The sequence below is a fragment of the Caballeronia sordidicola genome, from assembly GCF_002220365.1.
GTDB classification, from domain to species: domain Bacteria; phylum Pseudomonadota; class Gammaproteobacteria; order Burkholderiales; family Burkholderiaceae; genus Caballeronia; species Caballeronia sordidicola_C.
This window is the reverse complement of record NZ_MTHB01000027.1, coordinates 1-181,694: the sequence shown is the minus strand read 5'-3', so window position 1 is coordinate 181,694 and position 181,694 is coordinate 1. Positions and strand designations below refer to the sequence as shown.

Sequence of the window (181,694 nt, the reverse complement as noted above, 5' to 3'; positions counted from 1 at the left end):
GTGAACGACGACGGGGGTCAACCAGTGACCTCGACCGCACACTATGTGCTCATCGCAGGCAATGCGAAAGAGCGGGTCCTAGTTGTATATAACTTCCTCAGGAAGTGCGGGCACATGGAAACCAGCGTGGAATTGTTGCCCGCTTCCCTTGCACCTGGACATCGCTGGCGTTACCTGCTGATGATCCGATATGGCGAGGTCCCGAGCTTGATCTGCTTTCCTCGAATTGGGAAGGCAGCCAGCTTGCTGGAAAGCGGCCAGTTGACCAACTTTCAAGGACAATATTTCGTCGATCCGTTGTTTTATGCTGCGGTGGAAGTTCTGCGCGCGAGTGTGGAACAGAGGCCCGGTAGGGTTCTGAGAGCAATGCACGAATTTTACAAACGCTGGGATCGCGAGGTTTTAAACATAGCCACCACCGTGGCGCGTACCGACGAGTTCGTGAAGGGGACGGGCTAGGGCGCGCCTGATGTGAGCGCCATGCTTTGTGGAAGAAGCGAAACGCCTATGTGGTTGCGCGCTATAGACAAGCTGCGGAGCGCGCGTAGGTGTCGTCGTCGAAGCGCCAGCTCAGCGACCATAAAGACCATAAGAGGTGACAGAACGCGCGCCGGTTTTCAGTCTGTCTCGCCCGGCCGCGCTCACTATGTGATTGTCGAGGCTAGATTGAAATGTCGGGGTGCGGGCTAAATTGAAATGTCGGGGTTCAGCTTTGGTTTTAAGCTTGTTTTAGCCTGGTAATCTCTTCTGAAAGAGTCATTTCCCCACCGCGGCTGCCCGCAATTCGGCAGTTCTCAGAATGATGCCGTTCAGGTCCGCCTGCGTGAGTTCGCGTTGCTTGCGCGTATTGTTGGCCCGCATCTTCGGCTTCGCTGGTTCGCCCTGGTTGGTCCGCGAGGGCGAGCCCGAGATGCGCCGGTTATCACGCTCCATCTGTACCTGCTGCGCGACCTCCAGCACGTGCCCCAGCCGCTTGTTATCGACCACCGCCCCCCCTGGTCAATGTCGGACAATCGATCGTACTGGCGGCAGGCTAGGGCGGCGCCATTCGCCCGGATCTCGATGCGCCCATCGGGGTATTCGTACACGTCCAGGTATTGGTGAATCAGGCCGCGGTTGGCCGCCGTATCGTCCAGCAAATACATCACCCGGTCATACTGCACCGTCAACGTCGCCGACACGCAGCGCGAGACCCGGCACGTCAGAATCAAATCAAGATTCTCATCCGCTCTGAGCGGTCGGTGCGCGTTGTACGCGCTCCTGGGCACCTTGCCAAAACGTTCGTTGAAGTCAGCAATGAAATGGGGCGCATAGGCGTTCGCCGCTTCCTTCGTGTCGATCTTGCGCAGTCGCAACTCCTTCACGAGCCGGTCCTGCAAAGTCAGGTTGGCGCGCTCCACGCGTCCCTTGGTCTGGCTGCTGTTGGCACACAGCGTATCCACGTTCAACTCGTACAAGGCCCGCCCGTATTGGGTTACGCCCTTGCCGGGCGTGCTCGCCGGATTGTTGCAATGGAACACGCTCGCGCGGTCGCTGTAAAGTGCGACTGGCTTGCCATACGCCTCGATGCACCGGACGTGTCGCCTCGAAATAACTGAAGGTTGATTCCGTCGCGGTAAAGTGCAGGGTCATCAACCGGCTGGTGGCGTCATCAATAAACACCAGCAGCGTACACGCGGGCGCCCGCTCCTCGAACCACCGATGATCGCTGCCATCGATCTGGATCAGCTCGCCCAGGCACGCGCGCCGGTTCCTCGGCTGGTGAATCTTGGGCGGACGCTGCTTGCGCGGAATCCATAGGCCCGCGTCAGCCATCAGGTGCCGCACGGTTTCCTTGGAAAGCGTCAAACCTTGAGCTTCACGCAGCTTCTCGCAGGCCAGCGTCGGGCCAAAATCGGCATAGCGATCGCGAATCAAAATCAGCGCGCGGTACGCCGTTGCCTCATCGAGCTTGCGATTGCCCGGACGTCCTCGGGCAGCTGACCCCACGCCGGCCGCGCCAGCCTGTTTGTACCGAAGCACCAATCGCTCAACTTGGCGCACCGTCAGGCGCAAACGCTCAGCAGCCAGCCCAGGCTTGAGCATCCTGTCCACGACGGTTTGAATCACTTTAAGTCGGTCGAGTTCGCGCATGTTCAACGTCACCAGTTCGGTTGGTTGCATGGTGAGCTCCCATCGTTGGATCGGAAGCGCCCAGCATCGCACCAGCACCGAAACACGACATTCCTATCTTGCTTAAACACGACATTAGGATATTGCATGCTACATGCACATTTTGCGTTGATAATTTATCTTATGTCAAATAAGATTTGCCGTTAAGTTTACGACGCTTTAGTTCTGCAAACCCCTACGTCAAGCCATCTTCTCCCCTTGAGCGACTACCGGCCAGTGTCATGCCTTGGCGGCGCTGCGGCGCTAAGAACGAAGTGGAACTGCGCGGCCTCGCATTGGTTCGCTCGGCAGAGAATTTTTTGTCGGCGACCACCGGGCATGTAGACGTGTGTGTGGATTGCACATGTTTTCAAACATGGAGATGCGCATGGGAAATGCACTCGAAAACCGGGCGCGCAAGTCTACGAATGTCACGTTGCCGCCCGACGTCCTGGATCGGGCCAAGGAACTCGGGATCAACCTTTCGCGCGCGAGTGAGCGTGGTGTGCGTGAAGAAATTCAGGAGACGGAGGCTCGCCGTTGGGCCGACGACAATGCCGAGTTGGTCGCAGCCTACACGGCGATGGTTGAACGCGACGGGCTGCCGCTTGCGAAGTACAGGACGTTTTAATGGCGCGTTTTGATCTCTACGGTAACCCCGACGATGGAACGCGGCGCCTTGCGGCGTACCTGCTCGACGTGCAGAGCACGCATGTCGGAACCCTGCCGACACGCATCGTGATTCCTCTGAGACCTACCCTGGATCTCGGGTTCTCCGGCAAACCGTCCGATCTGCTGCCTGTCTTCGAGATCGCTGGCAAGAAACACTTCCTCGACACGCCTGCCATGAGTGCTGTTCCGTTAAACGCGCTCGGCAGTCGCATCAGCTCCCTTGCCGATCACCGCGATGCCATCCTGGCCGCGCTCGATCGGATCTTCAGCGCCTACTGACCGAAGGAAACGTAGCGCCGACTCGGGCCAGGCCGGAGGATCCGAGTATTCGCTGCGGCACACCTTTCGGAGAATTATTCCGGGTGCTCCCTCGGGAGCGCGCCCGCGCCCGACTGGGTGCCCTGCCGGCACCGCTTGACGCTTTCGCGAATCACGGCCCGGGCTCAGCTTGCTGCCTTTGATAGGGCTTATTGTGGCGGCGGATGGCCGTGTTCCTCTGCGCTACCGCGGTGCTCGGGCCTGGCCTCCTCGTGATTTACACCGGGTCCAGGCGCGCGCCCATAGTTGCCTTGCGGCGCCCCGGGCGGCCTGCCGTTGCCTTCATTGCCGCGTGGCGGCCCCGGAGGATGCCCGCCATACGGTTGCGGCGGCGGATGCCCATAACCCGGGCCCGGACGAGGCGCTTCATGATTGATCCATCGCCCTTGATCGCGATACCACGGTTGCCCGTGATAATAGTTGCCCCAGTAAGCGCCCAGGGAGAACGCGACGATCGGTAGGCCGATCGTCGCGCCATAAGTCGGAATAGGCACATTCGAACCCTGATACGGGTAGCTGAGCGCGGAAGCGTCGACCCAGCCACGCAGGTTCGGAACGGCTACATCGCACCAGGTATAGCCGGCCACGCAACCGTAAATCGTTACCTGAAGTCCCTGCGGCAACTGTGACACAACCGGATAATCCGGCGCCGGCCCGGCAAACACGTCGACGGGTGCGCTGGTGAACGCGGCTTGCTGCGCGCTAGCACCTCCCGAGAGGCAAAACAAGGCCGCCACGCCCACCCCTATACTCATATTCAAAAGCTTTTTCATCTTGGTCATCCTTTGGAGAAGCGGTTCAGTCATTCAAGTTTCGGCGCTTTTATTCGATCGATCGCACTGAGTAACTCAGGCAACGACACGGGCTTCGCGAGATGAGCATTAAACCCGGCACGTATCGCTCTCTTGGCATCCTGTGCGCGTCCGAATCCGGTTAGTGCGATTGCAGGCACCGCGACCATCCTCGGCAGTGTTCTCAACGCTTCGATAAATTCGTAGCCATCCATCTCCGGCATTCCGATGTCCGACAGAACCAGATCGAACTCGCGCTCATTGCTGCCGCAAGAGCCTGGCTGCTTAAGACGGCTGCAGCATCGCCGGCCAGTTCGGGATATTTGAGGCGATGCGTAAGATCGAGTAATGGGCGACCCACAACGGACTTGATCAGATTGAACAGGCCGAGCGCAGGTGCGGTATAGCGTTTAATGCGCATCGCCCGGTCTACAAAGACGGTCGCGATATCCGTTGAAGCGATGAGGTTCTCCAGGTCATCGTTCGCCTTGGCTGTCTCTGCCATCTTCGATTCCAGCTCGAAGCGCAGCGAGGCGTCGGTAAAAGTGCAGGTGGACGATTGATAGAAATGCCGACATTAAATAATGGCAATTTTCATGCCTAAGCACCTTAATGGACTACTCGCGGTTTTTATCGGAGTAACCCCGAACTCGTCCATCTCGGGGCAGCCGACATCAAGCTTTCACAAATGACTTGTTGCGATGCAACATTTATCAGTTTATGCTCAAAGTGGTGCAGCACCATCCGTTTTCGAAAGCCCCGTCTATATTTGTATTTGTTATGGCGACGCTGTACGGCCGAGCGGCAGTTTATTCCACATAAGCCCCGGTTCACCTACTAAATTTCCGATCCCAGACGTTCCTTTCATTGTGATTGATATCTTTATTAGGTATCCCTATCAGACAATCAATCTTGGAGCATTTCATGACTTCCTCCGCTTTCTCCCCTTCTATCGGTGAGCTTTCGACAAACTGGTTGCGCCTTTTCACTGACACCTGCGAAATGCTCAGCGCAACCACCCAGGTCGTTAAAGTTCGCACCACTCGCATGGCGATGGCCGGGCCGCTACCCAATGAGCGGGACCGGGTTGAATTCAGTCTGATGAGCCGGGAAAAGAGCGAGGCAGCGTCCGAATCAATCCAGGCGATGGGTTCAGGATTCGTCAGCCTGAGCATGGCTCTGGCAACGGATACGAGCAAACATATCTGGGCTACATCCGCGGCAGCCTCAGCCCTGGCGTCGAGCCAATCTTTGACACAATGGATTGAATGCCAGGCAGCGCTGTTGAAGATCGCAGCAGCATCTCCGGCTAATCCGTTGCAGTTGGCCAATTCAACCGCCCGTTTGGTCCAGGAGAGCCTCGCACCTATTCACGACCGCGCGACCGCCAATGCCAAACGCCTAGGTGTGCTTTGACATCCGCCGTGTTAGGCGCCCCGCTTCGTGACGAGGATTCGCGGGCTCGCAATCACACCATCGACGGTATGTCGAAAGTTCCATGCAAACTGGATGGTGTGTCAGAAACCATGCTGTGGACGCTTTACGACCGTGCGTGCGAAGCGCGCCGGCCCGACGGCATTCTCGCTGACCCCGACAGTGTGCGGATCTGCAATGCTATCGACTACGATTTCATGCGTCATTTTGGCGAACCCGTCGGTTCGTTTGCCGCACGGGCGGCACAGATCGACCAATTGTTGAAGCGATGGCTCGAACGCCATCCGGAGGGTCTGATTGTATCGCTCGGTGAAGGCCTCGAAACGCAAGCTCACCGCGTTGACAACGGCCAGATGCGATGGCTCACGGTCGATCTCCCGGCCGCGATCGAACTGCGGCAGCACTTTCTTCCTTCGTGCAAGCGTTTGCGCCACGTTGCTGCGAACGTATTCGAGCCGGGTTGGATTGAAGGGATCGAACCGGGTCAAGATGTATTTATCGTAGTCCAAGGGCTCTTCATGTATCTTGAGCCTGACGCAGTGAGACGTTTGTTTATCAGGATCGTCGAACATTTTCCGGGTGCCGAGATCGCGTTCGACGTCATTCCGCGGTGGTTTTCCCAGCTAACCCAGTGGGGCGTCATGCAAACGCCACACTATCGCCTGCCTGCGATGCCCTGGGGGATCAACAGCGATGAAATAGCAGCGCACCTGCATGGTTTGTCATCAGCCATTGCGACACTGAGCGTGCTGGAGTACCGGGCGCCCCGAGGCTGGCCGAGGATGACGGAGGATCTTTTCCGTATGAATCCGCTAACAAAAGGCCATCTACCTTGCTTGGTCCATGCCAAGGTCCGGAATCACTGACCGCGTCCGCATTGGCGGTTGATTGCCCCGAGCCAGCGGCGATATGAATGTTGCGGGCAATGGAGCAAAAAGGCAACGGTCGACCAAGCGAGGATGCCACACCTCTTTTGGGAACTGGCAGCGGCCACGGCCGTACATTCACCTCTTTCCTTGAGCTGCGCTATGAAAGACAAGATTGTCACCGCCGACGAAGCGGTCGCGCTGATTCACGACGGCGACAGCGTCTGCTGCTCAGGCTTTGTCGGCATTGGTACACCAGACGAATTGATCATGGCGCTGGAGCGGCGGTTCACCGGCACGGGTGAACCGCGCAATCTGACCCTGGTGTTCGCCGCCGCGCCCGGTGACGGCCGGGACCGGGGGCTCAACCGCGTAGCCCTGCCGGGGCTGGTCAAACGTGCGATCGGCGGACATTGGGCGCTGTTGCCGAAGCTCGCTCGCATGGCGACCGACAATCTGATCGAGGCATACAACCTTCCGTTGGGGACGATGTCGCATCTGTATCGGGACATCGCGGCGCATAGGCCCGGCACGCTTACACAGGTCGGATTGGGCACGTTCGTCGATCCGCGTCACGGAGGCGGAAAGATCAACGCCAGCACGACCGAAGACCTGGTGAGCACAATCGACATCGACGGCAAGACGTGGCTCTTCTACAAGGTCTTTCCGCTTAACGTGACCCTGATTCGCGGTACCACGGCCGACCCCGAAGGCAACGTCACGATGGAACGCGAGGCGCTCGTGCTCGACGCCATGGAGGCCGCCATGGCCGCCCACAATTCAAACGGTTTGGTGATCGTCCAGGTGGAGCGGATCGCCGCGAGCGGGACACTCGATCCGCGGGCAGTCGTCGTACCGGGAATATTCGTTGACCGTGTTGTAGTCGCCCGCCCAGACACTCAAGCCCAAACCTACGGTACAGCGTATAACCCTGCGTTCTCCGGCGAAATGAAGGTCCCGTCGGGCACGATGGAAAGCCCTGTGCTCGACGAACGAAAAGTCATCGCACGCCGATGTGCCTTCGAGCTGCCGCTCGGTGGTGTAATCAATCTGGGCATCGGGGTTCCTGAAGTCGTCGCAGCCGTGGCCGCGGAAGAACGACTGCTTAGCCACCTGACGTTGACCGCCGAGCCCGGTTTAATCGGCGGCACTCCGCAGGGCGGCTTGAATTTCGGCGCCGCAATCAACATCGATGCCCTGCTTCATCAAAACCAGCAGTTCGACTTCTACGATGGCGGAGGGCTGGATCTCGCGTGTCTCGGCATGGCGGAGATCGATCGGTGCGGAAACGTCAACGTCAGCCGCTTCGGGCCGCGACTGGCCGGTGCCGGCGGGTTTATCAACATCAGCCAGAACGCCCGTCGCGTGGTATTCGCGGGAACGTTCACGGCCGGTGGACTCGATGTGGTGGTCGAGGATGGACGTCTGCGTATTGTGTCGGAAGGTTCGAAGAAGAAACTCGTCGAGTCTGTCGAGCAGATCACTTTTAATGGATCGCTTGCTGCTCAACGCGCTCAGACCGTGTTGTATGTCACCGAGCGGTGCGTCTTCCAGCGCGTGCCCGAAGGACTCGAACTGACGGAAATTGCACCCGGCATCGATATCGACCGCGACATTCTCGCCCACATGGACTTCGCGCCTATCGTGCGAAACGTGCGATTGATGGACCCTCGAATTTTCTTGCCACAGATCATGGGTCTGGCGACGGTGCTGCTCGATTCGCAGATGAGCGAGCGGCTCAGTTACGACGCCGAGCGCAACACGATGTTCGTGAACTTCGAAGGCATGGCGATCCGCTCGAACGACGACATCGAAAGCGTTCGGCGTGTGCTTGGGGCGTTCTGTGATCGCATCGGCCACAAGGTTTCGCTAATGGTCAACTATGACGGATTTCGGCTGGACGAGTCGGAGGCCGATGCGTACTTCGAGATGGTCAGACAGTTGCAACTCAAGTACTACAGCTCGGCGACTCGCTTCACTACCAGTGCATTCATGCGCATGAAGCTTGACGCTGCATTTAGCGAGCTCGATTCTGCATCACATGTTTGCGAAACACATGCGCAAGCAGCGGCCCATGCGACTCGCCAACTCGAGGACGTCGCGCACGGCCCGGTCGGCGAGCCCGGCGCGGGCGGATGACCACCCGCTGATTCACGCCGCGATGACTAGAACCCAGCCCATTCATTGATTCGACCCACAACTCGCTGTGGTTTAAAAACGAGGTGACTATCCATGAAAGCATCCGACCTGTTCGTCAAGGCACTAGAAAATGAAGGCGTCGATCGGATCTTCGCCGTGCCGGGTGAAGAAAATCTCGACGTCGTCGAGTCGCTGCGGCGCTCCAGCATCCAGCTGATCGTGACCCGCCATGAACAGTCTGCGGCCTTCATGGCAGCGACCCACGGTCGCCTGACGGGAAGGCCCGGCGTCTGCATGGCAACGCTCGGTCCCGGCGCGCTGAATCTGGTCACCGGCGCCGCCTACGCGCATCTTGGCGCCATGCCGATGGTGCTGATTACCGGACAGAAACCCATCATGACGGCGCACCAGGCGCGCTTCCAGATAGTCGACATTGTCGCCACGATGAAACCACTGACCAAAGCGTCCCGGCAAATAGTCAGCGGCACCAGTATTCCGACCGTGGTGCGCGAAGCGTTCCGGCTGGCCGCGGACGAGCGACCCGGGCCGGTCCATCTCGAGTTGCCTGAAGACGTGGCCGCCGTTGAGGTGAGCGATGACGTGGCGCTCGTTCCGCTGCATCCCGTCGAGCTCCCGGTGGCGCAGGAGGCGGCCATCGAACGAGCTGCGGCTTTGCTGATGGAAGCCGAGCGTCCGCTCGTCATGTTTGGTGCAGCCAGCAACCGGCCGCGGCTCGTGGGTCAATTGACCGAGTTCATCCGACGCACCGGTATCCCTTTCTTCAACACCCAGATGGGCAAGGGCACCGTTGCCGCTGTCGGCAACAACGAGGCCACCGAGCTCTGGATGGGAACGGCCGCGCTCAGCGCGCGCGATTACTTGCACGAGGCGATCGACCGCGCCGACCTGATTCTCGCTATCGGGCATGACACGGTCGAAAAGCCGCCGTTCATCATGGGACCGAAGGGACCTAAGGTCATTCACGTGGGTTATACGCCGGCGCATGTCGAACAGGTGTTCTTCCCGCACGCCGAAGTGGTGGGCGACCTCGGCTTGAGTCTGCGGCGGCTCGCCGATCAGGTTCAAGGCAAGCTTCCGAACGCGGCTGCACTGGCGCCGCTGCGCGAAGGTATCTTGAGACGCACACTGGACCGGGCAGAGGAGTCACGCTTTCCGCTGACGCCGCAACGCATCGTCCACGACGTACGCGAAGTCATGCCGGTCGACGGCATCGTCGCGCTCGATAACGGCATGTACAAGATCTGGTTCGCGCGATGTTACCGGACACGCAGTGCCAACACGCTGCTGCTCGACAACGCATTGGCAACCATGGGAGCGGGCCTGCCCTCGGCCATGATGGCGGCACTGCTCTACCCTGCCCGGCGCGTGATGGCGGTATGCGGCGACGGCGGCTTCATGATGAACTCGCAAGAACTCGAGACCGCCGTGCGGCTTAAGCTCAACCTCGTCGTATTGATCATCCAGGACGATGCCTACGGAATGATCCGATGGAAACAGGCAGTCGACAACTTCCCGGACTGGGGCCTCACGTTCGGCAACCCCGATTTCGTCAAGTACGCGGATGCCTATGGCGCTAAAGGGCGGCGCGTCGAGTCGGCCGACGCGCTGGCGCCGACGCTGGAAGCCGCGTTCCGCGAAGGCGGCGTGCAGTTGGTCATCGTTCCGGTCGACTACTCGGAGAATACCCGCGTACTCGTCGAGGAACTGAAAAACCGCGTTATGGAGGTCACACAATGAAGATCAAGGCAGCAGTTTTGCAGGCGATGGGCGCAACACCGCCCTACGCCGTCTCCCGCCCGTTGCATATCGAAGAGATCGACCTGGCCCCGCCAGGCGCCGATGAAGTGCTGATCAAGATTGCCGCCGCCGGCCTGTGCCACTCCGACTTGTCCGTGATCAACGGCGACCGGCCACGTCCGATGCCAATGGCCCTCGGCCACGAAGCCGCTGGCGTTGTCGAGGAACTGGGGGCAGGCGTAACCGACCTCCGGGTTGGCGACCACGTCGTCGTGGTGTTCGTGCCGAGTTGTGGCCACTGTGCGCCCTGTGCCGAAGGCCGTCCGGCCTTGTGTGAGCCGGGCGCCGCAGCAAACGGCGCCGGTACCTTGCTGTCCGGTGCGCGTCGTCTCACGCGCGGTGGTGATGCTTTGAACCATCATCTCGGATGTTCGGTGTTTGCCGAGTACGCGACCGTGTCACGCCGCTCGGTCGTCAAGATAGATCCCCGTGTTCCGCTCGACGAAGCCGCGCTGTTCGGGTGTGCCGTGCTCACGGGTGTCGGCGCGGTGGTCAACACGGCGCAGGTCAGGGTCGGCGCATCCGTCGCGGTGGTCGGTCTCGGCGGTGTTGGCCTGGCAGCGCTCATTGGCGCGCAGGCGGCTGGCGCCAGGCAGATCGTTGCCATCGACTTGTCCGATGCCAAGCTCGAGCAGGCGCGCACCCTCGGCGCCACGCACACGGTCAACGCCGGTCGGGCCGATGCGATCGAGCACATCCGCGCGCTCAGCTCCGGTGGCGTCGAGTTCGCCTTTGAGTTCGCCGGTTCGATCAACGCCCTGGACCTGGCTTACCGCATTACGCGCCGAGGCGGTTCGACCGTCACAGCCGGGCTGCCCCCGTCGACCGCGCTTTGGCCGCTTCCCGCGGTCAGCCTTGTGGCAGAAGAACGCACCCTCAAGGGCAGCTATATTGGCACATGCGTGCCTTCGCGCGACATCCCGCACTACATCGATTTGTATTTGCAGGGTCGTCTGCCGGTGAACAAGCTGCTCACGGGCCGGCTGAAACTCGATGAGATCAATCATGGCTTTGACTTGCTGCACGAGGGCAAGGCGATTCGCCAAGTGGTGGTATTCGAATGAGCCGATAGCGCTCAGCCGACCAATCCGATTGGTGGCCGCTAAGTCCGGCCGAGAGCATCTGGATTGGGCGCACAGACGTGCTAAACCTCGTAGCTGTGTGAGCCTGCAGGCAGATCATCCTGCGTGCAGGTCCAAAAATCAAAGTGCACGAGCGACCATGTCTGCGGATTCAATCCCACAGCGCGGACAAGAACGCCCGATGCGTTCATCACTATGACTGCGAGGCTCGAAGCCATTCACCGCACACATTGACGCTCACCGAACTAGGTGACCAGGCCAGGGCGAGCGCCAACGGCTCTGCAACGGACCAAAGAAAAAGGCGTCCTCAGACGCCCTCAAGCTAGCACCCCGATAGTTCTTCCTGCATCGGTGAGTACCAGCACGGAGTGAACTTGGACTTCTGGCGGAACCAGCATGCTCTCGGGTTATTCCTCCAGTTCGGCATCACGAGCGCTAGCCACAAAGATCACGTTCCGACCCGTGCATATTCGAGCGCAAATGCAGGCGGGGCTGACGTAATAACTATCATTGGAGACAAACACATGGCAACCACCCTGACCTCTGACCAACTGGGCATCCTGGTTCTGCGCGTCATGTCGTTCAAGTGCGGCGTTACTGCGGGAAACTGCGCCCTTTTGGCCGGTATTACGCCGTCCTGGATCGGGACCGGGCGTTCGCTAAACGAATTCGAGGCTGGCATTCTTTACGGAATCCAAAGCGGATGGCTTGTGACCACCGGAGGGGGATTTTGCCTGACCGACGAAGGATTTGACCTGGCGCGTGCCGAGCAATAAGGACGGCCGTGTCCTACGACGATGCCGACTCGTAGGGAGGCAATTCCAGCGCTTACGCGTTGCTATGCGGTCTGATCCCTTATCGAGCGCCTGGCAACCCAAACACCGAGCGATTACCCGCTTCCTGAAATCGCAGAATGGCGAATCGCGTCTACGTCGCCATGCGCGGCTCCGGGCGTTCGGGCGAGCTTGTGGTCACGTTGTCGCAGACAGCCCCACATTCGCCGGGTATCTATTGATCGACGAACGCTTGGCGCCGAGCGTGTTCAAACCTACTGTATGCGCCAGCCGCGCACCATAGCCATCAACCATTGCGATCAACCATAGGCGCTGCCGCTTGATCGCACTCGCCCCTCACCCGCTACCGGCCAGGTCCGCGATGTCCTGATTTTTATCGCGCGTGTCCGGCCGACGGGTCCAGGCGCTCAACTTCCCAATGCGTATTTCGAAGTCTCTGCCGCCGCAGACGAATAGGTGCATACTTAAATTTCCCTATCCGCAGGAGGGTTCGTGCAATTCAAATACAACTCGTTCAATGTCGAATGTTCAGCATCCGAAACCGCCGGTCGCTATTTAGGACAAGCAACAATATCGCGACCTGCGTCTCCCGAGCTTGAAGGAAGCGGCATAAAATCGGGCTACCTTCGATCCTTTGATAGTGAGGAACAGGCTCTAGGATTCGCGCGCTCCTGGGCCGAGAGGTGGTGCGACACGCATTAGGCTCATAGCAACCCCGCTTTGCCGGCGATGCGGATCGATGTTTTTTTATAATTTCGATACCTGAGCGTTCCAGGTATCTATCGTGCTGCATCTTTGGTATGAACGACCTAATCACATACGAACAATTCAAAACGAACCTCGCGATCGCACTTCATGATCACATGCCCTGGCATAGCAGCCGACCTTACCGACTTCGCGGTCGCGTATTGGAACGGGCATAAAGTCATCTATGCGTATCTCAGGCATGACGGAAGTGGTCGTCTCGACAATGAATTCGAGCTAGACGAACGTCTGTTCGATCAATGGTATACGGAGCTGCACGGCTGGTCAGTTGATCCGCATTTCAAGGTACTTTGAGAAATTGCACTCGCTGCTCAAAGCGGGCTGCGGTCGCGTCACTCTTTAACCACCGCATGTCGCGGCAGGCTTATAGTGAAAACGCAACCCGTGTCGGGGAGGTCACGAACGCTGAGGATTCCGTCACTCGCTTCTACACTCCGGCGGGCAATCGAAAGTCCCAACCCGAGGCCCGTTCTATCGACGCCGTTTTGCCTGAACGGCTCAAACATGCTGTCTACATCGCGCGCGGACAAACCGCCGCAATGGTCTTTCACATCTATCAGGATGCGGTCGGCCACTGCGTACGCGTCCAAGGTTACCTCGGTGTCAGGATGGGTGAACTTGAACGCGTTTTGGAGCAGGTTGCCCAGCGCCGAAAACAGCAGATCCCGATTTGCGAGAACGGCAAGGTTCACGTCGACTTGTGAAACCGTGAACGCACATCCCCGAGCCTGAGCCCCAAGGCGCGCAGCCTCTTTAATCTCGTCAATGAACTCAGCTAGCGAGAACGTCTGCGGCGGTGTTGCGTTTTCGGCTGAGAACCGCACGTCTGCCAGCGAATCGTCTATCAGATCACGCATGCCGTCCAAACTGCGCTCCAATACTGATGCAGTCGCGCCGGACAGGTTCAAATTCCCGGCCTTCGCCGCGCCAAAAGCGAGCGTTGCAGTTTGGAGGAAGTTGCGTAATTCGTGAGCGAAAAATCCGAATCGTTCATTCATCTGCGCGGCATGTTTATCCGCTGCAACTGAGTCCCGCTGATAGCTGAACTCCGTCACTGCGTCAGCTATTGCATTGTCAAGGCAGCGGTTGAGTGTCCGGAATTCGTCTATTTGAAAGGGTGCGTCACGTTCAAACGCAAGATCGGTGATTGCCTGACACAGGTCGCCATAGTCGTGGACAACCTGGTCAACGGAAAAACCGAGTTCCAAGAGCTGTCGTCCGTGTTGGGAGGCCGAGCTTCCGATTGTCGAAAATGAGGCCTCGCCGCCTGCCGGTCCGGAGATTTTGCGACTTTCCATGGGCTCTTCCGTCTGTTCAAGACGAAGCGTCAGGATGAGTTGATCAAGAAAAAGCGGCACACCGTTCTGCAATTGCTCCAAGGTTGCCCCTCTGGCGGGCCTGTGCGCGACTTTTATCCGACATCGTTCAATCAGATCATCGCGATTATTTGAAAGGAATTCATGCATCATGTCGCATTACCTCCTTTTGTCGGGTCCGATTGGCACATCCCCTGCGGGTCTCGGCGAACATTTTGCTTGAGCGACGGGGACTGAGTTCAATACAGTGCATCGTTCACTGTATACCCTTTCTGAGAAGCCCCCGAAGGTGGGAAGGTCCATCGGACCTTCAGTAAAAATCTCCGGCGAGGGTGAGGTGCATGCGGCGTGAGGCGGCCCGCTGCAAAGCACACTGGATTGACGGTGACTCCACTCTTCGCATTGTTCACGTTGCGTGGCAGCCAGATTCTCGTGAATGCTGCGTGTCCCGGTTACGTTAAAACGGATTTGAACGGAAACTCCGGCTACCTTTCGCTCCCGGAAGCAGCGGCAATACCGGTTCGACTCGCCCTGCTACGCCGCGATCGTCCCGCAGGGAAATTTTTGAGCACGGACGCTCAAGTGCCTTGGTGAGGCCGAGATACTCGATAGCGCAACGGCCGCAAAGAAGCGGAAATGCCGGCGTACAGTGCAACTGATATTGGTTTCGCCAGCTGCTGACTTATCCGGCATCACTGTGGCTCTGGGCTGTGGGTGACGGCTTGACGTCCTCGTAGTATTGCGGCGCTTCACGCCGATCAAACATGCCATAGTCGCGCACCACCCGCACCCTGCGGAGCCTGCCGTCCTCAGGCAATCTGGCGGTCATCTCATAGGCCTGCGCAGCCTTGGCGTCTCGCCACGAGATAACCAGGATCAGGTCACCCGGCGTGAGAATCGCGTCGTATGCATCCCAATCGACGAGACCCTCTGCATGCTCGTCTAGCCCCAACCATTGCGCCACCTTCTCGGGCGAAGCGTCTTGCGGCAGATCCGCAGGGCGCTTGGCATCGATCAGCGTGACGGCGGCAGCCCGCCCCGTTTCCGTCTCGTCAAGGCGTTGTTCTCGCAGACTGTAGCCTTCGGGCACGCGCGTGTCCTTCGTCAACTGTCCGACGCGCAGATGATAGTCCTCGAAGACCTCGAAGCGTCCCTTCTCCTGGATGCCGTGATGGACCGCCAAGGTGCGCCAGCGGATCAGCGCTTTCTCGTCGCGCCAGTTCGATAACGACAGCAGCCAGCCCTCATGTCTCAAGCTGCCGTAGCGGATATTGTCTACAAACCCGTCGATCTGCTCCAGTTCCGGTTTCAGCAGCTTGGCGTACTTCAGGTACGCGTCTTTCTGATCAGATTTAGTATGGACTTCGAATATTACTGAAAACATGAGTCTCTCCTTGGTTCTGCGCTTCAGAGAATGTCATCGGTTAGCAGGAAGTCGCGTGTCACGTGATGGAGTGCGACCCGCCCCTCCTCAAGGTGCATCAGATGACCGCCGCGACTAAGCTTGGTATCGCGTTTGACAGGTGAGTTCTTGAGCGCTTGGTATAACCACGCGGCGTCCTGGTCGGTACACAGGCTGTCCCAAGCGCCGCGGACGATAGCGACCGGTGCGACGACGAGGGCAGGATCGTAAGCAAGCTTGCCGGTCCAAGCTTCCTGGATCTCCTGGGCAGGACCAAGCGGTACCTTCACGGACGGCGGCGTTCGGGTCAGGCTGGTCTTGTCGCTCTCCAGATAGCGCCGCCCCCACTCCGCGAAATGCCGCTCAAGCATGACCGGCTCTTCGTCCTTCGGTGTGTCGGCGATGAACCTAGTCCACTGATCCTCCAAGCTCACCGTTTTCCAGGCAGGCAGGCGTTGCGTCTCAGCCTGGCCTTGGCGCCATGTGATCGGTGCGAACAGGACCACGCGATCAATCAGGTCCGGACAACGCCCGGCCGCGTGGCCGGCCGCCATGGTGCCCCATGAATGAGCGATCAGCGAGACGCGACGGCCGCCGTGCCGCGCGTGAATGAACCGCAGCGCCGCCTCGACCTGGCGTGCCGCGTGATCAGCGCGGCCGAGCGGTTTGTTGGATTCGGCGGGGCTTGCCATCTCAGGGTACGGGTCGGAGTAGCCGAATCCCTGTAAATCCAGCCCCCAAACGTGCAATCCGGCTTGGTTAAGGTTATCGCGCCACGATTGGCCGTCAAAGCGATGTGCGATCGACAGTGCGGACGGGAATGTCGCGCCGTGGACGTAAAGCACGACACCGGCGTCGCCTGCGTGAGGCGGCAGATAGCGCAAGAATAGTTGCGATCCGGCGCTGGGCGCCGGGATGGCGAAGTGTTGTTCTTGCGGATCGAGTTTGGGAATGTCATGTGCAATCACTGGTGTTCTCCAGGTCTTGGTGGCGTCATCAGTTCGATAAACTGTATCGTGTCTCGTTCCGAATCGTTTCAGCCATGAATGAAGTATCAATGTAGTACTCGACTTGCCCATTCTCTAAAATTGCGAATCTGGGAATCATCGGCACGGGTTTGCTTGCGCTACCCGTGCTTGCCGGGTCAGCCGCGTACGCAATGGCCGGAAGGTTCATATGGCGGAACAGTCTCGCCCTTAAGCCGCAACTCGCGAGGCGGTTCTACGGGATCATCGTTCTCTCAACGATAGTGGGCGTAGTCATCGGCTTTACGCCGATCGATCCAATCAAGGCGCTCTACTGGAGCGCGGTCATCAACGGGGTTGTCTCCGTGCCAATCATGGGACTGATCATGTTCATGGCCGTCAATCCGAAGATCATGGGAAAGTTCATCATCTCGATGCGGCTACGCGTGGCGGGTTGGTTGGCCACAGCCGCCATGGGTATCGCGGCCGTCGCCATGTTCTGGTTTATGTTCTCGTAGTTCGCGCCGCCTCGCATCCGAGGAATACTTACCGCGACCCATCCTTCAGAAGTGCATCGACGAGCTCGGCGGAAACATAGTGCGGGCCGTCGAACAAATACACCCGATATCCCTTGTAGGCGACGAGTTGCGGTAAAAGCTCCGCCGACGTGGCAGCACGGAAACCGCCGCCAGCCTGCGGGCGAAACGCCTCGGCAATGATCCGCACGCGGCGCTTGCCCAGCGTCTCCGACAGTGCGTCCGCGTATTTCCGCGCCGTCATCGGCCCGCGTGCATACACGCCGCAGCCGTCCTGGAGGAATACGCCGACATCCTTCGGCAGCCAGGTGTCGAGCCACTTCGCAAGCGTCCTGCCTCCGACATTGGCGCGGTCATAGACGCTGACCCACAAAGGCCGCGGCAACGTAGCGAGCAACGGCTGGAGTTGAGCGGCGTCGACCCACGTGGGATCGATTTCGACCGGAAAATACCAGCCAGCCACATGCACCGGCGGACGGACCGCCGCGAGCCGCACCGACTGTGCGACCAGGTCCACGACCTGCGCCCGCGCTGTGGTCTCGTCGAAACGGCCTGCCAGCCCCACGATCACATTGCGCGCCCAGCGCTCATCAGCGATGCGCGTCCAGTCGGGGACCCGTCCCGCCATCGGCACGCCGGCGCCGGGCAAGAAAGACAGACCATCAACCGCCGTCCACTGCACGAGCAGATCGCGCACGCCGAGCTTGTCCCAGTTGCCATGCGGATCAATATGATCCTCGTCGATCTGCCACACGACGCCCTGCGCCAACGACGTCGTTTCATCTGCTTCGAGCGCACAGCCCGGGGTGAGCGACGTGAGCATGGTGAGCAAGCTCGCGCCTATCAGGCGCCGGCGCATGCCGTCGGGTTCATCCCGATCTCTGCCGGCCATCCCATGCGCAGTGTAAGAATCATCAGGCATACGGAGCCGGTGTTGAAGTGGTATCACGGTAATCGCGACGGTAATCGCGACGGTAATCGCGACGGTAATCGCGACGGTGGTCGCGCGCGCTTCGCGGGGTGGGTCTCGACGTCATCTAAACGGTAACGCACGGCATCCGATCAACTCCGATTAAATCATACAAGGCGTACGGCGCACCGGCAGAAGCATTTGCTTGTGAATACCTGCAGCGTGACTCAGTAGGAATAGATGGCGCCGAAGAACAAGCCGCGGGAACGGTCGTCGCCGGTAATGTGCCAGCGATATTGCACTGACAGATCCACATATGAGCGCGGCTTGTCGTACGCGCTGTCTCGCATCCAATAGCGCGCGGACACGCCCACGCCAGCGCCGGCCGGAATACTGTGATCGATCGACGAGTCGTAATCCGCGCCGATCACGGCGTACGGAAACACGGTCAGCTTCGGGCTGATCGAATCGATACGGAACGTATGACCGCCTTCGATGTTGGTCGTCGCATAGCAAGTCGCCGCGTTCAGATAACAGCCGCCTTCCGCGTACATCTGCGCGGTCCACCACGACGGTGTGTCGATGCGGCGCTCGGTGCCGACGCCACCCGAATACGCGATCCGCGCGAGCCAGTCATTGTGCACGTGCGAGCCGATCGGGAAGATGTGTTCTATCGCAAAGATCGTGTTGATGCTGGCGAAGGGCTTGACCCGCGCCCCGACCACGTTTTCCAGCGTCGATACCCCGCTCGGGCCGCCGCCGCTCACGCCGAAGTCTTCGTAACCACGCGTATAGACCTCGAACATCCGGTCGTCGAGGCTGCCGAATGGCCGCCAGTATGCTTCAACGCCAGCCTGCCAGTTGTTCGCAATACCCGGCGACGGCGTCGACACGAAGCCTGGCTGCAAGCCCGCGCTGCGATAGTTCGTGGATACGTTGAAGCCCCAGTCGCGGGTCGCGTTGGCGTGTGCGCTGCGCATATCGAGCAGTTGCTGCGGCGTCGCTGCCGCGTCGCCCTCCGCCGGCGTGATGCCTGAGTCGATCGCGCGTTCGAAATACATCGCGGCGTCCTTGTTCTGGTGCGCGTGGGCCGCGGCATAGGCCGCATCCGCGTTCGCCCTGGACGGCAGCTCGCCCGTCTGGTCCGCCTGTTTGAAACGCTGGTACGCGACGCCATTTTCGCCTGCACGCTGCGCGATGTATGCCGCGCTCAGATCGGGCATGCCGTCCAGCAGGCCCGCGCGCACGGTCGCCTTGGCTTCGCGCGTGGCGGCGGCGGTCTGATGGTCGTTCGTCAGCGCATTGATCAGTTCTACTCGATGCTGTGGATCATCAGGCGCCGCGGCGACCGCCTTGCGCGCGAATTCGACGGCCGCTTTCTTGTCGCCCCGCTTGGCGGCCGCGACCGCGTTTCGCGCGGCTGCAAAGCCAGGATCGGCGGGATAGACGTAGCACAACGCACCAAACTCGGTGGCATCGCAGGCAATATCCGGACGCAACGCAGGGTCGATGGGCGCCGTCATCGTGGATGCTTTCGACGCGCTCGCAGCGACCAACTGCTTCGCTTTGAAGCGGCGTGCGGCGAGCGGTGGATCGGTATCGTCGTGGACGAATTTAAGCGGCGTGAGCAGGTCGAGCGCGCGTTGCGGTTGGCCTTCCCTATTCCATACATCGGCGATGATCGTACGCGCCACCCGCTGGTCGCGCGGCGTCGCGTCTTTTTCCTGCAGTGCCTTGGCGAAATCCGCATCGGCTAATTCGATCCTGCCTTGGGCCGCGCGTGCATAGCCGCGTAGCGTCCACAGCATGATGTCGTTGCTCCCATACGCAATGCCGTAAGCAATGCCCTCCGACGCCGCGGCCTCCACAGCGGGCAGATCGTTCGCGTCGAACAGCGCGTCGATCAACTGGATCCGGTAGCCTGTCCGCTCGGGCGCATAGGCAACCGCTCGGCGTATCAGCTCGACCGCCTGCGAAATGTCGCCCTGATTTAGCGCGACGAACGCATCGCTGGAAAACCTTGGCGCGAGACGATTGCCAATAAACGAACGACGCGAACGCAATGCGTCCGTGTCACCGAAGCGCTTGACCGCGTCCTCGTCGTAAGCGAACGCGACGGCGTCTTGTCCCGCGTTGCTCGCTGCATCGATCTGAAGCAGGCGCAACCGCAGCATGTCCGGACGCAACGCGATAGCAACGCCCGCGGCCTTCGCAGAGCCGGAAAAATCTTTTTCGGCGTAGAGCGTGTATGCACGTTGCGCAGCGGTGAATGCGTCGCCCGTGAGGGGCGTCTCGTTCGCTTCGCCGGCGACCGCGACCGATGCCGGCGATGCGCTAGCCGCCCTGCGTTTGCCGTGCGCGCGTCGGCCGTGCCCACTGGCATTCACCGATCTGCTCAACGCTTCGATCTGCGCACGCCGCGTGACCAACGCCTGGTCCGGGCCGATCTCTGCAATCGCCTGACTCAGCGATACGGCCGCGGCCTCATAGTGGTGCGCCGCCGCCAGCGAGTTGGCGAGGAGCAGGCGCAGCGACACCACATCAGGACGCTGACGGATCGCTTCACGCGCCTGTGCCGTGCTCGTTTCGTAATCGTGACGTGCGAACGAAGCGTAGCCTTCTTGTGCGACGCGATACGCAGCGCCGGATAGCGGCAGCGGCAATGCAGCGGATGCAGCAGATGCAGCAGCCTGGGCGGCCGTGCCGAAGCACAGCGTGGCCGCAACGATCACACCGGCCACATGAGTGCTCGATACGAAAGTCGCGGACTTGCAACAGTTGGGGATCACGTCGAGCTTCATCAGCGAGTCGCCTCATCGCCGCGCAAACGATGTTGTTCCTGAATCACGTTTTCGAGTGCGGCGCGCGAGATGACTTCGCGCGCCACCATGTAGTCGCCAATCAGACCATGCAGATCCGGGCGATAACTCTGCAGTGCCCCTTCGAAACTGGCGCGTGTCACGTGTCCCAGTTCGATCAGCAGATCGCCGATCAACGGCACGCCGCGCCGAGGCACAGGCACCGCCTCGGCATCCACTGGCCACGTACGGACTCGCAGGCCCGGCACAGTCTGCATTGCAATGGGCGCCGGCCCGGAGACGTCCACGCCGCGCAGCAGCCGAATTCCGGTCGCGATATCGCCTTCACGCACGATCCGCTGCGTGACTGGCTGCCCGAGTTGCGTGACCAGATACGCGAGCGGCGCTTCGCTGATCGGGTTTGCGGTCAGCAAGATCGTGCGGCCTTGGCGATCCTCGCCTTGCGGAAGCACGCGATGCCGCACGATATCCGCAAGCGGCAACCGTTCGGCATCGCGCGGCAACCGTTCAGGATCGAGCGACCCGCGTTCCAGATCCGACTGGAACGCGATCGCTTCGGCGAGCGTTTCCTCGTCCAGCCAGCCTTTCGCCATCAGCACGCGGCCGAGCGGCGCTTCGCGCGCATGGCCTTCGTTCAACGCAAGTTCGAGCTTGTTCGCGTCGATGGCCTGCCACGAAACCAGCAGTTCACCGAGCCGCTGACGTTGGATGCCGAGTCCGTCTTCCGACGGAAAGTCGTGCATCGTCTTGTCCCATGCGAGCCGCTTGCCGGTCACGAGATGTCCAATGAACAGCTTCCACGCCCGCGACACGGCCATGAAATTGATGAAGTTGCCAACGACCATCCGCGGCACCGACAACAGTCCGTGTTCCCATCCATACAACCGGGTGACGAAAAAGATTCGTTGCGCGACGCGCAGCAGCAGCGCGCAGGCGTTCCCGCACAGCACGAAAACCAGCCACTTCGAATCGGAAAACGGCGATGCGAAGAGCCGAGGTAAAACGCCGGACATACTGGCGATGGCGAACAGCAAGAACTGGAGCACCAGTCCATAAGCCAGGATCCCGACAAACGCCGTGACAATGCCCTTGCGATCGCGCAACAGCAAATAGCGGTTCGCAAGCGAGCCGCTCCAGCCGGTCTGCTTCCAGCCCTGCAGCCCAATGCCGAGGGTCCAGCGCGCACGCTGTCGATACGCAGTGCGGAATGTATCGGGGAAAAATTCGCGCACGCACAGCGGCATGGTCAGCATGAATTCGCGCTCCTTTCCCAAGCCGAACCAGGACTTTCGCCGCGTCGCGAACTGCACCGGAAAGCGCGCGAAAATAGAGAGCATGCCCATCTTGCCGAGCCGCTCGCCAACGTCGTAATCCTCGGTCAGGCTTTCGGTATTGAACGGCTGGTTGTTCGTTTGTTCGATCAGCGCGAGCATTGCACGGCGTGAAAAGCACGTACCCACGCCAGCCGACGGCACCGTGCCGGACAGGCTCTCGCGCACCACGAGATCCTTCGCGTGCCATTCGGCGAACTCGTCCATATAGGTGCCCGCGACGAGCTCGAACCAGTTGCGCTCCAGCGATGCCACTGGCAACTGAATCATGTCCTTGCGTGGCAACAGGTAGTTGAAGAAGCGCAGTTCGACCGGATGCAGCACGTCCTCGCTGTCATGCAGTACAACGCCCGCGAATTCGATGTCCGCCTCTTTTTCATAGCGGAAAATGGCCGCGATCACCCAGTTCAGGCAATCCGCCTTGCAGGTCGGACCGTCGTGCGGTACCTCGACGCGCCGCAACTGCTTGTAGCGGCGGCGCATCCGTTCCACTTCGGCGATGGTCTGCGCATCGTTCTGATACGTGCCGACGAACACCACATAGTTGCGGTAATCGAGCACCCGCACCATGTCCTCGAGCATCGACGCGATCACGTCGTATTCATGCCACGCGGGTACCATGATCGCAATGGGCTGCTGGTCGTGCGCATACAGCTGCGCACTGGTCAGCGGCTTGTGCATGCGCTGGATCGTCAAGCGGCGCAGGATCTCCCGCCCCCAGTACCAGGCGTCGATAAACAGGTCATCGAGACTGGACAGCAGGATGATCGTCGCGACCACCGCGGCCACGTACTCGAGTCCCTGGTAGTAGTGCGCGACCGCGTAGCCCGGATCCCAATTCGACGTGGCGACCGTCACGTCTTGTCCCGATGCCTGCGGCGAGCGATCGACGCGACCAGCAGCAAGACGAGGAACAGCGCGACCAGCGCAGCCGGGATGCCCCAGCGCCACCAGTTCTGCACGAACCACGAGACGCCGTTATCGGGTTGGAGTACTTCACCCGGATGCAGTGTGTCGAAGCGCTTGGCCACCCCACCCGCGTCGACTAGCGCAACGTCGCCCGGCGTCAGTTGCAGCGACGCAGGCAATACCGGCGCCGTTTCGCCGGTCGCGCGGTAGACAATGCCGGGCGCGCCGTCCGCCCTCACCACGTCGATCAACGCGAGATTCTTCAGGCCCGATACATCCGCGAGCATCTTGCCCGACGCGTCAGTCAGCGTCAGACGGTCTTGCGACAGCATCGCGTGCGACGTTTCGCTTTTCAGCGCGACATCGGCGGCAAGGAACGGATCCTTCGGCGCGACGGCTTCGCCCTTCGGCGCAACCGACAGCGTCGTACGCGAGGGCACAATGCCGGCCGCATTCGCCAGGCGGGCGACGCGTGCGAGCGACAACGTCGTGTCGTCGAGATACGCGGACGGGACGATCAGCGTGGCGCTGGTCGCGAATCGCGCGGCCATGCCAGTGAAATTGTCGTCGAGATCCGCCTTGTCGAGTTGCAGGTTGCTGGTCGGCAGCACGGCGATGGGCTGGCCTTCCGAGCGAGCCTGGCAACCGCCTTCCGGCTGACGTTCAAACACTACGTGCAGCAGGTTGCCGGGTGCCAGCGCGTAGTGCGGCACGTGTGCGGTGATTCGTTGCGGCTTGCCGGTGGTGTTCAGCGTTTGCGCGCCGATCAGCACGTCGTTGAAATAGATCGCAGCGGTTTGCACACCGCCATGGAGTGTGGGCATCGCGGATATATCAAGCACGATCGCGGACGGGAGTTTGCCGTTTCCTGACACCGCGCCGAGGTCGAAATTCGCGTCCCACGTCGCGCGGCCGAGCACATTGAGCGTGCGCGGCTGGCCGCCGAGCGCCGACAGCGAGATAGCATCGACGTCTGCATTCTGCGTGCGGTCGATCTGATGCACGACCAGTCGATCCGACACGTCGATTGCCCGCCAGGCACGCGCGAGCACGGCGACGCCGTCGTTATCGCCTACGACGATTGCGACCTGACCGGCCAGATGCGCGACGCGCACTTCGCCGGCTGCAAGCGGTTCGGCGATCGGGCCGATGGACCGGGCGCGCCATGCGTCGAACGCAGCAGTGGCGGCGGTGGCGGCCGTCGTGGATGAGCTTGAGCCGCGCGCGGCGGCGTCGACTTGCGTACGAAGCGCGTCAAGTTCAGTTTTGAGCGCGTCGCGCAAACGGTCGTCGGCGATGATCACATCGGGCGCGAAGCCCCCGTGAGGGGCGAGCGCCACCCATGCGCCCGCTTCTGCCGGATTCGCGAGTTTGTGCAAGCCGCCAGCGGCAAGCGCGGCGAATGCGGGGATGGCCCGCAGCGCGTCCGGCACATCGACGCCGCTCAGGTCAACGCTGTCACCGGCGACTGGCCATGCGCGCGTGACCGGCGTCTTGCCTTCGCGCTGCAACTGCGCTTCGGCACGCCAGCCTGCGTCGAACGCCGGCGCCGCTACGCCGCGCGCGCCGGTCATCACGACCGGCGTCGGCGGCAGCGCGCTCCACGCGGTGCGCAAGTCGTTGATCGCGGCGGGATCGAAACTGTATGTCAAGCGAGACGTCGGTCCCACGCGCAGCACATTGCCAATCGCCGTCTGGTCGGCACAGACGTTGTCGTTGATCACTGATGACCAGCCAAGGCCGACACGAACGAAGCCGCTCGGCCGCGCCGTGCCATCAACGCCGATCGTGGCCGCCGCGTCACCTTGCTGCTGTGTCAGCGCGCGGGCGAGGACGGGCGCGCCGTCCAGCGACAGCAGCATGGTCGTGCGGCCGCCGTCGGCATGCAGATACGTACCGTCGAACTGGAAGGTTGCGTTGGAGATCGGCACATTGACCGGCACCGGCAAATACAGTTCCTGGCGCGCGTCGGGCGCTTGCAGGACGACCGGATCGTGCATCCCGAGGTTGGCCAGCGACACGTTGCGTATCACCATGCGCCCGTTGCCGAGTTGCGCGAAAGCAGCGGCTACGCCAGTGGGCGCGGCCGCGGTGGCGTCGGTGGGAGCAGTGGCATCGGTGAGAGTAGCGGCCAAAACGGGCGCGGCATAGGCTGTCAGATGCAACGCACAAAGGACGGGCCACGCTGCGAAGGTAGCTGATCGAAGGGATGCGCTACAGCGAGAAAACGGTTTGATGGTCAAGAGTGTCGTCTCAGATTTAGCATGCAATGCTTTCGAAAAATAGGCAATGCGGGGCATGCAGACGCAGTGGCTGCGCGCTGGTTTCAAACGGCATGACGAGGTTGCTATCGGTAAAACGGCGTAGCGCAGCGCTTGTGCACACACCGGTGAAAGTGCGACGACAGCTGGCGCGCGAGTTGTTACACGAATTGCGTAGAAAGAGTCCCGCGTCCGGCGCTGAACGGCAGGCACTGCCCAGCCGCAACCTCCGTAAATTCCTCGAACGGCCGGCCTGCGAGCGCGGCGACGATGCGCTCCGATGCATGGCCGTCGCCGTATGGGTTGATCCTGCAAGCGAACTGGTCGCGCGCACCCTGATCGTCGAGCAACGCGGTAACCGCTTTCACGATCGACTCGCGCCGCGTGCCGACCAGCTTCACGGTGCCGGCCGCAACGGCTTCCGGCCGTTCGGTGAGCTCGCGCATCACCAGCACCGGCTTGCCGAGCGCCGGGGCTTCTTCCTGCACGCCGCCCGAGTCGGTCAGGATGATCGACGCGCGTTGCATTAGCCGGACAAAACCCACGTAGTCGAGGGGCTCGATCAGATGAACGTTGGGCAACTTGCCGAGCTTTTCCTGGACCGGGCCGCGCACGTTCGGGTTCAGGTGCACGGGGTAGACGATCTGCACGTCGCTGCGTTGGGCCAGTTCGGCCAGCGCAGAGCAGATGCCGTCGAAGCCGGCGCCGAAACTTTCGCGGCGATGGCCGGTGACGAGCAGCACCGGTTTTGTGTCGTCGATGAAGAGCAGCCGCGCGTCGAGCTCGGCACGCAGCACGGCGTCCGAGTCGATACGGGCAACCGTCATGAACAGTGCATCGATGACCGTGTTGCCCGTGACAATGACCCGGCCCGACAGTGACTCGGCGGCCAGGTTGGCTTTCGAGCCGGCGGTGGGCGCGAACATCAGGTCGCTGATTACGTCGACCAGGCGGCGGTTCATCTCTTCCGGCCAGGGTTGCATCAGGTTGCCGGTGCGAAGGCCCGCTTCGACGTGGCCGACGGGAATCTTCCGATGAAAAGCGGCGAGCGCGGTGACCGATGCCGTCGTCGTATCGCCGTGCACCAGTACGCGATCGGGCTTTTCTTTGGCGAGGACGTCATCGAGTGATGCGAGCAAACGCGATGCGAGGCCATTCAGCGTCTGATTACCCGTCATAAGCGAGAGATCATGATGGGGAGAAATTTTGAACAGCTCGAGCACCTGATTGAGCATTTCGCGATGCTGACCGGTGACACAAACGATCGATTCAATAGAAGGCTCTGCTTCGAGCTGCTTCACGAGCGGCGCCATTTTGATGGCTTCCGGGCGTGTGCCGAAAATAGAGAGAATTCGCGCTGACATGATTTACGGCCGTTTTCCAAGTTGATTCTGGCCTGCAGCGGATGCTGTTTTCCAGACCTGAATATCATGCGAGAGCGCTCGGCGTGGATTTGACCGGCGCTTCCCGCCGATAAAACCTGCCGGCATAAATAGTGAAAATCCCGTGTTTCCCGGACCTCCAGGATCTCAAACGTCTTATCCTTTCGCCTGCTGGCGCGCATTTTAACCCTGCCAGCTATCGTGTAACAGCGGTTTTTAAGTTCTGTCGCAATAAGACGACCGATAGGCTGCCGATGATAAAACGAACGATGTGATCGATTAAGCAGGTCCTGAATCCAGGTATATAACGCGTGCTCAGACGCTTGCACTCTCGCTCGATGCGAACCTAATGTGCACGCGCTCGTAAGTGGCTTAATCACCGAATCGGCTTTACCCGGAAGAAAGGTTAAGGCGCAGCGAGATGGGATCTCGGGGTGAAAATTTGATAAGTATCACTTATAAAATATAAATCCGGACTATTGCGGAAAACGAGTCTTCAGCTGAACCCCCTACGCGTGCACGGACCACATCCGCTCCTGACCCGCGCGCTCAGCGCCGGCTGTCTTGCTTTAAGCGCCGCTAACCCGATACCGCACTGACTCAGACCCCCAACTGGAAAGGAAACTTGCAATGCCCTACACGTTGGCCGCCTTGCCTTATTCATTCGATGCACGCGAACCCCACATCGATGCCCGCACGATGGAGGTTCATCACACGAAGCACCATCGGACCTTGTCAACAATCTCAATGCCGCGGTTAAGGACACGGAGTATCAGGACATGCCGGTTGAGGCGCTGGTGGTGCAAATCGATTCATTGCCTGAACCTTTGAAATTGCCCGTGCGCAATTACGGCGGCGACCATGCGAATCACAGCCTTTTCCGGACCGTCATGTCGCCGCAAGGCGGCGGTGAACCCGAAGGTGAACTGGCCCGCGCGATCGCCGCCGACCTGGGCGGATTTGATGCTTTCAAGGAGGCTTTTACGAAGGCTGCGCTAACGCGTTTTGGCAGCGGCTCGGCGTGGCTTTATGTCGACAAGCAGGGCCGTCGGGTCGTCGAAAATGCGGGCAATCAGGACAGTGCGTTGATGGCAGATTGACGTCGGGCAACCAGCCCATTCTCGGGCTGGATGTCTGGGAGCATGCGTATTATTTGAAGTATGAGAATCACTGGCCGGAGCACATCTCCGCGTCAAATTTTCAAAGTCTCTCTCAAAGTCTCTCGAGCTGCTTACGGGTCGTCATTGCTATTCCCAGCGGGATCCCAATGCCAACCAGGATGCCCAGAACCGATCCAAAGCCCTGAACGACACTTACCGGTGTCAGGGCCGACAGGCGGACAAAGCCGGGTGATAACAACGCGACAACCGTTCCGAACGTCTGCGTCAGCATGATTACTCCTTGTTCACGCGGGCTTGGGCACCTTCTTGTGCTTGCTCGTTGCTGGTTGCTTGAACATCGCCTTGCATTCAGGGCTGAGTTGCTGAAGATGCGCCTTCATGCAGACAGTGATTTTTTGCTCATTCGGAATCTCCGCTGCGCAGTAGCGAAGCGCATCGCCTTTGCAGGCTGCGGTTTGCTCGTCGCGCGTCGCAGCAAAAGTCGTACTGTTCAGCAGAATTCCAAGTACGGAAAAAGCGGTGAGGACAATTCGGGACATGGGCGTGTTAGAAAGTGGCGATATCTTCATACAAGCAAATCGCGCGCCCGCCCCTTGCCTTGCAACCGGAACGTGCCGGCCCCCTCCCAGACATTGCGCACAATACGCATCTCTTGTGTCAACATGCGCGACTTCATTTCATTCGCTACACGCGGCATCTCTTCATGGCTTCGAGCAACGCGCATCACGCGACCGGGTGGGCAGCAGGTCTTATAGGCGCTGCAGTCGTCAGCAAAGCCGGCGCAGCCGGTACTTATCATGTGTGGGGGATACTGAGCTTTTGTGCGGGCGTGTTTGGCGGCACCGCGCCGGACTGGCTGGAAGTAGCCTGGTGGACGCGGGCGCGAAAGTTATGGATCACCCATCGCACGCTCACGCATTGGGGTGTCGGCTGGGTTGCACTGCTCGCCGTTTCTTACCATTTTCTCGGCATCCACCCATGGGCCGCCGTCGGTTTTGGCTTCGCATGCGGCGGCTTGATGCATCTCTTCGCCGACTGGCCCAACCCGCTCGGCGTACCTTGGCTCGTCTCGCGACACTCCCTGAACTGGTGGAACAGCGGTCGATGCGACGCGTTGATCGTCGGCGCGGCATGGATCGCGGCGGCCATGGCTGTCGATCACGTCTGGTTTCACGGCATGTACGGGCTCAAGCTGCTGCACGCGCTCTGAATGAAGGCAGGACGTACCCGTACCCACGCCATCGACCTTTCATCCGCGCACGATCGAACCGGCGGATTTTCACGGCCCAGCCCCTGCTGATGCGCTTTCCCGGCCCCTTTGTTTCTATCGGAAAAGCGACGCAAAACCCGTGGATTCCGCTCGCCGTCCGTCGCCGAGCATCATGTCGTACGAAACCCGCAACGCACCTAAAGCCCCTGCCCCGTGGTTCATTGCTCCCGATCCGCATCTATCCGCGCGATTGTTGCAGCGCAATAAAACACCCTCACCGCGTTTGAGCAATTAATTTTCGCTGGTCACTATCGGCGCCAGTCGTCCGGGCAACACCGCCGTCATAAGGCGCGTGTCCACACGATCCCTTCAACAGACGGAGACACGCACTTGTTCCTATACGGCTATGGTCCACTGCTGCTGGCGGGCGCGAAACAAACGGTTGCACTCGCCGTCCTGTCTCTCGCGGTATCCATCGTGCTCGGGCTCGCCGGTGCAAGCGCCAAGCTATCGGGCAACCGCGTCACGCGCGGCATCGCCACCGCCTACACCACGCTGATCCGCGCCGTGCCCGACCTGGTCCTGATGCTGCTGCTTTTCTACAGCATCCAGATCGCGGTCAACAACCTGACCGATGCGTTTGGCCTGGCGCAATTCGACATTGATCCCTTCACGGCCGGCGTCCTCACGCTCGGCTTCATCTACGGCGCTTACTTCACCGAAACCTTCCGCGGCGCGTTTCTCGCGGTGCCGCGCGGCCAGTTGGAAGCCGGCAGCGCCTACGGCATGAGCGGCGTGCGCGTGTTTGTGCGCATCCTGTTTCCGCAGATGATGCGCTTCGCGCTGCCGGGGATCGGCAACAACTGGCAAGTGATGATCAAGGCGACAGCGCTGGTATCGATCATCGGTCTCGCCGATATCGTCAAGGCCGCGCAAGACGCCGGCAAAAGCACCTACAAGATGTTTTTCTTCATCATGGTCGCAGCCGCCGCCTACCTCGCCATCACGACTGTCTCGAACATCGTTCTGCTGTATCTCGAACGCCGCTATTCCACGGGCGTGCGGCACGCCGACCTCTGAGCGGCCTCTGAGCAAAAAAGGGAAAAGCGACCATCATGATCCAGATACTTGCCGATTACTGGCGCCCGTTTCTTTACTCCGACGGCATGCGCGCCTCGGGCCTTGTCGTGACCTTGTGGCTGTTGGCGTGCGCGCTCGCGCTCGGTTTTGTCGCGGCGATTCCGCTTGCCTGCGCCCGCGTGTCGAAGAACCGCTGGCTCTCAACACCGGTGCGCCTCTACACTTACGTGTTTCGCGGCACACCACTCTATGTGCAGTTGCTGCTGCTTTACACCGGCATGTACAGTCTCGAGTTCGTACGCTCGCAGTCGTTGCTCGAGGCGTTCTTTCGCAGCGGTTTCAACTGCGCGATCCTGGCCTTCGCGCTCAATACCTGCGCGTACACGACCGAGATTTTCGCCGGTGCAATCCGCTCGACTCCATACGGCGAAGTGGAAGCGGCACGCGCCTATGGCATGAGCACCTTCACGGTGTACCGGCGCGTGATCCTGCCTTCCGCGCTGCGACGCGCGCTGCCGCTGTACAGTAATGAAGTGATCCTCATGCTGCACGCCACGACGGTCGCGTTCACCGCAACCGTGCCGGACATCCTGAAGGTCGCGCGCGACGCCAACTCGGCCACTTATCAATCGTTCGACTCGTTCGGGCTTGCGGCGTTGATCTACCTGGCGGTGTCGTTCGTGTTGATCGGCGCATTCCGGCGCGCGGAAAAGCGCTGGCTTGGGTATCTGGGCACAAGTCGCCGCTGAAGGGTCGTCCGTTGACGGTGGTCGCTTAAAATCGGCTCGCTAAAGCATTACCTTGGTTCAAACCGCAATTCAGTCAACCACCCGGGAGTATGAGTTGGAGCTAACCGCCAGAGATGCCGCGACGAAACTGGTCGCGCAAGACATTCACAAGCGCTACGGCGACAATGAGGTGCTCAAGGGCGTATCGCTGTCCGCGCGCGCGGGCGACGTCATCAGCATCATCGGAGCGAGCGGCTCGGGCAAGAGCACGTTCCTGCGCTGCATCAACTTCCTCGAGCGGCCGAATGCGGGGCAGATCGTGGTGGATGGCGAGACGGTGCTCGTCAAGGCCGACCGCGCGGGCAATCATGACGTGGCAGACCGCAAGCAGTTGCAGCGCGTGCGCACGAAGCTTGCCATGGTGTTCCAGCACTTCAACTTGTGGTCGCATATGACCGCTATCGAAAACGTGATGGAAGCGCCGCGACATGTGCTCGGTCTCTCGAAGAAAGAGGCGGAGGAGCGCGCGCGCATGTACCTTGAGAAGGTCGGGCTCGCACCTCGCATCGAGAAGCAATATCCTTCGCATATGTCCGGCGGACAGCAGCAGCGCGTGGCCATTGCGCGCGCGCTGGCGATGCATCCCGACGTGATGCTGTTCGACGAACCGACTTCGGCGCTCGACCCGGAACTGGTCGGCGAAGTGCTCAAGGTGATGCAAAAGCTTGCCGAAGAGGGCCGCACGATGATCGTGGTCACGCATGAGATGGGCTTTGCGCGCAACGTCTCGAACCATGTGATGTTCCTGCATCAGGGGCGCACCGAAGAGGAAGGCGCGCCGGCCGACGTGCTCACGGCACCGAAGAGCGAGCGGCTGCGCCAGTTCCTCTCCGGCAGTCTCAAGTAAGCACGTGAGCTTAAGCGTGAACCCGAGCGCGAGCGCAGGCCCAGGTCCGAGCCCAGGCGCCAGGCCGCTCAAGGTCGCAGTCGTGGTCCTCCCGCCCTGCTCCTTGAGCGGCGTGGGGCTGATCCTCGACAGCCTGCGTCTTGCGAACGAGATCGACGGCCACGCGCTCTATGACTGGCAGATCTGCTCGTGGGACGGACGCCCGGTGACGTTCGCGGGCGGCGCGCAGCTTCCTGCCGATACCGCGTTCGGCGACGCCGTCAGTTGTGACTGGCTGATCGTCGTCAGTGAGCGGTATCAGCAATTCGCCGATTACCGGCTGTTCCTGCAAAGCCTCGCGCGCGTGGGCAGCCGCACGCCGCGCGTAACCGGCATTCACCACGGCGTCTGGTGGCTTGCGATGGCGGGCCAGTTGAGCGCCTACCGCGTGGCGGTGAACTGGGAAACCTACCAGCAGTTCGCCGAGGAGTTCGAGCGCTCGATCGTCACGCAGCAGATCTTCGAAATCGACCGCGATCGTTCGACGTGTACTGGCGGCCAGGCGACCGTCGACTTCATGCTGGCGATGATCGCCCGCGACCAGGGCGCGGACCTGGCGGAACGGATCGCCGACTCGCTTGGCATCGGCGTGTTGCGCTCGGGCGAAGAGCGTCAGCGCATTCCGTTCGTGACCGCGCCGGGGGAACGCCATCCGCGGCTTAACGACGCCCTGCAACTGATGGAAGCGAACATTGAAGACCCGCTCGCCACCGATGAAATCGCAGGACTTGTCGGCATCTCGCGGCGCCAGCTCGAACGGCTGTTTCGACAGTACCTCGGCGCGATGCCGTCGAAGTACTACGTCAACCTCCGCCTGACCAAAGCCCGCACGCAATTGCAGCGCACCAGCAAGTCGGTGGTGCAGATCAGCCTCGCGTGCGGATTTGCGTCGGCGGCGCATTTTTCCAATGCTTACCGCGATCGCTTCGGCGTGACTCCCCGTGAGGAACGCCGCAACTGGATCGAAAAGCACAGTGGCCAGGCCCCGGATGAACCGCGTGGCGGCGCGTTGCTCGGTTCATCGCGTGACACCGGTTGAAGTCCTTTTTGAAGTGCCGTTTGAAGTTCCTTCTTGGCCGCTTGCACATGGCCTCCGTCTCGCGTTCGCGGGCGTTGACCTTGCCAACGATTAAAATCACCGCCCCACCCTTGAGAGGTATGAGTTGAAGAACGTTTATTGGATGAATCACAAAGTCGCTGCTTTCGCGGTTGCCGCCACCACCGTATTCGGCGCCTCATTCGCCGTATCAAGCGCGCACGCAGCGGATCTCAAGGAAATTCGCTTTGGCGTCGAGGCTTCGTACGCGCCGTTCGAATCGAAGTCGCCGAGCGGCGAGCTGATCGGTTTTGACATCGATGTCGGCAACGCCGTATGCGCGAAGCTCAAGGTCAAATGCGTCTGGGTCGAGAACTCATTCGACGGCCTGATCCCGGCCTTGCAGGCACGCAAGTTCGACGCGATCAATTCGGATATGACCATCACCGACCAGCGCAAGGTGGCCATCAACTTCACGAATCCGATCTACTCGATCCCGAACCAGTTGATCGCGAAGAAAGGCAGCAAGATCCTGCCCACGGTCGACGGCTTGAAGGGTGCGCACGTTGGCGTGCTGCAAGGGTCGATCCAGGAAACCTACGCGAAGGCCAAGTGGGCGACAGCGGGTATTGACGTAGTGTCGTATCAGGCGCAGGACCAAATTTATGCGGACCTGGCAGCCGGTCGTCTGGATGCAGCGTTCCAGGATGCAGAAGCAGCATCGAAGGGCTTTCTGAAGACGCCGCAAGGTGCGGGCTTCGCGTTCGCCGGAGGCGCCGTGGCTGATGAGAAACTCCTGGGCGCGGGCGTAGGTTTTGGCGTGGCCAAGAATAACCACGCGCTGAAAGATGCTCTTGATCAGGCGCTCACGGATCTGAAGGCTGACGGCACCATCGACAAGCTGGGGTCGAAGTACTTCGACGTGAAAGTCGTTGTGAAGTAAACCGCTTCGCCATTGGCCCGGCGGCGAGGGAGCGGTTCGAAGGCGCGCGCCGGGCACCAGGATGATGCCTGGCGTGAATCGACCGGAAACATACTCCGGCAGCCTTTCAGTCACATCACAACGAGTATCACGGCCGTGCACCTTTTTTGATCGTGCACGGCGCGCTGTATCATCACGGGCTCACACCAGGCCTCGAGTTCACGGGTTGATCTTCGAGCGGACCGGCGCAGGCGCGCCGCTGCATCACGATCAGCCGCGGCTCGACACCAGAGTGCATTGGCAGGGTCACTGCCATTCGCACGGAGCCCATCCTTCATGACAAGCTACAAGCAGGACAGTGCCGAACCGCTCGACGTCCCGGCCAACTCCGGTGCGCCTTGCGTGGTCGGCACGCACAGCCCCGTTCGGGCGTTGATCGCAGCCGTTTCAGGCTATGCGATGGACGGCTTCGACCTGCTCATCCTCGGCTTCATGCTGAACCTGATTTCCGCCGACCTTGGCCTGACGAGTTCTCAAGCCGGATCGCTGGTCACGTGGACACTCACTGGCGGGGTCGTGGGCGGCGTGGGCTTCGGCATATTGAGCGACTATCTCGGCCGCGTTCGCGTACTGACCTACACCATCCTGCTGTTCGCGCTCTTTACAGGACTCTGCGCGCTGGCAACCGGTTATGGCGATCTGCTCGTTTACCGGTTTATTGCAGGCGTCGGACTAGGCGGCGAGTTCGGTATCGGCATGGCGCTTGCCATCGAAGCATGGCCTGCGGACCAGCGCGGCCGCGTGTCGTCGTATGTCGGCATGGGCTGGCAACTGGGCGTCCTCGCGGCGGCCGTGGTCACGCCGCTGCTGCTGCCGCATATCGGCTGGCGCGGCATGTTTGTAGTCGGCCTGTTTCCCGCAGTGGGGTCGTTCGTGATCCGCAAGGCTATCGGTGAGTCCGAGCTGTTCGTGCGCACGCAAGCCGCGAAGAAACGCGAGTTCCCGATCAAGACCTTGTTTCGCGACAAGTCCACGACAAAACACAGCATCGGCGTGATCATCCTTTGCTCGGTTCAGAACTTCGGGTACTACGGCCTGATCGTATGGATGCCGGCTTACCTTTCGAAGATGTTCGGCTACACGCTCACCAAGTCGGCGATCTGGACCGGTGCATCCATCCTCGGCATGCTCGCCGGCATCTGGATCTTCGGCCAGCTGTCGGACCGCATTGGGCGCAAACCGACCTTCATCGGTTATCAGGTCGGCGCACTGATCATGGTGTTTGTCTACTCGACGCTCAGCACCCCGAATGCGCTTCTGATCGGCGGCATTTTCATGGGCTTGTTCGTGAACGGGATGATGGGTGGTTACGGTGCGCTGATGGCCGAACTCTATCCAACGCACGCGCGCAGCACCGCGCAAAACGTGTTGTGGAGCATCGGGCGCGCGGTAGGCGGTTTCGGTCCGCTCGCAATCGGAGCGCTCGCCACGCATTACTCGTTCGGCACGGCAATCGCCTTGCTGGCATCGATCTATATTCTCGATCTGCTTGCAACGCTCTTCCTGATTCCGGAATTGCGCGGGGTCGCGCTGGAGTGATTCGCAACGCTGGGGCAAACCCGAATAGCTCGTTGGCACCGCCGTGTATCTCTCGTCCCTGGCATCGAATCATGTGAACGGTCATGGAGGCCGGCTGGCGCTGCTACAACATCGGTCAGCGCCCCGAACGTTCGCGCGAATGGCATTTTCCTTCATACTGGCAGCTGCAGCAGCGAAACGGCATTGCCGTGCACTCACACGTTGCGGTCACCGTATTACTTAGGAGCATGATCCATGCATGATTCTTATCTTGCGCATGTGCGCAGTACCCTCGATCAGATTCGCGCTGACGGTTTTTACAAGACCGAGCGCGTGATCTCGAGTCCGCAATCGGCCGACATCCGGCTCGCGGGCGGCGCCGCGATGCTGAACTTCTGCGCGAACAACTATCTCGGTCTCGCCGACGACGCCCGCCTGATCGAAGCCGCCAAAGCGGGCCTCGACCGCGATGGTTTCGGCATGGCGTCGGTGCGGTTTATCTGCGGCACGCAGACCGTGCACAAGGAACTCGAGCAAGCGCTCGCCACCTTCCTGCAAACCGACGACTGCATCCTGTACTCGAGTTGCTTCGATGCAAACGGCGGCCTGTTCGAAACCTTGCTCGACGAGTCCGACGCGATCATTAGCGACGAACTCAATCATGCGAGCATTATCGACGGCGTGCGTTTGTCTAAGGCCAAGCGCTACCGCTACAAGAACAACGATCTCGCCGACCTTGAGACGAAGCTGCGCGAAGCGGATGCTGCCGGCGCGCGTTTCAAGCTGATCGCCACCGACGGCGTGTTTTCGATGGACGGCATCATCGCGAATCTCGCCGGCATCTGTGAGCTCGCCGATCGATACGGTGCAATGGTCATGGTCGACGACTCCCACGCGGTGGGCTTTATCGGTGAGCACGGACGGGGCACGCCTGAGCATTGCGGCGTGTTGTCTCGCGTGGACATCATCACAGGCACGTTGGGCAAGGCGCTGGGCGGCGCGTCAGGCGGTTACGTGGCCGCGCGCCGCGAGATCGTCGAGTTGCTGCGGCAGCGCTCGCGCCCCTATCTGTTCTCCAATACGCTTACGCCCAGCATTGCCGCCGCCACGCTCAAGGTGCTCGAACTGCTGGCGAGCGACGAAGGCGCCCAGTTGCGCGCCAGCGTGCGCGCCAACGGCGCCCGTTTCCGCGACGCCATGAGCAAGCTCGGTTTCACGCTCGTGCCCGGCGAACATCCGATCATCCCGGTGATGCTGGGCGATGCCCAGGTCGCGTCGCGCATGGCAGACGCGTTGTTGCAGGAAGGTGTCTACGTGATCGGGTTTTCGTTCCCCGTGGTGCCAAAAGGCCGCGCCCGTATCCGCACGCAGATGAGTGCCGCGCATACGCCGGCGCAGATCGATCGCGCGGTGGATGCGTTTGCGCGCGTCGGCCGTTCACTGGGCATCATCTGAAGCATCGGAACCAATCGAGACAATCATGAAAGCACTGGCAAAACTGGAACGTGGCCCCGGGCTGACGCTGACGCGTGTCAAGAAGCCTGAAGTCGGTCATAACGACGTGATGATCCGCATCACGCGCACGGCCATCTGCGGCACCGACATCCATATCTGGAAATGGGACGAGTGGGCGCAGAAGACAATTCCCGTGCCCATGCATGTGGGTCACGAATATGTTGGCGAGATCGTGGAGATGGGGCAGGAAGTGCGTGGCTTCGCGATCGGCGACCGGGTGTCGGGCGAAGGTCATATCACCTGCGGGTTCTGCCGCAACTGTCGTGCAGGGCGCCGGCATCTTTGTCGCAATACGGTTGGTGTAGGTGTCAACCGTCCTGGTGCATTCGCCGAATTTCTTGTGATTCCGGCGTTCAACGCGTTCAAGATCCCACCCGACATTTCCGACGATCTCGCCGCTATCTTCGATCCATTCGGCAACGCGACGCATACTGCGCTGTCGTTTAATCTGGTCGGCGAGGATGTGCTGATCACCGGCGCCGGACCCATCGGCATCATGGCCGTCGCAATCGCCAAGCATGTGGGCGCACGCAACGTGGTGATCACCGACGTGAACGACTATCGGCTGGAGCTTGCCCGCAAGATGGGGGCGACGCGTGCGGTCAATGTATCGGAAACGTCACTGCGCGACGTGATGGCCGAGTTGCACATGACGGAGGGGTTTGACGTGGGGCTGGAAATGTCCGGCGTGCCGAGCGCTTTCACAGGGCTGCTCGAAGCGATGAATCACGGCGGCAAGGTGGCGTTGCTTGGTATCCCGCCCGCGCACATGGCGATCGACTGGACCCAGGTGATCTTCAAAGGGCTGGAGATCAAGGGCATCTATGGCCGCGAGATGTTCGAGACCTGGTACAAGATGGTCGCCATGCTGCAAAGCGGACTCGATCTCTCCCCTATCCTCACGCACAGCTTCGCGGTGGACGACTATGAAGAAGCGTTCGCGACCATGCTCTCAGGCCAGAGCGGCAAGGTGATTCTGGACTGGACCGTTTGAGTTGATTCACGGGTTGACGCTGCCGGGCCGGAGTCATGTCCATGACTTCGGCCCATGCGACTACGCACGTTCCAGTGTCGCTATCTCGCGGACCACAACCAGCAGCATCGAAAGACTCGCACCACTTGTCGCACGCAATTCCGCCAGCAAACGCGCGTAACGTTCGACCGCGGCTTCCCTTCTGGACCGCCAGTTTTCAACGATCACCTCAGGCGTATCGATATCGCGTGTTTGTTCAAGCGCGCTGACTGTCAATGCACGCTTGAGCCGCGCGAGCTCTTCCAAAGCAGCCGCCCGTGCGAGCAAGTCCCAGTGAGTGGAGGCGGGCAACGCCATCGCTCGCTCGGCGATCCAGCCGTAGTTCAGCAACGTGCCGATCGCGAAGTAAACGCTCGCGACAACCTCAAGGCTACGGTCACAACTTGCCGCTACTTCGGCGCTATCGAGCACGGCTGTCGGTATCTCTCCGCTCGCCGCTTGCGCCGCCAGTAGCTCGTCGACACCCGCCTCCTCCAGCACGCGGCGCCGCTCTGTCCATTCTTCGAGTTCGCCGGTAGGGAGCAAGGCCGGCAACTGCGGTGCAAGCCTTTGCGCCGCTTCGCGACAACGCGCGACACGCTCGACTGCGAGACCAGCGTCCTGCGTCGAACCCTTCAAATGACGCAGGAACCAAAGCGTTGCACCCTCCAGCAAACGCACGACATCGACGAACATTTTCGCCTGCATTTCGTCTGCGACTCGATTGTCGAGCGCGTCGATACTGCGCCAGATCCGGTTCAGATCGAATACATCGCGCGCCATGATGCAGGCACGCACGATGTCGCTGGGACACGCATCGGTTTCCTCCATCAATCGATGCACGAAGGTGCATCCAACCCGGTTGATCAGCGCATTCGTCAGATGCGTGGCGAGGATTTCGCGCCTGAGCGGATGGCGCTGCATCGGTTCGCTATAGCGCGCCTGAAGGGGCAGCGGAAAATAGTCGGGCAGCATGCCTGCAACCAGCAAGTCTTCGGGAACGTCGGAGGCAAGCAGTTCGTCGTAGAGCCACATCTTGCTGTAAGCCAGCAGCACCGCGCGCTCGGGCGACGTGAGCCCAAGCCTGGCCGCCTGACGCTCGGCGATGTCCTCGTCCGATGGCAGGAACTCGATCTTGCGTTTCAACCGGCCCGCGCGCTCTAGCCAGCGCATCAATCGCGCTTCGCCGTCAAGCATCTCGGCCACGTAGCGGTTCGCAATTGATAACGCCTGCGTTTGCGCGTAGTTGTCCTGCAGCACGAGCAGGCCGACTTCATCGGTCATCTCGACAAGCAGCGCGTTACGCTGCTTTTCAGTCATCTCGCCGTCAGCCACCACGAGGCCCAGCAGGATCTTGATGTTCACCTCATGGTCCGAACAGTCGACGCCTGCGGAGTTGTCGATGGCATCTGTGTTGATACGCCCGCCATGCTGCGCATATTCGATCCGGCCAAGCTGCGTCACGCCAAGGTTGCCGCCTTCGGCCACGACCTTGCAACGCAGTTCGGAACCGTTGACGCGTACAGCGTCGTTGGTGCGGTCGCCGACCTGCGCAGCTGTCTCACGCGTCGACTTGACGTAGGTGCCGACGCCGCCGTTGTAGAGCAAATGCACATCTGCCAGCAGGATCGCGCGGATCAACTCGTTCGGTGCAAGCGTTGCTGCCGTTACACCGAGCGCGGCCTGAACCTGCGCCGACAATGCGATCGTTTTCGCCGTACGCGGAAATATTCCGCCTCCGGCTGAAATCAGCGTGGCGTCGTAGTCTGCCCAGCTTGATCGCGGTAGTGCGAACAAGCGCTCGCGCTCGGTGAAACTCGCGGCGGTGTCAGGCTCCGGATCGAGGAAGATATGGCGATGATCGAACGCCGCGATCAGGCGGATGTGACGCGAGAGCAGCATGCCATTGCCGAATACATCACCCGACATGTCGCCGACACCGACCACGGTAAAATCTGTTGTCTGGGTATCCACGCCCATCTCGCGAGAATGCCGTTTAACCGATTCCCACGCGCCGCGTGCGGTGATCGCCATTCTCTTGTGGTCGTAGCCCACCGAGCCGCCTGAAGCAAACGCGTCATCCAGCCAGAAACCATATTCGCGAGCGATTGCGTTCGCATAGTCGGAGAACGTGGCCGTGCCTTTGTCGGCGGCGACAACGAGGTAGGGGTCATCGGGATCATGGCGCACGGTATCCGGCGGCGGCACGATAACACCCGCCACGCGGTTGTCCGTCACGTCGAGCAGACCACGCAGGAACATCTGGTAGCATGCGACGCCTTCACGCGCGAACGCCTCGCGATCAGCGACCGGCGGCGGGTTCTTCACCACGAAGCCACCCTTCGATCCTACGGGCACGATCACGGTGTTTTTCACCATCTGCGCCTTCATGAGGCCGAGCACTTCAGTGCGAAAGTCTTCCCGCCGATCCGACCATCGCAAGCCGCCTCGCGCCACCTTGCCGCCACGCAAATGAACGCCTTCGACGCGCGGCGCATAGACCCAGATCTCGAACATTGGCTTGGGCTCAGGCAGGCCCGGCACCATCGACGGATCGAGCTTGAATGACAGGTAAGGCTTGGCCTTACCTTCGTCATCCTTACGAAAATAATTGGTTCGTACCGTTGCGTTGATGACGCCCAGGAACTGCCGCAGGATACGGTCTTCATCGAGATTCGGCACGTTGTCGAGCGCGGTTTCTATGTCGGCCAGCACATGCTGCGTGCGGGCGTCGCGAAGCTCACGACTTTGAGGGTTATCGCTGAGCGCCCCGGGAAGAGCCGGATTGAAGCGCACCAGGAACAGCTCAAGCAACTTGCGGGCGATGGCCGGGTTGCCGGTCAAAGCACGTTCTATATAGGCGTCGCTGAACGTCGAGCCCACTTGCCGCAAGTACTTCGCGTAAGCGCGCAGGATCGTGACGTCGCGGGCGCCGAGTTGCGCGCGCAAGACCAGCCGGTTGAAGCCGTCGTTCTCAACTTCGCCAGTCCAGACGCTTGCGAACGCGTTCTCAAACAGTTCCTTGACACGATCGATGTCGAACTCCACGTCGTCGGCAAGCTCCAGCCCGAAGTCGTGTATCCATGCGTGGGGGGCACCCAGCGGCTCAATGCGATACGGCCGTTCTTCATCAACGCGCACGCCAAGGTGCTCCAGCATCGGCAGGCTATGCGAGAGCGCGATCGGGTCTCCCACCCGGTACACCTTGAAGCGAAACGCGCGCCGCCCGGCTTCAATCGGCCTGTATAGGCTCATCGCGAGACCGCCCGCCCTCACCTGCGTCTGTTCGATCAATTCGATATCGCGTACCGCCGTGCGAGCCGGGTAATCCTCGCGATATCCGGCGGGAAACGAATCCGCGTATCGATTCAGAAGCCGGTTGCCCTGCTCTTCGCCAAAGCTGTCGACCAGTGCGTCCGCGAGATCGTCTTGCCAGCGGCGCGCAACCTGCACGATCTGTTGCTCGAGTTCACGTGTATCGGCTTCGGGCATGGCGCCTTTATCCGAGCGCACGGTGATATAGATGCGCGCGAGCGGAGATTCGGACAACAGCGGCGTGAACTCGATGCTCTTGCCGTTGAACGCTTTCATGAGCACGTTCGCGATGCGTTTGCGCAGGTCCGTATTGAACTTGTCGCGTGGCACGAAAACGAGGCACGAGACAAAGCGGTCGAACCTGTCTCGCCGCACGAACAGCCGTGTGCGCTGATGCTCCTGCAAACGCAGCACGCCGAGCGCGATATCGAACAGGTCGTCCTCATCCGCTTCGAAGAGCTCTTCGCGTGGATACTGCTCGAGCACGGTCACTAGCGACTTATGCAGATGCCCCTTGGCGAGAAAGCCGGCACGCCTGATGATGTTCGCGCATTTGCGCCGCACGATCGGGATTTCGGACGTGGGGACCAGATACGCGGTGGACGTGTACAAGCCAATGAACCGCCGTTCACCAATGACCTTGCCATCTGCCCCAACGCGCTTCACGCCAACATAATCCAGATAACCGGGCCTATGCACGGTTGCCCGCGAATTGGCCTTGGTCAGGAAAATCGGCGCGGACCCATTGATGATGGCCGCGGCGGCGGGAGGCAACGGCGTCACGTTATCGGCTGCGGGTGGACGCAGGCTTTCGCGCAGCAGTCCTGCGCCGGAGCCTGGCACGCCGCGCAGCGCAAACCCGCTATCTTGCGTAATGAGTTCGTAGTCGCGGTGCCCGAGGAAGGTGAAATGATCCGCCACCATCCACTCCAGGAACGCGCGAGCCTCGACACCGTCGGCGCTGGTCTCACGCGCTTTCATTTCACCTATGGTCGCGCGTGCAACCTCAACGATCTTCGGCCAATCTTCCACCGAAGCACGTACGTCGCCGAGCACGCGCGCGATGTCACCGCGCAGCTCGTCGAGTTTTGCGGCTTCGCCGCAGCGGTCCACTTCAAAATGGATGAACGATTCGAGGCGCGATTGCGGATCGCCGCCGTCGATGTGACCCAACGCAATACGCGTGATCGCCCCGCTTGCATCGCGGGAGACACGGAACACCGGATGAATGGCGGAATGCATCGCCAGGCCGAGGCGGTTGACCGCCATGGTGACCGAGTCGACGAGGAACGGCATGTCGTCGTTGACGATCTCGACCACCGTGTGATCGGAATGCCAGCCGTGCTGTTCGAGGTTGGGGTTGTATACCCGCAGGACTTCGCGGCCCGTGGTGAATTTTTGCGCCGTCTGCCAGTGCGCCATGGCCGCGCCGTAGAGATCGGCTATATCGCGGCTCTGGACGTCTTCAGGGTCCGCGAGCTCGTAGTAGTGGCTCAGTAGTGGTTCAACGACATTGAACGCGGGCTCTGGAAGCCGCCCCCGTGCAAAGTCGACTACATCGGTGAGAAGGTGCGCAACGCGTTCTTCGCTCTTGGTCAGCATGTCGTCTCCCGGATCTGGCACGTACGGTGCTCGGATTATGCGCCAAGTCTTGTGACACTTGAGCGCCGGAAGCACCGTTCGCGCAAACCCTCAGACCCCGACCCTAACGCTGATTGGAGCCCGAGACAACATCGATCCACACCGCGAGCACAAGAATGCCGCCCTTCACGATCATCTGCCAATACGAATCGACATCGAGCATGGACATGCCATTGTCCAGGCTCGCCATGACCAGTGCCCCGATCAATGCGCCATAGACGGTCCCGGAACCACCGCGCATGGACGTCCCGCCGATAAAGCACGCGGCAATGGCATCGAGCTCGCCCATCGTTCCCGCCGACGGCGACCCGGCTGCCAGCCGGGCCGTGTTGACGAGCCCCGCAAGCGCGCACATCAGGCCCATCAACGCGAAGATCATCAGCTTCACGCGGTTCGTATTCACGCCCGACAAACGCGTTGCCTCAAGGTTCGAACCCACCGCATAAATGCGCCGGCCGAACACAGTCTGCGTAGCGATATAGGTGAAAATACCGAGCAATGCCAGCAGCAGCAACACCGGCACGGGAATGCCGCCGTACTGGTTCAGGGTGGTCACGAACGCGACCAGCACGAGCCCCGCCGCCACGATCTTCACGCCGTCCTGCCAAAGCGGCACGACGGCCAAGTTGTAACGCAGACGGTTCTGCCGCTGGCGCACGGTCAAGGCGACGAGCAACGCAAACAGCACGACTGCAAGCGCATTGCCCGCCATGCGCGGCAAATAACCCTGCCCAATGAACACCAGATTGCTGGAGACCGGCGCGATCGTCGACCCGCCCGTCACGCCCAGCAACACACCCCGATACGCGAGCATGCCGCCAAGCCCGACAATGAACGACGGCACCCGCAGATACGTCGACCACCACCCGTTGAACATGCCGATTGCAATGCCGAGCAGCATCACCGCCGGCACGGTGAACTGGATCGGCCAGTGATGCGAGACATCGAGAATAGCGGCCACGCCGCCGAGCAAACCAAGCAACGCGCCGACCGACAGATCGATCTCGCCCGAGATGATCACGAACACCATTCCGCACGCGAGCATGCCCGTGATCGACATTTGCCGCAGCAAGTTCGAAAGATTGCGGGGCGTGACAAACGCGCCGTCGGTGAGGAGCGAAAAGAATATCCAGATTACGGTTACCGCCAGCAGCAGCGCGAGCAATTTGTAACGCGTGAAAAGCTGCTTGAAGCGCTGCCCGGATGTAATGCTCGCGCCGCCGGTGGTGCTGCGTTTGCTCGACGAGGTGACGTCAGGAGTCATGCGACGCTCGCTTGAAAAGGGTTTGTCTGTGGGGTCGCGCGGATAGCGGCCGCCAGGATATGTTCTTGCGTGAGCCCTTCATTGATAAAGTCGCCGCGCAGTTGGCCCTCGCCTATCACCAGCACGCGGTCGCTCACGCCGAGCACTTCATTCAGTTCCGACGACACCACGATGATCGACACGCCGCGGCGGGCCAGCGCGAACATGAGCTTGTAGATCTCGAACTTGGCGCCTACGTCGACGCCGCGCGTGGGTTCATCGAGGATAAGAATGGCTGGGTCGGTCAGCAGCATTTTGGTCAACACCGCCTTCTGCTGATTGCCTCCGGACAGGCTCGCGATGGACAACATAGGTGTGGCGGCACGTACGGAAAGCCGCTTCATTTCTGTATGGATGGTATCGAGCTCGGCAGCGGAATCAATCCGCCCGCCCTTCGCAAAACGATTCAGCACCGCGAGTGTGATGTTATGTCCCACACCGAGTTGCGGCACGATGCCGTGGCGCTTGCGGTCCTCAGGCACCATGCCAATACCGGCATCGATCGCATTGGCCGGGGTCTTGATCTTGAGGCGCTTGCCGTTCAGATAAACCTTTGCCTCGCTGATGCCCGGGTAAGCGCCGAAGATAGCCTGCATCAGTTCGGTCCGCCCTGCGCCGACCAGCCCGGCGACGCCGAGAATCTCGCCCTTGCGCAGCGAAAACGAGACGTCATCCACGCGCTTGCGCCGCGGGTTGGTCACATCGAAACAGGTGACGTGGCGGGCCTCGAAGATCACCTCGCCAATGTCATGCGGCTCGCGCGGGAACAGGTTCTTGATCTCCCGGCCGACCATCATCGAGATGATGCTGTTCGTGCTGAGATCCTTCATGGGCTGCGTGGCGACGTGCTTGCCGTCCCGGATCACCGTGATGGTGTCGCAGACCGCTTCCACCTCGTCGAGCTTGTGCGAGATGTACACGCACGCCACGCCGCGTTTCTTCAGGTCGCGCACGATGTCGAGCAGGATCCGTATTTCGCTCGCGGTCAGGGACGACGAAGGTTCATCCAGAATCAGCAACTTCGCGCGCTTGTTCAACGCCTTGGCAATCTCGATCAGTTGCTGATGACCGCCGCCGTAGTTCATCACGGGCTGAGCCACATTGATGCCGCTGATGTTCAGCTCGCGCAGCAATTCGTCGGCGCGCTGATACATGGCCGCGTAGTTCATCCGGCCGCCGCTCAATGTGATTTCGTTGCCGAGGAAGATGTTCTCCGCCACCGACAACTGCGGTACCAGCATGAGTTCCTGATGGATGATGACAATGCCGGCATCCTCGGTTTCGCGGATGGTAGATGCTCGTAAAGGCTCACCTTCCCAGAGGATTTCGCCTTCCCACGTACCGTGCGGGTAGACGCCGGACAGCACTTTCATCAGTGTCGATTTGCCTGCGCCGTTCTCGCCGCACAAACCAACACATTCCCCAGGCGAGACCACGAGGTCGATACCATCGAGCGCCTTCACACCGCCAAACGTCTTGACGATGCCGTGCATTTCCAGCAGCGCGTTTGCCATGCGGTTTTTATCCTGGACAGTGAATCAGCGTGAGGGCCCCTAACCAGCGGCCCTCACGCCCGGCATGACGCTTAACGCGTCTTAATTGCCTGCCAACTGGGCCTGCGTATAGAAGCCGTCCTTTACCACGGTGTCGACATTGCTCTTGGTCAGGAGCGTCGGCTGCAGCAACACGGTGTTGACCTGCTTCATGCCGTTGTCGTATTTCGCGTTATAGGCCGGTTGCTGCCCTTTCGCCAGGTCCACCGCCAGTTTGGCCGCCTCACCCGCAATCAGCTTCAGCGGTTTATAGACGGTCATGGTCTGCATGCCGTCCACCACCCGCTTGACTGCCGCAAGGTCAGCATCCTGGCCGGAGATAGGCACCTTGCCCGCGAGGTGTTGCGCGGCCAGCGCCTGGATAGCGCCGCCCGCCGTGCCGTCGTTGGACGCCACGATGGCATCGATCTTGTTGTTATTCGCAGTCAGCGCGTCTTCGGTGATGCGCAGCGCGGTCGCGGCACTCCATTCCGGCACCCATTGCTGGCCGACAATCTTGATGTCGCCGCGATCGATGGCCGGCTTCAGGATCTTCAACTGCCCTTCACGCAACATTTTCGCATTGTTGTCGGTCGGTGCGCCGCCGAGCATGAAGTAGTTACCCTTAGGCTGCGCATTGAAGACACCCTGCGCCTGCATTTCGCCGACCTTTTCGTTGTCGAAGGAGATATAGGCGTCCACATCGGCATCGAGGATCAGGCGATCGTACGACACCACCTTGATACCCGCCTTCTTCGCTTCGGCCACCACGTTGCCGAGGGTCTTCGAATTGAACGGCACGATCACGATGACATCGACACCTCGCGAGATCAGGTTCTCAATCTGCGATATCTGCCGTTCTTCGCTGGCATCGGCGGATTGCACGGACACCTTGGCGCCCAGCTTCGTGGCGGCGGCGACAAAATAATCGCGGTCGCGCGACCAGCGCTCGACCCGGAGATCGTCAATACAGAAGCCAATTTCAGGCTTGTCCTTGCTTGCATGAGCCAGGGTAGGAAGTACGGTCAAACTGGCGAACATCGCTCCACAGACCAGCGATCCGAGCACGGCACGGCGTTTTGCAGACTTCATGTCTCACTCCTTTTTATGGTTGACTAGCCGATGCGTCTCCCTGCGTGGCCGCTCAGGGCAACGCATGTGCGAGAGAAGGGACGTCGGCGGAATCTACTGCTTGCGCCGCGAATCCATGTTCGCGGTCGTCGGTTTTGCGGGTTGGTCGTCTCTTTGATTTGTCGTTAGCTTGGGCCTTTATTCGCCTTTAACTCAATTGCGAAATCAGCCGGGCCGCTTAATGATTTTCAATGCAGTTTCTTCGTGATCTCGCTAAGCCAGCGCATCACTTATAAATCGCCCTGTTTACGATATTTTCAAGCTGCTCCTGTTGCCCGCTCACATGCTGAGGGTTAACACGACGTCCCAGCGCATCGATAGCCAGCGACTCCAGCGAGTAGCCGCCCGAGAGGATCTTGCGGCCGAATTCCGTGTCCCAGCCCGCATAACGCTGGGTCTTGAACTCGGCAAGCTTGTCGTTCTCGACCAGCGTGGCGGCCCGTTCAAGCGCGATGGCTATGACGTCGATTGCGCCAATATGCCCGAAGAACAGGTCCTCGGGCGCCACGCTCTGGCGTCGTACCTTCGCATCGAAATTCATGCCGCCGGAGCTGAAGCCGCCATGTCGCAGGATTTCATACAGCGCCAGCGTCAACTCCTCAACGCTGTTCGGAAACTGGTCGGTGTCCCAGCCGTTCTGCGGATCACCACGATTCGCATCGACACTGCCGAAGATGCCTAGCGCGTAAGCCGTCGCAATCTCGTGATGAAACGAATGCCCTGCGAGCGTTGCATGATTCGCCTCAATGTTCACGCGGATTTCATTTTGCAAACCGAACTGCGCGAGAAAACCGTGGACGGTCGCCACGTCGTAGTCGTACTGGTGCTTGGTTGGCTCCTGCGGTTTCGGCTCGATCAGCAACGCGCCCTTGAAACCCGTCTTGTGCTTATGCTCCACCACCATGTTGAGGAAACGCCCGAGTTGATCCCGTTCGCGCTTGAGATCGGTGTTGAGCAGCGTGTCGTAACCTTCGCGGCCACCCCACAACACATAGTTTTCTCCGCCAAGCCGATGCGTGGCTTCAAGTGCCTGGAACACCTGCGTGGCCGCGAACGCAAACACTTCGGGGTTCGGATTGGTCGCGGCTCCCGCAGCGTAACGCGGGTGCGAGAACAGGTTCGCCGTGCCCCACAACAGCTTGATCCCGGTTTTCTCCTGCTTGGCCGCCAGATAGTCCGTGACGCCTTTGAAGTTGTTGACGTAGTGCTTGATGCTGTCGCCTTCGGGCGATACGTCGGTGTCGTGGAAGGTGTAATACGGCGCACCCAGCTTCGAGAAGAATTCGAACGCCGAGTCGGCTTTTACGTGCGCTCTTTCTATTGCGTCGCCGGGCTGCTGCCACGGCCGGTGAAAAGTGCCCTGCCCGAACATGTCGACGCCCGGCCATACGAATGTATGCCAGTAACAGACGGCGAGGCGCAAGTGATCCTCCATGCGCTTGCCGAGGACCAGCTTGTCGCGATCGTAATGGCGGAAGGCAAAAGGATTGTCAGACTGCGGGCCTTCATAGCGCACCGCCGGCAAATGTTCGAAATACGACATGGCGTCTCCTTCTTTTAATGTGACACCATGCTGCCAGCATCGTCGCGCAACGAGCAATTGCGAAATCCGCCAGTGCTGATGGTGTTTCTTCAGCTAAGTAAAAATCGGGCTGGCGGGCGGCCGGTGCGCTGGCCTAGAATCAGCGAACGCTAAAAAGACTCGCGTAAAAAACAGGCGCATATTGCGCTGCAACGGAGACGATGGGCATCTCGCGGCACTGCGGCATGCACCGTCCGGAGTTCGATGACACGACCACAGACCGCCCAGGCTTCACATCGGATCGCGCTCCTGTTCAACGCGAACAAGGTGTATGACCGCGGGGTCATTACCGGCATCGGCAACTATTTGCTGTCGACGCGAGTGGCATGGGATCTCTTCCTCGAGGAGGACTTTCGCTGTCGGCTAAACGGTATCGAACGCTTCGAAGGCGACGGCATCATCGCGGATTTCGACGACCCAGGCGTGGCCGAAGCGCTGGGAGATTCGCAACTGCCTGTGGTCGCCGTGGGTTCTTCTTATTCGGACCCGGCATGTTATCCAGCCAGGCTGCCCTATATTGCAACCGACAACGCGAAGCTGATCTCGCTTGCATACACGCATCTGATCGGCGCGGGCTTGCAGCGTTTTGCGCTCTACAGCCTGCCTGAATCCGCCGAAAACCGCTGGGCGCAAGAACGCGAACTGGCCTTCAAGGCGCTGCTCGCGGCTGATGGGCTGCAAGCAGATATTCATCGCGGCCTGCCAACGAGCGCGCCGGTATGGAGTCAGGCGAGCGCGCAACTGACGTCGTGGCTCGAGAGCTTGCCGAAGCCCGTGGGCGTGATCGCCGTGACCGATGCACGCGCGCGGCACCTGCTGCAGGCGTGCCTCATATCGGGTATTCCCGTGCCTGAGCAAGTAGCCATCATTGGCATAGACAACGATCCGCTGACACGCTCGCTCACCCGCATTCCGTTGTCTTCCGTCATTCAGGGGACCGAGGAAATGGGCCGAACAGCGGCCCATTTGCTGCACCAGATGCTGGGGGGCGCACGCTTTCACGGCAGGCGCATCCTCGTGCCGCCAGTCGGCATCAACGTGCTTGAATCCACTCGTCATCAACCGGTGTCGAGCCCCTATGTCATGCGCGCGCGCCACTACATCCGGCAATACGGATGCCAGGGCATCAAGACCGAACAAGTAGCTGATTACGTGGGCGTATCGCGCTCGTCGCTGGAGGATCACTTCCGCCGCGAACTCGGCTGCACCGTGCATCAGGAGATACTGAATCACAAGCTCGAGGTCGCGAAGCAACTCCTCGCACGTCACGATTTATCCAGCGCCGAAGTCGCCATCCGCTGCGGCTTCACTTCGCTGCAATACATGTACGCCGTGTTCCGCCGCGAGCTGGACTGTACGCCGCGCGAATACCAGGAGCGCCTGCCGGTCGCGCCCTGTGCACAACCCGGCTGATCCCCGCTTTTTATGAACCTCGCTGATATGCCCACCCCTCTCCGCCCAGGCTCCGCGCGCGTCAGTGTCGAACGCTGGGGAGAGTTGCCCGGCGGTGATGTTGCGCGCCTGTTCACGCTGCGCAATGTGCATGGCATGCGCGTCGCAATCAGCGATCTCGGTGCGACGCTGGTCTCGTGGAATACCGCCGATCGCGCGGGACGCGTGGCTGATGTCCTGCTGGGTCACGACACGCCCGCTGAATATTTCGCCGGCCATGCTTATCTGGGCGGCGTGATCGGGCGCTGGGCAAACCGCATCGAAAACGCGCGCTTCGCGCTCGACAACGTCGCCTATTCGCTTGATCGCAACGAGGGCGACAACTTGCTGCATGGCGGCGCAGCAGGCTTTCACCGGTCACTTTGGGACGCTCGGGAAGTGGCTGGCGGACTGGTCCTCACGCATGAATCGCCGGAGGGCGACGCGGGCTTCCCCGGCAATGTATCGACCACACTTCGCTATACGCTCGACGACGACGGCACGCTGACGCTCGCGTATGAAGCGGTATCGGATGCGCCTACGCCGCTCAACCTGACGAACCATGCCTGCTTCAATCTATCCGGCGACGAAACCGGCGATATCCGCGGCCACGTGATCTCCATCGACGCCGACACATTCTTCGAAGTCGACGCCGCCCTGATCCCCGAAGGCCGCGCTCAGGTCGCGGGCCATGCGTTCGATTTCCGCGCAAGCGCTCCGCTCGGCGCGCGGCTCGACTGGCCGCACGATCAGCTCGCGCGTGCAGGCGGCTTCGATCATTGTTATGTCGTAGGTGAAAACGGCAAGACGCTCGAGCCCGTCGTGCGCCTCTACGACCCTGGCAGTGGCCGCGAGTTGACGATGGGAACCAACGCGCCCGGCGTGCAGTTCTATACCGGCAATCATCTGGATGGCATCGTGGGACGGCACGGACGGCGTTACGGCAAGCACGCCGGCCTGTGTCTCCAGGCTGGCGCGTTCCCGAATCAGGTCAACATGGCGGACGCGGGCAGCGTGATCGTGCGGCCCGGTGAACCGTACCGGCAAGTCACGTGGTATCGGCTGGGCTTGCAGCAATAGTCCCTTTATTTCACCACGATCGTGCCCGTCATATGCGGATGGATCGAACAGAAATACTTGTACGTACCGGGCTTCGCGAACGTCTGTGAAAAGTGCTCCCCGGAATCGAGCGGCGCCGATTTGAATTCGCGTGGGGTTGCATCGTTGACGATGGTATGAGGCATGTCGTCGTGGTTCTCCCAGGTCACGGTCGACCCTGCTGCAACGGACAACTGAGCAGGACTAAAGGAAAAATTGTCGATCACCACGGTCGCGGCCGGTTTCGCCTCGGCGGCGAATGCGGGTGCAGCCGCCAGCGCCGTCGCCAAGCACAGTGCGGCCATTGTTCTAGCAGCGATCTTCGCTACCCATACGCCCTGAAGATCAGGCATTGTCATCATCGTTCTCCGCTTGTTCAAAGAGGCACTCATACGCTGAGCCGCGTATCGACAATGGCCAGGTCGGCCTCTCCCGGGACATAGTTGACTGAACGCACCCCCAGCATCTTGCGAAGCGTGTCCGCGGGGACTTTCATCGGACCGGGACCTGCAGCCGTACCGGGTGCCGGCTGCGGAAAGGCGGTCGACAACGCGGAGTAAAAGTTGATCTCACCTTCAACTTTTTGCGCGACCTGATGCACATGGCCGTTAAGCACCGTCACCGAGCCGAAACGCTTCATCAGACTCAGCGCCTGCGCGCTGTCGTCCGTCCCCCAGCCCCATTGCGGATACAAAGACCAGAGGGGGATATGCGCGAACACGACAATTGGCGTGCTGCTTGTGCGCGCGTGCAGGTCTTGCTTCAGCCACGCCAGCTGTTCATCGCCGAGAAAACCCAGGCCGCCCCCACGCAGGTCCAGCACATTGGTCAAGCCGATGAAATGCACCCCACCCTGATCGAAGCTGTACCACTTGGGGTCCGAGGGTTTGGCGAAACGCTCGAAATACGACCCCCCGTCGTCGACCAAAACGTCGTGTTCGCCGGGTACGTAGTGCACATCGAGCCCGGCGCTCTGGACGATCTGCGTAGCGGTATCGAACTCGCCGGGTTTGGACAGGTGGCTGATGTCGCCGGTATGGATGATGAACCCGGGCTTCTCCGGGCTCGTGCGGATCTTGTCGACGGCTTCCTGCAGTGTGCTTGCAGGATCGAGGTTCGGGTCCTTGCTGAAGCCTATGTGACTGTCGCTGATCTGCACGAAGCTGAACGCATGACGGTCGGTTTGCGCTGCCTGCGCGGTCCCGCCCATCAGCTTCGACCCCGGCACGCCGCCGTTCAAGGTCCACAGCATGCCCGCACCGGCCCATGCCATGCACGTCAGTGCGGTGCGCCGTCTGGCGCCGTGTTCCGTGAGAGGTTCGGGCGAAAGGATTTTTTTATCGAGGTCGGGCATGAACGGCTCCTGGTGGATGGGGGTGCAATACGGGTATGCAAGGCGGGTATGCCTTGCCCCATGCCCATCAAACTCGGAGGGGCGCCGCTTTATTCCCGGTGAATTTTTTTGCCATACCCGCATAATCGGGAATAAATCAGGCCGCTGACCGGTAAGTACAGTTGAGAGCCGGCGTCTTGTATCGCGGTATCGCATATCGCAGTAATTGCAGTATTTGCGGTATTGCGGACCGACCGGCGACCCGCCCTGCGCGTTGGCGCGTGGCGCACGTTCCGCAAATTCCGCGGCAATATCGCTTGCCAGGGAGAGTACCGATGGCGAAGCACTCGCCGAATCGCTTCGACGCGGTGATGCTGCCGCATCTGGACGCGGCGTATAACCTTGCCCGCTGGCTGAGCGGCAGTCCCACGGACGCCGACGACGTCGTGCAGGAAGCCTTCCTGAGAGCCTTTCGTTACTTCGATGGCTATGAGGGCGACAATCCGCGCGCCTGGCTGCTGGCGATCGTGCGCAATACGTGGTTCACCGAATGGCGCCGGCAACATAACCGCGCGGATGCAACGCCCTACGACGACTCGCTCAATGTCGACGATCAGCTTCCCGGCTGGGCCGATGAAAGCGGCGACGATCCGGAGAAATTGGCCGTGCGTCAGGACGAGACCGAACTCGTGCATCGGGCGTTGGCTACGTTGCCGGTTGAATATCGTGAGGTGATCGTGTTGCGTGAACTGGAAGACATGAGCTACAGGGACGTAGCGGCCGTGGCGGGCATCCCGCTGGGCACCGTCATGTCACGGCTTTCGCGCGCGCGCCGCCTGTTGTGCACGGCTGTACGGGCGGCCCAGGGTGGGTCGGAACAGCAGGCAATCCGCCTGGTCAAAACACCACCCGCCGGTCCGGAGGAGTCCAAGCGTGGAAACTAAATCCAACTCATCGCTCGCTGAGAAACTGCGCGACGGCTCGCTTTACGAACGAGCTCCGGAATCCTTGCGGGTGCAGGTGCATGCCCGGATGAAAGCAGAAGCAGCCAGGAAAAATCCGTCTCCCTGGAACTGGTCGTGGCGCATGGCGGGACTGCCGTTCATCGGCGGAGGAATGGCGGGAATCGGCTTGTGCTCGCTCGTCTTCATGACGCTGCTCTGGACCCAGCCGCCGCCCCGTGGCGCAGACGTACAACAGGAGATCGTTTCAAGCCATGTACGGGCGCTGATGTCGGCGCGCACGATGGATGTGCTGTCGAGCGACCAGCATACGGTCAAGCCCTGGTTCAACGGGCGCATCGACTATGCGCCGCCCGTGGTCGATCCCCAGGCGCAAGGCTTTCCGCTGGTCGGCGGGCGGCTCGATTATGTGGATCATCGCCCCGTTGCCGTCATGATCTACCGGTATCTGAAGCACCCGATCGACTTGTATGTCTTCCCTGAAGATCATGGCAAAAACGATGTCAAAAGCGCGCCTTCATCCACGCCTCTTATCACGCAATCCGACGATGGTTATTCGCTGGTCCAGTGGCGTCAGGACGGCATGGTGTATTGGGCAATCAGCGATGCATCGCCGGTCTACATCAAGCGGTTTGCCGAAGCGATCAAAGCAGGAACGCGGCAATAAGCGGGACCGCGTGGCTTGACCCCCGCGGTCCGTGGATTTTCGGACGGCGGGCCAAGCGTCGCGGTCTACATCATGGCGCGCGCAGAACCGCTGCCGCGCCCGCATTTTTCATCCGACCCCGCTCCGGCTTGCCGGCACCGTCCTTCACCGCCGCCACGAAGCCTCGCGCTTCAGGTTCACCCACAACAGCGACAGGTGCTGCGCCAGCACGTTCTCTTCGATCCGATCACCCATTGCGCCGCAATCGCGCCGACAGTCGCGACAGTCGCGACAGTCGCGACAGTCGCGCGTGTGCGCATTCACGGGTGCCCCCAGTTGTGCCTGAAGACGATTCGGCGTCTCACGTACAAAACACTTCGCGTCCGGAATTATGTGACGACGTGATCGTTACCCATGGTAGGAACCATGCTGGCGGACCGCTTGGGCGGATACTTCATGCGTTTTACGCAGCCGCCCGGCACTACCTAACTATTATTGAATGGTTCTCGTAAAACATATTACTTAATGCTGTCAATTTTCTTGCGAATGAGGGTGTGAACGGGTGTTTTGTAACGATCGGAAAAATGAAGCGTAACGTCTGTAATGGCACTTCGTGGTCAACTGAATTAGCGTTCAGTTGTGCTCCTATAATTCAGCGGATCGCGGGACGGTCCGATATCTGCTTACGGTAAAAAGTCGGGGAGCGTGTCGTCAAACCAGGTTGGGAGAAATGTCGTGAAACGCCTGAATTCTTGCTTGCCGCTGGCGGCGGTGGCAGTCGCCGCGGCCTGTATCTGTGGCCCGGCGAATGCTGCACGTGTTTTTGTGGGTGTAGGGGTGGGAGTACCTTATTACTATCCGGTTGCGCCCGTTCCGTATTACTACCCTTACCCGCCGGTCGTGGCTGTGCCGGCGCCGCCACCAGTCGACTATGTCGAACAGGGACAAGCGCAGGGTCCGGGGCCATCAGCCGATGCCTCCGGACAGCAGGGCGGTTCCTGGTACTACTGCGAGGCATCGAAAGCGTATTACCCGTATGTGAAGGACTGCCCGACCGGCTGGCGTCCCGTGGCGCCGCAGCCAGGCAACTCTCAGTAATCCTTGAACGGAAGATCAAAGCGTCATGAAGTATCCAAGACTTGCATTACTCGTTTCGATGGGGGTTTCGCTGGGCATTCTTGGCGCGTGCGCCGTGGTGCCTCCGGGACCGAGCGTGATGGCCCTTCCTGGCACTGGCAAGACTTTCGACCAGTTCCGCGCGGACGACGGTTCGTGTCGTCAGTTTGCGTATGGACAGGTAGGAGGTGACTCGGCCAATCAGGCTACTACCAATAGCGCCGTGGGCAGTGCGGTGGTCGGTACGGCGTTGGGCGCGGCGGCAGGTGCGGCGTTCGGCGGCGGTTCGGGCGCAGCTATTGGCGCCGGCGCCGGCCTGCTGGGCGGCAGTTTGTTTGGTGCGACCAACGCGCAAGGTTCGGCCTATGACGTGCAGCGGCGCTATGACTACGCGTATCTGCAGTGCATGTATGCGAACGGTAACCGCGTGCCAATGCGTGGCCGGATGATGAGCGCACCGCCCCCGCAAGGCGTTTATTCGACGCAGCCGCCGCCTCCGCCACCGCCGCCCGGGATGCCGCCGCCTCCGCCGCCGGGGTATTGAAGAAGGCGTGCTGTCGTCGGTTTCGTTGGGTTGGTTTCGTTGGGTTCGTTCGCACCCGGCCAAGGGGTTCAGTTGGAGGAGTGCGAACGAAAAATCTATCCTAGCGTACGGATCGAATTGCTGATTCCGCGAGCGCAATCAATCACTGCCGGTGCCAGGCGCTGCTCCGCTTCGGCGAGCGTCCAGCGACTCGTGGGCGCTACAACATGCACCGATCCCACTGGCCGCCGTTCCCCGTCGACCACGGCCGCTGCAATCGTCATGTCGCCGATAAACAACTCTTCCCTGTTCGACGCATAACCGCTCAGCCTCCCTTGCGCCAGCCGGGCGTCGATCTCGCCTAGATCCGTCACGGTGTACTGCGTGTGCACAACACGCTCACTTCGTTCAAGAAGCATACGTGACTCATCCTCCGGCAACGCTGCCAGATAAGCCCGCCCTGACGCCGTGCAATACATCGGAATGCGACTGCCGATAGGCATGTGGATCGGCAAGAATTTCGTACACACAAAGCGCGCGACATAAACCATATCGAGCCCGTCCGGCTCCGTCAGGTTGGTCGTCTCCCCCGTTACATTCGTCAACTCCGACAAGAATGGATTGGCAACATCAATCAACGTATCCGCGGCCAGATAGTTGAAGCCAATCTGCATCGCCTTCACCGCAAGCTGGTAACGCTTCGTGCGTGGATGCTTCTTCACATACCCCAGCTTTTCCAACGTGTAGATCATCCGCTGCGCCGAACTCTTGGTGATGGAGGTGGCCTGCGCCACCTCCGGCAAAGTCATCGTGCGCCGCTGCGCACTGAACGCTCGCAACACCGCTATGCCCTTTTCCAACGACTGATTAAACAGCGCATCCGGCGTATCTGGCGAATCACCAGCCATTGCAGGCACGTCCGCTTGAAGGACGGGTTTGTTTCGGTTCATGGATTTACCCAATTGTTTGGCTCAAGCCTCGAGCTCATGATGTAACACTACCATATCGAATATCGATACGCATATTTCGATTGACGATTTTTTTGACTCGAATAAGATACGAAAAACATCATTTAACGATTCTTAAATCGATCCTTCCCAATAAGTGGAGAGCCTCATGTTCAAGTTCGTCAGACGTTTCGCCTGTGTCTTTGTAACGGGATTGCTGCTCACGGGCGCTCCGGCGCGGTCGATGGCCGCCGCCCCCACTTATACGGTCGGCGCGACGGCCACAGGTGTGCCGTTCACGTTCCTCGACGTCAAGTCCAACTCGATTCAGGGCTTGCTGGTCGACGCCATCACGGCAACCGGCAAGGCATCAGGCTTTGACGTCAGTATCGAACAAACCACGTTCTCCTCACTAATTCCTTCGCTGACCACGAAGAAGATCGACATCATTTCGGCTGCCATGCTGAAGACGCCGGCACGCCAGCAGGTCGTCGACTTCTCGGACACGGTTTATTCGTATGGCGAAGGCCTCATCGTTCGCGCCGACGATACCGGTAAATATCCGTCAATGGACTCGCTCAAAGGCGAAGTGGTAGGCGCTCAAGTAGGTACGGCGTTTGTCGACGCACTGAACAAGAAAGGCATTTTCAAGGAAGTGCGCACCTACGATTCCGTCGCCGATATCATGCGCGACGTCGCGCTCGGACGCATCAAGGCTGGCTTCGGCGACCATCCGATCATTGCTTACCAGCTTCAGCACAACCCGAATCCGCAATTGCGACTGGTCACCGAGTATCAGCCGGAAGTGGTGGGCCAGGTGTGCTTCGTGGTACGCAAGGGCGACACCGCCACGCTCGACCAGTTGAACGCAGGCATCAAGAAGATCAAGGCGGACGGCACCCTGATGCAGATCATCAAGAAGTGGCAGGTGGAATAAAAACGTCCTCGGCACAGAGAGGATAGAAGCCATGTTCTTCCAGAACGCCATCGAGTTCCTGCCGATCCTGCTGAAAGGCGCGATCGTCACGATCGAGATCACCTTCTGCTCGTTCATCCTGAGCACGCTGCTCGGACTCCTGCTGGCGCTGATGCGCGTGTCGTCGAACAAGTTCGCCTCGCACGCGGCGGCGACGTTCATCAACGTGATCCGCGGTCTGCCGATCATCGTCCAGCTCTTTTATATCTACTTCGTATTGCCCGATCTCGGCGTGAGCTTGTCAGCCTTCCAGGCCGGTTTTATCGGACTTGGCATCGCCTATTCCGTGTATCAGGCCGAGAATTTTCGAGCGGGTATCCAGGCGATCGATCATGGGCAGATAGAGGCCGCGCAATCCATCGGCATGCGCGGCGCCTTGATCATGCGGCGCGTGGTGCTGCCGCAGGCGTTCAAGATCTCACTGCCGTCCTACGGCAACACACTCGTGATGATGCTGAAGGACTCGTCGCTCGCATCCACCATTACGGTTGCTGAGATGACGCGTGCCGGGCAGTTGATCGCATCGTCGACTTTCCAGAACATGACGGTATTCACGCTGGTTGCGTTGCTTTATCTCGCGCTCAGCCTGCCGCTCGTCTATGGCTTACGCCGCCTCGAACGCCGCCTCGGCCTCAAGGGGAAACGATGATCAAGGTTGAATCGATTCATAAACGCTTCCACGATCAGGAAGTGCTGAAGGGCGTCAGCCTCAACGTTGAAGCGGGTCAGGTGGTCTGTCTGATCGGGCCGTCGGGGTCGGGTAAATCGACGCTCCTGCGTTGCATCAACGGCCTGGAAATGCATGACGCCGGCACGATCACCGTGGATGGCAATGCAGTCGATGCCCGTTCGAAACACATTCACGATTTGCGCATGCAAGTGGGCATGGTGTTCCAGCGTTTCAACTTATGGCCGCACCGTACCGCCCTGGAAAATGTCTGCGAGGGTCCGGTGTTCGTGAAAAAGGAAGGCCGTGTGCAAGCCCGCGAAAAGGCGCGCCATCTGCTCGACAAGGTCGGGCTCGGGCATCGTATGGATGCCTATCCGTCGGAATTATCGGGCGGCCAGCAGCAACGCGTGGCGATCGCCCGCGCGCTCGCCATGGAACCCAAGGCCATCCTCTTCGACGAGCCTACTTCCGCGCTCGATCCGGAGCTGGTCGGCGAGGTACTGAACGTCATGCGCCAACTCGCCTATGACGGCATGACCATGATCGTCGTCACGCACGAAATGAGTTTTGCGCGCGAGGTGGCGGACAGGGTGTGCTTTCTCTACGACGGCACGATATGCGAGGAAGGCGCCGCAGCCGATCTGCTCGAACGTCCGCAACATCCTCGCACACGCGATTTCCTGCGCCGGGTACTCACCTCCTCCGACGCGCCTTCGACCTGAATATCCAACATGAGCCTTGTTGAAGTTGCACGAGCGTTGCCGCCCTCTCTGTGGGCCGCGACTGCGGAACCGTCCGTCGATACGCCTTCGCTCGACACCTCCGTCAAAACCGATGTGCTGATTGTCGGGGCGGGTTATACGGGTCTGTCGAGCGCATTGCATCTTGCCGCGCATGGGTTGAAAGTCTGCGTGATCGATGCGAACGAACCGGGCTGGGGCGCGTCCGGCCGCAACGGCGGCCAGGTGATCCCGGGGCTGAAATACGATCCGGATGAACTCATCCGCCGATATGGTTCACGCGATGGTGATGCCCTCGCGCAGATCGCGGGCAGCGCCGCGGACACGGTCTTCGACCTGATTGAACGCCACCAGATCCAATGCGATGCCACCCGCAATGGCTGGATTCAGCCCACGCATTCCGACAAGCTGCTCGGCACGCTGCACGCCCGCGCGCGGCAGTGGGAAGCGCGTGGTGCACCGGTCGAACTACTTGACCGCACGCAGGTCTCGAAGCGTCTCGGCACTGAAACCTTCGTAGGCGGCTGGATCGACAAACGTGCCGGCAGCGTGCAGCCGCTGAGTTATGCGCGTGGACTGGCGCGTGCGGCGAAGGCAGCGGGCGCCGCCATTCATGGCGCCACGCGCGCGGTCGCGCTCGAACAGAGTTCCGGCGGTTGGCGTGTGCGATGTGCGGGCGGCGTTGTCATCGATGCGAAACAGGTGCTGCTCGCGACCAACGGTTATACCGATTCGCTTTGGCCCGGCCTCGCACAATCTGTGATCGCGGCGAACAGTTTCATTGTCGCAACCCGGCCTTTACCCGACGATATCTCAGCGACCGTGCTGCCTGGACGCGAAGTCGCGTCGGACTCGCGGCGACTCCTGCTGTATTTCCGCAAGGACGCCGCAGGCCGCTTGCTGATGGGGGGCCGCGGTCCCTTCCGCGATCCGCGCACTGCTGCTGATTGGTCGCATCTTGAACGCGCAGCGCGGTTGATGTATCCGCAACTCGCAGGCATCGACTTTGAATTCCGATGGGCGGGACGCATCGCCATTACACGGGACTTCCTGCCGCATGTGCACACGCCTGCCGAGGGCTTGACGATTGCCCTGGGTTACAACGGGCGCGGCATCGCGATGGCGACCACCCTGGGCAAACACCTGGCCGCGTTCATGAGCGGCGCGGCACAGGGACTGCCCCTGCCGCCCACGTCAATCAAGCCGATCCCTCTTCATGCGCTGCAGCGCATCTATATCAGTGCGGGCGTGGCGTGGTACGGCTTTCTCGATGCGCTTTCCTGACGGCTGTTAGATGAAAGCCAGCGTGCTTCGCTGCAGACCGGCTTACGGATAAGCCACACCAAGAGCGCACCCGCCTGCCGAAAAAAAACCTCCCGGAACCGAAGAAGCGTAAATTCATTGGATAGGTTCCGGCCTGTTGCGTGGATCATGCGACGGGTCAAACGTCGAAGTCGGACAAGTTGTACAGGAGGAGCAGCCATGAACACAAAACAAAGTAAAAAGGGACATCTCGAAGCCGCAGCGTCGCATCACGAGCAGGCCGCGCGATTTCACCGCGAGGCGTCACACCATTTCGGAGCGGGCAAGGACTACGACCACGCCGCCCATCAGGCGGTCATGGCACATGGTTATGCGCTTCACGCCATAGACGAAGCCAACAACGTCGTCAAACACAATGCGGGTGCGTCGACAGTATTGCCTCCGCCAACGGGTTCCGCTGAACACAGCACCACCGCAGCGCAGCATCACGCAGCCGCCGCGGAGCTCCATGGACAAGCGGCGCAGCATTTGCGCCACGCGGCCAAACTCTTCGACGATGACCGTAGCGCTGTCGCTCACGACACCCAGTTAGCGTTTTCCCTTGCCGTGCGCGCGCTGTCTCATGGCAACGAGGCGGCCAGACAGCATGTCACGTCAACCCGTGACAAAACCCCGGTCACCGGCGCGGCCTGAGAGCGCGGTTTTGAAAGGATGTTGCCGCGGGCAACTAAGCGGCAGCAACATAAGGGACACCATCACCGCTCTAGCCTCTTCGATTGGAACCCGCCAATCGAACGCCAGAGCGCGCGCTGTTACTATCAGCCTGAGGTCGCGTACTGGTGGTGGTCACACCTGATGCGCGCCTTGCATGAAGCCGTGGGCATTCAAATCCGGCCTAGGTCGTAACGGCCGCTCCGCCGAATGGCTCGGCCATGCTGGTTTGGTTTCTGCCTGAGGCCTTCGCCCGATACACGGCCTGGTCTGCCACCTTGATGAGCCCAAGCGCGTCGGTCACCTCTTCGGTGTCTGTACACGCCACGCCAATGCTCACCGTGATAACCCCATGTTCGCTCCCGTTGTGTTCGATAGCCAGTCCACGCACAGCCGCGTGGATAGCGGCTGCAACCACAGCCGCCGCCGCACCGTCGGTCTCCGGCAGCACGACGACAAACTCCTCGCCCCCGAAGCGAGCAGCGATATCGCCCGGCCGCTGGCTGTTGCGCGCGATCGCCTGTGCCACGGCGGTCAACGCATCGTCACCGGCCTGATGACCGTACGTGTCGTTGTAGCGTTTAAACCGGTCGATATCCACGAACAATAGCGCCAATGGTTTTCCCGAGCGTTTCGCGCGGTGCCATTCGAGCATGAGACGATCGTCCAGACTGCGCCGGTTACTGAGACCCGTCAGCCCGTCGATACGCGTCATGTCGCGTAACTGCTGCTCCACGACCAGCCTGTGCCGGAATTCCACCGAGAGAAGCTGCGCTGCGAACAACATACCGACGATCAGCAGCGCGGTGACAATGCCGATGTACCACGCCCGGCTCGTCCAGTCCGCGAACACGTAACGGGCCGCGGGCGCAATGATCACGATCATTTTCAGCTTGTCGAATCTGCGAAAGTTGTAGAGCCGCTCCTTTCCGTCTTTCCCGGACGTGCCGAGGAACGACGTCTCATGCGTCTGCCTGAACCGCTCGAAATTTTTTCTACCGCTGAAGTTCTCGTCAACCGGGGTTCCATCATTCGGATAACGTAGGATCACATGGCCGTCATCCTGCAAGAGCGTAATGTTCCCCCCGGGGCCCAGCTTGACGCCCGACAGCAGGTTCTGGAAGTAGTCGAGGCGAAAGGCCGCCACCACCACACCGGCGAACGAGCCATCAGGATGGTTCACGCGCCGGCTGAACATGAGATCGACCTCGCCGGGATTGAGGCGCGACTGGAGTGGACGGCTGACAAACAGCCCCAGCTTTGGATTGTCGCGATGAACGGTGAACCATGTGCGATCGGCCAGATTCACGCTGCGTGGAACCACGCTTGTGGAATCCACAATGATCTTGCCCCGCGAATCAAGGCACAGCAACGAGCCTATGTACTGGCTGGCGGTAGCGGATCTGTCGAAGAGAAGTTCCCGCCTCAGGTGGTCCGGCAACCGCATGACATCTGCGTCTTGTGCGCCGTCCACGGCCGCCTGGATGGAAAGGTCCGTGAGTTGGGAGGTGTAGGTGATGTCATGTTCAATGACCCGCGCGAGGTTGTCCGCATTCTCGACGGCGCGAGCGGTCGCGTCCTGACGCGCCTGCACTAGAACAGCCAGGGCGAACCCGAACACGATCACTGAGAAAGCGATGCTACCTAGACCTATTGCATTCGGATGGCGTGCTAAAGCCGCTCTTAGCCGAAAGAAAATAGTCGGTTTTTTTAACATTCGAAGGCTTCCAACGCTAAGGCGCTATTGTCTGGCGCTTATCGGACCCAAGCCGACCCACGCCTGTTTGCACTTCGCCGATCGATTCTCCCGCTTGCGGGACGGTTTCCCTAAAGCCGACGTCACCCATGCAATCAGTCAATGCCTGGCTTGCACGTCCCACCTTTTGATCTGCCTGATTGGTCCAGTTCCTTGATGCGCACCCCGGCACCCATTCATCATGCAATTATTCTATTCGCTCCGCAGTGGCGCGCGACGATCTTTCTTCTGGAAGGTGCTTGCCCGACAAGGCTGTCATTGCAATGCAACAGCGTCAAGATACCCGTTGCGCAGTGAAATGCCGGATGCGAAAAAGCCGTTCCGGCGAAATGCGGAACGGCTTTTTCAAAAGCTGCTTAATCGCTATGCCGGAGAGTTTGAATATCTCTCGGTGGATGGCGCGGATTTAACCGGCTGATCGATGCCAAGCCGGCACATCGATCAGCCGGAATGCTCCCCGCAATCAATGGCAGCGATTTTCCCAATGGTGATGCACTCTCACTTTGTGGCACTCGCGATGGTGGTGATACGGCGCAGCGTAGGCCGGGGCGATAGCGCAAAACGTTGTCGCTGCGAGAGCAAGGGTGATGGCAATTTTCTTCATGGTGTTTTCCATAAGTGTGAGGCTGGTAAAAAGTGAAGTGGCTTCACAAAGCGAGTTATTCATATACAGGCAGTACAGACGCCGACATCGGCGGACGTTGAACAACACGCCTCAACCCCGGCATTCACGGTTGATGATGTCGTCGATCACGCGTCCCAAGAGTTTCCCGCCGGTCGATGGTTGTCCACCTATTCCCCTTGTTAACGGCTCGAAAGCAAATTGGATAACAACTTTTCGCAATTTTTTGTGCCAAAAACCGCTAGGGTTAACGTGAGTTAAGGGGTGAGTCAAGTGGTGAGTCAAGTGGTGAGTCAAGTGTGAATCGAACGTGAATAATCTTCAATTAAGCTCGGATCGCAACTCGGTGACCCTAGTCAAACTTCACTCAATACTCGTTTCATGTCGGCATTTTGTAATCTATCCGGCTATCCGGATGCCATGTGCTTCATTCATCACGCTGCCTGTCAGGCCGCGGCAGGCAGCGCCGCCAACTATGTGCAAGGCTTGTTCCTCCTACTTTGAAGGACCCCTTGTCATGCGGTGTAACGCATGTAAGCAGACTTGCAACGCATCCACGACAACCACGGCATACACTCGACGGGCGTCTTCTCCCAAGACGCGGTTGTGAGTGATGCAAGTGACTGCAGCTTGGCCCGCCCTCTTGGGTGGGCCGTTTTTTTCTTCACGCTTTGATTACGTCGCTCTGGTCACGATCATGAGCCGGGTCAGCGGCCGCGGTTTGCGGCAACCATGGTGTTTCCATCCGACCGGATCATGCGACTGAAAATCACGGGCCTCATCAATGCAAGCGAGCCACAAATGAACCGTATTCTTTTTGCTCCGGGCGTCGCTTGTCTGTTGTTCGTTTCTTCAGCTAACGCACAGTTCAGTCAGGACACACCCAACTCGGCCATCGCGCAGAACTTCCAGTACATCAACCATCCGCCCGCGGCGCCGGTTCAAGCCAGCGCTCCGGCCGCAACTGGTAGAGGCCATGGGCATCGGCACCAGCAGGCCTCGACTGACGCCGACCAGATTCAATAGCCACGTCAGATCCCAAAACAACTTGGCGATGCTAATGGTTATCTCGACTCGGGCGCAGTAGGTTCACCGGGCCTGATCGCGAAGTCCGAGGCGCTCAGTGCGGAACTCGAGACCCGGGACAACGTATTCATGGCGTTGGTCGCGCAGTTTCGTGCCGCTGTGGCGGGACAAAACCAATATCGACAAGACCGGCGAACAAGCCATCACCGCCGATGACTTCCGGCGCACGCAACTATTTTTCGGGTAATGCGGGCGCTTATTGCGCACGCTTAGTGAGAGCTTGAGAAAACCGGCCGTCAGACGACGAGGTGACAGACCGCTTCAACGCGATTGCCCACCGGATCAAGCAGGAAGGCGGCGTAATAACCAGCGTGGTAGTCGGATCGCAACCCTGGCGGTCCGTCCGAACTCCCCCCAGCCGCAAGGCCGGCCGCGTTGAACGCGTCGACCTGCGCACGCGACACGGCCTTGAAACACCAGTGCCGCTTGTTGTCGCCTATCACACCCCGATCCAGGTACACCGCTAGATAAGTCGATGCGCAATCCTGCGGCGTGCACCGTTCGCCGTATCCAAGCGCGTGTGGCAAGTCATACACCTTCGCTGCACCGAGCGCGCTCATGATGGCGTCGTAAAAACGCCGGGCAATGTCAAGATCAGGAACACCGATAGAAACGTGATCAAGAAGCTGCATGCTCGGCCGCTCAGGGATGAAGACTCAGGATGGCGCGCTCAGAGTGCTCAGAGCGCGCGGAATCGGCACGGAATTGCACGGAATCGCCGCAAGGCAAGCCTTTACTGCCCGGCTTCTATCTGCGAGAAGGTATAGAGGGATTTCAATTCAATCCCAATTCCTGCGAGCATTTCCTTACCGCCGCTTTCACGGTCGATCACGCACAACGTCAGCGAAACCGGCACGCCATCGGCGCGCAGTTTGGCGACCGCGTCGGAAATTGCGCCGCCACTCGACACAATGTCCTCGACCAGCACAAGCTTGCGTCCGGCCAGCTCGGCGCCTTCCGCATACTTGCAGGTGCCGTACTCTTTCGCTTCCTTGCGGATATACGCGGCAGGCAAGCCGGTCACCTGGCTGAGCATGGTCACGATTGGAATGCCGCCCATCTCGAGTCCGCCCAATATTTCAGTGCCGGGGGGGATCAGGGGCACCATCGCTTCCGCAATCGCCTTCAGCAATACGGGATCGGACTCGAAGCGATATTTGTCGAAGTAGGTGTTGCTGCGCGTGCCTGAACGCAGCAGGAAATCGCCGCTCAACTTGGACACTTCGCGGATTCGCCGGGCAATGCTCATGAATGGTTTCCTCTTACTTTTACCGGGTAACAATTGTTTCGCGGTCGCAAATCTACGCGAAAACTCGCTTTCGAGGAAGCAATTATCCCAAGCCCGGCTTTTCCGATATGGCGCAATGGCCGGGGCCAGCCTGAATTATCCGGCCGTCAAGGACCTCGATAAGACGTCGCCCGCATGCCCGCCAAGGGCGAAGGGATACCGCCCTGCAGGCGTCAGGCGGCGATAGACTGGGGGCCGCATCATTTCCCGCCTTGTCAGCCTGGTCACTGAACCGCCCATGATCTCCCTGCAAAAATCTATCGAAACCTATATTCGGGCAAAGGACGGAAATCGCCCGTTTTTGATCGCCGACGCATTTACCGCCGATGCCGAACTGACGATGCAAGTGAATACCTCGGAAATCTCGTTTCCGGGCACGGTCAAAGGGGCGAAAGCCATTTCGGATGTTCTGGTCAGCGGGTTTGCGCAGCGCTATGAGAATGTTTACACGTTCTGCATCGGCGCCCCGCCCGCCGCAGGACCGGCGTTCAGTTGCAACTGGCTTGTCTGCATGTCGGAGAAAAGCACCGGCTTGGCGCGTGCCGGTTTCGGCCGGTACGAGTGGCTTGCGGCGGAGAATTCCGGACAGGTCCGGCAACTCCGTATCACGATAGAAGAGATGACGACATTGCCGCAGGATACCGTCGAGCCAATCCTCCGGTGGGCCGGCGCGCTACCGTACCCGTGGTGCCCTCGTGAACGGCTTGGCAACGGCGCGCCGAACATCACGGCGATCGACCGGATCCGGGCCGCGCTCGCCTAGCGCATCCGCATCATGAAAGCAGCGTGAATCCGCTTGGGCCGGAATCTCCGGCCCGAACCCACCAAAAGCGTTCGAGATGTTCCAGTCCCGGTGAAATCGGGCTTGAATAAATCGACACCGGCGTCGAACGCCTGCCCAGCTCAGAGCGCGTATGCCGGCTTATAAGCACAGCCGCGGATCAGTGCGGTAATGTCGTCTGGTCTTGGCACGCGCGCCAGTTGATTGTCGAAAATACACTCGGCCACGCGCACGGCCACATGGAGCGAGGCCTCAAAAATCTTGCTCTGCGGCGGATAGATCAGGCCGGTTGCAAGACTGGTTTCGGAGACCTGCTCGGCCACTGCTTTCGCCGCGATAATGAACATTTCGTCCGTGACCCGAGTCGCCTGGGTGGCGAACACGGCCATGCCCAGCGCGGGGAAAATATAGACGTTGTTGCCTTGTCCGGGCACAAACGTGCGCCCTTCTATTTCGACCGGCGGGAACGGACTGCCGCTCGCGAAAATAGCGCGGCCGGAGGACCACCGGTACGCTTCCTCGGCCGTACACTCGGAGCGTGAAGTCGGGTTGGAATACGGGAAGATGATCGGCCGCTCGTTGATCTCTGCCATCGCCTCGATCACCTGCTGGTTGAACAGCTTGGGCACGGTACTGACACCAATGATGCCCGTCGGTTTCAGCGCCTTCACTGCGTCAGCAAACGTATCCACGGGGGCGTGATCCACGGCGAAAGGCTTCTGAAAATCGGCCAGGTCCTGACGCGATTTCACCATCAGCCCGTTCACGTCGAACAGCGCGTTGCGCGCCCGTGCTTCGTCAATACTCAAGCCTTCCAGCACCATCGCCTGGCTGATCAGTTCTGCAATGCCGGTTCCCGCCGAGCCGCCGCCCAGGAACAGGAACCGCTGGTCGACGAGCTTTTGCTTCGAGATGTGGAGCGCGGCGAAAATCCCCGCCAGCGCGACGGCGGCGGTGCCCTGGATGTCGTCGTTATAGGTGCAGATCTTCTCTTTGTATCGCGCGAGCAGCGGCACGGCGTTGAAGTTGGCGAAGTCTTCCCACTGGATGCAGCATTTCGGATGCAGTTCAAGCGCCGCTTCGACGAACTCGTTCACGAATGCATGGTAGTCGTCGCCCCGCACGCGTTCCTGACGCAGGCCCAGATACAGGGGATCGTCGAGCAGATCCTGGTTATTGGTGCCCACGTCCAGCATCACCGGCAAGCAGTATTGCGGCGGCACGCCTGCGCAGGCCGTGTAGAGCGAGAGCTTGCCGATAGGAATACCCATCCCGCCAACGCCCAGATCCCCAAGCCCGAGAATACGTTCGCCATCCGTCACCACGATAAAGCGAACCTCCTTCTCCGGCCAATTTTGCAGCAGCTCTTTCACCCTGCCGCGCGCCGAGATCGGCACATACATGCCCCGCGTCGCACGGAAGATATGGTTGAATTTCTGGCACGCCTCGCCGACCGTCGGTGTGTACACCAGGGGCATGAACGTCGCCGGATCGGACATGATCGTGGCGTAGAACAAGGTCTCGTTGCGGGCCTGGAGATCGGACAACAGAAGGTATTTTTGCAGGTCGTTGTCGAGGGCAGCCAGTTCCGTATGCGTACGCGCGACCTGCAAGTCCAGTGAACTGCTGCCCGGGGGCAGCAACCCTTCGAGATGGTATTGGCGACGTTCGGCGTCGGTAAAGGCGGAGCCTTTGTTAAGACGGGGATCGCGAAGGAGATCGCGGCCGGTAAGCTCGCTAGGTTTTTGCATTGCAATATTCCTGTCAGCCGGCGCTTACGGACTGCGCCGAATAGCGTATGAATACGTCGGGCGCCGCTACGTCAACCGCTAGAAAATAGCTAAGCCACGCGACGACGAAGAGATGAAATCCTTACGACGACAAAGCCTGCATGTGGACATACAAATCGCTCTTGCCTTCAAAGCCGATGCCGGGAAGCTCCGGCAAGCTCACGTAGCCGTCGTGCACTTTCACGCCGTCCGGAAAGCCGCCAAACGGCTGGAACAGGTCCGGATAAGACTCGTTGCCGCCCAGGCCGAGACCCGCCGCAATGTTCAATGACATCTGGTGGCCGCCGTGAGGAATGCAGCGTGAGCGCGACCAGCCGTGCTGATGCAGCATGTCCAGCGTGCGCAAATATTCGACCAGCCCGTAGCTCAGCGCGCAGTCGAATTGCAGGTAATCGCGATCGGCCCGCATGCCGCCATAGCGGATCAGGTTACGCGCATCCTGCATCGAGAACAAATTCTCGCCGGTTGCCATTGGCTTGTCGTAGTAATTTCTCAGCGTGGCCTGCAGTTCGAAATCGAGTGGATCGCCCGCCTCTTCGTACCAGAACAAGTCGTATTGCGAGAGGGCCTTCGCATACTGAATGGCCGTGTCCAGGTCGAAGCGCCCGTTCGCATCCACGGCAAGCTTTTGACCGTCCTGCAGCACGGACAGCACCGCATCGATCCGGCGCAGATCGTCGTCGAGCGACCCGCCGCCTATCTTCTTCTTGACCACCGTATAACCGCGGTCAATATAGCTGCGCATCTCGTCCTTGAGCTTGCCGAAATCCTGGCCGGGATAGTAATAGCCGCCCGCCGCATAGACGAAGATATCGCGGTCCGGCGTGCCGTTGCCGTACCGGTCCGCCAGCAACTGGAACAGCGGCTTGCCCTCGATCTTCGCGACCGCATCCCATACCGCCATGTCGATAGTGCCGATCGCCACCGAGCGCTCGCCGTGACCGCCGGGCTTTTCGTTCGTGAACATCGTGGTCCAGATCTTGTGCGGGTCAAGGTTATTGCCCGACGCATCCACTAATGAATCCGGCTCGGCTTCCAGCACACGCGGAATAAAACGTTCGCGCATCAGCTTGCCTTGGCCGTACCGCCCGTTCGAATTGAATCCGTAGCCAACGACTGGCTTGCCGTCACGAATGACGTCGGTGATGACGGCAACGAGACTCAGCGTCATCTTGCTGAAGTCAATATACGCATTCCGAATGGATGAACTGATCGGAATGGTTTGCTCGCGGATTTCCACGATTTTCATGTGACTGTCTCCTGAGTGCCAAGGAATGCGTCCGAGGGCGCGTAGGCTGATAGCGAAGCTTACGCGCGCGCAGCCGCGTTACGCTTCACCGATACACATATGATTATTCAGTTTAAGTGAAGAATGAGCGATTAAAAAACGCCGACCCTTATCAGGAAAGGCTCTCACTGCATTGCAGGACTTTGCGTAGCCAGCAATTTGCCCCTATCTTTGCACCTATCTTTGCCACAATCGGCGCGCTTGCCTGCAAGACCCCGGCGAAGCGCCATAGGCGTTGCACCGTCATGTCAATGTTGCGCGCCGCGAAACGGCAGTTCGTCGCAGCCGGGTTGAGATGTCCACGCCCAAGCATTACCATCGGCGCCTCAACGTACAATCGTCCTGATCTGCCCAGGAAACACGCGATGCCATCTTTCACACTGTCCCTGCTCCAGCCGTTCTGGCGACGGCTGTGGATCTATGCCCTGACCACAGTCGGCTGCGCGTGGCTGTACAGCACGATCTACCAGGAATCGTTCGCGGATGATCTCGTCTATGCGGCATGCATTGCTGCGATCGTCCAGTGCCTCGTGGCAGGCGGACGCCACATGCTGGCGTACCAGCGACGGCGGCAGGGGCGTGACGACGCCGACGCCGACGCCGACGCCGCGCGAAACTGGCCGGGTTGGAGATGGATGTTGCCGTGGGTGGTCGTGAGCGTGGTGATTGGCTACTTCGCCGGCATTCGCGTCGGCGATGTCCTGCTCGGGATTCGTTATATCCCGATCTTGGTGGCACATGACGCACGCACAGTGATGATCAGCATCGCCGTGGCGCTGATGCCGGCGGGCTTCCTGACCTACGTGTTCTATGCGCGTAACCGGATGGCGGCGATCGAGTTGCGAGCCGAAGCCGCACAACGGACAGCTGCGGAAAGTCAGCTCAAGCTGCTCGAGTCGCAGCTCGAACCGCACATGCTTTTCAACACGCTGGCGAATCTGCGTGTGCTGATCGGGCATGATCCACTGCGCGCACAGGCAATGCTTGATCACCTGATTGGCTTCCTGCGCTCAACGCTTGCCGCGTCGCGCGCGGGATCTCATACGCTTTCGGCGGAATTCGCGCGTATCTCTGACTATCTCGCGCTGATGCAGATTCGGATGGGGCCACGCTTGCAAATTCAGCTCGATCTCCCTCAGCAATTATCGGCTTACCAGGTGCCACCGCTGCTGCTGCAACCGCTGGTGGAAAACGCCATCAAGCACGGGCTCGAGCCCAAAGTGAGCGGCGGACGTGTGGTCGTGACTGCAGAGCGTCACGCGAGCCATCTGGTGTTGACTGTCCGCGACACGGGCGTCGGCCTCGACGCGCAAGCGCACCATGGCGCCCGCTTCGGGCTGCAGCAGGTGCGCGAGCGTCTTTTCACGTTGTACGGCCCGGCCGGCACGCTGGCGCTGCGACCGGCGCACAACGAGGATGGCGGCACGCTTGCCGTCGTCACGCTGCCATGTTCAAGGAAAGATGCAAAATGAAAACGACTGCACTGATCGCAGAAGACGAAGCGCTGCTGGCCGCCAACCTGCAATCCGAACTAGTGGGTTTGTGGCCGGATCTGGAGATCGTTGCCATCGTGGGCGACGGGCGGAGTGCGGCGCGAGAGGCGCTTCGACTTCAGCCCGACATGCTTTTCCTCGATATCCGCATGCCGGGCATGACCGGGCTCGAATGTGCAGAGGCGCTCGCCGAAGAATGGCCTGAAGGCGGCAAGCCGTTTCCGCTGATTGTATTCGTCACGGCCTACGACGAGTACGCGGTTCAAGCCTTCGAGCGCGCGGCCTTCGACTACGTGCTCAAGCCCGTGCAAACGCCCCGGCTCGAACAAACCTGTGCACGCCTGAAAGAGCGTCTGAAAGAGCGATCGCCCGACAGCAGCGTGCCCGCGTCGCTAGGCGGCATCGTTATCCAGATGCGCGAACTGCTCGCAGCCGGCAGCCCGCAACCAGCACACCTCGCACAGGACAGCGCGCCGCTGCGCATCATCCAGGCGAGCGTAGGCAACACCATTTCAATGGTGCCCGTCGATGATGTCCTGTACTTCGAGGCGGCCGACAAATACGTGCGTGTCGTCACGGCGCAACGCGAACACCTGGTCCGGTCGTCACTGAAGGAATTGCTGCAGAGACTCGACCCGCAACGGTTCTGGCAGATCCATCGAGGTTCGGTGGTGCATTGCGATGCGATCGCCAGCGCGCAACGCGACGAGTCCGGCAAGCTGACTTTGACGCTGCGAGAGCACCCGGACCGCCTTGTCGTCAGCCGGCTTTACGCGGACCGCTTCCGCGGCATATAAGACGAATGTCGCCGACATAGCGAGCTTCGGTGGCCGCTCCCCGCTATCGGCTTGCAATCCGTTGCTGGCCATCCATCGACGCTTCGATCTGCAGCGCAACGAGTTTGCCCATGCGGGATGCGTCGTGCTCCGCGGTTGATCGAGTGTTGCCAACCGCTTTCTTGGCCGCACCGGCAGCAAGCGACCCGCTTCCCATAATTAAAAGCGCACCGGGCGACTTACCGCTGGCCGAGCTCACGTCGAAAGCCAATACAGCCGTTGAACGACCGGAACTGACGGAAGACACAGTGACGTGCATCCTGACAGCGGTTGCACCCCGCCCAAGGCCAACCATGATCCGCTTGCTTTCGTTGCCTTCGTCGATAGCAATGAATTCACCGTCGACCACAAGACTGGAACGGGCACTGGCCCCGGCGGATGCCCCAGCCTTCCCGGTTGGAATCTGCACCTTCTTTAGCTCGTCGGACAGCCCTTGCGTGAAGGCCGTCTGAACGCTCTGCACCAGCCTAACCGGCGTCAGGTCGTCGCTGGTTCCGAACAAGTGCATCCTGCGCCTGCGCAACTTCGCCGCAAGGGAAGTGTCCATCGTTACGGTGCTGGTCGGCGCGGCAAAGTCGCGCACCAGCACTATGTCCGGTTTAGGAAGATCGTGAACCTCGCCGCCAAGTTCGACTTCATCGACCTTGGCCCCACCTGTCAAAAAATTGCCGACGCTGTCTTGCGCCTGCGCGGCTTGAAGCCCTGCAAATGTCAAAAAGACGGCGGCGATCACGGTCCGTTTCATATCGATTCCTCTAGTTGATAGCAATGCACCGTCCCGCTTTCGCTCGGCTTGCTGCACCGATAGGGCCGCGTTCGGAGTCAGCGGGTTCGCTTTCTCCGACGCGTATAGTGGACATCCTGCGCACTCGCTGCCACGGCATTGCGACGAAGCGCGGTGACAGGTCGCAAAAGGCCTCCGCGCCGTCGTAAAGTCAGGCTCAGAGCCATTCCTTGGCGCGATCGAAAGAACGAAGGCAGTCACGCGAACACGCCAGTCCAGGCGCCCGCGCATTTGACTGCCCGTGGGCGTATTACTGCTGGGCGTGCTTCGCCGCGTCTTCAATCACCGCGGCCACTTCCTTCGGACGCGATTCGTAGACGGAGTGGCTTGCACCCGCCAGCACGGTCGTATGGCTATGGGCGCGCTGGTAGTAGAAACGCTCGAGATCCGGATTGATGATCTTGTCGGCACCGGCCACGATGCCCCAGCTTGGCTTGGTGGTCCAGGCGGCGGCTGTCATCGGCTGGGAGAAGACCTTCGCGGCGGTCAGGATCTGCGATTGTGCTTCGAACTGGGCTTGCTTGAGCGGCAAATCAGCAGCGAAGTCCTTCGGAAAATCCGCTGGATTCAGGTATGTATAGCCGTCGTCGGTCTTCTTGATCGCGCCGGGCTGCTTCGACGTATAGCTGGGATATTGCTTACCCAGATCGGACTCGTCTTCGCCGACTGCCGGTGCATGCGCGGCCACATACACCAGGCCGGCCACCTTCGGATCGACACCCGCTTCGGTGATGATCGAGCCGCCATAGCTGTGCGCTACCAGAATAGTCGGGCCGTCCTGCAGGTCGATCACGCGTTTGGCGGCAGCGACATCGTCGTCGAGCGAGCTCAGCGGCTCCTGCACCATGGTGACGTGGTAGCCGTCCTTGGTCAGGATGTCATAGACCGGCTTCCAGCCTGAGCCGTCCACCCATGCGCCGTGTACCAGAACAACGTTCTTGACCGGAGTCGTGGTGGGTTGGGTGTCCTGCGCCATGGCAGCGGAAGCGGCGAACACGCATGCGGAAAGGGACAAAACAGATGCAGCGAAAGGCAAGATCTTCACGACGAAACTCCATCAATAGGGGCTGAAATAAGCAGCTTGAATAAAGGGGGAAAAGTTTAAGAAATAGCTGGCTTGATCCGTCTCCACGCGGGACTGCGCGAAGCACATGTCTATCAAGCCGTCTATCTCTACATCCAGAACATGCGAGGATCCTGCGTACGACAGCACATTGCACAGGATCCGCACCGCGTCACTTAGCTACCGAAGAACAAATTGCAGAAGCTGACCGGACCGACGCAGTTGGACTGCATCGCCGTATGGGTTGCCGCGCCCGACGCTGAGCTACCGTTCTCCGCGACACCGCCAACGGCCTGGTTTGCCAGTTGCTGGTCATTCTGCGCAGCGATCTTGGCTTCGGCCGCCTGAATGTCCGACGGGTAGTTGATGTCGTTAGCGCCCGGGGTATAACCGGCCTGCTCGACACGAACGAGGTCAGCGCGCACTTCTGCGCGCGTCAGCGGCGCATTCGACTGGGCGAAGCTGAGAACCGGGGCACCAAGGGTAGCGACGGCGAGAGCGATACCAACGAGAATTTTCGACATGATTGAGATTCCTTCATTAAGTTAAGGTCACTGAGCAGGACATACACCTGTCAGCGGGTGATAAATAATTGGGTTGAAACATCTTTCAGGTGACTCGGAAACAGTTTGATCCACCCATGACTTCAAAACAGCGACACGATCATTACCAATTCGTCATGTTCGGACGTTCACTTCCTTTAACATCGCATTCCTAACTGAATGACGATGTATTCTTCTTGCGGGACAGGACAGCTAACTTCGACATTCTGGTCCACTGATGGCTGATCGGCTCACTCCTGTCCATATGAGGCAAACACAGGGGCCAGGATTAATTGCAGACTTTTCTTGAAGCGGATCAAAGTACGGGGTCGGTATCCCGGCATCCCTTTACCGGTCTGCGCCAGACATCAGTTCCTTACGACAGGCAAATATTCGCTCCAACGCGCGTCCGTCTCCACCGTTTTGCGACAGATCGGCCATACGCGTCGCGAAACGCATTGGAGAAGTCGCGAAACGCGCGTGCTTTGTGAATCAGGAGTATGGAGCGTGCGGACTGACGGCGCGGGGTCCGGCTACTTTTTACCCTAGCGTGATTTTTCTTTGGGATCTTCGGTACGGCAGCGCATTGCGACGCGACGTACTCCAGATGACACACGGTCAAGGCTTATTTGTTTCCCCGGAGTCGAATGCTCTGATCGTGCGCTCGTACATTTCGCCGGCGACAAGCAGTCGCAAACCCGGCGCAACGTTCAGACGCTCAGGTTCGGTCCAGGGGTTCTTGTACACTTCGAGTCGGCGATGCGTGAGCGCGGTTTCATGACGAAGTCGCTTGCCGGGGGCAGAAAAGTTTCAGGATTTGACCAGCGCCCCCGCTTGCCCAAAGCTTGCCCGCATTCCGGCGTGATATCGATTGCTTCCGCCTGAAACCAAAATGCGGGTCTTGACATTGATATCGGGCTGAAACCCCTGTCAGGGAAGGCACTGAGCCGGCCGGCTGAATCACAGGCCGATGATTGAACCCACTCAAAGCGTATTCAGTTCAAGTGAAAAACGACGTCACCTCCGATCTCGAGTTTTTTGTCCAGCTGGCGCGCCTCGGCAGCTTGTCGGCGGCCGCCCGTGCGCTTGATCTGACGCCACCGGCAGCCACCCGGCGGCTGGCGCTGATGGAGCAGCGCCTGGGCGTCAGGCTCGTGAACCGCACGACACGCAGTGCTAGCCTCACAGACGAAGGCGACACGTATCTGCGGCATGCTACGCGTATTCTTGCCGCGGTGAGTGAGATGGAAGACGCCGTATCGCGCAGCCGCGAAGCGCCACGCGGCATATTGCGTGTGAATGCCTCGCTCGGCTTCGGCCGCACGACCATCTCGCCGCTCGTCTCCGCGTTCGTGCAGCGTTATCCGCAGGTCGAGGTTCAACTGGATGTGACGGACCGCCCGGTGGATATCGTCGAGCAAGGTTTCGATCTCGCGATCCGCTTCGGCGCGTTACCTGATACGCGGCTGAACGCGCGCCGCATCATGTCGAACCGGCGCTTCCTGTGCGCATCGCCGGCCTATCTGCAGCAGCACGGCAACCCGGGCGCGCTTGCGGATCTTGCGCGCCACCGGACCATCCTTCATCGGCAGAATGACGACGCCTACGGCGTCTGGCGTTTTACGCGCGAAGGCGAGACGGTGTCGGTCAAGGTGCACGGTGGACTCTCGAGCAATGACGGCGACATCGTACTCGGATGGGCGCTTGATGGACATGGCATCTCGATCCGCTCAGAATGGGACCTCGCGAAATACCTCGAAAGCGGCAGGCTGAAAGTCGTGCTGCCGGAATTCCTTTTGCCGCCGGCGGACCTGTTTGTCTACTATCCAAGCCGCCGCAACCAACCCGCGCGTATTCGTGCATTCATCGACTTCCTGGTCGAGCACTTTCGCGCGTCCCAGTAACCCCGCTTGTTGATATCGACTGCTCCGTCATGACAACTGCCCGCATTGCGTATTTACAGTGGCCCGAAGGATTGCAACCGGAAGGGCCGGCATGGGATGCCATTCGCCGCTCCGTGGAAACTGCCCGCCCCGATATTCTCGTCACCAACGAAATGCCGTTCGGCCCGTGGCTCGCGGAGCATGCAAGCTTCGATGCGCAAGCCGCGCAACGTAGCATCGCGCTGCATGAGCGCGCCCTGGATGCGTTGAGCAACCTTGGCGCTGCGGCGGTGATTTCATCGCGTCCGGTTGCCTTCAACGGTCGCCTCGCCAACGAGGCGTTCGTGCTGGAATCGAACGCGTATCGCATGATCCATCACAAGAAGTACTTCCCGCAGGAGCCGGGTTTCTTCGAGGAAGCATGGTACGTGCGCGGCGCGGGCGGATTCGACTGCATGCAAGTCGGACAGGTCAAGGTGGGCGTGTTGCTTTGCACCGAGTTGTTCTTCAACGACCGCGCACGAGCGTATGGTCGAGACGGCGCCGACCTCGTCGTGACGCCACGTGCAACCGGAACGTCGCTGGCGCGATGGAAAACGGCGGGCACGATGGCAGCCATCGTGTCGGGTGCGTGGTTCGTCAGTTCGAACCGGCATGGTCCGGGCGCGCTTGGCCAACAGTTTGGAGGCGCCGGATTCGGGGTGTCGCCTCAAGGTGTTCTGCTCGAGGAAACCAGTGAAGAAACGCCGGTGCGCATTGTCACGATCGATCTTGATGCAGCCCGAGCGCAGAAAGCGCAGTACCCGTGTTACGTGAAAGAGATGCCCTGACTTGGACCGGCCGGGGCACGGGAAATGGACTATGTCGGGCATTTATTGCTGATTTGTTGGCAACCGCTTAATTCGGCGATTTGTTACCGAAACGGGGCACCTCGTATGCACCAGCTTGGCGAAACACGCTTATTGTTCTCGAAACGGCAAATATCTTTCGCCGAAACTATCGTGTCAAAGAGGCAATAGGCGACCTAGATTTGTATTCATCAGAAGCGCATGCAGACATAGAACTCAGTCTCAACGACTTCCGAAACCGAAAACAATCTATGGAGGTTTCATCATGATCAAGTTAGCCAAGTCACTTCTCCCGGCCCTGCTTATTGCCTCTGCGCTCGCCGCTCCTACATTTGCATTTGCTCAGGACAACAACGCGCCTGTGACGCGTGCGGAAGTCCGCGCCCAGTTGACCCAGCTGGAAAAGGCCGGCTACAGCCCGGCGACCAACGACAATTACTATCCTCAAGCACTGCAGCAAGCGCAGCAACGCGTTGATGCATCGAACGGGGTAGCGTCACAATCGTACGGCCCGTCGACCAGTGGTACATCTGCTTCAGGCTTGCGGGTTACCGTCGCCCCGGTTTCGGGCAACGACCAGCATTCGATTTACTTTGGTCACTAAGATAAGATTTGATCAACTGCGCCGCGGATTGACCGCTTAGCGTAGGAAGGTAGGAACTCAAAAATCGTTCATTGCTTAAAAGCCGTGAGCAATTTTTTTATGTGTGGCAGACTACTAAGCCATCCTCAGTATTATCCAAGTCTGATCCTCGCATCAACAGATAGCCGTTGCGGCGCCCTCAAACGCGCAACGGCTTCTGCAACATCGCGAGGATAGCGCCTGCGGCAAGCAGGATCGACGAATACACGAGTCCACGAGCGAGACCGGCACCATCCGAGATCCAGCCAATTACGATCGGCCCGACAATCTGCCCCACAGCGAACACGATCGTAAATGCACCGATCCCGCGGGTCCATTGCACGGCCGGAAGATTGTGCCGGACGAACGCTGTAGTCGACGCTACCGCCGACAAAAACGTCGCACCGAATAACGCGCCCGATACGAATGCCACCACTGGTTGCGTGAACAGCGTGGGCATCACGGTAGCGAACGCGAGAACCGCGTTGAACACCGCCAATGCCTTCCCGCCGCTCATGCGGTTGAGCAGTCCCGACCAGAGCCGGGCCGAGACAATTGTCGCCAGACCGAGCAGTACGTAGAACGCGGTCACCACGGCCGCGCTCATGCCGGCTGCGCGTAGCAGCGCGATGAGAAAGGTCATGTAGCCGATATAGCCCACGCCGAAAAGCGCGTAACCGGCCAGCATGAAACCGAAGCGTCGCCAGGGCAAAGGGCTTGGACGCACTGGCGAAGCAGCGCGTGCGGCAGCAAACACCGGCGATGGTTCGCTGTGCTCGATCCTGCGAGCGGCGGCAATCGCTGCTATGGACGCCAACGCGCAGGCCGCAGCCAACGCGAACCAGGCCCATTGCCAGCCATGCGGTCCGCTGATCGTGGTCACGGGCACGAGTAGCGCCGCGACGACTATCCCGCTCCCCGCGCCGCCGTAAAAGAGCCCGAGCACCAGGCCTGCATCGCGTGGATGGGCCGATGCGAGACGCGCGGCCAACACCCCGCCGCCGACGAAAATCAACGCACTGCTGATACCGGTGACGACTCGTTGCGCGAGCAACGCATGGGTATTGGAAACCAGGCCGCCGATGCTCATCAACGCTGCCGTCAAGACACATCCCGCGATGAAACAGAGACCCACAGGCCATCGACGCGATACAAACGGAAAAGCGAGCGCACCAAGCAGATAACCAAGTGCATTGGCGGTGTTCATCGCGCCGGCTTGCGCAAAGCTCCAGCCGAGATCGGCCTTCATGGCGGGCAGCAGGAGTGCGTAGGAGAAGCGCGTGAGGCCCAGCGCGATAGCGCTGCCGAATGACAAACCCGCGGCCAGAACGAGCGTGTGCCGGCGAGAGCGTGATGCATGAACAGGTGCTGCCTGTGCCTCGGTGCTGCGTGTGTCGTCGATCATCGGCTAAGGCGGCTGGTGGGCTGACGGGCTAAACAGGAACGGGGACATAAACGTCACCGGAAGCGGCCACGGTATCTGGCGGCGTGTCGCTATGGTAACGCGCCTTGGCTTCCGCGCCCTTCGCTCCCTGCTCCCTGCTCCCCTGCTTGATGCCTTGATGCCAGGTCCGCCCTTTGGCTTAACAAAAACACAGCTGCAAAACGCAGATAGCGTGCCGAAGCACGCTATCTCGTTACCGGTGGCCAGACCCGAAGCCCTACTTCTCGCTCGCCGCACCCGACGGCCTGACATTCGTGCAAGTCGCCACGCATCCGAGCACGAGCGCCACACCGGTCACCACCAGCGCGCCATTTGCCAGCCCGACGCCGGCCGCGACAACCGAACACGCGGCGTAGCCATTCAATGCAGCGATAAAGACCGGATACGCGCGATCGGCCATCGCCATTGCCAGGTAAGCGCCGATCAACGCGACCATCGCGCCGATGATCACCACCGCCACCGCGCCGCCTTCGAACCCAGCGGTGTAGGCGATGACCGTGCACAACGCGGCGCAGGCGAAGTGCATCGCGCTAGTCAGTCGTGCATTCGATACCCCGAAGCGCACGCGGCTCAGTACGAACGCCAACGCAATCGCCACGATGCCGCCGAGCGCCGTCAGCTCGAGCGAAGCGCCCGGGTCGAAACCGAGCACACGATCTGCCGATGCCGAAGCAAGCGCGGCGAGCGCCAGCGCACTTTGCATCGATGCGGGCGTGGTCCGGCCTAACCGCGGCGTCAGCATCGCGAACGCCGCGATGGCCAACGCGACAAGCGTCGAGTCGAAGCCCGTCGCCATGCCGTAAGCAACGATCACCGCCGCCCCCACGCCGGTTGCATCGCGCAACGCCTGCCGCCGCGTGGGCGAGACTGCGCCCGGCGCCTTCAGGCTCTGCATCGACGCCATCACTGCAAACGCACACAACGCACCGTCGAGCATTGATGTCTCCGCATCAGAGCAAGCGATTGACCAGGGTCCCGATACCCTTGATCGAGACACACACCTCGGCGCCGTCCTTGATCGAGCCGATGCCGAGCGACGTGCCGCAGGCGATGACATCGCCGGGTTCAAGCGTCATGTCGTGCGAGATCAGGCTGACCTGTTCGGCGGGCGTGAAGATCATGTCGTCGATCGGATAGTTTTGCCGCTCGACACCGTCAAGCGTGGTGATCACGTGCGCCGCACGCCAGTCGAATCCGGTTGCGATCGTGGGTCCAAGGCACCCGAAGGTATCGAAACCCTTCGCGCGGCACCATTGCGGAAAGTTCGGATCTTCCTGAAGGAGTTCGCCCGCCGTGACGTCGTTGACGCACGTGTAGCCGAAGATCGCGGCCTCCGCTTCTTCCACCGATACCGACGAGCAACGCCGGCCGATCACGATGCCTAGCTCGCCTTCGTAGGCAATCTTGCCGTCGTAGCTGACGGGCCGCCGTATCGCCTCGTGCGTGCCGATCACCGACCGTGCGGGCTTGATCAGGAACAGGGGATGTTTGGGCGGCGCTTTATCGAGCTTCTTCGATAGCGCGTAGAAGTTGTTCCAGAGCGCAACGATCTTGCCCGGCTGGCAGGGTGCCAGCAGCGTGACCTCTTCTATGCCCATCTCCTCGCCCGTCGGCTGCGTGCCGTCGATGTCGAAAGGAGAACCCTCGTACCGCATCACGCGCCTGCCATATTCGGACAGCGTACCGAAGCCCACCGCGCCATCGGCGCAGGAAAAACGTATCCAGTTAGCCACGTTGAAAGCCCTGAAGAAGTGGTGTTGCCGTCTCTGCAAAACGGCAGCCGGAACCCGCAGCGATACCTGCCCGCCGGTCCCTACGTACGAGACGACCCTAGATCGCCCCGAGGCTTCGCAACGTCGCGATCTGATCGGGCGAGTATCCGAGTTCCGCCATCACTTCGTCGGTATGCTCGCCGAGCAGAGGTGAGCGCACGACGTCGGTCGGGCTATCGGAGAGCTTGATCGGGTTGCCTACGGTGAGGTATTTGCCGCGCACCGGATGGTCCACTTCAACGATCGTGCCGGTCTTGCGCAGCGACGGGTCTTCGGCAATTTCCTTCATCGAGAGGATCGGGCCGCATGGAATGTCGTGCTGGTTCAGGATCTCCATGGCTTCGAACTTGGTCTTGGTCATCGTCCACTGTTCGATCTCGGCGAAGATGCCCTTGAGGTGCGGAAGCCGTGCGGCCGGTGTGCGGAAGTCGGGATGGTCGATCCATTCTTCCTTGCCGATCACCTTGCAGATCTCGCCCCAGACCGGCGCTTGCGTGATGAAGTAGATGTACGCGTTCGGATCGGTTTCCCAGCCCTTGCATTTCAGGATCCAGCCGGGCTGGCCGCCGCCGGACGCGTTGCCGGCACGCGGCACGGCCTCGCCGAACGTGCCGTTTGGATACTGCGGGTATTCCTTCATCGTGCCGGTGCGTTCAAGCCGTTGCTGATCGCGCAGTTTCACGCGGCAGAGGTTGAGCACGCCGTCCTGCATGGCGGCGAGCACCTTCTGGCCGCGGCCGGTGGCGTTGCGTTGGTAGAGCGCGGTGACAATGCCGAGCGCGAGATGCAGGCCCGTGCCTGAGTCGCCGATTTGGGCGCCGCTGACGACCGGCGGCCCGTCGTCGAAACCTGTGGTCGAAGCCGCACCGCCTGCGCACTGTGCGACGTTCTCGTAGACCTTGCAGTCTTCGTAGGGGCCGGGGCCGAAGCCTTTCACCGATGCCACGATCATCCTCGGGTTCAGTTCCTGGATGCGTTCCCATGTGAAGCCCATGCGGTCGAGTGCGCCGGGGGCGAAATTCTCGACCAGCACGTCGCAACTCTTCACGAGCGACTCGAGGACCTTTTTGCCGTCGGGGTTTTTCGTATCGATGGTGATCGAACGTTTGTTGTGGTTGAGCATGGTGAAGTAGAGGCTGTCGGCGTCGGGGATATCGCGCAGTTGCTCGCGCGTGATGTCGCCGGCGCCGGCGCGCTCGACCTTGATGACATCGGCGCCGAACCATGCAAGCAATTGCGTGCAGGTCGGGCCCGATTGAACGTGCGTGAAATCGAGGATACGCACCCCGTCTAGGGCTTTGCTCATGCCTGTCTCCTAACCTTTAGTAGGTTTTATATCGTGGTACTTGTGATGCTCTTCGGTAGTGCCCTGTGGGCCGTGCCGGGTTTTAGTGTTGCGGATTCGTTTTGTTTCGTATTGCTCCGACCATGATGGGCTGTTTTTTCCGCTTCTGTAGATGGGGAGCGCCCTCATGGTGCCGGAAATAAAGTGTCGTCACTGTGATATACAATATTCCATACACAGTATTAGTCAAGGGTTTTCGCGCGGCACGCAGGGAATTGTGCGACGCAGCAGGCTGAAGATGCTTGTGCTATGACAGATTGGGTGATTTTTTGCTGCAGTGCGCGGGGATCTCACAACGGGAGGGGTCGGGCGTAGCGTGACTAAACATTCAAGCGACGGTGGTGCGCAGATAAAGAGTCAGAACTATTACAAAACGAATGTCTGGCTCAACGCCACGGGGTCGCCAGGATTATCAAGCGGCATGAGCGAAAAGATGCCGTTCATTTGGTGCGAGGCTATTCGGGCTTAGCGCGGGATATCCCTTAGGCTGTCTCAGTCATCGATGGCAAAGCATGTGGGTATCCGTGTTCGGAAAAGGAGGGTTTCACACCTCCGCGGCTCTGGCGAGCACCGTGCTTTTGGGGCACCACCCGCACTTACTCGGTGACAACGAAAACCACTTGTTCTAGCAATAATGGCCATCTTCATTCGAGGCCTCCGCTGAGAATAGTTTTATGAAAACGAATGGCAATGGTCATTATTTCACCTCTCTCATCAATCAATACGTTTAAAAATTATTGTGAGATATATCAAACTTGAATGCTAGAGTATGAATTGAAACCTTATTTTTGGCGTTATCAGGTGGGTTTTATATCGCATGCCGAAAAAATGTAATCGTTTAACAAATCGATAGAAAAACACCCGTTATTTCTCTGGCTGCTACGCCGAACATGAATACACCGCTTAGTATCAAACGCTGTTGATCCGTTAAGACATAGTGTGTTTTATACGAGGTAATCAAACATGCATAAATCGAACTCTCCAAGAAAAGTACGAGTCATTCGGCTACGATATCCATTGATAAACGCAGCGGTCAAAACACTACTAATGGGGGTTCCGTTTCTACTAGGTTCAACTGCATCGGAAAATATCTCCGCCACCACCATCAACAGTTCAACCAGCCCAGTTGTCTTGCAAACGCTGGACCCGACTACCAATACTTTTGTGGTGCCATCCGCGACTACTATCACGGTTAACACGGGCAACGCCATTGCTGGCGATAACAGCAAGAACTGGCAATTGACCAACAGTGGCACGATCACGCAAAACACGCAGAGCACCGGCATAGCGGCCATTCAACTGAATTCAGCCATAACGAACGCAGCCACGGTGGAAAACTTCGGCACTATTGTGAGTACGGCTAATTCGAGTCTTGGGGTGGCAGGAATCAGACTGCTCAATGGCGGGACTATCATCAACCACAGCGGAGCGAGCCTCAGCTCTGCAGGTTTTTACGGCATTTATAGCGATAGCGGATTTGCCACTGTCATCAATGATGGCGCAATTTCAGGATCTGCCGCTGGAATGCGATTCCTCACTGGCGGAGGCGTAACACAAAGCGCCACCGGAACGATCAGCTCCAGTGCCAGCCCCGGCATTTTTATCGACGCCGGGCCGCTGACGATCAGCAACGCTGGTTCGATTACTTCGACTGGAGGAGCGCCAGGCATACTGGCGCGTAGTACGAGCACCGGGATAATGGCCAATAGCGGACTCATATCAGGCAGTATAGGGGTGCAGATAACAAACACTAGTGGAAACGGAGTGGCGCTGACTAACACCGGCACCATTACCGGCACAGACGGTACTGCCGTTTCCATAGGCGGCAGCAACAACACGTTGACACTGGGAACTGGTTCCGTGCTCAACGGCAGCGCCGCGGTCACTTCAGGTACCAACAACAACCTCGTGCTGCAAGGCACCGGCAGCGCGAGCAACGCCCTCACCGGATTCACTGGTTTGACGATGTCGGGTACCAGTTGGCTTTTAAGTGGCAACGTATCAACCACAGGCACGACCACCGCAGCCACCACGCTCCAGAGCGGCACCCTTACCGTTACCGGCACGCTGAACAACAGTGGCAGCGGTGGCGGCACGAACATTAATAGCGGCGCGGCGCTAAAGATTGGCAATGGCAAAGCCACGGGTAGTGTGAGTGGCGATATTGCCGTCAATAGCGGGGGAACGCTGACCTTTAATCGCTCAGATGACGTCACCTATGCAAATGTGATTAGCGGCAATGGCAGCCTGACCCAAGCGGGCACTGGTACGCTCGCCCTGACGGGATCCAATACATACGCCGGTGGCACCACCATCAGCGCTGGCAGCTTGCAAATCGGCAATGGAGGCACCACCGGCAGCATTACAGGTGACGTCACAAATAACGGCGCACTGGTATTCAACCGGTCGAATGTGCTCACCGTTGGCGGCGCAGTGAGTGGCACAGGTTCACTGACGCAAACGGGTACCGGCACGACCACGCTCACGGGTGCTGGGTCGTCAGTCGCCAGCGCGAATGTCACAGCCGGAACGTTGAATCTGGCGCAGCCTGGTGCACTCACTATTACCGGCAACTACACTACCGGCAGCGGTGCGACCACCCAGATCGCCGCTGATTCCACCCTGGCCGTAGGCGGCGCTTTCACGCAGGCTGCGGGCAGCACGCTCAACGTCGAGATAGGCAGCACGCAGCCCGTCATTGCGGCGACCAGCGCGAATCTGGCGGGGACGCTCAACATCACCGGATTCACTGCGCCCACGCCACCGACCAGCGCGAGCGCGTTGACCGCCACTGAGTTCAATGTCATTCACACCACCGGCCGCATCACGAACGATTTCACATCCGTCACTGTGGGCGGATCGTCAAGTCCGGTTGACTACCTTACGCTGACTGAGGGCAAGTCGGCCAATGGCCTGGACTACAACGTTGGCCTTGGGTTGACCTGGTTTGCCGGGGCGACTCAAGGCAACGGCGTATTTACGCTTGCCAACAGCACTGATGCCTTCAATGTCGATGTCGCGTTGAGTGATCAGCCTGCTTCAAGTGTGCCGTGGAATGGCACGACGCTGACCAAGAACGGCGAGGGCACGCTCACGCTATCGGCAGCTAGTACCTATACGGGTGGCACCACGATTAACGCGGGCACGCTGCAGATTGGTAGTGGCGGCACCACCGGTTCGGTTATCGGCAATATCACCGATAACGCGGCTTTGGCATTTAATCGCAGCGACACCGCGACTTATGACGGCGTGGTCAGCGGCACCGGCTCACTCACGCAAGCGGGCACTGGCACCCTGATCCTGACGGGCGACAACACCTACACCGGTGCCACCACGATCAGCGCGGGCACCTTGCAACTGGGTAATGGCGGCACCACTGGTTCAGTTGCCAGCAACATCACCGATAACGCTGCACTGGTCTTCAATCATTCGGATAGCGTATTCTTCGCCAACATCATTAGTGGCACCGGATCGGTCACTCAAGACGGCACCGGCAAGCTGGTCTTCAATAGCGTGCAAACTTACAGCGGCAATACCAACATCAATAGTGGCACGCTCGCCATTGGCGACGCGGCGCACACCAATGCCAATCTAGCCGGGGGCGGTCTGGTAACCGTAGGCGCAGCGGGTGCGTTGGGCGGCTATGGCAGCGTCGCTGGATCGGTGGTCAATAATGGCTTGATCGGCGTAGGCAACGCGCTACCCGTCTTCGCCAATGGTCCCGATGCGAGTTTCACCATTGCTGGCAATCTCAACAACAGCGGCACCTTGACGATGGCTAATGGCACAGCCGGAGACCGCATGATTGTAGGCGGCACTTATACGTCCAACGGCGGCCGACTCCTGGTCAACACGGTGTTGAATGAAGGCGGCAGCGCATCGAGCTCCGATTTACTGGTCGCTGGCGCCACTGCGCTCGGAACCAAAGGCGCCACGCAACTCGTGGTGAACAATCTCGGCGGGGCCGGAGCGCCGAGTGTCGACAACGGCATCATGGTAGTGCAGGTTCAGGACCCGACGCATTCGGCCGCCGACGCGTTCGTGCTAAGTGGGCGCGCGGTAGCGGGCCCGTATGAATATCAACTGCTTCAGGGTGGCGCACAAAACGCCGATGGCAACTGGTATCTGCGCTCGGAGCTTGAACCAACACCGCCCACGCCCCCTGATCCGCCCACGCCGCCTAACCCACCGCAACCACTCTTCCGACCTGAAGTGGCCGCTTATCTGGCAAACCAGCGTGTGGCCGCAGAAATGTTCGTGCACAGTCTGGATGATCGCGCGAGCGGAACCTCGCAAAGCGCGGCCAATGCCGATGGGTCAAGCCGACCCGGTTCTGTCTGGCTACGCATGGAGGGACGTAACGAAGGCAGCAATAGCAGCGATGGCACCTTCCACGTGAACACCGATTCGTTCCTGATGCAAGGCGGCGTGGAAGTAGCGCAGAAAAAGCTCACACCCGGTGCCGATCTGCTGCATCTCGGGCTGATGGCGACTTACGAGACTGCCCAAAGCAACGCAGAAGCCGCGGGGAACCCGGCGACTGCGCGTGGCAACGTCGCGGGCTATAGCATCGGCGCCTACGGCACCTGGTATCAGAACGATGCAAGCCGGCTCGGTGCTTACGCCGATACCTGGGTGCAATACGGCTGGTTTAACAATAGCGTTGTCGGCGAGGACTTGCCTACAGTGAACTACAACGCGCGCGGCTGGGCGATCTCGGGCGAGTCGGGCTATGCGTTTGCGCTGATCAACGACTGGGTGTTCGAGCCACAAGGCCAGTTGATCTACGCCGATTATCGGGAAGACTCGCTGGCCGAGCTCAATGGCACGCATGTGAATGGCGCCGATTCCAGCGGCGTGATCACGCGGCTTGGACTGCGGCTGCAACGCACGTTCCAGCGCAGCGCCAACAAGACGATGCAGTTCTACGCCACCGTGAATTGGTGGCATACCAGTACCGATAGCTCAATCTCGTTTAATCAGATACCGGTGGGCAGTCTTTATCCAGAGAATCGCTATGAGGTGAAGCTCGGGCTTAACGGCGATCTTGGCAAGAACTGGAGCGCCTGGAGCAATGTGAGCGGAGTTTGGGGCGCGCAGAGCTATCACGCTTATGTCGTGCGCGCAGGGGTTAAGTATGCGTGGTGATTTGCATAACGTATCAATGACCATTCAATGTCGAATTGCACCTAAAACTGACGCACCTAACGGTAATGTCATTCAGTTAAGGTCCTTCTTAAGGTATCGAACGGTGTAACGTTCAGGTCGGCGTTGACGCGCCCTCGCACGCGCGACGGGTTCGTTTTTCGTTCGGCAAAGCCTTGAGCCGTTCACGCAGCCGCTGAAGGCACGCGGCAGTTTTGTACACGGCGGACTCTCGGCGGCCCACATCATTTCGTGCTGGATCGTACGGAGGGCTTGCAGCGCCCCGCCCCAACCAAATAAATGCGAACGAACCTCTAACTCTTAATCCAGAAAATCGCAATTCGCCTCGACGAACGCCGCCAGATCCAGCGAATGCTGCCGCACCAGCCTCTCGACCAATTCAGTATCCCGCGCTTCAAGCGCCTCGATGATCTTCATATGGTCTTCAATCGAGCGCGCTGCCCGATCGCTTTGCGAAATCGTCATCTTCCGGATCGCGCGCACATGCACGAAAATATTCTTGATCGTATCGAAGATGATCTGCGACTTGCTCAACTGCACAATCGCCTGGTGGAAGACGATATTCGCCTCCGAATACTCTTCAATATGCTCAGCCGGCGCCTGATTCTGAAAATGGTCAAACATGTGCCGTAACGTTGCAATCTCTGCATCCGTCGCACGCTGAGTCGCGAGCCTCGCCGCCATGCTTTCCAGCGCGGCCCACATATTGATCATCTCTACAATCTCGTGCTTGGTCTTGCGCACGATATAAATCCCGCGACGCGGCACCGTTCGCAGAAACCCTTCCTGCTCAAGCAACGTCATGGCTTCGCGAATCGGTGTACGACTCACGCCCAGCGCCTCAGTCAAATCCTTCTCATCCAGCCGGATCTCTTCCCGCGAACGATAAATATCCGCCTCGGAAATAGCCTGGCGCAGTCGTGCATAAGCCTGGTCCCGCAACGAAACCGTCGCGTTGATCGGCGCCAGCGAAAGTGTCACGCCAGCAGGCCTGCTTTCCGCCCGCGGTTCAAGAAGATTAGCCGGGGTTGCAGCAACTTCAGTATCAGATGGCATTGATGGTTTGATGTCCCAGGTTCCGCACGCCCGTCGTCGCCCGTGTACCCGTGCTGCCGCCCTGGTCATCCGCCGTCAGCCCAGCGTACCGACCATTGTCCTGCGCGCGCTGCAACACGTCTTGCGGCACCGCCGATGCCAGTGCAAACGTCACACCCACACCGCCCGCTACCAAGGCAATTCCGACCACGACTAATAAAGCGATGCTCATTTCCGGCTCCTAGTGGTTTACTCCAAGAGCCTTCAGTATATGTTGCGTCGCAGCGCAACGCAACATATTTCGTATGTGATATATCAGAAACAACAGCCCTTCCGTGTTCGCAGTTTAAGCGGCTTTTTGCGAACGCGTGAAGGATTCAATCGTTTTGATACCGGGCTTGGCCGTTCCCTGGTTGACGCCTTCACGCAGCTTGATCAGCGCGAGGACGGCGTCGATCATCGGCGTGTCGACAGCGAGTTTTCGGCCGATTTCCTGCACGACGGTCACAATCGGATCGATCTCCATGGGCCGGCGCGCTTCGCAATCCATCAGCATCGAGGTCTTGTGAGCGCCGACCGCGGCCGCGCCGTTGATGCGCTTTTCCACATCGACACGGAAATGAACGCCTAGCTTCTCGGCAATGCCCTGCGCCTCCTCCATCATCTGGCGCGACAGCTTGCGTACTGCCGGATCACTGGTGAGGACGTCGAGCGTGGCGCCTGTCAGTGCGCTGATCGGGTTGAAACAGAGGTTGCCCCACAGCTTCAGCCAGATCTCATCGCGGATGTTGTCGCGCATCGGCGCCTCCATATCGGCGGCGCTCATGATGTCGTGGAACGCCTGCAGGCGCGGCGTCACCAGCCCGCTCGGCTCGCCGATAGGAAATTTCTTGCCATACACATGACGGATCACGCCAGGCTCCGCAATTTCGGCGGCGGGAATCAGCACGCAGCCTATCGCCCGCTCGGCCCCAAGCACTTGCCACTGCCGGCCGCCCGGATCGACGCTTTCCAGCGTGGTGCCGGCCAGCGCGCCGCCGTGCTCATGGAAATACCAGTACGGCAGGCCGTTCACCGCGGTAACCACCGCGGTATCCGGCCCCAGCAGCGGTTGCATCAAATCGACTACGCCCGGCACCGAATGCGCCTTAAGCGCAATCACCACGTAATCCTGCGGCCCGAGTTCCGCAGGATTGTTCGTGCAGCGCACCTTGACCGTGTGCTCCTCGCCATCGATCTGCAAGCGCACGCCGTTCGCCTGCATGGCAGCCAGATGCGGCCCGCGTGCGACGAAACTGACATCCGCCCCCGCTCGGGCCAGTTGCGCACCCATGTAACCGCCGATCGCACCGGCACCGTAAATGCAAATTTTCATTGTCGTCTCCTGGACCATTTTCTCTTCTGATATACAACATATTAGATTCAGTATTGGATAACAACGAAGAAAGCGCAAGAAAAAAGCGCGACTCTTTTTCAGGGAGCCGCGCTTCGAATATTCAGTGGATTGAGGGTCAGGCGTGAGCGGTTTGCAGCGGCTTATGTTGCTCATCATAGGACGAAACGACGTGCGTCCAGATACGCGCTGCCTGGACTGGCAACGTGCGGCTTTTCCGCTTCACGAGCGCTACGGTTCGCGTCACCGACGGCCATAGCGGCACCGATTGAACCAGCGCTTGAGCAGACGCTGCGCCTGCGTGCATCGGCTGGATGCCAATTCCAAGTCCAGCCGCGACCATCTGCACGACGCTCGCGGCCTGAGTCAGCCGCTGAAGCTTGACGTTCGACGCGCCATATTCATCGAGCGCACGTGCGATGACATCGAAACTGCCTGTGTCGTCGTCGAGAAGGAACAGGCTCGCACCGCTCATGTCGCGCCATCGCACCGTCGTGTGCGATGCCAGCGCATGTCGCGCCGGCACGATCGCGCACAGGGACTCGGAGAAAAGCGTTTCCGTCGATAAATCGTGGAGATCGTGGAGATCGTGAGGATCTCTATCGTTTACGGGACCGGTCATTACGCCCATGTCTGCATCGCCGGCGCGCACGAGCTCGAGCACCCTGCTCTGCCGCGCATCATGCAGCGTCAACGCGATATTGGGGTAGCTCGCCCGGCACGATGAGAGCAGCGTCGGCAGCACCGAAGCGACCAGGCTGGAACTGCTCGCTATGGACACCACGCCGCTTTCGACCGTAGAAACCTGCTGTCCGAAACGCAGCGCCACTTCGAGTTCATCGACCAGTAACGCAATGCGCGGAAGCAGCGCGCGCCCGGTATCGGTGAGCGCAACCTGGCGGGTCGTGCGGTCGAACAACCTCAGTTCAAGCAGGTCTTCCAGTTCCCTGATGCCGCGGCTCGCCGCCGACTGCGTCACGCCGAGCGCGTTGCCCGCCTGGGTGAAACTCCGATGCTGCGCCAAGATCACGAACAAGCGTAGCTGCTGCAGCGACACGCCGGACGCCTTCAATCCCTGCACGGCATCAGTCTGGCTACGAGTCATTGTGCCGACGAGTTGCGCGGGGCTTCTGTCCAGGCAGTCTGAAACGTAGCGGCATCGAGGCGCCTCGACTCGGCAACCGTGTTTTCGATCCAGCGCTTTCTCATCGGCGCGAGCACGAACTTCGCGCACAAGCCAGCGGCAATCGAAACGCTGGCCGTCGCGATGAACACCGCGTCCCATGAGCCAATGGCCGACAGCACCGAGGCAAGCGGTACCAGCATGGAAGCCGTGCCTTTCGCCGTATAAAGCGTGCCGGCGTTGGCGGCGGCGTATTTACTGCCGAAGGTATCGGCGCAGGTGGCCGGAAAGATCGAGAAGATTTCACCCCAGCACAGGAACGTAATGGCTGCGAAGAACATGAACAAGTACGGGTTGTGGCCGAACTCCATGAGACCAAGCAACGCAACGCCTTCGCCGATGAAGATGAAGAACATGGTGTTCTCGCGGCCGATCTTGTCCGAGATCCAGCCGCAGAGCGGACGGGTGAAACCGTTGCACAGGTTGTCGATCGACAGCGCCATGGTCAGGAGCGGCAAGGTCACGCCGAGCAGGCTGACCGGCATCTTGGCAAAGCCATATTCCTTCGCGATCGGTCCGAGTTGCGCGGTGGCGATCACGCCGCCCGCCGCAACGAACACGAACATCATGTACAGCACCCAGAAGAGCGGTGAGCGCACCATCTGGGCCGTCGTGTAGTCGATCTTCGACGCCACCACGCGCTTGGCCGGAACCGCATAAGCCGGCGGCCTCGGACGAACCAGCAGCATGCCGAGCAACAGGATGCAGACGCCCTGGAAGATCCCGAAGAACACGAAGGTGTGTTCGTAGCCTGAACGCTGAATCATGTTCGAGATGGGGATGACCGTGACCGCCGCGCCCGCGCCGAAACCTGCCGCCGTCAAACCGGCAGCAAGGCCGCGCTTGTCCGGGAACCACTTAAGCGCCGTGCCCACGCAGGTGCCGTACACGCAACCCGCGCCCACGCCGGCGATCACTGCCGCAATGTAGAGATGGACCAGGCTGGTGGCGTTTGCATCGATGATCCAGCCAAGCGCCGCACAGATCGAACCGCCGATCACGACCGGCCGCGGGCCGAATTTATCGACGAGCCAGCCTTCCAGCGGCACCAGCCAGGTTTCCGTGACGATGAAAATGGTGAACGCGGTTTGAATCGCCGCCTGGCCCCAGTGATGTTTCGCATCCATCGGGACTACGAATAAAGTCCATGCGTACTGCAGATTGGCGACCAGGCCCATGCAGATGATGCCGATGGCGAGTTGAGCCCACCGATTGTTGTGCCACCCCAGTTTGGGCTGACCAGCGGCCGGTGCCGTCGCTGCGTTTGCCATGTCTGTCTCCGTTATGTTTCAGCGCTCGTGCGGCGCGTATTCGACTGCTTCATCGATTACTAAATCGACTGCGGCACACCGTGTCTTGGTCACCGGTGTGAGGGGTCTTGGTCGGTCAGGCGTACGTATTCGTGGCGGGGCGGTGCCGGATACGGCCGTGCCCATCCTGCAGGCCGTAAGTCAAGGTCGGTGATAGAAGAACCATTTTTAAGCGATTCCCAATGTTCTGACGGATATAGGGGAAGACCCTGCCGCTAGCCTCTCCCCGCGTGCACCTTACGAAACTACCGCACGTTGAAAGCATCCTGCGGCAGAAAAACGATTAGGGAAAGTTAGAAAAATTTATTGTATAAATTCAGGATCGTTTATAGGTGGAGATCCGTGATGATGCGAAATGCGACGCTTAGGCAACTGAAAATATTCGAAACCGTTGCACGGCGGCTCAGCTTCTCGCGCGCCGCCGAAGAGCTCTATCTCACCCAGCCGGCCGTCTCCACGCAGGTCAAGCAGCTCGAGGAGCACGCGGGATTGCCGCTTTTCGAGCAGCTTGGCAAGAAGATCTACCTGACATCGGCCGGTCAGGAAATGCTTCACCACAGCCGCGCGATCCTCGAGCAGTTCCGGGAAGCCGACGACGCCATGGCGCGACTCAAGGGTATTTCCGGAGGCACGCTGAACGTGGCCGTGATCAGTGCCGGGGACTATTTCTTTCCGCGCCTGCTGGCCGAATTCACCAAGCGCAATACCGACGTCAAGCTGAACCTGGCGGTTCATAACCGCGAAGAACTGCTGCACCAGCTCACCGACAACCTCACCGACCTCGCGATCATGGTTCGGCCGCCCAAGGACATGGACACCGAGAACGTGTCGTTTGCCCCGCACCCTTACGTGATCGTGGCGCCCCCTGGTCATCCGCTGGTGGGCAAGAAGAACATTGCGCTGGAGTCGCTTGTCGACGAGCCGTTCATTGTCAGGGAGCGCGGTTCCGACACCTGGAATTCGATGGAGGAAGGTTTCGCGGGACGGCTCAAGCCGCTGAACATCGCCATGGAGATCACCAGCACGGAGACCATCAAGCAGGCGGTGATTGCCGGCATGGGGATCAGCTTCTTGTCGGCGCATACGGTCAGCATGGAGCTGCAGATCGGACGGCTCGCCGTGCTCGACATAGCGGGTTTTCCCGTGATGCTCAACTGGTATCTCGTGCATCGTCATAACAAGCGGCTTCCGGCAGTGGCGATGGCGTTCAAGCAATTCCTCATCGACGAAGGGGCGGCGCAAATCTCGGCTATTACGCATATCGGGTAAACCATCTATTAGGTATCTTTAATAGTTACGCTAAAAACAAGTGACTATCGTATATGGATCAATGTTCCTATCCTTCAGTTAAGCCACGCAGCCACAGCACGCTGTCATTCATGGCTAACTTCGCAATTACATTGCATGGGACCGGAGACAAACGACCATGAACCGTTCACAAGCCACGATCGCCGATGCACGCGAACTCCAGACCCAGCTTTGTGCCTACAACAGCGCCTTCGAAGAACTTGACCTGATGTTCCGCTGGGACGTGGAAACACTTCAGTCGCTGGCGCACGCACCCAGCGATCAGGCGCGCATTGCGCAGTACATCGAATTGCATTGCCCTCATTTGCTCAAGGCGTACAGCGCGGAGTTCCTGTGCGAGGCCATCGTGAGCAGGAAAAACGCGTATTACGAGGCGTGCCGTGCCACGACCATCGCCCGCGCCGACGACACGCGCGGCGCACGGATGTGGCGGCCCGACTGCGACAGCCCACATGCGCAAGCCGCTTGAAGCTTGAACCTTGAAGCGCAGAGTTGTTCGCGCCTGGGGTCATACCTCAGGCAGGTACTAAGTTCTCGAAGGGAGCGGGTTGAACAACCCGCTCCCTTCTTGCATACACCCTCATTGCGCCAGCGACACCCACACGCTCTTAGGCTCAGTGAAGTTCTCGATAGCCACATCCCCGTGCTCGCGGCCAAAGCCTGAATCACCCGAGCCGCCCCACGGCAATCGCACATCGGTATAACCGTACGTATTCACCCAGACCGTGCCGGCCCTCAGCGCCGACGCCATCCTGTGCACTCGGCCTATATCCGCGCTCCACACGCCCGCCGCGAGGCTGTACAGCGTCCCGTTGGCAATGCGCACGGCATCGGCTTCATCGTCGAAGGGAATCACGCTGACCACGGGACCGAAGATCTCTTCCTGCGAGATACGCATCTCGTGCTCGACATTGGCAAACACCGTGGGCTCGACGAAATAGCCGCGCTCGCCCCATCGCCTTCCACCCGACACGACTGACGCCCCTTCGCGCTTGCCAATGTCCACGTAATCGAGCACCGTCTGCATCTGCTTCGCGGAAATGAGCGGTCCCATGGACGTCTCTTTCTGCGATGGATCACCCAGCGTAATCAACTTCGCACGCTGCGCCAGACGTTCAACGACCTCGTCATACACAGATCGCTGGACGAGCACGCGCGAGCCCGCGGAACACACTTGCCCCGCGTTGAAAAAAATCCCCGACGCAGCCGCGCGTGCGGCCTGATCGAGATTGGCATCGGCGAAAATGACGTTGGCGGACTTGCCGCCCAGTTCGAGCGTGACTCGCTTGAAGTTGACCGCCGCGCCCTGCAAGATTCCCCGACCGACTGAGGGCGAGCCGGTGAACGTGACCTTGTCCACACCCGGATGCGCCACGAGGGCGTCGCCGACCACCGAGCCCTTGCCGGTAACAATATTGAGTACACCCGGCGGCACGCCCGCTTCCAGCGCGAGCCGGCCGAGCATCAACGCCGATAACGGCGTCAGCTCCGCGGGCTTGACGACCAGTGTGCAGCCGCAGGCAAGCGCGGGCGCGATCTTCCACATGCCGATCATCAACGGGAAATTCCACGGCACGATAGCCGCGACCACGCCGACCGGTTCGCGCACCGTGTAGGTCAGCGCGTCCGGGCGCGTGGGCACCACTTGTCCATTGATCTTGTCGCACCAGCCGGCGTAATACGCGAGGGTGTCGATGGCAGCCGGTACATCCTGTCGCCGCACACCGGAGATCGGCTTGCCGGCGTCGAGACTTTCCACTGCGGCAATTTCATCCTGACGCGTACGCATCAATTCTGCAAAGCGCATCAGGATCCGGCCGCGTTCAGATGCCCTGATTGCATTCCACGGTTTCAACGCGGCGCGCGCCGCCTGCACGGCACGGTCGACATCCGCCGCGGTGCCCTGGGCAACGCTTGCTATCGGCGTCTCGGTCGATGGATCGATAATGCTCGAATACGCGCCGCCACCGGGCGCCACTGCTTCGCCACCAATCAGCAGTTCGTAACGTTTCAAGTCCGCTTGGGCGGTCATTGTTGTCTCCTTGTACTGTAGTGCGGTCCCGCGCGCAGTCCCGGGTGTAGTCCCTGTCTTCGGCTCACGTGCCGGATTTTGCTTCGAGTTCAGCGAGGCGCTTGCGCAGATTGCGCTCTTCGGTGAAGCGGCTGGTTTCATCGCGTATGACGGCTACGATGCCGGTCACACTCTGTTGCGCTCCCGCTGAATGCAGCAACGCGACCGTGAATGCAATCGATAAGGACCGGCCGTCCTTGTGCACAGCCGGCACGCGCAGCACGTCGTGTCCGTAACGTGTCTCGCCGGTCGCCATGGTTTTTTCGTAGCCGCTCCAGTGACGTCCGCGCAAGCGTTCGGGAATGATGATGTCCAGCGAATTGCCCAGCGCTTCTTCGGGCGTGAACCCGAACATGCGCTCGGCAGCCGGGTTCCATAGGGTGATCGCGCCACTGGCGTCGGAGATGACAACCGCGTCGCCGATCACGCCAACCAGTTGCTCGAAATCGATGGGGAATTTGGTATGCATGGCGCTATTCATTGTTGAAATGGCCTTGGTCTTATCTGGCCGCGATTCAGGCAGCGCCGTGGGTCCGTCAAGGCAATCCACGGCGCTGCGCTTTCGCGTTTATCGCGTTTAAACGGCTTGTTTCTGATGCAGGTTGGCGATTTGCGCGCTGCTGTAACCGAGGCCCTCGAGCACTTCGTCCGTATGCTCGCCCAATAACGGTGATCCCGTGATCTCCGGCTTCATGTCCGAGAACTTGATCGGGCTACCCACCGTGAGATACGAGCCGCGTTCCTTGTGCTGGACTTCGGCAATCGTGCCGCTCTCACGCAACGAAGGATCATTGGCCAGCTCTTTCATCGTCAGCACAGGCGCGCAAGGAATATCGAACTTGCGCAGGATGTCCACCGCCTCGAACTTGGTTTTATCGGCGAGCCATTCTTCGATCGTCTTGAAGATGTCGAAGATATGCGGCTGACGTGCAGAAGCCGTGTTGTAGTTCGCGTCTTCGATCCACTCGGGTTTGCCGATCGCGCGGCAAATCGGCGCCCACGCGTGACCCTGGATCGTGAAGTAGATGTACGAGTTCGGATCGGTTTCCCAGCCCTTGCATTTCAGCACCCAGCCCGGCTGACCGCCGCCGCCGGCGTTGCCGCCGCGTGGAACGACATCGCTGAATTCGCCGTGCGGGTATTGCGGATATTCTTCCAGGTAACCAAGCCGGTCCAGACGCTGCTGGTCACGCAGTTTCACGCGGCACAGGTTGAGCACGCTGTCCTGCATCGATACCGCGACTTTCTGCCCCTTGCCCGTCTTGTCGCGTCCAATCAGCGCCGTCAGGATGCCGATGGCGAGATGCATGCCGGTGTTGCTGTCGCCTAGCGCCGCTGCGCTGATGGTCGGCGGACCGTCCCAGAACCCCGTGGTCGATGCCGCACCGCCCGCGCATTGCGCAACGTTTTCATAGACTTTCAGGTCGTCGTAATGGTGGCCGTCGCTGAAGCCTTTCACGGACGCCAGGATCATCTTCGGGTTCAGTTCCTTGATGTACTGCCACGGGAAGCCCATCCGGTCGAGTGCGCCCGGACCGAAGTTTTCCACCATCACATCGGATTCCTTAATAAGCTTCTCAAGGACTTCCTTGCCCTCCGGCTTCTTGGTGTCGAGCGTGAGGGACTTCTTGTTGCTATTGAGCATCGTGAAATACAGCGCGTCGACATCCGGGATATCGCGCAGTTGCGTGCGGGTGACGTCGCCGGAGCCCGGGCGTTCCACCTTGATCACGTCGGCGCCGAACCACGCAAGCAACTGCGTGCAGGCCGGACCTGCCTGCACGTGCGTGAAGTCGATAATCTTGATTCCATCGAGTGGCTTGCTCATGATTCCTGTCTCCTGACTCACTGGCTAAAGGTGGATTACTCAATGTTCTTGCGGCGGCATCAGCGGCGCGTTTGGGCAAAGCCGTCAATGCCACCGATCCAGCCGGTACCGCCGGTACCGGCCAAGCGGATTACTTTTTCATCGCCGTGCTTTGCGGATTCAGATTCGTCAGGCGGCCGCTTTCGGTGCCGGCGGCTTCATCGATAACCGCATTGATGAGCGTCGGCTTGCCAGATGCAATGGCTTCCTGAAGTGCCGTCGTCAGCTCTTCCGGCGTCGTGGCGTGGCGGCCTACGCCACCAAATGCCTCAATCATCTTGTCGTAGCGCGCGCCCTTGACGAACACCGTCGGGGCAACATCCTTGCCGCCGGTCGGGTTCACGTCGGTGCCGCGATACACGCCGTTGTTGTTGAAGACGATGGTGCAAACCGGCAGGTCGTAGCGGCAGATGGTTTCGAGTTCCATGCCGCTGAAACCGAACGCGCTGTCGCCTTCAATGGCGACGACCGGCTTGCCGCTCGTGACCGCCGCGCCGATCGCGAAGCCCATGCCGATACCCATGATTCCCCACGTACCCGAGTCGAAGCGCTTGCGCGGCTCATACATGTCGATGATGCTGCGGGCGTAGTCGAGGGTGTTCGCCCCTTCATTGACCACGTTGATGTCCGGGCGCGTCTTCAACACGTCGCGAATCGCGCGTAATGCGCTGTGGAAATTCATCGGCGACGGGTTCTTGGCGAGCGTCGCGGCCATCTTTTCCAGGTTCTTGTTCTTGCGCTCGGAGATCGCATCCGTCCACTCGGCGGCGGGCTTCGGGAAGCTGGCATCCATGCCTCCCAGCAACGCCGACACGCAGGACCCGATATCGCCGATCACCGGTGCCGCGATCGCCACGTTGCTGTCGATTTCCGTCGGCGAGATGTCGACCTGGATGAAGTGCTTCGGTGCGCCGCCCCACGTCTTGCCCTTGCCGTGCGACAACAGCCAGTTCAGGCGCGCGCCGATCAGCAGCACGACGTCGGCTTCCTGCAGCACGAACGAGCGCGCGGCGGACGCCGATTGTTCGTGCGTATCGGGCAGCAATCCCTTGGCCATCGACATCGGCAGATAAGGAATGCCGCTCTTTTCGACGAGCTCGCGAATCTGTGCGTCGGCCTGGGCGTAAGCCGCGCCCTTGCCGAGCAGGATGAGCGGACGCTTCGCACTTTTCAGCAAGTCGAGCGCACGCTTGACCGAGTCAGGCGCGGGAAGCTGACGCGGCGCCGCGTCGACCACGCGTACCAGGGACTGCTTGCCCTTCACGGCGTCGATGGTCTGGGACAGCAGTTTCGCCGGCAAGTCCAGGTAGACGCCGCCGGGACGGCCCGACACGGCCGCACGGATCGCACGCGCAATGCCGATGCCGATGTCTTCCGCGTGCAGAACGCGGTACGCGGCCTTCGCGTAGGGCTTGGCGGCGTTGAGCTGGTCCATCTCCTCGTAGTCGCCTTGCTGCAAGTCGACGATCTCACGCTCGCTGGATCCGCTGATCAGGATCATCGGGAAACAGTTCGTGGTCGCGTTGGCAAGCGCCGTCAGGCCGTTCAGGAAGCCCGGCGCTGACACGGTCATGCAGATGCCCGGCTTTTGCGTCATATAGCCGGAAATGGCGGCCGCATTGCCCGCATGCTGTTCATGACGAAAGCCGATGAAGCGCATGCCTTCGGCTTGCGCAAGTCGCGCCAAATCGGTAATCGGAATGCCGACCAGCCCAAAGATGGTATTGAGGTCGTTCAGCTTCAGGGCGTCGATGACCAGATGGAAACCGTCGGTGGTCGCCGGTGTTTCCTGCTTCGCTGTCTCGGCTGCAGTGGCGGTCTGCGGGTAGTTCAGTACTTCTGCCATAACGTCTCTCCTCCTTGGCTGGCGTTGTTTGGTTTGTGATATACAATATTCCACACACAGTATTAGTCAAGCGGATTTGTTTGACGGGTCGAGCTTGGTGCGGTGCGATCAAGGCGGAAACGCTGGCGCTACGGCAGGTTTGCCGTTTTTTTTGCTGCGATGCGATGGGAGGTGTTTAGGCAATGCCGATGTTTCGCGACCGAGGATTGGGGCGAACGGGGATTGCGTTGGTGTGAGTGCGGCGCGACTGATTTTGGCGCGCGCCGGGGTGGGTTTACCCGCGTCTGGAGGCGGGTAGCGGTGGTCGATCCGTCAACCCTGATCAGGTCGACGGGGTGGTTTGTTCTCTGTCGTCACACGTTCTAGGACGTCCATCGGAAAACGAGATCGGCACGCCCACGCGTCGCATCAACCAGCGCCGCGTTCACTTCGTCGGTTCGCTGAACCCATTCGCGGGCGGCGTCTTCATCGCGACCAAACTTCACGTGGCGCGCAATGAGCCGCTGCAAACGCAGCTCTGGATCGACGTCGACATACCAGGCTTCATCGAGCAGAGGACGAACGGCCTTCCATTGGCCTTGCTGCAGCAGCAGATAGTTGCCTTCAGTGATCACCAGCGGCACGTCCGGCGTGACCGGAATGGCCCCGGCAATGGGTTCTTCGATCTCTCGGCGAAACGTGGGGGCATAGATCATCTCGTCGTGACGCTGCGCGCGCAAGCGCCCCAGCAGTGCGACGTAACCGGCGCTGTCGAATGTATCCTCGGCGCCCTTGCGGGACGCGCGGCCAAGGCGTTCGAGTTCGACGTTCGCAAGATGGAACCCGTCCATCGGCACGACCACCGCGCGTCCTGGCAGCGCTTCGAGAATGGCCTGTGCCAGCGTTGATTTGCCTGCGCCCGGCGCACCCACCAGCCCAAGGATACGACGCTGGCCATCCGCCAAGAGCTGTTCCAGTCGCACGAGAAAACGGTCTTCGATCATCGGCAAAATCCTGTGTCGTTTTTAAATGGCGTGAAACGCCTCGCCGATCTTCGCACAGCCGGGGCCCCACCGCGAACGAAGACCAGACAAAGTCCGGCAGCGCTGCATTGCTTACCGGTCAGCGCAAGGGGGCAACCGTTCTACTGTCGCGGTCGTGTTCCATGTCCTCCTGCGTCCTCCTGCGTCCTTCTGCGCCGCCCGGCAAACATGTCGTTAATGATGCGCCCTTGCTTTGGCCGCAGCGTTGATGCTGCCAGCGATGAAGGTCCGCGCATGAGTGGCCAGATCCATGCTGTCGTCCCACAAGTTCCGCCAGATCGCCAGCGCGTTCGACAACTGCTCGTTCACAACCGTGGACGAGAAGCTTTCGAACGTGACCACGCCCTCATAGCCAATCATGGATAGCGCATGAAAGAACTGTGCAAAGTCAATTGTGCCTGAGCCCAGGTAGCCCCGATTACTTTCGCCGATGTGGACATAACCCAAACGCTTCCCGCATGCCAGCACCGGCTGCATAAAGTCGGATTCCTCAATATTCATGTGATAGGTATCGAGGTGCACGACAACGTTGGGTGCATCGACTTCATCCAGCATGCCGAGCGCTTGTGATGCCGTGTTGAGCAGATTGCTTTCATAACGATTCACGACTTCGAGGCCGAGAGTGACATCCTTCTTCAAGGCGAAATCGGCGATCCGCTTGAGCGAGTCAACCGCGTTGCGTCTTCCCTGAGCAGTGAGCGGCGCCTGGTACTTCGCCATTGCACCGTATAGGATGCCGCCGAAGTACTTGCCACCGAGTTCCGCGGTGATGCTCACGCCCTCTTCCAGCAATGCCAGGCCACGTGCAACCGACTCCGGATTATCGCTGGATACATCAGCATCCAATGTAAGGCCACGCGAACACCCGATCTCCAGACCATGCTCTTGGAGCAGGTCGCGCGTAAGCCCCAGGTCCATGACCTTGGGCCCGTGAAGGGATAGCTCGACCAGATCAAAACCTGCCGCCTTGGTCTGGCTGATCACTTTGCGGGTCGACTCCGGCGTCAGGTCGCCGGCCCATACCAATGCATGAACACCGAGCTTATTCATTGAGTCACTCCTCCGGTAGCGGTCGCGCGTCTGCGGACCAAAGACTGAAAATAACCGCGTGCCCACGCCCAACGCAGGAACATCACGGCAAGTAAAAACACGCCCCACAAAGCGGTCGCAAGGTGCTGGTTGGCGCCGAGCAGATTCAGGCCAGAGGCAATGACCTGCAGGATGACAAGCGCAATCACGACTGGCACGACGCGCCCAAAACCGCCGAACGGATCCACGCGCCCGAGGAAACAGGCGAGCACGGCGATTAACAGGAATGCCTCGCCGTGCCCGACGCGCACCGAGTTGAAACTGGCCAGCATCACTACGCCTGCAACACCGCACATCAGGCCGGAGAGCATGTAGATTCGGGTCACCGCGCGCCGCGTGTCGATACCCGAATAGCGCGTTGCCTCACTATTCGAGCCGATCATGCGGGTGGCGAAGCCAAGCCGAGAGCGCGTCATGACCACGTGCCAGAGAGCCGCACAGCCGGCGAAGATCCAAAGCGGGACGGGAACGCCGAGCATGAGGCCGTTGCCCAGCTTCAACACGAACGGCGGAAATCCGGAAATGTCGCCGCCGTGGGTCAGGAATTCTCCGAGCCCGCGCAGGAAGATCATCATCGACAGGGATACCAGGATCGGGCTTGCGCCGGTACGCGCGATGATGGCCCCCATGATCCATCCAGCCGCGGCGCCCGTGGCAAGCGCAGCGCAGGTCCCAAGCACGATCGCGCCGGCGCCGGCATCCGCGCCGCCCTGCGAATGCAGCACCCATGCCATCGCGAGCCCGGCTATGTTCGCCGTGAACGTGACTGCCAGATTGAAGCCGCCGGAGATCAAAGGCATCAGCATGGCCAGCGTAAAAAGACCGAGCTCGGGCAACTGGAACGCAACCGAAACAAAGGTTCCGGTGGTGAGGAAGCGGTCCGAGGCGAAGCTCATGGCCACGATCACCATGGCAAGGAACCCTAATAGGCCGACGACATCGGCTTGCACCAGCGGCACAACGGAGCGAACCGAACGATCTGGCGAGGAGGTTTTCATGACGATACCTTTGCGCGTGGTAGCGTGAACCGCGATCCGACCAGCTTGGCCAGGCCGTCGCTCGACAAGGTGATGGCGATCAGAATGATGGCGCCGATGATCATCTTGAACGCGTACGGCGAAATCCCAAGCAGATTCAAGCCGTTCGCGGTGATGGCTGTCAGAAGGACTCCAAGGATGGCGCCGAGGATCGTGCCGCGTCCGCCACCCAGCCGCGCGCCGCCAAGTACCACAGCTGCCAGTACGTCGAGTTCACGGCCGTACAGCGCGTTGGGCACCACCTCTTGCACATAGTGCGCCTGCATCAGGCCTGCGATACCGGCCATCATCCCGAGCCAGCCAAAGGCTACGTAATGCATCGCCCCCATGTTGACGCCCACGCGCCGCGCCGCTTCGGGGTTGTCGCCCATGGCGTAGAGTTGCCGGCCGATAGTCGTGCGCCGAAGCAGGAACCAGGTGGCCACGACCATGACTGCCATGACCGCGACGGGCAGCGCGAGCTCCGCGACACCGCTTGACGTCTTGAACGAAACCAGCGAAACGCGGTTCATCCACCAGTCCGGCAGGTCGTAGATGGACACGCCGCCCGTCAGGAACATCAATCCGCCGAAGAACACGTTGAAGGTCGCTATGGTCACGACGATCGATACGATGCGAAAGTGGTAAATGATCGTGGCATTGATGGCGCCAAGCAGACAGCCGAACCCGGCAGCCACCAGGAAGCCCAACGCCCAGTCGCCGCCACCGAGGCGCATGACGGTCAGCGCGCTCAGGTACTGGACCACGGACGCGCCCACGGCGAACGAGATGTCGATCCCGCCGGCAATGAGCACGACCAGCAAGCCGGCCGCGAAGATGATGTTGACCGCGCTTTGGTTAAGCAGGTCGAACAGGTTGGGCAGCGTGAGAAACGTTGAAGTCGTCGCGCCGAGCCCGACCACCATGGCAGCGATGACGAGAATCAGCAGGGCCTCGATGGAACCGATCCCCCATTTGCGCAGATCAGGCATGGACGTCTCGCTCGATTTGGTCGATGGTCGTGGTTCCGGGCACGTATTCAGCGACCATGCGCCCGTTGCGCATATGCAGAATACGGTCGGCGTTGAAATAGACCTCAGGGATCTCGTCGGAGATCAGCAAGATGGCCATGCCATGCTCGGCGAGCTTATGGATGATGGCAAAGATGCCGGCTCGCGCACCTACATCGACCCCTACCGTGGGCGAATCCAGGATCAGCAGTTTCGGATTGGTCGCCAGCCACTTGGCAAGCACGATGCGCTGCTGATTGCCCCCTGAGAGTGTCGATACCGCGTCTTCCGGCTTCCCGATCTTGACCGCCAGTTGCGCAATCCAATCGCGGATCAGGGCATCACGCTTCTTGGGTGCGATCAGACGCGTGGCATCGAGTAAATCGTCCAGCACAGCGGCAACGGTGTTGTCGCCAATAGACTGCTGCTGGACCAGACCCAGTTGAAGACGGTCCTCGGAAACATAGGCAATGCCCGCTCGGATAGCGTCGCGATTCGAGCCAAGCGATAACATCTTTCCGTTCAGGCTGGCCGCACCGGCATCCGGCCGCGTCATGCCGAACAGCGACAACGCCAGTTCTGTTCGCCCCGCACCAAGGCGGCCGGTGACGCCAAGAATCTCGCCCTTCTTCACGCAGAAGGAAACTGCATCGTATTCATTGCGCCGTGACAGGCTATCGACGCTCAGCACGACAGGCGCAGCGGACAAGTCCGTGGTTCGCACCGCGTAGTCGAATGTGCGACCGGTCATGAGTTCCGTGAGACGGGTTTGCGTCATGCCTGCAGTGGAGAACGTGCCGACATACTGTCCATCCCGCAACACCGTCACACGCGTACATACGTCGAGCACTTCGGCAAGCCGGTGACTGACGAACACCACGGCGATTCCATCTGCCGACAGACGACGCACGATCGTCAGTAATGCTTGGGTTTCGGCGTGACTGAGCGACGCCGTCGGTTCGTCCATGAACACCAGCCGGGCATCGGCGACGAGTGCCCGGGCGATCGCCACGATCTGCCGCTGCGCAATTGATAGCGAACGCACGGAACGGCCAAGGTCGATCGCAACGCCCAAACGCTCCAGAATGCGTCGAGCGGCGATTTTCATCTGGCCGTAGTTGACCAGGCGCGGACGAGGGCCAAGGTTGCGCTCAAAGGCAATATTCTCCGCGACGCTCATCTCGGGAAAAAGCGCGAGGTCCTGCCAGATCACCTGAATGCCGAGGTCCCGGGCCTTTGACGGCTCCAGGCCCTGGATTGATTGCCCGTCCATCAGCATGACGGCTTCGGCTTCGGGCTGATAGACGCCGCTGATCACCTTGATAAGGGTGCTCTTGCCGCAGCCGTTTTCACCGGCGAGGCACACTACCTCACCCGGCATGACATCGAATTTCACGGCCTGCAGCGCTTTCACGCCACCGAATATCTTGGTGATATTTTCAAGCTTGAGCAGTGCCGCGCCGCCGGTGTCAACAACCGCCGGCATCTCGCTCGCGTTGCCTCGCGAGGGCGCGAGGCGGTCCTTCGAAGCCGCTGGAACCATGAAAACACTCCGATGCTACGCCTACCTTGCCTGAACGCTCGAGTGAAGGACAGCCTTGGCCGCCCCTCACCCGTCTGGAGAAACGAGACGATCGTTCAGAGTCCCATCTTCGCGAGATCGTCGACGGTTTTCGCGTTGAGATCCACCAGCTGATCGACGATCAGGTTGTGACCGTCAGGATGGACGACACCCAGGCCTTCGATCTTCGTGCCGTCCTTGATCGGTTCACCCTTCGCGACCATCACACCCAGGGTCACGAACACTTCGCCGGCAATCTCGGGATTCCACATATAGCCGCCGGTCAGGACACCATCGTGTACGAGACGCTTGCCCTGCCCCGGCGAAAACGGACCGAGTACGAGGATATTTCCCGCTTCATGTTTCTCGGCAACCGCGCGAGCCGCTCCGATCGGGCCCTGGCTGCCGAATGCGAGAATGGCCTTGAGGTTCGGATGCGCACGCATCAGGTCGAGCGCGGTCTTGCGCGACGCGTCGACATCTTCGGCAACGCCATAACGGTCGCCGACCAGCGCCATGCCGGGATCGTTCGCCTTGAGATAAGCGATGGCGGCATCAGCCCACGCGTTGTGCAAAGGCACGGTCAGCGAGCCGACAAAGACGGCGTATTCGCCCTTGCCCCCCAATGCGGTCGCCATGCGCTTTGCGTACGCTTCGCCGAAGCCCTTGACCGAGGCAAGTTCGAAGTCCCAATCAGCATTCTTTTGCTTCGGCGACTCGTGCGTGATGACCTTGATGCCCGCAGCGCGCGCCCGCGCCAGAACCGGCTCCAGTACCTCGGCGTCGTTCGGCACTACGCCGATCACATCCACGTGCTGGGCGATCAGATCCTCGATTGCCCGCACCTGCAGCGCGGGGTCAGCGCTGGTCGGCCCAACCATGAAAGCCTTGACGCCAAGTTGCTCCGCTCGCTTCTTGATACCGGCATCCATGGCGTTGAACCATGGAATTCCGCCGATTTTTACGACTATCCCGATGACTGGCTTATCGGGCGAGGCCAGAGCCAGGCCAGTTCCAAACGCGAATGCAGCGACGCCTACGCACAGAGCGCGCACGAAGTACCTTGACATGTCTCCTCCGCTTGGACTTCCGCAAGCTCTCGCTCGGGCGAAGCCCATTGGTTTGTTTGTGGACGAATTTGCCGGGTCGCCGAATCTTTAGCACATTGCTAAATCCATTCAGCTAATGACGGAAGCGATGCTGAATCCATTTAGCTCGATGGTCAACTCTCGAATACCCTAGTATGGTTTCCGGCCGAAGCAGGTCAGCCTCCGGGTGACGATGCAACGCAATTGCAAGGGGAAATTCAGATGGTCCGCAGCAGTAAAGGGCGCAAATCCACGATCTACGATATTTCCGAGGCGACCGGCACGTCGGTCACTGCGGTGAGCATGGTGCTGAACGGCAGCTGGACGAGATATCGCATCAAGGAGGAAACCGCCAATCGCATTCTGGAGAGCGCGCAACAGCTCGGGTACAACGTCAACATGCGAGCCAGAGGGCTGAGGCTCTCGCGCTCAGGACTCGCCGGCATGATTCTTCCGCACTATCGCAATCGTTTTTTTGCGGGACTTGCGGAGACCTTCGAGGAACAAGCGAGAAGCCGGGGTCTGTGCCCTATCGTCGTCAGTACGCAGCGGGATCCGGCGGTCGAGACAAGCGTCACTGAAACGCTCCTTTCGCAACGGGTCGAAGTGCTCTTCATTGCCGGCGTGCGAAACCCAACGCCGCTTAATTCACTGTGTGCCGCAGCTGGCGTGAGCTGCATCAATGTCGACTTGCCTGGCTCCGGCGCGCCATCGGTCGTCTCGGACAACCGCGGCGGTGCTCGCGCGCTGACCGAGGTGTTGATCGATAAAATGAGGACGCGGGGTCGTGCCCCCGAAGAACTGGTTTTCCTCGGCGGGGTTGCCGGCGAGTACGCAACTGAAGAGCGCGTTCTCGGATTCCGCGACGCTTTCGAGGCCAGCGGAAACAGTCCGGCGGCCGACGCGGTCGACTGCTGCGGATACAACGCGTCCGCTGCCCGGCAAGCACTTGCTCATGGCTACGAGAGCCTTGGCAGGCTGCCCGCTGGGTTGTTTATCAACTCGATTACCGCATTCGAAGGGCTGGTGCAGTTCACGTCGCAACTGTCCCGCGATGCATTGCAATCGACGGTTGTCGGGTGCTTCGACTGGGACCCGTTCGCTGCACATTTACCGTTTGAAGTGACGATGATGCGGCAGGACGTAGACAAGATTATTTCGGAGGCCTTCGCACTTGCCGATAACCACGACACGGCGACGCCTCATCCGCTGGTCGTCGTGCCTACGGGTTTCGGAGACGTGATGGACGAGGACGATCAGGCGATAAAACACAAATACGATCGTTGAAAGTTGCGCTGGCGTCCACGAGCGAACTAGCTCGCCCAGTCCGCCACCATCCGCGCATCGACACTGACGCCACCGCACACCACGATCACTACGTCGTGTGCGGCAGCAATCGCCGGATGATCGAGGTACCCAACAGCAAGCGATACCCCGCACGCCGGTTCCACGAGCTGCCGATGGTCATCGGCGAATCGCGTCACGCCCATGATTGCGTCGGCATCCGTCAGCACGACCGACTCGTGCGGAAACTGCTTGATGGCGTCGATCGGCCAGCTCGCCACCTGAAGTGCCGCAAGCGACTTCGCGATGCTGTCGATGCGATCCAGTTTCACCGGATGCCCGGCATCCAGCGCCGCGCGAAACGACGCCGCGCCCGTCGTCTCGCACGCGATCACGCGACAATCCGTACGGCCGTGGCGCAACAAACCGGTCAAGATACCTGCGAGCAGACCACCCCCGCCCACACTGGCCACGACGGCATCTACTTGCGGCAATACCGCGACAATCTCGTCGATCATCGTGCTATGGCCTTCCCACAACACGGGGTGATCGAACGCCGGCACGTACTCGACGTCATCCGACGCCGACAGTGCCAGCGCATGTTCGTTCGCTTCGTCCCAGACATCGCCATGCACGATCACCGTGGCGCCGAGCGCGGCAATCCGCTTGCGGGTGCTTTCAGGCGTTGTGGAGGGCACCACGATATCCGCCTGCATGCCGAGCAGGCGCGCCACGAATGCCGTTGCGAAGCCGGCGTTGCCGCCCGACGGGCAAACTACGCGGCGCTTGCCGGCCGCTTTCGCCCGCGAACAGAGCAAGCCCATGCCGCGCATCTTGAACGAGCCGCTGGGCTGCAGGTTTTCGAGCTTGAGCCAGATGCGGCGCGTGGACGTAGACAGTCCGGGATGCAGGATCAACGGGGTTTCGATGTGAAGCAAGATCGGTCCTTTTCAAACGGAAATTCCGGGACCAGGCGGTTGCCATGACGGCTGCGACTGGATTCGATTCCATAGTTTATTGCAGGATGGGGATTTTATCGTTGTGCGTCGTGGCGTGTGTCGGGTTTGACTCTCTGGATAGGCCCGCGCGACCGTACGACTTCGCCGACTGCCGCAACGTCAGGTCCGACTTCGCCATGATTTGGTCTGATTTTCCACCCCCCTGCGAAACGGCTGATTGCGTGGCTGGCAGGTTGCGAGTCGCGCTAGTATTCGTCCAGCGATGCCTTCATCAACGTACAAAACCGGTTCGTATTTCGTTGTGCCTGTCGCTCAACTCGTATCACTAGAGATGCTTGAGGAATCAAACAAGATGGACAAAGCAATACCGCTCGTCATGATCCACGGCCTGATGGGATCTATCGATTATTTTTCACCCGGCACAAGGATGCCTGGAGTAAGCGTTCATACACCCGAGCTGATCGGATACGGCTCATTGGCGAACGCCGACGCTCACTCGACTACGCTTGAAAATCAGGCGGCATCGGTTATTCGATACCTGGAAGAGCAAGTTGGAGAACCAAGCTGGTTGCTGGGCCACAGTGTCGGCGGAGCCATAGCAATGCTGGTCGCAGCAAGGGCGCCGAGCCTGGTGCGCGGGCTCATCAGCGTCGAAGGCAACTTCACGCTCAACGACGCCTTCTGGTGCCGGAAAATCGCAGCACTCAGCGACGAAGCTTGGCGTGCCGAACATCTGCTCATGCTCGACGATCCCGCCGCCTGGCTTCAAAACAGCGGTGTTACGCTCAGTCCTCAGCGAATCGCCTGGGCAAACGATATCCTGCTTTACCAGCCTCGCTCGACCATCGCGGCCATGGCTCGCGCGGTGGTGAAAGAAACGGGCTCGCCGGATTTCCTTCAGCACGCGCGCGCGATCGTTGCTAATGGAACGCTGATCCACTTGCTTGCAGGAGAAAGATCGGCACCAGGATGGGATGTACCTGACTGGGTCAAGAACGTGTCGCTAAGCTACGTGGTTCAGCCCGACACCGGCCACATGATGATGCTTGAGCAACCAGCGGCATTCAGCGACATTGTTCGCACCATGATCGAAAGCTAAGGTGATCACGACCCGGATGAAACAATGAAAGAACTGGCTCCGGCCGAGGGCTTGACGAAGCTTCACTCCTATTTGCACCGCTGGGCGCTGAAGGCCGACGGGCTGCCGTTTCACACCCATGCGTGCTGGCTACAACCTGTGCGCTATCACGGTGAATTGGCCATGCTGAAGATTGCGACGGAAGACGAGGAGCGGCGAGGCGCATTCCTGATGCGATGGTGGGATGGCGTCGGAGCAGTGCGGGCGCTGGCTCATGAGGGCGATGCGCTACTTCTCGAGAGGGCGTCGGGCGATCGATCATTGATCGACATGGCCCGTACCGGTCAGGACGACGAGGCGAGCCGCATCATGTGTCAGGTTGCGGCCAGCCTTCACACTCCTCGTACAGGGGCGAAGCCAGAATTGATCCCCCTGTCCCGACGGTTTGAATCGTTGCGACAGGTGGCTAAAACGCATGCGGGTGTGTTTGAGCAAGCGGCTTTCATTGCGGAGGGGTTGCTTGCTGCGCAAAGCGAGATCGTCGTGCTGCACGGTGACATCCATCACGGAAACGTTTTGGATGCCGGGGCACGAGGCTGGCTGGCCATCGATCCTAAAGGACTCGAAGGCGAGCGAGCCTTCGATTTCGCCAATATTTTCTGCAATCCCGACGCGAGCATTGCCACGTCACCCGGCCGCCTAGCGAGGCAAGTCGCGGTGATTGCCGAAGCAGGTGAACTCGATCCCGTTCGCCTTGTCGCATGGATTGCATCTTTTGCGGCGTTATCGGCAGCATGGCATCTTGAAGACGGGGGAAAACCGGACCTTGCGTTGGCCGTTGCCGACATTGCGATAAACGAATTGCAGCATCGGGCAAGACCCTGACGCACTGTCTGGCGGTAGACACGTGTTGGCGCTTTCTGGTGCACGGATTCAGGTAGAACTACCCTCTGATCAGTCATCCCGAATCAAACCACGGGCTCCGAGTACGACCACTCACGGCCCGCACCCTCGTTCCCTCTCCATCGCTGAGGCGTCATCCCTTCCCACTGGTTGAACGCCCGGGAAAACGAGTTGACCTCTTCAAAGCCTAAAAACCAAGCAATCTCGCCGGCCGCGAGATCCGTACTGCCCAGCAAGCGGCGTGCTATCCGGCTGCGCACGCGGTCGAGCTGCTGCTGATAACTTGTTCCATCGAGTGCAAGCCTGCGTTGCAGCGTGCGTTTACTGATCGCGAGCTCACGCGCCAGCGCTTCAACGCTCGGTCGCTGGCCGCGCATGCTCCGCGCGAGAACGGCATCGACGTGATCGGCGAACGTTTGCTCGCGGGCAAGCGCGGCCAGTCCGGCATCGAGTTGCGGCAGCACAGCGGCAAGCAAATCAACGTTGTGCGTCACGAAAGGCACCGCGAGAGTGGCAGCATCGAATACGAGCACATCGTTTGGGGCATCGAACACGATCTCGCAGCCATAGTGGCGCGCGAACATCACCCGGTTGGCCGCCCGCCGCGTCAACTCCACGCGACGCGGCTTGATCGCCATACCCAATCCGCGCCGCGCCATGGCGAGCGCGGACGCAAACATGGCGTCCGCCAGCAGGTCAGGGACAAAACCGTCGGCCAGCAACCAGCGAAACGTCACAGCCGCCTCGTCACGCTGCACGGTGACCACCACCTCCTCCGGACAACTCAGCCGCTTGTAACGCCCGAGCTTCGCCAGCGACTCGCCGAAATTGGCGGAATGCAGCGCCGCGAGCGACATTGCGTCGAGCTGCCCGTGCGAGGTTTCAGCACCAATCCGCAAACCGATGGCCGAGTCCCCGCTCACCTGCGCGATAGCCTCCCACAGCGCGAAGTATTTCTGCGTCGTCAGCCGCAACCGGCCCGGCTCGGCGTTCGCCGTCGCCGGCACGGGCAGGCCCGCCGCGCGGAACGTGCGCGGCACATCCACGCCCAGCGTCTCAAGCCGTGCGAGCAGTGCGTGGCTGACCGGAACGCCATCGGTTTTCATACGCTTTTCATTCGCTGACCGGCTGCTTCACGATCTCGAGTTTGTCGATCAGCCCGCGCCATTCGGTGGCATCGTTGGCGTCGGTCGACAGGCTCACGTGACGCCATTTGGCATCCATCGCGCCGCGCGCTTCGTGCACTTGTCCCGCGATATGCACCGCGTCGCTGCCGAGCAGCAAACGCAGCGGCGGTTCGTCCAGTCCCGCTATGCCGAGGATCGCTTGCGCGGCTTTCCCGGGATCGCCGACTGGCCGATGCGACGCGCGGTATTCGAGCAAGGGCGCAATACTCGCGGCGTAGTCGGGGCCCGGCGTGTGGATGCTCATCGACGAACCGGCCCAATCCGTGCGAAAGCCTCCGGGCTCCACGATCGTCACCTTGATCCCGAGCGACGCTACTTCCTTCGACAACACCTCGGAAAACCCCTCTACGGCCCATTTTGCCGATTGATACGCGGCAAGGCCGGGCGAACCGACGCGCCCGCCAATCGATGAAATCTGGATGATATGGCCGCTGCGCTGCGCGCGCAGGACGGGCAACGCGGCGCGCGTGACGTTGACGACGCCGTAGAAGTTGGTTTCGATCTGCGCGCGGAAATCGGCGTCGTCGCCTTCCTCGATTGAAGCGATGTTGCCGTAACCCGCATTGTTGACGACGACGTCCAGACGACCGAACGCCTCCACGGCCTGCTGCACGGCAACCCGCGCGCAAGCCGGGTCGGTCACATCGAGTGCGACAGCGCGCACGCGATCGCCGTATTGCTCCACGAGCGCCGCGAGATCCTCGGGACGGCGCGCAGTCGCAACCAATCGATGACCTGCGGCCAGGACGGCCTTGGCCAATTCCTGACCGATGCCGCGGGAGCTGCCCGTAATAAACCAGACTGATGACATGAGTGTTTCCTTTAACGGTGAACAGTGAGTGCTGCCTTCACCGGATTCTAGGAGCGCGCTCTTGGCGACACTAATCCGATCGCGCCAACGTGCAATCGGATCGCGCCAACGCCTTGAGTCTGACCCGAACAATTATCCGTGGCGGACTTCGCTGTCGAGATGAGCCATTTGCGCGGCCGCGTAACGGTCCCCGGCTGCAGCGCCCTTTGGCACGGCGTATTCGATTGCACTGAGATCATCTGGCGTCAACACGACATCGAGTGCGCCGAGCGCTTCCGTCAACCGGTCCCGCCGCCGCGCGCCAACCAGCGGCACAATATCCGCACCCTGCGCCGCGACCCATGCAATCGCTATCTGCGCCACCGATACTCCTTTTGCTTCGGCAATCCGCCGCAACGCTTCGACCAGCTGAAGGTTCCGTTCAGCGTTTTCGCCCTGGAAACGTGGGCTGTGCGCGCGGAAATCGTTGCCGGCCAGATCTTGCTTCGCCTGCCAATGGCCGCTGATCAGACCTCGTGACAACACGCCGTAAGCGGTCACACCAATGCCGAGTTCGCGGCACGTCGCGAGAATATCGCCTTCGATACCCCGTGAAATCAACGAATACTCGATTTGCAGGTCGGCGATGGGATGTACCGCCGCCGCGCGCCGGATAGTCTCGGCACCGACCTCGGACAGCCCGACGTGACGCACGTAACCTGCCTTCACCATCTCGGCAATCGCACCCACGGTCTCCTCAATCGGGACATTCGGATCGAGCCGCGCCGGACGATAGATATCGATGTAATCCACCCCGAGGCGTTGCATCGAATACGTCAGGAAGTTCTTCACAGCGGCCGGCCTCGCGTCATAACCCACCCAGCCGCCGGCCGGATCGCGCAGCGCACCGAATTTCACGCTGATGACGGCGGCGTCGCGTTTCGTACCCTTCAATGCTTCGCCGATCAACGCTTCGTTGTGGCCGCTGCCGTAGAAATCACCGGTATCAAGCAGGTTGATGCCCGCATCGAGCGCCGCGTGAATCGTGGCGATGCTTTCGCTGCGGTCGGCCGGTCCATACATGCCGGACATGCCCATGCAGCCAAGTCCTAAAGCCGATACGCGCGGTCCGGTCGTGCCGAGTTGCAGATGGTTCATATCAAGTCTCCCAGGGGGCGGGCGTCGCGTGATTGCGAGCGTTGAAGGGAGTATGGGAGGCGTTTTGTCGTGCGACAATCCGGCCTTCATAGCACGGGCTGTACGGAAAAACGCACAATGAACGATCCCGATCTCTCCGATCTCAACGCCTTCGTGGCCATCACCAAGGTGCGCAGTTTCAGGGCGGCGGCGCGTTTGCGCGGCGTCTCGGCGTCGGCGCTGAGCGAGGCGATTCGCCGGCTTGAAGCACGGCTCGGCGTGCGTCTGCTAAATCGCACCACTCGCAGCGTCACGGTCACGGAAGCCGGCCAGCGCTTGCTGGAACGGCTAGGGCCGGCACTGGGCGAGATCGCCGGCGCCCTCGATGCAATCAACAGTTTTCGCGACAGCCCGACCGGCACCTTGCGCCTGAACGTGCCGACTATCGTGGCCATGCACGTCTTGCCGCCCATCGTCGCGCGTTTTCTCGCCGCGCATCCGGGGATTACGCTGGAGGTGGTATCGAACGATACGTTTATCGACGTGCTGGCAGCAGGTTTCGATGCAGGCATCCGCTACGACGAACGGCTGGAGCGTGACATGATCGCCGTGCCCATTGGCCCGCGCACGCAGCATTTCGTGGCGGCGGGCGCGCCGGCGTATTTCGCCGCGCGCGGCCGGCCTGAACACCCTCGCGATTTGCTGGAACACGCGTGCATCGGGCATCGGTTTGCGAGCGGCGTGCTGGCGGCGTGGCGTTTCGAGCGCGATGGCGAACAAGTTCGATTCACGCCGAACGGGCCGCTGGTGGCGTCAGTGATGGAGCTTGAAGTGGGCGCCGCGACAGCGGGCCTGGGCATGATCTATACGTTCGAGGAGTTCTTGCGGCCTGCCATACAAAGCGGCGCGCTCTTGCCGGTACTGCACGAGTGGTGGGAGAGCTTTTCGGGGCCGTTCCTGTATTACCAGAGCCGCACACACATGCCCGCGCCGCTGCGCGCGTTCATCGACTTTATCAAGGAAGATTGAACGCGCGCGTGGCAATCAACGTTCCGAGAAAAACGCCCGGACCGCCGCCAGTGCGGTTTGCACGGCGGCACTGTCCACATCCAGATGCGTGACCCAGCGCTGTTTCGTCGCGCTATACGCCGACGTAATCCCAATCCCGCGCGCCGCCAGATGCGTCTTGAAGTCAGCGGCAATCGCGCTGTCCACTTCCACGAACACGATGTTCGTGTCCGGCATGGTGACCTTCAGTTGCCCGTAAGACGCCAAGCCCTTAGCCAGAGTGGCCGCGTTGACGTGGTCGTCGGCGAGGCGCGCCACGTTGTGCTCCAGCGCATAAAGCCCGGCCGCGGCGAGAATGCCGACTTGCCGCAAACCGCCGCCCACCATCTTGCGCGTGCGCCGCGCCTTCGCGATCAACGGCGCGCTACCGACCAGCACCGAGCCGACCGGCGCTCCCAATCCCTTCGATAAACACACGGACACCGTATCGAAGGAGCGCGTCAGTGTGGCAACGGGCGTATTGAGCGCCGTCGCAGCGTTGAAGATCCGGGCGCCGTCCAGATGCGTTGCAAGGCCGTGCCGACGAGCCAACGCCGTCGCCGCTTCCATGTACTCCTGCGACAAGACTTTCCCGCCGATCGTGTTCTCCAGCGCCAGCAGCCGGGTACGCGCGTAATGCGAATCGTCGGGCTTGATCGAGTCCTCGATCTCCGCCAGCAGCAACGAACCGTCCGCCTGATTGTTCAAAGGTTGCGGCTGGATGCTCCCCAGCACCGCCGCGCCGCCCGCTTCCCAACGGTAGCAATGCGCCTGCTGCCCGACGATGTACTCGTCGCCACGCTCGCAATGCGCCATCAGCGCGACTAGGTTCGATTGCGTACCGGATGTCAGGAAAACAGCTGCTTCCTTGCCAAAACGCTCGGCCATCACGGCTTCCAGTTGCGTGACGGTGGGATCGTCGCGGAAAACATCGTCACCGACCTCCGCCGATGCCATCGCGGCGCGCATGGCTGGGCTGGGTCGCGTGACGGTGTCGGAACGGAAGTCGTGCTGGATCGGGGTGCTCATTGCTGCTCCTGGTGGGTGGAGCGACTATTTTGCCATCGCGTGACCGAAGGTGCCGCGCGGCGAGTTGGCAGATCAAGTTTCTACGGGCGATATGTATAAATATCAATGATCTACAGAGTAGATGTGATCTTTTTTCGAGACTGGCGGTGACGAAACGACATGACAATATTCGTTAAAAATCAATTACATATCGGATATACCTGATCCAAAATGACGCAAAAAATAGTTTTTATCAATTTGATCAACTAGTTATGAAATATTTCTCTAGTTGAGAATTAACATGAAGTACGTTTTGAATTGCAATTCGCAGCCCGCTGCAGCGGTGCGCCTTGAACTCATGGGACTGCGGAAACCACAGGCTCAGGGCACGGTCGATACTTGATGTAGCACTTTGCGAATGTGGCGATTAGAAGTCATTTTTTGCTTATAAATCAAATATTTATATAGCCTTTCAGAACAACTTTCCAGATCATGACATTTTTCTTAAAATCTATATATATCATCTACTTATCGCTTACTTATGAACCAATTTATCACTTTAAGGCACAAGCGCTGAAGGCCAACAACTCACGTCTGGCCTAAAAAATTCCCTCCATGCCGCCCCCCAATTTACCCGTCACGCTGAGTCACGCCCCCCGACCGTGTAAAGTTTCAACAATCATCCTCGCCCATTCACCCTGCCAATGCCTGCAAGCCAATGAACGCGCCCGAACCGAAGCTGCAAGACGATCCTCATATTGGCCGCTACGAGCGCTCGACGGGACAGGCCGAAGAGTGGTGGCAAGTGTCGCTCTCCGATCGGCCGCAGATGTATCGGATTGAACACGGGTACGGCGATGGGCCGGCCAATATCGATACGGTCGTTGATCTGGAAAACCTCAAGTCGAAGTTGCAGAAGTGGCATCGAGAAGGGTTTTTCCGACCCAACGATCCCGCGCTTGCCCCGCTGCCCGCACAAGGACGAACCGGGTTTCTCAAAGACCTCCGGCATGCCGTGCGCCAAGCGCCGCAGGGCGCAAATCCGGATTCAAACGAACCAACAACGACGATCGGCCTGGTAGACATGCCTATTGGCCAGCCTGGTCCGCTCGTGCCACGCCTGAATCCTGCGTATCTCTTTCCGGAACGGTTCGGCGACATCCTCCAGGACATCGTCGAGAACCGGCGGGTGCTGCTGATCGGCCATACCGGCGCGGGAAAAACGAGCCTGATCGAGCAGGTCGCGGCTCGTACGCAACACGGCGTGCTGCGGGCGAACATGAACGGCCAGACGACCATCGGTGATTTCGTCGGTTTCTGGACCGTGAAAGGCGGCGAAACGCTCTGGGTGGACGGTGTGCTGCCAACAGCCTTGCGCGAAGGCTTGTGGCTTGTAGTCGATGAAATCGACTTCGCCGAGCCTTCGATTCTCGCCGTCCTCACCGCCGTCCTCGAACCCCACGGTCGTCTGCTGCTGAAAGAAAAAGGCAACGAGCTGGTGGCTCCGCATCCGTCCTTCCGGCTGTTCGCAACCGCAAACGCAGTCGGTGCAATGAGCGTTTACCGGCATCTGTACCAAGGCGCCAACCTGATGAATGAGGCGTTCCTCGATCGCTGGCGTGTGTATCTGATGAATTACCTGTCGCCCGAGGAAGAGGCCGAAGTGTTGATGCGCACGCTTGGGAGCCGCTTCACGCGGCCGATGGCGCAAACGCTCGCCGCCATTGCAGCCGATTGCCGCGCGGCGTTCGCCCGCGAAGATCTGGCGAGCGCGTTTTCGACCCGGCGCCTCCTCGATTGGGCCGACCTGATGCTGCGTTCCGGCGACCCGGAGCGCGCCGCCGGCCCGGCGATCTACGCGAAAGTAAGCGCCGAAGACGCCGCGCTGATCCGCAGCATCATCCGGCATCACATTGCGTTCGACGAATGAACGACGCGTTTATGCTCAATCACGCCGGCACTAGGCGATGTTCCTCGAGCGTCGTGGCGGCTTTCACGGCGGCGGACGTGCTGAGTGACGTGCTGAGTGACGTGGAAAATAGCGTCAAGCGCGGCACCGTCGCGTATCACCGGTGACCGACATGGCCCTCACCGACCTGACCCATTCAGACACGACGCAAACCATGCTCGCCAAAATGGCGCGCGTGCTGACCGGCCGATACGGCTTGACGGTATCGTTCGACGCCTGCGGGCCTCGCGTGGAACGCGACCGGATCGTGTTGCCGGAACTCACTCCCGGGGCTGCCAGCGCAGCCGGTCTGGACTCGCTCACCGGCCAGCTCGACTTGCTGGTGGCGCGCTCGAAATACTCCACCACCAGTGAAATCAGCACGCTCAATTCCGGTGTGACCCAGCGGATTGCGCAAGCAATTGAAGACCGGCGTGTCTGTGAGCGGCTGTTCAGTGACTATCCGGGTGCCCGCAAGTTCGTAGAGAAACTGCGTGAGCAAACGGCGCAAAATAAGCACGAACGCTGGCCTACCTTGGCCTGGCGCGACAAGCTGATCTGGTTTATTGAACGCGCGCTCTGGGACGAAGCGCCCGACGTGACCGAACAAACTCCGGCCCTCATCGCTACGCTCGGCGCCGTGAGCGAGCTGCTGCAGACCAGCAGTGCCAGCCGTTCGACTGCTGAAAGCGTAGCGGGCGCACAAGCGCTAGTGGCACGGATCAGGGCGCTGGCAGCCGGCGACGTGAACACCATGATGTTTTCCGCCGATGCCGACGAGGCGCTGGACGCGCAGCAGGTATTGGGCGATCCGGACGCACTGGACGCGGCGTCGCAGGAAATGTCCGACGCAGCGTCATCGGACGCCGCCAGCATGGCCCAAGCACCGTCCGACGCCCGCGCAGAGGCCTCGGAAGCAAGCTCGCCGGCCCCGCCGATGACCTTCGACATCGACATGATCGATGGCCGCCCTCGCCTGTCCATTGCGCTCACGACCGAATTCGACCTCATGACCGACCTCACCGGTCTGGGCGACGCCGCCGCGTGGCGCAACCTGCGCGCGCTCGCACGCGCGGAAACCGCACCGCTGACCGCGCGGCTTGAACGCGCGTTGAAAGCCGATGAACAGACGCACTGGAAACGCGAACAGGAACGCGGGGAGATCGACCGGCCCGCGTTGGCGAAGCTGGTTATATCGCCGGGATACCGGACGCCGTTTCGCGTCAAGCGCACGACCGAGGGCCGCGATGCCGCCGTCACGCTGCTGATCGACCGCAGCGGCTCCATGGCCGGCCGAAAAATCACGCTTGCCCGGCTGTGCGCCACCGCGCTTTGCGACGCGTTGATGCAGCTTTCGTTCAAGTGCGAGGTGCTCGGCTACAGCTCGGTCGAGTCCCCGGAAATGCGAGCGCTCTATGAACGCGGGCTAGCTGAAGGCGTGGATATGAACCGATTCAACCGGCGCGTCGAACGGCTCGATCTGCAGATTTACAAGCGCTTCGGCTCGAACAACCCGTCAGGCTTGAGCGCGATTGATTGCGGTCACGAGAATCCGGACGGCGAGGCGCTGGCCTGGGCCGCCGGGCGTCTGGCTGCGCAACGCGCCGGCCGGCGCATCCTGATGGTGCTGTCCGATGGCTACCCCGCCACGGGTGATGGTCATCCGGTGATATTGCGTACCGACCTGCGTGCTCGCATCGACGAAATCACAAGCGCCGGGATAGAACTGATTGGTATCGGACTTCTCGACGATGCCGTAGAAAAATTTTATGCGCATAACATCGTTGTACGCAAACTTGATGAACTCCCCACGATGGCATTCACTGTGCTGAGCCAACTCCTGCTCAAGCGCGGATACAGGCGTTAAGCGGATGGTAATCTGACAGAAAGCAGACGGTAAGAGAACAGTGCGCGGACGGTAAGCGGCGTTGTTATCTCCCCTCACGCCGCGTCACGATCATCCCGCCCCAAAAAATTAATTCAATAGCTTGCTAACGAATTGTCGTCGAAATACAATGCGCGCCATGCCAACAATCGATGTCCTCCGTCAATCCGTCAGCAGCGCGCTCGTCATTGCCTCGCGCCAGTGGCGGCGCACGAGCCACGATGTGATAGCCGGCTATAACGTCTCCGAAGCCTGCGCGACGCCGCTGCTGATCGCGGCGCGGCTCGACGCGCCCGTGCGGCAGGTGGCGCTGGCCGAGTTGACGGGAATCGAAGGACCGTCTCTGGTGCGCCTGCTCGATCAGTTGTGCGCGGCGAACCTGGTGCGCCGCGATGAAGATCCCGACGACCGGCGCGCGAAAATCATCTCGCTCACCGACGAAGGCCGGTCGGTGACCGCCAAGATAGAGAAAGAACTGGTCGGGCTGCGCGCCGGTGTGCTGAACGATGTGAGCCGGGAAGACCTGGAAGCGACCCTGCGGGTATTCGCTGCGTTTAAACTTGGCGCGTCCAGTCAAACGCAGCAAGCTTCGACACCCGCGTCACATCAAGGCCGTACCATCGGCCCTACCACCGGCCCGACCGGCACCGATACGGAAGAAGGCGTCTAGCGCACCATGACGTACCCCACTTCGCGCGACTGGATATTCTCGGTCAAGACTTTTGCGGCTTCCATGCTGGCGCTGTATATCGGCCTCAAGCTGGAGCTGCCGCGTCCTTACTGGGCGATGGCGACGGTCTACATCGTGTCGAATCCGTTCGTGGGCGCGACGCGTTCCAAGGCGCTGTATCGCGCGCTCGGTACCATGATCGGCGCGTCGGCGGCCGTGCTGTTCGTGCCGCCGTTCGTGGAGTCGCCCTACCTGTTCAGCGCGGTGGTCGCGTTATGGACAGGCACGCTGCTGCTTCTCGCCATCTCCGACCGCACCGCGCGCAGCTATGTGTTCATGCTGGCCGCCTACACCATGCCGCTGATCGCTCTGCCCTCCGTGATGAACCCCGCGGGCATCTTCGATCTCGCTGTATCGCGGACCGAGGAGATCGTGCTCGGCATTGTGTGCGCCAGCGTGGTCGGTGGCGCCATCTTGCCGAGCCGCCTCGCACCCACGCTGATCGAACGGACCGACGCGTGGTTCCGCGACGCCGCGTTCTACGCAAAAGAGACACTCTCAGGGCGGATGGGCGGCAAGACTATCTCGGCATGCCGGCAGCGGCTCGCGATCACGGTCAACGCGCTCGAGTTCCTGTTGAGCCAGCTTGCCTACGACCACACCCGGCCCGACGTGCTCGCGCGAGCGCAAGCGCTGCGTGGCCGGATGCAGTTTCTGATGCCGATCATGTCAGCGATCAGCGACCCGCTCGCCGCGTTGTTCAACGGCCGGAACCCGCCGCCACCGGGCCTCGAACCGCTACTCGCCGATATCGTCACATGGTTCGGCGAACCGCTGTCCGCGCGCGCGGACGCACCGTCGTCCATCAATGCCAATAACGACCCCAAGGCCGACGCTTTGCGCAGCCGGATCGCGGACCTGCAACCGGACGCAGACGCGCTGCGGACTTGGGAAGGTGCGCTGCTCTCAAACACACTGTGGCGTTTGAAACAACTGGTCGATGTCTGGCAGGATTGCCGCGCGCTGCGTGTGATCATCACGAACGAAGAAGGCAGCTGGCGGCCCCGTTATCGCCATTGGCGCATGGGCGGCACGCAGCAATACTTCGACCGCGGCATGCTGCTGTTTTCCGCGGGTTCCGCCGTGCTGGCCATTTTCATCGCGTCGAGCCTCTGGATTGCGTCCGGGTGGAACGATGGCGCGGGCGCGGTCACGCTGGCCGCGGTGGCGTGCTGTTTCTTCGCCGCCCTCGATGAACCCGCGCCGCAAGTGTTTGCGTTCTTTACCTACACCTGTCTTGCCGTGGTGCTCGCCGGGCTGTATCTATTCGTCATCCTGCCGACGGTGCACGATTTCCCCATGCTCGTGATCATGTTCGCGGTTCCCTTCATCCTGATCGGCACGCTGATCCCGCGCCCGCAATTCAATCTCGCGACCATGCTGACGGCTGTGAACACCGCCACGTTCATCAGTATCCAGGGAACCTACGACGCGAACTTCCTGACCTTCATGAACAGCAATCTGGCGGGCCCCGCGGGTTTGTTATTCGCGTTCGTCTGGACCCGCGTGACGCGGCCGTTCGGCGCTGAACTGGCGGCGGCGCGGCTGATCCGCTCGGGCTGGCGGGACGTGGCGCTGAGCGCATCGACCCGGCCCGTCGATGACCAGAAAAATCTCACCGCGCGCATGATCGACCGCCTGATGCAGATCATCCCGCGGATCGCCGCCAGCGACGACCAGCGTCATCCATCCATCGAGAGTTTTCGCGATCTGCGCATTGCCTTCAACTCGCTCGATCTGAGGCGTCTGCGGCGACGTCTGCACGACGCTGATCTCGCCTCGGTCGATCGCGTGCTGGAAGGTGTACGCGCGTATTTCCAGCAGTGCGTGGAGCGCGGCGCACGTCAACCGGTGCCGACGAGCCTGGAGACAGCTATCGATGTAGCGCTGGATCGCATCACGAGGCGCGGCGGCGCGGTGCACGCGGAAGCGGCCGCCGCGCAAGCGCAGCCGGACCAGGCGGCCGCCGTCCCCGGCCGCCAGATCCGCGACGCGCTGCATGCACTGGTGGGCATGCGTTTGTCGCTGTTCCCGGACACGCTCGCGTCCGCATTGCCGCCCCAACCGGAGCCTGCTGCATGACACGCCGCTCCTCCCACTCCTTTTTCAAAAGCACCCCGCGATGATCGGTGAAGTCGATATCTACGGTGTGTTCCTGCCCGCCGTCCTGGTACTGATGCTGGTTTCATACCTGTTCTGCCTGGTCGTCACGCGGGTATTCGCACGCGTCGGCCTGTACCGTTTCGTCTGGCATCGCTCCATTTTCGACCTCGCGATCTACGTGATCGTGCTTGGCATCGTGGTCATTGTTTCGCATCGGCTATTACCGTGAAATTATCGTGAAAAAAGCCTGGTTCTCCGTTGGACAAATTCTCTTTACGCTCGTCGTCGTGGCGATCGCCGCGTTTGTGTTGTGGCGGCTGGTCGACTATTACATGTTCGCGCCATGGACCCGCGACGGCCATGTGCGTGCCGACGTTGTGCAGGTGGCGCCGGACGTGGGCGGCCTGATCGTGAGCGTGAACGTGGTCGACAACCAGCCGGTGAACGCGGGCCAGGTGCTGTTCGTCATCGACCAGGCGCGCTACGCACTCGCGCTGCGCCAGGCCCAGGCAACCGCGCTGCAACGCCGTGCGACGCTCGATCAAGCCCGCAGGGAGGACGCCCGCAACCGCACGCTCGGTGACCTGGTCGCGCGCGAAGTAACCGAGGAAAGCCGCTCGCGCGTGCAAACGGCGGAAGCGGCGCTGGCGGATGCGGATGTTGCCATCGATACCGCCAAGCTTAATCTGCAGCGCACGACCGTAGTGAGCCCCGTCGATGGTTATCTCAATGATCGCGCGCCGCGATCCGGTGAATATGTGACGGCGGGACGCTCGGTGTTGTCGGTGGTGGATCTGCACTCTTTTCGCGTTGATGGTTATTTCGAAGAGACCAAGCTGCACGGGATCGATATCGGGCAACCGGTGGACATCAAGATCATGGGCGAGACGAAGATGCTGCACGGGCACGTGCAGAGCATCGTGGCCGGCATCGAGGATCGCGATCGGGTGCAGGGATCGAACCTGCTGCCGAACGTGAATCCGGCGTTCAGCTGGGTGCGGCTGGCGCAGCGGATTCCGGTGCGGATCGCGCTGGATGAAGTGCCGGCAGACTTTCGCATGATCGCGGGTCGCACGGCGACGGTGTCCGTGCGCGATATCGCACCGCTCGCCAAATCGAACCCGACGGCGGGTGCTGGTGGCGCAAGCGGTGTCGTTGCTGCTTCAGCTGCTTCCACTGCCGCCCCCGCGAGCGCCGCAAGCGGTGTCTTGCCGAATAGCGGCACTGCGTCCGCCTCCGCGGCGGGTGCGAGTCAATGAGCAAGTCAATGAAGATGCCGCGCGCTCTCGTCCTGACACCGTTCGTGCTCGCGCTTGCCGCGTGTTTTACGGTCGGTCCCGACTACTCGGTACCGAAAGACGCCGTCGTCAATGCACCCTTCGTCAACGCCCCGCTCGACGGCGCGGGTGGTCAGTCGACGGTATCAAGCGGGCCGGTGCCGGCGCACTGGTGGCGTCTCTACGACGACCCCATCCTCGACGATCTGGTCCAGCAAGCGATGGCGTCGAACACGGATCTGCGCGTCGCAGCGGCCAATCTCGGCCGCTCGCGCGCCGCGCTCAGCGTGGCGCAGGCGCAAGGCGGTTTTTCGGGCGGCACATCGGCTGCGTTCAAACGCGCGCAGGAATCGGCGGAGCAATACCTGCTCACGGAAAAGATTCCCGTCGCGAATGAAGGCGATATTGGTATCAACATTTCGTATGAGCTCGATCTGTTCGGCACGATTCGCCGGGGTGTGGAAGCCGCGCGCGCCGATAGCGACGCGACACAGGCAGCAGCCGATCTTGCGCGCATCACGGTAGTAGCAGATGTAGTACGGGCTTACGTGCAGAATTGTTCGGCGGCGGAAGAGCTGGGCATCGCGCAGCGCTCGCTCGACTTGCAGCGCCAACGGGTGTCCGTATCGCGGCGCTTGCAGCAGGCGGGTCGCGGCAATGCGCCCGATGTCACAAGCGGCCAGACGCAAGTGGAAACGCTCTCGGCGAATATTCCGGTCTACACGGCGCGCCGGCGGATCGCGCAATACCAGCTCGCCACGCTGCTGGCGCGCTCGCCCGCCGACCTGCCCAAGGGCGTCTTTGCTTGCAACAGGACGCCGGTGATCGCGCAGCCGCTGCCCGTCGGCGATGGCGCCGCGCTGCTGCGCCGGCGTCCCGACGTACGCGAGGCGGAGCGAAAGCTGGCTGGATCGACGGCGAGGATCGGCGTAGCCACGGGCGCGCTGTTTCCAACAGTGACCCTCGGGGCATCGGCGGGGCTGACGGGGATTCTGGAAGATCTCGGCACACAGCCAACTGCACGATGGGGCTTCGGTCCGTTGATAAGCTGGACCTTCCCGGTGAACGGTCAACGAGGGCGGATTCAAGAGGCGCAATACGGCGCCGACGCCGCGCTTGCCCAATTCGATGGCGTCGTGTTGAAGGCGCTGCGGGAAACGCAGTCGAGTCTCGCGACGTATGCCGCCGATTACACCCGCGCCGATGCATTGACGGCCGCGCAGAAATCAGCGGCTGAATCCGCTGATCAGACTCATCGTTTCTATGTCGCTGGACGGGAATCGTTTATCGCCGATCTGGATGCGACGCGGACCCTGACATCGACGAATGGGCAGTTGGCCGCGGCGAAAGGACAAGTCGCGCTCGATCAGGTCAACTTGTTCCTCGCACTGGGCGGCGGCTGGGAGATGGACCCAGCCCCGAATGCTGTCCCGAACCCCGCTTCAGACCCGGCCAAGGCAGCCGCCGCGCCGGTGGGAGCAAGTGCTGGCACTGCGAGTCAGTAACGTGGACGGATGGGTTCGCGGGCTGATGAGTTAGATCGTCCTCCTTAGTAACGATTTAGCTGGAGCGCGTTTTAACCGGCTAGGTCGACGCACGAATCACTCTCTTATAATCCGAGCGTCTCCTCATATTCCCCTAATTGCCCATGCGACGCATCCCTCAGCAAGAACGCGCCGAACGGCGGATGCAGGACATGCTCACGGCCGCGGGCGCGGTCATCGCGGAACGCGGTTTCGACGCCGCCACCATGACCGAGATCGCCACCCGCGCCGGCACCTCCATTGGCGCGGTGTACCAATACTTCACCAACAAGAATGTGCTCGCCGTCGCCCTGCGTACCGAGTACGGGGACCGTATGGACCAGCGCTGGAGCGCTTTGTCAGAGCAAGCGCGGATTGCATCCACGCCCGATCTGGCCGCGCAACTGATTGACCTGATGACCGGTTTCATCAGCGAGCACCCTGCCTATTTGGCCTTGCTGGCGGCATCGATTCCATCCAGTCGCAGCGACGACGACAGGCATCGGCTGCGCCAGCGCTTCGCTGAGTTGTTCGCGTATCGCCGCCAGGACTTGCCCCCGGCGGACGCCCTTCGCATCGCGGAAGTGCTGCTGCAGATCGTCAAAAGCCTCGTGCCGCTCTATACGGCGGCCAAGCCGAAGGAGCGCCGCCTGCTCGTCGATGAATACAAAACTGTCGTGACCGCTTATCTGGCAGAACGCGTAAGCTAAGCCCAAAGCCGCCCCTGGGATCATTTTTCCCGGCGGCATGCAGGTTGCTTCGAGGAACTTCCAGCGCGCATGCCCATACTAGGGGAACATGTGCCATGTACTTCGATACCCCCGGCCTATGAAAACGTTCCATTGCAATCATTGCAATCAGTTGGTGTTTTTCGAGAATTTTCGCTGCGAGCGCTGCGAATCGCTGCTTGGTTTTATCCCTGAAATTGCCGAAATCAGCGCTTTCGAAGACGTGGGTGACGGCCTCTGGCGCAGCCGGCACCCTGAACACCGGGACACGCTGTTCAAACGCTGTCATAACTACGAAGTCGAAAAAGTCTGCAACTGGATGGTGCCGGCCGAGTCCTCCGACCCGCTGTGTCACGCCTGCCGCCTGACGCACACCATTCCCAACCTGCGCGTCGCGAACCGCCGCTACTACTGGTTCAGGCTGGAAGCGGCCAAACGCCGCCTGCTGTACACGCTCGGTGCACTGGGTCTGCGCGTGGAGTCACGTCAGGTCAACCCGAAAACCGGGCTGCAGTTCAAATTCCTGGAGGACAAGCGCGGCAAAAGAGTGCTGACCGGTCACGATAGAGGCCTGATCACCATGAACATCGCGGAAGCCGATGACGCGCAACGCGAACGCGTCCGGCTGTCGATGGGCGAGCCGTACCGGACCTTGCTGGGCCATTTCCGGCACGAGATTGGTCATTACTATTTCGATCGGCTGGTCGCCAACACGCCGTGGATCACGGATTTTCGCGCTCTATTCGGCGACGAGCGGGCGAATTATCGCGAAGCGCTGCTCAAGCATTACAAGGATGGAGCACCGCCGGACTGGGGGAAATCGTTTGTCAGCGCTTACGCGACCACGCATCCATGGGAAGACTGGGCGGAAACCTGGGCGCACTACCTGCACATAGTGGACACCGTCGATACCGCCATGGCCTGCGGCGTCGCGCTCATGCCGGGGAACTCGCTGGACCCTACGCTGGAGGCCAGGCCGCCGCCTGGCGAAGCCACCTTCGATCATCTGATGAAACAGTGGTTTCCGCTCACCTACGCGTTAAACAGCCTGAATCGCAGTCTCGGCATGCCGGACGCCTACCCGTTCGCCCTTGCGCCGCCCGTCGTCGAAAAACTGCGATTCGTGGATCGGGTGATCGCCGCGGCTAGGCACGCCCAGCCGTCGCCAGGCGTTGCCGTTTCAGCGATGATCAAATCGTCAGCGACCAGCAGCGATCGGCAGCCACTAAGCGGCTGACCCCGGTACGCTTTTCAGCGCGGCAGCGGCGGCGCTTGCATCGGGATGAGCAGCACTCGCGCCATGCAGCGAGACCTTCGACGTTTCCGGCAACATCAATCCACCGATCAATCCCATTATCGCGATCACGATCAAATACAACGCAGGCGACATGTTGTTGCCCGTCGTCGTGATCAGCCACGTGGCGACGAGCGGCGCCGTGCCGCCGAACACCGTATAGGCCAGGTTGTAGGTAATGGCCGAAGCGGTATAGCGCGTGCGTGTCGGAAACACCTCTGACAACAACGGCGCCGTCACCACGTTCGCCAACACCGCGCCAATCGCCAGCAATCCCACGCCAATCACCGACGGCAAAAAGTGCCCGGACCCCGCCAGCGAGAACGATGGATAGACCATGGCGATCAGGATGACGCACGCCGTCAATACAGTCTTCCGGCGACCTGCCCAGTCCGAATACAGACCGGCCAGCGGACACAGCGCCGCCGCGAAAAACAAAGCAATGACCGTGATCAGCAGCGACGTCGCGCGATTCAACCCGCCCGCCACTTGCAGATAAGTCGCGAAATAGGTGGTGAACATGTAGAACGACAACGCCGTCACCGAGATAAACGCCCCCAGCTTCAGAATGCCCGCTGCCTGCGTGCGCAGCGTGTCGCGCAACGGCGCATGCGCCACATTGTGCTCGCCCTCAAGCGCGCGAAAAGCCGGGGTTTCGCTGAGATTCATCCGTAGGTAAAGACCGATCAGGCCGATGGGCGCGGCGGCCAGGAACGGTACGCGCCAGCCCCAGGTGCTCATGGCATCGGCGGAAAGCGACGCGTCGAGCGCGTAAGCAACGATCGCAGCCACCGCGAAGGACGAGAACGTCGATACCGGCACAAAGCTGCCGTAACTCGCCCGCTTATGCTGCGGCGCGTGTTCCATTACGTATGCGCACGCGCCGGCATATTCACCGCCCGCGGAAAAACCCTGCACGCAGCGGATGACCGTCAGCAGGAACGGCGCGAGCGCGCCGATCGCACCGTACGTGGGCAACAAACCGATCAGCGTGGTCGCCCCGGCCATCATGAGGATTGTCAACGCGAGCGTGCGCTTGCGGCCAATACGGTCACCAATCACGCCAAACACAATGCCGCCCAGCGGCCGGAATGCAAATGCGACGGCGAAAACGGCAAAGGTCTTGAGCAGTCCAACCGCCGGGTCGCCGCTCGGGAAGAACTCCCGCGTAAGAATGGTCGCGAGAAAACCATACGCGGCAAAGTCGAACCACTCGACGAAATTGCCGATCGATGCCGCGAAGATCACCTTACGCAGCGTTTTCAGATCGACTTCAGGGGGCGATGCTTCCAACGTTCTCGACATTCGATGACTCCCGGGAAAAGGAACGGTGATGCAGGATGGTTTTTTAGCGTGCCGGCACACCGAAAACGCGCTGGATGGGTCCCTTTGAGTAGATGCGACCATAAACCCCGCTCCTAGAACGATCGCGTCATGGTGATAGGACCGAAGCGACATCGCTCCCGCCAGCTACGCGCGGGCCGACGCGAACACAGCGCTCCTAACGAATGGGAGCATGGCCTGCCATCTGCAAAATCTGCGTGCAGCGTAAAACACTCACTTCTTCCCGTGCGTGCCCGCATATTTGAATGTCCCTTGCGCGCTCGCAATCAGGAGCTTGTCATCGACCCACGCTTCGCCGCGCGAGAAAAAGATGCTGCGACCTTGCCGCTCGATAAAACCCTTCGCCGTCACGCTCTTACCCAACCCCGTGTCGAGATAATTCACCGTCAGCGAGAGCGTGAAACCATGAATGGCTGGTTCACCCTGCTCCGCATAGACACCTGCGTAACCGCATGCGGCATCGAGCAGGGTTGCCACCGCTCCGCCTTGCAACACGCCCTGCCGGTTCAGGTTACGGGCTTGAATCGGCATGCGGAACTCCGCGTAACCGCTCGACCACGCAACGAGGCGTGCGTCTAGGAATTCGAGAAACGGATTATCGAGAATGAAATCGGACATCGAAAAGAGCTCCTGCCGGAAAGGAATGTTCAATCAAGACTGTGCCATGACGCAGCGTTTGGCGTGCGAAGTCACTCGTCCGCCCCGCGCGCGAGTCTTTCCAATTTGGAAACGGTCGTGGAAAATCCACCGATTTTCAGGCCGTCCGCGCAGGTTCATCATGTCCGTATAACGCGCCATCATCCGACATGAGGAGCCCCATGAAACGCCTGTATATCCAGGAAGTCGCGACCCGCGACGGCTTTCAGAACGAAAAACAATTCGTCGATACCGACGCGAAGATCGCCTTGGTCAACGCGCTGAGCGCATGCGGATTCGCAAAGATAGAAGTAACGTCGTTTACATCGCCGAAAGCCATTCCCGCGCTGCGCGACGCCGAAGCCGTAATGCATGGCATCGCGCGGCGCGAAGGCGTGGTCTACACCGCGCTCGTGCCGAACGTGCGCGGGGCGGAACGCGCGTTGTCATGCGGTGTCGATGAAGTCAACCTCGTGATGTCGGTGAGCGAGACCCACAACCGCGCGAACCTGCGCATGAGCCGCGATCAGTCGTTCGCGCAGTTGCGCGAAGTGATCGGCGTGGCGAAGGCAACGCCGGTGGCCATCAACGTGTCGTTGTCCACGTCGATGGGTTGCCCCATGGAAGGTGACGTCGCAGTGGAGGAAGTGCTGCGCTGGACCGAGCGTTTCGCCGAACTCGGCGTGCACGGCGTGACACTATGCGACACCACCGGCATGGCCTTCCCCTCACAGGTAAAGACACTATGCGAACGGGTGCGTGAGGCATTCCCCACACTCGAGCTCACGCTCCACTTCCACAATACGCGCGGCATGGCGCTGGCCAATACGCTGGCGGCGTTGAGCGCGGGCATCGATCGTTTCGATGCCTCGCTTGGCGGCATTGGGGGGTGTCCCTATGCACCCGGTGCAACAGGCAACGTGTGTACGGAGGAACTGGTACATATGCTGGAACTGGACGGCTACGACACCGGCGTCAATCTCGCCTCGGTGCTCAGCTCAGCGGCGTTGCTGCCAAACCTGATAGGTCACGACGTACCAAGCCAGATCCTCAAGGCCGGGCGCCGGCTCGACCTGCACGATGCGCCGCCAATGGACGCAGGCGGCGCCCCCACACAACAGGCATTTGCCAGGGAAGGAGCGTGACATGGCTATCATCGATCACCTGGATCACCTCGTTCTGACTTGCATCGATGAAGCGGCGACGCGCCATTTCTACACCGAAGTCCTGCAGATGAAGCTCGAAACCTTCGGTGCGGGACGGAGCGCGTTCAAGTTCGGCAACCAGAAAATCAACGTGCATGTGCGCGGCAAGGAGTTCGAGCCGAAGGCGCATGTGCCGGTGCCGGGCGCGCTGGACCTGTGCTTCATCGCGGCCGTGCCTCTCGACGACGTGATCGCGCACTTGAAGCAGTACGAGTGGCCGATCATGGAAGGGCCGGTCGAGCGTACCGGCGCCACGCAGAAAATCCGCTCGGTCTACGTCCGCGATCCCGATCTGAACCTGATCGAGATTTCCGAGTTGATTTAAAACGGCCACGCAGGGTTTGCCGTGCAGCCGTGCAGCCGCGTATCGCGTATCGCGTCTGAATACGCCCCCGAATACGCCCCCAATAAGCGATATCAAACAGCGCCCGGCGCATCCACGCGTTTGCGCCGGGCCATATGACCGCTCGTTCCCCGCACACCCGGCTCTCTCACTCCGGCAGCCGAATCCCCGACAAGCGCTCACACGCCTCGATCAACCGATCCTGCAAACCCGCATCGCGGGCGGCAGCGCTCGGCTCGCGCCGTTTCATATGGAAGAAATATTTGCCGGTCACCCTTGCGGCAGGATCGTCGCTGACGGCGAGCCAGGCCTGTGTTTGCGGCGCCGCCTTCAGGTCATCGGGGGCGCCTGAACCGCCCATCTTGGTCGGTACCCAGCCCGGATGCACGGCATTTGACAACACGCCAGGCCAGCGGCGCGCCACGCCGAAAGCAAGCAGGACGTCGTGCAATTTTGAATCGGAATAGGCGCTTGTGCCTTGCCAGGACCGCTGTTGCCAGAGCAGATCGTCGAGACGGGTATCGCCGCTTTCATGCAGCCCTGAGCTGAGATAGACAAGACGTTGAGGTTTATCGATCAGTGCGCTCAGGATGTACGGAGCGAGCGTGTTGATCGCGAAGACGTGCGGCAAGCCATCCACGGTCTCGATGCGCCGCGGCTCGCGATACCCTACGGCGGCGTTATGAATCACGGCATCAAAGTGTCCGAGCCGGTTGACCTGTTGAGCCACGCGGGTAGTCTCTTCGATACTCGACAAATCGCCGGACACAGCGGCTTGTGCGCCCGATACGGCTTGCATCGCTTGATGCGCACGCTCGGCATGGCGGGCATGCAGCACCACCTGATGCCCCTGCGCGACAAGCAGACGGGCGGCCATTTGACCGAGTCCGTCGGCGGACCCCGTAATGAAAATGCGTGACATAGCAGTACCTTATAAAGATCAGACGAATAAGCGCCGGAGGAATGATGATCCGGTAAACATGAAAGCGAGCGTAGCGCGAGAGGTTGCCGTTAGCGAGCGCGCGCCCGTCATCACGCCGATGACATGCAGTCATGGCGGATAAGCACTTGGGATTTGTAAAAAACGATGTTTGCTTCAGGCGCGTGGTCAGCTAAAGTAATCGATCACGCCCTTTTTCGAGTGAGCGAATCATGGACGTCCCTGAAGATATTGCCGACATGGCCGCCCCCAAACCGTCGCGGCTCTTTTCGTCGTCCGCACGAGATGCGGGCTTAAGCCTCGTACGCAATCTCTCGATCCCGAAGCCCTTTCCCGAAGCCGCCCTCGAAGCCCAGTTCCTCGAAGACCATAGCCTTCGTTTCTGCGCGTTCCGCCGTGCATCGGCGTTGCTCGCGTTGAGCGTTTGGGTCTGCTTCCTGTGGTACGACTTCAACTTCGGGCGCGAAAGCGCAGTACTTGCCCCCGTCTTCATGCAGATCATGGCGCTGCGGCTGGCCGGCATCGCGTTGCTGGTTTTCGTCGGCAGCCTGACCTTGAGGGCCTCGTTCGCGACTCACGCCACGTCCCAGCGCGTGATCCTAACCGGCGTCTACGGCTGCAACTTGATACTGCTTTTGCTGGTGGCCTTGTCGCCGGGACCGTTCAATTACACGTGGTATTTCGTTGGTCTCTACCTCGTATTTTTCTTCCAGTTCGGCTTCTTCTACCTGAAGTCCAGAGTGGCGCTGACGGCCGCAGTGGTCACGTTTTCATCGGTCATCCTGCTGCAACTCACCATCAGGATTCTCTCGCCCGAAGACTTCTACATGGGCCTGTTCTATCTCTTCAACGTGGTCGTGATCGGTCATGGTGTGTGCGTGCATGCAGAGCGGGTGTCGCGTGAGCGCTTCGCGGCGGAGCGTGCACTCGGTGTGCTCAATAACGAGCTCCTCACCGCAAACGTTCAACTGGAAAAAAAGCACCTGGACTTGCTGGCGTCGAAGAAAGATCAGGACACCAAGACCAACGCATTGCTCGCGCTCAAGGAGCAGCAGATGCTGGCCGCGGAAACCGCCAGCCGAGAAAAGTCGAATTTCCTCGCCGCCGCCACACACGATTTGCGGCAGCCCATGCACGCGCTCAATCTCTTCCTGCAAGCTGCCGCCGAAGCGCTTCATCACGACGATGTAACCGAAGCCGCCCGGCTGATTGATGAATCCGGCCGTTCGTCGGTGATCCTTGCGCGCTTCCTGAACGCGGTGCTCGATCTCTCGCGGCTCGAGTCGGGCCGGGTGGTGCCGCGCTATCACGTGTTCGACCTCAAGATCGCCGTGCTCGAGGCCGCCGAACAACTGCGCCCGCTCGCGACCATGCACGGCGTCGAGTTGCGGCTGCGCATGCCCCAGGCGCCTGTGTTCGTGCGCAGCGACGCGCATTGGCTTGGGCGGGCCATCGTGAACCTGGTGTCGAACGGCATTCGTTACGCCGATGCCAGCAAGAAAGCCGAGCCGGTGGTCATTGTGGGCGTGGTGCGTTCGGCCACGCGAACCCGCATTGATGTGGTCGACAACGGCATTGGCATTGCGTCGGAACATTGGGATTCGATCTTCCAGCCGTTCTTCCAGGTGGGCAACGCTGAACAGGACAACGATCGGGGACTGGGTCTCGGTCTGTCCATCGTGAACGCCGTGGTGTCCATCTTGGAGGAGCATCGGATTGAGTTGAAATCGACCGAAGGACGCGGCTCGCGCTTCTCCCTCGAAATGCCCATTTGCGGTTCGCCGCTCGGCGAAACCGCGCCGCGTGCGCGGGGTGATACCGCCGATTTGCAGACCGTGCCGCTGGACGGACTTTATGTGTTGCTGGTGGAGGACGACAGCCTCGTGCGGGCATCGACGGAAGCGCTGCTCGTGCAATGGGGCATGCTGTTCGACTCCGCGAGCAGCTTTGAAGAGTTTGAGGAGACGCTGAACACCATCGAACGTTATCCGGATCTCATCATCACGGATTTCCGGTTGCGCGATTCAAAAACAGCGCGCGACGTGGCCATGCTCGGTGCGACGAAAATTGGGCGACGCTGCCCGTGCCTGGTCGTCACAGGTGAGCCGGCGGCGACCATCGTGCCGCTCGCATGCGACCACGACGTGCTGAGCAAGCCGGTGAGTCCGGCGGAGTTACGCCGGCAGATCGCGTCGCTGATATCGGGTCGCTCGGAGGCAGATGCGGCGAGGGTTTGCTGAGGGGGAATGAAATCGACCACCCGGAGCACGGGTGGTCGACAACCTGCTGATACTCGGCGGGATTGTAGAGGCACAAATAACGGCAAAGCCTCGTTCACGCTTGTTTTTATAAATCTCTCAGGTCAAGCCTTCCCTACCGTGTGGCGCCCGCAGTCGCGGCAATGCCCATCGGCATCTCAATACCCCGCCGCGCCATTTCCACAATGAGGAACGTCCGACGGGTCACATGAAACCGGGCGAGCAGATCGCTTGAATACTCCTTGGCGGTGTTCTCGCTGATATTCATTTTTCTCGCGATCGCCTTGTTAGACAAACCCTGCAACAAATAGCGCAGCGTCTCGGTCAGGCGTGGCGGCAGGTTCAGCGACTCTACCGTCACACCGGAATGCGTGGACACCGGTTTAGGGCTGTGGCCGCCCTTTCCCAGCACGCTATTGGGCAAATACACGCGGCCGCTCAAAATTGTCTTGAGAGCCTCGCGAAACACGCCCGCTCCTTGCTCACTCGCCTTTGAAATAAAGCCGCATGCGCCGCTCCTGATGCATTCCAGCACCGTATCGCGATCGTCTTGTGCGGACAGCATGATGGTCTGTACCTCGCGCTCCTGCTCCCCGATCCAGTTCAGCAGATCGAGTCCCGTGGAATTGCCCCGTAATTGATAGTCGAGGAAAACGAGATCGTACGAGCGCGCGGACAACTTCTCCGTGGCCTGTTCGAAGCCGTCAGCCTCATCGATATCGAGCAACGGTTCGTTGGCAAGGATCAGGCTTTTCATGGCGCTTCTTGTGAGCCCCTCATCCTCGACCAGCAGCACCGTTTTGAAATTGCCGTTTTCCATTGCTATTCCCGTAAATCACACCCTGATGGTAACGGCATGTCGGGGTCTCGCCACCCCCCCTTTCGCAGGGATACGAAGGGGGGTCTGCGGCCCCCCCGAAAAATTCGCCCGCGTCCCCTCCTCGACCGGGTTTTGCGGCGAACGCTTAACCGCGACACTGCGTCATCGGTTCCGCAGTAATCCCATCGCCGGACTCGAAGTTGCCGTCCATAAAGGTAAAGCGGCCCCGGCGCCCCATCCAGTCACAAAAACCAGGAGGAGGACACCATGAGCAGTCGTTCAGGCACAGATGACGAGAGACACTTTGCATTATGGAGCGGCAAGCAGGCACGTATGCCGATTGGCTCGCCGCGGGTACTGATCGCCCACCAGGACAAGTTGATAGGGGAATCGCTGGCCGCGCTGCTGCGGCTGACCGGGTTGCAAGTCATGCATACCCAGAGCCTGAAATCGGCGCGCTCACTGCTGCAAAACTGGAAGCCCCAGGCACTGATACTGGACACGCGGCTCGACAGCGAATCCGGCTATGCCTTCATCAGCGCGCTGCGCCCCGATGCCGACATCAACGGCCGGCTACTGGTCGCGATCAGCAACATCTGGCCGGCCGATCCTATTGAAAGCCTGAAAGATGCAGGCTTCGACGCCCACTGCCGGCGACCCTGCGCCACCTGGCGCCTGGCAGAAATGCTGGCCACTTACTTCTCGATACCGAAGCGGCACCAATACTGAAGCCGCGCTGAATTTACACTGAGTTCACGCTGAAACAGCGCCGATGCCGACGTCGACGCCACTCACACCGGCTGCACCCAGAGGCAAGCTCAAGCAAGCGCAATGACGATCAACACCGCGCCACCGACCGCTACGACGTCTTCTATCAGCGCCGCCGGCAAATCGCGCCCCAGTGCGCGAGCCAGCGTACCGCGGATGCTCGCGCCACCCAACGTGCCGATGACTGCGCCGATCAGCCCGGCCACCGCGCAGCCAATCATCGAGCCCGCCGCCGCACCCAGCGCGGCGCCGCTCACCGCACCGGTCACAAGCCGTGCGCCGAATTGCGTGGGCACCTTGCGGCTGGGGGTTTTCGGGAGTTGGTCAGTGATGAGTTCGCCAATGGCAAGCACGCTCAGGATATAAGGCGTGACGGTTGCACCAAGGAAGGCGAGGGGCGTGTGCTGGACGGGCAACCATCCAAGATGCGCCGCCCAGCTTACGGCGGCGGGAGCGGTCATGGCGCGAAGGCCGGCGACAACGCCAATCAGCAGGGCAAGAAGATATAAGGACATCGACGGCTCCGGTTCCTGGTGCGTTCGGGATGAGCACGCTGCTGGGGTGCACGTGCTCGCCCGACAGGAATACCGCAAAACAGCGGCGTTAGAAAGGGATAAAGACACATCGATGCAGCGAGCAAGCCGCTGACAGGCAAGGCCGGGACGGCACCCGTTTTGTTCGTGAGACGTTTGACACTACAGATAGATGAACGCACCGGACAAACGAACGCTTAAAAGCCTAGTATCGATACAAAGAGTACAGCGCGATGAGACCAACTCAAAAAATCATTTGGATAACGAATCATAGTTTGATCGACAGCGTCAACGGACCTAAGAATATAGCGCGATCAGCACATAAAAAACGCGGCCAACCGAAAAGCTCAGGGACAATCCGTTAAAGGCGGCGCAACCGCAGTCGCGCCACCTCGTTCACTTGCCGGACAGCAACCGTGCGTCAGAACGTGCTCCAACCCTCCTCGCCGACGCTCGCCGTTTTAAGCGGTGCACCCAGCACAGCCGGCGAGCGTTGAATGGCTCGTCTGGTAACCGGCAAAGCCGCAACGCGAACCGCCGGCTTGACCGTCGGCTTAACAGCCGGACGTGACGCAACCGTCGTGCCCTCCATCTGGAAGAACGCCACCGCCTCCGTCAACTGCCGGCCCTGATCCTGCAGTGACTGGGATGCCGCCGCGGCTTCTTCCACCAATGCTGCGTTCTGCTGCGTGACTTCGTCCATCTGCGTGATGGCCTGGTTCACCTGTTCTATGCCTCGGCCCTGCTCAATCGATGCCGCCGCAATCTCCTCCATGATGTCAGTGACTCGCGCGACCGCCTGGGTCACCTCCGACATCGTGTCGCCGGCCTGGCTGGCAAGGGCCGAACCGTTCTTAACTTGTAGCACCGAGTGTGCAATCAGGTCCTTGATCTCCTTGGCCGCATTCGACGACCGTTGCGCGAGACTGCGCACTTCGCTCGCGACCACCGCGAAACCGCGGCCCTGTTCACCGGCACGCGCCGCTTCGACCGCCGCGTTTAACGCCAGGATATTGGTCTGGAACGCGATCCCTTCAATAATTCCCGTAATCTCCGCAATCTTCGCCGAACTTTCGCTGATGCCTTGCATGGTATCGACCACCTGCCCGACCACCTTGTTGCCGCGCTGGGCGACATCCGAAGCGCTTGTCGCAAGCGCGCTGGCCTGCTGCGCGTTTTCGGTGTTTTGCTTGACCGTCGATGTCAGCTCTTCCATGCTCGCCGCCGTTTCCTCCAGCGACGCGGCCTGTTCCTCCGTGCGCTGGCTGAGGTCGGTATTCCCCGTGGCAATCTCCGACGACGCACTCGCGATGCTGCCGCTGCTTTCACGCACGCGGCTCACCGTTTCGATCAGCCGCGCGTTCATGTCGGCGAGCGCGCTGAGCAACTGGCCGGTCTCGTCGTTCTGAGTGACCACGATGCGACTGCGAAGATCGCCGCGTGCCACCGTGCTGGCGACATCGACGGCGCGCCGGATCGGCAGCGTGATCGAGCGCGTGATGAACGCGCCCGCCGCCAACGCCATGGCGATCGCGGCCACGCACATGGCGATCAACAGGTTTCGCTGCATCTGGTATTGACCTTCAGAGTCGCGCACCAACTGGTCCTGGCGGTTACGAGTGAAATCGGCGTAGGCATCCGTCGCCTTCACGAGCGCAGCCAGCAGCGGCCGACATTCGTTATCCATCTTGACGATGGCCTCGTCGTGTTTGCCGGCCAGCGCGAGCGCCACGATGTCGTTCGCAACCGGTCCGTACAGCATCTCCACGCGATCGATCTCACCCACCAGGCTGCGTGCGGTGTCGCTGCTATCGGGTCCGCTCGCGACCATCGTTTTCAACAGCTTCAGCTTCGCCTGGACGTCTTCCGACGCACGCGTGACGTCGGCCTTCTCGGTTTCCAGGTCCGACGGTTTCGTCACCAGGACAAGATTACGAGCCGCAATGGCACGTCGGTCCACTGCCGTGCGCACCTGCGCTGCCATGTCGGCCCGTGCGCCAGGACCATGGACGTAGCTCGAAAAACCATCCGTGGAACTGCTCAGCGCGTGCAGCGACATTGCTGACACACCGAGCACGATGGCTGAGAGCACGCCGAATCCCGCAATGAGTTTGCTCTTGATGGTCATGTGTTTGAGGTTCACGTGGTGACTCCTGCCCGAACGGGCTCTGACGGCTGAATAGCCGCTGCCGTCCTTGGCCCCCAAGAGCCGGCAGCGGTATGAGTGCAGCGCGGGCACATCGATCCGTGTGTCCGCGCGCCGTGCCTGTCGCAAAGTGTTCGTTGACGGCGAGGCTCTCACCCCTCGTTCGCGTTAAGCTTTTCTGATGCTCCGTCACACATTTGTCGACACAGGCAAATGGTTTAACGACCGCACTGGAAGATTGCTTGAGGGTAAAGATGTAAAGTTTGTACAAGTATTTTTTGGCTTCGTTTAATAGCCTATGCAAGGCGAGCGCGACGGCGTCCCCCTGGAGCAAACGCTTATTCGGCAGGCTTAAAACGAAACGGCGCACCTGAGGGTGCGCCGTCGGGACACATGCGCTTGTTGCGCGTGCCAATAGACGATGAGAGCAAGCCGACTGGATCGAACTTGAGAAATCTGACTTGAAACATCAGACTGGAAAAAACGGATGTCTGGAGCGTGCTTTCAACAGCAGACCATATCGGTAAATTAAGTAATTACCCACCGCGACCCGTCGCGGACGATCAGCCGCGGGTGTCGACCCATTCCCGTGCCCACTTGCGTGAGTGACCGAGCGCTTGCGCTTCGTTCTTGAAGTAGTCCAGAACGTGGAACTGGTAGCGATTACCCTTCTCGCTGCCGCTATGGCGCTCAAGCAAAAGGTTCGACGCGAATGATCCATCTGGCAGACGATGCGCGGAAGGAACGACTTTATAGCCGTTGTACAAATAAATATTAGAATTATGCATGAGTGATACACACGAACAAACGCGGGTCCGACAAATATTGATTGTCAGGACGCGTTGATAACAGGCACAAGGCCTTAAAAATTCGCAGAGGAAACAGCAGAAAACAGCAGAAAGCAGCCGAAATCACAAGCGCGACAACGAACAATTATCGTTCGTTTTAAATCGCGACGTGTGGCAGCGAAGTTGCAGGAGATTGCAGAGGGACTAAAGCGGACTAAAGTGGAAGTGCAAACAAATGCAAGCAGAGGCAGACAGGTGCAATGCTGATGGTAGCGGCGCCGTTCAATAAAAGCGACCACCGCAACCGGGAACCGAAGCTCCGCGAAAACATTTACTGCACGCGTAAATTGACGTGAGCCAATTTACGCGGTAAATCAATTACACCACCAATTACAGCGGGGTAATGTTCGAAGCTTGCAGACCCTTCGGGCCTTGCTTGGTTTCGAAGCTAACCTTTTGGTTTTCAGCGAGCGTCTTGAAGCCGTCGCTACGAATTTCCGAAAAGTGGGCGAAGAGGTCGTCGCCGCCTGCGTCAGGCGTAATGAAGCCGAAGCCCTTGCTGTCGTTGAACCACTTGACGATACCGGTATCCATATTAAATCCTTGAAAATATAAAAATGATGCAACCCCGTATTGAGGCGAGAGAAGCTTCAAGGAAGTGAGAGGACAACAAATACCGCGGAGATAACGAGGCAGAATGATGAACAGCAATCGAGCTTCTTGAATACTTCGACCCTCAGATTACGTGTCGCGGCATAAGGTGTCAAGCTATTTCGGATCCCGCCTAGTCACACCATGAAACGATCGCAGACAATTTGCCAGTGGATTGCGGCCCTCCACGCGCCAGGCAAGTAGTACTGCGTGATCGCCCAGTCGTCACTCAGGCACCGCGATGTCACCGTCCACAAGGCTTGCGCCATACTGCTCGGCGTAGTCGCGTGCGGCTTGTGCGTCGGGAAAAAGCGGCATGTCCGCGCAGCCGACAAACGGATAGATCACGCGCTTGTCGCTCAGCCTCGTAATACGAAGCGTGGGCATGGTTCCGCCCGTTGCGCGCCTTGAAGAGGCCGCCACGTTGTAATTGGCCCACCCGGCCGGCTTGTCGGCCGTAAGGTTATCGAGCGAAGAGGCCAGGGGCGGACGATCGAGCGAATAACTCATAGATCGGCGATCGATTCGCCGGCGACGTTGCCGTCGATCAGCCGTTCTGCATAACGCGTAGACGCCAGCCGCGCTTCACCCGAGCCGCTGAACGGACCCGTGCCCGGCACGCGATACACGCGGCTGGTAGTCGTGCTGTCGTCAACGCCGCGCCGGGAAATCCTCACGGCAGCGTCGAAACCCGAGTCGTAATGGCGGGAACCGTCTGCGCCACGCGGTTTGTGCGGGTAGATCAGCGGATAAATTTCGAGGCCGCGATAGCTTCTTACAGTGTCGTTCATGATGTTCTTCAGTTTCAGTTATTGCGCGACGCCCCGAGATCTTGTCACGCATGGCTACTGCGAGCGTTGCCGCTCATGTTGCGTTGTCTGCTCCGCCTGGCTGCACAGGTGCGGACGGTACCGCCACGGATGGCTGGAAACGCCGCACCGAGCGGGAAAAGCGCCCGCTTCGCGCGTTATACAGCGCACCGGCCTGAACCTTGCCGTCGATGATGTCTCGACCATACTGCATGGCCAGTTCGATAGCGTCGTCTGCACTGGCCGGCTCGGCGCCTTTGATGGCTGGCGAATAGCGTTTGGACGTTGCACTGTCGGACGGTACGGTGTCTATCTGAACGATCGCGGAAAACCGCTTGGGACCTTTTGCAAACGGATCGCCATGCGGCGGGAAAATCTGCTGCGAATAAGCGCGCAATGCATAGCCGCGATATTCGATGGTATGGATGGTCATAACGCACTCGCTGGACACACTGCGCTGACCGTCGTGGAAATCTGCTGAAAACCGATATGCAAACTGACGGTCATCGGCATCGGAACGATTAAGAATGCGCCAAATCGCTGCGTGAGGCAAGGCAAATCGCTGGTTGCCCGGCGTTGCAAGGATGGCGGAGGGGCTTGGCTGGCGGAGGTGCCGCGACTATTTTTAAAGAACTAGTTGAAGTGCGTCGGTCGCTTTTTCCTGTGCTTTGAAGCCGCTCACAGCAAGCGGTATTTTTAGCCGAATCAGAACCGGGATAACCGACCAAAGCTAATTGCAGCATCAAAATGCAGGATGCAAACGGGTCACGGAAGCAAAAAAACGTCCTCGATTTGGCGATGGGCTATCCCCTGAATAAACCGGACGAAAGCATTTTTTGTCGGCACTTTGAGTTTTTAATATTGGCCCATTGCCGCAAACCCTTGTCTATATTTAACAACGCATTCGATCTCACCTGAATTGTTCCAGCACCGCGAAGACTATTTTCTCCACCTTGAAAGCTTCAAACGGTCCCGGTATAACAGAAATACCGCTTCAACTTGCGTTAAAGCGGCGGCTTCAAGTCTGCTGGGCCAGGTTATTGCCTGGAAACGCGCGCCTCTGACGGATCTTTCTGCCGCAATATGGCCGGCAAACCGAACAACAGGAGCAGTGCACTGATAAGACTCATCGCGCCAATCGCATATAACGCGGGCGTCGTGCTTCCGGTCAGGTCACGAACCCGTCCAACCATCACCGGACTCACGATCCCGCCGAGTTGTCCGATCGTGTTGATCAACGCTATGCCGGCCGCCGCGCCCGCCCCCGTCAGGAGCTTGGGCGGCAGCGCCCAGAACGCCGGGATCGAGGCCACCACGCCCGCGCCCATCACCCCGAGCGCCACGATCAGGAGGCCCGTTTGTTTGTCGAAGAAACCGGCGGCAAAAAAACCGAGCGCCGCCATCACCAACAGTGCGCAGACGAATTGACGGCGTTCGCCCGAGGCGTCGGAGAGACGGCCCACCACGACCATGGAGATCGCACCACAAATGTAGGGCACGGCCGTCAGCAAGCCGATGGTGGTCGGGTTGTGCGTACCCGCACTTCGAATGAGTTGAGGCGCCCAGAAATTCAGGCCATACGACGCCACCTGGATCAAAAAATAGATCAGTCCGAGCATCAGGAAGCCTGGTGTCCTGATTGCGTCGAGCAACGAACGGCCGGCGCCCGTGTGCGGCGCGTGCCGCTGGATGCGGCTCGCCAGCAGTGACTTTTCCAAAGCGCTAAGCCAGCCTGCGTCCTCGATGCGGTCCTTCAGCAGCTTGAGTACCAACAAGCCAAGCGCGATACACGGCAAACCGCCAAGCAGAAACAACCAGTGCCATCCGCGGATGCCAAGCACGCCGTCCATGTGCCCGAGGACCAGACCGGACAACGGAGCACCAATCAGCCCGGAGAACGCAGAAGCAAGAAACAGCATTGAGGTGATGCGACCGCGATGGCTCGCCGGAAACCACAACGTGAGGTAATACAGCACGCCGGGGGCGAAGCCCGCTTCCATTGCGCCGATGATGAAGCGAAGCGCATAGAACTGCCATTCGCTGCCGACCAGCACCATGGCGCTAGTGGCGATGCCCCAGGAAATCATGATGCGCGCGATCCAGCGACGGGCGCCGACCTTGTACAGCATCAGGTTGCTGGGCACTTCGAACAACACATAGCCGATCACGAAGAGGCTGGCGCCCAGACCGTAGGCGGTATCTGAGAAACCGAGATCGCTTTGCAGTTGAAACTTCGCGAAGCTGATGTTGATGCGATCGAAAAACGCGAACAAATAGCAGATCATGATGAGCGGCATCAGCCGCCAGGCGACCTTGCTGATCACCGCTTTGAGGTCGTTTTCGCTGTGTGCCTGCGGTACGGCCGCAGTGGCGCCAAGATCGCTCATGATCGTCTCCTTGCCGGACTGGCCTTAAGGCCGTCCGGTCATATGTGTTCTGGTGATGTTGAGGGAAAGGTCCTGCGGGTAGATGCGGTGCCGCTGGTTGCAGCCTATTGCCACCTATTGCCACCTATTGCACGGCGCCCTCGCTGCGTAGCCGCACGACATCGCTCGCATTGAATCCGAGATCAGACAGTACGGAGTCCGTATGTTCACCAAGCGCCGGCCCCTGCCAACGGACCTCGCCGGGGGTGTCGGAGAGCTTGGGCACAATGCCGGGCATCTTCACCGACACCCCGCCGGGCAACGCAGCGTCAAGCAACATGTCACGCGCCTGATAATGCGGGTCCGCAACAATGTCGGCCACGGAATAGATCCTGCCGGACGGCACTTGTGCTGCTTCGAGCGCGGCGAGCACGTCGTCAATCGAATGACGCTTGGTCCACGCGGTGATCGCTTCATCCAGCCGTGCGCTTTGTGCGGCGCGGCCGTCGTTGCGGGCGAGCGCGGGGTCATCGGCGAGATCGGTGCGGCCGATCACGTGCATCAGGCGCTTGAAGATCGGATCGCTGTTGCCCGCGATCACCACAAATGAGCCGTCTTTGGTGCGATACGTATTCGACGGTGCGATACCAGGCAACGCACCGCCGCTGCGCTCGCGCACGTGCCCGAGCAAGTCGTATTCGGGGATCAGGCTTTCCATCAGGTTGAAGACGCTTTCCACGAGCGATACATCCACGACTTGGCCCTCACCCTGCCCGGTCTTCACGCGCAGGATCGACATCAGCGCGCCGATCACGCCGTGCAGCGAAGCCAGCGAGTCGCCGAGAGACACGCCCACGCGTGCCGGTGCGCCATCGACTTCGCCGGTTGTATAGCGAATGCCGCCCATGGCCTCGCCGATCGCGCCGAAGCCCGGACGATCGCGATACGGTCCCGACTGCCCGTATCCGGAGATGCGGACCATCGTGAGTTTGGGATTGATGGCGTGCAGCACGTCCCAGCCAAGGCCGAGTTTTTCGAGCGCACCGGGACGGAGGTTTTCAATGACGACGTCGGCGTGCGCAGCGAGACGCTTGACGACGTCGACACCGTCCGGTGACTTCAGGTTCACGCATACGGACTTCTTGTTGCGCGACTGCAGATACCACCAGAGCGACGTACCCTCGTGCAGCTTTCGCCATTTTCGAAGCGGGTCGCCGTTCTCCGGCGCTTCAATCTTGATGACGTCGGCACCGAACTCCCCGAGCATGCGGGCGGCGAACGGCGCTGCTATAAGAGTGCCGATTTCAATGACACGAATGCCTGCGAGCGGTCCAGCCATGATGCATGTCTCCCGAAAAGCGTAACCTGGAAGACAGCTTAGGAGCCGCCAAGGCGCCCCGTCCAACCGCATTTCGCCAATGACCGTTCGCGAACGGCGAACGCTCAGCCCCCCTTCTGCGCTTCGTGCGCTTCGTACTCTACGTGCTCCACGGCAAGCAGATGATCGAACAGCATCCGGCTGACCGGCGGGAGTGCGGCTATGTCGCGTACCACGACGATCAGATCGCGCTGGCTCCAGGGTTCGTTAAGCGTGACGGCTGAGAGCCCGAGCGGACGGCCAACGGTGTTGAAGACTTTCAGCGGCAGCACGCTGATGCCTAACCCTGCCTGCACCATGCGGCAGACGCCATCAAACCCCGGCACCTGGATCCGCAGCCGCAATGGTTTACCCGCCTGACGTGCGGCCATTTGCGTGCGCAGGTTGATGGAACTGGCCGCATGCAGGCCGACATAGTCGCTATCGAGCGTTTCGACGAACGTGACCTGCTCGCGGCCCGCGAGTGCATGATCCTCGGGCACCACCACGACCAGCAAGTCGTGCCGGTAGTGCGAGACATCGAGGCCGCGCGTATCGGCTTCGCCTGAGCAGATGCCGACGTCGGCGAGGCTGTCGGCGATGCCTTGCACCACGCCGCTGCTCGGACGCTCCTCGAGGTCGAGTTTGATGCGCTCGTTCATCGAGAAGAATGCCCGCAGGTCTTCGGGAAGGAATTCGACGATGGCCGAGAGGTTGGCCATCATGCGGACATAACCGCGCACACCGGTCGCGTGCTCGGCCAACTCGATCCCGATGTTCTCGACATCGCGCAATACGCGGCGTGCGTGATGCAACAGGGTTTCGCCGGCTGGCGTGAGCTCCATGCCCCGTGCCCGGCGCACAAACAGCGTTGCACCCACGGCCTGTTCGAGTTCGAGCAGCCGCTTGCTCGCGGCCGATACAGCGATCGCCTCGCGCTCGGCCGCACGGGTGAGCGTGCCCTCCTCGTAGACCGCGAGGAAGAGTTGCAGGGTGGTCAGGTCAAGCCGTCTCAGCAGGTTTTTGAGTGCCATGCGGGTGGTTAGGCAAATGAACACAAAAGATGCCCGATGTTACCCGAGGCACGCGCCACGCATTACGCCTGCTTTGTCACTCCTGCTTTGCTTCGCTCCAGCCGCCGCCGAGCGAACGGTACAACGCGACCGCTGCCAGCGCGTGTTCACGCCTCGCCTGGTTCAGCGCATCCGAATCCTGCAAATACGCTTCCTGCGCCGCGAGTACATCGAGGAAACCGCTCGCACCGCCCTTATAAAGTCGCGTAGAGAGGCGCAGCGACTGATCGGAGGATTGCAATGCGTCCTTCAGGCGGTCAGCCTGCTCTGAGGTGCTGACAAGATCGGTGCGCGTGTCCTCCACATCTTTCAACGCCTGCAGCATGGTCTGCCGGAGACGCAAGTCGGACTCGCGCATACGGCTTTGGCTCTGCTCAATGCCCGCCGTGATGCGCCCGGCATTGAAGATAGGACTGGTCGCATTGAGCGCGGCGCTGAAGAGGTTGTCGGTGAGCGTGGGCAAGCCAAGATACGACGAAGCCAGCAAACCGTCGGTCAGTTGCAGCGAGAACTTCGGGTAGCGGTCCGCTTGCGCGACGCCCACTTCCGCTGCGCGTTGCGTGAGCTCGGCGTAGGCGCTGCGGACATCAGGGCGGCGCAGCAACGCCTCCGAGGGCAGCATCTGGGGCACCGCGTTCGAGGGCGTCGGGATGGTCCCGGGTGTGGCGAGCACGAGGGTATCGACGGATTCGGGCGTGCGCCCCGAGTACACCGCGATCAGGCTTAGCTGATGCTGAACGGTGGCGTCGGCATGCGGCAAACGCGCCTGCAACTCGCTCAACTGGTTCTGTGCACGGGTAACGTCAAGGCGCGGCGAGAGCCCGTATTGCATGCGCTCTTGCGTCAGGCGCAGCGCACGTTCCCGGATGACGATATTGTCCTGCAGGATCTTCTGTTCGCTTTGCGCCCAGCGCAGATCCACATACGCCGATGCCGTATTTGCCGCGAGCGCCAGACGCAGCGCATCGACATCATGTTGACGGCCCGTCAATTGCGCTTGTGCCGCCAGCAACTCAAGACGCTCGCCGCCAAACACATCAGGCGTCCAGCCGAGCGTTACGCCAAAACCTGCTTGACGAACATAGCCCAGCGGCGGCGGCGTGTTCTGGCGCGTATCGGCGGCGGTGGCAGTCGCATCGAGTTCCGGCAGAAGCGCCGCGCGACGCTGCGTGGTCACAGCCTGCGCCTGCTTCACCCGCTCCAGTGCAGCTTGAACATCCAGGTTCTCGCTCAGAACCGAGCTCACCAGTTCATGCAGCACCGGGTCGCCGAATTGCTGCCACCACGCGTCGGCATCCAGGTTGTCTTGCGGCGCGTCGACGCTCCAGTTCGGGGGCGCTATCGACTGTACAGTCGATGGTAAATCCGCATGGCTCGCGGGTTGCACGGCGCACGCGGCGAGCGTCATGCTCGCTGCCAGTGCCAAGAAAATCTTATACATGGTCGACCTCAATGAGCGTCAGGAGAAGGCGGCGCGGCGCCAATAGGCCGCACAAAAATCACGCTGACTATGCCGACAGCGAAGCACAGCGCAAGTACGTAGAAGGTGTCGGAGAAGGTCATCACCAGCGCCTCGCGAAACACCAGCGCGTGCAGGTTGGCAAGGCCCGCGTTGGTCGCGTTCAGCGCATCTCCGGCCACCGATCCCCAGTGCGCGAACTGCCTCGACAAGAACGCTTCCGTCTCCGGACTGCCCGTCGTGACGCTTTCACTGATGCGCAGATAGTGAAAATTCAGCCGGTCGTTGAGCATGGTTGCGCTGACCGCAATGCCGATTGCGCCGCCGAGATTACGCATCAGGTTGAACAGGCCGCTCGCCGACTTGAGGCGCGATTGCGGAAGCGACCCAAGCGCCATGGTCACAATAGGCGGCACCGCGAACTGCTGGCCGATCCCTCGCAGCGCCTGCGGCAACAGCAGTTGCTGCCAGCCCCAGTCGTTCGTGAGCGGCACATAGAAGTAGCAGCCAAGACCAAAACACACGAGGCCAAAGAGCAAACACCAGCGCATGTCGACCAGACGGGAAACGAATGCATACGCGGCGAGCGCAAGCAACTGAAACACGCCCACCGACAACAACGCAATCCCGATCTGCAGCGAATCCAGTTCACGCACGCGGCTGAGGAACAGCGGCGTGAGAAACACCGCGACGAAGATGCCGATGCCCGTCACGAACGACAGCAAACAGCCGATCGCAAAGTTCCTGACCGCGAGCGCGCGCAGATCGACAACGGGATCTTTCGCAGTGAACGCGTGCACGAGAAACAGGAAGCCGCAGATAGCGGAGATCCACGTGCAGGTGATGATCACGTCGTCGCCGAACCAGTTCTTGCGCGGGCCCTCTTCGAGCACGTATTCAAGGCAGCCGAGGAACCCCGACATCAGCGCGATGCCCAGATAATCGCCCTTCTTCAATAGCGACAAATCGGGTTCGTCGATATGCACGAACTTCGGGACCAGGATCGCGACCACCAGCCCCGGCACGAGGTTCAGATAGAACAGCCAGTGCCATGACCATTGCGACGTGATCCATCCGCCGATCACCGGACCAATTGCAGGGGCTAGCGAAGCGAGCGCGCCGATCGTCGTCGATGCAATCAACCGCTGCTTGCCGGGAAACAGCACGAATGCCGTGGTGAAGACGGTCGGGATCATCGCTGCGCCGAGCGCACCTTGCAGGCCGCGGAAAATGATCATCGAATTGATGTCCCACGCGAGGCCGCACAGCATGCTCGTGAGGGTGAAACCGATCGCAGAAGCCACGAACAGCCAGCGCGTGGAGAACACTTTGGAAAGCCAGCCGGACATCGGGATCACGAGGATTTCCGCGATCAGATACGAGGTCTGCACCCACGAAAGTTCGTCCTGGCTTGCCGACAAACCGCCGCCGATTTCCCTGAGCGACGACGCCACGATCTGGATGTCCAGGGTCGCCATGAAGAAGCCCAGGCACATCAGCGCGAACGCGAAAACACGCTGCTTCGTGGGCTGGTCGGCGGGGTTCAACGCAACGGCCGGGCTCATGAACGGCTCGCGCTGTCGAGGTGCACCTTCACGGTCGCCGAGAGGCCTGCGCGCAGCACGTTCTGCATGTCCTTTGGCAGGTCGAGGTGAATTCGCACCGGTACGCGTTGCACGATCTTGGTGAAGTTGCCGGTCGCGTTCTCAGGCGGCAATACGCTAAAGGTCGCACCGGTCGCGGGCGCCAGGCTTTCCACATGACCTTGGAAGGTTCCGCTGGCGGCGTCGAGCTCAACGTCCACGCGCTCGCCCACATGCATCTTCTTGAGCTGGTCTTCCTTGAAGTTTGCGTCTATCCACAAGCCGTCAGTGGGCACGATGGTCAGCAGCGACGCCCCCGTGTTCGCGAGCATGCCCACGCGCGCCGTCCGGTTGCCGACGTACCCGTCCACCGGCGCACGGATGGTCGTGTACTCCACGTTCAGTTCGGCTATGCGCCGCAATGCTTCAGCGGTTGCGACACGCGCACGGGCGTCATCTATCTGTGCGGCAAGCACGGCGAGCTGGCGCTGCGAGGCAAGCGCCGCTGCGTTGCTGTTATCGAGTGTGGCGCGGGCCTTCAGGTAATCCGCGTCGGCGCGCTCGACCACCTGGTTCGATACCGCCTCGTCCTTGACGAGTTGCCGGTAACGCACCTGATCAGACGCACTGCGCGTGACTTCCGCCGCCGACGCCCGTACCTCCGCCTGGCTTTGGTTGATCACGGCGGCCTGCAGCTGCTGCTTCGCTTCGAGCTCCGCGACGGCGGCACGTGCGCCTTGCACGTCGGCATTGGCTTGTGCGAGCCTCGCGTCGTAGTCACGTGAATCAAGCCGGATCAGCACTTGGTTCGCCTTCACGCGCTGGTTGTCGGAGACCAGCAGTTCGGTAACGAAACCGTTCACCTTCGGCGCCATCACCGTCACGTTGCCACCGACGTAAGCGTCGTCCGTGCTTTGAACGAAACGCAGGACGGTGAACCAATACGTCGCCGCAGCAGCGATCACGATCACCACTGCGATGATCGCGAGCGGCATCCAGCCAAGTCGAAAAGACCGCCGCGCTCCACGCTCGGCCGTGGGTGCGGCGGTGGACGGAAGCTGCGTGGAGGGAGTGGTCATTGGTGGGTCCTATTTGGTTGCGTCGAATGGTTCATGCGGGCATTGACGCTGAGTGGCACAGTTCATTCGCTGGTCAAGCGGAACAGTTCGCGCCGCAGACTTGCCGCCTGCCGGCGACCGAACTTCGCCTCGAATTCCTCTTGTGCTGCCTGCCAGTGCCGCAGCGCGTCGGCGAGCTTGGTCTGGCCGCCTTCGGTCAGCGTCAACTGCAAACGCCGCTGGCAAGGTCCGCCCAGCTTCGCCATGACGAGCCCACTGCGCAGCAACGGCTGCAGCACCCGGACCAGCGTCGTGCGCTCCATCACCATCGCCTGCGCGAGTTCCGCCATCGTCATGTCCGGCATGCGCGCAAGCGCGGAGACAACGCTGAATTGCGTCGGCGTGATCTGGACCGCCGACAAATGCCGCTCGTATAGCTGCGAAATGTGCCGCGCTGCCTGGCGAACCGCAAAACAGTCGTCGTGTCCTGGAGGGTCTGTGTGCATGTGCACAGAGTATGTGTGCATATGCACGCGGTCAACCGTCGTCTTGCACATCAGATTAATGACGAATCCGTCAACAATCGAAAGGGGACCGATACGAAATGAAAATGAAAGCTTGACCGCCTGGCTCAGGCTTCGAAGAATTCGGCGGCATGTTCAATGAACGCCCCGACCTTGGCTGGCAGCAATGTGCGGCTGCTATACGCCAGCCGGATTTCAATCGCGCCGTCGACGATCTCGAAGTCATCAAGCAGCGACACCAGCTTGCCGGACGCCAGTTCGTCGCGTACCAGCGCCGCGGGCAGCACGCCCAGGCCGAAGCCTTCCAGCACTAGTTCGCGGTTGAACACCGCGTTGTTCGATGTCACGTCGGCCTTCAGCGGTACCGTGATCTGTTCACCGCCATCCAGCCGGAACGTCAGCATGGGCTTGCGAATCGACGCATGCATGGCGACGAATTCAAGTCCGGCGAGCGCGCACGGATGCACCGGCCGCGGCTTGCCTTCCAGATACCCAGGCGTCACCACAATGACGAGCGGAATGCGCTCGAGCAGGCGTGTGACGGTCGTGTCGCTGGTGAGCATGAAGGGCAACACGACACCGAGGTCGTAACCGTCCGCCACCAGGTCCACCGGACGCTCGGTCAGCGTGACATCGAGTCCGATCAGCGGGTATCGGCGACGGAAAGTGGCGATCAGCGGGACCAGCCGGTTGACCGTTGCAGTCGTGTGGGCCACCAGCCGCAGCATGCCGGTCGGATCACTGGTGCGATCCGACGCCTGCGCTTCCAGCGCGTCGAGCTCATCCAGCACGCGTGAGCAGCCCGCGAAAAATTGCTCGGCGGTCTCGGTCAGCGAGATGTGGCGTGTAGTCCGGTGAAAGAGCCGGTTGCCCAGCCGCTTCTCGAGCGTGGCGATGGCGCGCGACACGACCGGGGGCGACACGCCAAGTAGATCAGCGGCGCGCGTGAAACTTTTTGCCTCCACGACCGCGCGAAACACTTTGAGGCTTGTCAGATAGTCCATGTCCCAGTCCTCGAGGGTGCGGCGCGGTTAGCTTTAGTGGGCTTTAAAGGCAGGCAATTGCGTCGCACGACGCCCGAATTCTCCTGCAAGCCGGACTTTTTTGCCGGTCATCACTCAGTGCTGATGCCACGCCGGCGAGAAAACCGGCTTTGTCAGGCCATTTTCTCATCCAGTAAGAATTGATTTCTTTTTTTGAGAATTGGCGAGAGAGACTTTCGCCATGAAGCAACCGGCCGAATCTTCCTCCGTCATCGATCGCGTCCTCCACGCGCTGACCAGCGTCGCCCGAGCAGGACGACCGATCGGCGCCAAGCAGATCGCAGCGGATATTGGTGCGCCTTTGTCTACGGTGTATCGGCTGCTGGGCTCGCTCAAGCAGTGGGGACTCTTGCAGGAGCATGCCAATACCGGGCTGTTCGAACCGGGTCCGTCCAGCGTGCAACTCGCCTGGGGTTTCGACCAGAACGCGCAGCTCGTCATCCAAAGCCGCGACGAAATCAGGGCGCTCGTGCAGCGGACCGGCGAGAGTGTCGGCTTGCTCGTCCCGATCAACGACGCGCTCGTGTGCCTCTCAATGATTGAAAGCGAGCAGCCGCTGCGCTGCTCGTTCGCCCGTGGCCGCACGCACCCACTGACGCGCGGCGCCTCGGCGAAAGCCCTGCTCGCGTTCCTGCCCCAAGCCAAGGCCGATCTCCTGATCGCCGGCAGCGCACACGACGACGCTGAAAGTGCCGTCGCGCTACGTGTGCAACTGGAGGAGATTCGCCGCCGGCGATTTGCAACGAGCGAGAGCGAAGTCGATATAGGCGTATGGGGCGTGAGCGCACCGCTTATATCGGATGCAGGACGACTGGAAGGAACCATCACCTTGATGGCGCCAGTTGCGCGCATTGCAGGACGTGAAGCCGAACTGGCGCAGCTCACGCGCGCTGCGGCAGATCGCATCAGCTACAAGCTTTGAGCCGCCTCATTTCTAATTTTGCGTGGTCCACGCTACCCAAGGAAACCAGCATGAAACTGACCCAGGCACTTTCCGCCCTCGCGCTCGCTGTTGTCGTTATCGTGGCCGCCGCACCTGCCGCCCACGCCGCCGATGACACCCTCCGCGTAGCGACCGACGCGACCTTTCCCCCGCTCGAATTCGTCAAGGACGGCAAGCGCACGGGCTTCGATATCGAGTTGATCGAAGCCATGGCCAAGACCATGGGCAAGAAAGTGCAATGGGTGGACATCGACTTCAAAGGGCTGATTCCGGGGCTGATCGCGAATCGCTTCGACGTCGCCGCGTCGGGCATCTACATGACGGACGAACGCCGCAAGGTCGTCGACTTCACCGATCCGTACTACAAGGGCGGCCTCGTTGTAGTGGTGCGCAAGAACGACACGTCGATCAAGACGCCCGCCGATCTCGACGGCAAGAAAGTGACCGTGCAGGTCGGCACGAAATCGGTCGCCTTCCTGAAAGATAACTATCCGAAGGTGCAGCGCGTGGAAGTTGAAAAGAACCAGGAGATGTTCGACCTGGTGAACATCGGCCGCGCCGATGCTGCGGTCACCGGCCGCCCCGCTGCCGTGGAGTACGCAAAGGTACAGCCTAACGTGCGTGTACTCGACAAGGGACTGAGCACGGAACTGTACGGCTTCGCGCTGCGCAAAGACGAAACCGCATTGACTGCCGATATGAACAAGGCGCTCCAGACACTGCGCGCAAACGGCACGTACGACGCGCTCGCGACGAAGTGGTTCGGCAAGCAGTAACAGTAACGCGGCGGCCCTTAAAGGAGTAACCGATGACGCTCGATTTTTCGCCCGTATGGGCAGGCTGGGAAGCACTCGCGACCGGCGCTGCGACGACTATCGAAGTCACGGCCTGTTCCCTCGTACTCGGCTGCGTGCTGGGCCTGTTGGTGGGAATCGGCAGGCTCGCGCCGCAGCGCCGCGTGGTCTTTGGCATCTGCACCGCCTATCTCACGTTCATACGCGGCACGCCCTTGCTCGTACAGCTTTTCATCCTGTTTTTCGGCCTGCCGCAGTTCGGCATCATGCTGCCCGCATTTGCGTGCGGCGTACTCGGGCTCGGCGTTTATAGCGGCGCGTATGTGTCGGAGATCGTGCGAGGGTCGATTCAATCAGTGGATCGTGGCCAGATGGAAGCCGCGCGATCACTTGGGATGCCTTATCGAATGGCCATGCGCAAGGTGATCCTGCCGCAAGCGTTCGTACGCATGATTCCGCCGCTCGGCAACGAGTTCATCGCGTTGATCAAGAACTCGGCGCTGGTCTCCCTGCTGACGATCAACGACCTGATGCACGAAGGCGAGAAGATCATTAGCGTGTCGTACCGGTCGCTGGAGGTGTACATCGTGATCGCGTTCATCTACCTGATCCTGACGAGCGCGACGTCGCTGGTGTTGCGCAAGACAGAAAAATCGCTGCGTGCAGACGGGAGAGTCTGACCATGAGCAATAACGTGAATGAACCCATTGTTTCAGTCAGGCAACTGGCGAAGTCGTTCGGACCCAACCGCGTGTTGAGCGGTATCGATATCGACGTCCAGCCGTCTCAGGTGATCGTGGTGATCGGACCCAGCGGCTCGGGCAAGAGCACCTTCCTGCGCTGCCTGAATGGACTGGAAACGGCCGAAGAAGGCACGGTCCGGATCTGTGGCCATGCGCTTGTGGACAACGGCCGGATGATCGATGAGAACGGCCTTAACCGCATCCGCAAGGATGTGGGCATGGTATTTCAATCGTTTAACTTGTTTCCGCATCTGACCGTGCTGCAGAACGTCACGCTCGCGCCGCGCTCGCTGGCCCGCGTGAGCGCGGCGGAAGCCGACGCCCAAGCGCGTGCCCTTCTGGCGAAAGTCGGGCTCGGTCATAAAGCAGACGTTTATCCGGGCACTTTATCCGGTGGCCAGAAGCAACGCGTAGCGATTGCACGGGCGCTTGCGATGCGCCCGCAAGTCATGCTCTTCGACGAACCCACGTCCGCGCTCGATCCCGAGTTGGTCGGTGAAGTGCTGCAGGTCATGCAGGCGCTGGCGAGCGAAGGCATGACCATGCTGATCGTCACGCACGAGATGAATTTTGCACGCGATGTGGCGGATACGGTCGTAGTGATGGACCACGGCAGCGTGATCGAGGCAGGGCCGCCAGCACAGATTTTTGGGGCGCCGCGCGAAGCCCGCACGCGCAGCTTTCTGCAAGCCGTCTTGTCGCGCGAACAGGCAGTATGAGCAAGAAGCCTATCTAGGCACTTAGGATGCTCCGCTGTCTGCCGGATAAGGCCAGCGGCTAAAACGCGATTCCGGCTTGGCTTCGAGTGACGGCACCGGCAATCCTTCCGCGAACCATGCCACGTCGTTTCTGCGCTCCGCTACATAGCGCTCCCACCCCTTGGCGTTGCCAGCGAAGAGATCGTGCTGCACCGTCGACGCCAGCAATGACCGGTTCAGGTCTTCATCGAGCAGGGTTTTCGGCCAGAGGAAAAATGCAGCGGTCGCGCGCTCGTTCACCCGTTGCGGGGTCATGGCGGCATCGAGATATCCGAGCCATGTAAAGCTGGTAAGCGAGTCCTCACGCGCAATTGCGTCACCGAGCGTGGCGTAGAGCTGACCGCTACGCGACAAGCACGACAGTGCCTCCAGCACATCGCCCAGATGCAGCAATAGTGCACGTCGTTCATAAGCATCTTTCATTCAAATCTCCAGATTCATTGATTCAGGCTGCTAGCAGCGAAGCCGGTTCATTCATCATCGGCCGTGTCATACCAATCCGCGTGCATGGAACCGGGCGAGAGCGTTTCGAGCACCACGACCCGAACTGGCGATGACTTCGGCCCGATGAGAGACGCTTTCTCGACGAGAAAAGAAGGCCGCTCGTCTCTTCCATGAGCATGAAGTGGTCCAGCATACGGTAAGCACCAACGCAAACGCCCGCGTGCTTTATCGCTCGGGTTTTGCCATCGTCGAATCCCACATCGCCAAGCGGGTCACGACCGTTCGTGCACCCAACCACAGCTTCAGCTCATCGACCATCGTCAAGCGTCCGCCCCGAGTTTCTGAAAGCTCAGACGGTAATCATTCGGCGACACCCCCAGCCGTTGCCGGAACACGATTCGCATGCGGTCCGCCGTGCCGAAACCGCACTCATACGCGATCGTTTTCAACGGCGTCGTACTGCTTTCCAACACGTTGCGCGCTGCATCAATACGCGCGCGCTCCACGAAATCATGCGGTGTCACGCCGGTCGCCTCGACGAACCCGCGCGCAAAATTGCGCTCGCTCATGCCTGCGATCTGCGCCAGCTTTTCAACCGTCATGCGCTCGCCAATATGCTCCATCACGTATGCCTGCACTTTGGCCGCGGGCGACGTCTCATCGGCAGGCGCACTCAGATACGGGCTGAATTGCGACTGGCCGCCGCGGCGCTGCGCAAATACCACCAGACGCTTGGCGACAGCGAGCGCAATACGCGGGCCGTGATCTTCGGCAACAAGCGAAAGGGCAACGTCGATACCCGCCGTCACGCCCGCCGATGTCACCAGGTTGCCGTCGCGAATATGAATACGGTCGAGCTCGACCTGAGCCAGCGGAAATTGCCGTGCGAGTTGCGGCGCATTTTGCCAGTGCGTTGTGACATGACGGCCATCGATCAGACCGGCATGACCCAGCGCGAACGCACCAGTGCAGATCGAACCGTAGCGCTCGCAACGAGAAGCCACGTCGCGCAGCCACGTACTCAGGCGCGGATCGGGGGGATCGGAAGGCAGCCCGGGACCACCCGCCACGAGGGCGATATCGTAACGCTGCCGCGGCTCCTCGCACGTAGTGTCCGCCAGCATTCGCGTGCCGTTCGACGCGCGCACCGGCGCATTGTCCACGCTGACCAGCGTGATCGCGTACCCCGCGCCCGGCGCGACGAAACCGTTCGCCTCGGCGAATACATCGAGTGGACCCGCTACATCGAGCGCCTGCACTTGCGGAAAAATCGCGATGGCGACGCTACGCATGACTTCACGCTCCTGTGTCGTTGGCGCTTCAGCGCTTACTCTGGTCCGATGGAAAGGGCTGTTTTTCACGCGTTTTACGCGCTTGGCAGGAGACGCCGTGCGGTTGGCAGACTTCGACGGACCCAATGCATTGCGGCCATGGCGGCGCGCGGCGACACTGAATTGGTCGTCCACCCGCTTTCGTTTCTCCCGATGACCCGCTCCGAACAGCGCATTTTAGCAAGGTGTTCGCGGCATCGAGCGCGGCATCGGGGAGAAGCCCACCATCCAAGGAGCATTGAACATGACCACTACCATTGCCGGCATCCGCATTCCCGACAGCGCCATGGCGCGCGCCGCGACTGAACTCGTTCGCGATACCGAGCCGGACCTGCTGTATAACCACTCGCGCCGCGTGTTCCTGTTTGGCGCGCTGACCGGCGAACGGCGTCAGTTGGCCTACGACGCGGAGCTGCTCTACATAGGGGCTATGTTCCATGACATGGGCTTGATCGATGCGTACAGCAGCACGACTGAGCGCTTCGAAGTGGACGGTGCGAACGCCGCACGCGACTTCCTCAAGGGTTACGGCATTGGCGAGCACGACATCGAACAGGTTTGGGATTCAATCGCATTGCACACCACGCCAGGCATTACGCAGCACAAGAAACCGGTAGTCGCGCTGGTCACGGCGGGCGTGGAGATGGACGTGCTCGGACTCGCTTACGACGATTTCACCGAATCACAACGCAAACAGGTCATCACCGTGCATCCGCGTGAGGTGAATTTCAAGGAAGGGATCATCGATGCGTTCGCTCACGGCACGATCAAGAAGCCGGAGACCACTTTCGGCAACGTGAAGGCCGACGTCCTCGCACTCAAGGATCCCACTTACAAGCGCCTCAATTTCTGCAGCCTGATCCTCGGGTCGTCGTGGAATGACAGTGCGGGTAGTTGCGCTCACTGCAGCGACCCGGCGCATAATCATTGATGATTCGGCGAAGCGGAATCGCCGCTCCTCCACTGGAGCGGCCCGTTTATCGTTAAAACAGATAAGCGTATGGGATTTGCTTCGTTGACCTTGTTCGCTGAGGATTTTAGATTCGGGGTCTAACCAGGGTTTTTGCGGCGTATCTTTCCTGGCGCATTACCGCCGCTTCGACTCAAGCATTCCCGCCCCGAATCGAACTGACGAGTCCCGCGTGACGACATTATCCCCACACCAGACCATTGAGATCACGCCGTTCGAACGCTCTCCGTTGGGCGCTGAAGTAACAGGTCTCGACCTGAGCCAGCCGCTTGCCGACGAAGATTTCAAGCGCATCCATCGCGCCCACCTCGATCATCACGTCGTGGTATTCCGCGACCAGCGCATCACGCCCGAGCAGCAAATCAGCTTCAGCCGCCGTTTCGGTCCGCTGCAAATCCACGTGCTGCGTCAGTTCCAGTTGACCGGCCACCCCGAGATCCTGATCGTCTCCAACGTGCTGGAAGGCGGCAAGCCGATTGGTCTCGGCGATGCCGGGCATTTCTGGCATTCAGACCTGTCGTACAAGGAAACACCGAGCCTCGGTTCGTTGCTGCACGCGCAGGAATTGCCTGCGCAAGGCGGCGACACGCTGTTCGCCAACATGCATCTGGCATGGGATACCTTGCCGCAAGCGCTCCGCGACGCCGTCGAGGGGCGCGCTGCCGAGCATACCTATCTGGCGAAATACGCCGAGTTGCAAAAGCGCAGCCCGTGGCGCCCCAACCTCTCCGCTGAACAAATCGCCGAGGTAAAACCGGTCGTTCATCCGATCATTCGCACGCATCCGGAAACCGGCCGCAAGGCACTGTTCGTGAGCGAGCATTTCACCACGCGCGTGATCGGCCTGCCGGAAGACGAGAGCCGCGACCTGCTGCAAGCCCTCTTCGAACACAGCGTGCGCGACGAGCATATCTACCGGCACGTATGGCGCGAGCACGACCTCGTGTTCTGGGACAACCGCTCCCTCATGCACCTCGCAGCGGGCACCCCCGATCACCTGCGCAGAAAGATGTACCGAACGACGATCGAAGGCGATACGCCGTTCTGAGCGTCCCTACGCCCTGTTTCGAATTCAATTCTAAAAACATTTCTTCGGACTTTCGATGCCGTTTTCGTTCTCGCTTCCGTCCCTCCCCCGGCGGGGACCTGGGGGTTCCCGTTCGTCGCTGCGCTCATTTACTGCGGCCCTTATCTCGGTCTCCGTTGCCGTCTCGTCGATCGCTACAGCCACGCCCGCGCACGCCGAGGGCACCATCCGAATCGCGGAGCAGTTTGGTGTGGTGTATCTGCTGCTGAACGTCGCGCGGGACCAAAAACTGATCGAACAGGAAGGCAAGAAAGCAGGCGTCGATATCAAGGTGGATTGGCTGAAGTTGTCGGGAGGAGCCGCAATCAACGACGCACTGCTGTCCGGTTCCATCGACATTGCGGCCGCAGGCGTGGGGCCGCTGATGACAATCTGGGACCGCACGCACGGCAAGCAGAACGTCAAGGGCGTAGCCTCGCTCGGCAACCTGCCGTACTACCTCGTATCGAATAATCCGAACGTGAAAACCATCGCGGATTTCACGGAGAAGGACCGCATTGCGGTGCCGGCCATATCGGTGTCCGTGCAATCGCGCGTGCTGCAGTTCGCCGCGGCGAAGCGCTGGGGCGACAAGGACTACGATCGCCTGGACAAGCTGACTCAAGCCGTTCCGCACCCGGATGCCGCCGCCGCGATCATTGCCGGTGGAACGGAGATCACCGGGCACTTCGGCAATCCGCCGTTCCAGGAACAGGAACTGGCGGGCAATCCGAAAGCGCATATCGTACTGAATTCCTACGATGTCCTCGGCGGCCCCAGCTCGGCCACCGTGCTCTACGCGACTGAAAAATTCCACGATAACAATCCTAAGACGTATCGTGCATTCATCGCTGCGATGGCGGATGCCGCGCGCTTCGTCTCGGCGAATCCGGAAGCGGCTGCGGATACCTATATCCGCGTGAACAACGCCAGGATCGATCGCAAGCTGCTGATCGGGATCATCAAGAACCCGGACACGCAGTTCAAGATCACGCCGCAAAATACGCTTGGGCTCGCCCAGTTCATGTACCGGGTCGGCGCGATCAAGAACGAACCGAAATCATGGCAAGACTATTTCTTCGCCGATCCGGCGCTCGGCAACGGAAGCTGAAGCTGCCTGCTGCATGGCCTCGTTTTGACAACGCCCGCGATGTAGTTCACCGCGGGCGTTTTTTCGACCATCGCTTGAACATACGATCACGGCACTGGAACGACAAAACCGTCGCTTATGCGTCGGCGTGTTTTGAATATGCGCAATGATTGGTTCACGCGCACGCGACGCCCCGCTAAGGTCGTGTTTTATGCATGAATGCACAGCCATGGCCGCCAACCCCACCGTTCTTTATCCGCCGCCCGGAAGCAGTGATTCTCCCGCGACGAGCGCGAAGCTTCTCACCGTCGATAACGTCAGCCTCGAGTACCGCACCCGCGAGCGCATCGTGCGCGCCACGCATGAGGTCAGCTTCGACGTTTATGGCGGCGATCGTTTCGTGCTGCTCGGACCGTCCGGTTGCGGCAAGTCAACGCTGCTGAAAGCGGTGGCAGGCTTTATTGAACCAACCGCGGGGTCGATCCGGATCGACGACAAACCGGTGCGCGGTCCCGGTACGGACCGAATTGTCGTGTTCCAGGAATTCGACCAGTTGCCGCCGTGGAAAACCGTGCTGCAAAACGTGGCGTTTCCGTTGCGCGTCGGGAAGAAGCTGAGCCGCGCGGAAGCGCGCGAACGAGCACTGCATTTCCTCGATAAAGTCGGCCTGACCGCTTTTGCCGATGCTTACCCGCACACGCTTTCCGGCGGCATGAAACAGCGCGTGGCGATCGCTCGCGCATTGGCGATGCAACCCCGCGTGCTGCTGATGGACGAACCGTTCGCCGCGCTGGACGCCCTCACACGCCGCAAGATGCAGGAAGAACTGCTGCGCTTATGGGACGACGCGAGTTTCACGCTGCTGTTCGTCACGCACTCGATCGAGGAGGCGCTGATTGTCGGCAACCGTATCTTGCTGCTGACACCGCATCCCGGCCGGGTTCGCGCCGAGTTGAACAGCCATCAATTCACCAAGGACAGCGCGGGACGCACCGACTTTCAGCAGAGCGTTGCGCGCATTCATCGGCTGCTGTTCGAAGACACGGAGGCCGTTCAATGAGCACGCCGACTATCCCCTCGTTCGAACCTGTCGCACTCGTGCCGCCGGTTCGCGAAGAATACGAACGTTCCCCCGAACCGCTGCAGGATGTCGCCGTGGAGGCGCCCTTACCGTTCGGCAAGCGGCTTTCCAATCAGACGTGGTTACGCAAGGCGTTGATCGCCCTGGTGCTGATCGGGATATGGGAAGCGGCTGCGCGTGCGGTCGGCAACGACCTGCTGTTGCCTACCTTCACCGACACATTGACAGCCTTCGTACAAGGTATCTGGTCGGGGGAACTGATCGCTAAAACGGCGATCTCGTTGTCCGTCCTGTTGCGAGGTTATCTGCTCGGCGTGGTGCTGGCGTTCGTGCTGACGTCGCTTGCCGTGTCCACGCGTTTTGGACGCGACCTGCTGTCCATGCTGACCGCCATGTTCAATCCTTTGCCATCCATCGCGCTGCTACCGCTCGCGTTGCTGTGGTTCGGCCTGGGGACTGGAAGCCTGTTATTCGTGCTCGTGCATTCGGTGTTGTGGCCGCTTGCGTTGAACACCTACTCCGGCTTTCAATCGGTACCGGAAACGCTGCGCATGACCGGCCGCAACTACGGGCTGAAGGGGCTTCGGCATGTGCTGCTGATCCTCGTTCCCGCAGCCTTGCCTTCGATCCTGGCCGGGCTTCGTGTGGGCTGGGCGTTTGCATGGCGAACGCTGATCGCGGCGGAACTGGTGTTCGGCGCCAGCTCCGGAAATGGCGGCCTCGGCTGGTACATCTTTCAGAACCGTAACGAGCTTTATACGGATCGCGTATTCGCGGGATTGGCGGCCGTTATCGTGATCGGTCTGGTCGTCGAGCATCTCGTCTTCGATACCTTCGAACGGCTTACCGTGCGTCGTTGGGGCGTACAGCGCTAGAGAGCCCGACACGCGACTGGTGGCCAAAAAAAGGCCCGCAGGGAGCACCCGGCGGGCTGAACGCGTGGTTGAACCTCACGCCTTGTCGACTGGAGTTGCTTACCGGTGAGCCGCGCCCATCACGCCGCTCACCGCCTCCTTTCAACCATCCAATGGCCGTCAATTTTCCAAAAGATCTTCAAACACGCTTCAAAACACGCTTCAAAATACGCTTCAAAATACATTAACCGGGACATTCACCATCAATCGATAAACATCGCTGGTGGAATCCGAGTAGTACTTGCTGCCATGGTGATGCATGTAATAGAACTTGGCCGTGGCTCCCTTCAGCTTTCCCGAGCCAAACGTATAAGACGGAATGAAGCCGAACTCGTAATGGGTGCCATGAACCGGCTCGCCATTCTTCCAGTAGAGATCATGCAAGGCGCTTGAAGAATCGGCGTACCGATTCGCCATGTCTGATGCATCCGCTCCCCAACCATACGCGGTCCACATCGTCATTTTCAGACCCGGAACGCCGTACCCGCTCATGTTGACCGTGTAGCTGAGCGACAATGATTTTTCGTGCGGCGCGTTGTAGTCGACATCGAGTGAATTCGCCAGATAATCACCAGCGGACTGGCCGACATAATCGAAGAACTGATTGCTGGCGATCTGCTGGAATCCGACAGCTACGGTATGCGCGTTGTGCGTGCCTGAGAACTGCAAGCTATACGCGTGGTTATTGATCGAGCCTTCGCGACTCTGCCCCACATCATGGGTGTAGTAATAGGTCAAGCCGCCCGTCCAGCGGATCTGCGACGGGTCCCCAATGCTGCGCGAGAGCGACAGATAGTATTGATCCCACACATTTTCAGCACGGCTTCCGTATAACGACACGGCCGTATCGTCATTAGGCGTGTAGTCACCGCCCGCGAACGTGAAGCGGCTGAAGTGCGTGCCGCCGTACTCGGTCGACAGCGACGAGACGCTGGTCTGGCCGCGCGCCAGCACTGCGTCCACGCTCCCCGCCTTGAGCGTCAGGTTCTTGATCTCTTCGCTCGCGAGGGAAACACCCCGGTAGGTTGGCGGCAATGCGCGGTTATCGTGAGGAACGAGAAAGGGACTATCGAATAACTGCTGACCATATTTAACAACTGTATTCGATACCCGCGCTTTCACGTCCCACACGCCCGGGTAGGTCCATGCAAGCTGATTCTGACCGCTTTGCCCGTCGTGATTCAGATGCACGCGGTTTCCCGCGCCCTGCCCGCCGTTCAACTTGAATGCGCTGAACAACGACGCGTCAAAACCAACACCGAATAATCCGCGCGTATACCCCGATTCAAATACCGCCTGATTGCCGAGAACCGAAGCGTCTTTCTTTTTGATACCTTCGGACTCGAAGTGTTCGGTATAACTGCGAAATAAAAGATTGAAATGTGAATCTTCAATAAAGCCCTTGGACTTCGCCTGATTGCTGATCGGCGCGTCGGCTTCCGAATTCGGCGGCGAACTGGGAGGCGCCTCAGTATGGCGTGATTCAACATCGTCATCGTCCGCGAAAGCGGACATGGCCGGATTCATCAAACCAGCGAAAACAATTAGAGATAGAGCGATTGAATGCTTTTGTTGTTTCATGTGCTTGTCTCTTAATTCTTTATGGGCAGCGAGTAAAGAGGGCCGATGGCCGTTCTCATATAAATTCAGCGCGTGCAAAAATGCTCACGCCGGGCTCGGAACGACTCACCGGAGGGTTGTGACTGCAGGGACTACGGGGACTACGGGGACTACGGGAACTACAGGAACTACGGATACTTCACGATTGGCCAAACGACTCCCCGGTCCCCGTTAAGAACGACTCCCCGGTCCCCGTTAAGAACGGGGACCTTTAGTCCTGCCAGGGGGTGTCGAAACGGCAGTTAAATAAGGCGGATAACCAAGCGAATGTCAGGCGAGTAAGCAGGCTGCCGCAACTCCATGTTCAAGCGTGCGCAGCGGCGGCACTTCAACCGAACAACGCGCCTCCGCTATCGGGCAACGGGTATGAAAGACGCAACCCGTTGGGGGATTGATCGGACTGGGAATGTCGCTGGACAGGATCTGCACGACCTTCGTGCGTTCGATAGCGGGATTCGGCACCGGTACCGCGGAAAGCAACGCGCGCGTGTACGGATGCCGAGGACGGGCGTAGAGCGAATGTTTGTCGGCGAGCTCCATGACGTGGCCGAGGTACATCACCATCACTCGGTCCGAGATATGCTTGACGACGGCCAGATCGTGCGCAATGAAGATCAGCGCGAGCTTCATTTCCTGCTGCAAGGACTTGAGCAGGTTGACAATCTGCGCCTGGATCGAAACGTCGAGGGCCGACACGGGTTCGTCGCAGACAATCAGCTTCGGCTCCACGATCAACGCACGCGCAATCCCGATACGCTGGCATTGCCCGCCTGAAAATTCGTGCGCGTAGCGGTTGATCATCTGCTCGCGCAGACCGACCTTGGCCATCATCGCGCGCACCCGCTGGTTCATTTCGTCCTTCGACATACCCGGACGATGTTCACGCAAAGGTTCCGCAATGATCTGGCCCACGGTCATGCGCGGATCGAGGGACGCCAGCGGGTCCTGGAAAATCATCTGGATGTCGCGCCGCACACTGTGCCATTGCTTCGTCGTAGCGCCGCTGAGATCCTTGCCCATCCACACGATTTCGCCATGCGTAGCAGGAATGAGATTGAGGATGGCACGCGACAAGGTCGACTTGCCGCATCCCGATTCGCCCACCACGCCGAGCGTCTCGCCGGCCATCAGATCGAAACTCACGCCGTCCACAGCCTTCAGCGTGCGCGAGCGCGCCCACGGCAACTTGCTCTTCGCCTTGACGTTGAAATGAACCTGGACGTCGCGCACGGACAGGATGGTTTGCTCAGACATGGGCCACCTCATGCAACGACTTCATCTGCTCGACCGGGCGATTGCAGGCTCGTAGCCAAGTAGTGTCGCCGCCAAACGATTCGAGCGGCGGCACTGACTCGGCGCAACGCTGGCTTGCATCTATGCAGCGCTCCTGGAACGGACAACCAGACGGCGGATGCGCCATGTTCGGCGGATTACCGGGAATGCCGACGAGCGGCGCGTCGCTCTGATCGAGCCGCGGCAGTGCGCGCAGCAAACCGATGGTATAGGGATGCGAAGGACGGGCGAACAGGTTGTCCGCGTTGCACTGTTCCATCACGCGGCCGCCGTACATGACCATCACTTGCTCGCATAGACCGGCGACCACGCCGAGGTCGTGCGTGATCAGCACGATCGCCGTGCCGAAGTCGTGTTGCAGGTTGCGCAGGAGTTGAAGAATCTGCGCCTGGACCGTGACGTCGAGCGCGGTGGTTGGCTCGTCGGCAAACAGCACTTGCGGTTCGCACAGCAGCGCCATTGCGATCATCACGCGCTGGCGCATGCCACCGGACAGTTCGTGCGGGTATTGATCGATACGATGTGCGGCTTCGGGAATGCGCACCGCTTCCAGCATTTCGATCGAGCGTTTCTTCGCAGCGCGCCTCGTCATGTTCTTGTGCAGTTCAAGCACTTCCGTCATCTGGCGTTCAATTGTCAGATACGGATTCAGCGACGTCATGGGATCCTGGAAGATCATGGAAAGCCGATTGCCGCGAATGCGGTTCAGCTTCTTCGCCGGCATGCTCAGCAGGTTCTCGCCCTGATAGATCGCGCTGCCCTTTGCACGGCCATTGGTTGCGAGCAGCCCGAGCATGGCGAGCACGCTCTGGCTCTTGCCCGATCCCGATTCGCCGACGATGCCGAGCGTGCTGCCTTCTTCCAGGTCGAAACTCACGCCGTTGACTGCGCGGACCACGGCGTCGGGCGAGTCGAAGGCCACTTCCAGATTACTTACCTTGAGCAGTGACATGGTGCTTACCGATCCTTCGGGTCGAGCGCGTCGCGCAGACCGTCGCCAACAAAGTTGATGCAATACAGCGTCACCGACAACAACGCCGCCGGGAACAAGAGAATCCAGGGGGCCGTTTCCATCACACCCACGCCATCCTGAATCAGCACGCCCCAACTGGTCATCGGCTCTTGAACGCCGAGTCCAAGAAACGATAGAACGGACTCCGTAAGAATAACGCCAGGAACCGTAACCGTTGTGTAAATAGCCACGATGCCGAGCAGGTTCGGAACAATGTGGCGCAGGATGATGCCGCTGGTAGAAACGCCGATAGCGCGCGCTGCTTCAATGTATTCCTTCGACCGGATGGCAAGCGTCTGGCCGCGTACGACGCGCGCCATGTCCATCCAGGAGAACACGGTAATGGTGAGCACCACGAGGTAGAACTCGCGGCCAAGCAGCGTGACCATCAGGATGGCGATCAACAGGTACGGGATCGCATACATCATGTCGACAATACGCATCATCGCGTTGTCCACGCGCCCGCCTACGAAACCCGCGATAGCACCCCACACAATACCGAGCGTGACCGACGTCAGCGTGGCGAGCCCACCGATCATCAGCGAGACACGGCCGCCCACCAGGCAGCGCACGAGCAGGTCGCGGCCGGTGTCGTCCGTGCCGAACAGATGCCAGTTTGCAAACGTTGGCGTGGAACTCATCATGTTCCAGTCGGTGGAATCGAACGCGTTCGGCAGCAGCATGGGGCCAATCGCGCAGGCCAGCGTGATCAACAGCAGGATCACGAGACTTGCCACGGCGGCCTTGTTGCGCGCAAAGCGCATGCGGGCGTCCTGCCAGGGGCTGCGGCCTTCCACCGGCATGGCCAGCACGCTCTCGAGCGCGGGGACGAGCGTTCCTTGTTTCATTGCGGACCTCATGCTGGTTGACTCATTTTTCAGTAGCGGATTTTCGGATCGAGCCACGCATACGCGAGGTCGACCAGCAGATTGAGCAGTACCGCGACCACCGTCACCAGCACGACCAGTCCCAGCACGAGCGTGTAGTCGCGGTTAGCCGCGCCGTTCACGATCAGCTTGCCGACTCCCGGCAACGAGAATACGGATTCGGTGACGACCGCTGCCGTGATCGAGCCGATCGCGAGCGGACCGATCACCGAGACCACGGGAATCATGGTCGGCCGCAGCGCATGGCGCATCACGACCGTCCAGCGCGACAAGCCCTTGGCGTAGGCCGTCCTGATGTAGTTGGTGTTCATCACCTCGATCAGGCTGCCACGTGTCACGCGTCCCACGGTCGACACGTTGATGATGGTCAGCAGCGCGACGGGCAGCACCATGTATCGCACATGAAAGCCGTTCCAGCCGCCGGCCGGGAGCCACTTCAGCAGGATTGCGAACACCAGTATGAGAACCGGTCCGATCACGAACGAGGGAAACGCGCTACCCGCGTTGCTGATGATCATCAGCAGATAATCCGCCGGGCTGTTGCGATACAGCGCCGCGACGATACCGAGCGCAACGCCGAGCACAATGGCGAGCACCATGGATACACCGCCGATAGTCAGGGACACCGGCAGCGCACGCAGCACGAGGTCGTTGACGCTCCAGTCGGCGTATCGGAACGACGCGCCCAGGTCGCCGTGCAGGAGACTGTTGAGATACAGCAGATACTGCTTCCACAGCGGCTCGCCGAGATGGTATTTCGCCTGCAAATTGGCGAGCACTTCGGCGGACACCTTGCGCTCACCGTCGAACGGACCGCCCGGGGTAGCGTGCAGCAGCAGATAGCATACTGTAATGACAATCAGCAGCGTAGGCACCGTCAACAGCACGCGCCTCAACGTATAAGACCACATGGGACATCTCTCCTGGCGGCGTCGCGACAAAGCGCGTCACGGCAACCGCCTCTTGCTGTTTGCTGGATGATAGTGCGGGTTATTGCGGGTTATTGCGTCGCGCTCAGTGCGCCACGATATACATGTCCTTGCTGCGGTAACGGTCCATCGGGTTCTTCAGCGAATACCCGCCCACATAGCTTTTCACCAGCCGGACCGTGGTGTATTGCAGCAGCGGCAGGATCGGATAGTCGTCCATCACGAGCTTCGCGGCCTGGGTTTGCAACTGCGTGCGTTTAACCTGGTCCGTGCTGTCGTTCGCTTCTTTGATAAGCGCGTCGGCCTTGGGATTGCAATTGCCGCTGTCGTTCTGGTCCGAACCGCATTGCACAAGCTGCAGGAAGGTGGTCGCGTCGTTATAGTCTGCGACCCAGCCATTGCGTGCAATCTGGTAGTCGCCGGCATGACGCTTCTTCAGCAGGACCTTGAACTCCATCGCGTCGATCTGCGTGTCCAGACCGAGCTTCGTTTTCCATTCGGAGGCCGCAAAAATAGCCATTTTTTTGTGATAGTCGCTCGTATTCGTCGCGAAGTGCAGCGTCGTGCCCGGCTTCACGCCGGCTTGCGCGAGCAGCTTTTTCGCTTCTTCCACGCGCTTGGCCATCGGCCACGTCGACCAGTCGTAAGCCGTCACGTCCGCGCCCTTCACACCCTTCACAATGACACCGTACGCGGGGATCTGGCCGTCCGCGGTGACCCGCTGCGCAAGGATGTCGCGATCGATCACCATGGAGAGCGCCTGGCGCACGCGCACGTCCTTGAGCAGGGGATCCTTGTTGTTGAACGAGTAGTAGCGCAGCCCCAGCATCGGCGCGATCTTCATGTCGGCGGCGAACTCCTGCTTGTATTTCGGGTACATGCCGGACGGCAACTGATACACCCAGTCGTTGTCGCCCGACTGGAACAGCTTGATGTCCGAGGTCTCGCTCTCGACAGGCAGATATGTCACCTGCGACAACTGCACGTGGGCCGCATCCCAGTATTGCGGATTGCGTGCCAGCACGAGCTTGTTGTTCACCTGCCAGTCCTTGAGCATGAACGCGCCATTGCTCACCAGCTTGCCGGGTTTGGTCCAGTCGCGGCCGTACTTATCGACGGCGGCCTTGTTGACCGGACCCAGATTCGTATTCGACATCAGTTCCGGGATGAACGACACCGGATACGGCGTCTTGATCTCGACTGTGTACGGGTCGATTGCGCGCACGCCCAACGTGTCCGGTGACTTCTTGCCCGCCACGATTTCAGCGCCGTTCAGCAAGAAGATGCCAAACGTACTGGCATACGGCGAAGCAATCTTCGGGTCGACCAGGCGCTGGCAGCCGTACACGAAATCGTTCGCGACAACCGGCTCGCCGTTGGACCATTTGGCATTCTTTCGCAGATGGAAGATCCACGTGGTTGCATCCTTCTGCTCCCATTTTTCCGCCACGCCCGGCACAACGGTCCCGTCGGCATCGGTTGCGGTCAGCCCTTCGAACAGATCGCGCGTGACGTTGTTGGCCGGCACGGTCTCAGCCAGGTTCGGATCGAGCGTCTCGACCTCGGACGCGTTGTTGCGCACCAGTTCCTGCTTGGCCGCAAGCTGCACGCCGGGCGGCACGATAGCCGCATGAGCCAGATGAACATTGCTTGCGGCTGCAACGCAAACACTCGCTGCAAGGGCGGGAAGCCACTTGTTTGAAACGCGGCGATGAACAGCATCGCCCGGACGAAAAAACGCGTCAACGCGGGTGCTACGGGCTACGAGAGCTGCAAACAACGTCATGGGGATCCTTATTTTTTATGCGTTCATCAAGCACTGATCGGCGGAGCATAAGGGCTTTTGACCCTGTGCAACGCGGCGATGCATGCCGTTATGTGTGGCTATCTGTTGCTATGTACCGCCGTTCGCGTGCCGAAGCAGACGCACAGCGGCCAGCATCTTAGCCCACCTAACATTTCGCTTTCGAATTTACCGATCAAGGTTGGCATTGTGTACCTGCCCTTGTCGCGTATTCGTCTCCTTCTCCAACAAATACCTTCAAAAATCTTTACACATGTCCTACGAACCGGCGACATAGGCGAGTTCGCGGGGAGTATTTCAGAGCAATAAAGTGGAATCCACTCACATGTGCTTATAGGCCATGTGTTTTGGGTATAGGCAAGCGGTGTAGGGTTTCACTTGCGCTTCATATACGCGCGCGCGGCCGTAAGTCAGCAGGCACGCGTGGTTCGCGCTACCATCGGCGTCCTTGGGATTCGTAGAAGGTGATTCGAGACAATGATCCGTTTTCGACAGATAGAAGCTTTCCGCTCGTTGATCATGATGGGTACTAGCGTCGGCGCCGCGCGCGCGCTGCACGTCACTCAGCCCGCCATCAGCCGCCTGATCGCGGATTTAGAGGCTGACCTCGGTTTCAGCCTGTTCAGCCGCGTGGGCGGTCGTTTGAATCCGACTAACGCCGGCTTGCGCTTTTATAAGTCGGTCGAAGAGAACTTCCTGGGGCTGGAGCGCCTGAAACAGGTCGCCGAGATTATTCGCGACGAAGCGTCCGAAGGGCTGACCGTCGCGTGCATGCCGGTGATCGCGAGCACCCTGCTGCCGCCCATCCTGGCCGACTTCGTCGAGCGTCATCCGGGCGTGCCCATTCGTGTCGACTCGGTAAAGGTCCCCGAGGTGCTTACGATCCTGCAAAACCATAAGGCGGACGTCGCCATCAGCCAGGCGTTTGCGGCAGTTGCGGGAATCGAGGTGGAGAAACTGCTGCACGCGCGGGCGCAGTGCGCGATGCCGGCGTCGCATCGGTTGGCGAAGAAAAAAACCGTGCGGGCGCAAGACCTGCGCGGCGAACGCATCATCGGCTGGGTGCCGAACTCAAGGCAACCCTATGCGGCCGAACAATCGGTGTTCTCGGCCGGCGAAGACCGGGCGAACTATACAGTGCTGACCGATACCGCGCACACGCGCTATGCGATGGTCGCGGGCGGCCTGGGTGTATCGATCGTCGAACCGTTTGCAGCCAAGGTGTGGCGCGCGCACGGCGTGGTCGTGCGGCCGTTCGATGCCGCAATCGAATACGAATACGTGCTGTCGTATCCGAGCAGCGGCATACGCTCGGATCTGGTCGCTTCGTTTCGCGAGTCCGTGCTGCGTGTCGTGGCAACGTACTCCCTCGACGAAGCACCGGCATCCGCAAGCGCCGAGGCCTGACGCTCGCGCCCCGCTCCGCGCTTTCACCGCAGCGGCGGGACGCCGTCAACACAGGTCGTGATGGCCCCCCTGGCCGGATGGTTCGCGTAACTTGTGATCCCCCACGCCGGACCATCACGCCCCTGCTCGAGGTCATGCACGGGGCTTCCCACCCTTTCGTAATCAATTACGCCCGTGGTATAAGCCCCGGAGCGTCTCCGCCTGAGCGCTTCGCCGGAAAAGCGACGGGAACAGACCATTACCCCAGGCGGATGCCCATTTTCAGGAGGAGCAAGATGTCCATGAAGAAGTCCATGAGTTCGCTGCATCGCGCACGTCCGTTCGCGCTTGGAACGCTCGCTGCTGCGGCGTTTTCGCTCTCGTTCGGGTTTGTCGAAAGCACACCCGCTTACGCGAAAGTCGCGCCGCAACCCGCTGTCCTGACGGCATCCGCAGTGGCAGTGGCTGACAAGTTCGCAGCCGATGCCGCAGAGCAGGTCCTCAAGGAAGGCGGCAATGCCGTTGATGCGGCGGTCGCGATCGCTTTCACGTTGGCGGTGACGTATCCGGAAGCCGGCAACCTGGGTGGCGGCGGTTTCATGACGCTCTACGTGGATCATCGCCCCTACTTCCTCGACTACCGTGAGCGCGCCCCCATTGCAGCCACGAAGAACATGTATCTCGATGACAAGGGCGAAGTCATCAAGGGCATGAGCCTGTACGGGTATCGCGCGGTCGGCGTGCCGGGCACGGTGTCGGGCATGTGGGAAGCGCAGAAGCGCTTCGGCAAGCTGAAATGGAAACAGGTCGTCGCACCCGCGATCAAGTATGCGCAGGACGGCTTTGAAGTCAGCGACCAACTTCAGGAACGCAAGGACGCCGCATCGAAGGACTTCGCAGGCAAGACCAATTTCGACAGTTACTTCGGAGGCCTGAATAAAGGCGTGAACTTCAAGCAGCCGGAACTGGCTGCCACGCTTCAACGCATCTCGGACAAGGGTGCGAAGGGTTTCTATGAAGGCCAGACGGCGGACCTGATTTCCACGGCCATGGCCGGCCATGGCCTGATCACATCGCAGGACTTGAAGGAATACAAGGCGGTCTGGCGGCAGCCGGTGCTCGCAAGCTGGAACGGCTATCGCATCATCACGGCGCCGCCGCCGAGTTCCGGCGGTATCGGTCTGGTCCAGTTGCTGAAGATGAAGGCCGATCTCAAGGACAAGTATGCCAACGTCCCGCTCAATTCCGCGCAATACATTCACCTGACGGCTGAAATTGAAAAACGCGTGTTCGCGGATCGCGCCCAGTATCTTGGGGACCCCGATTTCTACAAGGTGCCGATCGCGCAACTCATCGACGACGACTACATCTTGAAGCGTGCATCCGAGGTCAATCCCGACGCGCCGTCGGATACCAAGAGCGTCGTTCCGGGCCTGGGCACCACGATGCCGGAAAAGGCTGAAACCACGCACTTCTCGGTGGTCGACAAGTGGGGCAATGCGGTATCGAATACGTACACCATCAACGGCTATTTCGGCTCTGGTGTGGTGGTGGACGGCGCGGGTGTCGTGCTGAACGACGAGATGGACGACTTCTCCTCGAAGCCGGGAGTCGCGAACATGTTCGGCGTAGTGGGCAGCGACGCGAACGCCATTGAACCGCGCAAGCGTCCGCTTTCGTCGATGACACCGACCATCCTCACGAAGGACGATCAAGTCGCCATGGTGATCGGGACGCCGGGTGGCTCGCGAATCTTCACATCGATCTTTCAGGTGATCAGCAACGTCTATGACTTCTCGATGCCTTTGCCTGAAGCAGTCGCGGCAATGCGTTTTCATCATCAGTTGCTGCCGCCGAACACGATTTTTTGGGAGCCGTACAAGCCCATTGAAGGCGATCTGGCGAAGCAACTGGAGGCGAAGGGATATACCCTGACAAAGCAGGGGTTCAACGGCGATATCCAGGTCATCAAGATCGATGACAAAACGCCGGAACCTGCTGCCGATCCGCGCGGCCGGGGCGTGACGCGCGTGATCCAGTAAGCGGGCGCGTTAGCTCCAGGTCGGTTTTAGACAGACAAAAGGGCCAGGTCACTCAAGACCGGGCCCTTTTGCTTTTATACCGTGCGCGAATTCCCTCAAAGCCGTATTGGAACGGACCTTATAAGGATCGCGGCATGACTGGAATCCCGTTTTTGAGATTGGAGGCGGCTTAATGTTGCCCTAGTCTCTGTGCTGGCCCCAGTCCAATGCGTTGGCTCCCGCCAACACTATAAATAAACCTATCGAGACGACCCTGAAGACAGCGTGCCCGGACGGCTGTTGACCGCCCAGCCCACTTGTTTCAGCCTGCTGATAAAGGAGAACAGCTCATGATGGAACCCCACATCCAGCCACTTGGCGGCATCGACATCCAGGATGACGCACCCGCGTCCCAATCAGGCGGATTGATCGACCGATACTTTCAAATCAGTGCGCGCGGCAGTACGCAACGGCGCGAAGTAATCGCCGGGATCACTACCTTCCTGGCGATGGTTTATTCCGTGTTCGTCGTCCCGGAGATGCTCGGCAAGGCCGGATTCGACACACGCGCCGTCTTCGTGGCGGTGTGCCTGACGACTGCGTTCGGTTCGCTCTTGATGGGCATCTGGGCTCGCTTGCCGATCGCGATCGGCTGCGCCATCTCGCTCACCGCATTCACCGCTTTCGGGCTGGTGTTGGGCAAAGGGCTCTCACCGGCCGTCGCGCTCGGCGCCGTCTTCCTGATGGGCGTCACCTTCACCGCGATCTCCGTCACCGGCGTGCGCTCGTGGATCCTGCGCAATCTGCCGGCAGGCGTCGCACATGGCACGGGGATCGGGATCGGCTTGTTTTTATTGCTGATCGCAACGAACGATGTCGGCCTGATCGTCAAGAACCCGGGCGCTGGTTTGCCCGTTTCGCTCGGCCATATCACCGCGTTTCCGGTGCTGATGTCGATCTTCGGACTCGCGGCAATCATCGGGCTGGAACGCCGGCGGGTGCCGGGCGGGATCTTGCTGGTGGTGGTCGGGTTGTCGGCGCTGGGACTGGCCTTCGATCCCGCCGTCCGTTTCACCGGCGTGTTCGCGCTGCCCTCGCTGAGCGCGCCTGGCCATGCTTCGCTGATCGGCGCGATGGACATTCGCGGCGCCCTTTCGCTGGCCGTGCTGCCGAGTGTGTTTGCACTGGTGATGACCGCCGTCTTCGATGCCACCGGCACGATTCGCGCGGTGGCAGGGCAGGCAGGTCAGATCGATGAGAAAGGCCGGATTGTGAACGGCGGCCGGGCGTTGACGGCGGACTCGGTCAGCTCGATCGTCGCCGCGTGTCTCGGCGGTGCGCCGGCTGCGGCCTATATTGAATCGACAGTGGGCGTAGCGGCCGGTGCGAAGTCAGGCCTCGCGGCCGCGACCGTTGGCGTGATGTTCCTGCTGGTGATGTTCTTTTCGCCGCTCGCTGGACTTGTGCCCTCGTACGCAACGGCGCCGGCACTGATGTACGTCGGATTGCTGATGCTGGCAAGCGTGAGCAAGCTTCACATGGACGATCTTGTCGACTCCATGTCCGGTCTTGTCTGCGCCGTATTCATTGTGCTGTCGGCCAATATTGTGACCGGCATCATGCTCGGCTTCTGTACGCTCGTGGTCGGGCGCGTGATAGCCGGCGAATACAAGAAGCTGAACGTTGGCACGGTGGTGATTGCCGCAGTGCTCGCCGCGTTTTATCTCGGCGGATGGGCAATCTGACCTGACGGGCTAGCAAGCGTTTAGCTCAGCCAGCACGTTCCAGCACGTTCAGTATTGACACGCCCCGGTTGCCGGCATTTCCCGGCAACCGCCTTGACTCAGACAAGGCAGCCTGATCGGCGTTCGAGAGCGATGAAGCGGCTCGATCAGACCGTCGATTCAGCGATTGGCCAAGCTCCAACCGATTTACTTCCGGCGATACGCTTCAGCCAGCACTGCGCAATTTTGCAGATGCAGGTTCAGCGCATGGGCAGCTTCGCGGCGCACGACAGCCTTCGCCTTGCGGAACCAGGAACCGAACGAAACGATCAGCGAACTTTGAGCGGTGGTTTTCATGAGAGCACCTCAGCGCGAATTAAGGGATTACCCGTTAGGGAATACCCTTATTATACGCATTCGATGCTGCATTGCAAAAAGATTTTGAGATCGGCGGGATATAGACAGCGTCAACGCAACAGCGCGTAACTCAAGCTGGATTGGACTGGCCCTTGTTTTCTAAGCCGGTACTGGACGCAGAGGAACGCCCTCTGCGCCAACGAGCGTGCTCAAGGCACGACGGAAAGAAACAGGAAGGTCGCGAAAATAACCAGGTGAACCACGCCTTGAAGCACTGTCGAGCGCCCGGTGCCAAGCGTCAGGACACTCACTATCAAGGTCAGTGCGAGCAATACGATTTCCTTCGGACCCAGGCCGAGAGCGATCGGTTGGCTGATCGCGAGCGACACCACCGCTACGGCTGGAATGGTCAGCCCAATACTTGCCAGCGCCGACCCAAGCGCCAGATTCAAGCTCGTTTGCAACCGGTTCAATCGCGCTGCGCGTAATGCGGCGACGCCTTCCGGCAGCAGCACCAGCGCGGCGATCACCACACCCACCACCGCCTCAGGCGCGCCGGCACTGGCAACGCCCGCCTCGACTGCCGGTGACAACAACTTCGCCAGCCCAACCACTGAAATCAGCGAAAGCAGCAGCAAACCGCCCGAGGCCCACGCGTAACCATCGGTTGGAAGCGGTGCATGAACGTCGTCGGATTCGGCTCGATTCGGATCGAGCGCGGGTACCGGCGGCAGGAAATAGTCGCGATGCCGCACGGTCTGCACGAACACAAACACAACGTACAACACGAGCGACGTCACGCCCACAAACACCAGTTGCGACGTCGACAACCCCGGCCCTATCACCGTGCTGGTGAAGTTGGGCAAAACCATTGTCAGCACCGACAGCGCACACAGGATGGCGAGTGTCGCGCTTGCGCCCTGCAACTGGAAATTCTGCTCGTGATGGCGCATGCCGCCCACGAGCAGGCAAATCCCGACAATCCCGTTGCACACGATCATGATCGCGGCGAATACAGTGTCGCGCGGCAACGCCGCTTTTTCCGGGCCGCCCGACACCATGACGGAAACAATCAACGCCACTTCGATCACCGTGACCGCGATCGCGAGCACCAAGGTGCCGAACGGCTCGCCCACTCGATGCGCCACCACTTCGGCGTGGTGAACCGCGGCAAATACGGCCGCCGCGAGTGCGATGGCGGCGAGTACTAACAGGAAGCCGTTCGGCATGGCGAACGTCAGTCCCAGGATGACAAGTGCGGCAAATGGCGCAATGCACGTCCAGTCCAGCTTGAATTTCATCGATGCTCCAGGTCGGTGCTGCGTGTGGATGGAAGTGTCGGGAAGGCCGACCGGATGTAGGGTTTAGTCCGGCCCGAATACTTGAAAGTGCCGTCAGATTACAGGTTCTTGGCCCTGACGGCCTCTCGCAGGGCTTGCAACAACCGTCCGAAGATGCATTGGCGGCTGTAGACAGCGCGCCTGCCTGCGAAATGTTGGGGAACCGTAAACCGTTACGCGTCAGTGAGTTGGCCGTGGCTCACGCACGTTGTCCACATGGCTATCCACAAAAAATGTGGATAAGTCGCGTCTTCGATTTTAGTCGGTAGCGTGTGTCAGTTGGCTACTCGTGGGCAAGTCCGCAGCGCTCCATCCGCCGCCCAGCGCCTTCACAAGCGCGATGCTCGCTTCCATCCGGCGGCGTTCGATCTGCACGGCCGCTCGCTGGTCCGACAACACGATCGTCTGCGTCACCACCACGTTCAGATACGTCACCGCACCGTTCTCATAACGATTACTGACGCTGCCGAGTGAACGTTGCGCGGCATCGACGGCTTCACGTTGAGCGTTCGCCTCGCGCTGCAATACCAGAAGTCCGGTCAGGTTGTCTTCCACCTGCCCGAACGCGCTGAGCACTGTCTGGCGATAATTCGCCACGCGTTCATCGTAGGCAGCACGTGCCGCGTCGCGCGCCGCCGCCCGGCCGCCAAAGTCCAGGACGGTAAATGCCAGTTGCGGTCCGAGCGACCAGAAGCGGCTCGGCGCCATCAGCCAGGAACTGAAGTTCGTGGCCTCCAGGCCCCCGGTAGCCGCCAGCATCAGGTTCGGAAAAAACGCCGCCGTCGCAACGCCGACTCGCGCATTCGCTTCGGCCACCCGGCGCTCCGCCGCGGCAATATCCGGCCGCCTTTCCAGCAGGGTCGACGGCAAGCCCAGCGGCAAGACCTCAAGCACCACCGCCGGGTTCGGCGTCTGGCGTTCATTCAGCGGCGCGACATCAAGGGAAAAGGAGGACGGCGGCTGGCCCACTAAAATGGCGATGGCGTTAATCAGGCTGCTCTTGGTGATCTCCAGGTCGATGAGTTGCGCCTGCGTCGACTTGAGCTGTTCCTGTGCCTGGGCCACATCCGATTCAGCTGCCACGCCGTGATCAAAGCGGTCCTGCGTAAGACCGAGCGCCTTCTGGTAAGCGTCGAGTGTCTGTTGCAGCAGACGCTCCTCCTGCACAGTGCTGCGCAGATCGAAGTAATCGGTGGCGAGTTCGGCCTGCATGGATAGCAGTGCGCTTTGCAAGTCCGCCGCACTTGCCTGCGCTTGCGCCTGGCCGCCCTCCACCGCCCGCGAGATGCGGCCCCACAGATCCGGCTCCCACGAAACCTGCGCGTTGATCGAATAGTCGGGCAGCGTGACGCCGGCGCTCGACTTGTACAGCACATTCTGCGAGACACGCGTCTGATTAAACGCGGCGTTCGCGCTCACGGTCGGAAAATACAGCGCGCGGCTCTGCGCAACCGCGGCCCGCGCACCCCTGAAGCGCGCCGCCGCTGCAGCCACATCCTGATTCGCAGCCGCCACCTGCACTTCCAGTTGATTCAGTTGCGGATCGCCATAACTTTCCCACCACGGGGCGCGAGGATGCGTGTCGGCGGGCTGAGCGGGTTTCCAGTCCTTCGATGCCGCCAGCGCCTGCGGATCAGCGGATTTGTACGCAGCGGGCACGGGCGCCACCGGCCGGACGTAATCGGGACCCACCGTGCAAGCGGCGAGCATCGACACGGCCCCGGCGACCAAATATGACCGTGCCGCGCTCATGAACTTGTCTCCCCTTCCGACGCTGCCTTGCTGCCCTGCGGCGCGCTTTTCCCAATCCGGACAACGGCACCGTCGACGATCGCATCCGGCGGATTCACAATCACGCGCTCGTCACCTGTCAGGCCCGACTGGATCGTTACGCGTGTGCCGTAATCGGTGCCGAGCACGATCGGCACCAACTTGACCCGCCCATTTGAATCGACGGTCGCCGCGCGCACGCCTTCCGGCCTGAACAGCAGCGCATTGCCCGGCAACATCAGCGCGGCATCGTCGCTGGTCAGGTTGAAGCGCACCTGGGCGTATTCGCCGGCGAGCAGGTCGCCGGCGGGATTCTTGACATCGACCTCGACGCGCATCGTGCGAGCGACCGGGTCGACGGCGCCGGCGGTCCGCACTGTTACGCCCTCGAACTTGCGGCGTCCCTGGTCGTTCATCAGCAATTCGGCCGGCAAGCCCACATGCACGAGCCGCGCATCATTCTGCGGGACATCGACGAACACGCGCAACGTGGTTGCATCCTGGATATGGAACAGTTCACGGCTTGCGCTCGCGCTGCCCGCGTCGATCAGTTGGCCTACGTCGGTATTGCGCACCGTCACCACGCCGTCGAACGGCGCCAACACCCTCTGGAATGACGCAAGTTGCGCAAGCCTCGACACATTGGCCTGCGAGGCATTCAGCGTCGCTTGCTTCGCCAGCAGATCACCGCTCTTTTCGTCCGCTTCCTGCCGCGATACCGAATTGTTTTTCAGCATCGACGCCCAGCGGTCGGACGTGGTTTTCGCCAGCGTGTAGTTTGCCCGCGCGGTCTGTTCGTCGGCACGTGCCTGCCGCAGTTGATCGTCGGTTTCCGGTGCATCGATCTCCGCGAGCAACTGGCCTTTCTTCACATGCTGGCCAATATCCACGTACCAGTTGCGCAGATACCCGCTCGTGCGCGCGAAGATCGGGGCGTCGGAGAAGGCGCGGATATCGCCGGCGAGAATCAATTCCTGCGATGGTTTCGCGCGCATCGGCCGGATCACCTCGACGGTCTGCACGCTGTTGCGATCAGCGTCGCGCTCCAGCTCCGCGTGCGCCGCATGCCTGGAAAAAATGCCCTGCGCCGCCAGCACGATCACCACGACGATCACGGCAAGCAGCCACCAGCGGCTGCGTCGCGACGGTGGTTTTCCATGCGGTTCCTGTTGTTGCGTTCCCATCGTTGCTCCAGATACGGCTCGGTTTTTTGTCGCTGTCGCTTATTCAGTGCCCGGCACGTGCGCGCCGTCCGTGCCGGCTTTGTCGTCGCGTGCCGCGACCCGCCGGTACACCATCGAGAACACCACGGGCACGAAAAACAGCGTGGCCACCGTGCCGACCATCAGCCCGCCGATCACCGCGCGCCCGAGCGGCGCATTCTGCTCGCCGCCCTCGCCTAGTCCGATTGCCATGGGCACCATGCCGATCATCATCGCCAGCGCAGTCATCAGGACCGGTCGGAAACGTGTGAACCCGGCTTCGAGCGCGGCCGCCACGGCGTCGCCATGCTCCTGCAACTCCGTGCGCGCAAAACTGACCACCAGGATGCTGTTCGCCGTCGCGATACCGATGCACATGATCGCCCCGGTCAACGCCGGAATGGACAAGGTGGTATGCGTGAGGAACAGCATCCACACGATGCCCGCAAGCGCTCCCGGCAACGCGGTGATGATGATGAACGGATCAAGCCACGACTGGAAATTCACCACGATCAGCAAGTACACGAACACCACCGCGAGGATCAGCCCGAGCGCCAATCCCTTGAACGACGCGTTCATGGTTTCCACCTGCCCGCGGATCTGGATCCGGGTGCCCTTGGGAAGCTGGCTGCGGGAGTCGTCGATCAAGCGTTGTACGTCGTCGGATACGCCGCCCAGGTCGCGCCCCTCGGTGGTCGCGTACAGATCGATGGCGGTCTGCGCGTTGTAGTGGTTGATCACGGCATCGACCGATGTGCGCGACAAGTTCGCCAGCGACCCGAGCAAATTCGTATTGCCAGTTGGACCGTTGAGAGGAATATTGGCGACCGATTGCAGCGAATCCATGTCGTATTGCGGCGCGGTGGTGATGACGTTGTAGCTCACGCCATTCGCCGGATTGAGCCAGAACGTGGGCGTGGTCTGCTGGCTTCCTGAAAGCGTGATGAGCAGATTGTTCGCCACGTCCTTCTGCGTGAACCCGGCTTGCAGCGCCTTGGTCCGATCCACCTCAACATTGATACGCGGCAGGTCGGAAGGCTGCTGGATGCGGGCATCGACAAGACCCGGCACGCGCCGGATCTTCTGCAACAAGTGCTGCGCGAAAACCCGGGCGCCATTCACATCGCGTCCAACCAGTTGAACATCAAGCGGCGCAGGCGTGCCGAAGTTCAGTATCTGGCTCACGATGTCCGCCGGCAGGAACGAGAACTCGACGCCCGGAAACTCGTGCGGCAAACGCCTGCGCAGTTCATGCACGTAGTCAGCGGTCGGCTTGTGATTTTCGTTGAGACTGACAAGCACGTCGGCATCGGCTGAACTGATCGTGCCCGTGTTGCTGTACGAGAGATTGATGCCGGATACCGGCAAGCCGATGTTATCGATGATCGAACGTACTTCGTTCTTCGGGATCAACTGGCGGATGCGCTGGTCGATCCGATCCGTCAGCGCCGCGGTTTCTTCGATCCGCGTGCCAGTGTGCGTGCGGAAATGCAACGCGATTTCGCCCGAGTCAACGGTCGGAAAAAAATCGCGCCCAAGGAACGGCGCGAGTCCGAACGACAGCAGACAGCAGAGCAGGAACACGAGCGAAAACCGTCCCGGGTTCGCGAGACGCGCTTCAAGAACGCCGCGATAACGCTTGCGCACGCTCTCGAACCGGTGCTCGAAGGCGACGTGAATGCGCACGAACGGATTGCGTGAACCCTTGAGGCGGGACACATCGCCGCCCATTTGCTGATGACCCCGCAGCAGGTATTTCGCGAGCGTCGGAATCAGCGTACGCGAGAAGAAATACGACGCAAGCATCGCGAACACCACGGCTTCAGCCAGCGGCACGAACAGATAATGCGCGACGCCCGTGAGCAGGAACATCGGGATGAACACGATGCAGATGGACAGCGTGGACACGAGCGTCGGCACGGCGATCTGCTGCGCGCCATCGAGGATCGCATGTTCGAGTTCCTTGCCCTGCTCCAGGTTCTGCGAGATGTTTTCGATCGCGACGGTGGCGTCATCGACGAGAATCCCCACCGCCAGCGCCAGGCCGCCAAGCGTCATGATGTTGATGGTCTGCCCGATCGCGGCCAGCGCCACGAGCGAGGCCAGCATCGACAGCGGAATCGATACCGCGATGATCAGCGTCGCGCGCCAGCTACCGAGAAACAGCAGCACCATCAGCGCCGTGAGGCCGGCCGCGATCAGCGCTTCACGCAGCACGCCCGAGATCGCCGCGCGCACGAACAGCGACTGATCGGACGTCGGTTCTATGTTGAGCGAGTCCGGCACGAGACCGCGCAATGTCGGCAACAGCTCCTTCACGCGCGAGACGATATCGAGTGTCGACGCGTTGCCGCTCTTGTTCACCGTCAACAGCGCGGCCCGCGTGCCGTCCACCCGCACAATGTTCGTTTGCGGCTGGAAGCCATCGCGAACGTGTGCAACATCCTTGATGTAGATCGTGCCGCCGGGCCCGGTCTTGATCGGAATGTCGTTCAGCCCTTCAATGCTGCCAGGGCTCGCGTTGAGCCCAACCGAATACTCCGTCGGCCCGATCTTGGTCGTGCCGGTCGGCAAGATCAGGTTCTGCACGCTGATCGCATTGACCACGTCCATGGGCGAGAGGTTCTTCGCCTGCAGCTTGCGCGAGTCGATATCGACCATGATCTGGCGTTGCTTGCCACCGTAAGGCAGCGGCACGGAAGCTCCCTGCACGGTGGCAAGCTGGGTCTTGAGAAAGCTGTTGCCGTAGTCGTAAAGCTGCTGCTCAGTCAGAGAACTTGACGATAGCGCGAGCCGCAGGATAGGCACCGTGGACGCGTTGAAGCGCAGGATGTTCGGCGGCGTGATGCCCGGCGGCAGCGAGCGCAACTGAGTCTGCGACAGCGCGGTGATTTCCGCGATCGCTTCATCAACGTTGGCATTCGGCTGGAAGTAGATGCGGATGATCGCAATGCCCGGCAGCGACTGCGATTCAATATGTTCAATATCGTTGACCGCCACCGACAAACCACGCTCGTAATTGAGCGTGATGCGCCGCTCCATCTGATCAGGGGGCAGGCCGTTGTAAGACCAGATCACGCTGACGACGGGAATATCGATGTTCGGAAAAATATCGGTAGGGGTGCGCAGGATCGTCAGCGGTCCGATGATCAGCAGCAACAGCGACACCACGATAAACGTGTACGGACGCGATAAAGCGAGTCTGACGATCCACATCGAAAGTTGGCTTGTCGTTTGAGTTCATTTGCCTCTCGCGGCCCGCACGAGAACTTCCACGACGATGACACAAATACGCCGTCTTAAACAAATGGCGCGAGCGTTTGCGCGTGGTTTTCCGCGCATAGCTAGGGCAAACACTAGCAGCGTGTCGGAGTTGAACAGGAAAAGTGCCACCCAATGGTCGACGTGCTTAAAAAACAGCAGGAGAGGTGAAATTTTGACGGGTTTCCCCGTTATTTCCTTAGTTATCCAAATTCTTGATGTAATTTGGCCATGCGCTTCACATTCCAGGCCAGGCAAACCAGACTCCATTCGCCATTGACCTTTTTCAGACCGCGCAAAGAGAACTGCCGAAAGCCCATCACCGACTTGATGATGCCGAAGACGGGTTCGACCGTCTGCTTGCGCAAGGCATACAGGGCACGCCCGGCCTTTGTCTTCAGGCGATGCGCCATGCTTTGCATCGGGGTGGCC

At 60.3% G+C, this 181,694-nt stretch carries 157 protein-coding genes and 4 pseudogenes; 73 read left to right on the top strand and 88 right to left on the bottom strand.

All coding sequences use genetic code 11. From position 1 onward, the window contains the following. A partial coding sequence (locus BSU04_RS04270; RefSeq protein ID WP_218827226.1) for a hypothetical protein occupies positions 1-459 on the top strand: 459 nt, incomplete at its 5' end. A 297-nt stretch (positions 460-756) separates the two neighbouring features. On the opposite strand, the pseudogene BSU04_RS04265 reads toward BSU04_RS04270, so the two are convergent. Beyond that, positions 757-2,163, bottom strand: a pseudogene (locus tag BSU04_RS04265) (ISNCY family transposase). 376 nt (positions 2,164-2,539) lie between these two features. Here BSU04_RS04265 and BSU04_RS04260 point away from each other — a divergent pair. After that, a complete protein-coding gene (locus BSU04_RS04260) occupies positions 2,540-2,782 on the top strand; it encodes a type II toxin-antitoxin system CcdA family antitoxin (protein WP_256982133.1) in 243 nt (80 codons plus the stop codon). Then, on the top strand, positions 2,782-3,102 hold the full coding sequence (locus BSU04_RS04255) for a CcdB family protein (protein WP_089159417.1): 321 nt from the start codon (positions 2,782-2,784) through the stop codon (positions 3,100-3,102). The genes BSU04_RS04260 and BSU04_RS04255 overlap by 1 nt, the downstream gene beginning before the upstream one ends. A 188-nt stretch (positions 3,103-3,290) precedes the next feature. On the opposite strand, the gene BSU04_RS04250 is transcribed toward BSU04_RS04255, so the two are convergent. The 3 genes from BSU04_RS04250 to BSU04_RS04240 are packed head-to-tail and all read right to left on the bottom strand — an operon-like array spanning position 3,291 to position 4,437. Beyond that, positions 3,291-3,914 carry an SH3 domain-containing protein gene (locus BSU04_RS04250; RefSeq protein WP_144021115.1) on the bottom strand — a complete coding sequence of 208 codons (624 nt, stop codon included), beginning with the start codon at positions 3,912-3,914 and terminating at the stop codon, positions 3,291-3,293. Positions 3,915-3,943: 29 nt separating this feature from the next. Further along, a complete protein-coding gene (locus BSU04_RS48710) occupies positions 3,944-4,147 on the bottom strand; it encodes a response regulator (protein ID WP_373452791.1) in 204 nt (67 codons plus the stop codon). Further along, on the bottom strand, positions 4,117-4,437 hold the full coding sequence (locus tag BSU04_RS04240) for a PAS domain-containing protein (protein ID WP_089159414.1): 321 nt from the start codon (positions 4,435-4,437) through the stop codon (positions 4,117-4,119). Before BSU04_RS04240 ends, BSU04_RS48710 begins: the two co-directional genes overlap by 31 nt. Before the next feature lie 419 nt (positions 4,438-4,856). Between BSU04_RS04240 and BSU04_RS04235 the strand changes: the two genes are divergently transcribed. The 7 genes from BSU04_RS04235 to BSU04_RS04205 all read left to right on the top strand — a co-directional run bounded on the left by BSU04_RS04235 (position 4,857) and on the right by BSU04_RS04205 (position 13,124). Beyond that, entirely contained in the window at positions 4,857-5,348 is a 492-nt protein-coding gene (locus tag BSU04_RS04235) for a polyhydroxyalkanoate granule-associated phasin (RefSeq protein ID WP_256982132.1), read from the top strand. A 68-nt stretch (positions 5,349-5,416) separates the two neighbouring features. Beyond that, positions 5,417-6,232 carry a class I SAM-dependent methyltransferase gene (locus tag BSU04_RS04230; RefSeq protein ID WP_089159413.1) on the top strand — a complete coding sequence of 272 codons (816 nt, stop codon included), beginning with the start codon at positions 5,417-5,419 and terminating at the stop codon, positions 6,230-6,232. Positions 6,233-6,394: 162 nt separating this feature from the next. Continuing rightward, positions 6,395-8,371: an acyl CoA:acetate/3-ketoacid CoA transferase gene (locus BSU04_RS04225; protein ID WP_089159412.1), complete on the top strand. Its 1,977-nt coding sequence runs from the start codon at positions 6,395-6,397 to the stop codon at positions 8,369-8,371. Between the two features lie 93 nt (positions 8,372-8,464). After that, positions 8,465-10,129, top strand: coding sequence for an acetolactate synthase large subunit (locus BSU04_RS04220; RefSeq protein WP_089159411.1), 1,665 nt, complete (start codon positions 8,465-8,467; stop codon positions 10,127-10,129). Beyond that, entirely contained in the window at positions 10,126-11,253 is a 1,128-nt protein-coding gene (locus BSU04_RS04215) for a zinc-dependent alcohol dehydrogenase family protein (protein WP_089159410.1), read from the top strand. Before BSU04_RS04220 ends, BSU04_RS04215 begins: the two co-directional genes overlap by 4 nt. A gap of 542 nt (positions 11,254-11,795) precedes the next feature. Further along, positions 11,796-12,047 (top strand): hypothetical protein, encoded by a 252-nt coding sequence (locus tag BSU04_RS45195; protein ID WP_144021114.1) that lies wholly within the window; start codon positions 11,796-11,798, stop codon positions 12,045-12,047. Positions 12,048-12,920: 873 nt separating this feature from the next. After that, on the top strand, positions 12,921-13,124 hold the full coding sequence (locus BSU04_RS04205) for a hypothetical protein (protein WP_089159408.1): 204 nt from the start codon (positions 12,921-12,923) through the stop codon (positions 13,122-13,124). Positions 13,125-13,162: 38 nt separating this feature from the next. On the opposite strand, the gene BSU04_RS04200 is transcribed toward BSU04_RS04205, so the two are convergent. From BSU04_RS04200 to BSU04_RS04190, 3 genes are all read right to left on the bottom strand, one after another. Further along, positions 13,163-14,299: a sensor histidine kinase gene (locus BSU04_RS04200; protein WP_179258196.1), complete on the bottom strand. Its 1,137-nt coding sequence runs from the start codon at positions 14,297-14,299 to the stop codon at positions 13,163-13,165. A gap of 529 nt (positions 14,300-14,828) precedes the next feature. Then, complete coding sequence (locus BSU04_RS04195) at positions 14,829-15,530, bottom strand: antibiotic biosynthesis monooxygenase family protein (protein ID WP_089159407.1); 702 nt, start codon at positions 15,528-15,530, stop codon at positions 14,829-14,831. 23 nt (positions 15,531-15,553) lie between these two features. Further along, positions 15,554-16,516 carry an alpha/beta fold hydrolase gene (locus tag BSU04_RS04190; protein ID WP_179258195.1) on the bottom strand — a complete coding sequence of 321 codons (963 nt, stop codon included), beginning with the start codon at positions 16,514-16,516 and terminating at the stop codon, positions 15,554-15,556. A 125-nt stretch (positions 16,517-16,641) separates the two neighbouring features. Here BSU04_RS04190 and BSU04_RS04185 point away from each other — a divergent pair. Continuing rightward, positions 16,642-17,031: pseudogene (locus BSU04_RS04185) on the top strand (divalent metal cation transporter); the annotation flags it as partial. Between the two features lie 28 nt (positions 17,032-17,059). Here BSU04_RS04185 and BSU04_RS04180 read toward each other — a convergent pair. The 5 genes from BSU04_RS04180 to wecB form a co-directional block, all read right to left on the bottom strand. Continuing rightward, complete coding sequence (locus BSU04_RS04180; protein WP_256982130.1) at positions 17,060-17,941, bottom strand: hypothetical protein; 882 nt, start codon at positions 17,939-17,941, stop codon at positions 17,060-17,062. A 245-nt stretch (positions 17,942-18,186) separates the two neighbouring features. After that, a complete protein-coding gene (locus BSU04_RS04175; protein WP_089159404.1) occupies positions 18,187-20,760 on the bottom strand; it encodes an NfrA family protein in 2,574 nt (857 codons plus the stop codon). After that, positions 20,760-22,967, bottom strand: a complete 2,208-nt coding sequence (locus BSU04_RS04170) for a glycosyl transferase family protein (protein WP_089159403.1) — start codon at positions 22,965-22,967, stop codon at positions 20,760-20,762. The genes BSU04_RS04175 and BSU04_RS04170 overlap by 1 nt, the downstream gene beginning before the upstream one ends. Then, entirely contained in the window at positions 22,964-25,153 is a 2,190-nt protein-coding gene (locus BSU04_RS04165) for a cellulose biosynthesis cyclic di-GMP-binding regulatory protein BcsB (protein ID WP_144021113.1), read from the bottom strand. Before BSU04_RS04165 ends, BSU04_RS04170 begins: the two co-directional genes overlap by 4 nt. Positions 25,154-25,440: 287 nt before the next feature. Further along, positions 25,441-26,643 (bottom strand): non-hydrolyzing UDP-N-acetylglucosamine 2-epimerase, encoded by a 1,203-nt coding sequence (wecB, locus tag BSU04_RS04160; RefSeq protein WP_089159401.1) that lies wholly within the window; start codon positions 26,641-26,643, stop codon positions 25,441-25,443. A 648-nt stretch (positions 26,644-27,291) separates the two neighbouring features. Between wecB and BSU04_RS04155 the strand changes: the two are divergent. Beyond that, a pseudogene (locus tag BSU04_RS04155) lies at positions 27,292-27,853 on the top strand (superoxide dismutase); the annotation flags it as partial. A 20-nt stretch (positions 27,854-27,873) separates the two neighbouring features. Here the strand turns inward: BSU04_RS04155 and BSU04_RS47340 are convergent. Then, positions 27,874-28,053, bottom strand: coding sequence for a hypothetical protein (locus BSU04_RS47340; protein WP_256982137.1), 180 nt, complete (start codon positions 28,051-28,053; stop codon positions 27,874-27,876). Positions 28,054-28,066: 13 nt separating this feature from the next. Beyond that, complete coding sequence (locus BSU04_RS04150; protein ID WP_256982127.1) at positions 28,067-28,351, bottom strand: hypothetical protein; 285 nt, start codon at positions 28,349-28,351, stop codon at positions 28,067-28,069. Between the two features lie 134 nt (positions 28,352-28,485). On the opposite strand from BSU04_RS04150, the gene BSU04_RS04145 reads away from it, so the two are divergent. The 9 genes from BSU04_RS04145 (at position 28,486) to tdh (ending at position 37,791) form a co-directional block, all read left to right on the top strand. After that, the gene (locus BSU04_RS04145; RefSeq protein WP_089159399.1) at positions 28,486-28,992 is read left to right on the top strand and encodes a metal-dependent hydrolase; all 507 of its coding nucleotides are present in this window, start codon (positions 28,486-28,488) and stop codon (positions 28,990-28,992) included. A 390-nt stretch (positions 28,993-29,382) separates the two neighbouring features. Then, entirely contained in the window at positions 29,383-30,072 is a 690-nt protein-coding gene (locus BSU04_RS04140) for an ABC transporter permease (RefSeq protein WP_089159398.1), read from the top strand. A gap of 35 nt (positions 30,073-30,107) precedes the next feature. Next, positions 30,108-30,821 carry an ABC transporter permease gene (locus tag BSU04_RS04135; RefSeq protein WP_089159397.1) on the top strand — a complete coding sequence of 238 codons (714 nt, stop codon included), beginning with the start codon at positions 30,108-30,110 and terminating at the stop codon, positions 30,819-30,821. A gap of 94 nt (positions 30,822-30,915) precedes the next feature. Continuing rightward, on the top strand, positions 30,916-31,707 hold the full coding sequence (locus BSU04_RS04130; protein ID WP_089159396.1) for an ABC transporter ATP-binding protein: 792 nt from the start codon (positions 30,916-30,918) through the stop codon (positions 31,705-31,707). 16 nt (positions 31,708-31,723) lie between these two features. Further along, positions 31,724-32,785: a GlxA family transcriptional regulator gene (locus tag BSU04_RS04125; RefSeq protein ID WP_089159395.1), complete on the top strand. Its 1,062-nt coding sequence runs from the start codon at positions 31,724-31,726 to the stop codon at positions 32,783-32,785. A gap of 142 nt (positions 32,786-32,927) precedes the next feature. Then, positions 32,928-33,725, top strand: coding sequence for a lysine/arginine/ornithine ABC transporter substrate-binding protein (locus tag BSU04_RS04120; protein ID WP_089159394.1), 798 nt, complete (start codon positions 32,928-32,930; stop codon positions 33,723-33,725). 315 nt (positions 33,726-34,040) lie between these two features. Next, entirely contained in the window at positions 34,041-35,303 is a 1,263-nt protein-coding gene (locus tag BSU04_RS04115) for an MFS transporter (protein WP_089159393.1), read from the top strand. A gap of 234 nt (positions 35,304-35,537) precedes the next feature. Beyond that, a complete protein-coding gene (locus BSU04_RS04110; RefSeq protein ID WP_089159392.1) occupies positions 35,538-36,737 on the top strand; it encodes a glycine C-acetyltransferase in 1,200 nt (399 codons plus the stop codon). Between the two features lie 25 nt (positions 36,738-36,762). Next, the gene (gene tdh, locus BSU04_RS04105; RefSeq protein WP_089159432.1) at positions 36,763-37,791 is read left to right on the top strand and encodes an L-threonine 3-dehydrogenase; all 1,029 of its coding nucleotides are present in this window, start codon (positions 36,763-36,765) and stop codon (positions 37,789-37,791) included. Positions 37,792-37,851: 60 nt separating this feature from the next. On the opposite strand, the gene BSU04_RS04100 is transcribed toward tdh, so the two are convergent. The 5 genes from BSU04_RS04100 to xylA all read right to left on the bottom strand — a co-directional run bounded on the left by BSU04_RS04100 (position 37,852) and on the right by xylA (position 48,274). Then, the gene (locus BSU04_RS04100) at positions 37,852-42,726 is read right to left on the bottom strand and encodes an NAD-glutamate dehydrogenase (RefSeq protein ID WP_089159391.1); all 4,875 of its coding nucleotides are present in this window, start codon (positions 42,724-42,726) and stop codon (positions 37,852-37,854) included. A 103-nt stretch (positions 42,727-42,829) separates the two neighbouring features. Beyond that, positions 42,830-44,029, bottom strand: a complete 1,200-nt coding sequence (locus BSU04_RS04095; protein ID WP_089159390.1) for a sugar ABC transporter permease — start codon at positions 44,027-44,029, stop codon at positions 42,830-42,832. Further along, complete coding sequence (gene xylG / locus BSU04_RS04090; protein ID WP_089159389.1) at positions 44,026-45,582, bottom strand: D-xylose ABC transporter ATP-binding protein; 1,557 nt, start codon at positions 45,580-45,582, stop codon at positions 44,026-44,028. Before xylG ends, BSU04_RS04095 begins: the two co-directional genes overlap by 4 nt. Before the next feature lie 81 nt (positions 45,583-45,663). After that, positions 45,664-46,692, bottom strand: coding sequence for a D-xylose ABC transporter substrate-binding protein (xylF, locus tag BSU04_RS04085; protein WP_089159388.1), 1,029 nt, complete (start codon positions 46,690-46,692; stop codon positions 45,664-45,666). 265 nt (positions 46,693-46,957) lie between these two features. Continuing rightward, a complete protein-coding gene (xylA, locus tag BSU04_RS04080) occupies positions 46,958-48,274 on the bottom strand; it encodes a xylose isomerase (protein WP_089159387.1) in 1,317 nt (438 codons plus the stop codon). 243 nt (positions 48,275-48,517) lie between these two features. Here xylA and BSU04_RS04075 point away from each other — a divergent pair, with 243 nt between their 5' ends. Further along, complete coding sequence (locus tag BSU04_RS04075; RefSeq protein WP_089159386.1) at positions 48,518-49,726, top strand: XylR family transcriptional regulator; 1,209 nt, start codon at positions 48,518-48,520, stop codon at positions 49,724-49,726. Positions 49,727-49,738: 12 nt separating this feature from the next. Beyond that, positions 49,739-50,824: an aldose epimerase family protein gene (locus tag BSU04_RS04070; RefSeq protein ID WP_089159385.1), complete on the top strand. Its 1,086-nt coding sequence runs from the start codon at positions 49,739-49,741 to the stop codon at positions 50,822-50,824. Between the two features lie 5 nt (positions 50,825-50,829). Here the strand turns inward: BSU04_RS04070 and BSU04_RS04065 are convergent, their stop codons facing one another. Further along, entirely contained in the window at positions 50,830-51,195 is a 366-nt protein-coding gene (locus BSU04_RS04065) for a cupredoxin domain-containing protein (RefSeq protein ID WP_256982120.1), read from the bottom strand. A 35-nt stretch (positions 51,196-51,230) separates the two neighbouring features. Next, positions 51,231-52,196 (bottom strand): metallophosphoesterase family protein, encoded by a 966-nt coding sequence (locus BSU04_RS04060; protein ID WP_089159384.1) that lies wholly within the window; start codon positions 52,194-52,196, stop codon positions 51,231-51,233. A 314-nt stretch (positions 52,197-52,510) separates the two neighbouring features. Between BSU04_RS04060 and BSU04_RS04055 the strand changes: the two genes are divergently transcribed. The 4 genes from BSU04_RS04055 (at position 52,511) to BSU04_RS04040 (ending at position 55,443) form a co-directional block, all read left to right on the top strand. Then, a complete protein-coding gene (locus BSU04_RS04055; RefSeq protein WP_089159383.1) occupies positions 52,511-53,119 on the top strand; it encodes an RNA polymerase sigma factor in 609 nt (202 codons plus the stop codon). Beyond that, positions 53,109-53,804 (top strand): anti-sigma factor family protein, encoded by a 696-nt coding sequence (locus BSU04_RS04050; protein ID WP_089159382.1) that lies wholly within the window; start codon positions 53,109-53,111, stop codon positions 53,802-53,804. Before BSU04_RS04055 ends, BSU04_RS04050 begins: the two co-directional genes overlap by 11 nt. Before the next feature lie 714 nt (positions 53,805-54,518). Further along, a complete protein-coding gene (locus tag BSU04_RS04045) occupies positions 54,519-54,881 on the top strand; it encodes a hypothetical protein (protein WP_373452790.1) in 363 nt (120 codons plus the stop codon). A gap of 25 nt (positions 54,882-54,906) precedes the next feature. Next, entirely contained in the window at positions 54,907-55,443 is a 537-nt protein-coding gene (locus BSU04_RS04040; RefSeq protein WP_089159381.1) for a YMGG-like glycine zipper-containing protein, read from the top strand. Between the two features lie 95 nt (positions 55,444-55,538). On the opposite strand, the gene BSU04_RS04035 is transcribed toward BSU04_RS04040, so the two are convergent. Continuing rightward, positions 55,539-56,330 (bottom strand): IclR family transcriptional regulator, encoded by a 792-nt coding sequence (locus BSU04_RS04035; protein WP_089159429.1) that lies wholly within the window; start codon positions 56,328-56,330, stop codon positions 55,539-55,541. A 208-nt stretch (positions 56,331-56,538) separates the two neighbouring features. Here BSU04_RS04035 and BSU04_RS04030 point away from each other — a divergent pair, with 208 nt between their 5' ends. The 5 genes from BSU04_RS04030 to BSU04_RS04010 all read left to right on the top strand — a co-directional run bounded on the left by BSU04_RS04030 (position 56,539) and on the right by BSU04_RS04010 (position 60,711). After that, on the top strand, positions 56,539-57,306 hold the full coding sequence (locus tag BSU04_RS04030) for an ABC transporter substrate-binding protein (RefSeq protein WP_089159380.1): 768 nt from the start codon (positions 56,539-56,541) through the stop codon (positions 57,304-57,306). A 31-nt stretch (positions 57,307-57,337) separates the two neighbouring features. After that, positions 57,338-57,994, top strand: coding sequence for an amino acid ABC transporter permease (locus BSU04_RS04025; protein WP_089159379.1), 657 nt, complete (start codon positions 57,338-57,340; stop codon positions 57,992-57,994). Then, a complete protein-coding gene (locus BSU04_RS04020) occupies positions 57,991-58,737 on the top strand; it encodes an amino acid ABC transporter ATP-binding protein (protein ID WP_089159378.1) in 747 nt (248 codons plus the stop codon). Before BSU04_RS04025 ends, BSU04_RS04020 begins: the two co-directional genes overlap by 4 nt. Positions 58,738-58,746: 9 nt before the next feature. After that, positions 58,747-60,039, top strand: a complete 1,293-nt coding sequence (locus BSU04_RS04015; protein ID WP_089159377.1) for an NAD(P)/FAD-dependent oxidoreductase — start codon at positions 58,747-58,749, stop codon at positions 60,037-60,039. A gap of 198 nt (positions 60,040-60,237) precedes the next feature. Then, positions 60,238-60,711, top strand: coding sequence for a hypothetical protein (locus tag BSU04_RS04010; RefSeq protein ID WP_089159376.1), 474 nt, complete (start codon positions 60,238-60,240; stop codon positions 60,709-60,711). Between the two features lie 202 nt (positions 60,712-60,913). Here BSU04_RS04010 and BSU04_RS04005 read toward each other — a convergent pair whose 3' ends face one another. Then, a complete protein-coding gene (locus tag BSU04_RS04005; RefSeq protein ID WP_089159375.1) occupies positions 60,914-62,446 on the bottom strand; it encodes a sensor domain-containing diguanylate cyclase in 1,533 nt (510 codons plus the stop codon). A gap of 220 nt (positions 62,447-62,666) precedes the next feature. Here BSU04_RS04005 and BSU04_RS45190 point away from each other — a divergent pair, with 220 nt between their 5' ends. Both BSU04_RS45190 and BSU04_RS04000 read left to right on the top strand, forming a co-directional pair. Beyond that, positions 62,667-62,903, top strand: coding sequence for a hypothetical protein (locus tag BSU04_RS45190; RefSeq protein ID WP_144021112.1), 237 nt, complete (start codon positions 62,667-62,669; stop codon positions 62,901-62,903). A 960-nt stretch (positions 62,904-63,863) separates the two neighbouring features. Continuing rightward, positions 63,864-64,133: a hypothetical protein gene (locus tag BSU04_RS04000; RefSeq protein ID WP_144021111.1), complete on the top strand. Its 270-nt coding sequence runs from the start codon at positions 63,864-63,866 to the stop codon at positions 64,131-64,133. Between the two features lie 296 nt (positions 64,134-64,429). Here the strand turns inward: BSU04_RS04000 and BSU04_RS03995 are convergent, their stop codons facing one another. Continuing rightward, positions 64,430-64,825, bottom strand: coding sequence for a VOC family protein (locus BSU04_RS03995; protein WP_089159373.1), 396 nt, complete (start codon positions 64,823-64,825; stop codon positions 64,430-64,432). Between the two features lie 101 nt (positions 64,826-64,926). Continuing rightward, entirely contained in the window at positions 64,927-65,442 is a 516-nt protein-coding gene (gene pyrE, locus BSU04_RS03990) for an orotate phosphoribosyltransferase (protein ID WP_089159372.1), read from the bottom strand. Between the two features lie 277 nt (positions 65,443-65,719). Between pyrE and BSU04_RS03985 the strand changes: the two genes are divergently transcribed. Further along, positions 65,720-66,244, top strand: a complete 525-nt coding sequence (locus BSU04_RS03985; protein ID WP_089159371.1) for a hypothetical protein — start codon at positions 65,720-65,722, stop codon at positions 66,242-66,244. 140 nt (positions 66,245-66,384) lie between these two features. On the opposite strand, the gene BSU04_RS03980 is transcribed toward BSU04_RS03985, so the two are convergent. Continuing rightward, a complete protein-coding gene (locus tag BSU04_RS03980) occupies positions 66,385-68,013 on the bottom strand; it encodes an NAD-dependent malic enzyme (protein ID WP_089159370.1) in 1,629 nt (542 codons plus the stop codon). Positions 68,014-68,134: 121 nt separating this feature from the next. Then, positions 68,135-69,301: a mandelate racemase/muconate lactonizing enzyme family protein gene (locus tag BSU04_RS03975; protein WP_089159369.1), complete on the bottom strand. Its 1,167-nt coding sequence runs from the start codon at positions 69,299-69,301 to the stop codon at positions 68,135-68,137. Between the two features lie 404 nt (positions 69,302-69,705). On the opposite strand from BSU04_RS03975, the gene BSU04_RS03965 reads away from it, so the two are divergent. Further along, positions 69,706-70,812 (top strand): sensor histidine kinase, encoded by a 1,107-nt coding sequence (locus BSU04_RS03965; RefSeq protein WP_256982115.1) that lies wholly within the window; start codon positions 69,706-69,708, stop codon positions 70,810-70,812. Further along, positions 70,809-71,630: a LytR/AlgR family response regulator transcription factor gene (locus BSU04_RS03960; RefSeq protein ID WP_089159367.1), complete on the top strand. Its 822-nt coding sequence runs from the start codon at positions 70,809-70,811 to the stop codon at positions 71,628-71,630. Before BSU04_RS03965 ends, BSU04_RS03960 begins: the two co-directional genes overlap by 4 nt. Positions 71,631-71,673: 43 nt before the next feature. On the opposite strand, the gene BSU04_RS03955 is transcribed toward BSU04_RS03960, so the two are convergent. The 3 genes from BSU04_RS03955 to BSU04_RS03945 all read right to left on the bottom strand — a co-directional run bounded on the left by BSU04_RS03955 (position 71,674) and on the right by BSU04_RS03945 (position 74,040). After that, positions 71,674-72,471, bottom strand: a complete 798-nt coding sequence (locus tag BSU04_RS03955; RefSeq protein ID WP_218827224.1) for a DUF4410 domain-containing protein — start codon at positions 72,469-72,471, stop codon at positions 71,674-71,676. 232 nt (positions 72,472-72,703) lie between these two features. Further along, positions 72,704-73,429, bottom strand: coding sequence for an alpha/beta hydrolase (locus tag BSU04_RS03950; protein WP_089159365.1), 726 nt, complete (start codon positions 73,427-73,429; stop codon positions 72,704-72,706). 263 nt (positions 73,430-73,692) lie between these two features. Next, positions 73,693-74,040, bottom strand: coding sequence for a DUF4148 domain-containing protein (locus BSU04_RS03945; protein ID WP_089159364.1), 348 nt, complete (start codon positions 74,038-74,040; stop codon positions 73,693-73,695). Between the two features lie 1,022 nt (positions 74,041-75,062). Here BSU04_RS03945 and BSU04_RS03940 point away from each other — a divergent pair. The 3 genes from BSU04_RS03940 to BSU04_RS03930 all read left to right on the top strand — a co-directional run bounded on the left by BSU04_RS03940 (position 75,063) and on the right by BSU04_RS03930 (position 77,393). Then, the gene (locus tag BSU04_RS03940; protein WP_089159363.1) at positions 75,063-75,962 is read left to right on the top strand and encodes a LysR substrate-binding domain-containing protein; all 900 of its coding nucleotides are present in this window, start codon (positions 75,063-75,065) and stop codon (positions 75,960-75,962) included. A gap of 29 nt (positions 75,963-75,991) precedes the next feature. After that, the gene (locus BSU04_RS03935) at positions 75,992-76,771 is read left to right on the top strand and encodes a carbon-nitrogen hydrolase family protein (protein WP_089159362.1); all 780 of its coding nucleotides are present in this window, start codon (positions 75,992-75,994) and stop codon (positions 76,769-76,771) included. A gap of 283 nt (positions 76,772-77,054) precedes the next feature. Then, the gene (locus tag BSU04_RS03930; RefSeq protein ID WP_089159361.1) at positions 77,055-77,393 is read left to right on the top strand and encodes a DUF4148 domain-containing protein; all 339 of its coding nucleotides are present in this window, start codon (positions 77,055-77,057) and stop codon (positions 77,391-77,393) included. A 178-nt stretch (positions 77,394-77,571) separates the two neighbouring features. Here the strand turns inward: BSU04_RS03930 and BSU04_RS03925 are convergent, their stop codons facing one another. From BSU04_RS03925 to frc (BSU04_RS03910), 4 genes are all read right to left on the bottom strand, one after another. Further along, the gene (locus tag BSU04_RS03925) at positions 77,572-78,816 is read right to left on the bottom strand and encodes a YbfB/YjiJ family MFS transporter (protein WP_089159360.1); all 1,245 of its coding nucleotides are present in this window, start codon (positions 78,814-78,816) and stop codon (positions 77,572-77,574) included. A gap of 256 nt (positions 78,817-79,072) precedes the next feature. Beyond that, positions 79,073-79,792: a hypothetical protein gene (locus BSU04_RS03920; protein ID WP_089159359.1), complete on the bottom strand. Its 720-nt coding sequence runs from the start codon at positions 79,790-79,792 to the stop codon at positions 79,073-79,075. 13 nt (positions 79,793-79,805) lie between these two features. Continuing rightward, a complete protein-coding gene (locus tag BSU04_RS03915) occupies positions 79,806-80,588 on the bottom strand; it encodes a fumarylacetoacetate hydrolase family protein (RefSeq protein WP_089159358.1) in 783 nt (260 codons plus the stop codon). A 97-nt stretch (positions 80,589-80,685) separates the two neighbouring features. Further along, positions 80,686-81,933 carry a formyl-CoA transferase gene (gene frc / locus BSU04_RS03910; protein ID WP_089159357.1) on the bottom strand — a complete coding sequence of 416 codons (1,248 nt, stop codon included), beginning with the start codon at positions 81,931-81,933 and terminating at the stop codon, positions 80,686-80,688. 1,803 nt (positions 81,934-83,736) lie between these two features. On the opposite strand from frc (BSU04_RS03910), the gene BSU04_RS03905 reads away from it, so the two are divergent. Further along, positions 83,737-87,120 (top strand): autotransporter outer membrane beta-barrel domain-containing protein, encoded by a 3,384-nt coding sequence (locus BSU04_RS03905; protein ID WP_179258192.1) that lies wholly within the window; start codon positions 83,737-83,739, stop codon positions 87,118-87,120. Between the two features lie 72 nt (positions 87,121-87,192). Here the strand turns inward: BSU04_RS03905 and BSU04_RS47335 are convergent. The 6 genes and pseudogenes from BSU04_RS47335 to oxlT all read right to left on the bottom strand — a co-directional run. Next, positions 87,193-87,396: pseudogene (locus BSU04_RS47335) on the bottom strand (IS4 family transposase); the annotation flags it as partial. 42 nt (positions 87,397-87,438) lie between these two features. Next, complete coding sequence (locus BSU04_RS03900; RefSeq protein WP_373452789.1) at positions 87,439-88,119, bottom strand: GntR family transcriptional regulator; 681 nt, start codon at positions 88,117-88,119, stop codon at positions 87,439-87,441. A 64-nt stretch (positions 88,120-88,183) separates the two neighbouring features. Next, complete coding sequence (locus BSU04_RS03895) at positions 88,184-88,405, bottom strand: hypothetical protein (protein ID WP_089159354.1); 222 nt, start codon at positions 88,403-88,405, stop codon at positions 88,184-88,186. A 114-nt stretch (positions 88,406-88,519) separates the two neighbouring features. Continuing rightward, positions 88,520-89,548 carry a 2-dehydropantoate 2-reductase gene (locus tag BSU04_RS03890; protein WP_089159353.1) on the bottom strand — a complete coding sequence of 343 codons (1,029 nt, stop codon included), beginning with the start codon at positions 89,546-89,548 and terminating at the stop codon, positions 88,520-88,522. Positions 89,549-89,684: 136 nt separating this feature from the next. Further along, positions 89,685-90,671 carry a LysR family transcriptional regulator gene (locus BSU04_RS03885; protein ID WP_089159352.1) on the bottom strand — a complete coding sequence of 329 codons (987 nt, stop codon included), beginning with the start codon at positions 90,669-90,671 and terminating at the stop codon, positions 89,685-89,687. Further along, on the bottom strand, positions 90,668-92,020 hold the full coding sequence (oxlT, locus tag BSU04_RS03880) for an oxalate/formate MFS antiporter (protein ID WP_089159351.1): 1,353 nt from the start codon (positions 92,018-92,020) through the stop codon (positions 90,668-90,670). The genes BSU04_RS03885 and oxlT overlap by 4 nt, the downstream gene beginning before the upstream one ends. A gap of 387 nt (positions 92,021-92,407) precedes the next feature. On the opposite strand from oxlT, the gene BSU04_RS03875 reads away from it, so the two are divergent. Both BSU04_RS03875 and BSU04_RS03870 read left to right on the top strand, forming a co-directional pair. Beyond that, positions 92,408-93,328: a LysR family transcriptional regulator gene (locus BSU04_RS03875; RefSeq protein WP_179258201.1), complete on the top strand. Its 921-nt coding sequence runs from the start codon at positions 92,408-92,410 to the stop codon at positions 93,326-93,328. 157 nt (positions 93,329-93,485) lie between these two features. After that, positions 93,486-93,836 carry a hypothetical protein gene (locus tag BSU04_RS03870; protein ID WP_089159349.1) on the top strand — a complete coding sequence of 117 codons (351 nt, stop codon included), beginning with the start codon at positions 93,486-93,488 and terminating at the stop codon, positions 93,834-93,836. A 111-nt stretch (positions 93,837-93,947) separates the two neighbouring features. Here BSU04_RS03870 and BSU04_RS03865 read toward each other — a convergent pair whose 3' ends face one another. The 10 genes from BSU04_RS03865 to BSU04_RS03820 form a co-directional block, all read right to left on the bottom strand. Continuing rightward, positions 93,948-95,399: an aldehyde dehydrogenase family protein gene (locus BSU04_RS03865; RefSeq protein WP_089159348.1), complete on the bottom strand. Its 1,452-nt coding sequence runs from the start codon at positions 95,397-95,399 to the stop codon at positions 93,948-93,950. Positions 95,400-95,463: 64 nt separating this feature from the next. Beyond that, the gene (locus BSU04_RS03860; RefSeq protein ID WP_089159347.1) at positions 95,464-95,907 is read right to left on the bottom strand and encodes a PAS domain-containing protein; all 444 of its coding nucleotides are present in this window, start codon (positions 95,905-95,907) and stop codon (positions 95,464-95,466) included. Between the two features lie 108 nt (positions 95,908-96,015). Continuing rightward, a complete protein-coding gene (gene frc, locus BSU04_RS03855) occupies positions 96,016-97,266 on the bottom strand; it encodes a formyl-CoA transferase (protein WP_089159346.1) in 1,251 nt (416 codons plus the stop codon). A 130-nt stretch (positions 97,267-97,396) separates the two neighbouring features. Next, positions 97,397-99,151 carry an oxalyl-CoA decarboxylase gene (gene oxc, locus BSU04_RS03850; protein WP_089159345.1) on the bottom strand — a complete coding sequence of 585 codons (1,755 nt, stop codon included), beginning with the start codon at positions 99,149-99,151 and terminating at the stop codon, positions 97,397-97,399. A 362-nt stretch (positions 99,152-99,513) separates the two neighbouring features. Further along, complete coding sequence (locus tag BSU04_RS03845) at positions 99,514-100,134, bottom strand: nucleoside/nucleotide kinase family protein (protein WP_089159344.1); 621 nt, start codon at positions 100,132-100,134, stop codon at positions 99,514-99,516. Between the two features lie 213 nt (positions 100,135-100,347). Further along, complete coding sequence (locus BSU04_RS03840; RefSeq protein ID WP_089159343.1) at positions 100,348-101,223, bottom strand: sugar phosphate isomerase/epimerase family protein; 876 nt, start codon at positions 101,221-101,223, stop codon at positions 100,348-100,350. Further along, positions 101,220-102,260: an ABC transporter permease gene (locus BSU04_RS03835; RefSeq protein WP_089159342.1), complete on the bottom strand. Its 1,041-nt coding sequence runs from the start codon at positions 102,258-102,260 to the stop codon at positions 101,220-101,222. Before BSU04_RS03835 ends, BSU04_RS03840 begins: the two co-directional genes overlap by 4 nt. Continuing rightward, positions 102,257-103,270 (bottom strand): ABC transporter permease, encoded by a 1,014-nt coding sequence (locus tag BSU04_RS03830; RefSeq protein WP_089159341.1) that lies wholly within the window; start codon positions 103,268-103,270, stop codon positions 102,257-102,259. Before BSU04_RS03830 ends, BSU04_RS03835 begins: the two co-directional genes overlap by 4 nt. Beyond that, on the bottom strand, positions 103,263-104,831 hold the full coding sequence (locus tag BSU04_RS03825) for a sugar ABC transporter ATP-binding protein (RefSeq protein ID WP_089159340.1): 1,569 nt from the start codon (positions 104,829-104,831) through the stop codon (positions 103,263-103,265). The genes BSU04_RS03830 and BSU04_RS03825 overlap by 8 nt, the downstream gene beginning before the upstream one ends. A 95-nt stretch (positions 104,832-104,926) precedes the next feature. After that, positions 104,927-105,919, bottom strand: a complete 993-nt coding sequence (locus BSU04_RS03820) for a substrate-binding domain-containing protein (protein ID WP_089159339.1) — start codon at positions 105,917-105,919, stop codon at positions 104,927-104,929. A gap of 240 nt (positions 105,920-106,159) precedes the next feature. On the opposite strand from BSU04_RS03820, the gene BSU04_RS03815 reads away from it, so the two are divergent. Further along, positions 106,160-107,224, top strand: coding sequence for a LacI family DNA-binding transcriptional regulator (locus BSU04_RS03815; protein WP_089159338.1), 1,065 nt, complete (start codon positions 106,160-106,162; stop codon positions 107,222-107,224). A 26-nt stretch (positions 107,225-107,250) separates the two neighbouring features. Here BSU04_RS03815 and BSU04_RS03810 read toward each other — a convergent pair whose 3' ends face one another. Further along, positions 107,251-108,159, bottom strand: coding sequence for a pyridoxal-phosphate dependent enzyme (locus tag BSU04_RS03810; RefSeq protein ID WP_089159337.1), 909 nt, complete (start codon positions 108,157-108,159; stop codon positions 107,251-107,253). 373 nt (positions 108,160-108,532) lie between these two features. Here BSU04_RS03810 and BSU04_RS03805 point away from each other — a divergent pair, with 373 nt between their 5' ends. Next, positions 108,533-109,279 (top strand): alpha/beta fold hydrolase, encoded by a 747-nt coding sequence (locus BSU04_RS03805; RefSeq protein WP_089159427.1) that lies wholly within the window; start codon positions 108,533-108,535, stop codon positions 109,277-109,279. Positions 109,280-109,303: 24 nt separating this feature from the next. After that, entirely contained in the window at positions 109,304-110,143 is an 840-nt protein-coding gene (locus BSU04_RS03800) for an aminoglycoside phosphotransferase family protein (RefSeq protein WP_089159336.1), read from the top strand. A gap of 83 nt (positions 110,144-110,226) precedes the next feature. On the opposite strand, the gene BSU04_RS03795 is transcribed toward BSU04_RS03800, so the two are convergent. From BSU04_RS03795 to BSU04_RS03785, 3 genes are all read right to left on the bottom strand, one after another. After that, on the bottom strand, positions 110,227-111,267 hold the full coding sequence (locus BSU04_RS03795) for an AraC family transcriptional regulator (protein WP_089159335.1): 1,041 nt from the start codon (positions 111,265-111,267) through the stop codon (positions 110,227-110,229). A 7-nt stretch (positions 111,268-111,274) separates the two neighbouring features. Continuing rightward, entirely contained in the window at positions 111,275-112,159 is an 885-nt protein-coding gene (locus tag BSU04_RS03790) for an oxidoreductase (protein WP_089159334.1), read from the bottom strand. 132 nt (positions 112,160-112,291) lie between these two features. Further along, positions 112,292-113,296: an aldo/keto reductase gene (locus BSU04_RS03785; protein WP_089159333.1), complete on the bottom strand. Its 1,005-nt coding sequence runs from the start codon at positions 113,294-113,296 to the stop codon at positions 112,292-112,294. 117 nt (positions 113,297-113,413) lie between these two features. Between BSU04_RS03785 and BSU04_RS03780 the strand changes: the two genes are divergently transcribed. Further along, positions 113,414-114,304, top strand: a complete 891-nt coding sequence (locus BSU04_RS03780; protein WP_089159332.1) for a LysR substrate-binding domain-containing protein — start codon at positions 113,414-113,416, stop codon at positions 114,302-114,304. A gap of 15 nt (positions 114,305-114,319) precedes the next feature. Here BSU04_RS03780 and ltaE read toward each other — a convergent pair whose 3' ends face one another. Beyond that, positions 114,320-115,351 carry a low-specificity L-threonine aldolase gene (gene ltaE, locus BSU04_RS03775; RefSeq protein ID WP_089159331.1) on the bottom strand — a complete coding sequence of 344 codons (1,032 nt, stop codon included), beginning with the start codon at positions 115,349-115,351 and terminating at the stop codon, positions 114,320-114,322. Between the two features lie 697 nt (positions 115,352-116,048). Here ltaE and BSU04_RS03770 point away from each other — a divergent pair. The 10 genes from BSU04_RS03770 (at position 116,049) to BSU04_RS03730 (ending at position 126,761) form a co-directional block, all read left to right on the top strand. Next, positions 116,049-117,260, top strand: a complete 1,212-nt coding sequence (locus BSU04_RS03770) for an AAA family ATPase (protein WP_089159330.1) — start codon at positions 116,049-116,051, stop codon at positions 117,258-117,260. After that, positions 117,257-117,406, top strand: a complete 150-nt coding sequence (locus BSU04_RS46225) for a hypothetical protein (protein ID WP_179258191.1) — start codon at positions 117,257-117,259, stop codon at positions 117,404-117,406. Before BSU04_RS03770 ends, BSU04_RS46225 begins: the two co-directional genes overlap by 4 nt. A gap of 1,049 nt (positions 117,407-118,455) precedes the next feature. After that, positions 118,456-119,145 (top strand): cobaltochelatase CobT-related protein, encoded by a 690-nt coding sequence (locus BSU04_RS48705; RefSeq protein ID WP_373452792.1) that lies wholly within the window; start codon positions 118,456-118,458, stop codon positions 119,143-119,145. 157 nt (positions 119,146-119,302) lie between these two features. Continuing rightward, positions 119,303-119,833: a MarR family winged helix-turn-helix transcriptional regulator gene (locus tag BSU04_RS03760; RefSeq protein WP_089159425.1), complete on the top strand. Its 531-nt coding sequence runs from the start codon at positions 119,303-119,305 to the stop codon at positions 119,831-119,833. Positions 119,834-119,839: 6 nt separating this feature from the next. Next, positions 119,840-121,975 carry an FUSC family protein gene (locus BSU04_RS03755; protein ID WP_089159329.1) on the top strand — a complete coding sequence of 712 codons (2,136 nt, stop codon included), beginning with the start codon at positions 119,840-119,842 and terminating at the stop codon, positions 121,973-121,975. 40 nt (positions 121,976-122,015) lie between these two features. Further along, positions 122,016-122,225 carry a DUF1656 domain-containing protein gene (locus BSU04_RS03750; protein ID WP_089159328.1) on the top strand — a complete coding sequence of 70 codons (210 nt, stop codon included), beginning with the start codon at positions 122,016-122,018 and terminating at the stop codon, positions 122,223-122,225. A 7-nt stretch (positions 122,226-122,232) separates the two neighbouring features. Continuing rightward, positions 122,233-123,255, top strand: a complete 1,023-nt coding sequence (locus BSU04_RS03745) for an efflux RND transporter periplasmic adaptor subunit (RefSeq protein WP_089159424.1) — start codon at positions 122,233-122,235, stop codon at positions 123,253-123,255. After that, the gene (locus BSU04_RS03740; protein WP_373452788.1) at positions 123,252-124,778 is read left to right on the top strand and encodes an efflux transporter outer membrane subunit; all 1,527 of its coding nucleotides are present in this window, start codon (positions 123,252-123,254) and stop codon (positions 124,776-124,778) included. Before BSU04_RS03745 ends, BSU04_RS03740 begins: the two co-directional genes overlap by 4 nt. Positions 124,779-124,921: 143 nt before the next feature. After that, complete coding sequence (locus BSU04_RS03735) at positions 124,922-125,506, top strand: TetR/AcrR family transcriptional regulator (RefSeq protein WP_089159326.1); 585 nt, start codon at positions 124,922-124,924, stop codon at positions 125,504-125,506. Positions 125,507-125,624: 118 nt separating this feature from the next. After that, positions 125,625-126,761, top strand: a complete 1,137-nt coding sequence (locus BSU04_RS03730; RefSeq protein WP_089159325.1) for a zinc-binding metallopeptidase family protein — start codon at positions 125,625-125,627, stop codon at positions 126,759-126,761. Here the strand turns inward: BSU04_RS03730 and BSU04_RS03725 are convergent. Continuing rightward, complete coding sequence (locus BSU04_RS03725) at positions 126,750-128,123, bottom strand: MFS transporter (RefSeq protein ID WP_089159324.1); 1,374 nt, start codon at positions 128,121-128,123, stop codon at positions 126,750-126,752. The two genes, BSU04_RS03730 and BSU04_RS03725, sit on opposite strands and share 12 nt — an antisense overlap. A gap of 252 nt (positions 128,124-128,375) precedes the next feature. Then, the gene (locus tag BSU04_RS03720; protein ID WP_089159323.1) at positions 128,376-128,780 is read right to left on the bottom strand and encodes a PaaI family thioesterase; all 405 of its coding nucleotides are present in this window, start codon (positions 128,778-128,780) and stop codon (positions 128,376-128,378) included. 188 nt (positions 128,781-128,968) lie between these two features. On the opposite strand from BSU04_RS03720, the gene BSU04_RS03715 reads away from it, so the two are divergent. Then, positions 128,969-129,943: a hydroxymethylglutaryl-CoA lyase gene (locus BSU04_RS03715; protein ID WP_089159322.1), complete on the top strand. Its 975-nt coding sequence runs from the start codon at positions 128,969-128,971 to the stop codon at positions 129,941-129,943. Between the two features lies 1 nt (position 129,944). After that, positions 129,945-130,328 (top strand): VOC family protein, encoded by a 384-nt coding sequence (locus BSU04_RS03710; RefSeq protein WP_089159321.1) that lies wholly within the window; start codon positions 129,945-129,947, stop codon positions 130,326-130,328. Positions 130,329-130,494: 166 nt separating this feature from the next. On the opposite strand, the gene BSU04_RS03705 is transcribed toward BSU04_RS03710, so the two are convergent. Next, positions 130,495-131,268: an SDR family NAD(P)-dependent oxidoreductase gene (locus BSU04_RS03705; RefSeq protein ID WP_089159320.1), complete on the bottom strand. Its 774-nt coding sequence runs from the start codon at positions 131,266-131,268 to the stop codon at positions 130,495-130,497. Positions 131,269-131,498: 230 nt separating this feature from the next. Here BSU04_RS03705 and BSU04_RS03700 point away from each other — a divergent pair, with 230 nt between their 5' ends. Then, positions 131,499-133,526, top strand: coding sequence for an ATP-binding response regulator (locus BSU04_RS03700; protein ID WP_089159319.1), 2,028 nt, complete (start codon positions 131,499-131,501; stop codon positions 133,524-133,526). A 133-nt stretch (positions 133,527-133,659) separates the two neighbouring features. On the opposite strand, the gene BSU04_RS03695 is transcribed toward BSU04_RS03700, so the two are convergent. After that, positions 133,660-134,364, bottom strand: a complete 705-nt coding sequence (locus BSU04_RS03695; RefSeq protein WP_089159318.1) for a response regulator — start codon at positions 134,362-134,364, stop codon at positions 133,660-133,662. A 267-nt stretch (positions 134,365-134,631) separates the two neighbouring features. Here BSU04_RS03695 and BSU04_RS03690 point away from each other — a divergent pair, with 267 nt between their 5' ends. Then, the gene (locus tag BSU04_RS03690; RefSeq protein WP_089159317.1) at positions 134,632-135,093 is read left to right on the top strand and encodes a response regulator; all 462 of its coding nucleotides are present in this window, start codon (positions 134,632-134,634) and stop codon (positions 135,091-135,093) included. 89 nt (positions 135,094-135,182) lie between these two features. Here BSU04_RS03690 and BSU04_RS03685 read toward each other — a convergent pair whose 3' ends face one another. The 15 genes from BSU04_RS03685 to BSU04_RS03615 all read right to left on the bottom strand — a co-directional run bounded on the left by BSU04_RS03685 (position 135,183) and on the right by BSU04_RS03615 (position 150,483). Further along, positions 135,183-135,647 carry a DUF4126 domain-containing protein gene (locus BSU04_RS03685; protein WP_089159316.1) on the bottom strand — a complete coding sequence of 155 codons (465 nt, stop codon included), beginning with the start codon at positions 135,645-135,647 and terminating at the stop codon, positions 135,183-135,185. Between the two features lie 439 nt (positions 135,648-136,086). Continuing rightward, positions 136,087-137,793 carry a methyl-accepting chemotaxis protein gene (locus BSU04_RS03680; protein WP_089159315.1) on the bottom strand — a complete coding sequence of 569 codons (1,707 nt, stop codon included), beginning with the start codon at positions 137,791-137,793 and terminating at the stop codon, positions 136,087-136,089. 581 nt (positions 137,794-138,374) lie between these two features. After that, positions 138,375-138,599, bottom strand: a complete 225-nt coding sequence (locus BSU04_RS03675) for a hypothetical protein (protein WP_089159314.1) — start codon at positions 138,597-138,599, stop codon at positions 138,375-138,377. Between the two features lie 390 nt (positions 138,600-138,989). Next, the gene (locus BSU04_RS03670; RefSeq protein WP_031362000.1) at positions 138,990-139,193 is read right to left on the bottom strand and encodes a cold-shock protein; all 204 of its coding nucleotides are present in this window, start codon (positions 139,191-139,193) and stop codon (positions 138,990-138,992) included. A 282-nt stretch (positions 139,194-139,475) separates the two neighbouring features. Beyond that, the gene (locus tag BSU04_RS03665) at positions 139,476-139,760 is read right to left on the bottom strand and encodes a DUF6723 family protein (protein WP_256982097.1); all 285 of its coding nucleotides are present in this window, start codon (positions 139,758-139,760) and stop codon (positions 139,476-139,478) included. Further along, positions 139,757-140,041: a hypothetical protein gene (locus BSU04_RS03660; protein WP_089159313.1), complete on the bottom strand. Its 285-nt coding sequence runs from the start codon at positions 140,039-140,041 to the stop codon at positions 139,757-139,759. Before BSU04_RS03660 ends, BSU04_RS03665 begins: the two co-directional genes overlap by 4 nt. 73 nt (positions 140,042-140,114) lie before the next feature. Next, entirely contained in the window at positions 140,115-140,492 is a 378-nt protein-coding gene (locus BSU04_RS03655; protein WP_306427170.1) for a hypothetical protein, read from the bottom strand. 604 nt (positions 140,493-141,096) lie between these two features. Then, complete coding sequence (locus tag BSU04_RS03650) at positions 141,097-142,446, bottom strand: MFS transporter (protein ID WP_089159312.1); 1,350 nt, start codon at positions 142,444-142,446, stop codon at positions 141,097-141,099. A 124-nt stretch (positions 142,447-142,570) separates the two neighbouring features. After that, positions 142,571-143,764, bottom strand: coding sequence for a CaiB/BaiF CoA transferase family protein (locus tag BSU04_RS03645; RefSeq protein WP_089159311.1), 1,194 nt, complete (start codon positions 143,762-143,764; stop codon positions 142,571-142,573). A 104-nt stretch (positions 143,765-143,868) separates the two neighbouring features. Next, positions 143,869-144,816: a LysR family transcriptional regulator gene (locus tag BSU04_RS03640; RefSeq protein WP_089159310.1), complete on the bottom strand. Its 948-nt coding sequence runs from the start codon at positions 144,814-144,816 to the stop codon at positions 143,869-143,871. Between the two features lie 76 nt (positions 144,817-144,892). Then, positions 144,893-146,296: an efflux transporter outer membrane subunit gene (locus BSU04_RS03635; protein ID WP_089159309.1), complete on the bottom strand. Its 1,404-nt coding sequence runs from the start codon at positions 146,294-146,296 to the stop codon at positions 144,893-144,895. Positions 146,297-146,304: 8 nt separating this feature from the next. Further along, entirely contained in the window at positions 146,305-147,879 is a 1,575-nt protein-coding gene (locus tag BSU04_RS03630; RefSeq protein ID WP_089159308.1) for a DHA2 family efflux MFS transporter permease subunit, read from the bottom strand. Next, positions 147,876-148,976, bottom strand: coding sequence for an HlyD family secretion protein (locus BSU04_RS03625; RefSeq protein WP_089159307.1), 1,101 nt, complete (start codon positions 148,974-148,976; stop codon positions 147,876-147,878). Before BSU04_RS03625 ends, BSU04_RS03630 begins: the two co-directional genes overlap by 4 nt. A 62-nt stretch (positions 148,977-149,038) precedes the next feature. Then, positions 149,039-149,482, bottom strand: a complete 444-nt coding sequence (locus BSU04_RS03620; RefSeq protein ID WP_256982090.1) for a MarR family winged helix-turn-helix transcriptional regulator — start codon at positions 149,480-149,482, stop codon at positions 149,039-149,041. Between the two features lie 104 nt (positions 149,483-149,586). Then, a complete protein-coding gene (locus tag BSU04_RS03615) occupies positions 149,587-150,483 on the bottom strand; it encodes a LysR family transcriptional regulator (RefSeq protein ID WP_089159306.1) in 897 nt (298 codons plus the stop codon). A gap of 220 nt (positions 150,484-150,703) precedes the next feature. Between BSU04_RS03615 and BSU04_RS03610 the strand changes: the two genes are divergently transcribed. Genes BSU04_RS03610 through BSU04_RS03595 form a run of 4 tightly spaced genes read left to right on the top strand, consistent with a single transcriptional unit; the run spans position 150,704 to position 153,721 of the window. Next, positions 150,704-151,444: an IclR family transcriptional regulator gene (locus BSU04_RS03610; RefSeq protein WP_089159305.1), complete on the top strand. Its 741-nt coding sequence runs from the start codon at positions 150,704-150,706 to the stop codon at positions 151,442-151,444. 50 nt (positions 151,445-151,494) lie between these two features. Next, positions 151,495-152,241, top strand: coding sequence for a transporter substrate-binding domain-containing protein (locus tag BSU04_RS03605; protein WP_089159304.1), 747 nt, complete (start codon positions 151,495-151,497; stop codon positions 152,239-152,241). Between the two features lie 32 nt (positions 152,242-152,273). Continuing rightward, positions 152,274-152,939 (top strand): amino acid ABC transporter permease, encoded by a 666-nt coding sequence (locus BSU04_RS03600; RefSeq protein WP_089159303.1) that lies wholly within the window; start codon positions 152,274-152,276, stop codon positions 152,937-152,939. 2 nt (positions 152,940-152,941) lie between these two features. Then, positions 152,942-153,721, top strand: coding sequence for an amino acid ABC transporter ATP-binding protein (locus BSU04_RS03595; protein WP_089159302.1), 780 nt, complete (start codon positions 152,942-152,944; stop codon positions 153,719-153,721). Between the two features lie 21 nt (positions 153,722-153,742). On the opposite strand, the gene BSU04_RS03590 is transcribed toward BSU04_RS03595, so the two are convergent. Continuing rightward, a complete protein-coding gene (locus BSU04_RS03590) occupies positions 153,743-154,183 on the bottom strand; it encodes a hypothetical protein (RefSeq protein ID WP_089159301.1) in 441 nt (146 codons plus the stop codon). 341 nt (positions 154,184-154,524) lie between these two features. Further along, entirely contained in the window at positions 154,525-155,496 is a 972-nt protein-coding gene (locus tag BSU04_RS03585) for a GlxA family transcriptional regulator (protein WP_089159421.1), read from the bottom strand. 283 nt (positions 155,497-155,779) lie between these two features. On the opposite strand from BSU04_RS03585, the gene BSU04_RS03580 reads away from it, so the two are divergent. The 5 genes from BSU04_RS03580 (at position 155,780) to BSU04_RS03560 (ending at position 160,617) form a co-directional block, all read left to right on the top strand. Beyond that, entirely contained in the window at positions 155,780-156,466 is a 687-nt protein-coding gene (locus BSU04_RS03580; RefSeq protein ID WP_089159300.1) for an HD domain-containing protein, read from the top strand. 211 nt (positions 156,467-156,677) lie between these two features. Next, positions 156,678-157,553 carry a TauD/TfdA dioxygenase family protein gene (locus tag BSU04_RS03575; protein ID WP_089159299.1) on the top strand — a complete coding sequence of 292 codons (876 nt, stop codon included), beginning with the start codon at positions 156,678-156,680 and terminating at the stop codon, positions 157,551-157,553. A 55-nt stretch (positions 157,554-157,608) separates the two neighbouring features. Next, positions 157,609-158,682, top strand: a complete 1,074-nt coding sequence (locus tag BSU04_RS03570; RefSeq protein ID WP_089159298.1) for an ABC transporter substrate-binding protein — start codon at positions 157,609-157,611, stop codon at positions 158,680-158,682. 208 nt (positions 158,683-158,890) lie between these two features. Continuing rightward, positions 158,891-159,721 carry an ABC transporter ATP-binding protein gene (locus tag BSU04_RS03565; RefSeq protein ID WP_089159297.1) on the top strand — a complete coding sequence of 277 codons (831 nt, stop codon included), beginning with the start codon at positions 158,891-158,893 and terminating at the stop codon, positions 159,719-159,721. Beyond that, positions 159,718-160,617: an ABC transporter permease gene (locus tag BSU04_RS03560; RefSeq protein WP_089159296.1), complete on the top strand. Its 900-nt coding sequence runs from the start codon at positions 159,718-159,720 to the stop codon at positions 160,615-160,617. The genes BSU04_RS03565 and BSU04_RS03560 overlap by 4 nt, the downstream gene beginning before the upstream one ends. A gap of 213 nt (positions 160,618-160,830) precedes the next feature. Here the strand turns inward: BSU04_RS03560 and BSU04_RS03555 are convergent, their stop codons facing one another. The 6 genes from BSU04_RS03555 to BSU04_RS03530 form a co-directional block, all read right to left on the bottom strand. Then, positions 160,831-162,171: an OprD family porin gene (locus tag BSU04_RS03555; RefSeq protein WP_256982089.1), complete on the bottom strand. Its 1,341-nt coding sequence runs from the start codon at positions 162,169-162,171 to the stop codon at positions 160,831-160,833. A 375-nt stretch (positions 162,172-162,546) separates the two neighbouring features. Next, positions 162,547-163,530, bottom strand: coding sequence for a murein tripeptide/oligopeptide ABC transporter ATP binding protein OppF (oppF, locus tag BSU04_RS03550; protein ID WP_089159294.1), 984 nt, complete (start codon positions 163,528-163,530; stop codon positions 162,547-162,549). Beyond that, positions 163,523-164,521 (bottom strand): ABC transporter ATP-binding protein, encoded by a 999-nt coding sequence (locus BSU04_RS03545; RefSeq protein WP_089159293.1) that lies wholly within the window; start codon positions 164,519-164,521, stop codon positions 163,523-163,525. The genes oppF and BSU04_RS03545 overlap by 8 nt, the downstream gene beginning before the upstream one ends. A 5-nt stretch (positions 164,522-164,526) precedes the next feature. After that, positions 164,527-165,429 (bottom strand): ABC transporter permease subunit, encoded by a 903-nt coding sequence (locus tag BSU04_RS03540; protein WP_179258190.1) that lies wholly within the window; start codon positions 165,427-165,429, stop codon positions 164,527-164,529. Between the two features lie 29 nt (positions 165,430-165,458). Further along, complete coding sequence (locus tag BSU04_RS03535) at positions 165,459-166,379, bottom strand: ABC transporter permease subunit (protein WP_089159291.1); 921 nt, start codon at positions 166,377-166,379, stop codon at positions 165,459-165,461. Between the two features lie 103 nt (positions 166,380-166,482). Further along, positions 166,483-168,183: a peptide ABC transporter substrate-binding protein gene (locus BSU04_RS03530; protein ID WP_089159290.1), complete on the bottom strand. Its 1,701-nt coding sequence runs from the start codon at positions 168,181-168,183 to the stop codon at positions 166,483-166,485. 495 nt (positions 168,184-168,678) lie between these two features. Here BSU04_RS03530 and BSU04_RS03525 point away from each other — a divergent pair, with 495 nt between their 5' ends. The 3 genes from BSU04_RS03525 (at position 168,679) to BSU04_RS03515 (ending at position 173,353) form a co-directional block, all read left to right on the top strand. Further along, the gene (locus BSU04_RS03525) at positions 168,679-169,608 is read left to right on the top strand and encodes a LysR substrate-binding domain-containing protein (protein ID WP_089159289.1); all 930 of its coding nucleotides are present in this window, start codon (positions 168,679-168,681) and stop codon (positions 169,606-169,608) included. Between the two features lie 293 nt (positions 169,609-169,901). Beyond that, positions 169,902-171,629, top strand: coding sequence for a gamma-glutamyltransferase (gene ggt, locus BSU04_RS03520; RefSeq protein ID WP_089159420.1), 1,728 nt, complete (start codon positions 169,902-169,904; stop codon positions 171,627-171,629). Positions 171,630-171,958: 329 nt separating this feature from the next. Then, positions 171,959-173,353 (top strand): NCS2 family permease, encoded by a 1,395-nt coding sequence (locus BSU04_RS03515; protein WP_089159288.1) that lies wholly within the window; start codon positions 171,959-171,961, stop codon positions 173,351-173,353. A 186-nt stretch (positions 173,354-173,539) separates the two neighbouring features. Here BSU04_RS03515 and BSU04_RS46220 read toward each other — a convergent pair whose 3' ends face one another. The 6 genes from BSU04_RS46220 to BSU04_RS03490 all read right to left on the bottom strand — a co-directional run. Further along, positions 173,540-173,689 carry a hypothetical protein gene (locus BSU04_RS46220; RefSeq protein WP_179258188.1) on the bottom strand — a complete coding sequence of 50 codons (150 nt, stop codon included), beginning with the start codon at positions 173,687-173,689 and terminating at the stop codon, positions 173,540-173,542. A 209-nt stretch (positions 173,690-173,898) separates the two neighbouring features. Next, a complete protein-coding gene (locus BSU04_RS03510) occupies positions 173,899-174,990 on the bottom strand; it encodes a calcium:proton antiporter (protein WP_089159287.1) in 1,092 nt (363 codons plus the stop codon). 297 nt (positions 174,991-175,287) lie between these two features. Beyond that, a complete protein-coding gene (locus BSU04_RS03505; RefSeq protein WP_089159286.1) occupies positions 175,288-176,781 on the bottom strand; it encodes an efflux transporter outer membrane subunit in 1,494 nt (497 codons plus the stop codon). Beyond that, on the bottom strand, positions 176,778-177,983 hold the full coding sequence (locus BSU04_RS03500; protein ID WP_089159285.1) for an efflux RND transporter periplasmic adaptor subunit: 1,206 nt from the start codon (positions 177,981-177,983) through the stop codon (positions 176,778-176,780). The genes BSU04_RS03505 and BSU04_RS03500 overlap by 4 nt, the downstream gene beginning before the upstream one ends. 39 nt (positions 177,984-178,022) lie before the next feature. Continuing rightward, on the bottom strand, positions 178,023-181,217 hold the full coding sequence (locus tag BSU04_RS03495; protein ID WP_089159284.1) for an efflux RND transporter permease subunit: 3,195 nt from the start codon (positions 181,215-181,217) through the stop codon (positions 178,023-178,025). A 248-nt stretch (positions 181,218-181,465) separates the two neighbouring features. Further along, positions 181,466-181,694, bottom strand: a 229-nt coding sequence (locus BSU04_RS03490) for a transposase (protein ID WP_144021110.1), incomplete at its 5' end; no start/stop codon positions are given.

Excerpts from the sequence above, each read along its gene's own strand:
- BSU04_RS04260 (WP_256982133.1), top strand. The coding sequence starts at position 2,540 with ATGGGAAATGCACTCGAAAACCGGGCGCGCAAGTCTACGAATGTCACG.
- BSU04_RS04255 (WP_089159417.1), top strand. The coding sequence starts at position 2,782 with ATGGCGCGTTTTGATCTCTACGGTAACCCCGACGATGGAACGCGGCGC.
- BSU04_RS04250 (WP_144021115.1), bottom strand. The coding sequence starts at position 3,914 with ATGAAAAAGCTTTTGAATATGAGTATAGGGGTGGGCGTGGCGGCCTTG.
- BSU04_RS48710 (WP_373452791.1), bottom strand. The coding sequence starts at position 4,147 with ATGGATGGCTACGAATTTATCGAAGCGTTGAGAACACTGCCGAGGATG.
- BSU04_RS04240 (WP_089159414.1), bottom strand. The coding sequence starts at position 4,437 with ATGGCAGAGACAGCCAAGGCGAACGATGACCTGGAGAACCTCATCGCT.
- BSU04_RS04235 (WP_256982132.1), top strand. The coding sequence starts at position 4,857 with ATGACTTCCTCCGCTTTCTCCCCTTCTATCGGTGAGCTTTCGACAAAC.
- BSU04_RS04230 (WP_089159413.1), top strand. The coding sequence starts at position 5,417 with ATGTCGAAAGTTCCATGCAAACTGGATGGTGTGTCAGAAACCATGCTG.
- BSU04_RS04225 (WP_089159412.1), top strand. The coding sequence starts at position 6,395 with ATGAAAGACAAGATTGTCACCGCCGACGAAGCGGTCGCGCTGATTCAC.
- BSU04_RS04220 (WP_089159411.1), top strand. The coding sequence starts at position 8,465 with ATGAAAGCATCCGACCTGTTCGTCAAGGCACTAGAAAATGAAGGCGTC.
- BSU04_RS04215 (WP_089159410.1), top strand. The coding sequence starts at position 10,126 with ATGAAGATCAAGGCAGCAGTTTTGCAGGCGATGGGCGCAACACCGCCC.
- BSU04_RS45195 (WP_144021114.1), top strand. The coding sequence starts at position 11,796 with ATGGCAACCACCCTGACCTCTGACCAACTGGGCATCCTGGTTCTGCGC.
- BSU04_RS04205 (WP_089159408.1), top strand. The coding sequence starts at position 12,921 with ATGATCACATGCCCTGGCATAGCAGCCGACCTTACCGACTTCGCGGTC.
- BSU04_RS04200 (WP_179258196.1), bottom strand. The coding sequence starts at position 14,299 with ATGATGCATGAATTCCTTTCAAATAATCGCGATGATCTGATTGAACGA.
- BSU04_RS04195 (WP_089159407.1), bottom strand. The coding sequence starts at position 15,530 with ATGTTTTCAGTAATATTCGAAGTCCATACTAAATCTGATCAGAAAGAC.
- BSU04_RS04180 (WP_256982130.1), bottom strand. The coding sequence starts at position 17,941 with ATGGCCGGCAGAGATCGGGATGAACCCGACGGCATGCGCCGGCGCCTG.
- BSU04_RS04175 (WP_089159404.1), bottom strand. The coding sequence starts at position 20,760 with ATGAAGCTCGACGTGATCCCCAACTGTTGCAAGTCCGCGACTTTCGTA.
- wecB (WP_089159401.1), bottom strand. The coding sequence starts at position 26,643 with ATGTCAGCGCGAATTCTCTCTATTTTCGGCACACGCCCGGAAGCCATC.
- BSU04_RS47340 (WP_256982137.1), bottom strand. The coding sequence starts at position 28,053 with ATGCTGACGCAGACGTTCGGAACGGTTGTCGCGTTGTTATCACCCGGC.
- BSU04_RS04150 (WP_256982127.1), bottom strand. The coding sequence starts at position 28,351 with ATGAAGATATCGCCACTTTCTAACACGCCCATGTCCCGAATTGTCCTC.
- BSU04_RS04145 (WP_089159399.1), top strand. The coding sequence starts at position 28,486 with ATGGCTTCGAGCAACGCGCATCACGCGACCGGGTGGGCAGCAGGTCTT.
- BSU04_RS04135 (WP_089159397.1), top strand. The coding sequence starts at position 30,108 with ATGATCCAGATACTTGCCGATTACTGGCGCCCGTTTCTTTACTCCGAC.
- BSU04_RS04120 (WP_089159394.1), top strand. The coding sequence starts at position 32,928 with ATGAATCACAAAGTCGCTGCTTTCGCGGTTGCCGCCACCACCGTATTC.
- BSU04_RS04115 (WP_089159393.1), top strand. The coding sequence starts at position 34,041 with ATGACAAGCTACAAGCAGGACAGTGCCGAACCGCTCGACGTCCCGGCC.
- BSU04_RS04110 (WP_089159392.1), top strand. The coding sequence starts at position 35,538 with ATGCATGATTCTTATCTTGCGCATGTGCGCAGTACCCTCGATCAGATT.
- tdh (WP_089159432.1), top strand. The coding sequence starts at position 36,763 with ATGAAAGCACTGGCAAAACTGGAACGTGGCCCCGGGCTGACGCTGACG.
- BSU04_RS04100 (WP_089159391.1), bottom strand. The coding sequence starts at position 42,726 with ATGCTGACCAAGAGCGAAGAACGCGTTGCGCACCTTCTCACCGATGTA.
- BSU04_RS04095 (WP_089159390.1), bottom strand. The coding sequence starts at position 44,029 with ATGACTCCTGACGTCACCTCGTCGAGCAAACGCAGCACCACCGGCGGC.
- xylG (WP_089159389.1), bottom strand. The coding sequence starts at position 45,582 with ATGGCAAACGCGCTGCTGGAAATGCACGGCATCGTCAAGACGTTTGGC.
- xylF (WP_089159388.1), bottom strand. The coding sequence starts at position 46,692 with ATGAAGTCTGCAAAACGCCGTGCCGTGCTCGGATCGCTGGTCTGTGGA.
- xylA (WP_089159387.1), bottom strand. The coding sequence starts at position 48,274 with ATGTCGTATTTCGAACATTTGCCGGCGGTGCGCTATGAAGGCCCGCAG.
- BSU04_RS04075 (WP_089159386.1), top strand. The coding sequence starts at position 48,518 with ATGACACGACCACAGACCGCCCAGGCTTCACATCGGATCGCGCTCCTG.
- BSU04_RS04070 (WP_089159385.1), top strand. The coding sequence starts at position 49,739 with ATGAACCTCGCTGATATGCCCACCCCTCTCCGCCCAGGCTCCGCGCGC.
- BSU04_RS04065 (WP_256982120.1), bottom strand. The coding sequence starts at position 51,195 with ATGCCTGATCTTCAGGGCGTATGGGTAGCGAAGATCGCTGCTAGAACA.
- BSU04_RS04060 (WP_089159384.1), bottom strand. The coding sequence starts at position 52,196 with ATGCCCGACCTCGATAAAAAAATCCTTTCGCCCGAACCTCTCACGGAA.
- BSU04_RS04055 (WP_089159383.1), top strand. The coding sequence starts at position 52,511 with ATGGCGAAGCACTCGCCGAATCGCTTCGACGCGGTGATGCTGCCGCAT.
- BSU04_RS04040 (WP_089159381.1), top strand. The coding sequence starts at position 54,907 with ATGAAGTATCCAAGACTTGCATTACTCGTTTCGATGGGGGTTTCGCTG.
- BSU04_RS04035 (WP_089159429.1), bottom strand. The coding sequence starts at position 56,330 with ATGGCTGGTGATTCGCCAGATACGCCGGATGCGCTGTTTAATCAGTCG.
- BSU04_RS04030 (WP_089159380.1), top strand. The coding sequence starts at position 56,539 with ATGTTCAAGTTCGTCAGACGTTTCGCCTGTGTCTTTGTAACGGGATTG.
- BSU04_RS04025 (WP_089159379.1), top strand. The coding sequence starts at position 57,338 with ATGTTCTTCCAGAACGCCATCGAGTTCCTGCCGATCCTGCTGAAAGGC.
- BSU04_RS04020 (WP_089159378.1), top strand. The coding sequence starts at position 57,991 with ATGATCAAGGTTGAATCGATTCATAAACGCTTCCACGATCAGGAAGTG.
- BSU04_RS04015 (WP_089159377.1), top strand. The coding sequence starts at position 58,747 with ATGAGCCTTGTTGAAGTTGCACGAGCGTTGCCGCCCTCTCTGTGGGCC.
- BSU04_RS04010 (WP_089159376.1), top strand. The coding sequence starts at position 60,238 with ATGAACACAAAACAAAGTAAAAAGGGACATCTCGAAGCCGCAGCGTCG.
- BSU04_RS04005 (WP_089159375.1), bottom strand. The coding sequence starts at position 62,446 with ATGTTAAAAAAACCGACTATTTTCTTTCGGCTAAGAGCGGCTTTAGCA.
- BSU04_RS45190 (WP_144021112.1), top strand. The coding sequence starts at position 62,667 with ATGCAATTATTCTATTCGCTCCGCAGTGGCGCGCGACGATCTTTCTTC.
- BSU04_RS04000 (WP_144021111.1), top strand. The coding sequence starts at position 63,864 with ATGCGACTGAAAATCACGGGCCTCATCAATGCAAGCGAGCCACAAATG.
- BSU04_RS03995 (WP_089159373.1), bottom strand. The coding sequence starts at position 64,825 with ATGCAGCTTCTTGATCACGTTTCTATCGGTGTTCCTGATCTTGACATT.
- pyrE (WP_089159372.1), bottom strand. The coding sequence starts at position 65,442 with ATGAGCATTGCCCGGCGAATCCGCGAAGTGTCCAAGTTGAGCGGCGAT.
- BSU04_RS03985 (WP_089159371.1), top strand. The coding sequence starts at position 65,720 with ATGATCTCCCTGCAAAAATCTATCGAAACCTATATTCGGGCAAAGGAC.
- BSU04_RS03980 (WP_089159370.1), bottom strand. The coding sequence starts at position 68,013 with ATGCAAAAACCTAGCGAGCTTACCGGCCGCGATCTCCTTCGCGATCCC.
- BSU04_RS03975 (WP_089159369.1), bottom strand. The coding sequence starts at position 69,301 with ATGAAAATCGTGGAAATCCGCGAGCAAACCATTCCGATCAGTTCATCC.
- BSU04_RS03965 (WP_256982115.1), top strand. The coding sequence starts at position 69,706 with ATGCCATCTTTCACACTGTCCCTGCTCCAGCCGTTCTGGCGACGGCTG.
- BSU04_RS03960 (WP_089159367.1), top strand. The coding sequence starts at position 70,809 with ATGAAAACGACTGCACTGATCGCAGAAGACGAAGCGCTGCTGGCCGCC.
- BSU04_RS03950 (WP_089159365.1), bottom strand. The coding sequence starts at position 73,429 with ATGGCGCAGGACACCCAACCCACCACGACTCCGGTCAAGAACGTTGTT.
- BSU04_RS03945 (WP_089159364.1), bottom strand. The coding sequence starts at position 74,040 with ATGTCGAAAATTCTCGTTGGTATCGCTCTCGCCGTCGCTACCCTTGGT.
- BSU04_RS03935 (WP_089159362.1), top strand. The coding sequence starts at position 75,992 with ATGACAACTGCCCGCATTGCGTATTTACAGTGGCCCGAAGGATTGCAA.
- BSU04_RS03930 (WP_089159361.1), top strand. The coding sequence starts at position 77,055 with ATGATCAAGTTAGCCAAGTCACTTCTCCCGGCCCTGCTTATTGCCTCT.
- BSU04_RS03925 (WP_089159360.1), bottom strand. The coding sequence starts at position 78,816 with ATGATCGACGACACACGCAGCACCGAGGCACAGGCAGCACCTGTTCAT.
- BSU04_RS03920 (WP_089159359.1), bottom strand. The coding sequence starts at position 79,792 with ATGCTCGACGGTGCGTTGTGTGCGTTTGCAGTGATGGCGTCGATGCAG.
- frc (WP_089159357.1), bottom strand. The coding sequence starts at position 81,933 with ATGAGCAAAGCCCTAGACGGGGTGCGTATCCTCGATTTCACGCACGTT.
- BSU04_RS03895 (WP_089159354.1), bottom strand. The coding sequence starts at position 88,405 with ATGAGCATCGCTTTATTAGTCGTGGTCGGAATTGCCTTGGTAGCGGGC.
- BSU04_RS03890 (WP_089159353.1), bottom strand. The coding sequence starts at position 89,548 with ATGAAAATTTGCATTTACGGTGCCGGTGCGATCGGCGGTTACATGGGT.
- BSU04_RS03885 (WP_089159352.1), bottom strand. The coding sequence starts at position 90,671 with ATGACTCGTAGCCAGACTGATGCCGTGCAGGGATTGAAGGCGTCCGGC.
- oxlT (WP_089159351.1), bottom strand. The coding sequence starts at position 92,020 with ATGGCAAACGCAGCGACGGCACCGGCCGCTGGTCAGCCCAAACTGGGG.
- BSU04_RS03875 (WP_179258201.1), top strand. The coding sequence starts at position 92,408 with ATGCGAAATGCGACGCTTAGGCAACTGAAAATATTCGAAACCGTTGCA.
- BSU04_RS03870 (WP_089159349.1), top strand. The coding sequence starts at position 93,486 with ATGAACCGTTCACAAGCCACGATCGCCGATGCACGCGAACTCCAGACC.
- BSU04_RS03865 (WP_089159348.1), bottom strand. The coding sequence starts at position 95,399 with ATGACCGCCCAAGCGGACTTGAAACGTTACGAACTGCTGATTGGTGGC.
- BSU04_RS03860 (WP_089159347.1), bottom strand. The coding sequence starts at position 95,907 with ATGCATACCAAATTCCCCATCGATTTCGAGCAACTGGTTGGCGTGATC.
- frc (WP_089159346.1), bottom strand. The coding sequence starts at position 97,266 with ATGAGCAAGCCACTCGATGGAATCAAGATTATCGACTTCACGCACGTG.
- oxc (WP_089159345.1), bottom strand. The coding sequence starts at position 99,151 with ATGGCAGAAGTACTGAACTACCCGCAGACCGCCACTGCAGCCGAGACA.
- BSU04_RS03845 (WP_089159344.1), bottom strand. The coding sequence starts at position 100,134 with ATGATCGAAGACCGTTTTCTCGTGCGACTGGAACAGCTCTTGGCGGAT.
- BSU04_RS03840 (WP_089159343.1), bottom strand. The coding sequence starts at position 101,223 with ATGAATAAGCTCGGTGTTCATGCATTGGTATGGGCCGGCGACCTGACG.
- BSU04_RS03835 (WP_089159342.1), bottom strand. The coding sequence starts at position 102,260 with ATGAAAACCTCCTCGCCAGATCGTTCGGTTCGCTCCGTTGTGCCGCTG.
- BSU04_RS03830 (WP_089159341.1), bottom strand. The coding sequence starts at position 103,270 with ATGCCTGATCTGCGCAAATGGGGGATCGGTTCCATCGAGGCCCTGCTG.
- BSU04_RS03825 (WP_089159340.1), bottom strand. The coding sequence starts at position 104,831 with ATGGTTCCAGCGGCTTCGAAGGACCGCCTCGCGCCCTCGCGAGGCAAC.
- BSU04_RS03820 (WP_089159339.1), bottom strand. The coding sequence starts at position 105,919 with ATGTCAAGGTACTTCGTGCGCGCTCTGTGCGTAGGCGTCGCTGCATTC.
- BSU04_RS03815 (WP_089159338.1), top strand. The coding sequence starts at position 106,160 with ATGGTCCGCAGCAGTAAAGGGCGCAAATCCACGATCTACGATATTTCC.
- BSU04_RS03805 (WP_089159427.1), top strand. The coding sequence starts at position 108,533 with ATGGACAAAGCAATACCGCTCGTCATGATCCACGGCCTGATGGGATCT.
- BSU04_RS03800 (WP_089159336.1), top strand. The coding sequence starts at position 109,304 with ATGAAAGAACTGGCTCCGGCCGAGGGCTTGACGAAGCTTCACTCCTAT.
- BSU04_RS03795 (WP_089159335.1), bottom strand. The coding sequence starts at position 111,267 with ATGAAAACCGATGGCGTTCCGGTCAGCCACGCACTGCTCGCACGGCTT.
- BSU04_RS03790 (WP_089159334.1), bottom strand. The coding sequence starts at position 112,159 with ATGTCATCAGTCTGGTTTATTACGGGCAGCTCCCGCGGCATCGGTCAG.
- BSU04_RS03785 (WP_089159333.1), bottom strand. The coding sequence starts at position 113,296 with ATGAACCATCTGCAACTCGGCACGACCGGACCGCGCGTATCGGCTTTA.
- BSU04_RS03780 (WP_089159332.1), top strand. The coding sequence starts at position 113,414 with ATGAACGATCCCGATCTCTCCGATCTCAACGCCTTCGTGGCCATCACC.
- ltaE (WP_089159331.1), bottom strand. The coding sequence starts at position 115,351 with ATGAGCACCCCGATCCAGCACGACTTCCGTTCCGACACCGTCACGCGA.
- BSU04_RS03770 (WP_089159330.1), top strand. The coding sequence starts at position 116,049 with ATGAACGCGCCCGAACCGAAGCTGCAAGACGATCCTCATATTGGCCGC.
- BSU04_RS46225 (WP_179258191.1), top strand. The coding sequence starts at position 117,257 with ATGAACGACGCGTTTATGCTCAATCACGCCGGCACTAGGCGATGTTCC.
- BSU04_RS03760 (WP_089159425.1), top strand. The coding sequence starts at position 119,303 with ATGCCAACAATCGATGTCCTCCGTCAATCCGTCAGCAGCGCGCTCGTC.
- BSU04_RS03755 (WP_089159329.1), top strand. The coding sequence starts at position 119,840 with ATGACGTACCCCACTTCGCGCGACTGGATATTCTCGGTCAAGACTTTT.
- BSU04_RS03750 (WP_089159328.1), top strand. The coding sequence starts at position 122,016 with ATGATCGGTGAAGTCGATATCTACGGTGTGTTCCTGCCCGCCGTCCTG.
- BSU04_RS03740 (WP_373452788.1), top strand. The coding sequence starts at position 123,252 with ATGAGCAAGTCAATGAAGATGCCGCGCGCTCTCGTCCTGACACCGTTC.
- BSU04_RS03735 (WP_089159326.1), top strand. The coding sequence starts at position 124,922 with ATGCGACGCATCCCTCAGCAAGAACGCGCCGAACGGCGGATGCAGGAC.
- BSU04_RS03730 (WP_089159325.1), top strand. The coding sequence starts at position 125,625 with ATGAAAACGTTCCATTGCAATCATTGCAATCAGTTGGTGTTTTTCGAG.
- BSU04_RS03725 (WP_089159324.1), bottom strand. The coding sequence starts at position 128,123 with ATGTCGAGAACGTTGGAAGCATCGCCCCCTGAAGTCGATCTGAAAACG.
- BSU04_RS03720 (WP_089159323.1), bottom strand. The coding sequence starts at position 128,780 with ATGTCCGATTTCATTCTCGATAATCCGTTTCTCGAATTCCTAGACGCA.
- BSU04_RS03715 (WP_089159322.1), top strand. The coding sequence starts at position 128,969 with ATGAGGAGCCCCATGAAACGCCTGTATATCCAGGAAGTCGCGACCCGC.
- BSU04_RS03710 (WP_089159321.1), top strand. The coding sequence starts at position 129,945 with ATGGCTATCATCGATCACCTGGATCACCTCGTTCTGACTTGCATCGAT.
- BSU04_RS03705 (WP_089159320.1), bottom strand. The coding sequence starts at position 131,268 with ATGTCACGCATTTTCATTACGGGGTCCGCCGACGGACTCGGTCAAATG.
- BSU04_RS03700 (WP_089159319.1), top strand. The coding sequence starts at position 131,499 with ATGGACGTCCCTGAAGATATTGCCGACATGGCCGCCCCCAAACCGTCG.
- BSU04_RS03695 (WP_089159318.1), bottom strand. The coding sequence starts at position 134,364 with ATGGAAAACGGCAATTTCAAAACGGTGCTGCTGGTCGAGGATGAGGGG.
- BSU04_RS03690 (WP_089159317.1), top strand. The coding sequence starts at position 134,632 with ATGAGCAGTCGTTCAGGCACAGATGACGAGAGACACTTTGCATTATGG.
- BSU04_RS03685 (WP_089159316.1), bottom strand. The coding sequence starts at position 135,647 with ATGTCCTTATATCTTCTTGCCCTGCTGATTGGCGTTGTCGCCGGCCTT.
- BSU04_RS03680 (WP_089159315.1), bottom strand. The coding sequence starts at position 137,793 with ATGACCATCAAGAGCAAACTCATTGCGGGATTCGGCGTGCTCTCAGCC.
- BSU04_RS03675 (WP_089159314.1), bottom strand. The coding sequence starts at position 138,599 with ATGCATAATTCTAATATTTATTTGTACAACGGCTATAAAGTCGTTCCT.
- BSU04_RS03670 (WP_031362000.1), bottom strand. The coding sequence starts at position 139,193 with ATGGATACCGGTATCGTCAAGTGGTTCAACGACAGCAAGGGCTTCGGC.
- BSU04_RS03665 (WP_256982097.1), bottom strand. The coding sequence starts at position 139,760 with ATGAGTTATTCGCTCGATCGTCCGCCCCTGGCCTCTTCGCTCGATAAC.
- BSU04_RS03660 (WP_089159313.1), bottom strand. The coding sequence starts at position 140,041 with ATGAACGACACTGTAAGAAGCTATCGCGGCCTCGAAATTTATCCGCTG.
- BSU04_RS03655 (WP_306427170.1), bottom strand. The coding sequence starts at position 140,492 with ATGACCATCCATACCATCGAATATCGCGGCTATGCATTGCGCGCTTAT.
- BSU04_RS03650 (WP_089159312.1), bottom strand. The coding sequence starts at position 142,446 with ATGAGCGATCTTGGCGCCACTGCGGCCGTACCGCAGGCACACAGCGAA.
- BSU04_RS03645 (WP_089159311.1), bottom strand. The coding sequence starts at position 143,764 with ATGGCTGGACCGCTCGCAGGCATTCGTGTCATTGAAATCGGCACTCTT.
- BSU04_RS03640 (WP_089159310.1), bottom strand. The coding sequence starts at position 144,816 with ATGGCACTCAAAAACCTGCTGAGACGGCTTGACCTGACCACCCTGCAA.
- BSU04_RS03635 (WP_089159309.1), bottom strand. The coding sequence starts at position 146,296 with ATGTATAAGATTTTCTTGGCACTGGCAGCGAGCATGACGCTCGCCGCG.
- BSU04_RS03630 (WP_089159308.1), bottom strand. The coding sequence starts at position 147,879 with ATGAGCCCGGCCGTTGCGTTGAACCCCGCCGACCAGCCCACGAAGCAG.
- BSU04_RS03625 (WP_089159307.1), bottom strand. The coding sequence starts at position 148,976 with ATGACCACTCCCTCCACGCAGCTTCCGTCCACCGCCGCACCCACGGCC.
- BSU04_RS03620 (WP_256982090.1), bottom strand. The coding sequence starts at position 149,482 with ATGCACACATACTCTGTGCACATGCACACAGACCCTCCAGGACACGAC.
- BSU04_RS03615 (WP_089159306.1), bottom strand. The coding sequence starts at position 150,483 with ATGGACTATCTGACAAGCCTCAAAGTGTTTCGCGCGGTCGTGGAGGCA.
- BSU04_RS03610 (WP_089159305.1), top strand. The coding sequence starts at position 150,704 with ATGAAGCAACCGGCCGAATCTTCCTCCGTCATCGATCGCGTCCTCCAC.
- BSU04_RS03605 (WP_089159304.1), top strand. The coding sequence starts at position 151,495 with ATGAAACTGACCCAGGCACTTTCCGCCCTCGCGCTCGCTGTTGTCGTT.
- BSU04_RS03600 (WP_089159303.1), top strand. The coding sequence starts at position 152,274 with ATGACGCTCGATTTTTCGCCCGTATGGGCAGGCTGGGAAGCACTCGCG.
- BSU04_RS03595 (WP_089159302.1), top strand. The coding sequence starts at position 152,942 with ATGAGCAATAACGTGAATGAACCCATTGTTTCAGTCAGGCAACTGGCG.
- BSU04_RS03590 (WP_089159301.1), bottom strand. The coding sequence starts at position 154,183 with ATGAAAGATGCTTATGAACGACGTGCACTATTGCTGCATCTGGGCGAT.
- BSU04_RS03585 (WP_089159421.1), bottom strand. The coding sequence starts at position 155,496 with ATGCGTAGCGTCGCCATCGCGATTTTTCCGCAAGTGCAGGCGCTCGAT.
- BSU04_RS03580 (WP_089159300.1), top strand. The coding sequence starts at position 155,780 with ATGACCACTACCATTGCCGGCATCCGCATTCCCGACAGCGCCATGGCG.
- BSU04_RS03570 (WP_089159298.1), top strand. The coding sequence starts at position 157,609 with ATGCCGTTTTCGTTCTCGCTTCCGTCCCTCCCCCGGCGGGGACCTGGG.
- BSU04_RS03565 (WP_089159297.1), top strand. The coding sequence starts at position 158,891 with ATGGCCGCCAACCCCACCGTTCTTTATCCGCCGCCCGGAAGCAGTGAT.
- BSU04_RS03560 (WP_089159296.1), top strand. The coding sequence starts at position 159,718 with ATGAGCACGCCGACTATCCCCTCGTTCGAACCTGTCGCACTCGTGCCG.
- BSU04_RS03555 (WP_256982089.1), bottom strand. The coding sequence starts at position 162,171 with ATGTCCGCTTTCGCGGACGATGACGATGTTGAATCACGCCATACTGAG.
- oppF (WP_089159294.1), bottom strand. The coding sequence starts at position 163,530 with ATGTCTGAGCAAACCATCCTGTCCGTGCGCGACGTCCAGGTTCATTTC.
- BSU04_RS03545 (WP_089159293.1), bottom strand. The coding sequence starts at position 164,521 with ATGTCACTGCTCAAGGTAAGTAATCTGGAAGTGGCCTTCGACTCGCCC.
- BSU04_RS03540 (WP_179258190.1), bottom strand. The coding sequence starts at position 165,429 with ATGAAACAAGGAACGCTCGTCCCCGCGCTCGAGAGCGTGCTGGCCATG.
- BSU04_RS03535 (WP_089159291.1), bottom strand. The coding sequence starts at position 166,379 with ATGTGGTCTTATACGTTGAGGCGCGTGCTGTTGACGGTGCCTACGCTG.
- BSU04_RS03530 (WP_089159290.1), bottom strand. The coding sequence starts at position 168,183 with ATGACGTTGTTTGCAGCTCTCGTAGCCCGTAGCACCCGCGTTGACGCG.
- BSU04_RS03525 (WP_089159289.1), top strand. The coding sequence starts at position 168,679 with ATGATCCGTTTTCGACAGATAGAAGCTTTCCGCTCGTTGATCATGATG.
- ggt (WP_089159420.1), top strand. The coding sequence starts at position 169,902 with ATGAGTTCGCTGCATCGCGCACGTCCGTTCGCGCTTGGAACGCTCGCT.
- BSU04_RS03515 (WP_089159288.1), top strand. The coding sequence starts at position 171,959 with ATGATGGAACCCCACATCCAGCCACTTGGCGGCATCGACATCCAGGAT.
- BSU04_RS46220 (WP_179258188.1), bottom strand. The coding sequence starts at position 173,689 with ATGAAAACCACCGCTCAAAGTTCGCTGATCGTTTCGTTCGGTTCCTGG.
- BSU04_RS03510 (WP_089159287.1), bottom strand. The coding sequence starts at position 174,990 with ATGAAATTCAAGCTGGACTGGACGTGCATTGCGCCATTTGCCGCACTT.
- BSU04_RS03505 (WP_089159286.1), bottom strand. The coding sequence starts at position 176,781 with ATGAGCGCGGCACGGTCATATTTGGTCGCCGGGGCCGTGTCGATGCTC.
- BSU04_RS03500 (WP_089159285.1), bottom strand. The coding sequence starts at position 177,983 with ATGGGAACGCAACAACAGGAACCGCATGGAAAACCACCGTCGCGACGC.
- BSU04_RS03495 (WP_089159284.1), bottom strand. The coding sequence starts at position 181,217 with ATGTGGATCGTCAGACTCGCTTTATCGCGTCCGTACACGTTTATCGTG.